We start from the raw sequence: 230,686 nt of genomic DNA on the forward strand, positions 1-230,686 counted from the left end.
ATGCCAACGCCGGGCACCAGCACAATGGCCGGATCCGCGCCGCGCATGGCAGGCCACTGCGACGGGGAATCCTCAACGGCGTTGCGGTCATAGTAGGCCGCGTAATCGGTGCGGTACTCGGCGTGGAGTTCCTTCAAGCGTGCAATGGAATCTTCCACCGAAGTATCTGCCGGCAGATCCAGGATGAGCGGGGTGACCTTGGTGCGCAGGAAGTGGTCCGGGCAGCTGGTGCCCAAAGCACCCAAACGCGGGTGTTCGGCCGAAGCCAGGAAGTCTAGGACGGCGGTGTCGTCACTGAAGTGACCCACCGCGGCTTTGTCCGTGGATGCCAATCCGCGAATCGTCGGTGCCAGTGCAGCGGCCTTGGCCAGACGCTCGGCCTCGGGCAGTGCGCCGTAACCGGGACGTTCCGCACCAAAGGGATCCTTGCGACCATGAGCGGCAATGTAGCTCTCTGCCGTTTCAATCATCCACAACGAGTTGACCTCGGCCTCTTCACTGGTGGCACCCCACGCAGTGATACCGTGACCACCCAGGATCACACCCACAGCATCCGGGTTTCCGGCCTTGATCGCAGCAATATCCAGGCCCAGCTGGAAACCGGGGCGGCGCCACGGCACCCACGCCACCTTCGTACCGAAAATAGTAGCGGTGAGCGCTTCACCATCAACCGCTGTAGCAATCGCGATACCGGAATCCGGGTGCAAATGATCCACATGGGCCGCATCAACCAGACCGTGCATGGCCGTATCAATGGACGGCGCAGCCCCACCCTTGCCGTGCAAGCAGTAATCAAAAGCTGCCACCATCTCATCTTCACGCTCAACACCCGGGTACGTGTTAACCATGGCGCGCAAACGATCCAGACGCAGCACCGCCAATCCGGTTTCCTTTAAAGTCCCCAGGTCTCCACCGGATCCCTTGACCCAGAGAAGCTCCACGTTCTCACCCGTAACAGGATCAACCGCAGTGCCCTTCGCAGAGGTGTTGCCACCCGCGTAGTTGGTATTGCGTTTATCCGCACCCAAACGGTTGGAGCGGGAGATCAGTTCAGCCACCGTGTCGGCGCCCTTGGACGCCTTGGTGGGTGCCGCCGTCGTGCTTGTTGCTTCAGTCATTTCTTATGCTCCCCAACCGGCCTGGGTTCCGCCCACGCGCTCTTCGTTGATCTTCTTCTGGTAACCGCTGGCAGCAAATTCGGCCAGCGGATTTGCCGGCAGGCCGCGGGATTCACGCCAGCCGGCAAGAACCGGGCGAACGTCGGTGTAGAAAGCGTCGGAGAAGATCTCATTCGCCCCCAGAACATCTCCGGCATTCTGCGCTTCTGTCAGGGCAACACGGTCCACGAGCAGTGCGCGCGCCGTCATTTCCTGCACGTTGAGCACGGAACGGATCTGGCCGGGGATCTTTTCTTCCAAGTTGTGGCACTGGTCCAGCATCAGGGCCACGCTACTGTCCGGGCCCAAGCCGTCGCCGCGGATCACTTCATACATGATGCGGAAGAGCTGGTACGGGTCGGCTGAGCCAACAATCAGGTCATCGTCGGCGTAGAAACGCGAGTTGAAATCGAAGGAACCCAGCTTGCCCAAGCGCAGCAGCTGAGCCACGATGAACTCAATGTTGGTTCCGGGGGCGTGGTGACCGGTGTCCAAGCACACCAGTGCCTTCTCGCCAAGAGCCAGTGTCTGGGCGTAGGAAGTACCCCAATCCGGGACGTCCATGTGGTAAAAAGCTGGCTCAAAGAACTTGTATTCCAAGACCATGCGCTGGTTCTCGCCGAGGCGTGCGTAGATCTCCTGTAAGGACTCGGCCAGTCGGTCCTGGCGACCGCGGATGTCGCCCTGGCCCGGGTAATTGGTGCCGTCTGCCAGCCAGATCTTCAGGTCGCGGGAGCCGGTGGCATCCATGACGTCAATGCACTCAAAATGGTGATCAATGGCTTGACGGCGTACTGCCGCGTCCACGTGAGTCAAGGAGCCGAACTTGTAAATGTCGTCCTGGAAGGTGTTTGAGTTGACGGTTCCAAGACCAACGCCCTGGTCCGCAGCGTAAGCGTTGAGGGCGTCGTAGTCTTCGACCTTGTCCCACGGGATATGGAGGGCAACAAGCGGGGCTAAGCCGGTGAGCTTGTTAACTTGAGCGGCATCAGCAATCTTCTCTTCAATGGTCCGTGGCGTACCCGGGGTACCAAACACCTTGAAGCGGGTACCGGAGTTGCCATATGCCCATGAGGGCACCTCAATGGCCAGATCATCTAGGCGGTTCAGCGCCGTTGCCATATCCGTCATTTGTTGATTCCTTCTACGTCGTTGCCAGCCGTTGCCAGCTGGTGTTCAAGATTGAAAACTTCTTCCAGCACAATGAACCCTTCATCGGGATTGGTGTCCGACGCCGGGAAGAGACTTGCCATTTCTCCCTGCCACCGGGCGTTGACCTCGGCTAGGGCCATCCGGGCTCGTGCTGCGTCAAGGTCATCGCAGTCCACAAACCCGATCAGGAGCCCGTCCTCCCCTAGGTGCAGCGTGTAGTCATTCCAGCCAGCAGCCTTGAGTTCCCGCAGCATCTCCGGCCACACCGCTGCGTGCCGTTTCTTGTACTCGATCAGGTTCTTGGGATCGACTTTGGACCGAAAGCAGACTTTCACGGCACTCCCACTCTTGAAACGATTCATTGTTACGTTTCAAAGTACACTTGGATGCAAAGTGATGTCAACCATGGTTCTGCAGGACACTGCGGCCTGAACCTCGAAACTGGAGTATTACATGCGGTCAGCAAGCATCAAGGATGTTGCCAGCCATGCCGGCGTTGCCGTGGGCACCGTCTCCAATGTCTTGAACTACCCTGGCCGCGTAGCCCAGAAGACGCGCGACCGCGTACTGGATTCCATTGCCGAACTTGGTTTTGTCCGTAATGACGTGGCCCGCCAGCTGCGGGCTGGCCACAGCCGCACCATTGGACTGATCGTCTTGGATATTGGCAATCCCTTCTTCTCATCGGTGTCCCGGGCCGCGGAAGACTCGGCCGCGCAGGGCGGCAACGCCGTAGTCCTGGGCAATAGTGGCCACGACAGTCAGCGCGAAGGCCACTACATTGAGCTCTTTGAGGAGCAGCGCGTCCAGGGGCTACTTATTTCCCCTGTCGGGGAGAACTCCAAGCGCCTGACCTCACTCTCGGAGCGTGGAACAAAGGTGGTGCTGGTGGACAGCACCTCAAGCACAGGCGAATTCAGCTCCGTGTCCACCGACGATGTTTCCGGCGGTTACATGGCTACCCAGCACTTGCTGGACATCGGCAAGCGCAAACTCGCCTTCGTAGCCGGCCCGCAGCAGCTCCACCAGGTCACCGACCGCCTCGCAGGCGCCAGGCGCGCCGTCGCCGAGGTGACCGGCGCCACCCTTGAAGTTCTGCAGGCCAGTGACTTGACTGTCCTTGCCGGACGCGAGGTAGGAGACTCCCTGGCGGAACGCGAACCCAGTGAACTGCCTGATGGATTGTTTTGCACCAACGATCTGCTCGCCCTTGGTGTCATGCAGTCACTGACCATGCTGCGCACCTTGCGGATTCCTCAAGATGTTGCGCTGGTTGGTTATGACGATACTGTTTTTGCCGCCTCAGCGGTGGTTCCACTGACCTCCATTCAGCAGCCCACCGCCTTGATCGGGCGCACAGCCATTGAGCTCCTCACCGAGCAAGTAGAAAACCCCAACGCGCAGCCGCGCTCCGTGGTCTTCAAGCCTGAACTGATACTGCGGGCCAGCACTCTCGGCTAGCAGCTCAAGTCCACTTTGTTATCGAGCCCACTGCGTTCGCTGAACGCATTAGCCCCGCTGGTCTCATGGCGCTCACTGGGCTTCTTTCCCTCGCTCCTGTCACGGGACTCACTGAGCTCACCTCACAATGTGGCATTGACCACCTTCATCCATTTTTGATACGTTTCATATCAGCATGAAGACCATGCCTGCTGCTAACGCTAAGGGCCTGCAGCGGCAGCTTTGGCGCCGCTTCTGAGTTACTCAAACTCGCCCGGAACATACCTCAAAAGGATTCACATCATGGCCAGCTCGGAACACTCCGCTTCACCACAAGCTCCAGCAACCCGCGTTGCACTGGTGGGGGTACACGGTTTTGGTACCCATCACCTAGTCAATCTGGACCGGCTTGTGGCGGCAGGCCTGGTGGAAATGGTGGCTGTTGCCGATCCCAACCCACCGGCTCCGGGCCGCTTGGCGGAGCACGTGGCCGTGTTCAACAACCTGGACGAGTTGCTAGCTGCCGGCACGGCACCGGAGATCATCATCATCGCCACCCCCATCCAGACCCATGCCACGCTGGGCTTGGCGGCGCTGGCCTCGGGTGCCGATGTCTATTTGGAAAAGCCGACGGCAGCTTCCATGGCCCAATTCCAGGAACTACGTGAGGCTGCCGCGCAAGCAGGCAAAGCTGTCCAGATCGGCTTCCAATCGCTGGGCTCACTGGCCCTGCCAGCCCTTGCTCAGTTAATTTCCGACGGCGCTCTGGGCACTATCCGCGGTTACTCCGCGTCAGGGATGTGGGTGCGCGACAAGGCCTATTACCAACGTTCCCGCTGGGCAGGTAAACGCACCATCAACGGCGTGGACGTGGTGGATGGTGTCACCACCAATCCGTTAGCCCACGCGGTGGCTACGGCTCTTCATATTGCCGGCATCAATTCGGCGGAGGCCATTGCACGGGTCGATACCGATTTGTACCGTGCCCATGACATCGAGGGCGATGACACCTCCACGGTTCGGGTTGTTCCCCGTCAAGGCCCCTCGGTGATGAGCGCACTGACGGTGTGTGCCGCCGCAGATTCTGATCCATTCGTCACGGTTCACGGCACGGCAGCCCAGGCCGTTTTCTACTACACCGAAGACATTTTGGAAATCACCACCCCTGCCGGCACTGTGCGTCAGGAGTTTGGCCGCACCGACCTTTTGGAAAACCTCATAGCGCACCGGAACAATGGCACCGCCTTGTTGAGCTCTTTGGAGAACAGCGGCGCCTTTATGAGTGTGCTCGAAGCCGTCCGCACCGCCGAAGACCCCGCGCCCATAGCTCCCGCCCATCTGGACTGGATCGGAGAAGGAATGGCCGCCCACCCTGTCGTCAAAGACATTGACCAATGGATCGCGCGGGCCGTAGCAGCGCAAGCCACCTTCAGCGAAATTGGTGCACCCTGGGCCCGAGCCGTCCCGTCAGAGACGTCATTGAGCATTTCCGGTGTGCCTCTCGCTGAAGAAATCAGTGGACAGAACATCGCCCAAACACTGTCCCCCCGCCCCTATCTGCACCCGGTCACCACCCGCGGCGGCATCCTGGTCACAGCGGCCATGCCTTTGGATCACCCCTGGCACCTCGGCGCAAGCATCGCCATCCCGGCAGTGAACAACGTCAACTTCTGGGGCGGGCCAAGCTTTGTTCGTGACACCAACGCCTATGAGTGGCTTGCGGACCACGGCGTGGTCGTGGTGACCAGTTCCACACAAGACAACTCTTCCTGCCGCCAAGAATTGTCGTGGCAGGACCCGGAGGGCAAAACGCTGCTCCACGAAACCCGAACTTGGTCTTGGCGTGAGGCAGGTTTTGGGGCGTGGACGCTGCAGCTGAACTTTACGCTTTCCCCAGCATCAGACACAGCGGTGGTGCTGGGCAGCCCTGGCTCCAACGGCCGCGAAGCCGCCGGATACGGCGGCTTCTTCTGGCGCTTCCCCCAGGCGGAGAGAGTGCATGTGCGGACAAACGCCCACACCGGGGAGGATGCCGTCAATGGCACTTCCGCCCCTTGGCTCGCATTCTCGGGCGAATTTGGTGGCAAGGAAGCAACCCTGGTCTTCACAGCGCCGCCTGAAGCCCAGGACCCGTGGTTTGTCCGTTCACATGACTACCCGGGCGTCGGTTCATGCCTGGCCTGGGACAAACCCCTCACACTACAACCCGGAGAACCCTTGTCCCGGTCCATCACTGTCACCGTGGCCGACGGCCTGGTGACAGAGGAACAGCTCCAGCACTGGAGTAACACCCACTGACTGGTTACAACACCGCCGGCTGACAAAAACCCACTGACCTTCTTCACGGTGAGCGCATCCACCCACACGCTCGCCCAGGAATCATTCAAAGCCGTTAAGGCACCCGACCCAAGGAGCTACATGCCCTCCCTGACCCCCACGACGTCCAGTCATCCCACCCCCAACACCAGCACCGGCGAACTCCCCACAGAGGAGGCAACTGCCAGCGCCTTGCGGATGGCGCGGTTCTGGGACAAAATCCCGGGCATCGCCTACGGCGCCGACTACAACCCGGAACAGTGGCCCGTTGAGGTCCATCGTGAGGATCTGGAGTTGATGCGCCAAGCCGGTGTCAATGCACTCAGCGTGGGCATCTTCTCCTGGGCTTGGCTGGAACCTGCCGAAGGCAACTACAACTTCAGTTGGCTCGATGACATCATGGACAATCTCGCCACAGCAGGCATCAACGTGGCCCTCGCCACGGCAACAGCGGCGCCGCCCGCGTGGCTGGTACGTAAGCACCCGGAAATCCTGCCCGTCACCATTGACGGCACCACGCTGGGGCCGGGCTCACGGCGGCACTACTCTCCGTCGTCGTCCGTCTACCGCGCGTACGCCGCGAAAATGACACGCGTTCTCGCCGAACGGTACAAGGACCATCCGGCGTTGGCCTTGTGGCACGTTGATAACGAGCTGGGCTGCCATGTCTCGGAATTCTACGGACCCGAGGACACCGTGGCCTTCCGAAGCTGGCTGGAACGGCGCTACGGCAGCATCGAGGCTCTCAACGAGGCATGGGGCACCGCTTTCTGGTCCCAGCGCTACGGCAGCTTTGCCGAAATCTTGCCCCCTGGGAATGCCCCCACCACCTTGAACCCAACCCAGCAACTGGACTTCGCGCGCTTCAGTTCATGGGCATTCATCGATTTTTACAACATGTTGGCAGCCGTGATCCGCGAGGTCACTCCGCTGATTCCCACCACCACCAACTTCATGGCCAGCAGCGCCACGAAAGCTTTGGACTACTTCGACTGGGCTAAAAACGTCGATGTGATCGCCAACGATCATTACTTGGTCGCGGCCGATACCGAACGCCATATCGAGTTGGCTTTCAGCGCCGATCTGACGCGCGGAGTCTCGGCTGGCAAACCGTGGATGCTCATGGAACACTCCACCTCGGCCGTGAATTGGCAGCCACGCAACATGCCCAAGATGCCGGGGGAAATGCTCAGAAACTCGCTGACCCATGTGGCCCGCGGCGCGGATGCCGTGATGTTCTTCCAGTGGCGCCAAAGCAAGGCGGGCTCGGAGAAATTCCACTCCTCCATGGTTCCTCATGGCGGAACGAACACCCGTGTCTGGCGCGAGGTGGTGGAGCTTGGCTCCGCTTTGACGTCCTTGGCGTCCATCCAAGGCTCCCGCGTGGAGTCCCGCGCAGCCATTGTCTTTGACTACGAGGCGTGGTGGGCCAGCGAATTGGATTCGCATCCCAGCACCGATGTGCAGTATCTGGATATGCTTCGCGCGTTCCACCGCTCGCTGTTCCTGCGCGGCATCACGGTGGACTTTGTGCACCCGGACGCCGCCTTGGAGAACTACGATCTGGTCTTCGTTTGCACCCTGTACACCGTCACCGACAGTGCCGCAGCGAACATTGCCGCCGCTGCTCAGCGGGGGGCCACGGTGCTTATCAGCTACTTCAGTGGGATCGTCAATGAGAACGACGCCGTCCGTCTGGGCGGCTACCCCGGCGCCTTCCGCGAACTCCTCGGCATCAATATAGAAGAGTTCCATCCCCTGCCCGAGGCCGGCACCGTAGCGCTGGACAACGGCAACGCGGGGAGCATCTGGAGCGAACACGTGCATCTGGCTGGCGCCGAGGCAAAGGTCTCCTTCACGGCTTACCCGCTTCAGGGAGTACCCGCCATTACCCGCAACACCGCAGGCGCTGGATCCGCCTGGTACCTAGCCACCTTCCCCGACACCGCCACCTTGGAAGGCTTGGTGGATGCCCTGCTGGAAGAATCCGGCATCGCTGCTCCGACGACGGCGGCTGCCGGAGTTGAGCTGTCCCGCCGCCTGCACGCCGATGGCCGCAGCTTCCTCTTCGCCATCAACCACAGTGAGCTCGATGCAGCGGTGAGCGCCCAAGGAACTGAACTCCTCAGCGGAGCCACCTTCACCGGCATCGTAGCTGCCGGAGCAGTTGCCGTGATCGCTGAATCCTAAGACACACAACAAAGGCCGGTGGCTTTGCAGGAAATCCTGCAAAGCCACCGGCCTTTTGCTGTACTAGCTTGTTTGCTTGTTTTTCTAGTTCGCTATCGTTCGGTACCGAACACCAACGACGGCCAGTACCAGCGCACCGGGGACTATAAAGACCAGCGGCGGCAGCATCCAGACAAACGTCACAGCCATCGCCATGGCTGCCAGCAACAAGACCGAACCTGACACATCACCGGCCGCATCAACCTTGGCTTGAGCCCATGCACCGGACCAGACATCCTTAGCGGGCACGTCTGTAGCGGGTACGTCCTTGGTGCGCACGTCTTTGGAGCGCACCTGAGCAGCCTCCTGTTCAAACTGCCACAGGGCAGCTGTACGCAAGAGCACCACAGCCAACCCAGCAACGAGAGCCACCGTAGCAACGAGGACCGGAGTCCCGCCGGGAAGTTGCTCCGAACCAGCCAGCAAAGCATTGATGCCTGCCACCACGCCGGCCGCCAACGCAACCAGACCAAAGCGCCAGCTTCCGGGCAGGGCCGCCCGGAAGTCGGCCCAAAGTGAGGCCACACTGTCGCTACGGCCCGAGATATGGCGTTCCATATGAGCGGAACCCGCCGCGAAGGCTGCCGGGGCAGTCACCACGGGCAGCGCCAGTACAAACAAGCACACTCCTAGCAAAAGGGTCTCACTGAGGAGCGCGAACTTGTTCACTTTGGGCGCCGCCGTCGCGGCAAGCCTGGCGTTGCGTGCCTGCCGGGTTTCTTTGCCGGAACGGAGTGAGGAAGCCATCTCTAGCCCTTGAGTCCTTGCGTAGAAACACCTTCGACGATGTGGCGCTGGAAGATCAGGAAGAACAGCAGCACCGGAAGCAACGCCAAAACCGACATGGCGATCATGGCACCGTAATCGGAACTCTGCGTCTGGTCAACGAACAGGCGCAGGGCCAGTGGCAGCGGGTACTTGTCCGGGGTGTTCAAGTACAGCAACGGCCCCAGGAAATCGTTCCAACTCCAAATGAAGGCAAAGATAGAGGAGGTGATAATTGAAGGCTTCATCAGCGGAAGCATGATGCTGAAGAAGATCCGCACATGGCCGGCTCCGTCAATACGTGCAGCCTCATCCAGTTCCTTGGGCAAATTACGCATGAACTGGACCATCAAGAACACAAAGAATGCTTCCGCACCAAGGAACTTGCCCAGGAGCAGCGGCACAAAGGTATCCACCAATCCCAACTGCTGGAAGATGATGTACTGCGGGATGATGACCACGTGAAAGGGCAGCAACAAGGTCACGATCATCAGGGTGAAAAAGAGCTTCCGCCCCGGGAAATTGATACGCGTAAACGCATACGCCGTCACGGTTGAGGAAAACACCACCCCGACAACTGAGCCAACGGCCAAGAAGAGCGAGTTACCAAAGAACTGCAGCGTGCTAACCCCGCCAATGCCGTCCATGGCTTTAGCGAAGTTTTTGAAGCTGAAGTTGCTCGACCAGATTGCAGCGTTGCCGACAATCTCACTGCTGGGCTTGAAGGCTGAGGCCACCATCCACGCTGCGGGGTAAAGCACCACCGCGATGAGGATCAGTGACACTGCATGGAAAATCAGTGTCTTGATGCTGCGGCCAAAAAGGGTCCGGGACTTCGGTGAACGGAGCACCGGGTCACCAGTGCCACCACCAATAGTCTCATCGGGTTTGATGGAAGTGATTGTCATTTTTCATCCCCGCTGTAGTGGACCCAGTTGTCGGAGGTCTTGAAGAAGATCAAAGTGATAATACCGATCACGATCAGCAGCAACCAGGCCATCGCCGAGGCGTAGCCCATTCGATAGTCCCCAAAACCACGCAGGTACAGGTAGAGCGTGTAGAACATGGTGGACCCTGCGGGGCCGCCTGCACCATTGGAAATGATGAAAGCAGACGCGAAGATCTGGAACGCGTGGATGGTCTCCATCAACAGGTTGAAGAAGATCACCGGGGAGAGCATGGGCAAGGTGATACTGGTGAATTTCTTCAACCAGCCCGCGCCGTCCATCTCGGCGGCCTCGTAAAGCTCTGCCGGGACCTGCTTCAGGCCTGCCAGGAAAATGATCATCGGGGCACCAAACTGCCATACCGTCAGCAGGATCATCATGGGCATGGTCATGTTGGGGTTACCCACCCAGCCACCGATCCCAATTCCGAAGAACTGCAGGAACTGATCCACCGGACCGGCGTCACCAAACATGGCTTTCCACACGATAGCGATGGAGACGCTCGCTCCGATGAGTGAGGGAACGTAGAACGCTGAGCGGTAGAACCCTTGGCCGCGACGCTTGCTGTTGAGCAGCATGGCAATAGCCAAAGCGGCGAGCAGCTTTGTTGGCGTGCCGAAGACAACGTAGGTCAGCGTGACCTTCACAGACTGGATGAATCGATCGTCCTGGAAAAGGTCTGTGTAATTCTCAAGACCAATCCACTTCGGTGCTTCAAACAAGTTGTAATTGGTGAATGAGAGGTACAGGGAATAAATCATCGGACCCGCAGTCAGAACAATGAAGCCCAACAGCCAAGGAAGGAGGAAGGTGTAACCGGTGAGGGCCTCAGCCCTCCGCTGCTTGGACTTTTTAGTCGGCAGCGGAGGACCGGACTTGGCGCGCCGGGAGAGAGCTGGTGTTCGCGTCACAATGCCTTGCTTTCGTTAACTACGCGTTTTGCTTAATAACGTCTTCAGCCGAGACGAACCACTGCTCCACGGCCTTATCCACGTCAACCTTGCCGAAGTTCAGCTCTTCCTGAATACGCAGGAACTCGGACTCCAGAGTACCGAAACCAACGATGGGCGGCTCGGGTGCATCGCTGAGGTACTTGGAGATCGACTCCTCGTAGGCCACCACCTGAGCATCGACACCTTCAAAGGTGGTACCTTCACGCTGGGTCTTGGACGCCGGTACGCCACGGGTGGTTTTGAAAATGTCGCCCACCTCGGGTGCGTTAACCATGAAGTCAATGAACTTCGTCGCTGCTGCGGCATTCTTGGTCTTGGCACTTGCCACCATCAACATGGCCGGCTTAAGGAAAAGACCCAGGTTGTCAGGATCATCGGAGGGTACAGCAACCATTTTCAGTTCCGCAGCGCCGGAGTCTCCCAGGTAACCGCCCATGAAGTTATCCCACGTAGGCTCCGAGACCGTCTTGTTGGCGCCAAAGGGCGACTTGGGCAGCAGCTGGGTCACCTGATCAGGCGAAATAAGTGCAGGGGTGCCGCGCAGTTCCGAGACGGATCCCCACCACTTCTTCAAGTCAGCTTTGGTGAAGCCCAACTTTCCGTCAGTGGTGAAGGCCTCGATCTTGTTCTGGCGAAGCCAGATGTTGAACTGCCACCAGACACCGGTGTAATCGGAAGAACCGTAGTACTTGCCAGCGCTGGCCTGACCGGCATCCTGCAAGAACTTCTTGTATTCCGCGTAGCTCCAGTCACCTGTCGGTTCGGCCACGCCAATTTCTTTAAGCTTGGCCGGATCGTAGTAAATGGCGAAAGCATTGGTTCCGGTGGGGACCGCGAACTGCTTGTCGCTGACCTTGCCGGAGGGGAGCAAGGTCTTCTCAAAACCGGAGAGGTCTACACCGGCCGCACCCAAGTCCAACAGCTGGTTGCGCTGTGCGTAGTCACGCAAGTAGGAAAGGTCCCACTGCATGACGTCCGGCAAGCCGCCGCCAGCCGCTTCGGTGGAGCGCTTCTGCCAGTAGCCGGCCCAGTCAGTGAAGGTGCCAACAACCTTGATGGTGGGGTTCTGCTCGTTGAACAAGGCAATGGCCTTATTCGTACGCTCAGCTCGGTCCTCGTTGCCCCACCAGGTGTAGTTGATGACGGTGGGCTCCTCGACTGTACCAGCGCCGGAATCACCTGAGTTGCCACAGGCGCTCAGCAATGCCGTTGCAGCCACGCCGGTGGTAATGGCGGTAATAAAATTCCTTCTGCTGATCATGAGAGCTCCTTCGCCCGTAGATTTGCGCGGAGCCGCCGTGGCCGCCGCAACTTTCATTTCCGCCGTGGTGTTCACAACCGGATACGTGATTCAAATAACACTTCTGAAACGATACAATATCGTCCAGAAGCTTTCTTGGCAAGCGCATTCCCACGACCTGGAAAGTTATTCTAATTCTTGGCTTTGCTCGCCCCGCGCAGATTTGCCGCGCGGTCAGCCGTCTGCTCCGTGAGTGAGCTCGTCAGCGCCCAGCGGCAGACACAGCGGCTCTGCGGAGGGTACCACTTGTTCCAGCAGCCCATCAGGGCCGTGATACAAGCGATCAAAGCACAACTCGCGGTGATATCCATTGCCCCCTGGAATGGCGAAGCGGTGGTAAGCCACCACCCAGTGGTCCGTGCCGGGCACCACGGCGATGGAGTGATGGCCGGTGCCCACGATGCCGCGCTCAGCGACCTTGCTCAGGAGCACGCCCCTGTTCTCCCATGGGCCCAACGGAGCCGAGCTCGTGGCATAGTGCACCCGGTAGTTCTCGCTCCTCGTATCATCCACCGACCATGAAGCGTAGTAGATATCCCCGCGCCGGTGCACCCACACGGCTTCACGGAATTCTTCCGGCACCCAGGACACCACCTCCGTTGGGGCAAAGGACACCATGTCCGGAGCCAGCCGCACTCCGTGGGCCACACCATTGCCCCAGAACAGATAACTGCTGCCGTCATTGTCGGCGAAGATGGCAGGGTCTATCGTCACGCCGTCGAACTCGCCATCAACCACAAGAGCGTGGCCACAGTCCACATAGGGGCCGGTGGCAGCATCCGCCACAGCCACCCCGATGGCGCCCCTGTCCGCCGTGAAGTACAGGTAGTGCTTGCCGTTGGCCTGCGCATAGGCCGGCGCCCAGGCATGCCCGGAGGCCCACTGCGCCTCACGCACGTCGAAGGCAACCCCATGGTCCTCCCACGAGAGCAGGTCGGTGGACGTGAACGCCCTGAAACCAGTGGAGCTCCACTGCGGAGATCCGTCCGTGGTAGCAAAGAGCAGATAGCGCCCATCAACCACGGCGATCGTGGGGTCAGCAAAATAGCCCGGAATGGGTGAGGGCAACTCCACCTTCACGGCCGTTAGTGCATCGCTCACTTCTTCGCCACGGAAAGTTCGACGACGGCCCACGACAGAGCTGGAAGCGTCAGCGTGAGTTGGTCCCCGACTGCCGCCACGCCGTCGAGGGGGCGCATGCCCACCTGGTTGGGCAGCTTTAGCGTATTTTTGGCGAAGCGGTCCAGCCCTGAGGGGACGTGAAGCACCTGCGCTTTGGTGACTTCTCCGGCGTCGAACCCGCCTAGGCGCACCTGCACCTGAGCCGCCTCCTCCAGCCCACGGTTAGCCAAGAACAGCGCCATTTTCCCAGATTCTTCGTCCCAAGTGATGCTGGCATCGACCAGATCGGCGGCACCAAAGCGGGACGTTTCTACGGTGTCGGAAAGAATTTCGGTGCGCATGACCTGACCCTTGGCGAGCGAGGCCATGAGGGCAAACGGGTGGAAGATGGTTTGCCGCCAGGCCGGGCCATTCGGCTCCGCCAGGATGGGCGCAATGACATTGACCAGCTGGGCTTGGTTGGCGATTTTCACCCGATCGCTATGGCGCAGCAAGGAGTTCAGAAGCGTGCCGACAACCACCGCATCGGTCACGTTGTATTTGTCCTCAATGACCCGTGGATGTTGCTGCCAGGGCTGCGTGGCGAGGTACTCAGGGCTGTCGGGATCACCCGGGCGGCTGTACCAAACGTTCCACTCATCAAAGGATAAGTTGATGTGTTTTTTGTGCCGCCCCTTGGCCCGTACGGCATCGGCAGTGGCAACCACCGCTTCGATAAAGTGATCCATATCGACGGCGCTGGCGAGAAAACTCTCGGCATCCCCTTCCTGCTCCTGATAGTAAGCATGAAGGGAAAGGTAGTCCACTTCCTCATATGTATGGGTCAGGACCGTCCGTTCCCACTCCCCAAAGGTCGGCATGCCGGAGTTGGAGCTGCCACAGGCGACCAATTCAAGGGTGGGGTCCACCAGGCGCATGGCCTTGGCGGCTTCTTGTGCGAGGCGGCCGTATTCGTGGGCGGTCTTGTGCCCAATCTGCCAGGGCCCGTCCATCTCGTTACCCAAGCACCACAGCTTGATGTCGAAGGGCTCCTTGTGACCGTTCTTCGCCCGGAGATCTGACCAGTAGGTGCCACCCGGATGATTGGCGTATTCCACGATCTCGCGGGCAGCCTCGACACCGCGGGTACCCAAATTGATGGCTTCCATAATCTCGGTGCCGGCTTTTTTGGACCAGTCGACGAACTCGTGCAGACCAAATGCGTTGTTTTCCACCGTGTGCCACGCCCCGTCGAGACGACGGGGCCGGTCCGCAACCGGACCAATGCCGTCCTCCCAGTTATATCCGGAGACAAAGTTCCCGCCCGGGTACCGGATGACCGTTGCACCAAGTTCCTGGGTCAGCGCAAGCACGTCCTTGCGGAAACCCTGTTCGTCGGCTTCCGGATGACCGGGTTCATAAATACCCGTATAAACGCACCGGCCCATGTGTTCCACAAAAGAACCAAAGAGACGGCGCGGAACTTCGGAGATGGTGAAATCGCGATCAATACTGATCCGTGCACGGGACATGGCAGTTCGCTCCTTGGCATTCAGCTTGAAGGCGCAGGTGCATACCGCACGTGCTGCGCATCACCTATAGTGAGCGCTAACAAACATCATGTCAAGGAAAAAGACATATTATTGAATCCTTTCACCTTTATTGCCCCTTGAGTCCCGAAAAGGCAAATGACCCGCAAGAGAACTGCCAGGAAAGATAATTCCTTGGCAGTTCTCTACGGGTCATCGCTGAAGCAAATGGGTCCTAGATCAGGCCCTGCGCGAGCATGGCGTCGGCCACCTTCACGAAGCCGGCAATATTGGCGCCAACCACGTAGTTGCCCGGGGACCCATAAGTATCTGCGGTCTCAGCACAACGGTCATGAATGCCAATCATGATCTTGTGCAGGCGCTCTTCGGTGTGCTCGAAGGTCCAAGCGTCACGGCTAGCATTCTGCTGCATTTCCAGGGCAGAAGTAGCCACGCCACCGGCGTTGGCTGCCTTGCCCGGAGCGAACAGGATGCCCGCTTCCTGGAAGACAGCAATGGCACCGCTCGTGGATGGCATGTTGGCGCCTTCGGCGAGGGCGAGGAGTCCGTTCTTCACCATGCGGGTTGCCGCTTCGGTGTTGATTTCATTCTGCGTTGCGCACGGCAGGGCCACAGCGGCGTTGACGTCCCAGACGGAGCCGCCCTCAACGTAGCTGACGGAAGAGCCGCGGCGAACAGCGTATTCCTTCAGGCGGCCGCGCTCCTTTTCCTTGATCTGACGCAGCAGCGAAACGTCAATGCCGTTCTCGTCCACGATGTAGCCGGAGGAATCAGAACAAGCAACGACCTTGGCGCCATACTGCTGGGCCTTGGCGATGGCGAACGTGGCAACGTTTCCGGAACCGGAAACGATCACGCGCTGGCCGTCGAGGCTGGTGCCGCGGGTCTTGAGCATTTCCTGGGTGAACATGACGGTGCCGAAGCCAGTAGCCTCGGGACGCACCAGCGATCCACCCCAACCGATGCCCTTACCGGTCAGAACGCCTGACTCGTAGCGGTTGGTGATGCGCTTGTACTGGCCGAAGAGGTAGCCGATTTCGCGGCCGCCAACACCAATGTCACCCGCAGGGACGTCGGTGTATTCGCCGATGTGGCGGTACAGCTCGGTCATGAAGCTCTGGCAGAAACGCATTACTTCGGCGTCGGACTTGCCGCGGGGATCAAAGTCGGATCCACCCTTGCCGCCACCGATGGGCATGCCGGTCAGTGCATTCTTGAAGATCTGCTCGAAGCCAAGGAACTTCACGATGCCCAAGTACACGGACGGGTGGAAACGCAGGCCACCCTTGTACGGGCCTAGCGCCGAGTTGAATTCAACACGGAAACCACGGTTGATCTGTACGCGGCCGGCATCGTCCATCCACGGCACACGGAAGATGATCTGACGCTCGGGTTCGCACAAGCGCTGCAGCACGGCGGCATCAACAAATTCTGGATGCTTATCCAAAACGGGGCCAAGGCTTTCAAAAACTTCCAAAACAGCCTGGTGAAATTCTTTTTCCCCGGGGTTACGGGCTAAAACTTGCTCCCGGATGGCTTCGAGCCTGGTATCCATGAGTCTCCTGAAAAGGGTGAGGCACCGTCACGCGGCGCATAAATATGCTCAGTGGCAATTTTCCAGTCACGACGCCAGATAGGCTAATTCTTCTCACGATTCAAACACTTATGCATGATCTTGCGGATTTAATGGAAGCAAAATGGAGACGTCGTGCTCTGCTGGCCCGTCGCTGGCTCATCCGGTTCCGCCGGCAGTGCTAGCTCCCGTACTTCTGTCTCCCGTGACGCTTAGTTCTTGCGACGCTTGAAGGTGGGCAGTGCCGGCAGGTTGGAAAGCAAGTCAGCGGCCCTATTGGCCAAACGGCCGGCGTTGCCCACGCTGCGGCTGAACTGTCCGGGAGTGCCGCCGTCGTTCTCATTCGCTTGCACAACGCCGGACTGCACACTGCCAAACGGCACAACGGCTGCCGTTCCGTTTGAAGCTGCCCGAGGAGTCGCTGCCGCCGCGGAGACGGCTGGGGCCCGGTCAGTTTTAGACTGTGCCACCGCGGACGGCGCCTCCGGAGACTGCTCGGGCTGATGAGAAGCAGCCACCGTGGCAGCAACCTTTTCGGGAACTGGCTGGGCGGGTGCTGGCTGGGCGGGCGTAGCTTGCGACGGAGTTTCCTGCTCCGGTGCCGGGGGCGCAACCACAGGGGGTGCAACCACAGGGGGTGCAACCGCAGGACGCGGCTTCGCCGACACTGCTGTCACTGCTGTCACCACTGTCACTACTTCGGAGCTGTCGGCAGTCGCAGCACCGTCGGCGCCATTTGCCTCGGCCGCGGCGGTGGCGACCACACCGGCACCCAAGGTTTCCAACCACGTGGACACCAAAGCAAGCGGCTCAGTGTTGATCCCGTAGTAGCGCTTCTGACCCTGAGCACGCATGGTCACCACACCAGCTTCACGCAGGACCCGCAAATGCTTGGAAACAGTGGGCTGAGAGACACCCAGTTCATCGACCAGTTGCCCCACCGACTTGCTTTCTTGCGCCAGCGCTTCCAAAAGATCTCGGCGGGTGCTTTCGGCGATCACCGCAAAGACTTTTTCAACAACCATTCCACTACCCTAACGACATATGCCCAATCCGGCATCCTGAGCACCCCAACATGGCACGGTAGAACCCAAAACTAGCCCTCAGTCGAACCAGGGATCCAAGCCATACAGCGGGAACACTGACTTCCGGGTGGCCATGACGGTCCGATCCAGCGCATCCGAGGGGTTGTAACCCACTTCCCACGAACGCCACCACGTGTCAGCATCCTCGCTCATGAGCAGCGGCGCCACCATCCCGTACTTTTCCGCGACATAGCTACGCCACGATTCCGGAACTGCGGTACGCAGCGGCACCGGCCGTCCTGCAACGATCGCCATGAGGTGGCTCCACACCCGCGGCACCACGCTGACAATGTTGTATCCGCCGCCGCCGGTGGCAATCCACCGCCCCCCACACACCTTGTCCGCGAGTGCCGCAATGCTCAGCGCCGCCTCCCGCTGCCCATCCACACTGGTATTCAGGTGCGTCAGCTCATCGGCCCGGTGTGAGTCACAGCCGTGCTGGCTGACGATCACCTCGGGGGCAAAGGCTTCTACGAGTTGAGGCACGACGGCGTGGAAGGCTCGCAGCCAACCGGCATCTGAGGTGCCAGCTGGCAAGGCGACGTTGACAACGGAGCCTATCGCTTCGGGCCCGCCTAGATCGTTGGCGAAGCCCGTGCCCGGAAACAGCGTCATCCCCGATTCGTGCAGGGAAATGGTCAGGACGCGTGGATCGTCCCAAAATATTTTCTCGGTGCCATCGCCATGGTGGGCATCAATGTCAATGTAGGCCACCTTGGAAACACCTGAATCCAGCAGTTTCTGGATGGACACAGCAGCATCGTTGTAGATGCAGAAGCCGCTCGCCTTCCCGGCAAAGGCGTGGTGCATGCCGCCACCAAAGTTCACTGCCCGCGGAACGGCTCCGCTGATGATGGCGTTCGCGGCTACCAAGGACCCACCGGCCAGCCGCGCGCTGGCCTCGTGAATGCCAGCAAAGACAGGATCGTCTTCGGTGCCAAGTCCGCGTTCGGGGTCGGTGAGTGTGGGGTCATCGCCTACCCGGCGCACCGCTGCAATGTAGTCACGCGTGTGTACCGTGGCCAAATCGTCGTCCGACGCTATGTAGGACTCCACCACATCCACCTGCGGGAGATCGAAGATTCCCAACTCCCGTGCGAGCGTTGCGGTGAGGTCCAGGCGCTTGGGCGACATGGGATGATTGGAGCCAAAATTGTACGCGGACATGGCCGCATCGCAGACTATGCTTGTCGGGACGGCCGTTGGCCCTGAGCTGGCGAATGATGACATCCATCACAGGCTACCGAAGTCCGGGCACAAATGCCGTATCCGCGACTTTTGCGCATTACAGGTTTCTTGGCAGGATTTCACGGCAGGAGGGGAAGCACCGCGTTGACTGCTAGAACTGCGCTCCCCCAGAAACAGCCCCGCTGGCCGCTAAAAGTAGTGGTCAGCGTTCGCGACTTCGTGGACGGGGTGGCCAATAGCTCCCCGGCCAGGTTGGCGTTGATTGTCTTTGCCCTCGTTATCTTCGCCTTCACTTTGACGCTCTGCCTGCCGGTGGCTGCCCGCGATGGCCAAGCCACGGCGTTCCACGATGCCCTCTTCACCGCGGTTTCGGCGGTCTGCGTGACGGGTTTGACCACGGTCTCCACAGCCTTGCACTGGTCCTTCTTTGGCCAGCTGGTCATCTTGATCGGCATCTTTGTTGGCGGTTTGGGTATTTTGACGCTGGCGTCCTTGATGTCGCTCATGGTCAGCAAGCGACTGGGCGTCCGTGGAAAGTTGATCGCTCAGGAAGCCATGAACGCCGGCCGTTTGGGTGAGGTGGGTACGCTGCTGCGCATTGTCATCAGCACCTCGGTGGCCATTGAAGTCATCTTGTTCCTGGCACTTGCGCCACGGTTTCTGATTCTGGGCGAATCCCTCCCCCAATCCATCTGGCATGCAGCGTTCTACTCCATCTCCTCCTTCAACAACGCCGGCTTCACACCCCACTCCGACGGCGTAGTCCCCTACGAAGCAGATCTGTGGATACTGACACCGCTCATGATCGGCGGCTTTATCGGCAGCCTGGGCTTCCCCGTCCTGATGGTCCTGTTGGCCACCGGCTTCCGCTTCAAGAAATGGACGCTGCACGCCAAGCTCACCATTCAGGTCTCCCTGATGCTGCTCGTGGCAGGGACCATCTTGTGGGGCGCCATGGAATGGGCCAACCCGAACACCATCGGTGAGATGAGTGTTGGCGACAAAATCACGCACGCCCTATTTGCCTCCGTCATGACCCGCTCCTTGGGTTTCAACCTGGTGGACATGAACTCCATGAATTCCTCCACCATGCTGCTCACGGACGCTTTGATGTTCGTGGGTGGCGGCTCCGCATCCACCGCCGGCGGCATCAAAGTCACCACCTTGGCCGTGATGTTCCTAGCCATTGTGGCCGAGGCCCGCGGCGACAACGACGTAAAAATCTACGGCCGCACCATCCCGCAAGGGACCATGCGCGTAGCCATTTCCGTGATCATGATGGGCGCCACGCTGGTGATGATCGCTTGTGGGCTGCTGCTGGCCATCTCGGGCCAAAGCCTGGACCGGGTGCTCTTTGAAACCATCTCGGCCTTTGCCACGGTGGGTCTGAGCACGGGGCTCAGCGCCGAGCTCCCGCCGTCGGGCGTGTATATTTTGTGCGCCATGATGTTCTTTGGCCGCGTCGGGTCCATCACCCTTGCGGCAGCCTTGGCCCTGCGCCAGCGCCGCCAGCTGTTCCACTATCCGGAAGAGAGGCCCATCATTGGCTGACAAAATAGACTCCAGCAACCGCCCGCCGCACAACGCGCCCGTGCTGGTCATCGGCCTGGGCCGCTTCGGCGCCGCCACCGCACACCAGTTGGTCAAGCAGGGCCGCGAGGTGCTCGCGATCGAGCGCGACCCCGCCCTGGTCCAGAAGTGGGCCGGCGTGCTCACCCACGTCGTCGAGGCGGACGCCACCAACATCGACGCGCTGCGACAGCTCGGGGCACAGGACTTCAGCTCCGCCGTCGTGGGAGTGGGAACGTCCATCGAATCCAGCGTGCTCATTACGGTGAACCTGGTGGACCTGGGCATCGCGCACCTGTGGGTCAAGGCGATCACGCAGTCGCACGGCAAGATCCTCACCCGCATTGGCGCCAACCACGTCATCTACCCCGAGGCCGACGCTGGTGTCCGCGCCGCGCACCTGGTGGGTGGACGCATGCTGGACTTCATCGAGTTCGACGACGATTTTGCGATCGTGAAAATGTACCCCCCGAAGGAGACCCAGGGGTTCACGCTGGAGGAATCCAAGGTCCGCTCCAAGTACGGGGTGACGGTGGTGGGCGTGAAGTCCCCGGGCGAGGATTTCACGTATGCGCAGCCGCACACGCGCGTTTCCAGCCGCGACATGCTCATTGTTTCCGGCGATGTTGAGTTGCTGGAGCGCTTCGCCTCGCGGCCCTGAGACTCACATTTTTGGCCTACGGAACGTCTACTGGGCAGGAGGTGCTTTTAGATGATCAGGCACATGGTTTTTGATTCCCCGCTGGGGCTCTTGACGGCAGTAGAGCACGACGCCGGACTCGCGGCTGTGTACATGGCGGAGCATAAGCGCCGCCCGGCGTTGGAGACGTTTGGGGAAGCAGTTGCTCCGGCAGCCTCCCGGGTTCTTGATGCCACGGCGGAACAACTCGGTGAATATTTTTCTGGCGTGCGCCACAGTTTTTCCCTGCCGCTGGCACCGGTTGGCAGCGACTTCCAGCACCGGGTCTGGGCTGCTCTGCGGGAGATTCCTTATGGCGAGCTGCGTAGCTACGGAGAGTTGGCGGCGATGCTGGGTCATCCGTCGATGGCGCAGGCCGTGGGTTCTGCCAACGGCCGTAATCCGATCAGTATCGTGGTGCCGTGTCACCGGGTGGTGGGATCGGACGGTTCACTGACCGGTTATGCCGGTGGCCTGGAACGCAAGCAGTTCCTGCTGGAGCTGGAGAATCCATCCCGGACGCACACGGAGGCGCTGTTCTGATGTGCCGCCTCGAGGTGGACTTGCTGTGACGGCCGGGACCGGGACAGGCCCTAAGGCTGGCGGCTCGGGAGCTGGCAGCTCGGGGACCGGCGGCTCAGGATCTAGCGGCGCGGGATCTCTCGCCACAGGATCTATCGGCGCGGGATCCTTGCCGCCTTTTGAGGAGCTCGTGGGGCTGCACGGGGCGGTGGTCCTGCGTGTTTGCCGTGCCCTGGTGGGCCCAGTGGACGCTGATGATGTGTGGCAAGAGACGTTCTTGGCCGCCCTGCGTGTTTACCCATCCACGGGAGATGTCAGTAACAGGCAAGCGTGGCTGGTGACGATCGCCCGGAACAAGGCCATCGACCATCACCGTAAAGCACAGCGGCTGCCAGTGCCGGACGGAGGCGCGGCCGCATCGGCACTCTCCGGAGTCCCTGACGGCGGCGCACGCGCTGACGCGCGAGACGCTAGGGGGATGGGGCTGGGCGGAGGGGACGACGTCGTACGAGCCGTTGAGGCTGGCGAAACAGCTGCTCTTGTGTGGGCGGCGCTGGCTGCATTGCCGCCCAGACAGCGTGAAGCCGTGGCATACCACCATTTGGGCGGGCTGCGCCATGCCGAGGTGGCTGCTATTTTAGGCAATTCCGAGGCGGCTGCGGGCCGGGCCGCCTCCGACGGGATGAAGGCTTTACGGGCGCTTTTGAGTCAGGGAAGGGCTGATTTTTGATGAATGAAAGCAAAGTTGATGCAGTGTTTGCCTCTGTGGCAGGGGTCGAGGGCGCGCAATTGTTGAATCTGGCCACCCGGTTCAGGATGGCTGCCGCCGTTGAAGGACTGGTAGATGTGGCGTACCGGGTGGTTGATTCACCTGTGGGGCCGTTGCTCCTGGCCGGGACCAAGGCCGGACTGGTACGCGTGGCCTTCGCCGTTGAGGGGCACGATGCCGTACTAGCACAGCTTGCCACGGCCATTAGTCCGCGGGTGCTACTGTCCCCAGCGCTGTTGGAGTCCGCCGCCAGGGAACTGGGCGAGTATTTTGAGGGACGCCGGAGACAGTTCGAGCTGCCTCTGGATTTCCGTCTGTCGCACGGATTCAGGCGTGAGGTGTTGGGCCATCTGCCAGAGATCGGCTATGGTCACACGGCTAGCTATGCGGCGGTGGCAGCCCTGACCTCCAGCCCACGGGCGGTGCGGGCTGTGGGCACGGCGTGCGCCCGCAACCCGCTGCCGCTGGTGGTCCCATGCCACCGCGTGGTCCGCTCCGACGGCAGTCAGGGCGCGTATCTGGGTGGCCCGGAGGCAAAGTCGCTGCTCCTAGCGCTAGAAGCAGCGGCCGCCTGAGGCCCCTCCCCACCGCTACGCCGCACGCGACGAACGCCATCGCAGCAATGACCGTTTCTATGCGAACGCTGGCGCACCCTACGTGAGTTAGTTGCTGCCTAGCTCTTGGGTGATTTGGGCGGCCCGGGCGGCGGCGGCCCGGGCGCCGGCCTCAATGATCCCGGGCAAACCTAGACGGTCGAACGTGGCAATGGCCTGCTCCGTAGTGCCGTTAGGACTGGTGACTGCTCGGCGCATCTGAGTGGCGTTGGCACCGGGTTCTGCCAACATGATGCCAGCCCCGGCCACCGTTTCACGGGCCAAGATCTGGGCGATCTCTGAATCCATGCCAAAGCTTTCAGCGGCTGCTGCCATCGCTTCAGCCAAGTAAAAAGCGTAGGCCGGGCCGGAACCGCTAATGGCCGACACAGCGTTTTGCTGCTCCTCGGGAATATCAAGGACCACCCCGGAGCCAGCAAAGACCTCATGGGCTGCCGAGAGATGGTGTTCGTCAACGCTACTGCCACCAGAAAGTGCCACTACGCCACGACCCACCTGCAACGGCGTGTTGGGCATGGAGCGAACCACGGGCTGTCCCGGCTTCAAGGCGCCCTCCAGCTGAGAAAGGGACACGGCTGCTGCCACACTGATGACCACGGTTTCAGATTCCAACGCCCCGGCAATCTCCCGGCAGAGATCGAGCGTGCCAACGGGTTTGACTCCCAGAATGACCACGGAGGCACCCACGACGGCCTGAGAATTGGCGTCAGCTTCTTCTTGGGAGGCCAGAGCGGTGACGCCGTGGCGGGTAGCCAACTCATTAGCCCGCTCGGGGCGACGGACCGTAACCACCAGGGAAAGTGGTGGGACACCGGTGGCCAACAATCCTGCAAGAATCGCTTCACCCATGGAACCGCAACCCAGAAATACAATCTTTTTCATCATGTCCCCATCTTTCTTTGCCGTGGCAGCGCATGCAACTGCAACCGGTTTACAGCACTTAATGGCAAACGCACAGCTGGCGCCCCGGCTATTCTCAACCGCGGCCCGTAGTCTCTTAATTACCTCATAAGGGTGCGAGTGATGATCGGACTGGTCCTGTCCTGAAGGCCAGTCAAATCGCCGGAGATCTCGCCAGTGATTCCCCCATCCACTGGTGCAGAACCTCCGGCGATTTCGCATTTAACGCCCGAATCTTGGGACTAAATTAGGCGACAGTACGCGACAGCTCCCGGCACCCTAGCAACCCCAGCGGCACCGGCACTGACAGCTAGCTATGGCGCTGTCTGTCCCAGATGCACCCTGGCAAATTCGAGAGTTTCGGCCAACCATTCCTCACGCTGCCCAGCCCCCTTGGCCTTGCGGGTGGAGATCTCGGCGACCACTGCGCCGTCGAACCCGTTGTTGGCAATGTGCTGGAGCACCTCAACGCATTCCTGTGTGCCGTGGCCGGGGATCAGGTGCTGGTCCTTGGTGGAGGGCGAAATACCGTCGGTCAGGTGGATGTGGCGCAAGCGCGATCCGAGTGCCTTGGCGGCGTCCAAGCTGGAAGCCCCGGCGGACGCTGCGTGCGAGAAGTCCCACGTGACATCTTTGTAGTCCTGAGTTACTGGATCCCAGTGCGGCAAATAGGCCAACGCCTCACGCCCGCGGACTCTCCACGGGTACATATTTTCAACCGCAATACGAATCCCAAAGGCGTCGGCAACGTCTCGCACACCATGAGCAAAAGTTTCGGCATAGTCGTTCTGCCAGCGGAACGGCGGGTGCACCACCACCACGTCAGCACCTACATCCACCGCCATCTGCGCCGAGCGCTGGATCTTGTTCCACGCGCTGCCCCACACTTGTTGCGTCAGCAGCAATGTGGGCGCGTGAATGGCCACGATGGGCTGGTCATAGCGCTCGGCAAGGCGGTTCAGGGCCGTGGAATCCTGACTGTCGCCGTTGTGCGTAACCAGAACCTCGACGCCGTCGTAGCCCAGGTCCGCCGCCACCGCAAAACCGTCATGGACAGAGAGCGGAAAGACCGATGCCGTGGAAAGTGCCACGGGAATATGGCGCGCGGGACCAGGCGTAGATTCGGAATCCTGGCCGTGGTTGTGCCTGCTGTGATCGCTCATGTCCACCTACTTTGTGTCCGAATTTCTCAGCTTAGCAACATGAGCGGGCGGATCCAGCGGTCCGTCAAAAATCAGCTGGTCAAGACGCCGCAGAATCAGCCCTTCACGCAGCGCCCAAGGACTGATCTGCATACTCGTCACCTTGAACATTTCCAGCGCGGACTGCGCCACGAGAGCCCCGGCCAGCACCTGCTGAGCCCTCGCTGCCGAAACACCGGGCAGGGGCAGTCTGTCCGCGGAGGACATGGCCGATAACCGCTGGGACCAGAGCCCGAGATCACTCAGGTGCAACTCGCGGCGCACATAGGGCCCCAAGGACGACGGCGCAGCTCCAGTAATACGTGCCAGCGCCCGGAATGTTTTGGAAGAGCCTGTGACGAGGTGTGGCGCCCCGAGTTCCTTAGTCGCCGCGATAGGGTCCTTTAGGGTCGACTTGATGTGTTTGCGGAGTTCCTTGATGCTCTTGGCTGTGGGCGGGTCCTCCGCCAGCCATTCACGGGTGAGCCGGCCGGCACCCAGCGGCACGGAATGTGCCAAGTCCGGAAGCTCGTTGGAGCCCTGTGAGATTTCAAAGGACCCCCCGCCGATGTCCAGGTTCAGGATGGACCCGGCACCCCAGCCGTGCCAACGACGCACAGCAAAGAACGTCATCGCAGACTCTTCCTCACCGGTAAGTTCGGTCAGCCTGATAGTAGTTTCATGCTGCACCCGGTCTAGTACTTGCGCACCGTTGGTGGATTCTCTGATGGCGGAAGTACAAAACGCTAGGAGGTCCTTGGCCTTATGTTTAGCGGCAAATTCCCAAGCCTCAAGGATGAACTCAATGAGCTCATGTTGACCCTCATCGGTGATGTTTCCCTCTGCATCCAAATATTTCACCAGGCTCAGAGCCCGTTTATGGGAGGCAAAAGGAACAGGATTGGCGCCCGGGCGCGCATCAACAAGCAGCAAGTGGACAGTATTGGACCCGATGTCGAGCACGCCTAATCTCATAGCCCCATTATTGTCCTCCCACCTCCAAAACATGCGAAAGGCCACCCGGTAGCGGAGCAACATTTGCGTTGTTTCGCTATCGGGTGACCTTCGCGGCTGTCACTTTGCTACTTCTTCGGCGGGCTACTTTTTGGCAGCTGCCTTCTTGGCGGCCGGCTTTTTGGCTGCCGGCTTCTTCGCGGCAGTCTTGGTGGTCCGTTTGACCGGACCGCGGGCACGCTTGTCAGCCAAGAGCTCGATGGCGCTCTCGCGGGTGAGATCCTCAATATCGGTCCCTCGCGGCACCGTAATGTTGGTGATTCCATCCGTGATGTACGGACCGAAGCGGCCTTCCTTGACCACAATCTTCTTCTCAGAAACGGGGTCGTCACCGAACTCCGCCAAAGGCGCCACTGCGGCACGGGCACCGCGCTGCTTCGGCTGAGAGTAGATCTCCAGCGCCTGCTCCAACGTGATCGTGAAGATTTCTTCTTCCGTTCCAATGGAACGTGAATCAGAGCCCTTCTTCAGGTACGGACCAAAGCGGCCATTCTGCACCGTGATCTCGTTGCCTTCGGCGTCAGCGCCCAGCACGCGGGGCAAGCTCATGATCCCCAGAGCTTCTTCCAGCGTGACAGAATCCACGCTCATGGACTTGAAGATTGAACCTGTCCGAGGCTTGACCTTGACGGGCTTCTTCGGCGGCTTCGGCTTGCCGTTTTTGTAATACTCAATGGGCTGGTTGGCGATTTCTTCAGCCGTCATCTCCGGAATAACTTCGGTGACATACGGGCCGTATCGGCCATTCTTGGCCACCACCGTGCGTCCCGATTCAGGGTCGACGCCGAGCACGCGTTCCTCCGGTGCTGCCGTCTCCATGAGCTCTTGAGCCTTGGCAGGGGTCAGCTCATCCGGAGCCAGATCCTCGGGAACATTGGCGCGGGCCGCTTCAATGATCTCCCCGGTCTTGGCATCCAGAGTTGGAACGGTGCTTTCCAAGTACGGACCAAACTTGCCCACGCGCAGCACCAAGGTGTCGGTGATGGGCATCGAGTTGATGTCCCTAGCGTCAATGTCGCCAAGGTTGTTCACGATGTCCTGCAGGCCGCGGTTACCGTCGCCACCGAAGTAGAAGTGCTTGAGCCAGTCGGAGCCTTCCTCCTGGCCGTTGGCGATCCTATCCAGGCCCTTCTCCATGCCGGCTGTGAACTCGTAGTCCACGTAGTCGGTGAAGTGCAGTTCCAGCAGGCGCACTACGGAGAACGCAATCCAGCTCGGCACCAGAGCTGAGCCCTGTTTGCTGACGTAACCGCGGTCCATAATGGTGGACAAGGTGGAGGCGTAGGTGGACGGGCGGCCAATGCCGCGCTCTTCCATTTCCTTCGTCAACGAGGCTTCCGTAAAGCGCGGCGGCGGCGAAGTGTCGTGGCCGTTGGCCTGAACTTCGGCAGCGGTCAAAGCATCATTTTCCTTGACGTTGGGCAGGCGGCGATCCGAATCATCGGAATCGTTGCGTGACTCGTCGCGGCCTTCTTCGTAGGCGGCCAAGAAACCCCGGAAGGTGATGACAGTACCGGAGGCTGAGAACTCAGCGTCCTGTCCGTCAGCGACGCCGCCAATAGCCTTGGCACCCAACTTGATGGTCGCCGTCGAGCCCTTGGCATCTGCCATCTGGGAGGCGACTGTACGCTTCCAGATCAGCTCGTACAGTTTGAATTCGTCCTTACCCAAGGCACTGGCGACCTGGGCAGGGGTGCGGAAGGAGTCACCGGCGGGGCGGATGGCCTCGTGGGCTTCCTGCGCGTTGGCGCTCTTGCTTGCGTAAACGCGCTTTGCCGCAGGCACGAACTCGGCGCCGTACAGCTCCGAGGCCTGGCGGCGGGCGGCGTTGACGGCTTCATCACTCAAGGAGGATGAATCGGTACGCATATAGGTGATGTAACCGTTTTCGTACAGGCGCTGGGCGGTCTGCATGGTGGATTTGGAGGAGAAGCGCAGCTTGCGGCCGGCCTCCTGCTGCAGGGTCGACGTCGTAAACGGCGCGGCCGGGCGGCGGGTGTAGGGCTTGTGCTCCACTGAGCGGACGGCAAAGCTGACGTCTTGCAGGGCGGTAGCGAGGGCCTTGGCGGCAACCTTATCCAGGTGGGCCACGTTCTTACCTGTCAGCTGGCCCTGATCGTTGAAGTCGCGACCAGAGGCCACGCGCTTGCCATCAACGGCGGCAAGTTTGGCGCTGAAGGATTCACCTGTGTCGGTGGTGCTGAACGTGCCAGCCAGATCCCAGTAGTTGGCCGAACGGAACGCCATCCGCTCACGCTCACGCTCCACCACCATGCGGGTCACCACGGACTGAACACGGCCGGCAGACAGCTTGGGCGCGACCTTGCGCCACAGCACCGGAGAGAGCTCGTAGCCGAACAGTCGGTCCACCACGCGGCGGGTTTCCTGCGCATCGACCAGATCAGTATCCAGTTCGCGCAAGTTACCCAAAGCGCGCTGCAGGGACTCCTTGGTAATTTCTGCAAAAGTCATACGGTGCACGGGCACCTTGGGCTTGAGCACCTCGAGCAGGTGCCACGCGATGGCTTCGCCTTCGCGATCCCCATCAGTTGCGAGGTAAAGTTCGTCGGCGTCCTTGAGCTGCGCCTTGAGCTCCGCCACCTTCTTCTTCTTGTCGGAAGAGACCACGTAGTACGGCTTGAAGTTGTTCTCAAGATCGACGGCGAACTTGCCAATCGAGGACTTCTTCAGCTCCGCAGGCAGCTCGGAAGGCTGCGGCAGGTCACGGATGTGCCCAATGGAGGCTTCGACCACGAAACCTTCGCCGAGGTACTTGGCAATGGTCTTGCTTTTGGCAGGGGACTCGACAATGACGAGCTTTTTGCCGGTCTTGGGCTTGCTAGCTGCTGCCTTGGTGGGCACGGTACTCCTACAGGGAATGAAAGGTGGACGAACGGCGTCCCCAAGAGCCTAGTTCACCATATTTTTACCGCGAAAGCGTATTGCTTGGGAAACCGAGTGCGGAAAACCGCCCCTTTTTTGGGCTGTTCGTGGCCAAGCTCATTCGTTTTCGCACGGTATGTGAAGTTCGACGGCGGTCAGCTGGCACTACCGCTGGGGCCCCGTCACTGAGCGGGAATCAGGAAGCCGTCACGCACCAAATTACGGACTTCGCCGGCGAGAGATTCGGCGAAGTCTGAATCGTCTCTTTCTAACAACACAGCCAAGGCGCCGATGATCTGCCCGGCGGTCAGCTCGCCGTCGCACGCGGAAACAAAGCCAGCCAACTCGGTGCTCAAAAGGTTGGTGCGGCGCAGCCCAGCACCCTGGCGCAACAAGATCACTCCGGGATGTTCAGCCCCAGGCGTCTGGTGGCGTTCCTCGGTGACGTCGGAGGCCACCAGCAAGTACTCAAAAGTAAGATCAGGGTGTTTTTTGAGCCAGAGCACCCGGTCAACGGTGCTGGCCAGATGCGGGCCCACGGGCTGTTCAATGGGGTAGAGGATCTCCTCGAAGCGCGGCGCTTCAACCGTTTCGCCGTCTGCGGGGCGGCGCAGGAAGATGTAGCCAAAGCCAATTCCGGCCACGTTCCGTGAAGCAAAGTCCAGCAAATACTCCTCATAAGCACTGGCATAGGCGGCGGAATCCCGGCCCTGCGAGGCGTCCTGCAGCCAGGTTTCGGCATAACCGCCAGGAGATACCTGCTCGCGCTGGATGAACCACGCCTCGATGTCCGGGGCCAGCCACTGAGCCGGACGAGCATGCCACGGCTCTGCTGTGTCGGCCTGATTTGAGTCGGTGTGGTCTGCGCCTGCACCTGTTACTACGCGGGTGACCTCCCAGTTCCCGAGCATCTGCGCCGTGCCACCCGAGTTCAACACGTCCGGCAAGCCGCGGACCAGCGATTCCACAATGGCGTCGCCAGCCATGCCGCCGTCACGGTAAGTGAACTGCTCGCTGCTCTCCTCGCCTCGATGCCGGGGCGTGATGACGAAGGGCGGGTTGGAGACCACAAGATCGAAGCGCTCCCCCGCAACAGGCTCGAGCAAGCTGCCAAGACGGAGCGAAACTCGGGCATCCGGGTTAGCCGGGTCAAAATCAGCGGCTCCAAGGTTCAGCGCCGGAGCGTTCAGCACCAAGTTGAATCGAGTGAAGGCCAGCGCGCGTTCGGAAATGTCCGTGGCCACCACACGTTCGGCGTGGTGCAAGAGATGGAAAAGCTGGATGCCGCAGCCGGTGCCAAGGTCCAGCGCTTTGCGGACCGGCCGGCGGATGGTGCCCTGGGCCAGCGTCAGCGAAGCTTGGCCGATGCCCAACACGTGATCCTTGCGCAGCACGCCGGGGCGCTGGTGAGCGCCGAGATCACTGGCCACCCACAAATTGGTGTCCTGACCACCCTCTTGGGCTGCGGGCCAGCCGTAGGGTCGGAGGTCGACGGCGGCGCGCACCACGCCGGGCTGTTCCGCCGCTTCGATGATGCCCAGCTCTACGAGTGCCTCGATGTTAACGGTGGGCAGCGCCGCGGCCAGCATCTCCTCGGGGATCGGCTGCGAGAGTAACCATAGCTTCACCACGGTGGCCAGCGGATCAGTGTTGGCCCGCAGCAGCAGTGCGGCAGGAACCATCTGGTCCCGGTCCAGCGCACGGTTGGCGTCATCGCCCAGGAGCTCCGCAACGCCGTCGACCGTGTAGTTCATGGCGCTAAGATCGGCGGCCAAAGTGGCTAGAAGCCCGGGGTTGTCGCTACGTGGGGCGTCCGGGACGGTGGCGAAATCAGTCATGCCTCAAGCCTAACGAGTCCTGACACGCCAAGCGTGCGTTCGTCCCACGCTGGTCAGGCCACCGATGGGGCCCACACGCCCGAGGGCCCCAAGTCAGGTGCGAGCTTTGGGAGGCCGTGCGGATTAGTCCGTGCAGCCCTGCGGGCACTGTAGGGTAGCCGGGTCGCTGGCGCAGTCGGCGCAGTACAGGTTCAGATTCCGGCAGCTGGGGTTGGAGCAGTTTTCAAATTTGTTGCTGGGATTATCGCAGCGGATGCAGTGGCCAATTTCCTTGGCTTCGTCGCTAAATTCCATGTGCATGCGCTTGTCGAAAACGTACAGGGAGCCTTCCCACAGGCCCTTGTCCTTGAAGGTTTCGCCGTAGCGGACAATCCCACCGTCCATTTGGTAGACCTCCTTGAATCCCCTGTTGACCATGAGGGAGCTCAGGACCTCGCAGCGAATGCCGCCGGTGCAGTAAGTGACGACGGGTTTGTCTTTGAGGTCGTCGTATTTGCCGGAGTCCAGTTCCTTGATGAAATCGTGAGTGGTGTCGACGTCGGGGACAATGGCGTTCTTGAATTTACCGATCTGCGCTTCGAACGCGTTGCGGCCGTCAAAGAAGACGACTTCTTCGCCGTTGGATTCCTTCTGGGCAACAAGTTCGTGGAGTTCTTCGGGCTTGAGGTGTGTGCCGCCACCCACTACACCGTTTTCATCGACTTGGAGTTCACCGGGGGCGCCAAAGCTGACGATTTCATCCCGGGCTTTGACGCTCAAGCGGGGGAAATCATTTCCTGTCCCATCGGACCATTTGATGTCCATGTTTTTGAATCCGGGGTATTCACGGGTGGTCTTTAGGTACTGCTTCAGATCCTTGATATCACCGCCAACAGTGGCATTGATGCCATCTTTGGAGATGAGGATGCGACCCTTCAGGCTGAGCTTTTCGCACAGGGCACGCTGCCAGAGCTTGATCGCTTCGGGGTCACTGAGGGGGGTAAATCCGTAAAAGAGCACAATTTTGTTCATCGACACGGATTAAAGCCTACTTTGTGCCACCAAACGGCGGCATATGAGCTTCCTTACTAGTCCTCGGGCATAGGCTGGGGGCATGATGGTTGCTTCCACAGGGCTAGCTGGCCAGACAGCTGCATGGTTCGCCGGTTGGACTGCGCTACGAAGCTATCCAAGTCGCTCCGGACAGGGGTATCTGGCAGCGTTGCGCCTCGATCGCAGCGGTGGGTGGGAGTACTTCACGACCAACCCAAGCCCCGCCGCTTTTGCTGATCTGGCACAGGAGGTGAACTCCTCACCACGGCGTGCCTTGTGCGTTCTAGGAGCAGATGTTCACCGGTATGTGAAGATTGCCCACCAATCAGGGATGGGAATGCTTTCCACCTCAGAAAAACTCATGCTCTGTCACATGGAAACTCAGGACAATCAGGACCCTTTCCTTGGTGACCCCGAGCTGTCTTTGCTCGTCCAACCGATGGGCGGCCGGCACAGCGCATCGGTCTGCGACGCCCGATTCTCTGTCTCGATTGTCCGAGACCAAACTGTGCTGGCCACAGGAAAAGTGGGCATTTACGGCGAATATGCCATCTTTGACCAAATCGAAACTCACGCCGAACACCGTCGTCGCGGCTATGGACTGCTACTGATGAAAGCTCTCACGGCTAGAGCCCAGGCTTTTCCGGTCACCACCGGATTGTTGCTGGCCAGCACCGATGGGCAGCGGTTGTACTTCAAACTAGGTTGGCGCAGTATCAGTCCCGTCACCGTCTTGGTGCCCAGGGCACGTATTGAAGAGTTGGCCCGGGGACTCTGATTACCGCATCCCGAAGATTGCTCCCCGAGAGATCGCGCCGAGGAGAGGCTGCGCCAGGATATTTCAGTGCAAGCAGGAATAGGCCAGCAACAGGAAAAGGCTGGCCTGCTGCAGTGGCACAATGATGAGGTGCCCACCAATAATTCCCTGATCCAGCTGCTCGGCGGGGGAAACGCCCCTGCCCAGCTGCAGCATGTCCGGAGGATTCCGGCGCGCCAGGCCATTCACCGGCCGTGGCCGGAGTGGGTACACCCAGATATTGTCACGGCCTATTCTTTTTTGGGTGTTGACCAACCCTGGCGACACCAAGTGGAGGGTGCCACGGCCGCGCACGACGGCCAGCACACCATCATTGCCACAGGGACCGCCTCGGGAAAATCACTTGCGTACCAGTTGCCCGCCCTCGACGCGATTCATCGGGCAGGCCTACGTCTGGCGGAGAATCCAGGTCTGTTGGAGGTCGACGGTGCCGTAACCCTCTACCTCTCCCCTACCAAGGCACTGGCTGCTGACCAGCTGGCCGCCTTGAACTCGCTGAATCTGCCCACTTTGCGGGCCGCAACGTACGACGGCGACACGGCCCCCGCGGATCGGCGTTGGATCCGTGATCACAGTAATTTCATCTTGTGCAATCCGGACATGCTGCATTTTGGGGTGCTACCTAACCACACCTGGTGGGCCCGCTTTTTCAAACGGCTCAAGTACGTCATCATTGACGAAGCGCACAGCTACCGCGGCGTCTTCGGTTCTCACGTGGCCGTTTTGCTGCGTCGATTGAGGCGGATCTGCGCCCACTATGGGTCCAATCCGGTTTTTGTCGGAGCATCAGCCACCTCAGCAGATCCGGGTAGCTCTTTCTCCCGGCTGATCGGGGCACCTGTCACCACGGTCACTGAAGACAGTTCACCTCACGGCGCCACCACTGTGGCTTTGTGGGAACCGGAACTGACGGAGTTCGCCGGTGAAAATGGTGCCAAGACACGTCGCACGGCCATTGCCGAAACGTCAGACTTGCTGGCCAATCTTGTATCCGCACGTGTGCGCACCATCGCCTTCATCAAGTCCCGCCGCGGCGCCGAGACCATTTCCGCTGTGACAAAGCGCCTCCTACAAGACGTCGATGCCAGCCTTCCGCCGCGTGTGGCAGCCTACCGCTCCGGTTACCTTCCGGAAGAACGCCGGGAATTGGAAAAGGCTCTCCGCGCAGGTGATCTGCTGGGTGTCTCTAGCACTTCAGCCTTGGAACTCGGGATCGATATTTCCGGTCTCGATGCAGTCCTGGTCGCTGGCTGGCCCGGAACTAAAGCCTCTTTCTTCCAACAAATTGGCCGTGCCGGACGTGCCGGGCAGGACGCCCTGGCCGCTTTTGTGGCAAGCGATGATCCGCTGGATACTTTTCTGGTCCACCATCCAGAAGCCATTTTTGATAGCGCCCTTGAAGCCACGGTGTTCGACCCGTCCAACCCCTACGTCTTGGGGCCACACCTATGCGCGGCGGCTGCCGAGCTGCCCATCACCCTTGCCGATCTAAGCATTTTTGATGCCAGCACCCCAGTGTTACTTGATCAGCTGGTGGCCCAAGGCTATCTACGACGGCGTCCTGCCGGCTGGTTTTGGACGCACCCGCAAAGTGCAGCCGCGATGGTCAACCTCCGAGATGACGGCGGTGGACCCATCAACATCATCGAAGCTGACACGGGGGCCTTGCTGGGAACGATGGGCTCACCCCAATCCCATTATCAAGCCCATACCGGAGCAGTTTACGTCCATCAGGGCACCAGCTACGTGGTGTTGGAACTCAATGAAGCCGATCACTGCGCCTTGGTTCGTCGCGGTACTCCGGACTTTTACACAACGGCCCGCGACGTCACCCAAATTGAGGTCGTCGAATCACTCAAGCACGAAGTGTGGGGCCCGGTGGAAATGCACTTCGGTGCAGTTCAGGTTCGCACTCAGGTTGTTTCATTCCAGCGCAAGGCGCTCATGTCCAATGAGGTCTTGGGTGAGGAACCCTTGGAGCTGGAAGCACGTGACCTATTTACTAAGGCCGTGTGGTTCACACTAGACAATGAGACGCTGTTGGCAGGAGGTCTGGTGGAACCGCAATTTCCAGGAGCCCTCCATGCCGCCGAACACGCAGCCATCGGTTTACTGCCCCTGGTCGCCTCCAGTGACCGGTGGGATGTTGGCGGTGTTTCCACAGCCATCCACGCCGACACAGGCCAGCCCACCATCTTTGTTTATGACGGCCATCCCGGCGGAGCAGGTTTTGCTGAGCGAGGTTTCGACATGGCCCGGGTCTGGTTGCGTGCCACCAAGGAAGCTATCGAGGCGTGCGAATGCCCCTCAGGCTGTCCATCCTGTATTCAATCGCCCAAGTGCGGCAATAAGAATAATCCTTTGGACAAGCGCGGTGCCGTGCTGCTGCTACAGACCCTGCTGACGCACGCCCCCAGCTGATCCCCCTGTTCAAGTTTCAAGGAGCATGTGCACGGCAGCGCAGCTTGCTTCTCTTTCACGGCACTGGCTGACTCCCCGCGGGGAGCACCGTATCTGGCGGCGGTCCGGCCCTAGCTTGACCGTAGGCCGGCCACGGCAGCGTAGTTCTGACAGCCACTTTTAGCTGCACCGAATTGCTGCCCGCCAGCTCAATACAGGCCACGAGCGTGGCAGAGTTGGCAGCGGCCACCTCTGCCGCAACGTGGCAGGCGGAGCCCTCGCTTAGCCCTCTCAATGCATCTGCCGCAGCCACCGCAGCTAGATCGGCTGCGGTCGCTGCCTTGCCTGCCGCCACTGCAGCCGTTGCCAAACCCAGCACCAACGTCAGCAGCATCAGCATGGCCAAGGCGAGCCCTGCAGCCAACACGGTCCCGGCCCCGCGCTCATCGCCACCCATGTTCCTGCTCTTCCCAGCCCGTTGCCACGGCTTCGCACCGCCCTTTTGCCACAGGGCATTGGGTTGTCCGAGCCCACCGCCACAGGGAGGCCTTGCGGATGGGTTGGCTGTCCTCGGCTGTGGCTGTGTGGCCCACAGCGGGGTTCTTCATCACCTTCGGATTTGATGGGGGCAGCGTTGACGATTCGAGTTTTGCCGTTGCCTGCGCCTTTTGGGTCCACGGCACCAGCCCAGACAAGGCTCCTCCGGTGCGGCCTCGAACGGTGACCGTGCCGTACCCTCCCGAGCTGCCGACAGTGGTTGAAACATTGTCCCCTGCCACTCGGGAAACAACTGCCGTAACTTGCCCGGGGGAATCTCCGCGAGCCAAAGCTCGGGCGCCTGCTCTGGCGCCCTCTTCGAGCCGCAGCTGCAACATACCGGTAGAAACTCCGAGAAGCAGCAGCGCCAACAGCACCGTGACAGCAGGCAGGACCACCGCGAGTTCAGCGGTAACGGACCCTCGGATTCGCGGTGGCGAGTGTCCGCCAGTCCACGGCGGCACCTTGCCTTCCTCTTTCAGGCCCATAGCGTGGCCCCTCTCGTACTGTTTCTGGTGTGCCTGTCAGGGCTTTTCCATTGCGCACTGCCGGTGGTCGGCTGCTTCGGCCGGTACGGCTCTTGCGCTACATGCTCAAGGCAGCCCGGATGATGTTCATGAGGAATCCACGGACTTCATCGCTCTTGAGGATCACCACCAACAGGCCAGCAAATCCGACGGCCGCAAGTGTAGCTATGGCGTATTCTGCAGTAGCCATGCCAGCTTCCATTCCTGCCCGCGGACGCCACCGCCAGGTCCGTCCGGGGCGGAATTGCCGGTTCACCACAGGAGCGGTCTTGGTTGCGCCGGGAAAGATCTCAGTAACGTTGCCCAATGCGAGGTTGCCCTCCGCACCGGTTGTCATAGTAGGTACAGCACCATTGCTGCTCATCGTGACTCCTCATTGGTAGGGATTATCGTGGCAGTAGCCGGTTGGCTCTGCCCCAGCCCGTTACTTCCGCTGCCGAAACTGCCGGGGCCAAAGGGACAAGCTGTTGCATCAACTTTTCACCCGCATCGATTCCTGCGAAACCCCGAAAAGGCGTTTCGTGGGCGGATGAAGCACTAGCCATAGCTGTGGATTAATGAAAGAGGTTCAGGCCAGCAGATTCGTCGGCACGCCCGGACGCGGAGGCGGGAGCTGACACGGTTTCAGGATCAGGTGCAGGCAGACTCGCGCCTCACTAGAAAGCGGGGACCATGGCGATCACGACAGGAACAATCCCTAAGGCGACAAACGCTGGCAATGAGCAAAGTCCCAGTGGCAGGACCAGCTTGACGCCAAGCGCCGCAGCCCGCTTTTCGGCCTGCCGGCCACCAGCTTTACGAAGATGAGCTGCCTCGGCGTAGAGCAGCGGTGCCGCACAGGCTCCCGTCAAGGCGCCAAAGCTCAAGGCCGCATGAAGCTGGGCCAACTCACTGCTGCCCGTATTTCCCTCCCACGCGTCGTGCCAGGAAGCCCCGATTTCTAACCCAGCCGCCACCCTCAGCAGAGCCTCGCGGATGCCACTGCCGGAGACTTCGGCCACCACCTGCAACCCGTTTTGGATGGTCAGCCCCGATTCCAGTGCAGTTCCGAGCAGGTCCAGCAGCAGTGGCACCTTCCCCACTCCGGAGTTGCTGTTTCCAGTGGGGTCCCCCGGCACTGGCCGGGAGTCGGCCCCGCCAACGTTGTTTCCACCGCCACTCCGTGCCGCCACAGCAGATTTGAGAGGCTTCGCGGCTAGGCCCACACCCCATGTCAGCGAAAGAACCAGCATGGCTGCCCCTGCAAGGATGAAGACCGTGGCTGCGCCCATAGTTATCTCCTAGATTTCTGCCCGGTCACGTTTACCCGACCCCTGATACTGTTCCCTCGCTGAGCAAGACCGCCCGCGGGCCGGGCAGCCTGAGCAATCAAGGCCGCCGACCACATCCTGCCGGCCACGGTAAAGGCAATCCCGGCTGCCAGCACGGTCCAACCCACAGGCGATCCAAACAGAACAGCCAGCGGATCCACTCCCATGGCCATACCCAGACCCAGCCCAATAAACGGCAGCCAGCCCAGCAGACGCACTGTGGCCCGAGGACCCGCCAAGGCCGTTTCGCGCAAGGCCGCCGCATCAAAGTCCGCTTCCATAGTGGCGGCCAACCTGTTCAGCACTGCCCCCACGGGTGCACCGCTGGCTTCGCAGACTTCAAGGCACGCGGCAATTTCCAACCACATCTGGCGTTGCCCGGCACTCAGCCCGGGGAATCGCCGTCGTTCTTTGGAAATGTCAGGAGCGCAGGCGTTACGGATAGCCGCCGCGCTCGATAGTCCCAGAACGCTGGCGCGCTGCACCCCCAGCAACAAGGTCACCGTCGCGGTATTCCCCGCGTCCTCGGCCTCCGCTTTCCCGGCCACGAACCATCGGCGGGCCGTCCTGGTGGTGTGCAGTTCACCCGCTATTACATGGGCCAACACACCCCACAGCTCCGGTCCTGTCCGGCCGGCAGCCAGCAGCGCCGCCAATTGACGGACCACACGCGGAAGGGACTCTGCTTCCGTTTCCCTGCGACTGTGCGAGGTTGCACCACGAGGCGGCAAGGGCCCGCGCCTAGGCGCGTGCTGCACAGCCGTCATGCCAGTTAAAAGCAGCCAGGCAGCCACCGCGGAGACCGCGAAGAGGAGCACCGCGCCGCTCATCTTTCCCCCACTTCGGGAGCTAGACGTAGCCTTGGATTAGCAAGAGAGTCAGCCAATGCTTCAGACGAGATCCGTCCTCCAGATCCCTCTGGCTGGCCACCGGTTTCCAGTCCCAAGCTGTCAGCAAGAGCAGGCCAGGCTGGTCCGTGGAGCAGCCTAACCGCGGCTGATTCACGAACAACTCCAGGGATGGCCGCCACCAGCGAAACAGCAGGGACCACCTCCAGCCTGCCATGGCGCAATTCCACCATGGCAATCTCAGACACCACGCGGCGGGCGTGTTGGCGTTCAATATGGATCACAGCATCGAGAGCGCTGGCCCCCTGCAGGAACACAGCTTCCTGGCTCATGCCTGCGAGCGCACCCAAAGCTGCGAGCCGTGCCGGGACATCCTGGGCACCATTGGCGTGGATGGTTCCGCCACCGCCGCTGTGGCCCGTGTTCAATGCCATGAGTAGTTCCCGAACTTCCCGCCCACGGCACTCCCCCACAATGAGCCGCCCAGGGTTCATTCGCAGTGCTTGACGCACCAGTTCTGCCAAGTCCACAGCACCGGCACCTTCAGAGTTTTCATGGCGGGCTTCCAGCGTGACCACATGCGGGTGCGGCGGCTCCAACTCTGCTGCATCTTCGATGAGAACGAGTCGCTCAGATGGATCGCACATCCCCAAAAGAGCCGACAACAACGTGGTTTTACCAGCCCCCGTGGCGCCGCTGATGAGAAAATTTAGGCGCCGCTCCATCACCTTCACCAACAGCTCAGCCATCGCTTGAGACAGCGCACCCGAAGCCACCATATGAGTCAGGGTCAACGGGTCCTTCTGCTGAGTTCGAATAGACAACAACGTTCCCGCAGACGAGATGGGTGGCAGCACAGCATGCACGCGGTAACCTCCGGAAATTTTGACATCGACGCAGGGGCTACTGTCATCAAGCCGGCGACCACCGCTTGCTATGAGCCGCACGGCCAGTGCGCGCAGCTGCCCTTCGTTACTGAACGTCACAGCCACCCGTTCCGGACCAGCACCACGATCCACCCACACGGAATCGGGGGCATTGACAAAGATGTCTGTCACGGCGAGATCAGCGGCGAGACCTTGCAGCGGACCCAGACCATTGAGCTCCGCCGTGATCCGGTCCATGGCTACCAACGACCCAGCCGCACCCAGCAACCGCCCGCTGTCACGCACCGCGCTAGCCACCTGAAGATCGGTGACCGGCCCAGCCTGCGCCAGCACCGCCCGGCGGACTGTGTCCAACAGCTCGGTGTCCAAATGCTCGGCGTCCACCAAGCTTTCATTGTGCAGTGCATTCTCTACCGGCTCCGATCCGGTGTACCTCGGTCCACCGGCGTCCGCCCCCTTGATCCCGTCAGCGGAACCAAGCCCAGCCCACGTGGGTGGGGCATGTTTTCCCCGGGCGCCCCGCGGCGTCATGGTCTGACTCCGGATCGGATTCGCTGCGGCACCACGGTGTCCCCTGCCATCCATTCAAGGACCCCGGCCAGTAGCGAACGCACGCGTCTTCTCCGCAGTAGCTCCGGAAGGCGCTGAGCCGCAAAAGCCTGTTCCAAACCGCGCAGCTTGGGCAATTCCCCCACCAGGGGCAGCCCCGCAGCCGTTGCCACCATTTCCGCATCGCTACCCTCCGCCACAGGGCCACGAACGACGGCGGCTACCGGCAAGGTTGGCAGCGCCGCTCCCAGCTGCAGGGCTGCCGCCACGGCACGAAACCGGCTCGGGACAACCATCACCACACCATGGCAATGAGAGCCGAAAGTTTCTAGGGCTTCCGGCGTCCTGCCCAGATCCACCACCACCAGACCGTAAGCGCCTTGGGCCGCACGCATGACTTCCTTGACGGCGTCGTGCGTGTGGGATTGCTCGTACACCGGCTGCTCAAACTGCCCCGCCTGTTTGGGACGAAACCCGCCAGGAGACTCTCCTGGACTAGCAGCCGTCACACCCCGTCCGCCGACGCCGTCTTCTCCCTCCGCTGCCCGTCCCGGTTCCCACGACAGCAGTGCTAAAGGGCCCACTTGGGGCAAGGCCGCCGCCAGTTGACCTGGGTTGATGGATCCTGACACCTGAAGCAATTCCGGCCAGTGCAAGCCGGGCACACCCTGCGCTGTCAGCATGGTCCCTAGTCCGCCGCCCCACCGGTCCCCATCCACCAGCAAGGTCCGCGTCCCCCTCGCAGCAGCCTCCGCCGCCACCAACAAGGACAACGTTGAGGCGCCGGATCCACCACACCCGCCCACAACACCCAAAACCCCCGCACGTGAGGCCGGGTTTTGCAGGCAGGCCAGATAGTCGGCTAGCCAATGGGCCGAGTCCGGTAAAACAGCCACCCGGTCGGCCTCCAAACGTGCCGCCTGCAACCACATTCGGGCAGCATCGGCAGCAAATCCCACCACAATCACGGGCCCGCTCCACCCCGCCGTTGCGGCACCTGGCGCCGCATCAACCAGCACCGCCGCAATGTCCCCCTGTGCGCCGGCGTCATGTTCTAGGTCCTCTCCAATGACCAGTTCGACGGCGGCCGCGGCAGCAACGCGTCCCACCTCGCCTTGCAAGTGCGAGGAACTAGATAGCAGCAACACGGTGGTGTCCCGGCGCGGTAGCCACGGCTTCTGCACCGGGTCAAAAACATGGCTGGCTGCCGGCCCTTGACGTCGTCTCATAGGCACACTCTCCGCTCACTGGGTTATCGGATAAAGACCCGCCCCGGTAAAAGTGGACGACGCTCCGAGCAAGGCAGCCTGTGGAGGAATTAACACCCCAGCCAGTGGAGAATAGAAGCTATGTACGCATTGCTGGCTGTGAGTCCCCACGATTCTGCCGTTGTGCTCCAGCTCAGGCACGACGACGGCACAGCCGCCGGACCCGTCCAAACGCTCACACGCACCGACTTGGCCGCCGCTGTGCACGCAATGGAGCAGGCCCACCATCCGCGCTGGGTGTGGGACCGGGCTACCCATTGGTACCCAGAGCTCCTTGCTGCCAATGTGCGTCTGGAACGGTGCCACGATCTGGCCCTGTGCCAAAACATCCTGCTGCACTCGGAATTTACTGCGACCACCAGCTATTCCCAGCAGGCCACTGCCGTCCCTCCTGAAAATGAAGCTCCGAGGCAAAGCGCTTTCGTGGCAGGTAATGCCGCTGGCCAGGACAGCTTGTTTGATGCCCCTGCAGCCGGGACGGGGAGCAGGAACTGGGACTTGGCAGCCGTTGCGAAGGAACTTGGCGCCCAAAAATCTGCCATTCATTCCTCCACACACCCCGCCAGACTCACACTCTTGCTCAGTGCAGAATCAGCAGGTGCGCTGGTGGCGGCGGAGATGCATCATGAAGGTATCCCTTGGCGAGAAGATCTACACAGGAGGCTGCTTCATGAGGTACTCGGCCCGGAACCCGTTGGCTACGCTCGCCCCGACAAGCTGGAAGCTTTGGCCGGAGTCCTGCGGACCACCCTGAACGCCCCGTCTTTGAATCCCGACTCACCGCAAGATCTGATGCGTGCCCTGCATCGGGCCGGGATCGAAGCCAAATCGACCCGAAGCTGGGAACTGCAAGAATTTAAGCACCCCGCTATTGAACCCCTGCTCGCCTACCGGAAGCTCAGCCGGCTTTTCACCACCAACGGCTGGAACTGGCTGCAACAGTGGGTTCACGACGGCCGCTTCCATTCCGAATATGTGGTGGGCGGTGTGGTCTCCGGACGTTGGGCCTCACGAGGGGGTGGCGCCATGCAGATCCCAGGACAGATCAGGGGCGCCGCCGTGGCCGATCCTGGCTACACCTTCCTCGTTGCGGACGCGGCCCAATTAGAACCCCGCGTGTTGGCGGCCCTGTCCCAAGACAGTGCCATGGCTGCTGCCGGGCAGGACTCGGCAGGACACAATAAGGACCTCTACGCGGGCATCGCTGCCCAAGGTTTTGGCGGCGATCGCAGCATGGCCAAGATTGCTTTGCTGGGCGCCATCTACGGTGCCACTACGGGCGAATCCGGGCGACTGGTCCCCCAGCTGGCGCGGATGTATCCGCGTGCACTTGATTATGTGGAGCAGGCTGCCCGGGCCGGTGAGCGCGGCGAGACGGTCACCACTCATCTGGGTCGCAGCACCCCGCCCACCTCCGTCGATTGGCAGGCAGGCCAACAAAGCACCTCGGCCCAGGAACAGCGCCGTGCCGAGTCCGCAGCCCGTTCTCGCGGTCGGTTCACGCGCAACTTTGTGGTGCAAGGGACCGCCGCAGAGTGGGCTTGTTGCTGGTTGGCTGATTTACGACGCCGGCTCCACACTCTCGCAGCTAGCTCAGCTGCCGCTGGGGGCACCCTAGTTTCAGGCGGCCCGCAGTTGGTGGCGTTCCTGCACGACGAAGTGGTTGTGCACTGCCCCGTGGATTTGGTGGAGGACGTCAGAACAATTCTCCATGACTCCTCACAGGCCGCGACAGACCTGCTCTTTGGCCCGATACCACTGTCATTTCCGGTGAATGTCAGTGTGGTCCAGTGCTACGCTGACGCGAAATAGCGAGCTTTTTTGGGTCAACTGTGGCGGTCAGATCGGCGCCGGTAGCTCTCGTTTTTCGTCCCATGGAACGGACCAGCCAAGCTCGTGGAATACATAGTTCAGGATGCCGGCTGTGAAGCCCCACACCACCACACCGTTGACCATGAAGGCCGGTCCACGGTACGTGAATCCCTGACGTTCCAGTACTGCGGTGAAGCGATTGACCGGATCCAGCAGGTCGCGAACCGGTACCCGGAATACCTGAGCTGATTCGCCGTAGTCAACAACATCAACTGGCGTTTGCCGCGCCCACCAGCCCACCACGGGCGTCACCATGAAGTTACTGACAGATAAGTGGACCTCGGGAAGCACTCCCAAAACTTCAACACCCGAGGGATCAAGACCGGTTTCTTCCTCGGCCTCGCGCAAGGCGGCCGCCGTGACAGATGCATCCTCCGGGTCCACTCCCCCGCCGGGGAACGCCACCTGGCCCGGGTGATCATTCAAGGTAGCTGCGCGTTCCACCAGCAGTACGTCAAGATCTGCCGAGACCAAGGGATTTTCTGAGGCGGCCAGAACATCGTCCAAGGCACCAAAGAGCAGCAGCACTGCGGCAGGACGGGTTCCGGCGGCGTCTATGGGCGTGTTCCACAGGGAGGCTCTACCCAGCTTCTCGACTTCCGGCAGGGCTGCCGTGGCAGCAGCTTTTCCTGCCAGCGTAGCCAAGTCTGCGTGGGCACTCACTGCTGGTTCTGCTCGTTCTGGGCCGCGCCCACGGCGACACTTTTGCTCCGCGCCGCCAGTTGCGACTCTTGCCGGTACTGAGCGGCCTTTTCCACATTAGCCATCATGCGGGCCAGCAATTCTTCTTGTCCCGGAGCCAGTTCGTATTTGAGCAGTTTTGCAGCCTTCACAGGGTCCACTTCCCCGTCCCCGTAGGCCGGGCACAGGTGGGCGATGGGGCAGGCCCCACATGCGGGTTTACGCGCGTGACAGATGCGCCGTCCGTGAAAAACCACCCGATGGGACAGCATCGTCCAGTCCTTGCGCTCAAACAATGCAGCCACATCGGATTCAATCCGGACGGGGTCAGTGGACTCGGTCCAGCCGAATCTGCGCGCCAAACGAATGAAGTGCGTGTCCACCGTGATTCCGGGAACACCAAACGCATTGCCCAGCACAACATTCGCAGTTTTTCGCCCGACTCCCGGGAGCGTAACGAGTGCTTCAAGGGAGCCGGGGATCACGCCGTCGTACTCATCGACGATGCGCGTGGCCAAGGCCAAAAGATTTGCTGCCTTGGCCCGGAAGAAACCGGTGGGCCTGATCAGCTCCTCTAGCTCCACGCTGAGCGCCTGAGCCATCACCAAAGGGGTCGGGAAGCGGGCGAAGAGCTCAGGGGTTACGGCATTGACACGAATGTCAGTGGTCTGCGCCGAAAGCACAGTGGCCACCAGTAACTCAAACGGATTGCGAAAATCAAGCTCCGCATGAGCGTACGGGTACAGCTCCGCCAGCTCCCGGTTGATTTTGCGGGCCCGCCGTTTGAGTCCGAGCGCCGTTTCCTGAGCCGCCATGGTTGCGAGCTACTGGCTGTCGGAAGCCCGCTCGATACCGACAAGGTCGAGCAACAAGCCGGTCTTGCCGTGGCTGTCCTGCACCAAAAAGCTGTTACCACGGTCTTCCAAGGCCAGAATCCATGCGCCGGGAGCCAGCTTGAACGCGAATTGGCGCGTCTTTTCATCAATCACGTTCTGCGGGCGGTCGACGGCAAACCAGAAAGGTTCGGCAACAACCGGCTTCGTAACCGGGTTGACGGTAGCTGTGATGCTTTCGCGCGCAGCTGCCGGTGCAACGGGGCTCTCAACAGCAGTTTCGGGCTTAGCCGCTTCAGGCTTGGCAGCTTCGGGCACCTGCGGGTTCAAGGTGGTTGCGGCGGCGTCCTTAGACGGCCCGTTCTCACCGTGGGCAAGTGCTGGCGCGTCCACCGAGGTCTGCGCGGCGGTGTTGGCTGCCGGAGCGCTACGATCTGTTGCGGGGTTCTGTGTGGAGCTGTGTCCGGAGGTTGCTGCAGCCGAGGTCGCGGCACCCGATGTTGCGGCAGCGGAAGCGGCCGGGTTTGCTGCGGCTACGGCGCCTGCAACGGCAGCACCAGCACCAGCACCAGCTGAGTTTTCCTTGGCGGGTGTGAAGATCTGGCCGGCTGAGGTGTGAGTAGCCGCCGGAGCCGCGTTCCAGCCACCCTGCTGAGCACTCTGCTGAGCACCAGCGCCCTGCTGACCGGGAACGTACTGGGTGGGCCCACCCTGAGAGGGGGCACCCTGGCCAAACTGCTGCTGACCAAACTGCTGGCCCGGGCCTTGCTGGCCGGCACCTGACTGGGTGACCACAGGCTTAGGTGCAGCCGGACGCTTGACGGCAGGAACTGCGTCGCGCGCGGCAACATGGGCGGGAACGTCAGTGCGGCCGCTGAAGTCTGCAGCAAAAACGGGGATCCACTGAGCACAGACTGTGGACACCAGCAGGAACAGGGAGCCGATCAGGCCAATCAGGTAGGCGATGCTGAAGTTGGTCACCGTTGCCGAGAAGAAGAAAAAGGTTGCGAAGGAGGCCACTACTGAGGAGAACTGGTCAACGGAGAGTGAGCCGATCCGGACCTTAGCGGCCGGGTTCATACGGCGGGCCAAGAACAGGCCACCCACAATCAGGGGCAAGATCACCCCGATGCCAATGAAAAACAGCCCGGCGGTCGTCCACAGGTTCGCGTTCCCCACAATGGTTTTGACGATCGGCACCACGGATGCCACAAAGATGATCGCTACCGAACCCAGAACTATCAGGTCCCGAAGGGTCAAAGGTCCCACAGCAGCTTTAGCTGCCGTTGCACCCTTGCTAGCAGTTTTGGTGGATCCTGTCGCCGCGGTTCCTGCCGCCGGAGCTGCTCCAGTTCCCGCTGCCGTTCCCGCTGAAGGACTACTTTGTTCATTCATGGTCTTGCTCCTCAAATGTCACGTTTGCTCCCAGCCTAGTTAACGGGCCGGGGCAACACTAGCGAGCCACAGCTCAAATACGGTGCAAATACGCCAAATTCGGGTGAAATAGGGCAGAAATGGGGAGAACTACCCATCGTCTGAGACCGACAATATGCTGTTGAGCGCAGAAACCACCCCGTTGACCCCATTCGACTGTGACGGCGAACACCCCGAGCTGTGAGACGCGATACAGTTAAAGAAGGAAAGAAACGTTGTCCTTAGCAACCAGCCACCGGAAATTTGCTTCCTCAACGGGGAGGCGGCCTCATGCCGCCTGAACATCGCCGCTGAATGGATTTTTGCAGGTTATTAGCTAAGCAGGAATGAAGGGATATTAGATGTCTGAGGTCACAACCGCAGCAAGCGACCAGTCCGGAGACGCACTGGAAAACCTGCTCACGGAAAGCCGCCACTTCGCGCCGAGTGTGGAATTTGCCGCTAACGCGATTGTTCACGGCGACGAGTATGCCAAAGCCGAAAGTGACCGCCCGGCCTTCTGGGGCGAGCAGGCCCGCGAGCTCCTGACCTGGTCCAAGCCCTTCACCAAGACCCTGGACTGGACCAACCCTCCCTTCGCTACCTGGTTCGAAGACGGCGAAATCAATGCCGCCTACAACGCGCTGGATCGCCACGTCGAGGCTGGCAACGGCGACCGGGTTGCCATTTACTTTGAGGGCGAGCCCGGCGACACCCGCACCTACACATACGCGCAACTGACCGAAGAGGTCAAGAAGGCCGCCAACGCCTTTGAAAACCTGGGTCTGGTCAAGGGCGATCGCGTCGCGGTCTACCTGCCCATGATTCCCGAAGCCGTCATCACGCTGCTGGCCTGCGCCCGCATCGGCGCCATCCACTCAGTAGTTTTCGGCGGGTTCTCCGCAGACGCCCTGCGCAGCCGCATTGACGACGCCGAAGCCAAGCTGGTCATCACCGCTGACGGCACCTACCGCCGCGGCAAGCCCAGCTCCCTCAAGCCGGCCGTTGACGAAGCTCTCACCGCGCCCGGGCACACGGTCCAGCACGTGGTGGTCGTGAAGCGTAATAGCCAGGATGTCAACTGGGTCGAGGGCCGCGACGTCTGGTGGGACGACACCGTGGGCACCGCCTCCACCGAGCACACCGCCGTGGGCCACGCCGCCGAGCACCCGCTGTTTATCCTCTACACCTCCGGCACCACGGGCAAGCCCAAGGGCATTTTGCACACCACCGGCGGCTACCTCACCCAGACCGCGTACACGCACCGCGCCGTGTTTGACCTGCACCCGGAAACGGATGTTTTCTGGTGCACGGCCGACGTCGGATGGGTCACCGGCCATTCCTACGTCACCTATGCGCCGCTCATCAATGGTGCCACTCAGGTCATGTACGAGGGCACCCCGGATTCCCCCCACCAGGGCCGCTTCTGGGAGATCGTTGAGAAGTACAAGGTCTCGATCCTGTACACGGCCCCCACAGCGATCCGTACGTTTATGAAGTGGGGCGAGGAAATCCCCAACAAGTACGACCTCTCCTCGATTCGTTTGCTCGGCTCGGTGGGCGAACCTATCAACCCCGAGGCATGGATGTGGTATCGCCGCGTCATTGGCGGGAACAATGCACCCATCGTCGACACATGGTGGCAGACCGAAACCGGTGCGATCATGGTGGCACCGCTGCCCGGTGTCACCAACACCAAACCCGGCTCGGCTCAGGTTCCTATGCCCGGTATCGCCGTAGATGTGGTGGACGAACTCGGCGCCTCGGTGCCGCACGGCCATGGCGGCTACCTGGTCATCCGGGAGCCGTGGCCTGCCATGCTGCGTGGCATCTGGGGCGATAACGAACGCTACAAGGACACCTACTGGTCCCGCTTTGATGACATGTACTTCGCCGGCGACGGCGCCAAGTGGGATGACGACGGCGATATCTGGTTGCTGGGACGCGTTGATGACGTCATGAACGTTTCCGGCCACCGCCTCTCCACCACGGAAATTGAATCCGCGTTGGTCAGCCACCCCTCGGTTGCCGAGGCCGCCGTGGTTGGCGCTGCAGATGAAACCACGGGCCAGGCCGTAGTGGCGTTCGTGATCCTACGCGGTTCCGCCGTGGAAGATGCCGATATCGTCACCACGCTGCGCAACCACGTTGGCAAGGAAATTGGTCCCATCGCCAAGCCCAAGACCATCTTGGTGGTGCCGGAGCTGCCCAAGACCCGTTCCGGCAAGATCATGCGCCGCCTGCTCAAGGATGTGGCCGAGGGCCGCGCCGTGGGCGATGCCTCGACACTGGCTGACAACACTGTCATGAACCAGATTGCCGAGTCCCTCAAGGCGTAACCCTCAGAAGCTACGCCCGGGTCTCGATGGGCTCGACCAACGGTGGTCGAGCCCATCGAGACCCGGACAGCATCATTTAAGGGCATTATTAACCTATGACTTCCTCCCACGCTGCGGACCGCGGCACCTTGCTGATCCTCAACGGCCCCAATCTGAACCTGTTGGGGACCCGCGAGCCAGAGATTTACGGCGCAAGTACCCTGGCCGACGTCGAACAGCTCACCACGGCGGCGGCCAAGGCCGCGGGGTTCAGCACTACCTGCCTGCAGTCCAACCACGAGGGCGCTTTGTTGGATGCGATCCATGCGGCGCGCGGCACGGCGGTGGGCATCATCATCAACGCAGGCGCGTACACGCACACCTCGGTGGCGCTGCGGGACGCGATTGCCGGCGTCGAACTTCCCACGGTGGAGGTGCACATTTCCAATGTTCACAAGCGTGAGGAATTCCGGCACCATTCCTACTTGTCGGCCGTGTGCAACGCAGTCATTGTGGGCGCCGGCGTGCACGGCTACGAGTTGGCCGTGAGCTACTTCGCGAAGACACTCGCCTAGAAACCAGCAACCCTGGAACTCAATGACAGGTCGTTAGCCAACCTTGCAGGAACCTGCCCCCACGGCGTTGCTGAGAGTGGGCGCGGCGGCGATCACGGGCCCGGCCTCTTCCATGGTCAGCGCGAAGCCAATGTTGTCGGTGGAGGTGGCCTTGGCGAAAACCACTCCCACCACCTGGCCATCCTGGTCCAGGAGCGGCCCACCGGAGTTGCCCGACTGAACATTTCCAGCCAGCTGGTACACATCAAGAGCGGATTTCTCACCACCGGTAATGTCCGGAACCAGCATGGGTCCCGAGGACAGGACCGTTGCCGGACGGATCTGCAAGGGCCCACCCAGCGGATAACCGGCAAATGCCGCATCCGTATTGCCAGGCAGTGTGCCAGCCGAGGGCAGGGGCGCTGCGTCGAGGGAGTCGACGGCGAGCACGGCCAGGTCTGCGATGGGGTCGAAGTACACCACTCGGGCGGGCAAGGCGCCCTGGGTCTGGGTCTGCACCATGGGCATCGTCACGCCGGCCACGACGTGGGCATTGGTGACCACGCGTCCGGGCGAGACCACAAAGCCTGTGCCGGTCTGGTTTTGGCCGCATTGGAAGGCGGTGCCGGAAATCTTCATGACGGATTGAGCCGCAGCGTTCCACGCTGAGGTGTTCGTGTCGGCGTTCGGTGCGGCCACCTCCACGTTGGGCCCTGTGGGGTTGAGCAGTGCGGGGATGCCTTCTTCCAGCACTAAGGAGCGTACCTGGGCCACGGCTGACTTGACCGGATTCGGTGTCCACAACTCAATGCGGGAAATGACCTGCGACTTACCCAACTGCGCAGAAACCAGCGGGATGCCCAAGTTCCCCACGCCAAAGGCGAGGATGGAAATGACCAGCGCACCGACCACCACGTTCAACGCTCCGCCCAGAAGACGGTTCACGGCACGGATGGATTCAGATCTCACGCCGCGACCAATGGCCTTGCCGATCTTCATGCCCAGGGCGTGCCCCAACGCAATCAACACAATGGTGGCCCCAATAACCATGGCCGTGCGCCAGCCGGGACTCGGTGCATATTGGCTAATAAAAGGGGCCGCAAAGAATGCGCCAAACGCTCCGGCAATAAAACCGGCAAGGCCGCCCAGACTCGCGACTAGTCCAGCTTTGAGCCCATAGATCAGCTGCCACAGCAGCCATAAGATCAATAACGCATCAAGCCAGGAAAAACCAAACACTGTGTTGTGCGCTCCTCATCATTGCCGGTCCGTCCAGCACCAGCACTGCAAGAGGGCGGCGCGGATGCGGAAGGTCGGTTCCGGACATCTGACATGCCCAAAGGCACATATTACCGTCGAAAACAGTGATTCTGCTGGGCTTTTTGCCTCTAGAGCCTGCCAATATGCTGACAATGAACGCCACCAATGCCAAATTGGTCACAAAATGGGAAAACATCTGAAAGAATCAATAACAGGTCATAACTTTTTTGCGCTACTTAACATTAGGAGATTTCATGGACATCGAGGTATTGCGCCGGGCACCACTTTTTGCCACGCTCGACGACGAGGCGTTCCGCCTTTTAACCGACGAACTGGCAGAGGTTGATCTTTCTCGCGGAGCTTCGGTATTCCGCGAAGGCGATCAGGGCGACCAGCTCTACTTCATCGTTTCCGGCAAGGTGAAGTTGGGACGCACCTCTGCCGACGGCCGCGAGTCACTCGTTGCCATCCTCGGTCCGGGCGAACTCTTCGGAGAAATGGCCCTCTTTGATCCGGCTCCCCGTAGCACCACGGCCACCGCAGTCTCTGAGACTCGCCTGGCCGGCCTGAAGAACGAATCGCTCAACGCCTTGCTGCGCAACCGTCCCGAGGTGTCCATGCAGCTGCTGCAGGCCTTGGCTCGTCGCCTGCGCCGCACCAACGACAACCTCTCCGATCTGGTCTTCTCGGATGTCCCCGGCCGCGTGGCCAAGGCCATCCTTGACCTGGCGGACCGCTTTGGCCGCCCCGCCACCGACGGTATTCTCGTAGCTCACGAGCTCACGCAGGAAGAACTGGCCCAGCTGGTGGGCGCTTCACGCGAAACCGTCAACAAGGCTTTGGCCGAGTTCGTCCAGCGTGGCTGGCTCCGCCTAGAAGCCCGTGCAGTGGTCATCTTGGACGTCAACCGCCTGCGCCAGCGTTCACGCTAACCTTCACCCTCGCGGGGTAAGAGAGCTGCCGAGGGACCCGCTGCGAGCTTGCGAGCAGTGGGAGGCAGCGAACGGGGAGGTCACCTTTTTGATAAAGGTGACCTCCCGCCGTCGTACTTTAAGCGAAACCCGCTGGAATTAGGCGAAGCTGCCAGAGGCTCTAGAGCCGCAGGACCAAGGCGTTGGCTGTCAGCCCGGCAGCTGTGCCGAACAGCAGCACCGTATCGCCTTGACGCAGCCGCTCCTGTTCCAACATCTTGACCAGCACATAACCCACTGACGCTGAAACCATATTCCCAACGTCCGCAACCCAGTCGATGTACTGTTCCCGCGGAATGCCAATGCGGCGCAGAGCTACCGTGATGGCGGGGCTGGCTTGGTGCGGGATGACCAGCGACATATCTTCCAAGCTCAGTTGCGTGTCTGTGAGGAAGTCACCAAGGAATTCCGGCAGGACGGTCATCATATTGCGCAGCGCAGATCTGCCGTTCATATCAAACAAGTAGTCGGCAGGGTCTGCCGCGGCGTACTTTTGTGCGGGGGAACGGCTCAGCCCGCCACGAATCTCGGTGTCGTGAGCGTAGGCTGCCCAGGTACGCTGCTTGCTGGCCACCACGCCCTGCACTGGATCGGAGGTGGTTGTCAGGACAAATGCCACGGCAGCATCGGAAAAGAGGGAGAAACTTTCCTGCTGCTCCGGGTTGAGGAAACGTGACCCAACATCCCCGGCAGTGATGAGCACGGATTCGTAGGTGCCGTCGGCAATGTAGCGAGAAGCAATGTCCAGTGCCGTGATCATGGAGGTGCAGGTGGAATTCACATCGAACGCCGCAGCCACACCAAACGGGGCAATCTGTTCCAGCACCAATGCCGCAGTACACGGGATCGGCTGGACGCCGGCGGCACTGGCACCGATGATGCACTGCAACTCTTCAGCTTTGATCCCGGCCCGGTCCAGCGCCTGTTTGGCGGCGGTCGTGAGCATGTCCAGTTGACTCTCGTCGTCTGAGACTCGGTATCTGGTTTGCGTGCCAAACTTCACCACATTGTCGGGCAGGTAGCTGCCGTAACCGGCTATTCGACAATTGCGGATTGGAGGCATCAGGCATCCCTTTCGATAAGTTTTTCAAGTATCCACTGAGCCTCTCGCTTTGACCAAGGCACCCCGCCGAGGGTCTCGGAATGGGGAGCGGGTGTGGCCTAGCTCAGCAATTCTTTGCGGTCTTGGTGGTCGTGGCTGAAATAGAGCTTGACGCCTTGTCTCTGCCATTGCTGCAGTTGCGTAATGGTTTGTGAGTAGTCGCTCCAGAGGTGATTGATGGAGCGGGGCAATGCTTTGATTTTCTCAACCTCACCCATCAGGTCCTCGCCCCACGAGGCGTCGCCGGCCAGCAACGCCTGCTCTTCCACCAACGCACCCATGTGTCCTTTGGCGTGACCTGGCAGGTCCACCAGCCGGTAGCTACCGTCACCAAGCAGGTCCACTTCTCCTTGGCCCGGATCCACCACCAGTTTCTTGGCCGTCGGAAACCAGCCAGGCAGCAACCGCGGCAGGAAACCTTCCTTCAAGTGCGCTTTGGCCAGCGTTTCCAGCATGGCAATGCTGAGCACAAAGGTGGATTCGGGAAAGTAGCGCACACCGCCAAGATGGTCGGGGTGCAGATGGGATAGCACCACAAAGTCGATGGATTCCGCAGGGATCCCATCGGCTAGGAGCTGCGCGGCAATGCCCTGTTCCGGTCGGATCTTAGGCGGTAGTAACAAGCTATACAGGAACCCGGCACCGCCGGCACGCCATGTGGCTGGTCCGTAGCCGGTGTCAAAAAGAACCTTTTGCCCGTCTGGGTGGCAGTACAGAAAAACTCCGGCGGGAAAGACCCGACGTTGACGCGACTGACCATGCATCAGCGCTTTCATTTGATGCGTGGTGTATCCGCAGGCGTAGTAACGCAGTTCCCCTTTAGGCATGGTCAATTTAGGCATGGTCAACAGAATACGTGGCCGCAAAGGCTGCGAGCGCTTGTTCAATGTCTACTGTGGGTTCATAACCCAGCTCGGTCCGAGCTCGTGAAATGTCCAGGGTCTGTGAATAGGCGATGGTGGTAATCATGTACCTGCTCAGTGGCGGCTCTGGATTTCCCGGCAGCACATGGCAGAGACGTTCCAGCAATGCTCCCAGCCCGTAAAGGACCGTGGCGTTGGCCTTGAGGTACCGCGGCGGCAGGCCGAGGTCCTTGAAGAGGATTTCCAATAGCTCCGCAAAGGGGCGCGGCTGCCCGTTGGTGATGTTGTAGACCTGACCGTTGGCGTGGGGTGCTGCGGCTGCCAGCCTCAGGGCCAGCGCCACGTTTTCCACGGCCGTCAGGTCCACCAAATTTTCGCCACCACGAAAGAGCGGAACCCCGATCTTGCGATAGGCCTGCAGCAGCCGCGGTGCCACGCTGGTGTCACCGGCACCGATGAGCCCCCGCGGTCTGATGGTCAGCAGTTCCGGAACTCGCCCTGCCTTGTGGGCCTCGAGCAAGAGAGCTTCGGCAACGATCTTAGAGCGGATGTAGGAGCTCAAAGGTTTGTGCCGTGGCGGGTGGCTCTCTTTGATGTTCAGTCTGTCCCCTTTGTCGGCATAGATGCTCGGTGAGGAAACAAACACGATCCGGGGCACACCATTTCGTTCGACGAAGTCGATCACGTGGCCGGTTCCGGCAACATTGCTTTCTTCGAAGTCTTCCCATTTTCCCCACGGGTTGGACAAAGCGGCTGCGTGCACTACCAAGTCCACGGGGTGCTCTAAGCGCCCAAGTTGAGCCAAGTCTCCAGAGACGGGGGTGGCACCCAATTCCTGCAGCCGCTGCAAGGCCTCTGGGTTACGCCCATGCGCCACCACGGTGTATCCGTGAGCCAAAAATTCACTGACCACGTACCCGCCGAGGAACCCGGTAGCCCCTGTAATCAGAACCGATGGTGGGGGCGCTGGGAAGTCAGTCGTCATGAACCCATGGTAGGACTTCGGCCACCAAGCGGCCCCGACGCACCGCCGCCACCGCGCAATTCCCTATAGTGGAAATATGCACATCGCCATGGTCACCGACTACTACCTCCCCACGCTTGGCGGAGTGCAAACTGCCATCAAGGCGGCCAAGGAATCGCTGGAAAAGTTGGGGCATCAAGTCACCATCTTTTGCCCACTCCTCAAGGACAACAACAACGTCGGAATAGTTCCGCTTCCGATTTCAAAGGTTTTCCGGCCCGACGGATTCCCGTTCACTTGGCCACCCAAGGATGCGATTGCGCTGCTCAAGGCGGAGTTTGCTGCACGAAACGTGGATGTGGTGCATGTGCACTCAGAGATTTTCGCGGCCCTCGCCGGGATCAGGGCTGCGCAGGATCTTGGCTTGCCTCTGGTCCAAAGTATGCACGGCCGGATTGATGTGTACACGGCCAAAGTGCTTCCACTGCCTCAGCTGACCACAGCTCTGCTCGCCGGACTGCACAGACGTCACCTGCCGCACACCAGCACCCCCGCCGATCCGAGGTCCCCTTACATGAGCACGGCCATGGCCCGGCGAATGTGGCGCCTGATGGTCAATCAAGCCAATGCTGCCGACGCCGTGACTGTGCCCTCACAGCATTTCGCCAACAAGCTCATCCACCAAGGGGTCCTGCCGCCGGTGACTGTTGTCTCCAACGGGCTAGAAGACTCTGTTCTGGACCTTGTAGGCGCCCCACAGTTCCGCGGCAAGACTGAGCAGGAGCCGCTCCGGGTCATGTGGTGCGGACGGGTGTCGCCAGAGAAGCGCCCCGACGTTTTTATCCGCGCAGTCGCTGCGGCCGGTGAGTCTGTGGTTGCCAACATTTACGGCGACGGCGTTGCCGGCAAGCGGGCACGTCGCTTGATCCACAGACTCGGAGTGGGCCACCGGATCACCATGCACGGCGGCGTCCCACAACAGGACGTCCTTGAGGCCATGAAACAGCACCACGTTTTTGTTTCCACGTCCCATGACTTTGACAACCAACCCATGGTGATCCTTGAAGCGGTCTCTTCGGGGCTGCCGGTGGTGGTTTGTGATCCTGATCTGGCTGAAGGTTTGCCAGCCGGAGGGTTCCTCGTGACCGATTCCCCACAGCCGCATCAGCTCACTGCTACGTTGGTTTCTCTCGCCGCGGATTCCAGGCAAATAGCAGCCATGAGTAAGGCAGTTGGGTCCAGCAGCAGCCGGGTGGCCTTCGGCACGCACAGCGCCGGGCTACTCGATGTCTATCAACAGGCAACAGCGGCAAAATCCGCTCTTTGAGCGCTACGAGCGCTACGCCCAAAAACCCCAGAAAGGTGCAGTTCCTACCGCTCCCGGCAGGCTGCACCTTCAGATGCAGGCGCCGTGGCCACCTCTAAGTTGAATTCACCGTCAGCTCCCACCACAAGGGCTGGCTGGTATTCGTTGATGGGCCTCTTGTGGTTCAGGTAGGCGATACAACCGCGGGCGGCAGCAATCTTTTCCAGAATGATCTCCACGCCAGGAACCATCAGCTCATCAAGGCTCTGCCCCGTGGTGACCGAAAGCCCAATTTCATCACCCAACGCGGTGCTGTGCCGGTCCGCCAAGATTTCACTGGCACTGGCCCAACGGCCCCAAACACCCTTGCTTGTGAGCAGTGCCGGGTCCTGGCCGATCGGCAGCGCCGCGGCAAAGTACCGCGTGTCAAAGCGCCTATGGGCGAAGTCAGGACTCATCCAATGACTCAACGGCTTGAGTAGATCCGTCCGCAGGGCTAAACCATAGCGACCCAACATCTCCGAAAAGGTGGTCTCCTGCGCGGCGATGGCTTCGCGTGTCCGCATCCAGTCCGGCCCATTGAGGCCCTCCGCAAGGGAGGATGCGTCAGCTCCGGCCAGCAGGACCCCGGTTTCTTCAAAGGTTTCCCGGATGGCAGCCACCACGTGGCGCTTGGCCAGCCCAATATCTTCGGTGCCGAGGCTCTTGGCCCACGCAGCAGGTGAGGGACCCACCCAGTCGGTGACGTCGTCGTCCGCGGGTTCAATGGCACCCCCGGGGAACGCAACGGTTCCCAGCGGCGAACCGCCCGGACGGTACGTCAAAAAAGTCTTGAGGCCGGCGGGGCTGTCTTTCAACAGCACCACCGACGACGCCGGACGGGGTTTGCTAGGCGTGCGCCCACCAAAATCCAGCCAAGCCTGTGCGGCCTCCCGTTGACCGGTGTTCAGCGGGAAGAGCCGCTTGCCGGCGGGCCGAAAGCCCGCCGAATTATTACTGGAATTCGGCAATCAGCTCAACCTCAACGGGTGAATCCAAAGGCAAAACTGCAACTCCGACGGCGGAGCGCGCGTGGGCGCCTGCCTCACCAAATACTTCGCTCAGGAGCTCGGAGGCGCCGTTGATGACGCCGGGCTGGCCGGTGAAGGAAGGATCCGAGGACACGAAGCCTACGACCTTCACAATGCGGGTGACGCGATCAAGGTCACCAATAACGCTTTTCAGGGCGGCAATGGCGTTGATTGCGCACGTTGCGGCCATGGATTTTGCGTCCTCAGCGGAAACTTCGGCACCAACTTTTCCGGTGGCTGGGAGTTTGCCGTCAATAAAAGGCAGCTGCCCGGAGGTGTAAACATGGTTGCCGGAGATGAGGGCCGGCACGTAGGCAGCCACGGGTGCAGTCACCGGCGGCAGGCTGATTCCCAGCTCGGCCAGGCGTGCCTCAATGCGTCCGAATCCTTGATTTGTCGCGGTATTCACCGTTATGCCTTCTCTCTCTTGAGGTAAGCAACCAAGCCGCGTCCGTCGGGCCCTGGAACAACCTGAACCAGCTCCCAGCCTTCGTCGCCCCAGCTATCCAGGATGGCTTTGGTGTTGTGGATAATCAGCGGAATCGTAGAGTACTCCCATTTGGTCATACGTCAAAGCGTAGCCCCTGCCGGTAAACTGGAAAAATGGCAGCAAAAAAACACCCCATTTTCGATACCGCCACAACGCTGGGCAAATTAGTTCTCTTCCTAGGAGTCAGCGCTATTTGTGGCGTCTTGGTGGCCGGGCTCATGGTCCCGGCCGCGGCTCTGGCGAGCACCACCACCACCTCCTCCATCACGCTCTTTGACGAGCTCCCGGACGAGATGAATGTTGGCACGCCGGCTCAGTCATCCAAGATTCTGGCATCGGATGGTTCCCTGTTGGCAACCTTCTACGATCAGAACCGCACCGAGGTGCCGCTGGATCAGATCTCGCCATTCATGAAGGACGCCATCATTGCGGTGGAAGATGCACGCTACTACGAACATGGCGGCATTGACACCCGCGGTCTGATGCGTGCTGTCACGGCGATGGCCCAGGGCGGTGGCCGCCAGGGTGCTTCCACTATCACGCAGCAGTTCGTGAACAACGTCATCATCCAGACGTACGCTGCCGACGGGGAGTACGACAAGATTAAGCTCGGCGCCGACAAGGGCGTTGGCGAGAAGGTTCGCGAAATCAAGCTGGCCATCGCCATCGAAAAGAAGTACACCAAGGATGAGATCCTGCAGGGTTACTTGAACTGGGTGCTCTACGCCAACGGCAACTTCGGCATTGAATCAGCTGCCTACAACTACTTCGGTATCCACGCCAAGGATCTGAACCTGCAGCAGTCTGCCCTGCTGGCTGGTGTGGTCAACAGCCCGCAGATCTACGATCCCATTGCCAATCCCGAGAATTCCCTCAAGCGTCGCAATCTGGTCCTAGACCACATGCTGGATCAGGGCATGATCGATGCGAAGCAGCACGCGGACGCTGTAGCCAGCCCGATTGATTTGAAGCTGCAGCCCAGCCGCAACGGTTGCACCACTGCTGTACGTGCCGAATACTTCTGCGAGTACGTAGCCAACTTGTTTGTCAATGATCCGGCCTACGGAAAAACTGCCGAAGACCGCCTCAAGGTCTTGCTGCAGGGCGGCCTGACCATCACCACCACACTGGATCCGGTGTTGCAGGATGCCGCACAGGCCCAGTTCGCGAACTTCGCCCCCATTGATAACAACCCGGACAAGGTCGGCCAGGCCATTGTGTCCGTCCAGCCCGGCACGGGCAAGATCCTCGCCATGGCGCAGAACACCAAGCTGGCTCCCCCGGAAGGCCAGTGGAAGACAGACTACAACTTCGCCGTTGACCGCCTGGACGCCAAGGGTGCCACACTGGGCGGCTCTGGCGGCTTCGATGTGGGTTCAACCATCAAGCCGTTCACCTTTGCCGAATGGCTGAACTCCGGCCACAGGATCAACGACACGGTGGATGCTTCGGTGCGCCGCTACCCCCAGTCGCGTCCGTGGAACAACAGCTGTGGAACCACTACAGGCTTCTACGACAGCTCCGACCCGCAAGTTGCCCCGGACCTGCAAAATGCCGACGGTCCCAACGGTATTTACTACCGCACGTTCACGGCCCGGCAGGGGCTCTCCCTGTCCCTGAACACTGCGACCATGGCAACTGCAGCCCAGTTGGATATCTGCAACATTCAGAAGATGATGACGGCCACCGGCATCCACATGGGCAGTGACGTCACCAAACCCTACAACGTCTCCAGCATCAGCGCCCTGCTCGGCAGTGGCGAGGTTGCACCGCTGACCATGGCCAACGCCTTCGCCACCTTTGCGTCCGGCGGAAAACGCTGCGATCCCATTGCGCTGGTGTCCATCACCAACGCCAAGGGCGACAAGTTCCCGGTTCCGGGCGCGAATTGCCAACAGACCGTGAAGCCTGAAGTGGCTGCCGGCGTGAACATGGTTCTCCAGCAGGTGCTGCAGCCCGGCGGCTCCGGCTACGCCATCCCCTTGCAGTACCCGGCTGGCGCCAAGACCGGTACCACGAACACTTCCGAGCAGACCTGGACCGTTGGTTACACCAAGGGTTTGGCTACGGCGTCCTGGGTGGGCAACCCGGAAGAAAAGGGCCAGTCCACGAACGACAAGCTCATTGCCGGCCAGCGTATCCCCTATGTTGACGGGTCAACCTACGCAGGCAAGGCCTGGCAGGGCTACATGAACCAGGTTGCAGGCAACTTCGATGTGGGCGGCTTCGACCTCCCCCCAGCCAGCATGATCAACCCGCCAGTTGTGGTACAGCCCAAGCCAGCCGAAACCAAGGCCGCAGAGAGTGACAAGAAGGCGGAGCCTGAGCCGAAGCCGGCTGACTCTAAACCCGATAACGGCAACTCAGACAAGAAAGACTAGAGTAGCGCTCATATGTCCAGTATGCGAACAGCCCCGTCCCGCTTCTCTCCTGTGAAAGCGGCGGCGGGGCTTGCCGTTGCCGCCGGTGTAGGTGCGGTGGCGTACGGCTCTTTGATTGAACGGAATTGGTTTGAGCTTCGTGAGGAGCAGCTTGCCATTTTGCCGCCCGGATCTGCGCCGTTCACGATACTGCACATCTCGGACATCCACATGTCCCCCGGGCAGCACAAGAAGACCCGTTGGCTGCGTGAGCTGGCCTCGCTGCAGCCGGACCTGGTGGTCAACACCGGCGACAACCTCAGCCACCCCAAGGCGATTGCGCCGCTATTGGATGCCCTGAGCCCGCTCATGGAGTTCCCTGGGGTGTTTGTCCCCGGCTCCAATGACTACTTCGCGCCCAGCTTCAAAAACCCATTCTCGTACTTTGCCGGACCGTCCAAGCTGTCCACGGGCCGAAAGCACCATCCTATTCCCCTGGACACGGACGCATTGCACACCGGATTCGGTCTGGGTGGCTGGGTCAACCTGAGCAACCGGGCGCAGTCCATCCCGCTTAAGGGGATCCGCTTCGACTTCAGCGGTGTGGATGATCCGCACCTAAACCGGGAACGCTATGCGGGCTGGCCCCGTGGCGCAGCGGGCCAGGATAGCGCCCCGCATGTGAAGGTCGCCGTGGTGCACGCCCCCTACCAACGGGTACTGGACCACTTCACCGCCGACGCCGCCGATCTGATCCTGGCCGGCCACACACACGGCGGCCAGGTCTGCATACCCGGCTACGGAGCACTGGTCAGCAATTGCGATCTGCCCACCTGGCGTGCCAGAGGACTCAACGATTGGGAGTCCGCAGGACGCACGACGCCGGTCAATGTCTCCGCGGGCATCGGCACCTCCCGCACGGCCCCCTTCCGTTTCGCCTGCCGCCCCGAGGCAGTTGTGTTGACCCTGACTTCGAAGGAGTAGCTGGCCCTGCAGCAGGCAGTGCGTTCTGCAGTTTCCACTAGCTTGTCTTTAAGGTTTTGCCTAGCTTTTCCCTAGCCAAGACGCCGCCCTGCCGCTCGATTTCGTATTCGTGGTCTCTGTCCGCTATTCTTGAGAGGTTGCTTTTCCAGACCTTCACTGGTTAGGGAAGAGCGCGGATCGGGGTGTGGCGCAGCTTGGTAGCGCGCGTCGTTCGGGACGACGAGGCCGCAGGTTCAAATCCTGTCACCCCGACCAGAGTCGCTTTATTCGAACCATGGTTTGAGTAGACCGATTTCAGTGAATATAACGGAGATGGCGTCGAGAAATCGGCGCCATTTTTGTTGTCCTGGAATTGGCGCGAAAGTACCCTAGAAACGTCCATAGCCGGCCCAAATCGGGACGACGAGGTCGATCCTGGGGAGATCAGGGTCGACGTGGTTTTGGTTACGGAGAACGCCGCGTGGGCGTCCATTATGTCCGCGAATGGATCATTGAGTTCGGCGCGGACCTCGCCGTCATCACCTACTCGGAAAAATCTATAGAAAGTCTCGTTGAGCAACCGCCGGACATTGTCGGGAGCCATGGAGTATGAAACCTTAGGATCAGAAACCTGATCGAGAGCCTTGCTGAGCAGCTCTCCCCCAGCGGCAATCTTGCTCTCGATGTTGGCAAGATCATCTTCGATACGCCCTTTTTGTACCCGAATTTCATACAGTTTCTCGCGAATCTTGGCCTGTGGGAGCAGCCCGTCGGCAGCGAGGTCGACAATCCTGTCTTCTTTGGCAGCGACGTCTCTGAGTCGATTATTGAGCGTTGCGTACATCGACTTGATGTCTTTCTGCTCCCCTTCTAGTGCTCTAGTCAGCTGGCCACGGATGTCAGATTCAAATGATGGATCGAGTACAAGCATGTCGTAGGCAGAAACGACATTGTCTTCAACTACGTAGGTAGGAAAGTATGGCAAGTCGCACAGGCCTTCCTGGCGTGAGCGGCAGAAGAAGTACTCATGAACAGTGCCGCTCCTGCCCTTTGCCTGAACGTAGATCAAGCGACTGACGCGTCCTTGGCCATGGCACTTTTGACAGAACAGCATGCCTTTGAGGTAGTGGTTATGGACACGGTCGCGGGTACCGGAGCCGCTGCGGGCGCTCATAACTTCTTGCACCTGGTCGAATAGATCCTGGCCGACAATTGGCTCGTGCCGTCCGGGGTAGATGTCACCTTTATAGACGAGGTAGCCAACGTAGTAGGGATCTTTGAGCATGGCATGGAGCTTGCTGGAAGAAACTGGCTGCTCGGGGTGCCGTACTGTTCGCCGAGTGGTGAGGCCGATGTCGGCCATGGTGGCTTCCAATCGCTCGATGGTGTACTTGCCAGTCGAGTAGAGTTCGAATGCTTGAAGCACGAGTGGCGCGCGCTTCTCATCGAGGCCGACGCTGTTGATCATCCTTCCGTCGATATCTTTGCGGATATTCAGATACCCGAGTTTGGCCTTCGTAACTGTTCCACCGTTGATGGCCTTGTTGCGCATCTTAATGCGGATGTCTTCGCCACTGAGCTGGTTCTGCACCTGGTTCATGATGTCGGTGACCGCTTCCATGGCTTCGGCGTAAGTGCCTTCGCCGAAGTCTTCACGGGCGGACAGTAGTCGGACGTCGAGCTTGTCGAGGTGGCGGCGGGTAATCGCCGCGTCCACGAAGTTGCGGAATGCGCGTGAGCGGGCATAGACGATGACGTAGTCGACATCGCGGTTATCGGCCAGGAACGTCATCATGGCCTGGAACTTCGGACGCTTTTCAATGGTCTGAGCCGAGACGCCGGGCTCGACGAACTCATGGACGATCTCAGCACCAAGGGAGCCAGCTTTCTGCTCACAGATGTCGCGCTGGGTGGCTATTGAGTTGCCGTCCTTGTCGATATCAATGGCGGTCTCGGTTTGTTTCTTACTGGAGACACGCAGGTAAAGAACGGCCTTGCGTGGGCGCACAGCTTCGATGTCATTGGTCGTCATGGTCAGACTCCTTGTAGTCGGGTGTTGCTGTTAGTCGCGTACTGCCATGGACGGGAAAATGGTGTGCTGTTTGGCAGGCAGCGTGGGACCGGTTCGGTGATGCCGGTTTGGCGCAGTCGAACGACGATGGCGATCTCAGATACCTGGAAGTACTTGGCCAGATCGGATGGTCGCTGCATGCCGCCGAAATAGGCGCGCTTGAGAAGCATCTTGGGCACAAGGAGGCATCCGGCAAAGTAGTCGGCGGCCTGCTCAGCTTGTTGCGCGGCACTGACGTCCTTCGTCCCCAGGTAGATCTGGTCGGTCCGGTTATGGTCGATGATGTGCTTGTATTCGTGCGCCAGCGTGAAGCGTTGGCGGCAATAGTTTTCGTGCTTGTTCAGCTGGATAATCCAGGTGTTGCCATTCCAGAAGCTGGCCCCTGATACGGGCGCTTCAACAAGTTCGATCTCGATCTTGGGAAGTTCGGCGATGAACTCGACGGGTACCGGGCCTTCGGTCAGCTGGTGGAGCTGCAGCAACCGGATGGCTTGGTGTTCGGCGACTTGCTTGGCTTCAGCTAGTGAGTGCAAGGGGCGGTTGGGGATGAGCGATCGGAGAGTGGACAGGACGCTGCGCTCAAATGGTGTTGGTGTGCTGATGTATGTCATGTTTTCTCCTTTCACTGAGAATGATTGGGGTTACTCGTCCTCGCCGGGTGCGGGGCCGCTTGTGGTGTCGATGCCGTGCCGGGTGGCCACCGCCTTGAAATGTTCTTCGATTTCGCGGACGGCGCTTTCGGGCATGTCCTTGAACTTGGTGCGCAAATAGGGTTGCAACGTGGGGAGGTCAGATCCGCGTAGGACGCGGGATTCGGCGAGGAGGTTGGTGAGTGGGATCTGTAGGACGTCGGCGATCGAGCGGAGGTTGTCCATGCGGGGGCTCCCGATCTGGCCAAGCTCCAGGCGGGTAATCGTCCCCTTAGCTATGGTGGCCCGCCGGGCGACTTCGCTGGCGGACAAGCCAAGTTCTTCGCGGCGTTCGCGGATGGCGTCCGCCAGTTTTTGTATGTCGTGGTCTTGCATGTCGGTGGTCTCCAATTTCTGTCCGTAGTATGAACTGGTCGTTCATTTTGTTCAACGGTTTAAGCGAATTCCACAACATCTATTCCGTCAAGGCAGTGAGTGCTTCCTTATTCTTCGACGTTCGTCAGATATGGCCGTTGAATACGTAAATTCCCGTGTCTGATTCGACGAAATAGATTTCGCCGCCTTGGCGCATGTCTTCGGCCATCTGCTCAGTGTCAATGCGGACATACGACTTCAATCCCTCAGGTAGGTGCTCATCTATGCGGCTGCGCCAGCCCAGATCTTCGACGATCTGCTCGGCGTAAGCCGTCAGGCTGGCATATTCTCCGAGGTAGGCGTCTTCGAAGTAGTGCCATTCCTCGACGTCCAGGCCGGAGTAATCGACCCATGCGGCGAAGGCTTCGCCGTGCTTTCCGATACCCTCGGCCAGTGTGGCCACGTATTCGATGGACTCATATTCGCCCAAGCGCTTGGTGCCGAATCCTTCGTAGTCGTGGATCGCCCATTCTTCGGGTGCGAACTCGGTGGACTTGGCCAAAATGGCGGCGATCTTTTCACGGATGGCGTCGGCTCCGATCGTGGCATCGATCCAGTCGCCGAGTAGCCGGCCGTTGTTGTAGTCAGCCAGTGAGGCAACGTAAATCGAGGGCGTGGTGTGGCTACTTTCGTACTCCGGTTGTGCGTCTGGTGTGTGTTCGTGGTTCATATGGTTCCTCCTGTCAAAATTGGTGGTGTGCCCGGCAGAGCCAGCGGAGGGAACCCATAATGGATTCGTCTCACGCTGGCACCTGCCGGGAGGGTGGCTCGATTACCGTCCACGCGCCGTGCGGGGCTTGGCTTCGGCTTGTTCGTTGCCGAACAGGCTGGCGATGGCTTCGCGGCGGGCGGCTGCCTCACGTTCGATCTCTGCCATGGCCGATTCGGCCTGCGAGACCAGATCGGTATTGGCCTTGACCTGCGCGATGTGCGCGGCCAAAGCTTGGCGGATCTCTTCAGTGAGGGTGCTGCCACGCAGCTGGGCGATGAGCACCAGCTGCGTGTGGATGTCGGGTTCGAGCCTGACGGCCAACGTTTTCACGTTGCCCGGGTTGTGACGGTCGATGCCGTCAATCGGTGGTGTCGTCATGACAACTCCTCGGTGCTTGCGGTCGGCGAGGTTCCGGGATGGAACCTGACTCACCAATCCGCATGGCACCGACGAGTGTCATAGATCAGGCCCCGGGGGAGGCCCGGGCGGTGGTGATCCGTTCCAGGGCCTCATGGGCGAAGTCTGGATTCAGTTCGATACCAACCCACTGCCGATGTAGACGCTCGGCGGTCACAGCGGTAGTGCCCGAACCCATGAACGGGTCAAGTACTATCCCGGGCTCGGTGCCATCCTGGTGCGTACAGGTTGCAGCAAGTGCCAGCCGGGTGGCTGTTTCACCCAAGCGGCGCAGGGCCCTCGTATGGGGCTTTCTGCAGGTAATGCAACGCGCCTCTGGCGCCCCTGCCAAGATGCAACGGGTGGCCAGTGGTTCGGGAAAGGTGGCGTGGTGACTGCCCTTGCCCGCCGCCGTGGCAATGCTCCAGACGTCACCCGGGTTTTTGCCCAGCGGGTGCCCAACGATGCCCCGAGCCTTCAACGCGGCCAGCCCCGTGGTGGAGTCCGCGTTGGGGCCGCGCCAGTGCTCCTTGGCTGGTCGCCGGGTTCGGCCCGGCGGTGGCGTGCCCGGTTTGGAACGGTGCGGAATGCGGATGTTGTCCAGGTCGAAGAAGTAGCGGGGCTGCTTGGCGAAGACATAGATCACCTCGTGGGTGGCCGTTAGCCGGTCACGGACGCTGGTCGGCATCGGGTTCGGCTTGGCCCAGATGATCTTGTTGCGCAGGATCCAGCCATCTTCTTGCAGGAGCCGGGCAACGCGCTCCGGGGCCAGCGCCAGGCTTTTAGGTGGTGCACCCTGGCGTGGATGAGTGACGTAGGTGTCGCCGAGGTTCAGCCAGAGCGTGCCGGTCGGAACCAAGACGCGGTGGATCTCCTGGGTTATCTGCCGGATATTGTGCGCCCAGGCGTCCACCGATTCCTCCAGCCCGAGTTGACCGGTCGCGTCGTAGTCACGTAGCCGGAAGTATGGCGGACTAGTTAAGCACATGTCGATGCTGCCAGGTGGCAAGGTGCGCAGGGTATCTAGTGCGTCGCCGATCAGTAGATGGTTGGTTGGGCTAGTCATGATGCAACCCCTGTACCAGTGCCTCAGCGGTGTCCGGAAGTGCCAGGATCTGGTACAGACTTGTGGCGGTGCGGTGGTTCCGCTCGATGGCATCTCCCAGCGATTTGCGGCGCCGGAGTGCGGTGGTCATGCGGTAGGCGTCCATGGCCCAGATGACCTGTGGGAAGCCACCGAACTGGCGTTGCTCGCTGCCGGTTGCGCGGTAGTCCTCATAGGCCAGAGACTTCCCCAGCAGGGTTGGCAGGCTCTCGTGACCCAGGTCGACTTCGATAAAGAAGGCACTCACCTCGTCGTCCCCGACCGATGCGGCCAGCTCGATATAGAGATCTGGTCGAAGGACTTGGGGGATACCGTACCCGTCTTGGTAAGTACGTGTGGCGTGGTGTTCGGGATCGATCTTGACGACTTCGGCACCGTGGGACTGAGTGGATTCCATGACGGCAATGGCCATGTCCGCGATCGCCAGGGTGTGGTCGAGGAAGCGGGCGGATGGTTCATCGAAGCGCCGACGAGTCCGCGCCTGGGTGCTTTCGCGCTGGATGCGATCTCCGGCGGTATCGACGTAGTAGACGAGCCCTTCAGAGCCTGCCCGGATGCCACCGATGCGACGATCCAGCACACCCAGGATGCGCAGGCCGCGCAGCCGGGCCAACACCCGGCGACAAGTGCGAGACGCTGAATCCGGTGAGGCGTGGTCGGTGAAATGCAGTGCTTGCAGGTGCCTTGCGCAGAGGAAGCGGTAGCGTTCGACTGATCCCAGGATGGCCCGGTCACGGTCGCTAAGGTGTGTGCGAATATCCTCAAGCCGACGGTTGCTGATGCGTGGCCCCGTATGTGAGCCGGTGCTCGGAAGAGCAACGGTATTAGTCGCCCCTGTCGCCGCCCGTTCGGCGCTGACCTGCGTGTTTGTCTGCTCCCGGTTCGACTCGGTCGGGTAGCCGGTCGGTAGTGGTGTTGCGTCGCTCATGAGGTGCTCCTTCGGCGGCGTCCGTCCGAGTCGTGGCTGTCCTGCGAGCCGTCCAGGACTTCGAGCAGTCCCTGTTCAATGGCGTCGATGGGTTGTCCGTACTGGCGACGGCTACGGGCCTTGAGATCTGCGACGTTGGAGGTTTTTCGCGGGGTGGTGAGTGTTCGGCCCGAGGCCCAGTCGGTGACCGTACCCTGGTGGACGAGCTGAGCATAGAGGTGGCGAGCCGGCAATGCCGTGAAGTCCTCGGCGTCCAGTCCCGGGGCCATGGCAGCGGCAGCGCGGGCGTCCTTGGCTGCCAGCTGGAAGAATACGCGGGAGCGGCAGTTGGCTTCGAACGCCGAGCGCATGGCGACCGACAGCTGATCCAGATATTGGTGTGCGACATGGAAAGCGGCACCCAGACTGCGGGAGGTTGCGAGTGCATCCCCAAGATCTGTTGGCAACCGCAAGTAGTCCTGCACCTCGTCAAGGTAGATCATGACGGTGTCGCGGTCCTTGGGATTGATCGCGGTCCGTTCCTGGATGGCTTGCCAGAGTTCTGCCACCACCAGCGCGCCGAGTAGCTCGGATGCTTCCGGGCCGATTCTTCCCTTTTGGAGTGGCACTAGCAGAATCTTGCGTTCGGTGAGAACCTGGCGGATGTTGAAACGTGGATGACGTTGGGCCACCACCTGACGCAGGTGCGGATCCAATAGCGGGCGCAACTTGTTCAGTAGTGGAGCTGTCACCTGCGCACTAGCTTCGGAGGAGAGACTGTTGAACCAGTGCCAGAATGGTCCGGCCGAGAACGGGTCGCTGCGAGCCATTTGCTGAGTGACCGAGCGCCGGAATCCGGGATTGGTGAGCAGCACCGGCAACATGGCCAGACTGGCATCGCCGCGTGTAGCCAAGGCCAGTAGGCTTTGGCGCAGGATGTCCGATGACCGCGGCCCCAGTCCGTCGGCCCCATAGAGGGCCTTGAACGTACCGAATATCTGGTCAGCCACCAGCGCGGGAGGTCGCCCGTGCAGGTCGAGCGGGTTGATTCCCACCGGTTCACTGTCGAGTGGATCGAGCAGCACAATGTCGTCCCGCCGTGAATCCGGGACAAGCTCCAGGACGTCGCGGATCAGGTCCTTGGGTTCGATCACCACCAATCCGCACCCGGCGAGCATGTCGTCTCGGATCAGACTCAACAGCAAGGAGCTCTTGCCGACACCCGTTGGCCCCATGAGCCACAGATGGCGGCGACTGTCATCTGCTGTGATGCCGAGCCGGGTTTCAGTCGAGCCTGGGGCGGTTGCCTGGGCAATGATGCGATGGCTTTCACCGGCGGCAAAGGACGGCCGGACCTGGCGAGGATGGATCGGCGGCAGGCCCGGGTATGGGGTGTCTGCGTTCCCTACCGGCCAACCGCTCAGGAGACCGGTTTCGATCACCGAGAGACGCTGAGCGGGTGTAAGGAAAGCCCATTCCGACGCTGGATCATTGATCCTTGTCGCCTTTTCACGACGCTCCTGCATGCGCAGACCAGGAGCCAGAAGGGTGCGGAAGGCACCGACAACGCGCTGGAGGAGTACGATGCGGCGGGATTCGTCGGCGGCATGGACGCCGATGCGCAATACAGCGGCAAATCCGTACTCGGACTGCTTGAGTTCGACCTGCCGCGTGACGTTGGTGCGGCGTTCGGGTTGACTGCCGGACAGGACAAGTGAGCTCACACCCTGGTCAACGCGCTGAATCCGACCAGACACCAGGTGCGGTGCCAGCCGTGGCCCCAAAACAATTTGGGTCACCAAAATCTCCGAACCCCGCAGGTCGGACAGGCTGGCCAAAATCGACCGAGTGCTGCCTTCGGTATCGCGAGATTCCAGGCTTCGGATCGGTTGGTTGACGATTAGGCGTCGGGCCGCCCCTGCCTTCCCTCGTTCGGGGGCATCATCGGCCACAATGGTGCCGGGCACCAGCTGCTCGATGTCCCGTCGGATGGCAGGAACGTGGCGGCGCTGGGTAGCCACCAGGTAACGGGTGCCACTCTTGGTGGCGCGGGTTTCCAGGATGATCTGTGGGGCGTGGGTTTGGGCGGCCCAATGACGAAGCAGATTCACAGTGTGAGTGTTGTCCAGTGGCTGCGGCCAATAGATTTCCTGCCAGATGAGCTGGCGCAGGGTAGGTTCCCGGTCAGTCATGACGGTCTCCTCGTGGGCGCAGATTTGTTTCGTGCTGTGCCTGGGCTTCGCGCTCGGCTTCGGCCTGCGCCATAGCAATGACCGCGCGGCTGAGCTTGCGCAAATCTGGCTTCTCGCGCTGGATGCCGTAAACCACGACGTGGCGGTCCTGTCGTGGATTGGCTGCGCGGCTACGGCGTGGTTTCTTCTGTGTAGGCATGATAATTTCCCTCCTTTCAGTCGGTGTTGTGGTTGTCGAGACAGACGATCGTTCAACGTATTGAACGGGTCTGTGGAGTAGTATGCGTTCAATTAGTTGAACGAGCAACCACTTTGGCGAAAACCACAACACCGACTGGAACAAGCCGGACTACGTGCGTAGCGGCGATGGATTAGTAGCGGCGAGAGAGCCAGATCCGGATCACGATGACCGCAATCCAGACCATGGCAACGACGCCGGTGATGACGACCAGGACCGGCCAGATGGACTGGATGATCTGGGCCGCGCAGTAGACGGCGATCGATGCCAGCAACACCGACATACAGCCACCGATGAGCCGGTCGAACAGGTTTTTTGGATCGGTCGGGTTAGTTCCCACGTTGGCGCTCGACTTCTAGGAAAATGCCGCATTCCAGGCCGTGCATGATGCAATCCAGGGCGAACTGGAGCTGGTCGCCCACGTAGCGCTTGGTCAGGGCGTAGTGAATCACCTGCCCAATCGCATCGGCCTGGTACAGCTTCCACTCCAGGGTGTCTGGCCCGTAGCCTGCCCGCTCCAGACGACACATCAGGCGGCGGGCCAGCTCGAACTCGTCCGCGGAGGAGAACGACAGCCCCATCTCCACATGTGCCATGTCGTGCATGAACCGGTAGGCGTAGTTGCCTTCCGGGTTGGCAAAGATGACCCGGCTGGAGTTTTCGTTGCTGACAGGCAGAGGCAACTTGGAGCGCATGGCGATTTCGTAAGCCGATTTGAGCGAGGCGTAGGTATTAGGGGCGTCGGCGGTCGGGCGCCAGTCGAAGCCGACGCGGGAGGCGATGTGGGATGCCTCCAACATGACGTGCGTGTTGAGGTTTTCTTGGGCAATGGCCAGCTGGACGCTGGTGATATTTTCAGGCATGACAATTAATCCCTTTCAGGAGAATTATTCTTGAGGGGGAGTAGGCCGTGGCCTACGAGAAAGGTGCGATCAGAGGCGCGTGGTTAGCAAAAGCCAGCAGGCGGCGATGAACTTCAGGTACAGGCGCAGCGTCGCGGCGACTGCTGCGACCATGACAGTCGCGGCAGCTGGAGCGTCGAACCAGTAAATGGCTGCTATGACAACCGCCATGATGGCCAGCCAGATGATGAACGTGGTCACGGCTGACCGCTGCCATCCAGCAGCCATGCCGACAGCTCGTCGGTGGCTGCACCGACGCCTGCTAGCGCCACGCGCAGCAGATGCTCAGCGGCAACCGGATCGAGGATGCCGAGCGTTTGCGCATACTCCTGGATACTGTCGTGCAGCTCAGTGAACAGCCGTGCGGCGTAGGCCATGGATTCCAGGACGATGACATCCCCGGCGTTGTCGCCGGAATCGGTGATCATGATTTAACCGCGAAACTGGCGGACTTCCCACGCGGCGTGATCCGCGAAGGAATCGACAATGAAGTTCAGCCGGGCGGCCGTCTGCGGGTCGCCGTCAGCCAGAAACGCGGCTTCGCGGCTGAGCATGGCAGTCATCTGCATACCGGTCGCTGCCACGTGGCCGGCTGCCTGAACACGAGTTGCGACCACCAAGCCGCGGGCGACCTGCGCGTTCTGCTGCCGGGTCAATGCGCGCCCCTCCGGACGCGAGAAGCTCTCGGGGGTAGTCGCGAGGGAATTCTTTGGTGCTGGCACGATATTCGACATTGTATTGACCTGCTCTTTCGCTCATCGGGGCCAACCTCACCGAGACTGAGTGTTCAGTCGCGATCGGTTGTATATACGATTCAAGCGCCCTATCTACCCTCAAGTCGTGACAAAAAAGTGCACAGCCAAAGCAGACGTGGACAATGGACATATGAACGGCACAATCCTTGACGACATCGAAGACACCGGAGCGCTCGCCGACAGCGTCGAAGCTGAGTTACTGGCACTTCGCGGATCTCACGGCATCTTGACTGTGCAAAAATTCCAAACCACCAATGCGCTTCGGCGGGTATGTGGAGGTGGCGACCTACTAGATGCCTTTTTGATGTTTGAGCGTGAGATTCATCGGTACACCAGATACGGAAGCCGCGAAGAGGCCGCGGCGGCTATCTCAATTGCGGCGAAAGCTGAGACGGTTCTTGACCGGATGGAACATGTTGTCGGTGCGCTACCCCAAGACGGGCGAATTCGCGACCAGCGCACGGGTCGGCGATGGAGTGATGAAGGAATCCGCATCATCGCCCGTGACTTGACTCACCTCGCGGAGGTACAAGGAAGACTCGGGACTGAACTACTAACGCTCGAACTGGGTGGCACACTCGAAGGCGGCCTCCGTCTCGACATATACCAGCTCACGACCAAAACCTTGGCCGATACCGCCCCGCTCGTACGTATTTGGCGCTACCGCGACGACGAACTCGAAGAAGCCACTAGCCAGATCGAATTCGACTTTGAGCAAATTTCACTCACTCCCGTTGCTAGCGACAAACACAAGTTGAACCACTACACACTGAAGCTTCACCTCCCTGACGACATACTGACGGTAGACATCGACCCCGATGATCCGGTTTATAGCATCTCGATCGAGGGACGCGATGCACCAATGCGCACAGTAACCTTCTCGGACCAAAGCATGCTTGGGCCGATGCTCAGAACGCGATTCACAATCTACAGAACAATTGGCTCAATCGAAGTAGTCAGAACCAGTCACGACCAAGCACAGGCAATCGGATCACTGGCGCAGTAAGGACTTCCTTCATATCGGACGAAGCTGAAGGCACCCCTACGAAATAAAGTCCGTTTATGTTATAACTAGGACAAGCTGACGGGCTCGGTCGAGTTCGCTCTCACCCGTCACAACCCGCTCCAAATGACGTATGGCCGTAAATGTCATACGCACCGGGTAAATTGAAACCAACAGTAACCTGGGCGTATCCATGCCCTGGAGACACAAAAATGAGCACACCCAACGATTCAGCAACAACTCAAGGGAGCCGCGCAGTGGCACTAAAGAAATCTGACCTCTATAGCTCACTTTGGAAGAGCTGCGATGAGCTGCGCGGCGGCATGGACGCCAGTCAGTACAAGGACTACATTCTGACGATGTTGTTCGTGAAGTACGTTTCCGACAAGTCCAAGACCGACCCGGATGCCCTTATCACCGTTCCATCCGGTGGATCATTTGACGACATGGTCGCACTTAAAGGCGACAAAGAAATCGGCGACAAGGTCAATAAGATCATCGCCAAGCTTGCCGAAGCCTCGGACCTTCAGAAAGTCATCGACCTGGCTGACTTCAACGATGAAGAAAAGCTTGGCAAGGGCAAGGAGATGCAGGACCGGCTCTCCAAGCTGATCACTATCTTCCAGGATCTCGATTTTCGTGGCTCAAGAGCCGAAGGTGATGACTTACTGGGCGATGCCTACGAATATCTAATGCGACACTTTGCCACCGAATCCGGCAAGTCCAAGGGGCAGTTTTACACCCCGGCTGAAGTTTCGCGCGTCATTGCCAAGCTGATCAACGTGACCCCAGACACACCTCGGTCCGCAACCGTCTATGACCCCACCTGTGGTTCTGGTTCCCTGCTACTGAAGGTCGCTTCCGAATCGCGCAATGGCCTGACAATCTACGGCCAGGAAAAAGACAACGCCACCTGGGCGCTATCCAAAATGAACATGATTCTGCACGGCAACGAGATCGCGGACATCCGCAAGGGCGACACCATCACGAGCCCGCAGTTCACCAATGGCGATTCCCTGGACACCTTCGACTTCATCGTCGCCAACCCGCCCTTCTCTATCAAGTCGTGGGGCAACGGCCTGGAAACCGAATTCGGGCGCTTTGAGTACGGTATGCCACCGGAAAAGAATGGCGACTACGCGTTCCTACTGCACATCCTCAAATCCATGAAGAGCACTGGCAAAGCTGCCGTTATCCTGCCCCACGGCGTGCTTTTCCGTGGTGGCAAAGAGGCGACTATCCGTACGCAATTACTGAAGCGCGGCTTTATAAAGGGCATCATCGGGTTGCCCGCAAACCTGTTCTACGGGACAGGAATTCCCGCCTGCATCATCGTGCTCGACAAGAAAAACGCCCAAGTTCGGACCGGGGTTTTCATGATCGACGCCTCCAAGGGCTTCCTTAAAGACGGCAACAAGAACCGCTTACGCTCCCAGGACATGCACAAGATCGTCGACGTCTTTACTAAGCAACAAGAATTCGAGCGCTACGCGCGGATGGTGCCACTGACGGAGATCGGCAATGACGCCAACGACTACAACCTCAACATTCCGCGCTACATTGACTCGTCTGAACCCGAGGACATCCAGGACCTTTATGCGCACCTGCACGGTGGTATCCCAAACCGGGATATAGATGCTTTGCGCGCAAGCTGGGATGCCTTCCCTAACCTGCGTCAGGAACTCTTCCGAGGTAATGGCCAAAACGGCTACAGCGAGCTCACCGTCGACATTTCCGCAGTGCAACAGGCCATCCTGGACTCAGCTGAGTTCACCGCCTTTTCGGCCAAAGTCCAAGCCCAAGTCTCCGACTGGTATGCCGCACACCGTTCGGCCATCGAATCGATCAGCGCGACGACGAAGCCCAACGAGCTGATCGAGTCACTCGGTGACGATCTTTTGGCACGCTTCAAGTCCACCCCGTTGCTCGACGAATACGATGTCTACGAACAGCTGATGGCGTATTGGCACACTGTTATGCACGACGATGTCTTCCTTGTCATGAACGAAGGCTGGCTCAACGCTGCCAAACCACGCAAAACGATCGAAGACAAAGACCGAAAGATCACCGAGACTCCAGATCTTGTCATCGGCTCGGGTCGCGGTGCAATGAAATACAAGATGGACCTGATCCCACCGAATCTGCTCGTTGCCCGCTACTTTGGCGACGAACAGTCGAAACTCGATGAACTTAACTCCCAGGTCGATGAATCCACTCGTCAAATCGAGGAATACACGGAAGAGCATGCCGTCGAAGAAGGGTTGCTCGCTGACGCGATGGACGACGGCAAGATCACCAAGGTGCTTGCAGCCACACAGCTCAAGGACGCCAAACGCGAAGGGGCCAACAAGGATGAAATCCAGGCGCTCAACCACCTCCTCGCTCTATACGGCAATGAGACGTCCGCAAAGAAGGTCGCAAAGGACGCGCAAACCAAGATGGACAGTGACGTCCTTGGCAAATATGAAATGCTCACCGGACAGGATGTGCAGGAGCTCGTTCTTGACGACAAATGGCAGGCCGCAATTAATATCGGAATTTCCGGTGAAATCACCAACCTGGCCCAAAACTTGGTATCTAGAATCAAGGAACTGGGCGAACGCTATGACGAGACAGTCGGCGATCTTGAAATAGAACTCGCAGAATTAAACTCCAAGGTTGCATTTCATCTTAACGACATGGGTGTCAACTAGATGCATAATTCTGTACGCGAACTCCGCATTCGAGACCTTATTGATAGCCTGACGGCTGGTGTCAGCGTTAGATCAGTGGATAGCCAGCATACTCGACCAGCCGTATTGAAGACGTCAGCCATATCGAAGGGTCGGTTTGACCCGACTGAGGCAAAAACGATCTTGAGTGCGGATATTTATCGAGCTCGGTGCAATCCTAAGCGTGATTCGATACTAGTCAGCCGGATGAATACACCTGCCCTGGTCGGTGAGGTTGGCTATGTAGATCGCGATTTTGACGAGCTGTTCTTGCCGGATCGACTCTGGCAAGCGCGCTCACGTCCGGGCGTCAAAGTCGACATGAGGTGGCTTACGTACTATCTCAGCTCCGACATCGGCTCGATGGCAATTCGAGATCTAGCTTCCGGGACTAGCGGGAGTATGAAAAATATTCCCAAGGCGGCCTTTCTTGACCTCTCGGTTTCTACACCGACACTCAAGGAGCAGCAGAAGATATCAATTATGCTAGGTGATGTCGACTCGCTGATCGCTTCGCTGGAGCGGCTGATCGCCAAGAAACAGGCAATCAAGCAAGGCATGATGCAGCAGCTCCTCACTGGGAGGACCAGATTGTCAGGGTTCAGTGAGCCGTGGCGGGAGGTCCGACTTGGTGACTTGGGCGCGACGTACGGTGGACTGACTGGCAAGTCTGGCGCCGACTTCGGCTCTGGGAAGTCACGGTTTATAACATTCATGGATGTTATGTCCAACATTCGAGTCGACGGTTCTCGCGCAGCAGTGGTTAATATTGGTGCGTCGGAAAAGCAGAATGCGGTTCGAACAGGGGATCTCCTATTCAACGGATCATCTGAAACGCCTGAAGAACTGGCACTGTGCAGCGTGGTATTTTCTGTGCCTCTAAAAACATATCTGAACAGCTTTTGTTTTGGATTTCGTCCGCGTTCATCCGAAACCGTCGATGCTGAATTTATTGCCTATGTCTTCCGCGGATCACCAGGTCGAAAAGCTATGATGGCGCTCGCTCAAGGGGCCACGCGCTACAATTTAGCAAAATCTCAGTTTCGTGAGCTGTCATTTGAGTTGCCCGAGGCTGGCGAACAACGAGCCATCGCGCGTTGCCTACGTGACGTCGACATTGAGATTGATGCGATGAAGAAGAAGCTCAACCAAACGCGTTCGATCAAAAAAGGGATGATGCAGGAACTTCTGACCGGCCGAACCCGTTTGCATGTCAAGGAGTCGGCGGTATGAGTGCTGGTAAATCGGTCCGCTTGTTCCTGGCGGATGGCACGCCTGGTGGCCTTCTGACAGCCGAAATCATGAACTGGACTGGTCACATCGTTGCCGCTCCACGTTCAGATCTAGGCGCCCTCCTGAAACGCCCTGAAGCTGGCCGTACCGGCATCTACATCCTGCTCGGTGACGACCCAGACAGTATGGGTGGATCCCTCGCCTACATCGGTGAGGGTGACGATGTCAGCAAGCGGCTGTATCAGCACTCGCGACCAGAGGACCAAGGCGGCAAGGACTTCTGGGATCGCGCAATCGTGCTCACGAGCAAGGATGCCAATCTAACCAAAGCACACGCCCGATATCTTGAATCTCGTCTGATCACGTTGGCGCAACAGGCCAAGCGAGCACATCTGACGAATGGCACAGCGCCGACACCACTTCCCTTGCCCGAATCTGACGTCTCAGACATGGAGTATTTCATAGCCCAGGCTAAGATCGCGCTACCAGTGCTGGGGGTCAATCTGTTCCGAAGCACGACAGTTTCAACTACGCCTGCAGAACCAGTCGCATCGGACCAGTCAAGCAAAGCGTCAGTCTCCCCGCTCTTTGAAATGCGGCTCAAGAAGGATGGGATACTGGCTACCGCCCAGGAAAATGACGGTGAATTCACAGTACTTGAAGGCTCGCTCGCCAGGCCTTCGTGGATCGGTGTCGAGGATGGATACCGACGACTGCGCGAGAAACTTGAACAGGACGGCACAATGGTGCCCACCGATGATGGAAAACTGACGATATTCTCACGCAACCAAGTGTTCGCATCACCATCGGCAGCCTCAGCAATTGTGTCGGGGAGAAATTCAAACGGCCGCACGGAATGGAAGGTCCAGTCAACCGGCGCGACCTACGGCAGCTGGCAGAATCAGGAAATTGAATTAGATATTGGGGGAAATGAATCATGAGCACGGTTGGACAGATTGAACGTCAAACGCAAAACCGCGTAGTTGAGCTATTTCAAAAGCAGCTCGGCTACGAGTATGGCGGCAATTGGGAGTACCGAGAGGACAATTCCCACATCGAGGTCAGCTTCTTGGAGCAAAACCTCCGAGCACGTGGCTATGACGAAAATCTGATCAACAAGGCCGTTGAACAGCTCAAGAAGACCGCATCGCTTGGCGGTGGCCGCAACCTCTATGAAGCCAACCACGAAGTTTACGATTTGCTGCGTTATGGCGTGAAGGTCAAACCGGGTATTGGCGAAAATACTGAGACCGTATGGCTCATCGACTGGAAAAACCCAGAAGCCAACCACTTCGTCGTGGCCGAGGAAGTCTCGATCAAGGGCGAACATACCAAGCGACCTGATGTTGTCTTGTACGTCAATGGCCTTGCCCTGGGTGTAATCGAGCTTAAGCGCTCCAAGGTGGCTGTCTCCGAGGGCATCCGTCAGAACATCGGCAACCAGAAGAAGGACTTCATCCGGCCGTTCTTCACCACTGTTCAGCTTGTCATGGCGGGCAACGATGTCGAGGGTCTGCGCTACAGCGTGATCGACACTCCCGAAAAATACTGGCTGGAATGGAAAGAGCTTTCGGAGATTGAAGAGCCACTGGACCGTGCCCTGGTTCAGATGTGTTCGAAGGACCAGTTCCTTGAGATCATCCATGACTTCATGGTCTTTGACTCCGGTACGAAAAAGACCTGCCGCCACAACCAGTTCTTTGGTGTCAAAGCCGCCCAGGAACGGATCGCCAAGCGCGAGGGCGGCATCATCTGGCACACCCAAGGATCGGGTAAATCCCTGACCATGGTCTGGCTGGCCAAGTGGATTCGCGAACATCAGACAACTGGTGAAAATCAGGCACGCGTCCTCATCATCACGGATCGTACCGAGCTTGATGATCAGATCAAGCAGGTCTTCAACGGTGTCAATGAAGACATTTACCGGACCACGTCCGGCGCTGATCTGATGAGTGCTCTTAACAAGCACGAACCGTGGTTGATCGGTTCTCTGGTTCATAAGTTTCGCGCGGGAGACGACGCTGCCGCCCAGAATGAGGCAGACGGCGACTTCATCGCGGAGCTCAACTCCAAGATCCCTGCCGGCTTCTCCGCCAAGGGAAACTTCTTTGTCTTCGTCGATGAAGCCCACCGCACCCAGTCTGGCAAGATGCACCGCGCCATGAAACAGCTCCTTCCCGGCGCCATGTTCATCGGCTTCACGGGCACACCCTTACTCAAAGCCGACAAAGCAACCAGCATCGAGACGTTCGGCAGCTTCATCCACACCTATAAGTTCAACGAGGCTGTACAAGACGGCGTCGTGCTTGACCTGCGCTACGAAGCCCGCAATATCGACCAGGATCTGACTTCACCCGCCAAGGTTGACCAGTGGTTCGATGCCAAGACCAAGGGCATGACCGATCTATCGAAGGCCGAGCTGAAGAAGCGCTGGGGCACCATGCAAAAAGTGGTCAGCTCCGAGCAGCGTTCGAAGCAGATCGTCAACGACATTCTGCTGGATATGGAAACCAAACCGCGACTGATGGATATGCGTGGCAATGCGATGCTCGTCAGCGCCAGTATCTACCAGGCATGTAAGTTCTATGAGATGTTCTGCCAGGCTGGATTTAAGGGCAAGTGCGCGATCGTCACCAGCTACACACCACAAGCTGGCGATATCTCCAAAGAAGACTCAGGCCACGGTGCCACCGAAAAACTGCGTCAATATGAGATCTATCGCCAGATGCTCTCAGACCATTTCGATGAGCCTGCCGACCAAGCAGTCACGAAGATTGAGCAATTCGAGAAAGACGTCAAAGAACGCTTCATCAACGAACCGGGTCAGATGCGGCTGCTGATCGTCGTCGACAAGCTCCTGACGGGCTTTGACGCACCTGCAGCGACCTACTTGTACATCGACAAGTCCATGCGAGACCACGGCCTCTTCCAAGCAATCTGCCGCGTCAATCGCCTAGATGGTGACGACAAAGACTACGGCTACATTGTTGATTACCAGGATCTCTTCAATTCCCTCGAAGACGCCATCACGGATTACACATCTGGAGCGTTAGACGGGTACGAGAAGAAGGACATCGACGGACTTCTCAAGGACCGCGTCAAGCTCGCACGTGAAGACCTTGAAGAAGCACTTGAACGAATCCGTGCACTGTGCGAAGCCGTCGAACCACCCAAGGGAACACTTCAGTACCAACGCTATTTCTGCGCCATCGACCAAGGAAATGGTGACCAGCTCAAGCGTAACGAGCCCAAGCGTGTCGAGCTCTACAAGTCAGTCGCTGGACTGACGCGAGCCTTTGCATCCATCACTAACGACATGGCCGAGGCCGGATTCTCCGAGTCTCAAGCCGCTGCGATCTCCAGGGAAGTCACCCACTACGTTTCGGTTCGCGACGAGGTGAAACTTGGTGCAGGCGAAAACGTCGACTTCAAACAGTACGAAGCTGGCATGCGATTCCTGCTCGATACCTACATTCACGCCGACGGATCAGAGACTGTTGCCGACTTCCAAAACGTCGGTCTTGTCGATTTGATCGTTCGTGAAGGTGCGGGAGTAATCGACAAGTTGCCATCGGGGATTAAGAAAGATCCAGAGGCTGTTGCTGAAACTATTGCGAACAACATTCGTAAAGTCATCATCGATGAAAATGCAATGAATCCGAAGTACTACGACAGCATGTCGAGTCTGCTAGATGCCATCATTGAGCAACGCCGCCAGGGCGCCATTGACTACAAAACATACCTGGAACAGCTGATCGAGCATGCCCGGAAGGTCGGCGCAAAGGAATCGGACACCATCTACCCTGTTTGGGCGGCCAATGGCGCGCAGCGCGCCATTGTCGACTTTGGTTGGACAGATCCGGCGACACCGATCGAGGTAGACCTAGCGATCATGACAAGCAAACCGCACGATTGGGTCGGCAACAACTTCAAAGAGAAGGAAGTTGCACGTGCGATTCGCCGCGTGCTGCCAGCTGACTTCGACCGTTTTAACGAACTCTTCGAGTTGGTGAAGGCGCGACATGAATACCGCTAGTGCCTACCTGACCGTTTCCGGTATCGATGTAGATGTCGTGTACAAACACATCAAGAATCTTCACATTGCCGTCTACCCTCCCCTAGGTCGCGTACGAGTCGCCGCTCCGGAACGTTTTGACGACGACACGGTACGTCTAGCCATAGTCCAGCGGCTGCCATGGATCAAGAAGCAACGTGAGCAACTGCGCAGCGCTACGCGCCAATCCGAACGTGAGATGGTCACGGGCGAATCCCACTACGTCTGGGGCCAGCGTTACCGGCTCAAAGTCGTGAACGAGCCAGGCAAGATCCGACTGGAAGTCAGCGGCAACAAACTGACAATGCACGCACCAGCGGACAGCACAGCCGAAAAACGACGTGCCGCAATGGAGCAATGGCACCGTGACGCACTCAAGCAGGCCATTCCAGGACTCGTAACCAAGTGGGAGCCGATGGTAGGCCGTCAGGTTTCGAAATGGACCGTCCGCCGGATGAAGACTAAATGGGGGTCATGCAACCGTGAAAGCGCGCATGTCTGGTTCAACCTGGAACTTGCCAAAAAGAACCCAAACAGCTTGGAATACATTGTGGTGCACGAAATGACACATCTACTAGAACGACACCACAACGACCGCTTCACCGATCTCATGGACGGGTTCTTGCCTGACTGGCGAGCCCGTCGGGATGAACTAAATAACTCCCCACTAGCATCAGAGGAATGGGCCAATGGCATCGCCGGTTGAACAGACAATCCAAGAAGAGTTCGAAAGTAAATTGGACGACAGCAATGACGTCAACCAAGATCTGAGGAACGAAATCGTTGCCCTTTTCAAGAATGAAAAACTTCCTTCAGTTGATTCACTCGTCACGCTGATCAAAGAAAACTCAGGAGATGCAACAATATGATCCAGTTCGAACATCTCCGGATCGAAGAGTTCCGAGGAATTCGCTCTATTGATCTCGCTCTCGGATCAGATTCATTTGTAGTTTATGGACCCAACGGTTCCGGCAAGAGCGGAATAGTTGATGCCATTGATTTTGCAATCACGGGTGTTATCGCACGCCTAAAAGGCGCTGGAACGTCAGATGTCAGCGTTGCAAAACATGGGCCCCACGTTCATAAACGTGATGATCCTGGTGCCGCCAAGGTATATCTGACGGTCAAGGATCCTGATACCAACGAATCCGCCATCCTGGCTCGAAGCGTAAAGAGCCCCAAAAAATATACGCTCACACCCGACACTCCTGCGATGCGAGCTGCTATAGATGCGGCTACGAGTCACCCTGAGCTGACACTATCTAGACGAGAACTCATCAAGTACGTTGTCTCAAAACCCGGTGATCGAGCTGCGGAAGTGCAAACTCTTTTGAAACTCGATCGCGTTGATGCGGTACGCAAGCTTCTTCGAACCACCTCGACACGAGTATCGACAGAATCAAAGACGGCAAACAGCGAAAAGGGACTCTCAGAAACAACATTCCTGAGTCACCTGAGTTTAACTAAACTACTCTCTACCGAAGTTCTTCGTGAAATAAATAACCGAAGGGCGACACTCGGTCTGGATGATCTGACGGCCATTGATGATCTGACAGATTTCCTATCCGGGTACTCGGGAGAGAAGAAATCGGGTCAGATTGACCTGTCTACAGCCAAGGCTGAGGCCACGTCTCTCGTCTCGACCGCATCGACGCCTTCTACTCTTAAGGCATGTCACGGCGCATTCATGGCGGGTCTAATATCATTGTCGGCACAGCCACAGGCACTCGACTCAATAAAGCATCGGTCACTTCTCGACGTTGGCCTGAAAGCCGTCGAAGGCCCACAGTGCCCCCTCTGTGAAAGCGATTGGCCAACGCAAGAGGCACTCGAAGACCATCTGAAAACGCGCATCCAGGAAACGACCGAAGCTGAATCTCTCAAGCAAGTCATCGTCGCAGCAGCTTCTACATACCAGACCGCTTTGCGCAAGCTCCGTGAAGACATTGTGCGCGTGATGCCAAGCGCAAAAATCTATGGGGATGCGGAACTTCCGCATCTGCTTCAATCATGGAGCGACTCCTTACACATTCAAGCGAATGAACTTTCGAAGTTTGATGACGTGACCAAGATATCTCCCGATGAAGATGCCACGCCCTATGCGCCATCTTCACAGGTATTACTGAAATTGGAAGCGCTCCAATCCGCACTTCAGGCAGCGCCCGATTATTCTCAAGAAACTTCAGCACAGACGTTCCTTTCGGTCGCGAAAGACAGATGGGCGCGCGTTCGATTGGCTCGCTCCAGTGCCACCAAGGCAGATGCTGCACAGAAGGCTGCTTCGACAATTTACAATAGTTATTGCGAATCCTTGGACGGGGTTCTTGCCGATCTATATGCCACTGTCGAGACGGAGTTCAGCGCCTACTACCAATTTGTAAATTCTGACGATGAGGGATCGTTTCGCGCTGAACTGCTACCAAGTGCCGGAAGCCTCGACCTAAGCGTGGATTTCCATGAGCTGGGAATGTTTCCCCCTTCCGCTTACCACAGCGAAGGTCATCAGGATGGCATGGGGGTGTGCTTGTACCTAGCCCTCGTCAATCAGCTTCTTGGCGACGATTTCCGCTACGCCGTACTTGACGATGTCGTCATGTCGGTCGACTCAAATCATCGTCGAAAATTCGGCGAACTGCTCAAAACGAAATTCCCAAATGTGCAATTCATCATCACTACTCACGACGAAGTCTGGGCGCGCCAGATGCGCTCAGCTGGAGTCGTTAAGGCAAAGTCAATGGCACGTTTCTATGGCTGGACCGTAGATGGAGGGCCTGCATTTAGCCAAGGCGACGTGTGGGCAAGGATTGAAGAAGACTTGACCGCGAACGATGTTCCTGGTGCCGCTCACAAGCTTCGCAGAATGATGGAAGCCGACACCGCTGATATTGTTGAGCGCCTTGCTGGTCAAGTGAAGTACCGAAGTGATGCAGCCTACGATCTGTCTACCTTCGTGGATTCCGTCAAAGGTCGTCACGGCCAACTACTGAAGATTGCTTCTGATTCGGCTCAATCGTGGAACGACCAAGCACAGATTGACCGTGTCAACACCTTGAAGGCGGCGCGCTCGGCAGCAATCCCAGAACAGGACAAGGAAGCCTGGCTGGTCAATAAGCTCGTCCACAATTCGGACTGGACCAACGCTACTGTCGCCGACTTCAGACCAGTCATGGACGCCACCAAAAACTTCTTGGCACTCTTCAAATGCGCCAATGTCGGTTGTGAATCGTGGATCGGCCTGAGCGGTAAACCAGGCGACGAGGACAGCCTCAGGTGCGCATGCCAGACTTACAACCTGAACCTCCGTAAGAAGAAGTGACATTCAGCGTCTGCGCATGAAAAATGTCCTAGCTCTGTAGGAATCTGTTCGTTACGAGCACGATGAAGGGCTATAGATGCTAGATGTAGGTTCATTGGTCTTGTGTGATTGCCCTCTTGACACTTCAAAGGATGAGTCCATAATGATCTACATACGTGGAGCTGTCAGACCACACATTTTCGGACAACGAGGAGAGCCCGGACAACGCGGCTCTATCTCACGATGCCCGATCGACACAGCCTCTGAGGCAACGAATTTGTCGCCACATTGGCGCCGTATGCGGCATATTTACTGTGCGGGATGGTGATGTGTTCATGGCAGGGTACATGCAGCCTGGATGCTCTTACCCGAAATAACTCGTCCCCACCCCTGTTAGATGTACCGATTGTGTTGTAGTCAGAACATCGCCGCGGCCATGAATCTGCCTGCACCGAGTGCTACCTGACGATGACGTCTTGGTGGTCTACTGCCACGCAGATGCCGTCTTTGACGACGTACACTTCGACATAATGACGGCCACGATATTTCGTTGGCTCGCTTCGTGTTAGCGTTCCACCGCCGGATTCAATCTGCCCTCGGATACAGTCAGCCGCGATCGCTTCTTCGCCTGTGTTGCGCACCTTCCAATAGACCTCTACCGGCCCAGGGACATTGTGTTTTGCTCGAAACTTGATTGTGCTGCCACGAGGAACGACATTTCCGTACTTGCTGATTTCGTATTCGCGAAAGCCGTTTCGCTTCGGAATTCGCCCAGTCAGCTTGACCCGATATGCCCTGTTGGGATGAGTAGCGATCCCCAGCTTGCTCGAGAGTGTTTCGTCGGTATTTCTGACTCCTTGGCGACCAATGTGGGCCTCGTTTGCCTTCTTCACAGCCGTGTCGTAAGTGCCGAACTTGTCTCCAAATAGACGACGCCATTTGACTTTCGACTCCTCGACGTCAGTTTCCTCAAAGGCATCGTCAATCCATCCGCGGTAGACATGAATCTTCGTGCGGAAGTTGGCGTACTCGTCCTGGTTCCAACGATGATTGAAGTTCTCGGTAGGCTCACTGGGATCATCGACGCTTGGCATTGTTGCGTTCGCCTGAAGATAGTCATCCAGGTCTCCGATGATGTTCTTGAGCGCAGTCGGGACATCGGGATAGAGGCTGTCGTCACCCCATACTGACGCGTCGCTGACACTGTTGCCTAGGAGGATTGAAAGAATCACTGATTTACAGCTGAAGGTGTCCTTGAAATCGCGAAGATACTTCATAAGGCGGATCACTTTGATCAAACGGCCGTTCGCGAGTCGGTTTCGCTCGTCGAGCCACTCGTTGTAACCCTCGGGGTTCGTTAGCTCGAAGCGGTTCTCGGCCCGGTTCGTGATGTAGTGCTGGCCGTGTCTCTCCATGTACGGGACGACGTCGATATGGAACTCGTTTGCGTAGTCGATCTTGACGCAGCGATCGTGTCGACTGACCATGTCGCGGTAGGTGGAGCTTCCACGGAAGACGGTGTAAAGCTTCTGTACGTAATCTTCAGCATCCCAGCCCTCGATCTCATCGATATAGAGGAGAAGATCTGCGTCGAACTCATCGTTTGCGCGCACTGGATTGATGATTGTCCGGTGTGCATAGCTACCTTGGGGCAAGACATCGACAAAGTTGCTCGCGAAATCGTCTTCCCCAGTTTGGAGGAAGTTGGTGATCGCTGTGGTGCGGTCGTTCAGCTGAGACATTCGGGCATCGCTCAGGTCAACTTTGTTCTTCAGGAAGGCGTCGAAATGTTTGACTAGTTTCATCGGTAAACCTCAGGATTCTCGAGTGAGCGAACCGGGACAAAGGGTTCTTTAATGTCTGTAAAGAAGCGCTTGCGCAGGAGCGGTAGTTGAGTTCGTGCTTGATCTGCTCCGAGCGCTCGGAGCTCTGGGATTCCTTCAACACCATCGAGCCGGTACTGATTTTCGTCGACACTTGGCGAGACTCGCACGACGCGATCATGACCAAGGAGGAGCATGGCAGTCCCGATTGAAGCCGATGACTGCCCTGACATGAATACTTTGACGATTCGCTTTGCCCAGTAATTGGCGAGACCGTGTCGGCGTTCTTGACTTGCCTTGAAATTCGCTGGTGCATCGGTGCACCCGACGGAGAGCAGCTCGATGCTACCCTTCGGCCACTCGAGGAGACCGATTGCCTCAACTGCTGCCGTTCCCATCGGGTTATTGGCCCACATACCTCCGTCGACAAGCGGTACACCGTTCGTTAGCCGGTGCGTGGGGAAGTATGTTGGTGCGGCAGCGGTGGCCATCGCTGCATCGACTGCGAGCATCTTGTAATCACGTTCGAATCGTTCATGGTGAGCAGTTTTGAAGACGTTGACCTCACCAGTTGAGAGATTGAGCGACGGGATCACTAGGCGCGTCGAACTTTCACCCAGCTTTCGATCACCAAATACCTCGCTGAGAGCAGCATTGAGCGGCGCAGGATCGTATTTGGCGGTGACGAGTTGGCGCAGTGGGCCGAATCTCTTACTCCCCTTGAAAATATGCGGACCTTTATCCTCGTAGAACTTGAGGATGTCCGCGGCTGGAACGCCCAGGCCTAGCGCAATCGCAATGATTCCACCTGTCGAGGTTCCGACGACGAGATCGAAGTAGGAAGCTAACGGCTGGTCAAGTTCACTCTCGAGGTCAGCAAGAAAGGCCGCAGGAAATACGCCCTTGATTCCGCCGCCATCGATAGTAAGTACGCGTCGTGGGGTAGTTGTGTTGGATTGCTCTGTATTCATTCGTGTCCTTATTTATGCGCCATCATACTGATTATTGCAAGCACCTCGGACATTCTTGTGCTTGCGTCCTCGGGGGAGTGGTTCATAGTGAGTAGCACCTATGCTGCGCATGACCTTCAAGGACTGCCTCGCCCAGCGCCAGCTCCTCATTGAGGAGTGGCATGATCGTGATGCAGTTGCCTTCGGTGACGTTTTGCTCCAAGGCCAGCATGACCTCCACGACTTCTATGCTCCAATCGAACCGTTCAGCGACGCCTACGCACAACTAATTCATAATTGTGCGTAGAACATGCCGCGGCTCACAAACACCGATTTCCTGAAGCCGTCACCAATTCTTGGAGCGGCTTTGGGAAGATGAGCATCTGAAAAGTCTCTACGGGATGTTGTTACCGCAGGAGCAATGGGATATCCATCAGTACTGCCAGATAATCAACACAGGCAACGATGCCAACATTGTTGAGACTCGAACAACGGTCAATCTTGGCGAAGAATCCTTACCGCAGTGTGCCGGGCGAGCGTACGCGAAGTTGTTTGATACTTTCCAGCAGATCGCGGTAGCCCTCTACGAGGACATTTCAACGCCCGAAGATGCCGTGCCGCGCATCGAGTCGATCGGTATTGAGTACCGCAAGCCCATGGCGCGTGGCCTCGCAACGGCCGGTCGCAAGCAGCGGAGAGTGACGCACCGTGTCCAAGCCATCATGAACCCGAAGTTTGATGTTCAAAGATATGCCGATGTGTTACTGATGCTGGCCGAGCATCACATGAACGAGGAGCGGAAAGCCGAAGGAAAGAAGCCCTTCAACTTCCCGATCCATCGGAAACCTTAACTCAACAGGTACTTCCGGATCGTCTTGTGATTCCGCCCTACCCGCCTCGCGATGGTCTTGAATCCGAGCCCCTCCGCATGTAGCTCTTTCCAGGTGAAGATCTCGTCCACAGTTGGGACTGCGACGCGTGAGCGAATTCCTGCCTCTGCAAGGTGCTTCATGATGGTGCCGCGATTGTGGCCGTACTTCTTCGCAAGCTCATACGCTGACATTCCGGCGTCGTAATCGGTGATCATGAGCCGAAGCTTCTCATCCGTGATTCGCGCAAAAGACCGTAGCGATCGTTGAGAATCCGCCACTTCTGGCACGACCAGAGCCTCTTTTAGTAGCCTCGACCCCTGCTGTAATTGTTCTGCATAGCAGGAGAACACCCCGACCAAGAAGATACCTTAGGACGCTTACTCGAACGAGTAGGCGTCCTTTTTCGTTCAAGTATCGATCGCAATGCCAAGCCATGCGACAAAGTTCGCAACACAGAACTTCGGTTCTTTTGCGAACATGCATTGACGTAGGGCTCTTGCCATACACACAACCTTGACCATAGGCTCACTCATGCGCGCTGTTGAACATTCTTTGTCCTATCCATAGAACGGAAAATCATGGGCTTCAAGGATTGGCTGAAACGAGACCTTGGTAAAGCCGACGAGATGATGTACTTCTACGATGTAGGTTGCGAGGTTGTCGGGGCACCCGCTGGTGGATGGTGGCGCAGCAGCCTAGCCGAACGAACGAGTCGTATTGCCATAGGTCGCAAAGAGGTGCAGAGGCGACAGTTGCTCGGTCAAAATGCCACAGAAAAAGCGCTCGGCTCAGCTTACCGTGAAGCGAAGGCTCAAAGAGGTCGAGACGTTCAATTCAAGCAAGATGGCATCACCGTCAAGGTAAAGAACGGCTACAGCAAAAAATTCGACCGATATACAACCGACATTATCTTGATCGACCCTGGACGCGTTGGAGAGCACCTCCACATAGTCCTCGATGAAGACGGTGGTGAAATTCATCAAGCCTGGACAGAGAATCATTAATCTGCATAATAAGATCAATGAGATCTACAGAAACATCAGCACAGGAATTGCGTGTAATAATAGTCGCACTTCTCGAGGAACTTCGCCTTCGTGAGATCTCTCTTGATGTCTTTTCTTCCGCTGTTACTCAGCTGAACTTCGACCCACGATTCAACGATGAGATATCTTATGTGGATCCAAATTTAGCCGAGATCATTGAGGATATTGCGCCGGACATCGAAGTTGAACCAGAGTTTGCAAACGAAAAACTCGAGCGCATTAGACACCTACTGATTGACCGACGAGCCGCGAAGAAAGAGTCATGAATTTCCTTGATTGGTCTGTGCAATGTGAAACAAGCACGAAGGACGAATCTAGCGACTCGAAGTAGTGAGCAGAAACTTACGGGCCGTGTCGTAGCTGCAGCCAACGCGCTTGGCGATGTCGCGGATGATGAGACCCTGCTGACGGAGACGCAGAATCTCATGCTCCTTCTCGGGCGTGAGAATGCGGCTCCTAACTTCAACACCCTGCTCAGCCAACAAGCGCAGCAGAGTGGATTTAGCGATGTCGTGCTCTTTGGCCAAATCGGTGGAGTACTCGCCGGCTTGGTAGCGGGTGACAATGGCGGTGAGTTCATCCGGCGTGAAGCGATCGGCGATGCGGTAGCGCTGGGAGCGGCGATTAGACGTGGCTGGTCTGGCCTGAATCTTCCCTGTTCTGAGGTGATCTAGGGCAATGCGAACGGTGGACAGTTGGTTCAATTTGTGGCCGTACTGCCTGGAGTACTGTGCCAGGACCCCGACCAATTGACACCTAAGAACGCTTATTCGAAAGAGTAGGCGTCTTTTTTGATCTGATTTAAAGACTTGTCAGGTAAAGCTGATGCCGAATAGCATTGCCAGATCTCGCCTTGACCAGCAGCAGCTTCCTGTCACAATGAGACATAACTTAAGGGGAAAACATAGTATGGCAGAGGCTAGTGAAAGACTTCTATTCGAGCACTTGGGAGAAAATGCCCTATCTTATGTGCTGGCTGTAGATAAAGAGAACCTTCGCCTACGGTTCGAAGACGCAGCGAGTCATAGGCTCAATGAAGTTCAAGAATCGTTGTTGGCTCAGATGGTCATGCTCGACGAGCAGATGAGCGGCTGGCAAGAAGGTCGGAGCACTACTGGCGAGTGGACGTCGAGGCTCACTAATCGCCCAGACGATGGTAGAGAAATCTCGCTTGGCAATCTAATCCGGCTGACCGCTGGCGGATCTATAGCAGCCATTCCAGAAGGACTCCAGCCAGTCGAATCAATTCTTTTGCACATCGCTCTTGAGTGCTATCCAGGAATGCTCGTAAAAGAATCGGATGACCCTTTCGATCGTCGAATAGGCTTACCGATCTCACTTTTCAGAAATCCACTTAATAGTGCTTTCCAGGAGCTAGTACTGGCGGATTCAGATCTGAAGCGTCTAATGACAACTGAGTCTGAATCAAGTGGCAAAGGCGGCAGCACACTTCGAAGCACCGGCCAGGGAGGAAGTCACCAACTCTGGACACTAGCCGAGACGATCGTGAAGTCAGGCTGGACGCTGGCGCTCTTGGACTCCACCCAACCAACACCTGAATCGTTTATAGATGGCGTCCTTAGATCCATAGCGACCATTCGCCTTGCGATTCGCGGCAAGGAAGCAAACATTCCAGCCAGGATTGGCCTGACAGGTGTCTTGCTGCCCGAAAATACGAACGAGATTGAATTGGGCTGGGCTAAGGTCCGCAGGGCCGACGAGCGTGACACCCACTTTATTAAGCAGACATCACTAGAAGGTCAACTCACGACTACCACCCAACAGGGTGAGACTGTTGTAATCAACTACAGCGGTGACCTTGTCGTTGAGCTGAATATTCCTTACGCGATTCAGATTGGCGAGCTAGATATTCAAACGCCGTGGCCTGAGGAGATGAAGACCGGCTACCAAGCTATCGAAAATGCCGTAGAGAATCTTCGACTAGGGCTACTTCTGGCGTTCCCCGACCAACGTGTAGTGCTTCACACCAGTTGGCAAGTGATGATAGATCCCATGTCTCAGCATCATGGTGCTGGATGGGCGGATCTACAGCGAGCAGTCGGCCTCATGCCGACGCAGCTTTCCGCCACACGGGTTGATACATGGAAGAACTGGTCGAGCAAAATCGCCAAGCACCGTACGCCACCAATTGGTGTTGCCATCCGGCGAATGCTCGCAGCCGTGGCCGAGCGCCGGACTTCAGAAGATGTACTCGTTGATGCTGTGATCGTTTGGGAAAACTTGTTCGGAGCGCGAACCGAAACGACGCTTCGAGTAACGAGCTCGCTCGCATGGCTACTAGGCGACTCCGCGGATGACCGCAAGCAGCGACAAAAAGACTACAAGAAGTTGTATTCCCTGCGGAGCGATGTGGTTCATGGGGCTGCAGTCGTGAACCAGCAAAAGCTACAGACTGGCTCAATGGAGGCTGTTGACATCTCTATCAATGCGCTTAGGGCAGTCTTTGGTGAGCGACCGAGCCTCCTCGAGATCAAATCGAGCGAGGATCGAAGCCTGGAGATGCTTCACTCGGGGCCTCAGCCGAAGGTTCCGGCTTCCACAACTGATGGCGTGGAGTTGGACGCAGTGACTACTGCCGACAAATCCGACGACTAGCTTCATGGGGCTGTTAGTAGGAACTTCCTCGCGGTGTCATAGCTGCAGCCGACCCGCTTGGCAATGTCGCGGATGATGATGCCTTGCTGGCGGAGCCGTAGGATCTCACGCTCCTTCTCAGGCGTGAGGCCCCGACTCCGAATTTCAGCACCTTGCTCGGCCAGCAAGCGCAGCAGCGTAGATTTGGCGATGCCATGCTCTTTGGCGAGATCGGTAGAGTACTCGCCAGCTTGGTAACGACTCGCAATGGCAGCCAGTTCCTCACGCGAAAAGCGATCGGCGATGCGGTAGCGCTGGGAGTGGCGGTCGGTTGAGGAGGGCCGAGCTTGGATCTTCCCGACTTTGAGGCGTTCCAGGGCCATGCGAACGGCAGCTAGCTGATCCAGTTTGTGGTTTGCCTGCCTGGAATACTGTGCCAGGACCCCGACCAAAACAGAAAAACAGTGGCATCCATTGGATGTCACTGTTTTTGTTTAACTAGTGTTAGCAGCGCCGGGCAGTTTCGGGGTTAGCGGGTTAGCGGCCAAAATGTGTGTACAGCCCGGGCGCGTCAGTGGCTTCTTCCGATCGCCATCTTCGAGTCGCCATATCTGGCCCCTAAAATGCGATTAAACGGGCCATATATGGCGACTCGAGTGCGGGGGTTAGTGGGTTAGCGCAGCCACCATTGCCTATTGCCTATCAATCAATGCTCAACAACCTGAGTTCAACTACCAGAACTGCTCCACCGGCGGCACACCCATACTGCTCCGCATTACGATCCGGGCAGCGAACTCTTCAACCACGGACTCTTCACCACGGACTGGCACGCGACAGCAGCATTCGCAGAAGAATGTGGCGAGCAAGAATGTGGTGAGGGCGGGTCAAGGCTATGAGCTAGCAGGGCGCTGGACTCGAAGTGGACAATTCCCGCAACGGCTAAGATGGACATCATGAGCGACACACTTTCCCCGTGCCCCGTATGCAACTGCGAGTACACCTATGAAATGGGTGAACTTTTGGTGTGCCCTGAATGCGCGCACGAATGGTCCCCCGCTGAAGAAAGCGAATCCGCAGCCGAAGAAGAGACCGTGGTCAAGGACGCTGTGGGCAACGTACTCTCCGACGGCGACACCGTCAGCATCGTCAAGACCATGAAGGTCAAGGGCAGCCCCCAGGATCTAAAGATTGGCACTAAGGTCCGTAACATCCGCCTCATCACCCCGGTCAACGGCCACGACATCGATGCCAAGGTTGACGGCTTTGGGCCCATGAAGCTCAAATCCAGCATCGTCAAAAAGGTTTGAGCCTCTCCCAACAGGCTGTCATGGCGTTTGGAGCACACACGGCTCTTATGGCAAACACGGTGCCTGATGCAAGGAACGCTGGGTGACGTCTTGGATTGAGGCGGTGCCCGCATTCGTCGTGGCCTTGCTGATTCTTGCCTTGCCCGGGGCAGCCGTTTTGGCTGCTCTGCGGATTCGTGGACTCATGGCCCTGTGCTTGGCCCCTACCGTATCCGTCTCGGTCCTAGCCGTAAGCGCCATAGTGGCGCCGCTGATCAACCTGCGCTGGGGAATTCCTGTTGTTCTGGTAGGAACGGCCGTTGCCACCGCTGCGGCATGGGTTGCCCGCCGGTTCATTCCGGCGCTGAACTCTATCGAGGCGGTGTCCGGGGCACGCTCCCGTGTTGGGCTCAGCGCCGGCGCGATCGGCGCTTTGACGGCTCTGTCCATCACCACCCTGTTGTTATTGCTGGTAGCCCGCACGCCGGAGCAGTTCACCCAGGGCTACGACACTGTGTTCCACCTGAATGCGTCAGCGAATGCCGTCGACACCGGGAATGCGTCCTCCTTTGCTATTTCCAGTTTCATCCTGCCCACCGTCAAATCCTCGTTCTACCCTGGCGCGTGGCACGGCTTGGTGAGTTTGCTGGCTATCGTGACCGGCATCAGTGTCCCGGCGGCAACTAACTTGATGTGGCTGGCAGTGGCCGCGCTGGTGTGGCCACTGAGCGCCATGTTCCTCACCCGTGTGCTCTTTGGCGCACGGCCGTTGTTGCTGGTCAGTGCAGCAGCGTTGGCTGCGGCTTTCCCGGCTTTTCCGTGGTTGTTGCTGCAATATGGTTCCGCTTACCCCAACTCGCTGTCCAACGCACTGGTGCCAGTGGGAATCGGGCTGGTGTTATTGGTCCTGCGCCCGGCCAAGCACCACGGTTTGGAACCGGTTCAGGCGCTGACCGTGGTTGCGCTGTTTCTGCCTGGCGCGGTCACCGCACAGCCCAATGGAGTGTTCAGTATCTTGCTGGTACTCACTCCCCTGCTGGGCTATCTGATCTATGCCTGGTTGCGCACCGGTTTTAGTCGCAGCCACCTCCATGGCTGGGTTCGTGTGGCACTGTTGGTCTGTGCTCTCGGCGTTGCCGCGGCAGCTTTGTATACGCTGCCGCAAATCCGCAGCCTCTTCTCCTACACCAGCCCCGCATTCCTGTTCTTCCCGCTGGCACTGATCCGCAACTTCACCCACGCACCTGCCCCCATCTGGTTCCCGGCGCTGGCTTTGACCGCCCTAGTTCTAATCGGAGTTCGTGCCGGGTTCCGACGTCCCGGCCTGCGTTGGCTTCCGGCCGCGTTGGTCCTGTTGGTATTCACCTACCCCTTAACAGCGGGCACCAACTTTGTCCCGGCTAACATTGCCATGGCGCCTTGGTGGGACAACCCGGAACGTGTTGCTGCGCTGATGCCCCTACTGGCCGTGCCACTGGCCGCCTTGGGGCTTGTCCAAGCGATGGATTGGTTAGGCAGTAAAGCCAAGTCACGCAATCTTTCGCCTGCCCTGCTCCAGCGCAAGGGAAACGTAGCCGCGGCGGCGGGCCTCGTCGTCGTACTTGCCCTCAGTAATCCCGGGCTCTGGCAGATGAAGGGGCAGGTGGGCATCATGTTTGAGGTCCCGGCAGAGCCCAACGGTCTAGCCCAGATCGACGCGCAGGAACTGGCGTTGATCCACCGGCTGCCCAACTACACCTCCGTCGATGACGTCATTGCCAACAACCCGTACAACGGTTCGGCGCTGGCCATGGCGCTGGCGGGTCGGCAGATGTTGTTCCCCTACAGCTCGCAGGGGGATCTGAATGAGGATTTGTACACCCTGCGCTTCTGGCTCAACCGAGTGGGCAGCGATCCAGACGTGTGCGCTGCGGCCAAACGGCAGGGTGTGACTTACCTGCTGGACTTTGGCACCGACTATATTCCGGCCTTCAATGACCCCCGTTCGTTGTACCCGGGCATCACCTTGGCAGCAGATTCGGACGCCTTCACCCTCGTAGCCAATGAGGGGCATGCCAAGCTCTACAAGCTCACAACGTGTGGGGGCATACGCCTTTAGGACAACATCTTGGGAATTTGACAACTTTTGTCACATTACCAGCGACTATTCCGGACCAAACCAATAGAGTTGAGCCAGCGCAAGATGACCGGCAACTGGGCAAGCAAGTGAGGGAACCTCTATGGGAAGCAGTTTTGGTGATCGGCTCAAACAAGAGCGGCTAGCAAGACACTTAACACAGGCAGAGCTGGGCGGGGATCTGTACTCCGCCAGCTACGTTTCGTTACTGGAAAACGCCCACCGTGAGCCGACTGTTGACATCATTAAACAGTTGGCTAAGCAGCTCCAGCTGGCTCCGTCGTCCATTGCGGACTGGGTCGAAGGCGCCACAGCTGAGGGAAGCGGGTGCCTGCGGCTGTCGCTGTACGCACAACAGTGCTGGGACACCCGCGACTATCTGGGCGCAGCCACCAATGCAAAGGCCGCCGCGGAGCTGGCACAGCCTGCCAAGGACCAAGTTACGTGGTGGAATATGACCTTCTTGGCTGCGAACTCTCTGCTGCGCCACGGCGACAATGCCGAAGCCACCAAGGTGTTGGAGTTATTACTGAAGCATCCTCTCACCCTTGAAAGCGACGCCCTCTCTCTCCGCGCCCAACAGGTTATGGCAGCAGCCATGTTGGCCCAGGGTAGCCTGCAGCAATCGATCGAACATGGAATCCAGGCCGTCAGCATCGGCTCCGGTGACAGCGCGGAAGAGTTTAGTGCCTACCTCATGGCGCTGCAGACGCTCATCGGCAGCCTCACCGAAGCGGGCCGGCTCGACGAGGCCTGGACCCACACCACGGCCCTGGCCGAGGCCGTCACCGATTCGACGCCGGCCCAAATGGCGGGTGAAATCCACTGGGTTATTGGCAATGTAGCCTTCATCCGAAAGGATGTCCGCACAGGTCTAGAACACCATGCCAAGGCTGGCCAGCTACTCTCGCCGGCCACAGATCTCTCCCGTTGGGCCCAGTTCAACAAGGCGACGGCTTGGGTGCGGCTCATGGCTGGTGTGGTGGAACCCGCTACCCTGCAGGCCATTGAGCGCAGCGAACTAGCTCACTCAGTAGTGGGCGCAACACCAGCTGAAACCCTGGAAGTGTCACTGTTGCGCGCCCGCTGGCACTATCTCAATCATGAACTACCACTAGCCCTAGAGCTGCTGGAAAAGATCGAGGGGCAAAAGGACCAGCTGGCTCCACACATCGCCGGCGATTCTGCCCTGCTGTTGGGCAATGCCCTGGAAGCTGCCGATCGTAACCAAGAAGCGTTCACAGCCTATTCCAACGCCCAAGAACGCTACACCGTATCCGGAGCATTGGACCGGGCTGCCGTGGCGCAGGATTGCTTGGCAGCATTGGGTTCCTCTGGCCACTAGCAGCGGGCTTGTCTAGTCTCGACCGGCTTGTCCCAGCATGCATGTCGGGGCAGGCAGGCGAAGCTTAAACGAATCTGAGCTGTTGAAAGTGGCGCCCACGCCATCTTCAACAGCTCAGATTCGTTATTGGAGTCTTTTGCTCGGTTGCTTTTACTTTTTGCCGTGCGACTACACGAAAGTAGTGCCCGTCAGGCGTTCAAAGGCCTCCACATAGCGTGCGCGGGTACGCTCCACGACATCGGCGGGCAGAGCCGGCGGCGGGGTGTCCGAGGCGCGGTCCCAGCCGGATGCCGGGCTAGCCAACCAGTCCCGCACGTACTGTTTGTCAAAGCTAGGTTGCGCCTGCCCCGGCGCCCAGAGCTCTGCGTCCCAGAAACGGGAGGAATCCGGGGTCAGGACCTCATCGCCGAGCGTGATGACGCCAGTGGCGGGATCGGTGCCGAACTCCACCTTGGTGTCGGCCAAGATGATGCCCCGTTCGCGGGCAATTTCTTCGGCTCGTGAGTAGATTTCCAAGGTCAGCGTGCGCAGTGCCTCTGCGGAGTGCTCGCCGACCGTGCCGACCATCTGCGCAAAGCTGATGTTTTCATCGTGCTCGCCAACTTCAGCCTTTGCCGAGGGCGTGAAGATTGCCGATTCCAGACGTGATCCGTCTTCCAGACCGGTCGGCAGCGGCAGGCTGCACACCGTCTGCGAGGCCCGGTATTCAATGAGTCCAGAACCCGTCAGGTAGCCACGGGCGATGCACTCGATGGGGAACATTTCTAGCTTCTTGCAGACCATGGCCCGGCCAGCCACGGCCGCGGGGACACCGTCTTCCACCGTGGTGGCAACCAAGTGGTTGGGCACGTTGAGCTGCTCGAACCACCAGAGACTGAGGCCGGTCAGGATACGGCCCTTGTCCGGAATCTCGGTTCTCAGAATGTGGTCGTAAGCGCTGATCCGGTCACTGGCAACAACCAGAACCACATCATTGCGGCCTGCGAACGGGCCACCCGTGGAGGCTGGCTGGTAGAGGTCCCGAACCTTGCCGGAGTAGAGGTGCGTCCAGCCGGGCAGGGCGGGGGCTGCGGGAATTGCTGAAGTCATTAATACAGTCCTATGCCTGTGCAGGGTTCGTGGTCACGGTAATTTCTCCGCGGGCAGCCTTGGCCGCAATATCCTTGCGGTACTGGCCGCCTTCCAATGAAATTTCTTCAATGCCGGCGTAAGCCTTTTCACGGGCGTCTTCTAGATCCACGCCCAAGCCCACCACGGCGAGGACTCGACCGCCCGCGCTGACGGTATTGCCGGCGTCGTCCGTTCCCGTGCCCGCATGCAGCACGTGTACGCCGTCGAGCCTATTTGCCTTCTTCAAGCCACGGATCTTATCGCCGGTACGGGGAGACTCGGGGTAGTTTTCGCTGGCAAGTACGACGGCGACCGCGGTCTCGGGTGCCCACCGCAGCTCATCGATCTCATCCAGTTGGCCCTTGGCTGCCGCCATGAGTACCCCGCCCAGTGGGGTCTTTAGACGGGCCAGCACGGCTTGCGTCTCCGGGTCACCGAAGCGGGCGTTGAATTCAATGACGCGGGTGCCGCGACTGGTCAGGGCCAGTCCGCAGTACAGGACGCCGGTGAAGGGTGTGCCGCGGTGGGCCATCGCGTCAATCGTGGGCTGAGCCACCCGGTCAATGACTTCCTGGACCAGCCCGGCGGGGGCCCATTCCAGCGGGGAGTACGCGCCCATGCCGCCGGTGTTGGGGCCTTCGTCGCCGTCGAAAATGCGCTTGAAATCTTGGGCGGGCGCCAGAGGCACCACGGTGCGGCCGTCGGCCAGAACAAAGAGGGACACTTCGGGGCCATCAAGGAATTCCTCGATGACAACTGTGCCGCCCACGTCAAAGCAGGACTGGGCGTGGGCCAAGGCTTCGTCGCGATCATTGGTGACCACCACGCCCTTGCCGGCTGCGAGGCCGTCGTCCTTGACAACGTAAGGTGCCCCGAAGGTGTCGAGCGCGTCGGCGGCTTCCTTGGCATTGACGGCGACCTTGGCCATGGCCGTGGGAACTTCGGCTTCTGCCATGACGATCTTCGCGAATGCCTTGGAAGCTTCAAGCTGTGCGGCTTCCTTGCTGGGTCCAAAGACCGGGATGCCTGCGGCGCGCACAGCGTCGGATACACCTGCGGCCAAGGGAGCCTCGGGTCCTATAACCACCAGATCGCTTTCTAACTTCAGCGCCAAGGCTGCCACGGCAGCAGGATCACTGGCGTTGATCTCATGGGTAGGTACGATGGCCGCGATCCCGGCGTTGCCAGGTGCTGCGTGCACTTCACTGACGTTGGGGTCGCTGAGCAACGAGCGGACAATGGCATGTTCGCGGCCTCCGGGGCCAATCACTAAAACCTTCACACCTCTAGGGTACTTGGCTTGAGCACCGGGGCCGCATGTTGCGGGAGTTCTGTCCACACACAGCCGGGCCACGCAGGCACAGGACAGCAGCAGCCGCAATCAGAAACCAGCCACAGGCGCCTCGGGAGGGCAACCGCTCACCGTAACAATTCAACTCGCTTTTGTGCACAAAGTGCACAGAATCCGCAGCGAAATAACATACACAGTCGCTCATCCGTGTCAATGGGCAGCTCTCCCATCCCCGCCAATTCAGAGATGCAGGGCAGTTTGTGAAGGTCGGCCGTCATTTACCTTGCCAGCTATTACTCCAATTGATAGCTTTACGGTTGGGTTGGGCTGTTCACTCGCAGCAGACACTGGCGCCTTCAGGTACCTTCAACCCATCAGGACTTTTCATCTTCTTCAGGGGGAACCACTTACATGCAAGCATCCACGCGCGCCTTCATCAAGCGCGGAGGTGCGGCCTGCGCCGCAGCTGCCGTCCTGTTGGGCGGCAGCTTCACTGTCGCCACAGCAGCACCTTCGAACGAGCTGGCGCCCGCACCGGCCGTCAGTGTCGAAGCCACTCTGCCCGCGACGTCCGAAACTCCAGCCGCTTCTTCCAGCGCAATACCGCTGCCTGAGGGCCTCGCTGAAGCTGTAGAACGTGATCTCAACTTGAGCGTTGAGGAGTTCAACGCCCAAGGTGAATTGGCAGCCAAGGCAGCCGATGTACAGACCGAAGTTGCCAAGGCTGACCCGTCAGCCGTTGTCTCCATCGCTGGCGACACCATCAAGGTCCAGGCTTCCCCCGCCTCAGCAGCAGTTGAAGCAGCCAAAACGGCTGCTGGCAGCTCCAAGGTAGTTGTTACAGCAGCCCCCGCAGCTCCGCTGTCCGCCCCGGCAAGCGTTGACGCCCTGTTCGCTGACTACGTCTCCACATTCGGCTCGACAAAGCTGGAGTCGATTATGCTCAATGGAAACGGCGAATTCGTCATCCGCACCGGTGATCCGGCCACGGCCAGTTCTGCAAACGTCGGCTCGGCCATGAAGACCCATGTATTTTCGGCAGCTGCTGCCCCTTCGGTCAGCGACTTCGCTGCCAAGTACGGCAATGTGAAGGTCGAGGCCGCCTCCGGCCCGGCCACCGCATACGCGACTGATGTGACAAACGGCCAAGGCTACGCCGCCGCCAACGCCGACTTCTCGAAGGGCGGGATCTGCAGCACCGGATGGAACGGCTTCAACGAAAAGGGCGACCCAGCCATAGTCTCCGCGGGTCATTGCACCCTTGACGGCGCAGTGACGGATACATACTTGATGGATCCAGAAACGGCACCAGCCGTCACCAAGGACAAGGATTCCGGTGTCTTACTGAACCCCGTGGTCACCGTAGGAACCTTCGGTTTCTCACAATTCGGTGGACTCGGCAATAGTCCCGCCACCGGCACGCAAACAAATCCGGGAAACATTGGCACCGATGTTTCTGTCATTGATGGCATCAACCCGGACCTGAACCAGATCGCCGTGGCGACTGATTGGGCTACCCCCACTGATCTCGGCGCCAGCGGAGCTAAGGTGGACCGCGTGTCCACAGCCATTGTGGGGGCCCCCATCTGCAAGTCCGGCCGCACCACTGGCTGGACCTGCGGCAATGTTGACGCAGTTGGGGTCTTCCTCGTTGGCGGTATCCCGGACTCTTCAAACAATGCCACGGACCGCGCAGTCCGTGGCTTCGGCTCGACGACAATGAAAAGCGACCAAGGAGACTCCGGCGGACCCGTCATTTCAGGCAATGACGCGGTTGGTATCACCAGCGCCGGCACCAAAGATGGACTTTGGTCCTACACCGCCGATCTGAAGACGGCTCTGGACGCCACTTCTGGCTACAGCGTGAAAATCTTCTTGGAGACGCCCGTAGTCACCACCACCGATCCTGTTTACCGCGAAGGCGCCGTCACGGGCACCGTTTCTGGCGCTCCTGCTGGCACCACAGTGACCGTCATCATCGACGGCGTAAGCACTGCGGCTCCCGTCGGCGCCGACGGCAAGTGGACCGCGAAGGCCCCGAACAAGTTCGGCACCTTCTCCGTCACCGCACAGACCAAGAACGGCTTCAGCACCTCGGAGACCACAGAGGCTTCCATTGAGGTCATCAAGGAAACCCTGGCTGTTCCGGCCATCACAGCACCCGCGAACGATGGCATTGTTGCAGCCCCCGTCACGGTCATCACCGGCACCGGCAAGGCTGGCGCCACGGTTGAGTTGACCGGCGACGTCACCGGAACCGCAGTAGTCGGCACCGATGGCAAGTGGTCCTTCACAGTCACACCGGGCCTGGAAGTTGGCCCGTACACGGTCACTGCCAAGCAGACGTTGACCGACTGGAACGACTCCACCAACACCACCAGCAAGTTCACAGTTGTTCCAGCCGCCCCGGCAGTCACCTCGCCGAGCAACGGTCAGGAATTCGCCTTCGATCAGGGCCCTACTGCAATCTCAGGCACCAACATTGCAGGCGCAACACTCACGGTCACCCTCAACGGCAAGGCCCAGACGGTCACTGTTGTTGACGGCACTTGGAGTGTGGCTCTGGACGCCAAGCTGGCTACCGGTAAATACACGCTCACCGCAGTGCAGGCCGTTGACGGCGTAGATTCGCTGACCACCACCTCAGCGTTCACCGTTCTGGCCGAACCGAAGCCGGAACCGACCACTCCCCCGGTCACGGAGGAGCCCACCACACCGGCTCCTTCCAGCCCAGCTCCGAGCAAGGCCCCGAGCCAGGCACCGACCGACAACGACCTGGCTAACACCGGTGCATCCAGCTCAATGCTGGTGCTTGGTGGAGCCGGTGGCTTGTTGCTCCTGGCCGGATCGGTCTTCTTGCTGATCCGCCGCCGCAACACCGCAGCCTAGGCACCACTCGGACAGTAGGCTGTCATGTATTGACGGACCCACTCGGGTACGAACATAAGTAGTGGGTCCCGTTCACTTTGAACGGGACCCACTGCCGTTATACGGAGACACTATGAACAACAGGAAAATCACGTCAATCGTCCTCGCAGCCACCATGGCAGGAGCCCTCGGCATGAGTGCATGCAAGCCCGCCCAAGATCCTGAAACACCGGCATCCAGCCAGGCAGCCAGCCAGCCCGCCACTGTCGAAGAAACCAACAACCTGTTACAGCTCAACGATTCCCTGCGGACCGAGCTCGGTGACGCATACTCTGACTCCTGGATCGAGGGAGCCCAACTGCACGTTGCCGTGACCACCGAATCTGCCGCCGCCACCGTAAAGGCAGCCGGCGCAACTGCCCACCTCGTCACCTTGGACGCGGCCCAACTGGAGACAGCCCTGCAAGCTGTCATGACCTGGCGCAGTTCGCTTCCCGCGGACCAGGGCGCCGCTATCCACAAGGTCATCCCCGATGGCCGTACCGGAACGGTGACCGTTTTTGTTGCCCCCGACCAGCTCGACGCCGTCGCCCAGGCTGCCGCCGCCAGCAAGCCTGCCGGGGACGTACCGTTGCTCTTCAAGGAATCTGCCGGACTTGCCTCGCCACTGTAGCCCCGGCCGCGGTTTCGCTCGATAAGATGACACCATGATCCATACTTTCCGGGCGGACGACGCCGTAGAACTTGCCGTCCTCGAACGCAGCGGCTTCGTAGAGTCCCGGCATATAGGTTCGGCAGTTGTTCTGGCCGGCGATGGCTCAGTCGTCACGGCCTTGGGCGATATTAGCGCCCCCATTTACCCGCGCTCGGCTTCCAAGCCCTTCCAAGCCTTGGCTGCCATGCAGTCGGGCGTGCCCTTACGTGGCGCGCAGGTGGCCGTGGCAGCAGGCAGCCACACTGGTTCTTTGGAACATATGGATGTGGTCGAGGGGATGCTCAAGGCCGCCGGTCTCACTGAAGCTAATCTGGGCTGCCCGGCCGATTGGCCCAGCGATCCCGAAGCCCGAGCCTGGCTGGTTCGCTCTGAGCGCGGCAAGTCCAAGCTGGCCATGAATTGCTCCGGCAAGCATGCAGCGTTTCTGTGGGCCTGCAAGGAAAACAGCTGGGATCTTGACGGCTATCTTGAGCCCAACCACCCCATGCAACGGGCCGTGCGGACAACTCTGGAGGAGTACACCGGCGAATCGGTGCACCACACCGGAACCGATGGCTGCGGCGCCCCCGTCATGGCTGTGACCCTGACCGGACTCGCAAGGGCTTTCACCACCTTGGCCAAGGCTCCGTCAGATAAGAACGCCAACGCCCGGGCCGCCACCATCGCCACCTCCATGCTGGACTATCCGTGGGCCGTGGAAGGCCACGGCCGCCCCAACACCGTAGTGATGGACGAACTCGGCGTCCTAGCCAAGCTGGGTGCCGAAGGAGTCCTCGCCATGGCAGCCCCCACGGGAGCCAGCGTTGCCGTCAAGATCCTCGATGGCAACGGCCGCGCCGCAACCCTTGTCGGCCTGACATTGCTGGCAGCCAGCGGCGCCTTGGATATTCCGGCCGTGGCCGAAGTCCTTGGCAAAGTGGTGCCACCCGTTCTGGGTGGTAGCCACCGCGCCGGCAGCCTGCGCCTCGGCCAGGCCGTCAGCGCCCTGCTGAACTGACCCACGCGGTGGACCACCAGCTTCGTCCCTGACCCACCCAACCCGGCCATCCGGCGTCGAACATCCCCAACAAAAACTTCAGGAGCATCCATGGCCGCCCGCCGACGCATCGACCTCGCTGAGGGAAGCGCCGCACTAGCCGCCTGGCGCGGCGGGGAGCGGGCCCGGCCCGTGACCGCCATGGCCGTGCGTTATTCCTTGGAAGAATTGGCCGCGCGCGCACCCGGCAACTCCGTGGAAGTGCGCGTGCCACCCTTCGGCGTGACCCAGTGCATCGCCGGCCCGCGCCACACCCGCGGCACCCCACCCAATGTGGTGGAGTGCGACGCCGGAACCTGGCTCGCGCTGGTGACCGGCACCTTGGACTGGGCGGACGCCGTCGAACGCGGTGTTGTGGCTGCCTCAGGATTGCGGGCGGATCTCTCCGCCGAACTGCCCCTCTAGCGAACTTTTTTGAGGTTCGCAGGGGCACCAAGCTGGGCCGGGTACCCTTGAAGGATGACTTCCCAGCCTGAAACCACTGCCGGAGAGCCCCGCAAACTCAAAGTGCGCCGCGCCCCGAAGTACGTCCCCTTCATGATCGCCGGAGCCTTGGCGGGCGTTGTGACGGCGGCAATTTTCACCTTCCTGGCCCCGCCCAGTGAGGAATTTACGACCTCCACGATCTTCGGCTTCTTCACGGTGTTGCTGCTGATCCCCGGAGTCAGTCTCGGCTCCATAGCAGCCCTGATTTTGGACCGGCAGAGCCTGCGCCGCAGCAAGACCCTCGTGGTCCAGCCCCTCCCGGATGACAACAGCAACGCCGAGGCTGAGACCGCATAACGCTCCCCCGCGCATAACTTAGATCACAGTAGGTTCGGTGTGCCAGTCATTACATGAGATAATTTTCTCGTGGCACGCGGAGACGGAAAACTATCCCATGATCTTTTACCCGGCGAAAAGGGACCTCAGGACGCATGTGGCGTTCTGGGCATCTGGGCACCCGGTGAAGAGGTTGCAAAACTAACCTATTACGGGCTGTATTCACTACAGCACCGTGGGCAGGAATCTGCTGGCATCGCAACGAGCGACGGCAAGCGGATCAGTGTGTATAAGGACATGGGACTCGTATCCCAGGTCTTTGACGAACCCACACTGAACACCCTGACCGGACACATGGCTGTGGGCCATTGTCGATACTCCACCACAGGTGCGGCCAATTGGGCTAACGCTCAGCCGACCCTGGGGGCAACTGGCAGCGGCACTGTCGCTCTGGCGCACAATGGCAACTTGACCAACTCCGCTGAACTGCACGAGATGGTGATTGCCCAGTATGGCGTTCCCACTGCAGGTGAAATGGCTCAAGGAAACACCACCGACACTGCGCTGGTCACCACCTTGCTGCGCGGCAAAGAAGGCAGCTCTCTTGAAGAGACCGCCATGGAATTGCTGCCCAAGATCCACGGCGCGTTTAGCTTTGTCTTCATGGACGAGCACACCCTGTACGCGGCTCGCGATCCGCACGGCGTCCGCCCGCTAGTGCTGGGACGCCTCGAAAGTGGTTGGGTAGTGGCCTCCGAGGATGCCGCCCTCAACACCATTGGCGCCTCGCTGATCCGTGAAATCGAACCCGGTGAATTCATCGCCATCGATGAAGACGGCGTCCGCACCCAGCGCTTCGCCCCGGCAACTCCTGCCGGCTGCGTTTTCGAGTACGTGTACCTGGCTCGCCCGGATGCCACCATTGCCGGCCGCTCCGTGTACGAATCTCGCGTGGAAATGGGCCGCCAGCTGGCGCGCGAAAGCCACTACGACGCTGACCTGGTCATCCCGGTTCCGGAATCCGGCACCCCGGCAGCCATTGGTTACGCCGAAGAATCCGGCATCCCCTTCGCTCACGGCTTTGTGAAGAACGCCTACGTTGGCCGTACCTTTATCCAGCCCAGCGATACTTTGCGCAAGCTCGGCATCAAGCTCAAGCTCAGCGCCCTTGAATCCGTCATTCGCGGCAAGCGCATTGTGGTGGTGGATGATTCAATCGTCCGCGGCAACACCCAGCGCGCAGTAGTGCGCATGCTCAAGGAAGCCGGCGCCGCCGAGGTCCACGTGAAGATCTCCTCACCGCCCGTACGCTGGCCATGCTTCTACGGCATCGACTTCGCCTCACGTGCGGAATTGATCGCCAACGGTGCTGCCGTTGACGAGATCGCCAAGTCCATTGGCGCCGATTCCCTGGAGTACATCTCCGAAGACGGCATGATTGATGCCACCTTGCAGCCGCGCGAGCGCCTCTGCACCGCCTGCTTCACGGGCACTTACCCGATTGAACTTCCCAGCAGTGACCGTTTGGGCAAGAACTTGCTCGAGCGCACCGCCCCGGGGAACGCCACCCCTTCCACCGGCTGCGATCCGGGACCTGATTCGGAACTCGAAACTGTCCTAACCGATCAAGACCGTACCGCCGCCACCGGTTCCTAAAGCATTCGCAGAAAAGAGACGCCATGACCAACGCCTCCAACGAGTCAGCCCCCCAGGGAATCACATACGCCAGCGCAGGTGTCGACACCGAAGCGGGCGACCTCGCCGTTGAGCTGATGAAGGAAGCCGTCAAGGCCACCCACGGCCCGTCCGTGGTTGGCGGTTTCGGCGGATTCGCCGGGCTGTACGACGTGTCCAGGCTGCTGACCTACAAGAAGCCGTACCTGGCCACCTCCACCGATGGCGTGGGTACCAAGGTCGCCATCGCGCAGGCCATGGACATCCACGACACCATTGGTTACGACCTCGTGGGCATGGTTGTCGATGACATCGTGGTGGTTGGCGCCGAGCCGCTGTTCATGACGGATTACATCGCCACCGGCAAGGTTGTCCCCCAGCGCGTAGCCGACATTGTTCGCGGCATTGCCGGCGCCTGCAAGGTTGCCGGAACCGCCTTGGTGGGTGGCGAGACTGCCGAGCACCCCGGCCTGCTAGCTCCTGACGAGTACGACGTCGCAGGTGCTTGCACGGGTGTCGTCGAGGCTGATTTGCTGCTCGGTCCAGAACGAGTGCGCGAGGGTGATGTCATCATCGGCATGGCTTCTTCGGGTCTGCACTCCAACGGGTACTCACTGGTTCGCCGCGTTATCAACCACGCAGGCTGGGCACTGGAGCGTCAGGTCTCTGAACTCGGCCGCACCTTGGGCGAGGAACTATTGGAGCCCACCCGTGTGTACGCCGCAGATTGCCTAGATCTGACCCGCTACCTGCCTGTCACGCAGGAAAAGGCCGTTCATGGTTTCAGCCACATCACCGGAGGCGGTTTGGCTGCCAACCTGGCACGCGTGCTGCCGCAGGGCCTCATTGGCACGGTTGACCGCTCCACATGGAGCCTGCCTGCCATCTTCAACCTGGTTTCACAGCTGGGCAACGTGCCGTTGGCCGATCTGGAGCGCACACTGAACCTCGGCGTGGGCATGGTGGCAGTGGTTTCCGCTGACGCTGCCGACGACGCCATTGCTCGCTTGAACTCTCGCGGCCTGCCGTCCTGGGCCATGGGTACTGTCACTCGTGAAGCCTCCGACTCGGACAAGACCGGTTCTGATTACACCCAGGGCGCCAAGGGCGTCGACGGTGGCGCAGTTCGCCTGGTGGGCGACTACGCTTCCTAAGCTTCACATCACGTTTCGAAAAGGGACGGCGTTGGCGTAAAAAGACGGTGTTAGACGGCCGTCTTTTCCCGCAAGCGCCGTCCCTTTTGCATCCCCGGGCCGGTTAGGTGCGGTGGACCCCACGGCGAGGAACGAGCCTGTGACTCACCGGGTGGGCCCACAGCGGCGAGGGTCCCCGACCGAGGAACGAGGTTGGGGAGCCGCTGGGGAACAACAGAATCCCCACACGTCACTTCAGCTAATTTGCTCAAGAATCGTGCAGGGTTTGTTGCGTTTCGTTCTGTCAGACGGTCCTAGCCAATACGGCGGGAGTCCACGTCGTCGTCCTCAAACTGATCCGCGTACTTGTCTTCGTACGCCGAATAGTCCGGCTCTGCCGGAATTTCGCTGTGATGGCTCGGGGCTCGCCGAGTAGTTCCACCGAGCTCTTTCTGCAGAGCTGAATAGTCAGTGTTCGGGGAGTAGTACTTAATGTCCCGAGCCTGCTTGGTTGCCTTCGCCTTTTGACGGCCGCGCCCCATGGCGTGACCCCCTTTTACACTTGGACCGGAGGTGGTCGCTCGGGCTAAGAGCGAGGCTCCGGAATATTCGGTCAATTTGTCGTAGTCCTAGATTACATTAGTTCTGGACCACCTGCGTGCCATCATGGGTTGTTCTGCCCATAGCCAAACACCGCATTAGCCTCGTGGACGAGGCTTTATTCGGTAGAGTCACGTGTAGGCGGAGCAATTTTCCGCGAGACTGGGGTGTCTGGGTACTCGTCTAAACGACTATTAACACCGGGCGATTCCAGCTCACACTCTAGATTTTGTGCCATTCAGGACGCAGCACGGAAGGTTTGCCCCCATGAACGAGAGCAGTAACGCCAAAGACCAAGGCGCTCAACAAGGCCCTCCAACTGGTGGGCATCCTCAGCCCCCGGCGCAAGACCCCGCAGAAGGTTTCTCCGGCTCAGACTACGAATTTGCCGAACCCCAGCTAGGTGCCGCGGAAATCAGCGAAGACGTAGCGGAGAGCGTCGACCTCCAAGCCGCTGCAGCTGAAGCCGCACGCGTGGAGCATGAAGCCGAACTGGCGGCCCAGGGCGTTTCCGCCAGCTTCAGCGAGCCCGCCCCAGCTTCTCCGAACTCGTCTGCCGCATCCGAGCCTATTGCACCGGAGTTCGATGTTTCTGACTCCGTCGATTCGGGGCCTGCTGCATCCGATGCGCCCCAGACTGTTGACGCCGAGCCTGTTGACTGGGATAGCGCTACTACGGTCTTGCGCACAGATTTCAGCCAGCCTCCGGTGGCCAACAACCCTTGGTCGCAGCCGGCAGAATCCGCCAACGAGTCTGCCGCCAACGAGCCTGCCGTTGCCCCAGAGCTGCCAGACACGCCGCCTTCAGCACCCTTCAGCTTTGAACCCCCGGCACAGCCCCCGGCAGCCCCCGCGGAACAGCCGTCCTACCAGCCGTCCTACGGTGGAATGACTTCACAAGTACCAGGCAACGCTAGTGAAAGCAGCCCTACGGAAAACAGTGCTACTGACAGCGGTTCCTCCGAAGGATCCATGCTTGGCGGCACCTTGTCGGATGCCGCCGCCGCGCCAGCCCTGGGCGCCCCTCATACAGTGGGCCCAGGTATCGATGACGGTCACGGCTGGCGCCGCCCGGAAACCCAGTGGCAGCAATCAGCAACTCCGTGGCAGCCCAAGGCCGGGGCTTGGCAGTCTCCTGCTCAAATTGCGCGTGGGAAGGCCGATGCAGCAACCGCTGCGGCTGCTTCAGCTCAATCCACACCTGAGACTCCACTGAACGCTGCTGCCTCCGAGGGTCAGCAGACCCCCTACGGTCAGGCTCCTGCGGCTCCCGCGTCGGATGCACCCTACGGTCAGGCTCCTGGCGCCGGTACGCAAAACCCGAATGCTCAACCCGCAGCAGCCCAGGCTCCCTATGGTGCCCCCATGCAGCACGGCGCTCCAGCGTTTGGCGGGCCTTCTTCCTCAGGTTCCTCGGGCTCGAACTCCGCACCCGGAGTGCCGCCCATCCCCGGCCAATACGGCGGCCCGCAAGGCCCCGGTGGTTACGGCCAATTCGGCGGCCCCCAAGGACCCGGTGGTTACGGCGGTGGTCCCGGTGGCCCGCAAGGCCCCGGTGGTTACGGCGGCGGCCCCCAAGGTCCCGGTCAGTTCGGTGGACCTCAGGGTCCCGGCGGCTCGCAGGGAGGTGGAAACAAGAAATTGTTCATCGTTCTCGGCGCTGCTCTCGTAGGAGTTCTCCTGCTGGGCTTGTTTGTGTGGCTGTTGATTGGTCTTGTCTTCAACAGCGGCTCCAACAACTCGGAATCTACGCAAACTGCCTCCCAGTCGCAGGAGCAGACCACAGATCCGGGAGAAACCGCTGATCCTAGTACTGACACCACAACAGGTGCCCTCTCCGACGCGGATGTGATCTTGGCCAACGTTTCTCCGCTGAAGTGGCTGGAAGGCGACTGCCTGCGAGATTTCAAAACCGCTTCCGCACCGGCTGACGTAGTCTTTTGCAATAGCCCCCATGACGCTCAGTTGGTAGGTGCCTTCTACTTCGATGATTCCGATGAGTTCCCTGGCATCGAAGCACTCAAGGCTAAAGCCTCTGAGGTCTGTGACAACGTCACACTGACCACGGAAGCCGCCAGCATTAAGACGCTGACCCAGTCGACGGCATACCCGACCGAAAACACGTGGAATAACTCAAATGACCGCCGTGTCGATTGCCTGGTCCGCGACACCCGTGGCGGCAACCCCTTGGACATCTCCCTCACCGAGTAGCCAAGGGCAGCAATTCCAGCCTTCACCGGGTTTTAGACAAGAGTTATAAACAGCAGGGGCTGTGATGCTTGGGAGCAACCCAACCATCACAGCCCTTGCTGCATTAAACCCGCTAGCCTCCAGCCCTATTTCCGGCGGACCGTCAGCCCAGAAACAGAATCCATGTCCAGCTCATCGAAGTCGGCAGCCGTGTCCACCAGGACAGTGTCCCCGTCCACAATGGTGCCGGCCAGAATCTCCTTGGCCAGCCGGTCGCCGATCTGACGCTGCACCAGCCGTCGCAGCGGCCGGGCGCCGTAGGCAGGGTCGTAGCCGGTCATCGCCAGCCACGCCTTGGCAGCATCACTGACCTCAAGGGTCAGGCGCCGCTCATACAAACGAGCAGCCAGCGACTGCACCTGCAGATCCACAATCCGTGACAGCTCTTCGATATTGAGCGCATCAAACATGACAATCTCATCGAGCCGATTCAGGAACTCGGGTTTGAACGAGGCCTCCACAATGGACATGACAGCCTTGTGCTTCTCTTCTTCAGCCAGCGACTGATCTACCAGGAACTGCGAGCCCAGGTTGGAGGTCAGCACGATGATGACGTTGCGGAAATCAACCGTGCGGCCCTGCCCATCGGTGAGCCGGCCGTCGTCGAACACCTGGAGCAGAATGTCGAAGACTTCCGGGTGCGCCTTCTCCACCTCATCGAGCAGCACCACTGAATACGGACGACGGCGCACGGCCTCAGTCAGCTGCCCACCCTCGTCGTAGCCCACATAGCCCGGAGGCGCACCGACCAGCCGGGAGACCGAGTGCTTCTCGGAGTACTCGCTCATGTCGATGCGGATCATGGCGCGCTCATCGTCGAACAGGAAGTCCGCTAGGGCTTTGGCCAGCTCGGTCTTACCAACGCCGGTGGGCCCTAGGAACAGGAAGGAACCCGTGGGCCGGTCCGGATCACTGATGCCAGCCCGGGCGCGGCGGACGGCGTCGGACACGGCAGTGACCGCGGCCGACTGACCAATCAGGCGGGACCCCAGGACCTGCTCCATTTGCAGCAGTTTCTGGCTTTCGCCTTGCAGCATGCGTCCGGCGGGGATGCCGGTCCAGGCAGAAATGACCTCGGCAATGTCATCGGCGGTGACTTCTTCGGCCACCATCAATTCAGGCTTGTCCGTGGACTGCTCCTCAGCAGCGGCCGCCTCCAGTTCACGCTGCAGAGCCGGAATCTCACCGTACAGGATCCGTGAAGCCTGCTCGAGGTCGCCGTCTCGCTGGGCCTTGTCAGCCACGGAACGTAGCTCATCGAGCTTCGCTTTCAAGTCACCAACCCGGTTCAGCCCAGCCTTTTCAGCCTCCCAGCGTGCGTTCAGACCGGAGAGTTCTTCCTTCTTATCGGCCATGTCGGCGCGCAGGGCCTCCAACCGCTCAATCGAGGCGGGGTCGCTTTCCCCGGTCAGCGCCAGTTCTTCCATGGTCAAACGGTCCACGGCGCGGCGCAGCTGGTCGATCTCTTCCGGCGCCGAATCAATTTCCATGCGCAGGCGTGATGCGGCTTCATCCATCAGGTCGATCGCCTTGTCCGGCAGCTGACGGCCACTGATATAGCGGTTGGACAGCGTGGCAGCGGCGACCAAGGCAGAGTCTGCGATGGCCACCTTGTGGTGTGCCTCGTAGCGTTCCTTGAGCCCGCGCAGAATACCGATGGTGTCATCCACGCTGGGTTCACCGACGAATACTTGCTGGAAACGGCGCTCTAGGGCGGGGTCCTTTTCAATGTTTTCGCGGTACTCATCCAGCGTGGTGGCACCGATCAGGCGCAGCTCGCCGCGGGCCAGCATGGGCTTGAGCATGTTGCCGGCGTCCATGGAACCTTCGGATGCACCGGCTCCGACAACGGTGTGAATTTCGTCAATGAACGTGACGATCTGCCCGTCCGAGGCCTTGATTTCCTCCAGCACGGCCTTGAGCCGCTCCTCGAATTCGCCACGGTATTTGGCTCCGGCCACCATCGATGCCAAGTCAAGACTGATGAGCGTCTTCCCGCGCAGTGACTCGGGAACGTCTCCTGCCACCATGCGCTGGGCCAGGCCTTCCACCACGGCGGTTTTACCGACGCCGGGCTCGCCAATCAGCACGGGGTTGTTCTTGGTGCGTCGGCTCAGCACCTGAATGACGCGGCGAATCTCGGCATCGCGGCCAATCACTGGGTCAAGTTTGCCGGTGCGGGCAATGGCTGTCATGTCCACGCCAAACTTCGCCAGGGCCTCAAAAGTGTTCTCCGGATCCGGCGTAGTGACCTTGCCGTCCCCGCGCACGGTGGGCAGCGCGGCATCGAGCGCAGCCCGAGTGGCACCTACTTGGCGCAGGGCACTTCCTGTTGCACCGGCGTCGTCCGCCAGGCCCAGCAGGAGATGTTCGGTGGAGACGTAGCTGTCACCCATGCGCTCGGCGGCCTGCTGGGCAGCCTGAACCGCCATCAGCGTGTTGCGGCTGAGTTGGGCCTGGGCCACGGAGGTGCCGGACGACGCCGGGAGGTTGCGAATGGCCGTGCTGGCACCGACACTGACCTCATCTGGGTCCACCCCGGCGGCCTTCAGGAGCGCGACGGCCACGCCCTGGCGCTGGTCCATGAGGGCCTTGAGCAAGTGGGCGGGCTCAACTGTGGGGTTGCCGGCGGTTGAGGCGTTCATGGCGGCGGCAGAAAGAGCCTCCTGGCTCTTTGTGGTGAATTTGGCGTCCAAGAGAGGTCCTTTCGTTGGGTGGTGACTCGCTGGTCGTAAAGTTGAGTCTACTACGCTCAACTTACATCTTGCGGAACTTATTCCGAGAATTTTTTCCGTGCGCGAAAAGCTGGTCACCCGGTGCCTGAGATGCGAAGAGGTGCCCGGAAACTGATACTCAGCTTCCGGGCACCTCTTACCCTTCAAAGGTGGAGCACTGCTCAGCCGCGCGGGTTCACGATGATTTTCACGTGCTCTTCATTGTTGTTGATCAACTGCTCAAAACCTTCGGTGACCAGCCCGTCCAGGCCAATCCGTCCAGTGATGAAGCGAGAAAGGTCCAACTTGCCGCTTTGGACCAGCGCGATGGTGTCCGGGTGGTCATTGGCGTACCCGATGGTGCCGCGCAGATCCACTTCCTTCAGCACCAGCTTTGGCATGTCCACAGCAGGTTTGTGCCCCCAGATGGAGACGTTGACGATGACCGCGCCGGGCCGGACGGCGTCCAGGAGCATGTCCAGAACAGCGGGTACAGATGAGCACTCAAACCCGACGTCCGCACCTTGGCCATTCGTCAACTCGCGGACCTGGCTGGCAACGTCGCCCTCACGGGGATCGAAGACGGCGTCAGCAACACCGGTTTCCAATGCCTTCGCCTTGCGCGCCTCGGAAAGTTCGGAGATGTAGACCGTCAGGCCCTTGGCTTTGAGTACAGCTGCGGTCAGTAGGCCGATGGGTCCCGCCCCGCCCACGATGGCAACCTGACCGGCCTTCGCGCCGGAACGCACGTAGGCATGATGCCCCACCGAAAGGGGTTCGATCAGCGCGGCCTGGTCCAAGGGAATGTCACCAATCGGGTGGACCCAGCGCCGTTCCACGACAATCTTCTCAGCCAGCCCGCCACCGCGGCCACCCAATCCGATGAAGTTCATGTCCTTGGACAGCTGATACGGCGCACCTTCGCTTGTATCCACATCCGCACCGATGATGTACGGCTCCACCACCACGTTTTCACCGACCGCCAGATCGGTGACACCCTCACCCAGAGCCGTGATGGTTCCGGAGAACTCATGGCCCAATGTCACGGGAGCGGACTCACCGGAGATCGGATGCGGGTGACCTGCGGGCGGAACGAAGATGGGCCCTTCCAGGTACTCGTGCAGGTCGGTGCCGCAGATCCCGCACCAGGCAACATCAATAGCCACGGTTCCCGGCTTCAGTTCCGGCTCGGCAATGTCCTCGATGCGGATGTCGTTGCGGTCGTAGTAACGTGCTGCCCTCATGATTGCTCCTCAAGATTTTCGTTATTGAAGACTCGGTCAAACTGCACGGCTTCGTGCTGCGCAGAATTACCGGGTCCCCCGAAGTAGCTGACAATCCCATCCTCTCGCAGAAAGCAAGGAACGGCACAAATCGTACGTATGGCGTACGCCACATTGAATACACCTGCTGCGCAGCCGGGTCCACAACTTTTCTTGACCGAAACACGCCTTGACCTTGACGTTGCGTCAACCTTTAGAGTTGCTTGCATGAGCACCGATAAAGCCCCCGCCGACTGGTCAATCCAGCACATTGCAGCCCTGGCGGGAACCACCAGCCGGACACTGCGGCACTACGACACCATCGGATTGTTGGCGCCAAGCCGAATTGCAGGCAACGGCTACCGGCATTACGACCGGACGGCACTGGTGCGGCTGCAGCGAATTCTGCTGCTGCGTGACTTGGGGCTCGGACTACCGGCGATTGCGGCCGTCTTGGCACAAGAAGAACCGGCGGCTGCGGCACTGCGGACCCATGTTGCGTGGCTGCGGGGCGAACAGGCGAGGCTCTCGCGGCTCATCGCGTCGGTTGAAAAGACCATTGCAGCCGAGGCTGCGGGAGAGGAAATCATGGCAAAGGACATGCTTGACGGGTTTGACCACACTCAACACAAGGAAGAGGTGGAACAGCGCTGGGGCAAGGAGGCGTATGCGAAGAGTGACGCGTGGTGGCAGGGAATGGGGGCGAACGGACAGGCGGGCTGGAAGGCCCGCGTTGCCGCCCTGAACAACGACTGGATTGCCCTGTCGTCCAGCGGGGACGCACCGTCCTCGCCCGCCGCGCAGGAGTTGGCGCGGAGACACGTTGGATGGCTTGCTTCGACGCCGGGAACTCCGGCCGCCACACCCGGCGGGGACGTACGCGGTTACGTCTTGGGACTTGCCGAAATGTACGTTGCCGATGAACGCTTTGCAGCGAACTACGGCGGCGTGGACGGAGCCGCGTTTGTGCGGGACGCCCTGGGTATTTTTGCGGTGCGCGAGCTGTAGGCCCGACGGCGGACGGCCGGCGGAGGCGCTCAGCCCGGCTTGCGGGCAGTCCAGATCATGTTCGTGCCCATGAACCTTGATTTCACCCGGACGTCCTCGAAGCCGGCCCGCTCGAACCTGCCGCGCAGCGCGCCGGGGGTGAGGAATCCGAGCGTCGAATCAAGCAAATACTGGTAAGCCGGGCGGTCGCGGCCAATGATTGTTCCCAGCGTCGGGATGACCACACGCATCCCCATCCGAATGAACGGGGCGAGCACGCCGCTGGGCGGGGATGATTCAACGGCGGCAACCACACCGCCCGGCTTCAGGACCCGGAATTGTTCGTTCAATACCTGGTCCAGATCGCTGACGTTCCGAAGCAGGTAGCCGTGAGTGACGGCGTCGAACGCGTTATCTTCGAAGGGCAACTCATGGGCGTCGGCAAACTGCCAGTCGATGCCTGCGTTGCCCTCGAGCTGGCGGGCCACGTCCAGCATCGACTCGGAGAAGTCTGCGCCAATGACAGCGCCGGTGGGGCGCTGTTCGCGGATGGCCCTGGCGATGACGCCGGTTCCGGTGGCCAGGTCCAGGTAGCGGTGCCCGGGGCGGGCGGTGGCCAGCGTAGCGACTTCACGGCACCAGCGCTGGTGCGAACCCAGCGTCATCAGCCGGTTCATGACGTCATAGCGACGGGCGATGCCATTGAAAGTTGCTTGGACGGATGAGTCTTTGTTTCGCATTACCGGTTGCCTTTGCTTGATGTTCCGAACCCTCAAGAGTCTATGCGGGCCGGGCCGCCACAGTCCCCGGATCCTCGAACCCTTGCCACCGCGGGCCTAAACTGGGGCCATGATCTTCATCGATCCGCCCTTTTGGCCGGCGCACGGGACGGTATTCTCTCACCTGATCTCCGATGCCTCCGTTGCGGAACTGCACGCCTTCGCCGCGGCCAACGGAGTCGCAGAACGCGCCTTTGACCTTGACCACTATGACGTTCCCGAGCGGATCTACCTGGATCTTGTGGCAGCGGGGGCCGTGCCGCTGTCCGGCAAGGAGTTGGCGCGCACCCTGGTGGCGTCGGGCCTGCGCATCAAGGCCAAGTACCGAGTCAAGTCGGTGTCCACTGTTTTGGAGCTGCGCTGGAATGCACTCATGCCGGGGCAGCCCGAACTGGGTGCGGAGCTGCTGGGGCGATGGAGTGAACCCCACCGCCACTACCATTCCGCCACCCACCTGCTGGCAGTTCTGGAGGCGCTTGACGCCCTGACCGGGCGCAACACGCCCCGCGAAGTGGCGCTGGCAGCCTGGTTTCACGACGCCGTTTACAACGGCACCACTGCCGACGAAGAAGACTCCGCCGTTTTGGCACAAGAGTGCTTAAACGGGATTGTGCCGACGATTGAAACAGCCGAGATTTGCCGCCTGGTCCGCCTGACGACCACCCACTCCCCCGCTGCCGGCGATGTCGCCGGGCATCTTCTGTGCGATGCCGACCTGGCCATCCTCGGCGGCGAGCCGGATGCATACTCTCGTTACACAGAAGGGGTCCGGCGGGACTATGCCCACGTGTCGGAGGATGATTTTGCCAAGGGGAGGTCCGCTGTCGTACGTCAGCTGCTGGCACTGCAGCCAATGTTCCACACGGCCAGGGGCCAGGAATTGTGGGCGGCCCGGGCACAGGAAAACCTCAACCGGGAACTGGCGGGAATCCTCACCTCGTAGATCGGATAGCCGCCAATATGCACGCGCGTTCCTCCCGATGGCGAGTGCGCCCGAAGTTATTGCGTTGTGGAAAACCGTTCCCTGAACGCAGTCGGTGTGGTGCCCAATTGACGCGCAAATGCCCGCCGTAGCGTCTCGTCCGTGCCCATGCCACTGAGCTGGGCCACGAGGGTGATCGGGTAGCCAGCAGTTGCCGGTGGCGGCGATTTGGGCCGGTTCGACGGCGCCGCCCCTTGCGGCAGCCATGTTCACCGAGCAGACTGCACTCGGAGCCGAGCACGCCGCCCCCGGACCGCACCACCTCCAGCACATGACACGAATGTGCTAAATAGCTCACCTTGCGCCGCGCAGTAGGCTTTGCGCATGACGAACAATGACCTCAGAACTGCGCCGGAATTCGCCAACCTTCCAATCGGCGAATTCGCCTTCCCCGGGCCGTTGCGCGACCAGTTGGTGGCGGCAATGCTCGACGGTTCAAAAACGTCCACAACGACCGCCCTCATTGAATTCGAGGTGGAACAGGAGGAGCTGCCCCGCGTCGGTGAGCGGGAAGTGGTGGTGGATTCTGCGGGCCGCGGCGTTGCCGTCATCGAACTGACGGAAGTTCGCACGGTGCGGCTGGCCGATGTAGACCTGCAGCACGCCGTCGACGAGGGCGAAGGCTTCACCACCGTGGCGCAATGGCGGGCTGGCCATGAGGTCTTTTGGCATTCCCCTGACATGAGAGCGTACATGAATGATCCTGAATTCACGGTGGATGACACCACGATGTTGGTGCTCCAACGCTTCAAGGTGATCGCCCAGTTACCATAGCCGGTCCGCCACATTTCCCTTAGGCTGGCACCATGGAGACCTCAGGAACAGTCCGTTTTTGGCATGATGAAGAAGGCTGGGGAGTTCTTGATTCGGAATCGACACCGGGCGGCTGTTGGGCCCATTATTCCCATATTGCCGGGCCGGGTTATCGCTCATTACAGCCAGGTCAGGATGTCTCTTTTGAGTGGGAGGCTGCCGCACAGGACGGTTACAGTTACCGGGCAACCCGGGCGTGGCCGGCCGGCGATGAACCAAGCCCCGATCCCGGCCCTGCTGCGCCCGTGGAAGAAACGCATGGCGCTTATAACTCCGCCTTGAGGATCCGCTTCGACAACCCCTGACTATCATAAAATCTACTCCCGCCGCGGGCAGATAACCTAGATGCATGGCTTCGAAGAATGCACCCCGCGCACCCCGGCTCACCCCGCTGACACTGCATGATCTGGTAGACAACGACGATGCTTTCTTCGGCCCCGGTGACACTTATGACGGCCAGCGCTTTGACCGTCCCAGCTTTGACGGCGTCAACCTGACATCCTCGGATTTCTTGGAGTGCGAACTCAACGGCCCCCTGCTCAATGACGCCGAGCTCCGCGGTGTGCGTTTCCGCGGCTCCGTCATTAAGGACAGCTTCGCCCCGATCATGAAGGGTGCCCGGACTAGCTGGCGTGACACCGAAGTCACCTCACCGCGCTGGGGATCGGCCGAACTCTACGACAGCAGCTGGCAGTCGGTACGGATCGACGGCGGCAAGATCGATTTCCTGAACCTGCGGGCTTCAAAGATTATTGACCTGCAAATCAGCGACTGCATCATTGACGAACTCGATCTGGGTGGCGCCCATGTCACGCGCCTGGCGTTGCAGAACTGCCGGATCGGAACCCTGGATCTGCAACAGGCCACCTTGAAGGATGTAGATCTGAGGACCACAGACTTCCGCACGCTCAACGGCGTCGGCTCCATGTCCGGCGTCGTGATTGACGACTACCAAATGGGCCTGCTCGCACCAATCTTCGCCGCTCATCTGGGCATCACCGTCGCCTGACATCAGCCTGACACCAGGCAGCGCTGCCCCTGCAGAGCAGACCCGCTAGGGCCAACCGCCTAGCCCATCAGCGAGACACCGAACGTTGCGGCCACACCAAAGGCGGTGCCCCACAGGATGATGGAGATGACCTGCCACAGGATCACGGCATTCTTCGGTGCACCAAAGGACACCATGGCGGCGGACGTGATCTGGCTCGGCAGGATAGTCTGGCCCACCAGACTCACGCCGGCAACGCCATACTTATCGAATGCTTTGCGCAGCTTGGCCCGGCGTGGGGTCACTTCCTTCGGTGCACGGCCGGCAGCAACCTTGGCCCGGACCCGGTGCGCGCTGAGTACAAAGATCAGCATCGAGACCACGTTGCCCACCACTGCCGCAGCAATGGCCACCGCCGGGTTCAGCCCACCCAGCACACCAACCACCGAAGCAAAGTAGGACTCCACAAAAGGAATGGCCGCTATCAGGAGCACGCCCACCCACTGCAGCATGGGAGGAAGGGAGGCGGTGAAGGACTGCATTGACTCGATCATGATGACTTCTTTCGTCGGTGGACTTCGTTGATGAATCAATCCTTTCGCAGTAGCCCGGGACGCAATAGTGCATTGTTGTCACGTCTTGACTTGCACTTTTACACGGCGAATCCATGACAAATGTCATTGCCATAGACTGAAACCCATGCCCGCAGTCTCCGCCCCGGAAATTCCACGCCCACCCTCCAGTCTGGGCCGCAGCGTGCGCTCCACCTGGACGTACACTTTGGGTTCCATCGTGTTCATTCTGGTGGTCCTGCACTTCATGCTGCTGAGCTTCGCCGCCAGTGATTTCACTGCCAAGCACGACGCCGTTTCTGGGCTATTGCTGTTTGTCCTCCTTCTCGCTGTGGCTCTCCAAGTGCGCTACTGCTGGTTCCTGCAGGCCGGTTTAGGTGGTGGACTTCCCCGAACTGTGTGGACCGTGGCCATGCTGGTCACCTCTGGCGCTGTCTGGGTTTTGGGACTGCTCACCTCTGACGCCGGGTGGATTGCGGCGATTCCGCTGTGGTTGGCGGTGTCTCTCGTGGCCAGCCTGCTGCCCAAAAGGCAGCGATGGCTAACCGTGGTGGGCGGCGTTCTTTCGCTTCTGGCATTTGCCGCCATTCGTCATTATTGGCTGGGGCAGTCCGATCCGCTTCCGCACGATGCTGCCTCCCGCATGCTGCTGATATATTCGGCCGGCATGCCCCTGCTGCTCATCAGCAGCCTGTGGTGGTGGCAGGTAGTGGTGGAACTGGACCGGCACCGGCTCATGGCCGGCGAGTTGGCTGTTGCCCAGGAAAGGCTCCGCTTCGCCGCGGACCTGCACGATATTCAAGGCCACCACCTGCAGGTCATCGCCCTGAAATCCGAACTGGCCGAACGGCTTCTAGATCGCAATCCCGAGGCAGCTCGCGAGAACATTCATGAGACTCGGCTCATTGCCAAGCAAGCTCTGGAGGAAACCCGTTCACTGGTGTCCGGCTACCGAGAAACGTCCTTGGAAGACGAACTGGAGAATGCCCGCGAAGTCCTCACGGCAGCCGGGGCCCACTGTGAACTGACGCTGGAAAGGCTGCCAGCAGAACCGGCAGCGCAACAGGCATTGGCCATGACAGTTCGTGAGGCCACCACCAATATTCTGCGCCACAGCGAAGCCACCCACGCCACCATTACCGTGGCGTCAACAAAGGGCGGGGTCACGCTGACCATCCGAAACAACGGACTCAACGGCACGCCGTCGTCCATGTCCTTGACGGCGGGCACCGGCTTGCTGGGCTTGCGGGAACGGCTCGAGACAGCCGGCGGAACACTTGAAACCACCATGGACACCGGCCACTTCGAGGCGCAGGCGTGGGTCCCCAGCAAAGGAACGCTCGCATGATTGAAACTCTGGAATCCGCTACGACCGGCAGGATTCGGCTGCTGATTGCCGACGACGAGCACCTGATCCGCGGCGCCTTGGAGGCCCTGCTGGGGCTCGAAGGCGACATTGACGTGGTGGCAAGTGCCGATAATGGCGTCACCGCCGCCGAGTTGGCGTTAACCACGAGCCCCGATATTTGCCTGCTGGATCTGGAAATGCCGCAGGCCGATGGCCTCGAAGCGGCCGCCAAGATTCTGGCCACAGTGAACACGCGCGTGATCATCGTTACCCGCCATGCCCGCCCGGGTGTGCTGCGCCGGGCGCTGACGTCTAAGGTATCTGGCTTTGTGCCGAAGTCCACGCCGGCGCAGGAACTGGCCCATGTAATTCGGGATGTAGCGGCCGGAAAACGCTACATCGATCCGGAGATTGCCGCTGCCGCGCTGACCGCCGAGCGTTGCCCGCTCACGGACCGCGAGCTGGATGCGCTGCGCGTGAGCCGTTCCGCCACCAGCGTCGCGCAGATTGCCAAGCAGCTCCATTTGGCCTCGGGCACCGTGCGCAACTATCTCTCCTCCGCCATGATGAAGCTCAATGCTGTTTCCCGGCACGACGCCGCCGAAAAAGCGTGGCAACAGGGCTGGATCTAGAATCTTTCCGCCCCGGAACCCCGCGGACGTTGAGAATCCAGCTAAGCTCACTATGTGATAATACGTCCTACATCTTTGGAAACGGTTCTTGCCCGCCGCGGAGTCGCGGGGCACCGGCAGTACCGCATCCCTGCCCTGGCAGTGTCGCCACGGGGAACTCTTCTGGCCGCTTACGACGGCCGCCCCAACCTGGATGACCTGCCCAATCCGATCGATCTGCTCCTCCGCCGCAGCACCGACAACGGACTCACGTGGGGACCGCAGCAAACCGTACGCACCGGCACCAGCTTGGACGGTTACGGCGATCCAAGCCTGCTCATCGACACCTCAACCGGGCGCATCTTCCTCTTCCACGCGGCGGGCACGCACGCGGGATTCTTCGAGGCCGCGGCGGGGCTCGATGACCAGGACGCCATCCAGCACACTGACCTCAGCTTTTCCGACGACGACGGCGTCACCTGGCAACACCGCCGCCTCACCGCCATGCTCAAGGGCGACGGGGTTACCGGCCTCTTTGCTGCGGCCGGAGCCGGCATTCAGATCCACACCGGCCCTTTCCTTGGACGTCTGGTGCAGCAGTTTGTGCTGCTTCACGAGGGCGAAATCAAGGCCGCCAGCGCGTACAGCGACGATCATGGTGAGACGTGGGCGCTGGGAGAATTCATTGCCGGCGCCAACGAAAACAAGGTGGTGTGTCTGGCTGACGGAACCCTGCTGATGCATTCGCGCGCCACCCCGCACCGCCTGACTGCCATCTCCATCGACGGCGGCCACAGCTACACCTCGGCCCGGCCGCACCTAGAGCTGCCGGACCCCAGCGACAACGGCTCCGTGGCCCGGTTCGACGGCCGCCCTTTCGTCACCAGACTGTCCACACCGGATACCGCTGACACCACTGACTGGCTCATCGCCACCCACAACCACGATCCTGCCCTGCGCCGCAATACCGTCCTGAAGCTCTCGCAAGACAACGGCACAACCTGGCCCTTCGGCCTCGAACTATGCGGTGGAAGCTCGCAATATTCCACGGCTGCGCGCCTGCCCGACGGCCGCATCGGCGTCCTCTATGAGCGTCAGGGCTACCAAGAAATTGTGTTTGTGTCGATCGATCCGGCAGAATTACTGGCCTCCCCCACGACCTCTTTGACGAACAATTCCGGCACCGCCACTTCTCGCCGCGTGGCTCTGGACGTGGTGCTGCGTTCCATCACCCCCGGCCGTCCCGCAGTATGGGAGAGCGTTGGCGAGAGTTTTGTGCTCGCCCAGACCGACGGCGATTGGGATCCGTCCGCGTGGAAAGAGGTGGGACAGGGCTACTCTGAGGAGGCCCCGCAGGTGCTCTCCAACCGGGAGTCGCAGGATCTGAACTACGGCGCTGTGATCCCGGGATATAAGGCTGGTGACGTTCTAGCTTTCTCGGGCCGGGTCCGCAATTCCGGCTTGGCGGCACCAAAAGTGGCAGTTTTCATGGAGAGCCGAACGGAGGGGATCGTTGCACTTCTTGGTTGGGATCCGTTGCTGCCGGGCGCGGCGCGTAGTTTCACCTCTACCTGCACGGTGACCGAGGCCGACATTACGGCCGGAACCCTGACTCTGGAGTTCAATATGGGGGTCGACGCCGGCATGGTCACCTCCGGCGCACGGCGCGGCTTCACCTTTGACATGGTGTCCGGGGACATCACCGAGCACTGACGCTCTGACGCTCTGACGCTCTGACGCTCTGAGCACGGTATCGATCCGAGCGGTTGCCATCTCGCAGCCCGCCCAGCGCATCCATCCGTGAGGTATGGCTGTTTAGAGCACCCTAAACAGCCATACCTCACGGATGGATGACCGCAAGGCGGAGTTTCTAGTGCTCGCCATCGAATTCTTCCAGCGACTGGGCGATAGCTTGGTTGGCGCTGGCTGCTTTCTGGGTTGCCGTGAGCGTTTCCACGGTCACGTTGAAGCCTGAGACCCGAGCCTGCAACTGCGTCAGCGCGGAAATCAGCATGGCTTCTTGTTCGGCGAGGGCGTCCCGCTGAGAGACGAGATCGGCCAGTTGCCCGCCCATGATCAGATGCCGGTTCATGGCCGATTGGGCGGCGCTCTCATCCCCTTCGCTGCGGGACTTTTCGGACTGCTGGGCCAACTTCTCCATGGCCTTTTGCAGGTCTTCGCCCTGCAGATCTAGGCGCTGGCGGCTCACCGAAACATCGGCCACTCCCCTGCGCATCTTTTGCACGGCGGCTTGCTGCTTGCCCCGGGCATCGTTCAAGGTGAGTTGGCCGCTGGAGGAGGCGCCGCCGTCGTGCTTCCTGCGGGAAGATTTGGGCCGGAAAAGCGCTGCAATTTTGGTGAAAATGCGCATGAAGGCGAGCTAGTCGTTGCCAAGTTCAGTGTAGGTTTGAGCCCACTTTTTCAGCATGGTCGCCTCAATTTCCAGGGTTCGGGTGAGGTTCTTCAGGTCCACATCTCCGGCGGGCGCGGCCGTGCTGGCCAGGGCTTGTCGCACACCTGTGGCGGTCTGGGTGATCTGCTCAACCTGCGTGCCCAACGTCTTGACATAGAGGCCCTGGACGGCAGTTTCGGGCTCCTGCTGCGCCACCAAAAGATGGTGTTCCATAACCTTGCCAGCCTGCTGCAGCGAGACGAAAATGGGCTCCAGATTGCCCGTGTACTGCCCGGCTCCCTGCGCTACGGCAAGGGATCGGCCAGTGGCTTCCAAGGCTTCGGCCAAGGCCACGCGCTGTTTGAGGATCTCAGCCATGGGACCGGTGCTGGATTCGGCCCGAACCTTCAGGGCGCTGCGCTTGGCAGACTCATACTTGGGCTTGCCAATCTTGACCAAGCCCAGCACTCCGCGGGAAATCAGGACCGCCAAGGTGATACCCACGCCCAAGACGATGGCAATGATCACCAGCATGAGGATCAAAAAAACTGTGCCGAAGTCCATGAAAGCTAGGTTTCCTTAGGAGTTGGGGTTACGGGTGGGGGAGGTGACGTTGCTGATCAGCGTAGCACCGGAGGCCTCTTGGAAGCTGGGCGGTTGGTGTGAAATCAGGGGCAGTCAGGGTGAACCCTGATGTGTTTGTCAGGGCCAGCAGGCACAATGGGGTAATGAAGACAATCTTGAATCTCATCTGGCTCATCTTTGGCGGTTTCTGGCTGGCCATGAGCTATTTCCTCGCCGGCATTGTTTGCTGCGTTCTGGTCATCACCATCCCATGGGGCATTGCCTCGTTCCGCATTGCCGGGTACGCACTGTGGCCCTTTGGCCGGATGGTGGTCGATAAGCCGGGAGGAACAGGCATTGCCAGCACTTTGGGAAATGTCATTTGGATTCTGGTGGCTGGCATTTGGATTGTCATCGGCCACGTCACCACAGCCGTTGCCATGGCCGTGACCATCATTGGGATTCCTCTGGCCATCGCCAACTTGAAGTTGATCCCGGTATCGCTCATGCCGTTGGGGAAGGAGATTGTTCCCACCAACCGTCCTTTCGCCAGCAACTACCGGTAGCCGGAGCGGAACCGCACAGAGTACGGGTGTTTGCGGTGCCTTCCGTGACCTCTGTGCTCCCTTCGACTCGCAGCCGCGTAAGCTTGAGTAATGCGCAATAAGACCGATTGGCTAGACATCATTGTCAACTTCGCCAGTTTCGCGGCCATGATCCTGGTGCTGACTTTCGCCCGCGTGAACCTGCCGTTGAAGATCGTGCTGGCCTTTGCTGTGTCCCTAGCGATCACGGGAGGCTGGTCGTACTACAAACGCAAGCTCCGCCGCCGGCCTTCGGACCTCAAACGCCTGCACGTGTACAGCGAAAAGAATGTGGACGAAAAATAATGCAGATCATTCGATACGCTTCCCTCAAAGCTGCCCAGTGGACCAACGGCGGCGGCATGACACGCCAGATCGCGGCAGGTCCCAGCGATGCCACCGGAACAAACTGGGACTGGCGCATCAGCATCGCCGAGGTAGCCAAGGCTGGCCCCTTTTCACCCATGCCCGGGATCGATAGGATCATCACCGTCATCGAGGGCGACCTCATTGCCCTGAACGTCGACGGCGCCGAGCAGGCCCTCGAAAAGTACCGTCCGTTCCGCTTTTCCGGCGACTCGGAAACCTCCGCAAGCCTACCCACCGGCGCGCTCAAAGATCTGAACCTCATGACCCGCCGCGGTGCCTTCAAGGGCTACGCGGCCATCATCGAACTCTCCAAGAAACGCCCGCACCCCGTGTTTGCGGACCAATTCGCCGTGCTGTTGCAGGGCTCGGCTACCGTCTCTCCCGCAGCAGCGGACGACGCCGATGCCTCCTCCCCGGCGCCCGTCGCCACCACCGCACCCGAAACGCTGGGCAAGTTTGACACGGTGGTGGGCTCTGACGCTGCCCCGGAAATTTCCGGCCGCGGCTTCCTCGCCGTACTGAGCATCGACCCCGTTCTCTAACGCCGTGGTGACGTCGCGCCGGTACAGTGAGGTCGATGTCTTTTCGGCGACAGCCTACCGCGGCAATGCGCTGGCCGTGGTTCACGACGCCGAGGGTTTGAGCACGGCGGACATGCAACAATTCGCCAACTGGACCAACCTGGCCGAGACCACATTTTTGTTGGCCCCAACTGATCCGCTTGCAGCTTACCGGGTCAGGATTTTTACGGCCAGCGAAGAACTGCCCTTCGCCGGGCATCCCACCCTGGGATCCGCCAGGGCATGGCTGGAATCCGGTGGAACCGTGGGCCGTAGCGGTGTGATCATGCAGGAGTGCGAGGCGGGTCTTGTACCGGTTCGTGTGACGGACGACCGCTTAGCTTTTGAGGCGCCACCGCTCACGCGGTACGAAGCCATTGACGAATCACGTCTACAGCGGGTTGCCAGCGTTCTGGGTGTTCGGCGTGAGCACATCCTGGACTCCTCGTGGATCGTCAACGGGCCACGCTGGATGGGCATCCGTTTAGCCTCTGCACAGGCGGTCCTGGCGCTCCGACCGGACCCCAACCTGTTAGATGATCTTGAGATCGGGGTTGTGGGTCCGCATGCTCCCGGCGCTGAAACGCAGTTCGAGGTGCGGGCGTTCTTCGGCGGCGACGCCGTGTGGGAGGACCCCGTCACGGGCAGCCTCAACGCGGGATTGGCGCGCTGGATGAGCGATACCGGTGTGGCGTCGTCGAACTATATAGCCTCCCAAGGTACCGTTCTGGGCAGGGAAGGCCGGGTCCACATCGACATCGAGGACGGCTCGATTTGGGTGGGCGGACAGGCGACTCTCTGCATCGAGGGCACCGTCCGGCTGTAACGCCACAGGTTCATCCCTGGGTCTGAGGCGCCCTCCACGCTTCCTGCATAGGCTGATGGTTCCTAGGGGAAGGAGCCGCAGTGAGTCGGTTAGTGTTCAAACGTACGTTTCACGCGGTTTTTATGTCAGCCGTGGTGGTTTCACTTATCGGGCTAAGCGCGTGTGGAGCTGCGCCTACCAGTACGTACACCAACGCTGTGGGCGAAGAAGTGACCGTGAGTTGGAAGGACTATCCGGCCCATGGATATTCAGTACCTGAGGAGATCCTTGCGGCGCCGGTCAAAGAGGACGTTGAAGGAATCTCGACGGCAATCCTGGACGAGCTCAAGGCCGTACTGGCCGAAGAGTTCCAGTTGCAGTGGACCGCCAGCGGCGAGACTGGCTGGTATCCCAACCAGGGCAATGGATACGGCGGCAAGTCCATGACCACAACCTTTAACTCGGTGCAGTGGGACAGCGACAACGCCCCTGTTGAATCCTCAGAGTGGGCAAGAATTCTGGCCATCATCAACCGCATCACCACCGCTCGGGGTCTTGGCACAATGAAGTTATCCCCCGACGCCGACACCGTCAAGAATGATCCTGCGTGGCATGAGGAATTGGTGGAGAAATACGGCACGGCGGATCCGCATAAGCTCTACTGGATCACTGGCACAGCGTATGCAGATTCGCAGTGGTTCTCGGTCTACCTCGTGAATGTTGATCGAGATACGACTGGTAAGGCAGCCGCGGAGTACGAGAAATCTGGATTCCCACCCCGAACTATTTCTCTGAGCTATGGCGCCACCACTGTATCCCGCGATGATCTACCCGCATTCAAGGACGCACTCGCACCATTCCAGGGGCTCACGCCGCCCGAACCGACCACCTCAGATTAGCTTCCTTCGTGGGAGGCTCGGGCCAGCGGGCGGCGCAGTAGGCTGGCGGCATGACGTTTCCGATCATGGCGCTGATCTGCTTCTTGGCGCTTCTGGGGCCGCTGCTGGCGTTACCTGCGCAATGGCGCATACCAGTGGTGATCGGCGAGCTGCTTGCCGGGCTTTTGATCGGCCGAACGGGGCTGAATCTGGTGGACCCGGCCGAGCCCACCTTCACATTTCTGGCCGATATGGGGTTTGCCCTCATCATGTTCGTGGCCGGCACTCATGTCCCCGTCCGGGACAAACAAATCAGGTCTGCGCTGGGCAGCGGGGCGGTTCGACTAGTGGTGGTGGCCTGCGCTTCCGCAGCAGTCGGCATCGGGCTGGCGGTTTTGTTTGGCAATGGCCATGCCCCGCTCTATGCGGTTCTTCTGGCGTCCTCATCAGCCGCCCTGGTGGTGCCTATTGTCAGCTCTCTAAAACTGTCCGGGCCACCGGTATTGGCAATGATGGCGCAGGTGGCGATGGCCGATGCCCTGGCCATCATCGCCCTGCCGCTGGCACTGGCCCCGGCCACCGCGGGGAGGGCGGCACTTGGTTCCCTGGCAGTGTTGGCGAGTTCCGCCGTCGTACTTTTCTTTTTACGCAAAGCCGACAAGAACGGGCTCCGGCGCCGGATTCACAACGTCTCAGAGGAACGAAAATTCGCCCTCGAGCTCAGATTCCAGTTGGTACTGCTGTTCGCACTGGCGGGACTGGCCGTGTGGAGCCACGTGTCGATCATGCTCGCGGGCTTCACCTTTGGGCTGGTGGTCTCGGCGGTGGGCGAACCGCGGCGACTGGCGCGACAACTTTTTGCCCTGACCGAGGGGTTCTTGGGGCCGCTGTTTTTCTTGTGGCTCGGCTCGTCCTTGGATCTGCGCGAACTTGCCAGCCACCCCACGATGATCCTGTTGGGCTTGGCCCTGGGGCTTGGCGCGATCGGTGTACATTCACTCACCAGGCTCTTCGGACTGCCGCTACCGCTGGGGGTGCTGTCCGCGTCACAGCTGGGTGTTCCCATCGCGGCCGCGACCATCGGCATTCAACAAGATCTGCTGATCCCGGGCGAACCGGCGGCACTGGTCCTTGGCGCTCTCATCACCATGGCTGCTGCGACGGTGGCCGCGGGACGTTATGCAAACGCTGGCAAGGAACGCGATAACGAGAAACGGTCATAGTCCCTGTCCCGTGAGTGGATCGGGTACGACGAAGCCCCGCCGCGCCTGACGTTGTGCAACATCTGACTCAGCGGGGCTCGGTCGTACTCGGCGAATTTAGTCTGTGGGCTAGCGTCCGCGGCGCTGGTTGGAGGCCGGAGCCGTTGCGCGGCGGGGGCCGCCGGAGCGGGCGCCGCCACCGTTGGAGTTGTAGCTTCCGCCGGAGTTGCCACCGGTGTTGGAGGACCACACGGCACCACCCTGGCTGCCACCGCGGGAGTTGCTGCGCGGGGCATCGTTGGTGTGCGAAGAGCTGCGCGGGGCCGAACCCTGGCCTGCGCGGTTTCCGCGAGCAACGTCGCCGTCGCGTGCCGGGCGACCTGCGCCTACCGGGCGGCCCTCGCCGGAACGTGCCGGGCGGCCTTCGCCGGAACGTGCCGGGCGGCCTTCGCCTGCACCGCGTGCCGGGCGACGGTTTTCGCCGACGCCGAAGCGGGCACCCTGAGCAGCGCCTTCGCGACGCTCGCCACGGTTGCCCGCAGCTGCCGGACGCTCGGAAGAATCGGAGGAAACGCGTCCGCGTCCTCCGCGACCGCCACGGCCACCGGCTGTGGGGGCTGCGCCGGAGCGAACCGAACGCTTGCGCTGAGCGTTTGCACCGGTTGAGGAGCCACCGCCCTGAGCCGGCGCCTTGGATGCGAGCAACGCTGCGCGGGTGCGCGGGTCGATCTTGTCAGCGACGTCGCCCACCAAGGTGGCGATGACCGGTGAGCTGGTGGTGACGCGCTCGAAGTTCACGTCAACGCCTGCTGCGCGCATGAGCTTCTTGACGTCGCCCTGCTGCTCAGGGAGCGTCAGGGTGACGACAACGCCGTCGGATCCGGCGCGAGCCGTACGGCCGGAGCGGTGCAGATAAGCCTTGTGCTCTGTGGGCGGGTCAACGTGGATGACCAATTCAATGTCATCAACGTGCACGCCGCGGGCGGCAACGTCGGTGGCAACCAGGACGCGAACGTCACCGGTGGCAAATTCGGCCAGGTTACGGTCACGGGCATTCTGTGACAGGTTTCCATGAAGGTCGACGGCGGGGATACCGGCGTCGGTCAGTGTCTTGGCCAGCTTGCGAGCGTGGTGCTTGGTGCGCATGAACAGGATGCGGCGGCCGGCGCCGGACGCCAACTCTACGATGACCTGCTTCTTCACGGTCTGGTCGTTCACAACCAGAACGTGGTGTTCCATGGTGGAAACCGCAGCCTTGGGCTCGTCCACCGAGTGGGTGAGCTGGTTGGAGAGGTAGCGCTGAACAATCTTGTCAACGCCGTTATCCAGTGTTGCGGAGAACAGCATGCGCTGACCCTGTGTGGGGGTCGTGTCCAGCAGGCGCTTGACGACCGGCAGGAAGCCGAGGTCAGCCATGTGGTCGGCCTCGTCCAGAACCGTGATCTCAACGCTTTCAAGTGAAACGATGCGCTGCTTCATGAGGTCTTCGAGGCGGCCCGGGCAAGCGATGACGATGTCGACGCCGGCGCGCAGGGCCTTTTCCTGACGAGCCTGTGAGACGCCACCGTAGATGACAGTGGTGTTCAAGCCCATGGCCTTGGCGAGGGGCTCGATGGTGTTGTTCAGCTGGGTTGCCAGCTCGCGGGTCGGGGCAAGGACCAGGCCCATGGGGCGGCCGGGCTTGCGGAAGTAAGGGGCTTCGCGCTCGGCCAGGCGGGCCACGAGCGGGATAGCGAAGGCAATGGTCTTGCCGGAGCCGGTGCGGCCGCGACCCAACACGTCGCGCCCTGCCAAAGTGTCCGGCAGAGTCTTGACCTGAATGGGGAATGCTTCCTCAATGCCCTGAGCGGCGAGTGAAGCAACGATTTCCTTGGGCGCACCAAGGGCAGCAAAAGTTGTCATGTAAAGAGAGAATCTTTCGTAAGGCGGTTCAACGTCCCACGGGCAGTTTTGACCGCGGGTTCGCCGATTCAATGCCAGAGCGTGTCAACCGCGGTCTGCACAGTGCAAATTCACTGGGCAAGATCTATGCGGGACAAGTTGCATGCGTTCATCGACGCAGAATGCGCGAAACGCACATTAAGTACCCTCAGTCTACCAGCGGCACGACGCCGGGCACCCCCTTAGTGCCGTAACTCACCTTCAACAGCTCGGTGAGTGTCCAGATAACGTCACTTTGATCCGCTAGGGAGGCCCCTGAACGACGTCATCTGGGTACCCGCGCCACCACGAGCCATTTTCCGCCCCGGCCAAGGCTCCTCACGCCATCGAGCCGTGAGAAATGGCGGTTATGGGAGCTGAAAGCAACCTTTACTCCCGGGTCGAAATTGTGGGTCGAAATCGTTCAGCTTGAACCTGGCCGAGAGGTTTCCGGACGGCGTGAGGCCAAAATTTCCCAACTAGCCCGCCTGAAAATCACCGGTACCCTTAACAGTGATGAGTGAAACCCCAGCTACCGACGCCCCCGCCACCGCCTCCGCCGCCTCCGCGCTCACCTCCGAGCAGGATGAAAAGCGGTTGGATGAGCAGCCCTCACAGCAGCGTGCACCCCGCACACAGGACGGCTCCGCACGCCCCATCACCCCGGGCAGTCAGGCCGCCGAGGGCACCTACCGCATGCAGCCGGTCTCGTTTGTACGCCGCGGAACCCGCCTACAGGGTCGCCGGCAGCAGGCTTGGGATGACCACTCCGATACCTTGGCCGTGGACGTTCCGCGCCACATCTCGGACACCTCCGTACACCCCGAGTATGTCTTTGACGCCGCGGCAGAGTTTGGCCGCACAGCTCCGCTGATAGTCGAAATCGGTTCCGGCCTGGGCGATGCCGTCATCCACGCAGCCAAAGAAAACCCGGACAAGGATTTCCTAGCTGTAGAGGTTTACACCCCTGGTCTCGCCCAGACCATTCAGAAGATCGTCGCCAACGAGCTGGAAAACGTCCGCGTCGTCCAGGCGAACGCGCCCGAAGTCCTGAGCACCATGCTCCCGGCCGGCTCCGTCAGCGAAGTCTGGGTCTTCTTCCCCGACCCGTGGCACAAGAGCAAGCACAATAAGCGCCGCATGGTGAAGGACACCTTCGCTCCGCTCGTGGCCCGCGTCCTCTCGCCCGGCGGCACCTGGCGCCTAGCCACCGACTGGTCCACCTACGCCGAGCAGATGCTCCACGTGGGCATCGCCTCCGAAGATTTCACTAACCTGCACGACGGCGAGCGCACAGGTTCCGAAAGCCCCCTCACCGAGGCGCGGCTCAGCGGAGTGGATTGCGAACAAAGTGATGAGCCAGATGAGATCGGCGGCTGGGCTCCGCGTTTTGACGGGCGCATCCTGACCAGCTTCGAGAACAAGGCCCACAAGGCTGGCCGCGTCATCTTCGATCTGGCTTTCCGCCGCAACTAAGCGTCCACGCACTGGGCACCCACAAGAGTAGGTACCCACGCGCTGGCGTCCACATGCAGCGCAGAACGTACGCACCAACTGGTCCTCCCCGCCGGCACCCTGAGCGAGCATCATCGTTCAGGGCCCCGGCGAGGAGGGCCTTTTGTTTTTGCCCAGCCCCGCGGGACCAGCGCCAATCATCCGCCGACCCCCACATGAAATAGCGTCGCCAAAAAAGCAACCATTGCTGAGATAGCGTCCACCAAAAAGCAACCATTGCTGCGCTAGCGTCGAGGGGGAGGGAGGCGAGGGACGAGCCTCCCTCCCGACGTAACATTCACCCACAAGGCCTTAATATTGCGGCCAACTATTGACGTCCTGCAAGTCCTCGGAAGTTAAAAGTCGCACAAACTATGCAACTTTTACAAGATAATTAGAACACCCTTATCTTGGCTATTTGACAGGCCGTAGAAATCCCCACGGACAGCCCCTAGTCTGGGGCCATGACTGCTGAAACTTTTGTCGCCGGTGTCGATGGTCCGGCGTCTGATGCAATGTTGAAATTAGGGCGTTTCTTCACCAAGTGGGATGAAACGGATGATTCTCGGGCAGTTTTCCGGGAAGGTGGACGGGCCGGCGATATTTTTTATCGCGACAGGTGGAGTCACGACAAAGTGGTGCGTTCAACCCATGGTGTGAACTGCACCGGCTCCTGTTCCTGGAAGGTGTACGTCAAGGACGGCATCATCACGTGGGAATCCCAGCAGACCGATTATCCGAGCGTTGGCCCGGACAGTCCCGAATACGAACCGCGCGGTTGCCCTCGTGGCGCCGCGTTCTCTTGGTACACCTACTCCCCCACCCGTGTCCGTTTCCCGTACGCCCGCGGCGTGCTCGTGGAAATGTACCGCGAAGCGAAGGCCCGCCTGAATGATCCCGTCCTGGCGTTCGCCGAAATCTCCACGGACCCGGAAAAGCGCAGGAGGTACCAAAACGCACGCGGCAAGGGCGGCTTGGTCCGCACATCCTGGAAAGAGGCACTGGAAATTGCCGCCGCCGCGCACGTGAACACCATCAAGACGTACGGCCCCGACCGCGTGTCCGGCTTCTCCCCGATCCCGGCCATGTCCATGGTCAGCCACGCGATCGGCACCCGTTTTGTGCAGCTCATCGGCGGGGTCATGACCTCCTTTTACGACTGGTACGCGGACCTTCCCGTGGCCAGCCCGCAGGTGTTCGGCGACCAGACCGACGTCCCGGAATCCGGCGACTGGTGGGATGCCACGTACCTGATGATGTGGGGCTCCAACGTCCCCGTCACCCGCACACCGGACGCGCACTGGATGGCCGAGGTCCGCTACCGCGGCACGAAGGTCATCGCCATCAGCCCCGACTATGCGGACAACACCAAGTTCGCCGACGAATGGCTCCCCGCCCAGGCCGGCACCGACGCCGCCCTCGCCATGGGCATGGGCCACGTGACGTTGAAGGAATTCTTCGTTGACCGCCAGGTCCCGTTCTTCCAGGACTATGTCCGCCAGTTCACCGACCTCCCGTTCCTGATCCGCCTGGAGAAGCACGACGACGGGACGTACGTTCCCGGGAAATTCCTCACCGCTGCGTTCGTCCCCGGCCAGGAGAGTCTCGAGGACGCGGCGTTCAAGACAATGCTCTTCGACAAGGTCACCGGGGATGCAATTGTCCCCAACGGCACCATGGGCCACCGCTACTCCAAGACCGGCGAGGGCAAGTGGAACCTTGATTTGACCGGCATCGAGCCGGCCCTGAGCATGGATGAAGTCACCGGAGAATCCGTGGAGATCCTGCTCCCCTGCTTCGAGGACCCCGAAGGTGCAGGCACCATCATGCACCGCGGCGTACCGGCAAAAATGGTGGGCGGCCACCTGGTAACCACCGTCTACGACCTCATGCTCGCCCAGTACGGCGTGGGCCGACCCGGCCTGCCCGGCGTCTGGGCCAAGGACTACAACGACGTTTCCGTCCCCTACACCCCGGCCTGGCAGGAAGAAGTCACTTCCGTCCCGGCACAGGCCTGCATCCGGGTAGCTCGAGAATTTGCGCGCAATGCCGAACAGTCCAAGGGCCGTTCCATGATCATCATGGGCGCCGGCATCTGCCAGTGGTTCCACGGCGACACCACCTACCGGGCCATTCTGGCCCTGGTCATGTTGACGGGCTGCATGGGTCGCAACGGCGGCGGCTGGGCGCACTACGTGGGCCAGGAAAAGTGCCGCCCCATCACGGGCTGGGTCTCCCTTGCCAACGGCCTGGACTGGTCACGCCCACCCCGGACCATGATCGGCACCGGCTATTGGTACATGCACACCGACCAGTGGCGCCAGGACGGCTACTCGGCCGACGCCCTGAAGTCGCCGCTGTCCACCGGCAACCTCGACGGCATGCACACGGCGGACGCGCTGGCACAGTCAGTGCGCCTGGGCTGGATGCCGTTCTACCCGCAGTTCGATTCCAACCCGCTGGACCTGGCCGACAAGGCCATCGCAGCTGTCGCAGCGGGCGAGGCCCCGGACGAGAAGACTTGGGTGGCGCAGTCACTCATGAACAGGACAGTGAACCCGGCCATCGAGGACATCGACGCCCCGGAAAACTGGCCCCGCACCCTGGTGCTGTGGCGCTCCAACTTGTTCGGCTCCTCCGCCAAGGGCAACGAATACTTCCTGCGGAACCTGCTCGGCACCCACAACAACGTCATGGGTCAGGACAGCCACGAATCGCTGAAACCGCAGGACGTGAAATGGCATGAGGAAGGGCCGGAAGGAAAGCTCGACTTCCTGATGTCCGCCGACTTCCGCATGACCAGCACCACCCTGCTCTCCGACGTCGTGTTCCCGGCCGCCACCTGGTACGAGAAGCACGATCTCTCCTCCACCGACATGCACCCCTTTGTGCACGCCTTCACCCCGGCCATCGACCCGCCGTGGGAAACCAAGACGGACTTTGAGCTGTTCAACTTGCTGGCCGAGGAACTCTCACGCCAGTCCGTGAAGCACCTGGGCACCCGCAAGGACCTGGTCAGCGTCCCGCTCATTCACGACACCGTGGGCCAGATCGCCCAGCCCGGCGGCGTTGTCCGGGACTGGCGCAAGGACGGGATCGACGGCGTCCCCGGGCAAAACATGCCCAACTTCATCGTGGTGGAGCGGGACTACACGGCCATCGCTCACAAGCTCACCGCCGTCGGACCTCTGGCAGACAAGCTGGGTTTCACCGTCAAGGACATCACCTACAAACTCGACAAGGCCCTGGCCCACCTGGGCAAGGTCAACGGCGTCATGATGGGCGGCGCCGCGCACGGGCGTCCCGCCATCGACACCGACGCGAAAATGGCCGAGGCCATCCTGACGTTCTCCGGCACCACCAACGGCCAACTCGCCGTGGCCGGTTTCAAGGAGATGGAACGCAAGACGGGCATGAAGCTGGTTGATCTGGCCGAGGGCAGCGAGGAGAAGCACATCTCCTTCGCCATGACCCAGGCCGGGCCGCAGCCTGTCATCACCTCCCCGGAATGGTCGGGCTCGGAGACGGGCGGGCGCCGCTATGCACCGTTCACGCAGAACATTGAGCGGCTCAAGCCCTTCCACACGCTGACCGGGCGCATGCACTTCTTCCTAGATCACGATTGGATGATCGACATTGGCGAGGCCCTGCCGATCTACCGGCCCCCGCTGGATATGCACAGGCTGTTTGGCGAGCCGAAGCTGGGCCCCAACGGGGACAAGGAGATTGTGGTGCGTTACCTGACGCCGCACTCCAAGTGGTCCATCCACTCCGAATACCAGGACAACCTGCTGATGCTCTCCCTTTCGCGTGGCGGTCCCACCGTGTGGATGAGCCCGCAGGACGCCGGCTCTATCCAGGTCAAGGACAACGAATGGGTTGAGTGTGTGAACGCCAACGGCGTGTTCGTGGGCAGGGCGGTGGTCAGCCACCGCATGCCCGAAGGCGTCGCCTACATTTACCACGCGCAGGAACGCACCATCGATGTGCCGAAGTCGGAGGCCACCGGCCGCCGCGGCGGCATCCACAACTCGGTGACCCGTTTGTTGGTGAAACCCAGCCACCTGATTGGCGGGTACGCGCAGCTGACGTACGCGTTCAACTACCTTGGCCCCACCGGAAACCAGCGAGACAACGTTTCCACCATCCGTCGCCGTTCACAGGAGGTGCAGTACTAATGCGTGTAATGGCTCAAATGGGCATGGTCATGAACTTGGACAAATGCATTGGCTGCCACACGTGCTCCGTCACGTGCAAGCAGGCATGGACCAACCGTGCAGGGGTTGAATACGTCTGGTTCAACAACGTCGAAACCCGCCCCGGGCAGGGCTATCCGCGCCGCTACGAGGATCAGGAAAAGTGGAAGGGCGGCTGGGAGCTGAACAAGCGCGGCCGCCTCAAGCTCAAGGCCGGCGGGCGTGTGAAGAAGCTGTTCGGGCTCTTTGCCAACCCCATCCAGCCCGAGCTCAAGGACTACTACGAGCCCTGGACCTACGACTACAAGACCCTCGTGGACGCCCCGCTCGGCGATGACTTCCCGGTGGCCCGGCCCAAGTCCCTGATCACGGGCAAGGACACGAAGATCACCTGGAGCGCCAACTGGGACGACGATCTGGGCGGCACCTCCGAAATGGGTCATTTGGACCCCATTGTGGAGAAGGTGCGCCGCGAGTCCGAGGACAAGATCAAGTTCGAGTTTGAGCAGACGTTCATGTTCTACCTGCCGCGCATCTGCGAGCACTGCCTGAACCCCTCCTGCATGGCTTCCTGCCCCTCCGGCGCCATTTACAAGCGCGTCGAGGACGGCATTGTCCTGGTTGACCAGGACCAGTGCCGCGGCTGGCGCCAGTGCATGACAGGCTGCCCGTACAAGAAGATCTACTTCAACCACAAGACCGGCAAGGCCGAGAAGTGCACGTTCTGCTACCCGCGCATCGAGGTGGGCCTGCCCACCGTGTGCTCGGAAACCTGCGTGGGCCGGCTGCGGTACCTGGGGCTTTTCCTGTACGACGCCGATGCCGTCACCGCAGCTGCCTCGGTCACGGATCCGCAGGATCTGTACCAGTCCCAGATGGATGTGCTGCTGGACCCCAATGACCCTGCCGTCATTGCGGCCGCTCGCGAACAAGGCATCCAGGAAGACTGGATCCAGGCCGCACAGAAGTCGCCCGTGTACGCGCTGACCAAGGTCTACAAGGTGGCCCTGCCGTTGCACCCGGAATACCGCACCATGCCCATGGTCTGGTACATCCCGCCGCTCTCCCCCGTAGTTGATCTGCTGCGCGATCAGGGGCACGACGCCGAGGACAAAGACGTGTTGTTCGGCGCCATTGACGCTCTGCGCATCCCGGTCGAGTACCTGGCCGAACTGTTCACGGCAGGTGACACGGATTTGGTCACCGGCGTGCTGCAGAAGCTGGCTGCCATGCGTGCCTATATGCGCGGCATCTCCCTCGGCGGCGATCCGGATGAGTCCATCCCCGCTTCCGTGGGCATGGACGGCGCCACCATGTATGAGATGTACCGGCTCATGGCCATCGCCAAGTACGACGAGCGCTATGTCATCCCCAAGGCACATGCCGAGCAGGCCCACGATCTGGAAGAGATGGGTTGCTCCCTCGATTTCGACGGCGGACCCGGCATGGATTCGATGGGCATGTCGCCCTTCGGTGAGGCCAGCGGGCGTCCCACCCCGGTGGCGTTGGAAACGTTCAATGCTCTCAAGGACCGGCAAACCTCCGATTCGGTGGCCGGGGCGGACACCCTGCGTGGCCGCGTGAACCTGCTGAACTGGGACGGCAACGGCGCACCTGCCGGGATGTTCCCGCAAAAGCATCCCACCGAGCCGCCCGCCGATGACCTCGAAGCTGCCACCGAAGGCGGTGGCGGCTCATGAACGGGACCGGCAACAAAAGGGACCGGATAACGTTCCTGGCAGCGTCGTGGTGTTTGTCCTACCCGGATGAACAACTCGTAGCCCGGGTACCCATGATGAGGGCCGCCCTCGGTGAGTTTGCCGGCGCAAGCCAACCGTTCGGCGTCGTCCTAGAACGGTTGGAAAGCACCGATCTAATGGCGTTGCAAGGCCAATATGTGCAGGAATTTGACCTCGGCAAACGGCATGCGTTGCACCTCTCTTACTGGACCGACGGCGATACTCGGCGGCGCGGGGAGGTGCTGGGCGCGTTCAAGAAGGTCTACCGAGGTCAGGACACCCTGGTGGACACATGGGGAGAACTGCCCGACTTTCTGCCCATGGTGCTTGAATTTGCGGCCACCGTGGACATGCTCACCGGCAAGGAACTGCTGGCGCAATACCGGCCCAGCCTGGAACTGATCAAGTTTGGGCTGATGCGCGATGAGCTGCCGCACGCCGAGATTCTGCAAGCCATCTGCGACACTCTGCCGGGCGCATCCCCGGCAGATGAACAAGCCGTCATGCGGATGGCAGGCTACGGCCCGCCCACGGAATCCGTGGGTCTGGACCCCTACGATCCGCGTTTGCTGCCCATGAAAGGGGCATGAGCAATGGACATCTTCCTCTGGGGCGTTTTGCCCTACGTCATGATTGTCATTCTGGTAGGCGGCTCCGTGTGGCGGTATAAGTTCGACCAGTTCGGCTGGACCACTAGGTCCTCACAACTGTACGAATCCAAGCTGCTGCGCATCGGCTCGCCCGTGTTCCACTTTGGTCTGCTCGCCGTGATCGCGGGGCACTTCTTTGGCCTGGTGATTCCGAAGTCCTGGACCGAGGCTGTGGGCATGACGGAGAGCATCTATCACTTCAACGCCCTGTTTGTGGGAACTATTGCAGGTGTTGGCACGCTCGGCGGGATCGTGCTGCTGATCTACCGCCGCCGCAAAACCGGGCCGGTGTTCATGGCGACCACCAAGAACGACAAGCTCATGTATGTGGTGCTGGTGGCGGCCATCGTGTTTGGTTTGTGGACCACGTTGGCCAGCGTGTTCTGGCCCGATCCTGATGTGACTTACCGGGACACGGTCTCTCCGTGGTTCCGCTCCCTGTTCATCTTCCAGCCGGATGTTGCCGCCATGGCCGCGGCTCCGACTTCCTTCCACATCCATACTTTGGTGGGCATGCTGCTGTTCATGGTGTGGCCGTTTACCCGTCTGGTCCACGCGTTCACAGCCCCGCTGCACTACCTGTTCCGCCCGTACATTGTGTACCGCTCCAGAGACAAGGGTGCCAGCGTTGCTCCCCGCAGTGGCTGGTCCGAAGTAGGCACCCGCGACCGCGACACCACCAAGCGCTAACCGTCTAATCAGCTTCTACCACCCAGGTTCTAAGCCTCAATCAGGAGAGACCATGGCCTCAACAACCGCCCCGCACCCGCCTCCCGTCAAGGGACAGGCACTGAATCTGGCTCTGGCAACCGCCGCCTCCGTGGTGGGTTTCTGGGCGTGGAACATCATCGCCACCCTGAGTACGCACTACGCCAACTCCATGGAACTATCAGCTGGAACCATGGGGATCTTGGTGGCCATGCCCATCTTTGTGGGCTCCTTGGGCCGCATAGTAGTGGGCACCATGACGGACAGGTACGGCGGACGGGCCTTGTTCACCTTTGTTCTGGTGGCCACGATTCCTACAGTCTTGCTGGTCGCATTGGGAGGGGCACTAAACTCCTTTGTCATAGTGCTTGCGGCCGGCTTCCTTTTGGGTGTTGCCGGAACAGTGTTTGCCGTCGGCATCCCGTTCGTCAGCGCCTGGTACCCGCCGGCACGCCGCGGCTTTGCCACGGGCGTGTTCGGGGCAGGCATGGGCGGCACTGCACTGGCCGCCTTCCTGAACCCGCGCTTGGTGAAATCGATCGGATATGTGCCCACGCACCTGCTGATCGCGGGCATTCTGGCCGTCATGGCCGTGCTCGTGTGGGTGTTCATGAAGAACGCCCCCGGCTGGCAGCCCAACAAATCCCCTGTGATGCCCAAGCTGATCGACGCCTCGAAGCTGGCCGTGACCTGGAAGATGTGTTTCCTGTATGCCGTGGTCTTCGGCGGTTTTGTCTCCTTCGCCACCTATCTGCCCACGTATCTACGCGACATCTACGCGTTCGATCCGAGCTCGGCGGGTGCCCGCACCGCCGGATTCGCCTTGGCCGCGGTGATCGCCCGTCCCATTGGTGGTGTCTTGGCCGACAAGATCGGTTCCAAGCCCGTGGTGCTCGTGTCCCTCGCCGGTGTGGCTGTGCTGGGCTTCTTCGTGGCGCTAGAACCTGCCGCTGACGTCCAGGCCGGACCCGTTTTCTTGGCCTTGGCCGCGGCGCTGGGGCTGGGTACCGGAGGCGTCTTCGCCTGGGTGGGAACCCTCTCACCAGACGGCAAGGTGGGCACCATCAGCGGTATTGTCAGTGCTGCCGGCGGTCTGGGCGGCTATTTCCCGCCGCTAATCATGGGCATGACCTACAACCCCGAGGCCGCGAACTATAAGTACGCCATTGGCCTTTCGCTCTTGGTGGCCACCGCCATCGTGGCCCTCTTGTTTGCACTGTTCTTCGTCAAGGACAACGACAAGGACAAAGGCAAAGGCACAGCAAAGAATGCGCTGGAGCCAGTGCAGGAGTAATTCCCGCTGCGCCCTTCGCGCATAAGGCACCTCACCGCGGCGGTGGGCTGGGCACGTGCCCGGCCCACCGCCGTCGTACTTTTTTGAGCAGAGAATTTCACCGGACAAGCACATTTTCGGCACAGGGACGAGCAGGGTAAACATGCCCGCCAATACTGCGTAGGATTGATAGATGTGGTTCTTGCCCTTGGGCCACCCCCAACCGACAGGTGGAACAGTTCCGTGACGCACTCCTCCGCTGGTTCACGTTTGATGACGCGGATCGCCGAGTTCACCGAGAAGTCCATTGCCGCCGGCCGTGTCTACGCCGACGAGGACCGGGTCAGCAGCATTGTCCTAGAACCTGCCACTGGCCTGCTCTCCGGCAAGGTACTAGGAACCCAGGACTACCGGGCCACAGCCAAGTTAGTCCGCGAGCACGACGGCGTCATTGCCTGCCGCGTGGGCATCTGCAACTGCCCCGTGCGGCAAAACTGCAAGCACGTGGTGGCGTTGATTGCCGCAGCCGAGCAGGACCCCTCTTTCACCGATTTCTTTGTTCCTGAGGAAACTCCGCGGGAACCCACCTTCTTGGAAACCCTGCTGGCCAAAGCTAAGGACAGCAAGGCCACCCCCGCGCCGACCCCCGATGCTCCTGCCATGGATTCGTGGGAAGCAGCCCTGTCGGCACTGCTGCCGCCAGCCGCTACCGGCCCCAGCCCGGATACCCCGGCGTTGGGCCTGCAATTTGAACTTCATGTGCCGCCGCCGCGTTTTTCCTACCGGGGCCGTGGCAGCACCGTGCCCTCGCAGCCGGTGCTCAACGTCCGTCCCGTGGTCATGGGAACGCGTGGTAAATGGGTCAAGTCAGGCGTCAGCTGGGCCACCTTGGGCTACCTTTCTTATGGTGGGGCCCACGATCCCACCCAGCTGGAATGGCTCACCGAATTCTTGTCATCGCACAGCCCACGCCAGTTCAATCACGGCAACGCCGGGGCATGGCTGTCACTGAACGACTTTGCCGGCCGGAACCTGTGGCAGCTCCTCGCCACAGCGCACAAGAGCGGCGTTGCCCTGATCCAGTCGGGCTCCGGGGACCCCATTCATGTCAGCAGCCAGGAAGCCACTCTCCAGCTCGATGTCACGCAGGGTGAATCCGGCTCCTTGGACGTTGGTCCGCTGATAGAGCTCGACGGCGCACCTGTCACCGCGGAGGTGGTGGGCCAGATCGGCTCTCCCGTCTACGGTCTGTTCTTCTCCGACCCGCTCGAGCCCGGCACCACGGCTACTTCCAGCACGCCCAACCGCACCGCAGCAGTACGCGGCAACCTCACGTTGGCGCCGCTGCCCGCTGGCACCTCACCGCAGCTCCTGGATTTTGCTTTGCGCAAGGAAACCGTCCATATTCCGGAGCAGGCCAGGGATAAGTTCCTGACCCAGTTTTACCCGCAGCTCAAACAGGCCGCACCGGTGGTCTCAGCCAACAACTCGGTGGAGTTACCGGCTTATGTGGAACCCACACTGTCGCTGTTGGCAGCATACGGCAGCGATCACACCGTGCGGTTGCACTGGGAGTGGCACTATCCCGTAGGAACCCGGGTCACCTCATTGCCGTTGTGGCCCGAACTGGGCGAAACCGCTGTGCGGGACACCGGAGCCGAGGCACGGATCTTGGAGCTCGTCGGCACGCCCTGGGAGGACATTACGGCCATGGGTGTGGCCGCCAACCACGCGTGGGGCGAGCCCACCCTGGCTGGATCTGCCGCTCTGAGCGGCTTAGACACACTCACGTTCACCGAAACTGTCCTGCCCCGGCTGCAAGCCCTGCCCGGCATTAAAGTCGAGACCAGTGGTGACATTGCCAGCTACCGTGAGGTCACAGAAGCTCCCATTGTCACGATTTCCACCAAGGCCACCGATGAGCGGGACTGGTTTGATCTGGGCATTGTGATCACCCTGGAGGGCCAGTACGTCTCCTTCGCGGCCGTGTTCTCCGCCTTGGCCGCCGGGAACACGCGCATGCTGTTGCCCAGTGGCGCCTACTTCTCCTTGGACCGCCCGGAACTGCACCAGCTGCGCGCCCTGATCGATGAAGCCCGCAGTCTCAATGACAACAAGGACGGCCAGCTACGGATCAGCCGCTTTCAGGCTGGTTTGTGGGACGAACTGGCTCAGCTGGGCATCGTGGACGAACAGGCGCAGGCCTGGCGTAAGGCTGTCTCCGGACTGCTCGACGGCGGCCCACCCGAGCCGCTGCCAGCCCCTGTCGGGCTCAATGCCACACTGCGCCCGTACCAGTTGGACGGCTTCAACTGGCTGCACTTCCTCTACAGCTTTGGGCTGGGCGGGGTACTGGCCGATGACATGGGCTTGGGTAAGACCGTTCAGACACTGGCCCTCGTCAGCCAGGTCAAGGCTGAAGACCCGGAGCTGAAATCACCGTTCCTGGTGGTGGCACCTACGTCCGTGGTGGGTAACTGGGCCAGTGAAAGCGTGAAGTTCGCGCCGGAACTGAGGGTAGTTACGGTGTCTGAAACTTTTGCCAAGAGCGGATTGATCTCCGCGGATTTCTTTGCCGGGGCAGACATTGTCATCACCTCCTATGCTCTCTTCCGCATTGATTTTGCCGAGTACGCGATGCAGCCCTTTGCCGGACTGATCCTGGATGAGGCCCAGTTTGTGAAGAATCATCAGTCCAAGGCGTACCAGTGCGTACGCAAACTGAAGGTTCCGTTCAAGCTGGCCGTCACGGGTACACCCATGGAAAACAACCTCATGGAACTGTGGGCGTTGCTGTCCATTGTGGCGCCGGGCTTGTTCCCCAGCCCCAAACGCTTCGCCGAGTTCTATCAGCGCCCCATTGAAAAGAATGCCGACTCCGAACTCCTTGCGAAGCTACGTGCACGGGTCAAACCGCTCATGCTGCGCCGCACCAAGGAACAGGTCATTGCAGATCTGCCCGCCAAACAGGAACAAATCCTAGAAGTGGAGCTCAATCCACGGCACCAAAAGATCTACCAGACCCACTTGCAACGTGAGCGGGCCAAGATTCTTGGCCTCCTGGAGGATGTGAATAAGAACCGCTTCACCATCTTCCAGTCATTGACGCTGCTGCGTCAGCTCAGCCTGGACGTGTCACTGGTGGATGAAGACCAGGCGGGTGTGCGCTCCTCGAAGCTGGACGTGCTCTTTGAACAGTTGGAGGACGTGGTTAAGGAAGGCCACCGCGCGTTGATCTTCAGCCAGTTCACCGGTTTCCTGGGCAAGGTTCGGGAACGGCTCATTGCCGAGGGCATTGACTTCACATATCTCGACGGAGGCACCCGGAATAGGGCCGCCGTCGTGGATGAATTCAAAAATGGTGACGCCCCGCTATTCCTCATCAGCTTGAAGGCCGGTGGCTTCGGGTTGAACTTGACCGAGGCTGACTACGTGTTCATTCTGGATCCGTGGTGGAACCCGGCGTCCGAGGCGCAGGCAGTGGACCGTACCCACCGCATTGGCCAGAAGAAGAACGTGATGGTCTACAGGCTGGTCGCCAAGGACACCATTGAGGAAAAGGTCATGGCGCTCAAGGCCAAGAAATCCCAGCTGTTCTCTGATGTGATGAGCGGGGATTCGCTCTCCGGCGGGGCTTTGACAGCCACGGATCTGGCCGGTTTGTTCCGCGACTGATGGCAGGCAGCTACCTGTTGGGGGCACAGAAAAGCGCTGATCAGGCAGGCCTAGAACGGCCTAGCTGATCAGCGCTTTTTTGCTGTGATCGACTTTTTAGTGGGCACTCCTTGCGGGCGCCACACCACCATGGCTTGGCTGCGGGGGCGGGGACGTTGGCCTCTTGCTAGGGCCACGATGTCCCCACCCAGCAGCCCCGCGGCAAACACCCGACTGTTGGGACGCGGTGGCCGCGATTCCATCTCAGCCGTGACAGCTTCGAGCGATTCGCTCAGCTCCACGACCTTGGCTCGCAAGGCGGCAACCTGATTCTGCAACTCCATAATCCGCCGAATACCCTCCAGCGAAATACCTTCTTGGGACAGCCGCTGGACCTCACGGAGCATATTGACATCATGCTGAGAGTATCGCCGGGCCCGGCCAGGTGCCCGGTTGGGCTTGACGATCCCCAAACGGTCGTACTGGCGCAGGGTCTGCGGATGCATATCGGCCAGTTCAGCCGCCACGGAAATCACAAAGATCGGGGCGTACGGGTCAATAATCATTGCAATTTCCTTCCTTCGGTGGAGTGGAGCCGATCATCTGGTGATCGGGTGCGAGTGGGCCCCCGCCCGCAGGGTTCCCTGGCCTGGGCCCACAAGCGCGCGGGACCCTTTGCGAGCTTGCGAGCAATGGGAGCGCTTGGGGCGGTACGAGGTTAGGGTGCGGGTGGGGATTACAGCTTGGCTTTTTCTGCCAGTCCTGAGCGGGGATCGCCATCGGCAGTGGCTGCCGCGAAGGCACGCACCGCCTCTTCGGCTTCCTTACTGAGCTTTTGCGGAACGGCAACGTCGATCGTGACGAGCAGATCGCCGTCGCCCTTCTTTGACTGCACGCCAGCACCCTTGACTCGCAAAGTGCGGCCCGACGGCGTTCCGGCAGGAACGCGGACGCGGACCGTGTCGCCGGTCAAGGTGGGGACGCTAATATCGGCGCCCAGGGCAGCTTCGGGGAAGCTGACCGGGACGTGGATGCGAATGTTGTTGCCGTCGCGAATGAAGAATTCGTGCGGCTTGACGTTGACAGTGACCATCAAGTCGCCGGGACCGGCTGCCCCTGACTGGCCCTTGCCCTTGACCCGAACCTTCTGACCGTCCTTGATGCCCGCGGGGATACGCACATCGATGACTTCCCCATTGGGCTCGCGCAGACCGATCTTGGTTCCATTGATGGAACCGCCAAAGGAAATACTTGTCGCAGCGGTGCGGTCCGCACCCTTGGTGGGTGTGGGCTGGAAGCCGCCAAAACCGCCTCCACCACCGAACAGGTCCGCGAATTCCGGAGGCAGACCAGAACCGCCAAAGCCGGGATTGCCCCGAGATCCGCCGCGGGGTGCGCCACGGCCGCCGCCGAAGAGGTCACCGAAGACGTCCTCAAAACCGCCACCGCCCTGGCCAGCGCCGCCGGCACTGAAGCGGGCACCGCCACCCATGGCGCGGATGGCGTCGTACTGCTCGCGGTCGTCCTTGCTGGAGAGCACGGAGTACGCTTCGGAGACGTCCTTGAAGGTCTTTTCCGCCTGCGGGTCCCCGGAGTTTGTATCCGGGTGGTACTTGCGGGCCAGCTTTCGGTAGGCCTTTTTGATATCGGCTTCGGAAGCATCCTTGGATACCCCAAGAATCTTGTAGAAGTCTTTCTCTGCCCAGTCCTGACTTGCCAAGACGTCTCCTTTCTAAAGTTTGTGGGTTAATCCCAAGTGTCGAGCCTGCCGAGACCACTGGCCTCGACAGGCTCGACCACTAGGGGTTTGCTACTCCGGAACTGCCACGATTACCTGTGCGGCACGCAGAATGCGATCGCCGGACTTGTAACCGTTGCGCAGGACCTGGCTGACCGTGTCAATTTCAACATCGGCCGAAGGCTGCTGAATCAGCGCCTCGTGAACGGTCGGGTCAAAGGCGACACCAACGGCGTCGACCTTCTCTAGACCATAGGTGGCCAAAGCCGTTTCCAGCTTGGTGGCGATGGCTGCAAACGGACCTTCGACGATATCGCCGTGAGCACGCCCGGCATCGATGTCATCCAAGACTGGAAGCAGCGAGTTCAGGACACCGATAACAGCCATCTGGCCGGCAACGGCGCGGTCACGCTCAACCCGCTTACGGTAGTTGACGTACTCGGCCTGCAAGCGAAGAAGGTCATTCTTCAACTCGGCAGCCTCGGCGGCATCGCTACCCTGAGCCACGGACTCCTCGGCCGGAACCTCAACACCATTGAGGATCTCTTCGGCCTGAGAGAGCGCGTCGCCTTCGGTCTCACCGCGGGTCTCGTTGGGCTTGCCCACCGGGTTGGCGGGATCGACAGACTCGTTCTCTGGGACCTCTTCGGGGTTTACGGACTCAGACATGCTTACTTCTTCTCGTCTGCGTCTTCGTCGATGATCTCAGCATCAACGATGTCTTCTTCAGGAGCGCTCTCGGAAGATGCGGCACCTTCGGAAGCACCGGCGTCGGCCGTTGCACCCTCAGCCTGGGCTGCGGCGTAGATGGCCTCGCCCAGTGAAGACTGTGAAGCCTGCAGCTTCTCGAACGCGGTCTTTACGGCTGCGTCGTCGTCGCCTGCAAGAGCGGTCTTCAGAGCGGTGACATCTTCCTTGACGGGATTCTTGACCTCGTCGGAGAGCTTGTCATCGTTGTCGGCCAGAACCTTGTCAACCGAGTAGTGCAGCTGCTCTGCGGAGTTGCGCAGATCTGCTGCCTCGCGGCGTTCCTTGTCCTCGGCTGCGTGCTCTTCAGCTTCGCGAACCATGCGCTCAATGTCATCCTTGGACAGCGAGGAGCCGCCCGTGATGGTCATGGACTGCTCGACGCCGGTGCCCTTGTCCTTGGCGGACACGTGCACAATACCGTTGGCATCGATGTCGAAGGTGACCTCAACCTGCGGGACGCCGCGCGGAGCCGGAGCAATACCGGTCAGCTCGAACGTGCCCAGCGGCTTGTTGTCGCGAGTGAACTGACGCTCACCCTGGAAGACCTGGATGGCAACCGAGGGCTGGTTGTCATCAGCGGTGGTGAAGGTCTCGGAACGCTTGGTGGGGATAGCCGTGTTGCGCTCGATCAGGTTGGTCATCACACCACCCTTGGTTTCGATACCCAAGGACAGCGGGGTGACATCGATGAGCAGAACGTCCTTGCGCTCACCCTTCAACACGCCAGCCTGCAGTGCAGCACCTACGGCAACAACTTCATCCGGGTTGACGCCCTTGTTGGGCTCCTTGCCGCCAGCCAATTCCTTGACCAGTTCCACGACGGCCGGCATACGGGTGGAGCCACCGACGAGCACGATGTGGTCGATGTCAGAAACCTTGATACCGGCTTCCTTGATGACGTCGTTGAACGGCTTCTTGGTGCGCTCGAGCAGGTCCTTGGTCAGGTCCTGGAGCTTGGCGCGGGTCAGCTGCTCGTCCAAGTGAACCGGGCCGTCAGCGGTAACAGAGAGGTACTGCAGCGAGATGTTGGTGCTGGTAGCCGAGGAGAGTTCCTTCTTGGCCTGCTCAGCAGATTCCTTCAGACGCTGCAGGGCGATCTTGTCCTTGGACAGGTCGATGCCCTTGACCTTGAGCTGGTTCAACAGGAAGTCAACGATGCGCTGATCCCAGTCGTCGCCGCCGAGGCGGTTGTCGCCGTAGGTTGCGCGCACCTGGATGGTGGAGAACTCGTCCTCGTCCTTGCCGACTTCGAGCAGGGAAACGTCGAACGTTCCGCCACCGAGGTCGAATACCAGGATGAGTTCGTCTTCCTTACCCTTTTCCAGACCGTAAGCCAGAGCGGCAGCGGTGGGCTCGTTGACAATACGCAGCACGTTCAATCCTGCGATTTCGCCGGCTTCCTTGGTGGCCTGACGCTCAGCGTCGTTGAAGTAGGCCGGGACGGTGATAACAGCGTCGGTGACCTTTTCACCCAGGTAAGCTTCGGCGTCGTTCTTGAGCTTCATCAAGGTACGGGCGGAGATTTCCTGCGCCGTGTACTTCTTGTCGTCGATCGCTACGGTCCAGTCGGTGCCCATGTGGCGCTTGACGGAAGCGATGGTGCGGTCGATGTTGTTGACGGCCTGGCGCTTGGCGATTTCGCCAACCAGAACTTCGCCGGTCTTGGAGAAGGCAACAACTGAGGGGGTGGTGCGACCGCCTTCAGCGTTGGCGATAACGGTGGGCTCGCCACCTTCCAAGACGGATACAACAGAGTTGGTGGTTCCGAGGTCAATACCTACGGCACGTGACATAAGTGGTTCCTTTCATGAGCCGCTGCGAACAGTTCCACCAAGTTGGCGGGGTCGCTCAACCAGCGGTATTGAGCGTTCTGCACTCAACTTTACTCAGACTCGTTTCCATGTCAAATAGAGTTGAGCGCACTTGGCTCAACTTTCACGCTGGGCGAACAGGCACGACGCCGGATGGTCGGGTTTTACGGCGCCCGTCACCCTTCGCTTCCCTCTATTTGGGTTACTTGGGGCGGCTTATTTGGGGCGGCCCGTAGCCCGTTCCCTGAAGCTGCGCGCGGTTACGTTGCAACCATGCGCAGCTCCAGAAGTGGCGCATGGTTACTGACAAACGGTACGCAGCTCCAGAGTGGACAGCTCTGGTGGACGGCGCGGCCCGAGGCGTACGCTCCCCTTTATGAGTAAAAAGCCAGCATCCGGGGATGTCTACACGCACGGCCATCACGAAAGCGTGCTGCGGTCCCACACGTCGCGGACTGCGGAAAATTCGGCCTCCTATCTGATCCCGCATCTCACTGTTGGGCTGCGAGTGCTAGATGTGGGCTCGGGTCCCGGCACGATTACGGCAGATTTCGCCCGGCTGGTAGCACCCGGTGCGGTGTTGGGCCTTGACCGTTCTCCGGAAGTCGTGGCAGCAGCAACGGTGTTAGCCCTGGATCAGCAGTTGGCCAACTTGAGCTTTGAGGCGGGCGATGTCTACGCTCTCAACTTTCCCGATGACAGCTTCGACGTTGTGCACGCCCACCAAGTTTTGCAACATCTGACGGATCCGTTGGCCGACCTCAAGGAGATGCGACGCGTGGCAAAACCGGGCGGCATCGTGGCCGTACGGGACGCCGATTTTCACGGCATGTTTTGGTATCCGGAACTACCCGAAATGGACGAGTGGATGGACTTGTACCAGCAGGTGGCGAGGCACAATCGGGCGGAACCCGACGCCGGGCGACGGTTATTGCACTGGGCGCAAGCTGCGGGATTTACGGATGTCACGCCGTCGTCCGCCAACTGGCTCTACGCGACACCGGAGCAGCGGGCCTGGTTGGCGGGCGTCTGGGCGGACCGCACAGTAGGTTCGGCATTTGCCGAACAAGCCGTGAGCTACGGGCTAGCCAACACGGAATCTCTAGAGCGAATCTCGGCAGGCTGGCGGGACTGGGGTGCCAGCGAGGACGGCTGGTTCATCATGCCCAACGGGGAAATCATCGCCCGCGCCTGAACCCGACTGAGCCCCGCGCATAGCCACACATTGGGCGCGGCAAGCTAGGCGTCCACCACCAGGAACTGGCCCATCATGCCCATGTCTTCGTGCCAGAGCAGGTGGCAGTGGAACATGTAGGGGATCACGGGGTCGGTGAGTTCGCCGAACTGCATGAGCAGCCGGACGGTCACGCCCGGTGGCACGTAGACGGTGTCCTTCCAGCCTGCGAGTTCCGGCGGGGGCGGCTGGTTGTCCACGGTGAGAATCTGGAACTGCACGTCGTGGATGTGGAAGTTGTGCGGCTGGTTGTGGGCGTTGAACACGGTCCAGGCCTGCGTTGACCCGGCCTTGACCTCCAAGTCGATCCGGTCCATGTCCATGTGCTTGCTGTTGATGACGTTGTCACCGAGCTGGAACATCTCCATGTCCCCGGCCAGGGCGGGATCCGGGTACACCACCTCGGCCAGCTTGGCAGGAATCGGGGCGGAAGGCTTCAGCACGGAAGCCGCCTTGAGCTCGAGGATGTCCAAGGTGTCCAGGGAGCCGGACTCTGCGGCGCGCGTCTCCGAAACGCCAAGGTCCTGCGGGAACGAACGCAGCGACACGGTTTCCCCGGGAACCGACGCGACAATGATTTCGGCTCGTTCGCCCGGGGTGAGCATGAGGCGGGTCAGCGGCACGGGCGCCGCCAGGAGGCCGCCGTCGCTGCCGATCATGGTGAATGTGCGGTCATCGGAGAAGCCGAAGTTGTAACTGCGAGCGCTCGAGGCATTGAGCAGGCGCAGGCGCGTGTGCTCCGCCACCACATCCAACATGGGAGCCGCGGTGCCGTTGACCAACACCGTGCTGCCCAACATGCCGACGCCGATCCGGCCTGTCTCAACGAGCTGCCCGACGTCGTTGAACGTCTTGTCCTGGACAATGACCGGGATGTCGTCCACGCCGTAGTCGCGCGGCAGCGCCAGGGCAGCCTCTTCGTCGTCGTCGATAATGAACATGCCGCCGATCCCCTTGTAGACGTGCCGTTCCGTCTGACCGTGCGGATGCGGGTGGTACCAGAGGGTCGCCGCGGGCTGGTCGATGGTCCATGAAGGGGACCATGACTTGCCTGGTTCAACCATTTGGTGCGGACCGCCGTCGGCCGCAGCGGGTAGGCGCATGCCGTGCCAGTGCAAGGTGGTGGGCTCGTCGAGTTCGTTGCTGACATTGAGGCGAATCTCCTCGCCGCGGCGCACTCGCAGCGTCGGCCCCAAAAATGCCCCGTTGACTCCCCAGGTATCGGCTTTCCCGCCGGGCACGATCTCCGTTTGACCGGCTTGGGTCACGAGGTCAAAAACGCGCTGGCCACCCTTGAGTTCCGACTTCGCGAGCGGCGGGACGTGCAGCGGGTTGCGGAAATCAATCTGACCCGCGGTGTCCAGAGGCTTCCGGCCGGTCGGGCCGCCACACCCGGCGAGTGCGGCCATCGCGCCCACACCAAGTCCCAAGGTGGACAGTTGGAGAAAATGGCGGCGGCTGAGACCGAATCGTTGGCTGGGAGCGCTCATTTGCTTCATCATAGTTGCCACTTCTGGGAGGAACCTCGACGGCGGGGGCTCGCGCCGGATGTGTCATATCCCGTTCGATAGCCGCAAGCGGGCGGGCTCGCTGCCCATGGCACGTAAGATGAGCGGGTGCAATTCTCTCTTTGGCTGGCCCTTGCCGGCGCCGGCGCCATGATTTCCCTGACCCCGGGCGCAGGCGCCATCAACACTATGTCCAATGCGCTCACCAGCGGTTTCCGCCGCTCCTTTTGGGGCATTTTGGGCCAGCAGCTGGCTCTCGTGATCCACGTGGTCATCGTGGCAGCAGGCGTGGGCATCATCGTCTCCAACTCCCCATTCCTGTTCATGCTGATTCGCTATGGTGGCGCCGCATATCTGGTGTATTTGGGCATCCGGAAGCTACTGGCAAAGCCAGAAAAGGCCGATGCAGGGGGCGAAACTGCCACGGTGGAGTCTGGTTTCTCGATGTTCCGCCGCGGCCTGTGGGTCAATCTGCTGAATCCGAAGGCGATTGTCTTCTTTTTGGCGTTCATGCCCCAGTTCATCCGTCCCGCCGAGCCACTGCTGCCCCAGTACGTGATCTTGACAGCCACGGTGGTGGCCATTGACATCGTCGTCATGTGGTTCATCTTTGCCGCGGGGGCCAAGCAGCTCAAACACCTCACTACCAGCCCGCGCGGACAGTTGATCCTGAACCGGATCTTCGGCATCTTGTTTATCGTTGTGGGTATCTTGTTGGCACTGGTCTAGCACCACTGACGCTGGACAGCGGAACCGGCAGCCCGGCAGCACCGCGCCCGGCAGCCCGGCAGCCCGACGGCCCGACAGCACCGCGCGCCTGCTCCAAAGCACTACGCCGATAGACTGATTCAATGACCACCCCGTACCGGATCCTCACCGTCTGCACAGGCAATATTTGCCGCTCCCCCATGGCTGAATTCATGGTGTCGCATGCTGCTGCGCAGGCCGGCCTGAACGTTGAAGTGGACTCTGCGGGAACCTCGGCGTGGGAGGTGGGGAACCCCATGGATCCGCGAGCTTTAGCTGTCTTGGCCCGCCACGGGATCGAGGCCACAGGCCACACAGCACGCACATTCAACCCGGCTTGGTATGCCGAACGCGACCTGATTCTGGCGCTGGATATTGACCACTACGAGGACTTACGTGCCTTGGCCCCGAACGCGGCGGCCGCTGACAAAGTGCGCATGTTGCGTTCCTTTGACCCCGAAGTTGCCCATGCCGAACCCAAGCAGCAAGGAATTTACGATCCTTGGTACGGCGACGCCAAGGACTTTGACGTCAGCTGGGACCTGATCTCCGCAGCACTCTCCGGCATTGTGGCGCACGCCCGTGGCTAGGCCGGTCATCATCGCAGTGGACGGCCGTTCCGGTGCAGGAAAAACCACTGTTGCTGTTGAATTGGCAGCCCTATTGCGCCGTCACCGCGCTGTGTCGTTGTTCCACCTCGAGGACATCTACCCTGGTTGGGACGGCCTCGCAGGTGGCGTGGAACGCTATATTGATTCCGTTTTGCAGCCCCTTCATCAAGGCCTCCCCGCTACGTGGACCGCGTGGGATTGGGAGGCAAAGCACGACGGCGCCTCCCGGACCACCGCCGTTGCACCGGTGGTCATTGTCGAAGGTGTGGGTTCCTCGCATGGGCGGGCTGCCGACTTCTTGGATGCGATTGTTTGGGTGGATGCCCCCAGCGACGCCCGAAAAATGCGGGCGCTGGAACGTGACGGTGAAACGTACGCTCCTTTCTGGGACAGCTGGGCCGCGCAGGAGGATCGGCTACTTGGCAATACCGGTGGCACGGACGCCGCTGCCGTGGCTAGCGCAACGGCCGACATCGTGGTCGATGGCAGTAACGGTGTTGCCAATGCCCCGGCCCCCGTCCTCGACGCTCTCACCCAGCTCCCTGCCATGGAACATGTGCTGGGACCCGAACTGGCTCGGCGCCGCGGACTGGAATTTTCCGCCGTCCGCATTGAGGGCCTGCCTCCCGTTGAGGAGCTGTTTCACACACTGTACGGGCAGTCCCGGAACGCAGTGTGGCTCGATAGTTCCATTGCCCGGATCGACGCAAACGAGGAGCCTGCAAGCGTAGAAACCATAGGGGCCGCCTTGGACGGACCCGGCCCCGTCGGTAAGGATCCAGCAGCGGCCAGATCTAGGTTCTCCATCATGGCCGATGACTTAGGCCGTTTTGGGCAGCTGGCCCGCCACGAAAATGACGTCACCACTGTGACTGCCGGGCAACTCACTACCCGCATCCGCGGACCCTTCTTCAACTGGCTCGATTCGGTGTGGGGCCGGAAAGCTGTCCGGGCACCACAGCATTACCCCGGCGATTTCACGCTCGGCTGGCTAGGCTATCTGGGCTATGAGCTCAAAGCCGAAACCGGTGGGACGGCTGCGCACACCACGGATTCCCTGCCTGACGCCATGCTGCTCTTTGCTGGCCGCGCCGTAGTTCTGGACCACCACGACGATTGCCTGTACGTCTTGACCTTGACCGGCCCGCATCAGCCCGGCGCCGTCGCCGAAGCGGCCAGCTTTCTCGCCTCTGTCCGGGAAGCGGTTCGCACTACGCACGCCGCTTCCCACCCCGCTACACCCACCGCACCAGCCAACCTCCCGGCGTCGAGCATCCACAGTGGCGCGCCCGTTTTCACGGCTCGGGACGGCGAGCACCGGTATAAGGACATGATCGCGGCAGCGCAGGCCCAGATCTACGAGGGCAACTCCTACGAGGTCTGCCTGACAACCACGCTGGAGTCGGCGCTGCCGCAACGGCTCGATTCCTGGACAACGTATCAGGCGTTGAGAAAGCGCAATCCGGCGCCGTTTGCGGCATTTTTGCGCCTAGGCAGATTGAGTATTTGCAGCACGTCCCCTGAACGTTTCCTCCGTATTGATGCCGACGGTTTGATGCGGGCCGAACCGATCAAGGGGACCCGGCGCCGCGACAGTGACCCGGCCGCCGACGCCGCGCTCAAACAGGATCTACTCACCTCGCTCAAGGACCGGGCGGAGAATGTGATGATCGTGGACCTGCTCCGCAACGACCTCTCGCGCTTCGCTCTGCCGAATTCGTTGACCGTGCCGCGGCTGTGTGCGATCGAAAGTTACGCCACTGTACATCAGATGGTCAGTACCATCGAGGCGCAGCTGGCACCCGGTAATTCGCGCGCGCAGGCCGTGGCCGCTGCCTTCCCCGCCGGGTCCATGACGGGGGCCCCGAAAATCAGCACCATGGCCATCCTGGACGATCTCGAAGCTGGTCCGCGCGGCATCTATTCTGGCGCCATAGGCTATTTTTCGCTCAATGCGGCCACCGATCTATCAGTGGTGATCCGCACCTTGGTTCTCCAAGACACGGACGACGGCGGCACGCACCTTTCGTTGGGGATCGGCGGTGCCATCACGGCCGACTCCGAGGACGATGCCGAATGGGATGAGATTCAGGCCAAAGCGCACGGCGTTTTATCCACGCTGGGCTCTAACTTCCCACACTGAATCGCACGATTTTACGATTAGAGGGGTGCCTAATCGTAAAAGGTTCAGAAAATCAGGCGATCCTTTTACGATTAGCACCTAGCTAATCGTAAAATCCGCCGAAGAAGCTACTGAATGGTGGCCGTCAGCCGGGCCACGTTGTCCACATAACGGGCCAGCATGGGCCGGTTAACCCATTCGTCCAGGCTCAGTTCTCGAGAGATGGAGCGGTAGTGATCCTCAACCTCATGCATCCGCTTGACCACGTCGCTGTCGATCATCATGACAGTGACTTCAAGGTTGAGGGAGAAACTACGCATGTCCATATTGGAGGAACCGATCACGGCCACGTCAGAGTCCACAGTGAAGTGCTTGGCATGCAGCACAAACGGCTTGGGATACAAATAGATCCGCACCCCGGCTTTCAACAACGCCTCGTAGTAGGAACGCTGGGCATGGTGGACCAGGAACTGATCCCCTACTTCGGAAACAAACAGCTCAACAACAACGCCCCGTTGAGCGGCGGTGGTGATGGCGTATAGCAGTGAATCGTCCGGCACAAAATAGGGGCTGGAGATGGTGATGCACTCTTCAGCCGAGTAGAGCAGGGTGTTAAACAAGCGCAGGTTGTTCTCGGTGACAAACCCCGGACCACTGGGAACCACCTGGCAGAGCGAACCGTCGGCGTAGGAATCCCAATGGTGGGTGGCCAGCTGATCCAGCAGGCTTTCTTCGGTCTCGGAGGACCAGTCCGTGGAGAACATGACATTGAGGGTTCCCACAATAGGGCCCTCCAGACGGGACATGAGCTCTACCCATTCGCGCCCAATCTTGCGGTTCTTCTTTTTGCGATAGGAGGGCTCAACGACGTTCTGTGAACCGGTGTACCCCACACGCCCATCGACCACCAGGATCTTGCGGTGGTTGCGCAAGTCGGGTCTGCGCCATTGACCCTTGACGGGTAACAGCGGCAACATGCGGCGCCATTCAATCTGGCTGGCCTTGAGCCGTCGAACCATCCCTCGATAGCCGGGGACTCGTGCCGAGCCAATATGGTCAAACAGCACTCGCACTCGAACACCCCGCGCTGCAGCAGCTTCAAGCTCCGAGAAGAGCCGGTCGGTGCAGTGATCCGAGCTCATAATGTAAAACTCGGCATTAACGTAGTGAACGGCCTTGCTGACATCATCAGCCATCGCGTCAAGCGACTCCTGATAGCCCTCAATGAGCCGGACAGAATTAGCCCCCAGAGCCGGGAAGGAACCGAGATTACGGTTCAACTCAATAGCCGATTTCACCCAGGCCGGGCCCTCATATTCCGGGACCAGTTCTGCAATTTCTTTGGTCCCTTCCACCACTTGACGGTTAACGTCATCCTGCTTCTCCCGACGCCGTCGTGAGAGTCGGAAGTTGCCAAACATGAGGAAGAGGACCAAGCCAATGTAGGGCAGGAAGAAAATGCACAGCAGCCAGGCCATGGCGGTGGTAGGGCGGCGATTACCGGGGATGATGCCGAGCATGACAACACGAATCACCAAGTCAGCGAGCATCAGCAGCGACGTAAGCCAGATGCTGCCGGTTGGAAAACTAAATGCTGTCCAGATCATCCAGTCATCCCCTTTTTTCGCCAGCGCGTCAGCCGCGACCTCACGGCAACTACAAATGACAACAGCCTATAGGCAAATGCTCCTGTCGCAGCGCTCTGTAAAACGTCCCGACACATCGAGTACGGGACACTGCTATCCGGATAAGCTGGCTTGTAATTTCACTAAGAAACCAAGGACTAATGCCGTGAGTATTCCTAGCAGCCCCCAAGTCACTTTTGACTCCTTCGCACTTGACCCCCACAAGCTCACGGCCGCGGCCATCAAGGGCCTTCGAATCGCGTTTGGCGTCAGCGGCGCCGCGGCCTTGATTCTGGGCGTCATCCTCCTTGTCTGGCCCACAAAAACCTTGGCCGTCGTGGCGGTGATCTTGGGCATCAACTTCCTCATCACCGGTGCAATCAAGATCGCCATCGGCATCTTCAGCCACAGCCTTTCGGCAGGAACACGCATTCTGGATGTGCTGCTGGGTCTGTTCATCCTGGTCGCCGGCATCATCGCCATACGCAATTCGGCGGCCACGGGCGAGGCGCTAATGATCTTTACGGTCATCATGATCGGCATCGGCTGGATTATCGAAGGCATCATCGCCATGGCCGAGGCCGGCAAAAGCTCCAGCCGCCTGTGGGCCATCGTCTTCGGCGCACTGAGCGTCATCGCTGGCGTCGTGGTGCTGGCAGTTCCCGGTTGGACCGCTGCATGGTTGCTGCTCATCACCGCGATCATGCTGATTGTGCTGGGCGTGGTGGGCTTGATCCGCGCCTTCACCTTCGGCAAGTCTGTGCTGGCTAGGCTCAGTTAGTTTTCCAAGTACGACGGCGGCACTCGGCACACGCCGGGTGCCGCCGTTTCGCTGTGGCGCGGTACCGCTATCCGAGAAGGATCGAGAATCGACCAGTTCACTGATGGAGCACCCCAGATCCCTTCTTCACAACAGCTCCGTGGTTGAGTGGAATCATGCCGACAAACATCGAAATCAAAGCCCGTGTGGACAGTCTCGAAAGGTTGGTCCCCGTTGTCGCTGCCATGGCTGGCGGGGAACCCGAACAGCTTGTACAGGACGATACTTTTTTCAGTTGTCCGAACGGGAGGCTAAAACTTCGGGTTCTGTCTGATGGGCGTGGCGTGCTGATCTACTACCGCAGGGAAGACGAACTCGGGCCGAAGCCGTCCTTCTACGTTCATTCTGAAACGTCAGATCCAGACGGGCTGAGATCGGTTCTGGCTGTTGCCTATGGTGAGGTTGGACGTGTGCGGAAGCACCGCATGGTGTTCGGCGTTGGCCAAACAAGGGTGCATCTGGACCGTGTTGATGGCCTCGGTGAATTCCTAGAACTTGAAGTCACGCTCCAAGACGCATTGACATCTGACGCCGCCGTTGCCGAAGCTCACCGACTTATTGCTGCATTCGGAATCGATGAAAGTGCGCTCGTCAAGGGCGCCTATCTGGATCTTCTCAACGCCGAAAATGTCATATACCCCCACTAGAGGTGCTTTCCTGGGGCGAGATCCAACTCGGTGGATCGGGTGAGTGAATGTCCATAAACTTTGTTCCAATGACGCCCGCAGACGCTGAAGACGTCGTCAGTTTTCTGGCGCGCAACCGTTTCCCCTTCCGTGTTCAGGCAGCGCCGCATGCACCGGACGTACGGGCGGGGATTGCGAAGGGCCGCTTCTGGAATGAGGACACCCAGGGCTATTGGGTCACTCAGGACGAAAACCAGATCGGCATGGCGGCGCTTGAGGATTTGCAAGAAGACGACACCCCGCTTTTCGATCTGCGCCTAGAGGAATCCCATCGCGGCCAAGGCTTGGGGGTTCCCGTGCTCCGGGCACTCTGTGATTTGGTTTTTCACGCCATGCCGAACACTCGACGCTTCGAGGGCCAAACCAGAGAAGACAACATCGCCATGCGCAAGACTTTCCTCCGCGCAGGATTCGTCAAGGAAGCCCACTACCGTTTGGCCTGGCCCACCAGCGACGGCGGACATCTTGCCTCGATCGCTTACTCAATCCTGCGTCAGGACTGGGAGAACGGCACCGTGAGCCGCTTCGAATGGGAGGACCTCAAGTTCTAGAGTTCCGGCCGCACTAAGGCGAGGGGCCCCGGCCGAGGAACGATGGTTGGGGAGCGGGTGGGGATATGCTCGACACCATGACTGTTTTGGTGTTCCTAGACCCCGCCCATCCGCACGGCAGGCTGGCAGATCCCGCCCAGCCGAGCATTCTGGCCACGGACCAGGGCGTCACCCGCGGCGATGGCATCTTCGAATCGATGCTGGCCGTGGACGGCGCAACTCGCAAAATTCAAGCTCATCTTGACCGGCTCGCCACATCCGCCCGCACCATGGACTTGGAGATTCCGGCTGCGGAGCTGTGGCAAGCCGCCATCACGACGGCGCTCACGGCTTACTCCGTCAGCGATGCCGCCGCTACCGGCGAGCCAGGTCAATGTGTGGTGAAGCTGGTCGTCACCCGCGGGCCCGAGGGCGCCAACTCCCCCACAGCCTGGGTTACGGTCAGCCCAGTCTCGCTCGCACTGGCCGCACAACGCGCCAAGGGCTTGGACGTCCTACTACTGGAGCGCGGCTACGACAGCGACATTTCTGCCCGCGCACCGTGGCTACTGATGGGCGCCAAAACCCTTTCCTACGCCGTCAATATGGCGGCCTTGCGCCACGCCCATAGCCAAGGCGCCGATGACGTGATCTTTACCAGCGGCGACCAGCTCGTACTGGAAGGGCCGACGTCGTCGGTACTTTTGGCACACATCTCCGACGACTCCGGCGTGCCAGTCAAGCGACTCATCACGCCCCATCTGGACACCGGAATCCTGCCCGGCACCACGCAAGGCGCCCTCTTTGCAGCCGCAAAAGCCGCAGGCTGGGAGCTGGGTTACGGGCCTGTTACTCCGGCTGATCTGCTGGATGCCGATGCCGTGTGGTTGATTTCCAGCCTGCGTCTGTTGGCTCCCGTTAACACCATTGACGGCCAAGAGATTGGCACGCCGGAGATCCGTTCGGAGTTGACAGCGGAACTTTCAAGGCTTCTCGCACAGACCCTCTAACTGCCGAGTTAAACCGCAGAAGCTGCCACTGCCCGCCGGGCCGAGCGCCCGCTCAGCCAATTACCCAACCACATGATCAGAAATGTCATGGCCACGAAGGCCACGGCGATGATGAGGCAAGTCAGCAGGACGGGACCATATCCGCCGTCGGACGGGTTGAGGAAGGGGTAGGCGTACCAGGTGATGGCCGCGCCGCGAATGATCGAATACGCCAAATACGCCAGCGGGAACGCGATGGCGACGAGCACGCGTTTGTAGGCGATGGGGTGGCGCGGCGGGGTGATGAGCCAGTCGGCCACGATCGCCACAGGCATCACATAGTGCAGCCACGTGTTGATCCAGGGCAGGAGCGAACCCAAATCCACATCGCGCAGCAGGGCGCTGAAGACGATTCCCACCAACGCCATGCACACCACGGAAATGCAGCGCAACAGCGCCCACGCGGGTCCCAGATCCTTGCCGCGCCAGCTCAGCACCGACTCCACCACCAGCACCACGGCGGCAAAAATATTGGAGAGGTTGGTGAAATAGCTGAAGAAGTTCAGCACGCTGAAGCCGTGGCCAATGTGAATGCCCAGCTGGATTCCCACGGCGACCAAGGTCACCGCGCCAAAGAGGAAACGGACGGCGATGAAGGCGCGGCTGAGGCTCATGGATTCATACTGTCAGCTCATGGGCTGCGCGTCTGTAGTGCTGCCGTCATTTTGCGCCATACATGCACTTCTTAGGGTCCCAAGGGGCGGTGGATGTGTTAGTTTCAAAGGGAGTAATGAGTGCCAGTGTCAAGCCCTGACTTGCTGGCCGGCAACCCTCTTTCCGGCGGGGTGCCTCAGGTGACTACTCGGCAAACCCAGCTTCCACGGCTGAAGTTTGCAAGCGCGAACCCCGGTGCGGTAACTCAATGTCCAAATTTTTTGAGCACCGTCCTCAGCTCTCGCTTGCAGCCTTGCGGCCACTTGCAATGAGGAGAGAACATGTCCGCGGACGAATCACCCCTGGCCTACCGGCTCATCACCGGTCCCGACGATCGCTCCTTCTGCGAGCGCATCTCAGCAGCCCTCGACGAAGGCTATGTGCTTCACGGAGGGCCGGCCGTCACCTTTAATGGCACGAACGTGATCTGCGCCCAGGCCGTGATCCTCCCCCAGGCAGTTGCCAGTAGCGACGCCGCCGTGGCTAACGCAGTGGACGATCTGGACGCCGAGCTGGAGTTCGACGGCGAGGGCATCGCGTGAGCTACGCAGGGGATCTGGCCCCGGCAACAGCTTGGGAACACCTAGCTGCCGGAGCCACCCTGGTGGATGTGCGCACCGAAGGTGAATGGACGCATATTGGCGTCCCCGACGTTTCCGCGCTGAACTCCGAACCGGTCTTCATCCAGTGGAATCTGTCTGACGGCACCAACAACCCCCAGTTCCTGGAACAGCTACAGGCCGCAGTGCCCGCCGAGAAGCCGCTGGTTTTGCTGTGCCGTTCGGGCGTCCGATCCATCGCGGCGGCCGAGGCAGCAACTGCGGCCGGCTACACGGCGTACAACGTACTCGAGGGATTCGAGGGTCAACCCGACCGCTTCGGCGACCGTGTCCTGAACGGTTGGAAAAACCGCAATCTACCCTGGTACTAACGCCTTTCCTCGGAACGCGGCATGCGGAACGCCGCGTCCCGCGCGTCTGCACTGTGCCATCGCATGCCAGCATCCAGCCTCCTCACTCACCAGCGAATGCCAAGGACAAGTAATTGAGCAACTTTAACGAGCACGCAGCCACCTGGTCCCCGGACACGGCTGCCGTGCGCGGCGGGCTTGACCGCACCAACTTCCAAGAGACCTCCGAGGCCCTGTTTCTGAACTCCGGCTTTGTGTACGAATCCGCCGAGGCCGCCGAGGCGTCCTTCACCGGAGAAGTGGACCGTTTTGTGTACTCGCGGTACGGCAACCCGTCCGTGGCCACGTTTCAGGAACGGTTGCGGCTACTCGAAGGCAAAGAAGCGTGCTTTGCGACGGCGTCCGGCATGTCCGCCGTATTCACCGCTTTGGGTGCCTTGTTGGGTGCCGGGGACCGGGTGGTGGCGTCGCGCTCACTGTTCGGCTCCTGCTTTGTGATACTGAATGAGCTGCTCCCGCGCTGGGGTGTGGAGACGGTGTTCGTTGACGGACCGGATCTGGATCAGTGGCGCGAGGCGTTGAGTGTGCCCACCACGGCCGTCTTCTTTGAATCCCCATCCAACCCCATGCAGGAAATTGTGGATGTTCAGGCCGTGTGCGATCTAGCCCATGCGGCGGGCGCGCAAGTGGTGGCGGACAACGTCTTCGCCACTCCCCTGTTGCAAAAGTGCGGCGACTTTGGTGCGGACATCATTGTGTACTCGGGCACCAAGCACATTGACGGTCAGGGCCGGGTGCTGGGCGGCGCCATCTTGGGCACCAAGGAATTCATCGATGGACCGGTCAAAAACCTGATGCGCCACACGGGGCCGGCATTGTCTGCCTTCAATGCTTGGGTGCTGACCAAAGGCCTGGAAACCATGAATCTGCGCGTGACACATTCCTGCAACAACGCACTGGCACTGGGCAAATTCCTAGAATCAGCACCGCAGGTAGCACGCGTGCTGTACCCGCATCTCCCCTCACACCCACAGTACGAGCTGGCCAAGAAGCAGATGAAGGCTGGCGGTACCGTGTTGACGTTCGAGCTGGCCGAACCCGCCAACGGCACCCGAAAGGATGCTGCCTTTGCGCTGCTCAATTCCCTATCCATCATCGATATTTCCAATAACCTTGGCGATACCAAATCACTCATCACGCACCCGGCCACTACCACGCACCGCGCTATGGGTCCGGAAGGCCGCGCAGCCATCGGACTCTCTGACGGTTTCTTGCGCCTCTCCGTTGGCCTCGAGGACGTAGAGGATCTGAAGCAGGATCTGGCCGCGGCACTGGCGGCTATCTAGTCGGCTGCACTTCCCCCTTCCCCACAAGCAGCGCGCCTTGCGCACCACGCTCGGGTAACCCGCGTCACATAGCTAATTCGCAAAGAAATTTTGTATCGATTCATTGACCTTCGACACAGTCTCGTGCAAGATGGGCGGTAAGCGTTTTCCTGACTGCTTTTCATCACTCACTTCTACCCCGATTTCAACCCTGCACGACTCTTCACCTCGTGGCCCTCTTCGTGCCACGAGGCGATCGGGCATGCCACCACCCGGTTTCGGCGTGCAACTATCGCCACCAAGAAGCCAGCCGTACGCCAGCTCCTTCACAGTCTTGACGCTCACCGACCGCCTCGCTTCACCCACGGTAGCTGAGGTGGACGCAGCACAGTTTCACAACACTTCCTCCACCGTTTCAACAACAGCAAGGGAATCAATGACGAATCTCAAAAAGAGGCCGCGCAGCATTTATGGCAGTGCTTTTGCCAGCGCCGCGGTCGTAACCTGCCTTATTGCCGGAACAGCTTCAGCCGCTGTGGCCGCACCTGGCGACGCTGTAGCAACCACCCCCGTGAGCGCCGTACAGCTCGAAGCCCTTGACCGGGGTCTCGTTGCGGTTTCCACGGACCACGGCGTATTCCTCAGCTGGCGTCTCTTGGCTTCAGAAACCTCGGGCGCATCGGACACGGGTGTCTTGGGTCCTGACTTTGTTGTGTACCGGGATGGCACCAAGATCGCCACCGTCACCGACAGCACAAACTTCTCGGATCCCAGCGGTGCGTCGAAAGCCAGCTACACCGTAGCGCCCGTGGTCAACGGGATTGAGATGGCTGCCAGCACCTCTGTAAACGCGTGGGCCGAGGGCTATTACGACTTGCCGCTGCAGCGCCCGGCCGACGGCGTCACTCCTGTCGGCGAGGCGTACAGCTACTCAGCTAATGACGTTTCCGTAGGCGATGTTGACGGTGACGGCGTGTACGAATACATCGTCAAATGGGACCCGTCCAACTCAAAGGACGTCTCCCAGATTGGCTACACAGGTCCGGTGTTTTTGGATACCTACAGAATTGACGGAACACTTCTGAACCGTATTGATCTTGGGGTCAATATCCGGGCCGGCGCGCACTATACACAGTTCATGGTCTACGACTTCGACGGCGATGGCCGTTCCGAGACCATCCTCAAGACCGCTCCCGGCACAAAGTCCACGAGCTACGACGCCACGGGAAAAGCCACAAGCGAAGCCTTCGTCACCTTGCCGCAAGCCGATATTGACGCCGGCTACTCCACCAGCGACGACTACCGTTTGAGCACCGAAGATTACTACACCCACGTGGTGAAAATGTTCCAGGACTGGACCAAGCACCCGGAAGTTGTTGCCGGTAACTGGCCTGCAACGCTGGAAGAAGCCTTTGGCATCCCCGTAACGCACAGCTACCCCCTGTCGCAGAGCAGCGCCGAAGAGCTCGCCGACTACTTCATTGATGGGTACGCACCCTCCCGCAGCGGCCGTAATGTCCTACGCAACTTTGAGGGCTTTATTGTTGACGGTCCAGAATACTTGACCGTCTTTGACAGTGCCTCGGGCAAGGAATTGCAGACCATCAACTACGAGCCGGGCCGCGGCGATGACGGCCTGCTCTGGGGCGATTACGCCATGTCCCGCATTGAGCCGGGGAACCGCGTTGACCGCTTTCTGGCAGGTGTTGCGTACCTTGACGGAACCCACCCCTCGGCCGTTTTTGCGCGCGGTTACTACACCCGCACCACCATGGCCACCTATGACTGGGACGGCACAAATCTGAAACAGCGCTGGTTGATCGACAGCGGGCACGCCCCCATGAGCAACCCTTTCAACGATTCACCTCACGGCGTTGATGGATCTGATCCGGTGTACGGGACACTCACAACACAGGGCTTCCACTCACTCAGCGCCGCAGATGTTGACGGTGACGGCAAGCAGGAAATTGTTTATGGCTCCGCCACCATCGATGACGACGGCAGCATCCTGTACTCCTCCAAGGATGTACTTCCGGAAGGCAGCGCTGCCCCGGGCGAATCGGCTCGCTTGGGTCATGGCGATGCCATGCATGTGGCTGACATTGATCCCAGCCGCCCGGGTCTGGAGATTTTCACGGTTCATGAGGGCGGTGCCGGCGCACCCTACGGATCCGCTTTGCGTGACGCCAAAACCGGTGAGGTCCTGTTGGGCGCCTACTCCGGCAAGGACACCGGCCGCGGCATGATTGGTGATGTTCGCAGCGACGTTCCCGGGCTTGAAGTATGGTCCAGTATGCCCGGTGGCACTGACGCCAGCGGCCTGCTGAGTTCCGCTGGCGCGATCCTCTCGGCCGAAACTCCCGGCACCAACCAGTCAATTCACTGGGCGGCCGACATGACCACGCAGCTGCTCAACGGCAGCGGAACGGGCACTCCCACCATTGACGATTGGACGGATGGTACGGTCCTGACCGCTACCGGAACGCTGAGCAACAACGGCACCAAGGGCAACGCCTCGCTCATTGCTGATGTGTTTGGTGACTGGCGCGAGGAATTGCTGCTGCGTACCGAGGACTCTTCGGCGCTGCGCATTTACACGAGCACCGAAGTCACCACGCATAAGCTACCCACGCCCATGCAGGATGTGCAGTACCGGGCCGAAGTTGCTCGCCAGAACACCACCTACAATCAGCCCAGTTACACCTCTTACTACTTGGCCAGCGACATGGATTTCAAAAATGTCCCGCTCCTGACAACGGAAATCACCCCGGCTGCCCCTCAGTTCCAGGACCTGCCGGGAACGGCTCAAGACAGTGTGCGAGTTACGCCAACGGCGGGTATTGATTGGTATGTGAACGGGAAATTGCTGACCGCTACCCACGGCACGGCCGCTGTTCGAGGCGATGCCACCGTGGTCGCCGTGCCGCAGCCCTGGTACCGCTTCACCACGGACGCCCAGGTTCAGTGGACGGCAACGTTGACCGACGTTGCCGCACCGTCTCCCTCGGCAACAGTTACCGCTGAGCCGAGCAATCCGGCATCGAATGTTCCGGCCCCGAGCACGTCCGCTACCGAGACGGGCACCGGCACCGACTCAGCCACCGACACAAACGCCGACCTGGCCAACACAGGCTTTGGCAGTATGGTGCCCCTGGCAATTGCTTTGGGCTTGGGCGCCGTGGGCGTCTTGCTGGTACTGCTCAATGGGCGCAAGAGGCGCGCCAAGGTGCGCCACTGAGCGTCCTTAGCTAAGTCTCATAACCGGCAGTTCCTGTTCTAAGGCCGACGGCGGGAGGTTCCCCTTGACACAAAGGGAACCTCCCGCCGTCGCACTTTTGCAGGCTTTAGTCCTGGAAGTATTCGATCTCGGCGCCGATGGTGTTCAGGCGCTCGGCCAGATCCTCGTAGCCGCGCTCGATCACGTAAATATTGCGCAACTCGCTGGTTCCCTTGGCGGCAAGCATGGCCAACAGAATGCAGGCTGCCGGGCGCAGTGCGGGCGGGCAGCCAATTTCGGCGGCGCGCCAGGCGACCGGGCCCTTGATGTCGATGCGGTGCGGATCCAGCAGGCGGACGCCGGCGCCGAGGCGGTTCAGTTCCGTCAGGTAGATGGCGCGGCCTTCGTAGACCCAGTCGTGAATCATGGTGGTGCCTTCGGCGCAGGAGGCGATCACGGCGAAGAACGGCAGGTTATCAATGTTCAGGCCGGGGAACGGCATGGCATGGATCTTGTCCTGCGCGGCCTTCAGCTCAGAGGGCAAGGTGGTGATGTCCACGAGGCGGGTCTTGCCGTTGCGGGCCATGTACTCGGGGGACTTCAGGTAGCGGAAGCCCATCTGCTCGAGCACCTTGAGTTCAATTTCCATGAACTCGATGGGCACGCGCGTCACGGTGACCTCGGACTTGGTCACGATGCCGGCGGTGATCAGGCTCATGGCCTCGATGGGGTCCTCGGACGGCGCGTACTCAATATCGACGTCGATGCGGGACTTGCCCTTGATGGTCAGCGTGGTGGAACCAACGCCGTCAACGCTGACACCCAAACCCTGCAAGTAGAAGCAAAGATCCTGCACCATGTAGTTGGGGCTGGCGTTGCGGATCACGGTGGTGCCTTCGCGGTGCGCGGCGGCCATGATGGCGTTTTCGGTGACGGTGTCGCCACGTTCGGTCAACACAAAGGTGCGGTCTTCGGTGTCGGAGAGCGGAGCCTGCACCTGGTAGAAACCGTCGTGCGCATTGACGTCCAATCCGAACTCGCGCAGCGCCTGCATGTGCGGCTCCACGGTGCGGGTGCCGAGATCGCAACCACCGGCGTAGGGGATGCGGTAGGTGTTTTCTTCGTCCAGCAGCGGGCCCAGCAGCATGATGACGCTACGGGTGCGCTTGGCTGCGGCAATGTCCATGGCAGCAAGGTCCAGCACGGCGGGGCGGCGGATCAGCAGATCGTTGTCGTGGAGCCAGGTGCACTCGACACCGATGGAGGTCAGCAGCTCCACAATGCGGTTGACTTCTTCGATGCGGGCCAGGCGTCGCAAGGTGGTGGTGCCGCGGTTGAGCAAGCTGGCACAGAGCAGGGCAACGCCAGCATTCTTGCTGGTGTTGACCTCGACGCTGCCGGAAAGCTGGTGGCCACCATGGACGCGCAGATGCGTCACGGCACTCTTGGCGGGTGCACCAAAGTTGAAGAGGTTCGCTTCGAGCAGGGTCTCCATGCGCTGGATCATCTTCAGGCTCAGATTCTGCTTGCCCTGTTCCATGCGGGCCACCGCGCTTTGGCTGGTGCCCAAATGGGATGCCAATTCACCCTGGGTCCAGCCCTTTTCAGTGCGCGCATCTCGCACGAGTACGCCAACGGTTTCTGCAGCCACTTGAGTCATGACATTATTTATATCACGGGATGCATATTTCACATGTTTTTTGTGAGCGATCTGGCAAAACCTATCCTTTTGGACCAAATTTAACCGTTACATGCGATAAGTGCGGCTTCGGCGCTGGATCGCACTGGATCGCGCCTTAGGTTGCCGCAGCTTTGCCCTGGCAATCGATCACTTACGCCAGCGTGCCTCACTGCCTCTACGGTACCCCGCCCCGGCGTCGCGCCCTGAACCGTGGCACGAACCACGCCGCAAGATTCCCGCGATAGGCTTGACCTCACACGATTTAGGAGGCCACCACATGGCTCGCAAGGCAACCTCGCAGGACGTCGCCAACCGTGCTGGCGTCTCCCGCAGCGCGGTGAGCTTTGTGCTCAACGGCCGCGCCGACGGCAATATTGCCAAGGACAAGCAGCTCCGCATTTTGGCTGCCGCTAAAGAACTGAACTACACACCCAACGCGGTGGCCCGATCGTTGCAAAGTCAGAGCACACACACCATTGGTGTGGTCACCGACGCCATTGCCGGTGGTCCATTTGCGGGAAAGCTGCTGCAGGGCGCCAGCAACGCCGCGTTCAATGCCGGCTACTTGCTCCTGGTGATCGAAACCCAAAGTGATGAACTTCGCGAAGACATCGCCTTCACCACTCTGCTGAACCGTCAGGTGGACGCGCTCATTTTCGCCGCCGAAAGTCTGCGTGAACACCAGCCTCATCCCTCCATGAACAACGTCCCGGCACTACTCGCTAACAGCTTTGACCCGTCAGGAACCCGGCGTTCCATCATTCCCGACGAGGTTTTCGGCGGCCGCACCGCTGCACAACTCCTCCTCGACGCCGGCCACAGCAACATCGCTTACCTGTCCGGCGGGCACGAACTCGTGGCCACCGGGCTGCGCACCGAGGGCGTCAACGCCGCCGTCAAGGCCGCCGGCCTAGCCCCGATCCCCACTCTGGAAGCCGGCTGGGAGATCAGTGACGGTTACACCGCCGCCATGCGTCTTTTCACGGACGACGGCGTGTCCCCAGCCAGGCGCGCGGGTTCCCCTGGCTCGGGTTCTACGGGTTCTACGGGTTCTGGCCACACTGATAGGGGCCCCACCGGCGTGGTGTGCGCCAACGACCGGGTGGCCATGGGCGTCATTCTGGCCTGTGGAAAGTTGGGGCTACGCGTGCCTGAAGACGTGAGCATTGTGGGCTATGACGACGACGAACCTCTCGCCAGGACAGCAGTACCGGGGCTCACCACCGTATCCTTGCCCCACCGCGAAATGGGCGAAATGGCCGTGAAACTACTGCTGGAGGACCTCTCTTCCCCGGGCACGTCTTCCCCGGGCACGGCAAAAGCCGCCACAGCAGCCGGCGCCACCACCAGAACCCCTGAAGCTCGCTCCAAAGAGAGCTCCGCAGGATCCTTTACACCGATCTTGGTGCAGGGTTCTGTGGTGATGCGCGGTTCCGTGGCGGCTCCGCCGAGCCGGGGTTAGAGCGCCAGCTTATGAACTGTGGCTGCGCCCCGCACCAGGAAGTATGAGGTCGCTGTGGGGTAGGCCCTTACCGTTGTGGCCTGACCGTCCGCAGTAAAGATTTCCAGCAGTGAGCCATCAACCAGGATGCGTCCACCATCTACGGCCGCAACAACCCGTTGAACTGCACCGTGGGCTTCTCCATCCACCAGAACCAATTCCACAGCTCCGTCGGCGAGGATTTCAAAGGCGCGGCTGGTGGCCGGCACAGCGAACTGTTCAGAATCTCCCGCCGTACTCTCATGCAGAATCCCGGCACGCAGCGTGGCAACTTCAGCCACCGGTTCCGAGCGCAAGGCTCCGTCGCGGAACGAAAGTACGCGCGCATAGCTGAGCACACCAGCCCATCCCGAGGCGAGGATATCGGCGTCGTTCCTTGATTTTTCCCAGCTCCAGCCCCACATGAGTGTGCGCGGTTCCTCGGCTGTTCCGGCCACCACTTGGGGTGCATAGAAATCGGGGCCAGCATCGATCAGGCCGCCGCCGGTAGGCAGGAATTTTAGACCCGAACCGCCTTCGCTCAGCTCGCCCGTCAGGTAGGTGACGCGGTCCAAACTATGGTCCTCGCGGTTCCAGAGCGAGAGCATGAGCACCCACTGGCCGTCGACAACAAATAGCTGCGGACATTCCCAGATCTGCGCCGGAGCCCACTCTTGGGCTACTCCCGAGCCGCCAGTCACCAGCGGGCCCAGATACTCCCAGTTGGTCATGGTGTGGCAGCGGTAGAGCAGGATGACGGGGGTGCCATCCTTGTAACCGGCACCCTGGATGGCGTATTGGGTGCCCTCAAAGGTAAACAGGAAGGGGTCGCGGACATCGCCAATATTTGGCTCGTCCGGCATGCCCAAAATGCCCTGCTGCTCCTGCTTCCACTCGGTCAGGGCCCTGTCCGAGGTGGCCGTCATGACCTGTGAATCATGCTCGGTCTCAGCGATGCCGGTGTAGTACGCGGTGGGCACATCGCCGTCCAAAGCAATCACGCCGGACCAGGCACCGACGGCGTCCGCAGCACCCTTACGCGGATACAGCGCGATGGGCTGCTGCGTCCAGCGGACCAAATCTGTGGAGGTGGCGTGCCCCCAGTGGACGTTGCCGTGGGTGGGCGCGTCCGGGTTGAACTGGAAGAACAGGTGATGAACGCCGTCGACCTTGATGCAGCCGTTGGGGTCATTGATCCAGCCCTGATCCGGGCGGCCGTGCAGTGCGGGAAACGCGGGGTCCAGGAAGGCGGGGTCGGTGGTGCTCACAGCTAGTGCTCCTTGATGGTGTTGATGAGGTTTTTGGGGTTCTGGGGGTTTTGGGGGCTCTGTTGCTTGGTCATTTGTTGATGCCAGCGGTCAGGCCTTCACGCAAATAGCGCTGGCCAAAGAGGAAGACCACCAGTGCCGGGATCATGGAAAGCACCACGCCGGCGAGCACGGTGGAGACCGATCCGGTGCCCATATTTCCTTGCAGCGACACCAGACCCAGTGGCATGGTGAAGTTTTCCTCGCTGATGGTCATGATCAGTGGCCGGAAGAATTCATTCCAGTGGAAGTTGAAGGCGAGGATGCCCACGATGGCGAGTCCGGGCCAGGCCAGCGGCAGGTAAACGGAACGGAAGGTGCGCAAGGGGGATGCGCCGTCGATCGCTGCAGCTTCAGCAAGCTCACCGGGCAAACCGATGAAGAACTGGCGCATCAAGAAGGTGCCAAACGCCGTCGGAATGGCCGGCAGAATCAGGGCCATCAGGGTGTCCGAAAGGCCCATGCCGCGGATCAGCATAAAGACCGGAACAATCGTGACCTGCATGGGGACCATCATGGTGGCCAGGACAACGCTGAACAGTATGCCGCGGCCCTTGAAGTCGATGCGGGCAAACACGTAGCCGGCCAATGCTGCGGTGAACATTTGGCCCACGGCGATGATGCCGGTGACGAGGGCCGAGTTCCAAATCAACAGCCACATATTCACTTGCGTGAACACATCGGCGTAAGAGCTAAAGTCGAGGCCGCCAGAGAAGATGGAACCGCCGGCACCGAGCGATTCGGTGGGTGGGCGCATGGAGGTCAGCACGGTCCAGAGAACCGGGCCCAGCGTCAGGAAGGTTGCAGCAATGAGAATGGCGGCCCGGCCGGCGGTGCGCCCGGAAACTTGGAATTTTTTGCGGGGCGCTGGGGTGCGGCCCGGTGCGGAACTGCTTTCTTTCACGGAAAGGGTGGTCATGGCACGGCTCCTAGTTGTAGTGCACGAAGCGTCGTGAGAGGCGGAATTGGATGGCCGTCACCAGCATGATCAGCAGCGTCAGCACAATGCCGATGGCAAAGGCGCGGCCGAAATCGAGCTGCTTGAAGGCTGTCTCGTAGATGACCATGACTGCGGTGCGAGTGGAATCGCCGGGCCCGCCACGGGTGATGACGTACGGCTGGTCAAAGATCTGCAGAGCGGAAATGATCGCCATGACGCTGGCCACCAGGAGGGTGGGGCTCAGCAGCGGCAGCGTGATGTTTTTGAATTGCTTCCAACCCGTAGCCCCGTCAATGGAGGAGGCTTCATACATTTCAGTGGGGATGGAACTCAAGCCACCAATGATGAGCAGGAACGTGAAGCCGAAGTTCTGCCACACATATACCAGGATGATGACGATCATGGCCCCGGCCTGCGAGGTCAGCCATGGCACGGCCGGGATCCCAATCAGGCCGATGACCTTGTTGACCAGACCAAAGTTCTGATTGAACAAATAGCTCATGATGATGGAGACGCTGGAGGCTGACAGCACCAGCGGGAAGAAGAATGCCGAGCGGAAGAAGGTCCGCAACCAGTTAGGCATCCTCGACTGGATCAGCACGGCCAGTCCAATGGACACCGTCAACTGCAGGCTGACCGCCACCACCACAAAGCCCATGGTGTTCAGAAACGCCGTTCTGACGGTGGGGTCTGCTCCGATAGCAACGAAGTTATCGACGCCCACAAATTCCGGGGCGCTGATGATGTCCCAACGGAAGAATGCCAGCGTCAAGGACGCCACAATGGGCACCAAAGTGAAGATGGCAATGCCGATAATGGTGGGTGCCAGGAAGAGTGCTGCCAAGCCTTTGGCGCCTTTGTCCTTGCCGGAGCCACGCTGCGCCGAGGAACGGCGGCCGGGGCCGCGGGGGCCGGCGGGCGCTGTTTCTGACGGGGAAATTTTCACTGTGGTGGACATCAGACCCTCCTCAGAGCCAGCTCGAGGTCACGCTGCAGCGTGGACAGGGCGGGCCGAACATCGGCTGCGGAGCCAGTGACGGCGCCAAGGACATTTTTGATCAGGGCACTTTCCACCGCGGCCTGCTGCGGCGGGGCGGGGATGGGTCCGGAACTGGGGAACTTATCGAGCGTGTCGTAGAAGACCTGCCAGTGGGCCGGGCCCTTGCCTGAATACAGCGCCTCATTGACCATGGAGCGGCGCGTAGGGGTGGTGTTGGGGTTCGGCATGGCCAACTCCATGGCTTCCTTGGAAGCACAGAACTTGATCCATTCCCACGCCTCATCCTTACGGGTGGAGGTCTTCATGATGGCGTAACCAGCAGCGCCAAATTGGTGCCGTTGCGTGCGCCATTTCGGGAAGAACTGCACGTCAAAGGCATCTTCGGCCATGCCAGCTTCGTGGAGACCCTGCACCCAGTAGCCGCCAGCCGGAGTGGTGCCAATGAGGCCCGAGGCGAACTGGGCTACGAGCTCATTGCCGCCACCCTGCGCCGGACTGGTGCCCAGGCCTTCGGCCACGAGCGTGCGCAGAAACTCAAAGCTCTCAGCCACTCGGGGATCCTCGGCGTTGGGTTCTAGCCATTGGTAACCGCCGGAGCGCATGCCGCGCGTGGGATCGTTGGCATAGAACTTGTCCCAGAACCAGTTGCCGCCCGTGCTCCGAGTTTCCTTCAGGAAGCTCGTGTCATTGACGTACAGCCACGGCACCACTCCACCGAAGAGCCGGTTGGTCCAGTAGTACGGGACAAACTGTTTGCCGCCGGTCTTCTTCATGGCAGTGAGGGAATTGTAGAAATCGTGGTGCGTCCAGTTGTCACCAGGCCGGGCTAGTCCGGCCTTTTCAAAGGCGCCGGTGTTCAAATACATGTTGGCACTGTTGAAATCGAGCGGGAGCTGGAACAAGCTGCCCTGGTACATGAACGCCTCAACCAGCGAAGGGTGAACATCGTCGAAGTAGTCCTGCACCTCCGACTGGTCCCGCTTTACGAACGCATCCAGCGGTTCAGCCAATCGTTCGGCAAAGAGCTGTGCCCCCTCCGTAGCCACCAGCACCACATCGGGTGAGGTTCCGGCGGCGACCATGGTGAGGATCTTGGCGAAAAAATCGCCCCAGTCTGCGCCCTGAATGGCCTGAATCCGCACCTTGATGTTGGGATGGGCTGCGGAGAATGCCTTCACCAAGTTGGCACGGCTCGCCGCATCTTGAGCATTGCCAAGGATGGCAACGTTGAGCGAATCAGATCCCCGTCCGGGGATGTCCGCTCCGGTCAGCCGGGGCCAGCTTGCCCCGACAGCACCCACGGATCCAATGCCCAGCAAACTCAGCATCGCCCGTCTTGATACATCACTCATGTTGCCTCCTCGCAACTACCTAACGCGTGTTAGGAATCATGACAGAGGAACCTAACGCGTGTCAAGTATGAGGCGTGTCACATTTCTGAAGTTCTGCGTACGAGGACATATCTATGGTTCGGGGATCCTATTACGGTTCCCCGGGCTCCCCGCCCGCGCCAAGAAATCCATGAAATCCAGCCAACCCATGAAATCGAGCCAACCCCGCCCGTGACTGTGCAGCTTGTGCGGCTAGGGTCGTTCCCACGCCGCAACGCAGCCATAGCTGCATAGTCCCGGTCCGGAAGCTCGGGACCGGGGGCCGTCCGGAAGCTCGGGACCGGGGGCGATCCGGAAGCTCGGGACCGGAGCGGGGCCAGGCCGGGCCGGGGGCGGAGGAGGTCCGCCCCCGGCCCTGAGCTTCTAGCCGAACACCGGATTCCAGGTGCCTAGTACCACGGCGGCGCTCACGGAGACTGTCGCGATGAGAACTCCGCCGACAACAACCCACAAGTCTCGCTGCGAATAAGTAGATTCCCGGGCCCAAGTGCGCGCTCCCGCACCGAAGCCTTTAGCTTCCATGGTGGTGGCGAGCCGCGTGGCACGCCGCACCGCCTGCACCAACAACGCCATAGCTTGGCCCAGCTGAGCCTTGAGCCCACGGAAAAGACCCTTCCCGCCGCCCACGCCCCGGGCACGGCGAGCCATGCCCAGGGTTTGCCACTCTGTCACCAGCAAACCCACGAGCCGCATGGCTGCAAGCGCGCCGAGGACAAAACGGTGTGGCAAACGTAGCTTTTGTGCCAGTGCGTCGGCCAGATCGGTGGGGTCGGTGGAGGCCAGGACAATGACTCCGGGCAGGGCAATAGCCAGACCACGGAGTGCGATGGCCACTCCCGCTTCCAACGATCCGGAAGTGAACGTTACGGGCCCCAAAGAGAACAGTAGTTCTCCCGTCTTAGGGGCCAAGAGGGCTGTCCCATAACCACCCACCACGGCTGCCATCAGGATGGGCCAGCCGCGTATCAACAGCATCCGCAGACTCAAACCGGCCAGGGGAAGCAACGCGCACTCCAGGATCAAGGCGGAGGTGGCCGAGACCCAATCCACGCTAATCAGCAGCACGATGGTCAGGGCCATGCCGGCGCCCAACTTAGCGAGCGGGTTCGCCTGTGCCAGCCATGCCGTGGACCGGGGCACAGCCACAATGTCAACGCTCATGGGTGCAACCTCGCAGCCTTTTGCCGCACCCGCGGATTCGGCACATCAGCAAATCCATCCGCGCCTCCCAGGACCAGCCGTTCTCCGCCCAGAACCGCGGTGAAGGCGGCGTCATGCGTCACCGAAACAACGGCAGTTCCGGCGTCCAACAGCTCAGTCAGCATGGACGCTAGTTCCGCCCACGTATTGGCATCCTGACCAAATGTTGGCTCATCCAAAACCAAGATCTGCGGGCTAGCTGCCAGCACTGTGGCCACGGACAAGCGGCGCTTTTCTCCGCCCGACAGCGTGAACGGGTTCGCATCCGCCAGATGTTCTAGCCGCAACCGCGCCAATAGCTCCTCGACCAGCTCGCCACCGTGGCCCAAAATCTTCGGCGCAAACAACAACTCATCTCGGACACTGTGCGCCACGAATTGATGCTCAGGCTCCTGAAAAACCGTGCCGATTCTGCTAATCAGCTCACGCCCACGCCACGACAACGGCCGGGCCCCTGCCCCCCGAGCCAACTCCGGCAGCGCACACAAACGGCCGCCGGCAGGCGCCAATAATCCGGCCAGCGTCAGCGCCAGCGTCGACTTGCCCGCACCGTTGGGTCCGGTCACACTCAGCGCGTGACCAGCGCGCACCTCAACAGAAGGGACGACGGCGGCCGGTACCACCGGGCGACGCTTGCGTCCCTTGGTGCGGGAGACCGCGAGATCTTCCGCTTCGAGCAGCAGGTGCGCTCCGGCGTCGAACGTTTTCAGGCCTAAGGCGCTCCGCGGCCGGACCGCCGGGAGGTACCCTGGAACCCAGATACCCGCCGCCGCCAGTAGCTCCCTACTTTGGGCAAGGACGGTCGCGGGCGGGCCATCGAAGAGGACACCGCCAGGTTGGCCCAGACCGGCCGGGGCCAGAACCACGATCCGATCCACCACTTCTAGCCAGACCGAGACCCGGTGCTCCACGACCACCAGCGTGGCCCCGGATTCATCCAGGCTGCGGCGCACGGCATCGCGGACCTCCACCACTCCGGCCGGATCAAGGTTGGCGGTGGGTTCATCCAGGAGCAGCAGGCCAGGACGCATGGCTAGCATTCCGGCTAAGCCAAGGCGTTGCTTCTGTCCGCCGGAGAGGGAAGAACTGGGATGATCCAGGGGCAGCTCAAGGCCCACGGACTCCAGTGCGGCGCCCACGCGGCGCCAGATTTCCTCACGTGGAACACAGAGGTTTTCGGCCCCAAACGCGACGTCATCACCTATACGCGAGAGCACCACCTGTGCATCCGGATCCTGTTGCATGAGCCCAGAACGGCCACGGGATTCTGCCACGGGACGGCCATCGATGAGCAGCTGGCCCGATTCGTTGGCGTCCTCATCATCACCCAGCACACCGGCCAAGGCATGCAGGAACGTGGACTTACCTGCCCCGGAAGGACCCAGCAACAAGACGCGCTCCCCCGGTTCGATCTCCAGATCCAAGTCTGCAACGGCCCGGCCACTACGGCCCGAATGCTGCCAGCCCCAACCCTTGGCACTGACTCTCGCCGGGGCGCTGCCCCGGTTGCGCTGAATAGTCACTGCCTACACCGCGCGTTCGGTAGCGGCTCCACGGGAGGGCAGATTTGCCAGGGCGCCGGTTCTGGCCAGACCACGCACGGCCAACCAGGACACCAGCCCGGCGATGACTGCACCGGAGACCATGGCCAGGGCTACGTAGACCAGCTTCCACTCCATGGCCCACTCGATGTTCCAGACAATGCTGTCGTTGATTCCCAAGGCCAGACCTGCCAAAACGCCGGAAATCAGGGCCACAGGGAGGTTGAATTTGCGGTAGCGGAAAAGCGCGAAGCCCAGTTCGGCACCAAGGCCCTGAACCAGACCGGACAGCAGCACCGTAAAGCCAAAGTGCGTACCCAGCAGGCCTTCGACCATGGCGGCGATGAGTTCGCAATACAGTGCGGCACCGGGTTTGCGGATAACGAGCCCACCCAAGACGCCGGCGATCAACCAGCCGCCACCGTACAGCGCGCCAAGAGGCGGGAACGCAACGGTGATGGCGCTGGTCAGACCGTATCCAGCCGACCACAGCCAGAAGATGACTCCCAAGGCAACGCCGAGAACGGAGACCACAACGATGTCCACCACCCGCCAGGTACTCTTGCGCGCCGGTGAATCTTGCTTGTTTTGCTTACTTGGTTGCGTGGCGTTTCCGCCCGCGAATGACTTGCTCATGATTCCTCCTTTTCAGGAGGGGCGGCTACAGCGGTATTTCCGCGCAGCCGAAGAGAACTCGACTCCCTTCGCCGGTACTAGCCGGAGCAGGTTCGAGGGTCTGCGGTAAACCGCACTCTCAGCGCCGGATCCCAGGATGGGATGACGCTCCCCTGTCGTGTTTGAATTGCGGATTCAGTGTACCCCCGCGCCCTGCCGGGGGCCAATGCGTGCGATAACACCGGCGATAACAACAAGACTTCACCTCGACATTGCGGAGTGGGCGGCTGCTGTTGTCTCGGTAAAAGGGCTAGGCTGACACTAGAGTTTTTCCCGCGCAAGCCCAGTCAACCTCACTCAACTACGCAGGAGTCATTCATGAACATCGTCTTCAAATTGCTCGGAACCGGCATCAGCTTGGGAGCCGGATTTGTGGCCAGCAAGCTCGTGGACACGGTTTGGGAGAAGAGCACCGGTAACAAGCCACCCAAGGACGGTGCGGACTTGGAGAATAGCCTTCGCTCAGCACTGACCTTTGCATTGGTTTCTTCAGTGGTTGCCGCCATCATTCAGACCCTCGCCGGGCGCACCACACAGAAGGCCATTGCGCGTTTCAACAAGCATCCCGAAGAGGTTTAGGGGGCGCACTCCATCGTCACCAAGGCGTCATTCGCCGTCGCGTTTGATCACACGTTTGACGATCACGTACGACGGCGGCTGGCGCCTTGTGCGTTCCCCGGCAGCCACGCGGCTTCCCGCGAAGAGACCCCCTCAAGGGACGCCCCAGACGCCCTTAGCGGTTGCTGTCATCCTCCACGACGGAGGCCACAACCTGGTCCAGTTCATCGACACTAAGCAATTCCGGTCGTCGATGTTTGGTGCGGTATCCAGCCCTACCCACCATGTGCGCGGACACCGGCACCGTGAGCAGTTGGAACAGCCAAGCGATCATCAGAATCGGCAGCAAAGCCCAGGCGCGCATTTGCAGCCCGACAGCTGCCAGCATCAGCAGTAACCCCAACACCTGAGGCTTGGTGGCTGCGTGCATGCGACTCATGAGGTCAGGAAAACGTAGCAGGCCGATAGCTGCTGCAAGGCTCATCAAGGCGCCCACCAGCAGGCAGATTGCCGTCAGGACATCTATGAACATGTTCATCCGTCATCTCTCTTATGCGCCACAAATCGGGCCACAGTGACGGATCCAATAAACCCGATCACCGTCAACACCACCAGCAGGGCCAAATTATCGAGGTGTTGATTGATGGCCATTTCCGTGGCCAGTGCGGCGCCAAAAATGGCGAGCAGCACGTCCGCTGCGATCACACGGTCCAGCAACGACGGCCCGGCAGCAATCCTGTAAATGGTGCCGGCAGCCGCCAGTGCGAGCAGGACAGCAACAATGATGACAACAACACCCATGGCGCTCACTGGTCCTCCCCCGCGTTCGTTTCTTCGGCAGTACCGTAGGACGCTCCGCTGCGCCCGTGCAGGGTCTGTGCGTAAGTCACCATGGGCGAACCCACCTGTTCGCTTTTGAGTGCAGCCAACTCTGCCTTGCTCCCCATGACCTTTATCAGCCTTGCTTCGATGTCTTGGATGCCTTCACGCACCTGCACAACACTTTCTGGCGTAGGCGCGTTCATGGCATGGACATAGAGCGTCGCCGATCCTCGGTCCACCTCGACCACCAAGGAGCCAGGGATCAGCGACAACACATGGCCTACGGCCGTCATGAGCAGATCCGAGGGGCTGCGCAGTGGCACTGCAATGACGGCGTTGCGGATCCTCGGGCCCTTCACAACGGACCAGTGCAACACATGGAAACTGGCGACGGTCACCTGCTTCATGAACCACAACATAAATACCACCGCACGCAGCACGTTGAACCGGCCGCTAAGTTCAATGGGCGGCAAATAGAACGCGTGGGTAACACCCAGCGCAATCAACGCTCCAAAGAGTAGGTTGCCTGCACTAAAGTCCTGCCACAGTGCACCCCAGACCACCACCAGCCAAATCAGCAGTGGCAGTTTTTGCAGGACATTTAGCTTGCGCCGGTGGCTTGTTGACTGGCTCATGGCTTACCCGCCCCGCTGCCGAACACGGCTTCAATGTAGTCACTGCGTTCGAGCATGCTGGTGGCCGCTTCCTGGCTCAGTTCAAAGAGCGGTCCGGCAAAGACCGTCATGGCAACCCCGAGCAGCACCAATCCCATAGTTGAGTACACCATCATCTTTGGCAGGATGGGGATCTCGTTGTCTCCGGAGAAGCGGCCCGAGGTAGCGTCCACGTGCTTGCTGGAGCGTAGCGCGCGCATGCTTTGTTCCCCTGAAGCATCCGGAGCCGTGGCCAATAGGACCGGATCAGGATCTTCGGCGTCGACGGTGCTGCGCCAAAAAGCTCGGTTCCAGACACGGGCCATGACCAGCAGTGTCAGGAGGCTGGCCACTACGCCGCCCACAACCAGGGCGTAGGCCAACGGTGAACCGTCGGCCACACCTGCCTGCAGCAGCCCCAGTTTGCCGAGGAACCCGGAGAAGGGCGGGATGCCGGCCAGGTTCATAGCGGGGATGAAGTACAGCACCGCCAGGATCGGTGACAGTTTTGCCAACCCGCCTAGACGCATGATCGAGGACGTGCCACCGCGCCGTTCAATAAGACCGGTCACCATGAACAACGAGGTTTGAATGGTGATGTGGTGAATGACGTAGAAAATAGTGGCGGCCAGTCCCAATACCGATGAAAGACCGACGCCGAAGATCATGTATCCGATGTGACTCACCAACGTGAAGGACAACATACGTTTAATGTCCGTCTGGGCCACGGCGCCAAGTATCCCCACGATCATGGTCAACAGGGCAACCACTAAGAGCACGTTATTGAATTGATCCGAGGGAAACAGCAACGTCTCCGTACGGATAATGGCGTAGACGCCAACTTTTGTTAGCAACCCGGCAAACACCGCCGTCACCGGGGCGGGTGCGGTTGGGTAAGAGTCAGGAAGCCAGAATGACAGCGGGAACACTGCGGCCTTGATACCGAAAGCTACGAGCAGGAGCACGTGCAAGAGATCTTGAGTTCCCGAATCTAGTTCGCCGAGCTTGACCGCCAGATCCGCCAGCGTGACCGTCCCCGTGGCGCCGTAAATCATGGCAATGGCAATCAGGAACAGCAGAGAGGACACCACGCTGACCACCACGTAGGTGATACCGGCCCGGATTCGGGATCCCGTGCCGCCGAGCGTCATCAGCACATAACTGGCTGTGAGTAGGATTTCAAAGCCCACGTAGAGGTTGAAGAGGTCCCCGGCCAAGAAGGCATTGGAGACCCCAGCCATCAGGATCAGGTAGGTGGGGTGGAAGACAGACACGGGGCCGCCTTCCTCACCGTCGGCGGCGCCCTGCCCGGTTGCATAGGCGAGAACGGCTAGGCTCACTGCCGAAGAAATCACCAGCAGCAGTGAGGAGAATTGATCGGCCACCATGACGATGCCAAAGGGTGGAGACCAGCCGCCCAAATGGACGGCGATGGGACCCGTGGTCCAAACGCTGGACAGCAGCCAGACTTCTAGTCCCAGCGTGATCGTAATGGTGCCCAAGCTGACCCGGCGCTGGGCGCGCGGCCGTCGGATCAGTGCAAACGCTAAGGCCGCTCCCAAGAAAGGCAGGACGACAGCGAGCGGGGCAAAACTTGCAACGTTCATTCCTTATCCTTTCCAGGGCGTTCATGCTGTTCTGATGTTCGGGGATTTTCCGGAGTGTCAGCTCCGGGCGCATCAGGATCTGGCGCTGGAGCCACCTTCTTGGTACCGATGCCGGGAACGGTTTCCCGTTTTGCCTCCGGTTGGTTGTTCTCGTGGAAGTCAGAGACTTCAATGGCGATCTCGGAGTCCTCTTCCTCGTCGAACAGTTCCTGCTTGGCGACGCGAATATCTTCGCGGTCAACTTGGATATGGTCAGCGTGGCTGAGCAACCAAGACCTGTAGATCAGGCTGAGCATGAAGGCCGTCACGGCGAAGGAAATCACAATGGAGGTCAGAATAAAGGCCTGGGGCAGCGGGTCATTATATGCATCTGCAGGAATGTCTTTATTGAAGATCGGCGCCAGTCCGGCGTAACCACCTGTAGTGAGGAGCAAGATATTCGTGCCGTTGGTCAGCAACATCAAGCCGAGCAGAACCCTCGTCAGGCTGCGTTCCAGCAACAAGTAGATGCCCACGGCATAGAGCACACCCATGACCAGCAGCAGAGTCAGATTCACGCTCATCGGCCAGCCTCCAACGGCTCGTCGTCCTCGATCATCTCAATACCTTCCATGCCACCCTCTTCATGTTGGTCAATCTCAGACCCCAGACTGCGCAGCACATCGACAACCAGGCCCACCACCACCAGATACACGCCAATGTCGAAGAGAGTGGATGTTACAAATTTCACGTGTCCAAAGACGGGAAGGTCAAAGGCGATAATGGCGCTTTGGAAAATCTCCCCACCAAAGAACAGCGGAACCGCTCCGGTCAATGCGGCCACGGCGAGCCCAAGACCCAGCAGTGTTCCAGCAGAAATTCTTGTGGCTTCAGCCAACTCAAAACGTCCACCAGCAAGATAGCGGATGGTCAGGGCCAGGCCGGCCACCAGACCTCCGGCGAAGCCACCGCCGGTGCCATTGTGCCCTGCCAACAACAGGTAAATGGACACCACGATGATGCTGTGGAAAACCAGCCGTGTGACCACTTCAATAATGATGGAGCGCCGTTCCGGTGCCAGCGTGCGCCCGGCCACGAGCCAGGGGTTGCTGGGTGAGGCGGTGAATTTTTTGGCAATCTCAATGGTCGGCCCAAAACCTGGCACCTTCTTGAGACCACCGATGCTGCCTGTTTCTACCGTGACGGCCCGCGGGAGGTTTTGACCGCGGCCCCTGACGAAGATCAGGCTGGCTATACCGGTCGCGGCGATGGCCAAAACGGAAATTTCACCGAAGGTGTCCCACGCGCGGATATCCACGAGCGTCACATTGACCACGTTGAGTCCGCCGCCCACCTCGTAGGCGAGCTTGGGTAGGGCTAGGCTCACCGGTTCGTGGATGCGTGAACCCATGGCGAGAATAGCCACGCCCACCATGGTTGCGCCGAAGCCAATGCCGAGGATCACCCGCGCCGTGCGGTGACTGCCTACCTGTTTGCGTTCCATCAGCCTAGGTGGCAGGGAGCGCATAGCCAGCACGAAGGCCACGAGAACGATCGTTTCCACGAGCATCTGGGTCAAGGCGAGGTCAGGCGCCCCCTGCAGGGCAAAGATCAGCGCAATCCCGTAGCCTGTCACCGAAACCATGAGTACGGCCATGAACCGCTTGTTGGCCCTGGCCGCGGCAATGGCGCCGATGACCACAACCGCGCCAGCAACAATTTGGAAGGGCGAGGTGGGGTCTACAAAGTAGAGATCGTTACTCCAGTTCTGTTCGGTCAAGAGCAGAACGGCTAGGACAGAAGCCATCGCAGTGGACAAGATGACGGCAAGGTAGAAGAACAGCGAACCACGCTGGGTGCGGCCCGTGACCCAAATGGCGACGGCATCCAAAAGCACAATGCCCTGCCGGTAACCTCGCTCAAAGTCCATCGGCGAAGGCGTCATCGCTTGGAATGCTTCCACCTTGGTCCGCGCCCAGAACAGGGCGATTCCGAGGAGAATCACAATGGCACTGAGCCCCAGAGCAGGGGTGAAACCATGCCACAAAAGTAGATGTATGCCATTTGGGTCATATGCGGGGAACTGGTCACTGTAGGGCTTGATCCAGCGTTCAACAGTTTGCGGGAACATGCCGTAGCCCAGCGTCAACAGGCTCAGAAGAGCTGGTGCAGCGAGGAACGGCCACCCGATCGGCTTGAACACCGTCGCCATACCCTTGGACTTACTCGCGAAGCCTCCCCACATGAACCGGGCACTGTAGGCGAAGGTCAGAACAGAGCCAAGGACCATTCCCACGAGGACGATCCAACCCACACTCGCCCCCGCGGGCCCGTGCATGGCGGAGGCAATAAAGGCCTGGAAGATGCCTTCCTTTGCAACAAAACCGGCCATGGGCGGAAGCCCTGCCATGGACGCGGCACCGACCAAGGCCACCACACCCAGTTTCGGTGCGGATTTGAAGACTCCGGAGAGTTCACGGATATCGCGGGTTCCACTCTGGTGGTCAATGATGCCTACAACAAGGAACAAGGAGGCCTTGAACAGACCATGCGCAAGCACCATGGCCATGCCCGCCATGGCCGCTTCCTGCCCGCCCAAGCCAACCACCAAGGCAATAAAACCCAGCTGACTGACGGTTCCATAGGCCAGAATCAATTTCAGGTCATACTGGCGCAGAGCACGCCAGCCGCCCAAAAGCATGGTGCTCAGCCCAAGCACCACAATCATGGTCTGCCAGTATTCGCTCTGCGAGAATCCCGGCGCCAAACGCGCAATGAGGTAAATTCCAGCCTTCACCATGGCTGCCGCATGCAGATAAGCACTTACCGGCGTGGGCGCTGCCATGGCGCCCGGCAACCAGAAGTGGAATGGCAGCAGGGCCGATTTAGTGACCGCCCCGACCAAGAGCAGGGCGATCCCAATATTCAGTACCGTCTTGGAACTTCCGACGGCGGCCATCAGCTCGGGCGCCTGCGCCAAGACTGCCGAAATACTGTAGGTGCCGGCGGTTTCGCCCACCATGATCAGGCCCACCAGCATGGCCAAGCCGCCGAAGGTTGTCACGATCAGAGCCTGCAGGGCTGCTCTTCTAGCCGCGATACGGGTTCGCGCGTAACCAATCAGCAGGTAGGAAAGGACTGTTGTCAGTTCCCAGAAAATAAACAAAAGAATGAGGTTGTCGGCTGTTACCAGACCAAACATGGCCCCGGCGAAAGCGAGCAGCTGGGCACCAAAGCCGCCGAGGCCGGCGTCGTCCGACTTGAAGTATCTGGCGCAGTAAGCGAGCACCAACGCGCCAACGCCCAGCACCAGCAGGGACATCAGCCAGGACAATTGGTCCATTTTGAAGGACAGGCCCAGATCCATGACAGGGACCCAGAGGATCTCTAATGACGGGCTGGGAAGTGTGTCGGAAAACACATTATTGTATTGCGCCAGAAGCCAGCCGAAGCTGATTGCGGGAACCGCGGCGAGAATATAGAACGCCGATCGGCCCCATCGTGTAAACAAAATGGGCGCGAAAATGGCAACGATGAAGTGCGCACAGAGGACAAACAGCACTAGGAGCTCCACATGTTTCGGGCTGGAAATGAGCGAATCACGGGGTTTAAAGTCGGTTCCCGACCCTCCCATCCTAGCAACCCGGCCCCCTTGAAAATGCCGGGCCGGTGCCTAGCGGAACGCATTTGCCATTACTTTGCGACTGCGTTGCGGACGAGTTGCACGCGCTTTAGCTGTGCGGATGTCGCTTAATGTTCATCTGGCTTACCCCGTCGGGCCGGTAGTGACAGATAGCATGTGCCCTATGACTGAGTACCCTCCCCCCGCCGCTTCCCTGTCCGTAGCGACGACCAAGACTCCAGGGACCATCTGGCAAATCACGGCGTGGTCTTTATGGGACTGGGGTGGGGCAGCGTTCAACGCCGTCATGACGACCTTCATTTTCACCGCCCTGTACCTGACCGGCGACGATTTTGGCGGCGCGGATAAGGCCACGGCAACCCTTGCCTTTGCCATGTCCATTTCGGGCTTTGCCATTGCACTATTCGCCCCTGTTGCCGGCCAACGCACCGACCACAGCGGACGCCGCAAGCTCTGGCTGGGTATCAACACGCTCATTGTGGTGGCGCTGACCGGTGCGTGCTTCTTCGTGCAGCCGCAGGAATCGTACCTGCTCTTTGGCTGCATGTTGATTGCCGCCGGCCACGTGTTCTTTGAAATCGCCGGCGTGAACTACAACGCCATGTTGTTGCAGATCTCCACCAAGAAGACCATCGGGCGCATCAGCGGTTTCGGTTGGGCGGCGGGCTACCTCGGCGGCATCGTGGCCCTGCTGATCGTGTACTTTGCCTTGATCAAGCCTGACGTCGGAATTTTTGGCATCACCAGCGCCGATGGCATGACCTACCGGGCCGTAGCCGTGTTCTCGGCACTGTGGATTCTGGTTTTCTCCATCCCGGTGTTGCTGGCAATCCCCGAATCAAAGCCCGATCCGAATATGCCCAAAGTGGGATTCTTCCAGTCCTACAAGGAACTTTTCCGAACCATCATGCGGCTGTGGCGTACCGACCGTCACACCGTGTACTTCCTCATTTCCAGTGCCATATTCCGTGATGGACTCGCCGCTATCTTCACTTTCGGCGCAGTACTGGCCGTGGGCTCTTTTGGCTTCAAGCCCGGTGATGTACTGATCTTCGCCATCGCTGGAAATGTCGTGGCCGCCGTTGGGGCGTTGTCGGCCGGCTTCTTCGACGACAAATTTGGTCCCAAAGCCGTCATCGTTACCTCGCTGGTGGGCCTGCTCGTCTCAGGCGGGGCACTGCTCTTCCTCGACGGCAAGAACGCATTTTGGGTGTTCGGGCTGATCCTGTGCCTGTTCGTGGGCCCGGCACAATCCTCGGCCAGAACGTTCATGGGGCGGCTGGCTCCGGACGGACAGGAGGGCGAAATGTTTGGCCTCTACGCCACCACGGGACGCGCGGTTTCTTTCCTAGCCCCGCAGCTGTTCGGGTACTCCATCCTGATCTTCGGTGCTCAGCGTTGGGGCATCATCGGCATCCTGGTGGTGCTGCTGCTCGGACTGCTGCTGTTACTGCCTGTCAAGGCCCCGGCGCACGGCCGCTAACCCGCATGCGCCAAACTCAGCTCGAGTTCAGCGCATAACCCTCGCGCCGTTTCTTTATGCGCCGAGCCCGGCATGGGTCTGGCGCGTGGGCGTCTATGCCCCAAACTCAGCTCGAGTTCAGCGCATGAAGGTAACTGACTTACGACGGCGGCCGTTAACCGACCTGAAGTTAGTTACTCGCCCATCTCGATCTTGGTGCGGTGGAAATTCTGGAACGATTTGGACGCTGTCGGGCCGCGCTGACCCTGGTAACGGTTCTGGTGAGGGCCGGTGCCGTACGGGTTCTCGGCCGGTGAGGACAGTTGGAAGAAGCAGAGTTGGCCGATCTTCATGCCGGGCCAGAGCTTGATGGGCAAGGTCGCCACATTGGAGAGTTCCAAGGTGATGTGGCCGGAGAAACCTGGGTCAATGAAGCCGGCCGTGGAGTGCGTGAGCAGGCCAAGGCGCCCCAGGGAGGACTTGCCCTCGAGACGTGCAGCCACGTCATCGGGCAGCGTGACGGTTTCATAAGTGGATGCCAGCGCGAACTCGCCGGGATGCAAAATAAAGGCTTCCTCGGGATCGACTTCGATCATCCGGGTCAGCTCCGGCTGCTCCTCCGCAGGATCGATGTGCGCGTAGCGGTGGTTGTCAAAAAGTCGGAAGAACCTGTCAATGCGCACATCAACACTTGATGGCTGCACCATGGCAGGGTCGTAGGGGTCCAAGACAATCCGCTTGGCGTCAATTTCGGCACGTATGTCGCGGTCAGAGATCAGCACCCTCTAAAAATAGCGCATTCGGACCCAAGACCGCCCGCCAGAATTGATTCGGGACTATTTTTCCCTTTTTCAGCGTTGTAAAAGGGCGCGTAGTTCCATCTGCGCAGCTAAGGTGAGAACCATGAATATTGAAGAGACTCCTCTTCCAGGTATTGGTGTCCGTAGGGAACTGCGCCTTGCCACTGGACGACGCGTTGGCGTGGTGACTCATCGTGATGGCCACACCGAATTGATCCTTTCCCGCGTGGATGACCCTGACGCGTGCGCAGCGTCGATTCCGCTCAGCGCGGAGGAGGCCGCTGCCTTGGGACAGTTACTGGGAAGCGCCCAGCTTATTGCCCAACTCAGCGCCGAACAAGAAGATGTTGCGGGTGTCAGCACCCACCAGATTCTGATTCGCAAGGGTTCCAACTTTGCTGGACGTACCTTGGGAGACACCCAAATGCGGACACAGACCGGGGCCTCCATTGTGGCGTTGCTACGCGACGGCGATGTGGTTGCTTCGCCGCGCCCTGATGAAGTCCTGCATGTCGGCGACATGGTGGTTATTGTCGGAACTGACGATGGGCTGGCGGCGGCTGCCCTGATTCTGCAGTCTCGCCCCTAGCCCCAGCCATGGAAGCGACGACCCTCTCCCTCATCCAGCTCGGAATAGTCTTTTTCGGGCTCGGTTTCTTAGGTCGTCTAGCAGGCCGTATTGGTTTCTCCCCCGTGCCGCTGTATCTCCTGGGCGGGCTGGCCTTTGGCGACGGCGGCTTGGTTAATCTTGGCGGCATTGACGGGTTTGCACATATTGCCAGCGAGATTGGCGTCATCCTCCTGCTACTTATGCTTGGTTTGGAATATACGGCCAAGGAGCTGGTGACTGGCCTAAAACAGTCCTGGATGGCAGGGCTGATGGACCTGATCCTGAACATGCTGCCCGGAGCTGCCGTGGCCCTCATTTTGGGGTGGGGACCGGTCGGCGCACTCGTCATGGCCGGCGTCACCTACAGCTCATCCTCAGGCATCATCGCCAAAGTCCTAGGCGACCTGGGCCGGCTGGGAAACCGTGAAACGCCGGTGGTGCTGGCCATTTTGGTCATCGAGGATCTGGCCATGGCCGCATATTTGCCGATCCTCACCGCCGTTTTATCGGGAGTTTCCTTCCTGGGCGGGCTCACCGCCGTCGGAATTTCATTGGCCGTCATCACCCTGGTGCTGCTGGGTGCCCTGCGCTACGGGCACATGGTCTCCAATGTTTTGGACAGCCCCGACAGGGAATCGTTCCTGCTTAAGCTGCTCGGCGCCGCCCTGCTGGTAGCGGGGGTGGCCTCGGCGCTGCAGGTCTCGGCAGCCGTGGGTGCCTTCCTCTTGGGCATCGCGATTTCCGGTGGTACGGCCGAAAACGCCACCCGTGTTCTGGAGCCCCTGCGCGATCTCTTCGCCGCCATGTTCTTTGTACTTTTTGGCCTGAACACCGATCCACGCACCATCCCGCCCGTGCTCGGCGTGGCACTGTTACTGGCTTTAGTCACCACCATCACGAAGGTGGTGACCGGCTGGTGGGCGGCCAGGCAACAAGGCATTGGCGTGCCAGGCCGCGCCCGGGCCGGCGCCGCCCTGATTGCCCGTGGCGAGTTTTCCATCGTCATCGCCGGGCTGGCCGTCGCCTCCGGAGCAGTGCCGGTAGAGCTGGCAGCCCTCGCCACCACCTACGTGTTGATCATGGCCGTGGGCGGACCCATCGCGGCACGCTACGTCGAGCCACTCATGCGAGCACTGCAAGGCAAAAAGCCGGAACCAGTGTTCTAGCCAGCCACCCTTTGCTGCCGACGCCGCCTCGCTGGGCACCACCCAAACTGCTCCACCATCAGAAAGTACGACGACGTCACAACAGTTGCGTTTTCAGCTCGCCTCCCACTGTCCGACGTAAGATATTAGAGACCGGCAGGGCACCTGTTCGGCGCGGTAATTATCCACAGGAGATCACCATGGCTTTTGGACGACGTAATAGACGCCCCAGCCTGCTAGGAACCGCAGCTCGGACGGCTGTTATTGCAGGCACCGCAACTGCCGCCAGCAACGCTGTCAACGCCAAGGCCGCAGGCCAGCAGGCGGCTGCGCAGCAAGCTTCCGAGCAGCAGGCACTTACGCAGCAGGCACAGATGCTCCCCGTTCCGGCAGCAGTTCCGGCAGTAGCCCCCGAATCAGCAGCACCGGCTGATGACTTGCTGAGCAAGCTGGAACGTCTCGCCGCATTGCATGCATCTGGGGCCCTTACCGACGCCGAATTCGCCGCAGTCAAGGCGTCCATCATCAGCTAAAGCTCGGCGGCGCACAGCTCGGCCCCCACCCGGCACGCACTTTTAGGGTGCGCCGGGATTGCCGGGCCCGGGCAGCGTCCATGAGCTCAGGATCGTCAGCGCTCCGAAACGCCACCGGCCAGAAATGGTCAGAAACACTCCCACGATCGGGCTAGAATCAATACCGGAACAAACGCTGCGGTTCACTGCAGTGGTTCTGCAATGGTTCTAAAGAAGAAGTTCAATGCGGGCGTAGCTCAATGGTAGAGCGCTAGCTTCCCAAGCTCGATACGCGGGTTCGATTCCCGTCGCCCGCTCTCTGTATCACCGACTGTTGCCCTGGGATTCGTTTCCCGGGGCAACAGTCGTTTAATGTCCCCAAGCGTGTAGGGTCGGGCTACGGGGCTATTTTGCCCTCCTTTAGGGAGCTGACATGGGCGACAAATCACCACGACAAACTGCGTCGAAGAAGTCCAGCAAGTCAATCAAGGAAAAGCGCGCCGACAAACGAGCCGGCGAAACCACCTCAGCCGCTGCTGATAAACCCACCGCGGTGAAGAAGAAATGAGCACCCCGGCAGCTGGGCTGCGCTTGGGAGTTATCGGCAAGTCCCGCAAGCCCGATGAACGGCGCGCACCCATCCACCCGGAGCACTTTTCCCGGATGGATGAAGAACTCCGCGCACGCATGACGGTTGAGGAAGGCTATGGTCTGCGTTTTGGGGTCACTGACGAGGTACTCGCCACGATGGTGGGCGCCGTCGCACCCCGCGAACAGGTCATAGCGCAGTCCGACGTGGTGCTGCTGCCCAAGCCACAGGCCTCGGACCTGGCTGATCTGAAAGATGGGCAGATCCTGTGGGGATGGCCGCACTGCGTCCAAGACCGGGCCATAACCCAGCTGGCCATCGATAAGAAGCTGACGCTGATCGCCTTTGAAGCCATGAACCACTGGGCCCCCGACGGCGGATTTGGTCTTCACGTTTTCCACAAAAACAACGAGCTCGCAGGCTACTCCTCCGTCATGCATTCACTGGGCTTGACGGGTTCAACCGGTGATTATGGCCGCCGACTCAAGGCGGTTGTGATTGGCTTTGGCGCCACCGCTCGGGGCGCCGTGACAGCCCTGAATGCGCTGGGCATCCATGAGGTGCAGGTCTTGACCAGCCGCAATGTTGCAGCCGTGGCTTCTCCCATTCACTCGGCCGAAATGGTGCAGTTCGATTTTGCGCCCGATGCCCCCCACACCGGTTTTGTCATGGTGGAGGACGGCGATGTGCCTCTCAGTACTTTCTTGGCTGAGGCCGACATCGTGGTGAACTGCACCCTGCAGGACCCCAACGCGCCCATGACCTACCTGACGGAAGCCGATCTGGACGCGTTCCGCCCCGGCAGCTTGATCGTCGATGTCTCCTGCGACGAGGGCATGGGCTTTAGCTGGGCCCGCAACACCACCTTCACAGATCCCATGTTTACCGTGGGTGAGTACATTAACTACTACGCCGTTGACCACAGCCCCAGTTATCTGTGGAACTCCGCCACCTGGGAAATCAGCGAGGGCTTGATGCCGTTCATCGAACCCGTATTGGCCGGACGCGAAGCCTGGGCGGGCGTTGACACCATCACCCGTGCCATTGAAATTTCCGACGGCGAGATCATCAACCCTGCGATCCTTGAGTTCCAGGAGCGCCAGGAAGCCTACCCGCACCTGCCGCTCACAGACGGTTAGGCGCGGCGGCTCAGCCGAGCTGTCAACCGCGGCGACTCAGCCAAGCTTGGGGACAATGAACACCGGGTTCCTGACGCTGCGCAGATTCACGCGCAGCGTCAGCTGTCCGCGCTTGGCCAGAATCAAGCCGATCACCACGGCGGCCAGGGCGGGCATTCCACCAGCAATCATGATGGCCCATTGCACGCCCCAGTGTTCGGCGAGCCAACCCATGAGCGGACCACCTAGGGCTTGGCCACCAATCAAGACCATGATGTACAGGCTCATGACCCGCCCACGAATCGATACATTCGTAGACATCTGAACTAGCTGATTAGCGCTGGTCAGAAACAGCAGCGATGCGAATCCGGCCACCACCATGACGGCTCCAAAGGTGATCATGTTCGGCGCTGCCGAAGCGATCATCAGCACAATCCCATAGCTACCCGCTGCCGCCATGACACCGCGAAGGCGCAGGGTGGCGAAGCGGGTGGAGGCAATGGCTCCGCCTAGGGCGCCGAGCGCAACGAGAGTATTCAGCAGGCCGTAGCCTCCGGCACCGGCGTCGAACACGTTGTTGGCGTAGGCCGCCATCAGCACTGCCAGGCTCAGTCCAAACACGGCAAAGACTGCCGCCATGACGGCTGGCCAGAAGATGGTGGGTTTTTTCAAGAGGTAGCGGACGCCCTCCATGAGCTGCCCCTTGGCTCGCTTCACCGGCGGCATCTGCACCAGGTCCTGCTTGCGGATCAGCGTCAGGGAAACCACTGTGATGGTGCACGCGAGCGCATTGGCGGCAAAGGCCCAGCCGCCACCCACGGCCATGATGAGCACACCGCTGATGGCCGGACCGATCATGCCGCCCATCTGGAAAATCGAGGAGTTCAGGCTGATAGCGTTGCGCAGCTGTCGCGGACCCACCAACTCGTTGACGAACACTTGGCGGGCGGGCTGATCGGCCACCACCACCAGACCCAGGACAAAGGCGATGACGTAAATGTGCCACACCGCCAGGTTTCCTGTCAGCGCGAGCACAGCCATCGTGGCGGCCAGTATTCCTGCGGCGCCTTGGCTGATCATCAGGATTAGACGCTTGGAATACCTGTCGGCCAGAATTCCGCCGAGTGGCATCAGCAGAAGTGAGGGGATGAACTGCATGAAGACGGTGATTCCGACGGCGGTCACCGAACCCGAGAGTTCTAGGACCATCCAGTCCTGCGCCACCCGCTGCATCCACACGGCAATGACGGCCAGCAAATTCGCGGAAGCAAAGATGCGGTAGTTGCGGATTTTCAGCGAGGAAAAGGTCTGGCTCCACGGCGGGCGTGTGGTGACGAGGTTGATGGGGGCGGTCAGGGCAGCATTCGGTTCTGCTGATGGGGGCGTCAACGCGTTAGTCCTGAGACTCGAGGATGGGTGTGGTTACCTTCCCAACCCTAGGCAGCTCCAATTCATAATAAAAGGGTATGGTGCCTATAAATACTATTGAGATTCGTAATAGTTACAGGAGTCCGACCATGGCCGACGCCCCGATGTTTGATCCCATCCAACTCAAGAGCTTCCTAGCGTTGGCAGAAACCCGCAACTTCACCCGCGCCGCAGAACGGCTCGGGATTAGCCAGCCCACTGTCAGCCAACATGTGCGCAAGCTAGAGCAAGCGGCAGGGCGCGCCTTGGTTACCCGCGATACCCGCCAGGTCCGCCTGACCGATAACGGCGATGCCATGGCCGGTTTTGCCCGCACCATCTTGGCCGCCAACGATCTGGCCACCCGCTACTTTTCCGGTGCTGCCATGCGTGGCCGGCTGCGGTTTGGCACCGCCGACGATTTGGCGATCACCGGCCTACCGCGGATCCTGCGCGAATTCCGCCAGCTGTATCCGCAAATCAACTTAGAACTCACCGTCAGCCAAAGCGATCAACTACATCGCCGACTGAAGGCCGGCGCGCTGGATCTGGTGTTTGTGAAGTGGGTGTCTGGCACGCAGGAAGGCGAAGTGGTTAAACAGGACACCTTTGCGTGGGTGGGCCTGGAAGAAACGGTCCTCGAGCCCGGCGCGCCGGTTCCGGTCATCGTGTATCCCGCCCCGAGCCTGAGCCGCAAACTTGCCCTCGATGCGCTCGAGGACGCCGGGCGCACGTGGCAAGTCACGTGCACCACCAAGCAGATCAGCGGGGTCCTGGCAGCATTACGGGCAGGGATCGGCATTGCGGTGATGCCGACGTCGCTGGTTCCGGAAGACCTAAAAATCATCACCAAGCGCTTTGATTTGCCGCCGGTGGGCGATGTGGACTTCACCCTGATCCGCAATCCGTTGGCCAACACCGAAGTTGTGGACGCCCTGACGCGGGCCATCATGGGCCGCAAACTCACCCCGGTCAGCAGGCGGTAATTTAGCTCACAGCCAAGCCACACCCCGGCACGGTAGACTAGTGGGGTTATGAATCGAACCATGTTTAAATCCAAGATTCACCGCGCAACCGTCACCCACGCCGATCTGCACTACGTCGGCTCCGTGACCGTGGACGCAGATCTACTGGACGCTGCCGACATTTTGCCCGGCGAGCTGGTCTCCATTGTGGACATCACCAACGGTTCCCGCCTGGAAACCTACACCATCCCCGGCGAGCGCGGTTCCGGCGTCATTGGCATCAATGGCGCAGCCGCCCACCTCGTTAATGTTGGCGATCTGGTCATCTTGATGACCTACGCCCAGATGAGCGAAGCCGAGGCGCGCGACTATGTGCCCTCCGTAGTTCACGTCGATGCCCAGAACAAGATTGTGCACCTGGGCACAGACCCGGCCGAAGCCATCACCGAGGGCCTCCTCCGCCCCGCGCTGGCCCTCTAAGCCAAGCAACTGCGCAGCTAATCGACAGCACAGCCCTGCCATTTTTGCCTGTTTTTGTCCCGGCCTGCGGACTGATGTGCGGACAGCGAGCATCACTGTTTAGTCTGGGGGAGTGCCAACTGTAAAAGCCGCAGCACCAGGAACCCCGTGTTAGCCGTCATCGAGGGCTTTTCGGTTGTTTGGCTGGTCATCTTGGTGGGCTGGTTTGTCGGCCGCAAAAAAGTTCTCGGCGACAACGCGCAAATGGTGCTGAGCCGCCTGTCGTTCTTTGTCGCCAGCCCGGCACTCCTAGTGGAAACTCTGGCCCGCGCAGATCTACACACCGTTTTTGCCGAACCCCTACTCGTGGCTGCCAGCAGTGCCGTCACCACCGCCCTCATATTCTTGGTGATCGTAAAGTTCTGGCTCAAACGGCCCGTCGCCGAGTCACTGCTCGCGGCCATGTCTTCCTCCACGGCCAACGCCGCCAACCTCGGTATCCCCATCGCGGCCTACGTTCTGGGCGACGCCGCCTTGATCGCCCCCGTCCTTGTTTTTCAGTTGGCGTTCTACACCCCCGTCTACCTCATGCTGCTGGACAGCCTCACCAGCGGACGGCGAGCCACCCCCGGACGGATCCTGCTCCAGATCATCAGCAACCCCATGATCCTAGGAACCGCCGTGGGCCTCGTCCTAGCCGCGACCAGCTGGCAGCTGCCCAGCCTCGTCGCTGAACCACTTCATCTCATTGCCGGAGCAGCCATCCCAGCGATCTTGATCGCCTTTGGCATGTCACTGGGCACCACCAAGCCCCTCTCGGCTGAGGACGGGCGGCGCCCCGACATTCTGCTGGCCACGTCCTTCAAACTTCTGCTGCACCCACTCGTCGCCTATCTGTTGGGGCACTTTGTCCTCGGCATGGACGGGGCCGGACTGTTCGCCATCGTGGTTGCCGCAGCGCTGCCCACGGCACAGAACGTGTACGTGACCGCGCAGCGCTACCAAGTTGGCGTCGCGGTGGCCAAGGACACCGTTCTGCTCACCACGGTCTTAGCCATTCCCGCCATGTTTGCCGTGGCCTTCCTGCTCGGCTGACACTGGCCCCACTCCGAAGACGGCACGGTACCGCCTAGCACCAGTTACCGCGCTCGGAATATGAGCCACGGTACGCTGTGATTATGGCTACCAAGACCCCGGCAGAACTCATTTCCGCGCTTCAGGCCGGCTACACCTTCAGCGGTTCATCTATCGCGCTGGGCGCGGCCATGATCGACGGCGAAATTCACCCCGAAGCTCAAGTCTCCCTACCGCTAGCCATGATGAACCGGCACGGGCTCGTTGCCGGCGCTACAGGCACCGGCAAAACCGTCACGCTGCACATGATCGCCGAACAGCTCTCCACCGCTGGCGTCCCGGTCTTTATGGCCGACATCAAAGGCGATCTCACCGGCCTAACCACTGCCGCAGAGGGAAGCGAGAAGCTCACGGCCCGCACCCAGGCCTTGGGTCAGCAATGGGAATCGAAGGCGTTCCCCGTGGAGTTCCTCGCCCTGGGCGGCAATGGCAATGGCGTCCCTGTGCGTGCCACCATCACTTCCTTTGGCCCCATCCTGTTGGCCCGCGTCCTAGACCTGAACGAAACGCAGGAATCCAGCCTGCAGCTCGTGTTCCATTACGCGGACACGAAGGGCCTGGAACTTTACGATCTGAAAGATCTGCGCGCCGTCATCCAATTCCTCACTTCCGACGAGGGCAAGGCGGACCTGAAGGACCTGGGCGGCCTGTCCAAAGCCACGGCCGGCGTCATCCTGCGTAACCTGATCACCCTCGACGCCCAAGGCATGGGCGAGTTCTTTGGCATGCCCGAGTTCGACACCGCCGAGCTGCTGCGCACGGCCCCCGACGGCCGCGGCGTCATCACTTGCCTGGAACTGCCCAGCATCCAAGACAAGCCGCTGCTGTTCTCCACCTTCCTCATGTGGCTGCTGGCCGATTTGTTCCGCGATCTGCCCGAGATTGGCGACGCCGACAAACCCAAGCTGGTGTTCTTCTTCGACGAAGCGCACCTGCTGTTCAACGGCGCCAGCAAGGCATTCCTGAACGCCATCACCCAGACGGTCCGGCTCATTCGTTCCAAGGGCGTGGGCATCTTCTTTGTCACCCAGACCCCCAAGGACGTCCCGGCCGATGTCCTGGCCCAGCTGGCCAACCGCGTCCAGCACGCCCTTCGTGCCTTCACTCCCGAGGACGCCAAGGCGCTCAAGGCCACGGTCTCCACGTTCCCCATCAACGATTACGATCTTGAGGAAGTGCTGACCAGCGCCGGCATTGGTGAGGCCGTGGTCACGGTCATGAATGAAAATGGCGCCCCGACCCCGGTGGCCCTGACCCGTCTGCGCGCCCCCGGTTCCGTCATGGGGCCCAGCTCCGATGCGACCATCAAGGCCGTTATCGCCGCCTCAGCGCTGCTGCCCACCTATGGGACCGCCGTCGACCCGGTCTCCGCCTATGAGACGTTGCAGGCCCCCACCGCTACTGCCGCCCCTACACCGAGCACCGGACCGGCCGTGGGCACCCCGCTGCCACCACCGCCGCCTCCCGTTGCGCTTCCTGCTCCCGCGAACGACGGCGGCATCGCCTCAGACGTCATCGGCGCCTTGGGTGGGGCTTTGGGCGGCGGACTGAAAAGCATGGTCCGTTCCATGGGCTCCTCCCTTGGCCGTAATCTGATGCGCGACATCTTCGGGACAGCGCCTCGAAAACGCCGTCGCTAACCGGCGGGCAGAGGAGACAGCATGAGCGTTAGTCAAGAACCCCGGGTTCATGCTCCAGCTCCCAGAGCCGGTACAGTTGACGGCGTGAAGAACGGGACCAAACTCATCAAGATCGCTGCCATCTGGCTGTTGATCTTCCTGCTCGGTATCGCCGCGTCCATCGTGACCATCTCCATGGTCAACGCCAAGGATTTTGGCCCCGAAAAGACCGTGGCCAACTACTTGGCTGCCCTAAAAGCAGGCGACGGCGCTACAGCACTTGGCCTCTCGCAAGCCAAGGTGCCCGGCGCCAATGCGGCAGCCTTGGACGGCGAAGCCTTAGCAAAATCTCAAGAGGCTTTGAAAGATGTCAGCATCGCCGAAGCCGTGCCCGCCCCCGATGACCAGAAGAAAGTCACTGTTAATTACAAGGTTGGCGATACCGCGCTGAGCACAGATTTCCTGCTCGCTCCGGGCGAGAAGCACTGGCTGTTCTTTGACAGCTGGACCATGGTTCCAACCACCTTGCCTGTCATCAACGCCTCGGTGGTCAACGCCAATCAGGCCAGCATCAACGGCGCTGACGCCAACATGCCCGATGGCAGTAACACCTTTGCCGTGTTCTACCCCGGTAGCTACGAGATGGAGTACCGTTCGCCTCTCTTTGCCGCTCCCCCAGTGACTCGCACCGTCACGGCGGCCGGTGAATCAAATGCCACGGTGAGCCTCGCAACAGGACCCACCAGCGATCTCCTGTCCCAAGTTGACGGCACCATCCGCAAATACTTGGACGCCTGCGCCAAGCAAGCGGTGTTGATGCCTACCGGGTGCCCCATGACCGCTGAAACCAACAACCGGGTAGTCTCCCCGGTGAAATGGTCCATTGTGGAATACCCACCCATCGCCATCTCACCGTTTGGTGGTCAGTGGGTTGTGGCACCGCTGAATGTAAAGGCTCAGGTGGAATACGAGGAGCAGGACCTTTTCACGGGTCTGATCTCCCCCGTCAAACAGCCCAAGAATTTTGGCTTCACGGCCAAGCTGACCATCACGGGTAACAACGTGGTGGTCACCCCGGTGGTGGAGTACTAGAACTCCCGATTCAGCTGATACGCGGGTGAGCCTGGCTGGCGGCCAACACCACGTCCAATTTGGTCTTCATGGTGCACTTGAGTAGGTCGTTGGCCACGGCGCTGGAGTCGAAGAGCTCGGGCATCCGCAAGCTGATTAGCGTGTTCATCAGCATGCCCTGGGCCAGGAAGTCCGATGCGTGCTGGGCGCCTAGGCCGGCCTCATCGCGCACCAGCTCATAGAGAGCCAGGAAGCCATCCCGGGCACGCGGACCAATGACCGGCTCATGGCCGGAGACAAACGACTGCATCAGTAGCAACAGGATCCCGCGGTCTTGAATCAAGTCAGCGTAAGCACGGCCCATCAGGCCTGCAAGATGCCCGCCACGGGTGTCATCCATGGATGGTTCGAGGGCGGCCACCTCGGTGGTGAGCTGACCGGCGTCGTACTCGGAAATTACGGCACGGAACGTCACGAACAGTTTGCCCATCGCCCTGTCCATCGCCTCAAGGAAGAGATTTTCCTTGGTGCCGAACATGCGCACCGCATAGGGCTGGCTGATGCCGGTGGCCGATCCCGCCGAGGCTGCGGCCCAAACTGCCCGGGCGACTATCCTGAGCGTATAGCCGCCCCGGTAGAGACGCTCGCGCAGGGACACGCAGGGATGTGCGCAGGTAAATTTCGTCTCACACTGCAGCGCTTAAATGAGTAGCTCCGGGAGATCAATGATCTTCCCGGAGCTACTCATTTGTGGCCCTGCGTCAGCGCTAGAGTCCGCGCAGGTCCAGCGCCAGTTCCGAGACTCCTTCTGCGTTCAGCAGTACCGGAATGCCCCAGTCCTGCTGGTACAGGTGGCACGCGGCATGGTCCGGGATTTCACCATTGGCGTCTTCTGGGCCGTCGCAGGCTGCGGCACGGGCGGTCAAGTGCAGAACTCCCTCAGGAACGTCGGCTGCAAGTACCAGCGTCCGCTGCAGGCCCACGGAGGTTCCGCCACCGCTGATCAACAGTTCCGGCGGCGTGGAGGAAACCTTCAACTGGGTGGGGTCACCCCAGCGGTCATCAAGCTTTTGTCCTGTCGGCGCGGAGAAGTTGATGGTCAGCTGCAATTCGCCCGGAGCCACATCGGTCTTGGGGCGCTGCGTCTGAACAGCACCCTCATCAACCTGCAACGCGTTCTTGGGCAGAGGAAGGCGAATCAGCTGGTGCTGGTTGGACTCAACCACAATGAGCAACGGCACCTCGCCAGTTTCATCCAGCAAGACATCGCTAGGTTCAGCCAGACCGCGAGCCAAGGTACTGACAGTCTTGGTGGCCGGATCGTAGCGACGCACAGCACCGTTGTAAGTGTCCGCAATAGCTACCGAACCATCAGGCAGCACGGCAACTCCCAAGGGGTGCTGCAGACGCGCCTGATCGGCCTCGCCATCACGGAAACCGAAGTCAAAGAGCCCCTCGCCGATGGCCGTCTCAACACTCGCCGTTATGACTCCTGCTTCCCCGTCGCTCGCGAACTTCAGAACACGCAAGGCGGAGGTTTCCGAATCAGCTACCCAGATATTGCCTTGGGCATCTTCGGTGAGTCCGGAAGGCTGGGCAAACCAAGCCTGATCGGCCGGCCCGTCCAACAATCCCTCGAGACCATTGCCAGCCACCACGGTGACCGCACCGCTAGACGGATCAAAGTCAAAGATCTGGTGGGTCCCAGCCATGGCGATAACCACCGTCTTCAGCACTGTTGAATAGGCAACATCCCACGGCGAAGAAAGCGCGACCTCTAGCGGCGCGGTGCCGAGGAACGTCTCAGAGGCTGCTGCGCCGTCGTCGTTCACTCGGGCAGGGCCCGCCTCCAAGAGGCGCTGGACGCCGTTGCCGGCAAGGGTGCGCACGGCGCCGGTGGCCAAGGTGACTCCGCGGAGGCGGTGGTTTACCGAGTCAGCCACGACGACGTCGTAGCCCACCGCGGCGGCCAGCTCAGCCGGGAGCAGGGCCAGTCCGTGAGGTTCGTTGAACTGTGCATCCTCGGCCGCGCCGTCAAGGTAGCCCTTGGTGCCGGAGCCAATGGTGCGAACAACGGTAGCCAGATCAGGGCCCGTTTCCACGAGGCGGTGATGGCCGGTGTCCGAGACCAGGAAGTTGCCCGTGGCTAATGGCAGGACCTTACCGGGGAAACGCAGGTCACGGGACACCGGTTCCGGGGCAACGTACGGGCCGTCACCGCGGTGCAAGGTGCCCTTGGCCTCGTGTTCGGCGATCAGCTCAGGAATGAACGAGGCCAAGCCAGCAGCATGGCCCTCACCTGACATGTGCGCCACGATGTAGCCTTCGGGGTCCACAACCACCAGCGTGGGCCAGGCCCGGGCCGAGTATGCCTGCCAGGTGACCAGCTCGGGGTCATCCAGAACTGGGTGGTGAATCTCGTAACGCTCAACGGCCGCGGCCAGGGCAACGGGGTCAGCTTCGTGCTCGAACTTGGGCGAATGCACACCGACCGTCACCAAGACGTCCTTGTATTCCTCTTCCAAGGGGCGCAGCTCATCAAGAACGTGCAGGCAGTTGATGCAGCAGAAGGTCCAGAAATCCAGCAGCACGATCTTGCCGCGCAGCTTCTCCAGGTTCAGCTCCACACCACCGGTGTTCAACCAGCCGCGGCCTTCAAGCTCAGAGGCCCTGACCCTGACAGACTTGGCTGCGGCAGGGGTGGTTTTCGTTGCGGAATCCACTAGTTCGCTTCTCCTTGCGATCTGGCCGGGTTCTCCGGCTCACGAGTTTTACTGTCTTCGGTGTTACTAGTCTTACTGCTACTGTTCTTGCTGCTCTTGCTGTTCTTACCGTCTTCGGCGACACCTGCGGTGTTGCCGGCTGCGCCTTGTTCGGAGCGTTCCTGCGTGTGATGCAGATGCGGCAATGCCGGTCCACGGCCCGATTGCGCCATGGCATTATCACGGGCCGCCAGTTGGGCGAACATGTCATTGTAAGCGCCCAATTCGGCGTCCTTATTCCTGTCGGCCGCCCGGTCCTTGCGTTTAGTCTCGCGCGCATCGGACTTTGCCCACATATAGGCCACTCCCAGGGCGATCATGAGGGTGGGGAACTCTCCCACACCCCAAGCGATGCCGCCGGCGGTTTGCTGATCAACCAGAGCCCCATCACCCCAGGGCCGGCCCATGTTGCCGAAGTACTCCCCGGAGAGCAGCCCCGTGGCCATCATGAGCGAGACACCGAAGAAGGCGTGGAACGCCATAGTGGCCAGCAGTAGCAGCAGACGCAGCGGGTAGGGAGCTCGGGTGGGGAGCGGGTCGGCGCCAATCATGCTCTGCACGAAGATGTAGCCAGTGAGCGAGAAGTGGATGATCATCAGCTCGTGACCGACATGGTATTTCATGGCCAAGTTGAACGCTGGGGAGTAGTAGAACAGGATCAGGCTGCCGGAGAAGTTTGCGGCAGCGAAGAGCGGGTGCGTGATGACCTTGGAATACCGGGAGTGTACGAGCACCAGGATCCATTCACGGATCCCACGAGAACCGTCCCTGCGGGGTGTTAGTGCCTGCAAGGCAAGTGAAATGGGCGATCCCAGAGCGAGGAACAGCGGCGCAATGGCCATCAACGCCATGTGCTCTACCATGTGGGCGCTGAACGTGACGGCACCGTACACGGCCGGGCCACCGGAGGTGATGTAGACCAGCGCCAGCAGACCAACGAACCACGAAGCGCTGCGTAGCACCGACCATTTGTCACCGCGTTTGCGCAGCTTCATGATCCCCATGAGGTAGGCGGCGCCAGCCAAGACGGCAAAGAACACCCACAGCCAGTCCATCCGCCATTCCGTGAACCAACGGGAAAACTCAAGCTCCGGGGGCAGCGGGTAGCCAGTGAGGATCTGCGCAGGCGTCAGGGCTGTCGCGGACAACTCGCGTGACTGTGGTGGGGCGGATCGACCCAGGCCAACGGCAATGCCGCTGACAATGCCCATGACTAGCAGTTCAACAAAAATGAGTTGCCACAGCAGGCGGCGGGTCTTCCCGTTCTCCTTCTTGCCGCCCTCAAGGCGCGGAATGATCCATTCCCGGTGCATGTAGCCAATGACGCCTAGGACAACAGTGGCAGCAAACTTCGCCAGAATCAGTTGTCCGTAGGAGGAGTAGAAGAGATCGTGCCAGTTGGTGATGCGGATGGCACCGTTGATGATGCCGGAACCTGCAACTGCCACGAAAGCGAAGAGTGCCAAGGCGGAGAAACGTTTGAGAGTTTGGGCCGTGATCTTGCCCAAAACACCCGAAACAACCACCAGAACGATGATGCCACCCACCCAGAATGAGGCTCCGGTGATGTGCAGGAACAGAGAGTTCACAGCACCCTTATGATCGGCGCTAGAGGCCGAATGCCCGATCAGGGCTTGTGGGACAAAAGAGAGCATTGCCAGCACCAGCGGCACGGCCAAGGCGCTGATGTTGCGCAGCCCAAATGCCAGTGTGGTGACCACTGCGGCAACAATGGTGATGGTCAGCCAGGCTTGCCCCACGGGCAGCTCCGTCATAAAGAACACCAGCATGTTGGTGTATTCACTGTTACCGGTCAATGGGAGTCCGGAAATACTGGAATATGTCAGTACCAGCACGGCGATCGCGGAGATGGTCCAGACCCCGCCAGCCACCATGGCGAGCGTCATGGCCCGGGTAAAGGCAGGATGCTCGGGGACAGCTTTGCGCTTGGCAGCGTCTTCTTGTTGCCGACCGGAGTGCGGTCGGTGTTGCTTGAGATCCTTGGGCAGGATGACCACGGCGAACACGAGGGCACCAATGACCGAGGACAATGCCAAGTTGTGGATGGTGGTGGCCAACGGCAGGCCCCATCGTGTGAATGCCCCCGGATCGGCCAGTAGCTGGACGGCTGTGGCGCCTGTCCACAGGAGCGCCAGCACCACTGCGGCCATAGCTGTCGCGAGTCCGAGCCACCACCAATAGCTGGGAATTCCGTTGTCAAAAGTACCTCCGCGGGATGGCGCAGAGGTACGGACGGTGGTGGCGGGGGCAGAGTCTACGGGTGGCACCCCTCTATTCTCCTGCACCCAGTGAACATCGGGCGAATCAGGGATCTCACAGGAAAGCGCAAGAAGACCCCAGCAGAGCCTTGAAGAGTCAGGAGTGGACCTCCAGCACCGAGGCTGCCGTGCCTGCTACTGCACAGTGCTGAGATAAAAGCAGGGACAATGCGGAGAAAAATTCCAGACTCAGTGATGGCCCAAAAGGTGCTGGCCTAAAAGCTGACTTAAAAGCTTGAAGGCGGCCAGCTGATGCCGACCGCCTTCAAAGGAACTGTGAAGAAATTACTTCTTGACAGCAGCCTTCAGCTTGGAGCCAGCGGAGAGCTTCACGCTGTGGCCTGCTGCGATCTGGATGGTCTCGCCGGTCTGCGGGTTACGGCCGGTGCGTGCTGCACGGTCGGTGCGCTCGATGGAGAGCCAGCCCGGGATGGTGATCTTTTCGCCGGCTGCAACGGAGCTCTCGAAAACGGAGAAGAGCGCATCCAAAACAGCGTTTACTGCGGTCTGGCTGGTCTCAGCCTTTGCAGCAACTTCAGCAACCAATTCGCTACGGTTCTTAGCCATGTTTGTCCTCCTGGACGTAAAGTGAATCCAATTCCACGCGGTTGCGTGTCAACCACTGCTAGCGAACTTACCAGCAATTCCGCGGGAATCCGGCAAATTTGCCCTATTTTTGACGCAAATTTCCCGGATTCTAGGGTTATTTCGCTCTCAGCCGACACACTCGGGGCCAATTTGGGATCATTTCGGGCTGTTCACCCCGTCCCGTCGACACGGGCTGCGGCTCTTGAGACCGCCGTCGGGCACAGCGAAGGGTGAGGATTCCGGCGTCGCAGCTTAGGGAATGCCGCATCTTAGACAATGCTGCAGGAAATGGGCGCCGACGCGACAGTAACTCTCGCAATAACGGCTCATCCAGCGCGAGACACCACAGAAATTCCTGGACCTGGACAAGCTCGAGCAGCGGGCCCGGCAAAAGGGCAGCAAAAAGGGCGGTAACCCGAAGGTCACCGCCCTATTTACAACCGGAAATCAGTGATTACCAGCTGGACTTCTTGATACCGGGCAGTTCGCCAGCGTGTGCCATCTTGCGGAAGCGTACACGGGAGATGCCGAACTTCTGGAGCGTTCCACGGGGACGGCCGTCAATGGCGTCGCGGTTACGAACACGTACCGGCGATGCGTTGCGGGGGAGCTTCTGCAGGCCCAGGCGGGCCGCTTCGCGCTCTTCGTCGGTGGAGGTAGGGCTAACGAGGGCCTTCTTCAGGGCGAGACGCTTTTCGGCGTAACGCTCGACGATAACCTTGCGCTGCTCGTTCTTCGCGATCATGGACTTCTTAGCCATAGTCTTAGCGCTCCTCTCGGAATTCGACGTGCTGACGGATCTTGGGATCGTACTTCTTCAGAACCAAACGGTCCGGAGTGTTACGACGGTTCTTACGAGTTACGTACGTGAAACCAGTGCCCGCGGTGCTCTTGAGCTTGATGATCGGACGTACGTCCTTGTCTTTTGCCACTAGAGCTTCACCCCACGAGCGAGAATTTCTGCGACGACAGCGTCAATGCCGCGAACGTCGATGGTCTTGATGCCCTTGACGGAAAGCTGCAACGTAACGTTGCGGCGCAAGGACGGAACCCAGTAGCGCTTCTTCTGGATATTCGGATCGAACCGACGCTTGTTGCGGCGGTGCGAGTGCGAAATGCTATGTCCGAAGCCCGGCTCGGCTCCAGTCACCTGGCAATGAGCTGCCATGATCACTCCTAATAAATGTATGAATACGGTTCACTGGTGTAAACCGTGCGAGAAGGCAGCGTCCGCCCTTGGACAGCATGATTCCCCGCCGTCATTTACATGATGATGAGGAGGTGACCGTCCGGCGAATACCCGAATGCACGCAACTTGAGCCCCTAACTACCGGCCCGCGGGAGGATAATCACCGCAAACCGGAGCAATTGCACACGCTCCGCGCTACCTAGCGCCTAACCAGTCTAGATGCAAGGGAGCGATTAACCCTAATTGGCCCATATCATGCCCTGCATTAAACACACACGCAGGGCGTGAAAGATGTTTTCGCGCCCCGCCTGTGCGTCCCCCAATGGCTCCGCACTGATTCTTTTCTGTATTCTCACTGCGCCGTCACTGCGTGGAACCCCACGAATGCACAACTGAATGCGCGACGCCGTCCCGCCAGTCCCAGCCCCTTGGCAGCTTCCAGCCGCTCAGATCTGGCCGTTAGTTTGGGAAGCTAAGTTGCGGAGCTTAGGAAGAAAAACTGAGCTCGATGGGCCAGATTCCACGAATATCGTGGTGAGCCGCCCCCGGTAGCTGCGCCTCCGAGCCGTTTCCCACAGCAACCAAACCGTGCTGCTGCGTTTGCTTTTGCTGCGGCGCCGAGTATCCAGACTCGAGATTTATCCCTTGTCCAGACTCCATCGCAGCTCCACCAAATAAGGCTCCACCAAATAAGACCATTTCCTGTTCCTCCCCCAACGCTCCCCCACTGTTTCCCCATGGGGTTTTTCGCAATGCCATTGCTTCGAGGTTACGGATGGGTCGGTAGCAATACATCGGTAGTTACTACGTATCTTTAGGGACCGAGCTCTTGGGGGTCGAGGTCCGCCGAGCTCTTGGGGGTCGAGGTCCGCCGAGCTCTTGGGGGTCGAGGTTCGCCGAGCTTTTGGGGATCCGGGCGGCTTCTAGACCAGCGGATTCTGGGCCAGCGGCTTCTAGACCAGCGGGGATCGCAGGCTTGGCCAGCGTGCGCTCAAGTTATCGCCCGAAGAGACCCCACGCAGTCGTCGACTGACCCACGGGCCCACATATTCTTTGGTCCAGGCGGCGTTGTCTTTGAGGGTCTCGCTGGTGGTGCGTACGGGGATGGGCGGGAGATCCGGCATGGGGAGGCGCGCGGTTTCACCGAGTTGTTCCAGCACACGGTTGGCCATGTTGATGTGGCCCGGTGTGGACATGTGCATGCGGTCGATCCCCCACAGGCGCCAGTCGTTGTACTCGCGGAACCGCCAGTAGTCCACGAGCTCGGCGCCGTGGGTCTCGGCAACTTCACGGACCAGTTCGTTGTAGACGGCGGTGCGGCCGCGAATGCTGGCGAAGACCTTTGACGAGCTGGCGTCATAGCCGGTGAAGATCAGGACGCGGGCGCCGGTGGCTGCCAGCTTGGCGATGCCCTCGGAATACGAAGCAACCATGGCGTCGATATCCACCTTGGGCCGCAGAATATCGTTGACGCCGGAGTAGATGGTGACGAGCGTGGGATTCAGGGTCACGGCGGCATCGATTTGCTCGCTCAGGATCTGCTTCATTTTCTTGCCGCGGATGGCCAAATTTGCGTAGCCCCAGGATTGCTCCGGGTGCGCCAGTGCGAGTTGTTCGGCCACCCTGTCCGCCCAACCGCGAACTTGGTTGGGTCGTGTATGGTCGGTGTCGCCCAGACCTTCGGTAAACGAATCGCCTAATGCCACGTACCGTGCTGAAAATTCCACGCCTACTCCTTGCCGCCAGCAGTCCCGACCGCCTCCAGGTGGCGCACGCCGTTGATGCGTGCCGCTGCCCAAAAGTGGCCGGATTTATGTACGCCAAGTCTATGTCCGGATCAAGACCGGACTGATCCGGAGCCATGTGAAGCATCGGGGACCGCTTTAGGAAGCCAGTTCCAGCTCTTCGCCGGCTGCGATGAGGGCCGCATAGGCGCCTCCCGCAGCTGCCAAGTTCTGTGGTGTTCCCACCTCAGCGAGTATCCCGCCTTCCAGTACGGCCAGCTGATCGGCGTCCTCCACGGTGGAGAGCCGGTGGGCGATGGTCAGGGTGGTGCGCCCTGTTGACAGGTGGTCCAGTGCAAGCTGAACGGCGGCTTCGGTGGTGTTATCCAGGGCCGAGGTGGCCTCATCGAGTACCAGTACTCTCGGGTTTCGCAGAATGGTCCGGGCAATGGCCAGCCGCTGCTGCTCTCCTCCGGAGAAGCGGTGACCGCGGGCACCCACCAGAGTGTCCAACCCATCTGGCAATCCGGCCACAAGGTCTGCGATTTGTGCAGAAGCCAGGGCCTTCCAGAGAGTTGCATCGTCGGCATCCGGTGCCGCCAGCAGTAGGTTTTCGCGGATGGAGGCGTGGACCAAATAACTTTCCTGGGACACCACGCCCACAATGCGGGCCAGTACCTCGGGGGCAATTTCGCGTACATCCACGCCGTCAATCGTGACGCGGCCGGCGGTGACATCGTGAAGTCGCGGCAGCAACGCACCCAGCGTCGACTTGCCGGAACCGGTGGGGCCCACCACGGCGGTTGTGGTGCCGGCGGGAAGCGCAAGGTCGATTCCGCGCAGAACGTCCCTCCCGTCGTCGTACGCGAAATGGATGTTTTCAAAGCGGACCTCGCCACGCACCGTGGACGGGTCCAAGGGGACGGGGTTTTCCGGGGCAGTGATGTCCGGGACCAGGTCGAGGTATTCAAAGATGCGGCTGAACAGGGCCATGGCCGTGACCCATTGGACGCCGAGGTTCAGCAGGCCCATGATGGGGCGGAAAATGGTGGCTTGCAGGGCGGTGAATGCCACGATGGTACCGATGCTCATGGTGTTTCCGGGCAGTCCGCCGGCAAAATAAATCAGCGCCGGGATGGCAGAGAAGATGATGCCCATGGTGGCCATCCGCCAGCGGCCGGCCAGCTGCGAGCGCAGTTCCAGCCCAATGAGGCGTTCGGAACTTTCGGTGTAGCGGGTGGCGTCGCGGTCGGTGGTGCCGAGGGTTTTGGCGAGCCGGACCCCGGAGATACTCAGCCCCTCCTCCACATAGGTGTTCATGGTGGCGAGTTCGGCCTGCATGGTTGAGGTGATGTCGCGGCGCAGCAGGGCCACGCGGCGGGAAAACCAGACGGCCGGCGGGATGACGATCAGCGAAAGCAGCGCAAGTTTCGGGGACAGGACCACCATGGCCACGGCTGTGCCAACGGCGGTGGTGACGTTGGATGCCACGCCCGTTGCGGTTGAGGTGATGACCGATTGCATGCCGGAAATATCGTTGTTCAGGCGCGATTGCACCTCACCGCTGCGAGTGCGGGTGAAGAAGGCGAGCGATTGTTTTTGCAGGTGCGTGAAGAGCCTGGTGCGCAGGGTGTGCATGATCCGTTGGCCCATTTTGGTGGTCATCCACGTCTGCACCACGCCGATCAGGGCGGTGGCGGCGGCAACGGCGATCATGGCGATCGCCAGCCACGCCAGCAGCGGGACGTCCTTGGTGGGCAGCGCGGTATCGATGATGCTGCGGACCAGGAATGGTTGCGCCAGGCTGATGACGCTGGATGCGGTAATAAGAAGTACGACGACGGCTATTCTCACCTTGTGCGGTGCGAACAGTGCAACGATGCGTTTGAAGCTGACCGGGTGGCGCTTGATCTGCTGCTTGTCGGCCGGGTTTACGCGGGTGGGGCCGCGACCCTTGTGCTCTTGGGAGCCGCGAGAGTCTGATGAGCCGGAACTGTCACGGCCGGGTTTTTGTTTTTGTATGCGGATGCTCTCCGTCATGGGCGCCACCTCCAATGGTGTGCGGGGTGCGGGACTCGCACCAACTAATACAGAGGTTACCTCACTATGTGGTTACGTGTCAATAGTGAGTATGCTTAGTGCATGGCTTCCCTTGATGGCACGGCTTCCCCGGACAGTACGACTTCCCACGACGATGCGCCCGAGCTCGGCGAACTTTTTCACGCGGCTTTTCGCGGATTGCGGCGCACCTGGGCCGAACAACTCGCCCCGTGGGAGCTGACCCCGCATCAGTGGCGTGCGCTGATGACACTCAATCGGCACAGTCACGGCCACAACCCCAGCGCCACTCACAGCCACACTCCCAGCGACTGCGGCCCCGATTGCAACACCGGCGATGTTCGGCTCAAGGATCTAGCCGAGCGCCTGCGCATTGCACCGCGCTCGGCCACCGAAGTGGTCGACCAGCTGGAGGCCAAAGGATTGGTCCGCCGCGACGCTGATCCCTCGGACCGACGGGCAACGCTCATTGTCCCCACGGATGCCGGGCGCCAACTGTTTACCGAGGTGCAGGCCGAACGCCGGGATAAATCCAAGGAATATTTTGGCCGACTCAACGCAGAAGACCAAAGCGAACTGGCGCGGATCCTCTCCCAGCTCCGCGACTAGCCAGAGCGCACCCGGCGAGCCGGGCCGGGCCGGACCGATCAGCTCAGCTCGGCTCAGCCGGGCAGCTCAGCTCAGATCAGGTCAGCCATGGCCGCTGTACGGACCACCATTTTGCCCGTGTTGGCGCCGCGCATCATGCCTAGGAACGCGTCCACTGCATGATCGATCCCGTCGACCACTGTTTCATCGAAGGCGATCTCCCCAGCTGCAAACCATTTGCTCATGTTCGCATTGAACTCAGGAGCGAGGTCAAGGTAGCTGCCCAGGGTGAAGCCCTTGAGCGAGAGGCCGCGGGTGATCATATTGGCCATATTGTCCGGACCCACCTTGCGGTCAGTGACGTTGTAGCCGGCAATGGCACCACACAGGGCAGCCCTGCCGCCGGGGTTGAAGACATCGAGCGCAGCCTCAAGGTGATCGCCGCCAACATTGTCGAAGAAGACGTCAATGCCCTCCGGCGCAGCGGCTGCGAGCAGCTCACGCACAGGCCCGGACTTGTAGTTGAATGCTTCGTCGTAGCCGTACTTTTCCTTCAGCAGGGCCACCTTCTCGTCACTACCAGCGGATCCAATGACGCGGCTGGCGCCCATGAGTCGGGCGATCTGGCCAGCGGCACTACCAACGGCTCCGGCTGCACCGGAAATAAAGACCGTGTCACCGGCTTTCAGGCCCGCGATCGCACTCAGACCAACGTAGGCGGTCAAGCCCGTCATACCAAGAATGCCCAGGTACACCGACAGTGGCACGCCGGGAATTTCCGGAACAATCCTGAACCCGACAGCATCTTCTTGGACAACATCGCGCCAGCCGAACTGGTGCAGCACCACCGAACCTACCGGAATACTTTCGCTCGTCGACTCGATAACTCGCCCGATGGCACCGCCAGTCATCGTTTCCCCCAGAGCGTAGGGTGCTGCGTAGCTCTTCGCGTCGCTCATGCGGCCGCGCATGTACGGGTCTACGGAGATGTACTCATTGACCACGCGAAGCTGATCTGGCCCCAGCTCGCCTAGCTCTACCCGCGCGGTGGTGAAATCGGCGGCAGTGGGCCAGCCAATGGGGCGGGCGGCGAGTTGGATTTGGGTGCTGACAGTGGTGGACATGGCGTGAACTCCCTTGGTGGTGCGAAAGTGTCTGCGCGGCATTTTCACACCGCGTGTGAACTATTATGGAATGAGTAATCCACTATATAGTGGACTGATCGATTCACAAAGTGAGGGGCTCACTTGGGACGCATGCAAACGTTTGATACGGACGATGCAGTTCGCTCTGCGCGGGCAGTTTTTTGGGAGCGCGGTTACGAGGAGGCTTCTCTCCCTGAGCTTGAGCGTGCCACGGGACTGAGCCGGTCCAGCATTTATCATGCCTTTGGCAACAAGCGCGGGCTTTTTGATGCTGCTGTGGCCAGTTATCTCCGCGAGATCATCCGCCCACGACTTCAGCCTTTGGCGGACGCCAATGTGGCCCCGGACGCGCTCACTAACTATTTCACCGGCCTGCGCCAAGCACTGAGTCAAGCCGATTCGCTGCAGTCCCACAGCGGCTGCCTGCTCCTGAATGCGGCCGGCGCGCCGATTTCGAACGAGACCGCCGTCAGCCAAGCCATCGCTGGATATCGGGAAGAGTTAAAGAGTGCGCTAGGCCGCGGTGCCGCTGCCCTTCACCCAGAAATGGACGACGGCGCCCGCCTCCAGTTGGCCACGGTGCTCAGCTCTCTAGTGATCGCAGCCATGACCTTGTCCCGCATCGATAACGCTCAGGCGCTGGCCACCTTGGACACAGCATTAGCGCTACTGCAGGGCTAAAAAGGCTATCCCAGCTATGGCACGTTTTTAGCGAACGCTAACACAGCAAATGCTGCGGCTCCTGTAGTCAGGGCTGCACTCAGGCATATTGCGGGCTGCTACGAAGCCTTGGACGATCCGTCGATATTAACCATCCACGGCACGCCAAACTTGTCCGTCAGCAGGCCAAAGGTGTCACCCCACGGCGCTTTCGTCAGAGGCTCGGCCACTGTTGCGCCGTCGAGCAGTCCGGCCCACCAGCCGCGCAGCACAGCCTCGTCGTCACCAGAGAGGCAAACACTGGAATTAGCTCCAAGTTCCATTGAATTGGGCACATCCGCTCCCATGATGACCACATCGTGGTCTCCGGACACCATGCCATGCATGATTTTTCCGGACTCGGCGGGGTCTTCAAACATACTAAATTCTGCGTACGTACTCATCGCTAGCGTGCCACCAAAGACGGACTGATAGAACTCCAACGCAGCCTTAGCAGTGTCACGAAAGTTCAGATACGGGGTAAGACGGACCGTCATGGCATTTCTCCTGGCGTCAGGCACTGATCACGGATGGGATAAGTGAAAGTATCCACCGATCCACCCCACATGTCAGCAGTTTCCCGAGGGTGATTGTGCGAAAAGCATGTGCAAAAAAGCTTCCGCCGCCGCGCAGCAATTTCTGCTACGACAGCGCTTGCCCCTTGCGCCAGTAGCCCATGAACGCCACAGCATTCCTGTCCATGCCCACATCGCGCACCAGGTAGCGGCGTAGGTCGCGAATGGCGGCAGCCTCTCCGGCGATCCAGGCATACAGGCCGTGGCCGGCAGTGCCAACCGGGGTCTCCCACAGGATAGAGGCGTCAATATCTACCTCTTCAGGCTCCTCGCCCACATCGCATGCCGCCGGGGCAATGAGCGATCGCACCGCTTCGGACAAGGCCTCACCGTGAACCATGCCGCCCCGAGCAAGCCACAGGATTTCAACGTTGGCTGGCGTGGAGATGTCCAGAAAATCCGCGGCCGCGGGAACTTCCAGCACGGCCTGACCGCTGATATGCGGTGGCAGGGTTTCCAAAATGGCGGCAATGGCAGGAACTGCCGTCTCATCTCCCACGAGCAGTACGCGTTCTGCTTCGCCGGGCGCAAACTCGATGCCCAAGCAGTCGCCCCAGCGCGCGCAAGGACCAACTAGCAGCAGAGCATCCCCCACTACAGCGGAGGCGGCCCACTCGGCGGCAGGCCCCGATCCGCCGTCCAGGTGCAACACAAAGTCAATGTCCATCTCCGCCGGGACAGCAGGGGAATGCTCCGAGGCAGGAACGGCGCGGCGCAGGCTACGGACGGTGTAGGTGCGCATTACCCCACGCACCGATTCATCCAGTCCACGCCACGTTTGGTACCAGTCATCCTGCAGCGAGCCGCGAATATTGCTGAACTCCGGCAGCGCATAGCCCGGCGAGGGAATCATGATCTTAACGCGCAGATCCAGGGTTTCACCCTCAGCGTTAGAACCAAACAAATCAAGGTCCGGGCCAGTGAGGGTGATGCGCCGGAAATGCTCACTCAACCGCTGCACGGCACTGACCTGCAGATCAAAGACCCGCATGGGCTTGATCGGATCCGCCTCAAGAGCCGCGACCATAGCGGCCTCATTTTCCAAGATTGCCGAGCTCATGCCTGTACTCCTTCTACTACGGAAAATTCGGTTGCGAACAATTCTGATGCGGGCGGCTCTGAGATAGCTAAGCGTTGCGCCGCGGCGTCAGCCAACAGCGCCGCCCGGCGCCCCACCGGCACCACCATGGGCGTGCCCACCACAGGATCGGGCACCACCACCGATTCGAGCCCGAATACTTCTTGCACCAGTTCGGCGGTCAGCACCTCGGCCGGGGCACCTTGCGCCACAATGTCGCCGTGCTTCATGGCAATCAAATGGTCGGCGTAGCGCGCGGCCAAATTCAGGTCATGCAGCACGATGGCCACCGTGATGCCGCGCCGGGCGTTGAGCTCGGAGACCACATCAAGCACCTCCACCTGATGTGCCAGATCCAGGTAGGTGGTGGGCTCATCCAGCAGCAACACATCAGTTTCCTGCGCCAGAGCCATGGCAATCCAGACCCGTTGCCGTTGCCCGCCGGAGAGCTCGTCAATACTTCGATTGGCCAGCTCGGCCGTGCCGGTGACGTTCAGCGCGGCGGCCACGGCGTCGTCGTCGGCCGGGGTCCACTGGCGGAACCAGCCCTGGTGGGGACTGCGGCCGCGCCCCACAAGATCGGCCACGCTAATGCCGTCCGGCGCCGTGGGCGTCTGCGGCAGGATGCCGAGTTTGCGGGCCAGATCTCGGGTGGGCACCTTGTGGATGTCGGTCCCATTGAGATGGACGACGCCGGCACTTGGCTTAAGCAGCCGGGCCAAGCCGCGCAGCAAGGTGGATTTGCCGCAGGCATTGGCGCCCACAATGATGGTCACCTTGCCCGCAGGCAGTTCGACGTCGAGGTTCTCCACGATGTGCCGTTCCCCATAAGCCAGGGACAGCCCGCGGGCTGACAGTGTTGCATCACGCGTGCTGTCAGTGGGTTTCGATGCACTTTTGGTCATCTCAGCCTCCTTGGTTGGCGCGGTTGGATGAAATCAGCAGCCAGAGCAGGAAGGGTGCGCCCAGCGCTCCCGTGACGACTCCGACAGGAAGTGAGGTTCCCGGGATGGCGTTGACTGCCATGAAATTTGCGGCCAGCACAATGGCGGCACCCACCAGTGCCGACAGCGGCAGGCTGGCAGCTCCCCCGTTGAGGCGTTTGGCAATGGGTCCCGAGAGGAATGCCACGAAGGCGATGGGCCCGGCGGCTGCCGTGGGCAGGGCTGCCAGGAGCACGCCCATGATTGTCAGCAGCCCGCGGGCGCGCGAAACACTGAAACCAAGTCCGGCCGCGGTGTCGTCACCCAGGGACAGCCCGCGCAAATCCCGAGACCCGGCGGCGGTGAACGGCACCAGCACCAGCAGCGCCACGGCCAGGATGGCGACCCGTTCCCAGTTGGCCGAGTTCAGCGAGCCCGTCAGCCACACCATGATCTCCTGGGCGCTGGTCGTGTCAGCCCGGGACAGCAGGAACGTGACGGCGGCCTGCATGAAGGCGGCTGCACCAATGCCAATGAGGATCAGCCCGGTGCCGCCGCGACCGCGTGCCAGCATGGTGATGAGCAGCGCCACGGCCAGCGCCCCAATGATCGCGGCCACGGAGATTCCTGCGCCGCGGACACCGAACAGCACGATGGCGGCAACGGCCGTGGCACTGGCACCGTAGCTGATGCCGATGATGTCCGGGCTGGCGAGCGGATTGCGCAGCATTGTCTGGAAGATGGCCCCGGCCACGCCGAAGGAGGCCCCGGCCAGCAGACCCAGGATCGCCTGCGGCAGCTTATTTTCCATGACGATGAAGCTCGCACCGGGAATGTTTTCCCCGCCGAGCATGGCGAGGAAGTCGGGGATGGTGACGGTGTAGCTTCCCAGCAGGACGTTCACGGCAAGCAAGGCGAAGACCAGCAGTCCCATGCCACCCATGATGAAGGTTCGACGGCGGCGCGGGGCCTTGCGCTGTTCGCGCACCCAGGCGCCGGTTGCCTGAGGCAGCGCTGCCTTGGGCAGCGCTGGTTTGGGCATGGTGTTTTTCTCCAGCAGGCTCACAGTTCCGCCTGCTTTCCGCGCCGCACCACGGCAATGAAGATCGGGGCGCCCATCATGGCCGCCAAAATCCCGGCCGGTACTTCGCCGGGGAGCAGGATCACGCGCCCGAGAATGTCGGCCAGCAGCAAAATCACCGGGGCCGCCAGCAGTGACAAGGGCAGCAGCCAGCGGTAGTCGGGGCCCACAAGGCCGCGCAGCAGGTGCGGGACAACCAGTCCGATAAAGGCGATGGGCCCGGCCAGTGCGGTGGCCGAGCCACACAGCAGCACAATGCCCACCGCAGAGATTGCCCGTCCCAGTCCGGGGCGCTGCCCCAAACCGCGGGCCATGTCGTCACCCAGGGCCAAGGTGTTCAGGAGCCGCCCGGAGCACAGCAGAATGATGGCGCCAAGAAGCACGAACGGCAGCACGGAAAGGACGGAGTCCCACGATTTCCCGGCGAGCGCGCCCACCTGCCAGCTGCGGAACAGTTCCAGGGAGTCCTGGCTGGTGACCAGCATGGCACTCATGAGCGAGCCCATCCCCGCGGCCATCGCAGCCCCGGCCAGGGCAAGCTTCACGGGGGTTGCCCCGGAGCGTCCTAGGCTGGCCACCGCATAAACCACGACGGCGGCGACTGCACTGCCGCCGAAGGCAAACCACAGGTAGCTGGAGACGCCTGCCGCGCCAAAGAAGAAGATGCCTGCCACCACTGCCAGTGCGGCTCCGGCGTTGATCCCCAAGATGCCGGGATCCGCAAGGGGGTTGCGCGCAACGCCCTGCATGGAGGTGCCGGCCAGGCCCAGCGACAGGCCAACCACCAGACCGGCAACGGTGCGCACCATGCGCGAGGACACCACTGCGTGATCTCCATTGGCCGGGTCAAAGTTGAACACGGCCTCCACCACCGTGAACAGTGAAATGTTGCGGGCGCCCACAGCCAGCGACAACAGTGCGACTAGGACCAGGACGGCAGCCAGCACCACCAGCCACGCGAGGCGGCGGCGGTTGCTGAACGTCCGCACCCCGGACGTCATGCCCTTGCCTTCGGGTGCAGCATTCCTGACCCCGGGCTCAACCAAGGAACCCGACTTGCGGGTGTCCCGGGTGGCCCCGGCGGCAGCGGAGGATGGCAGCGAAGCCGTTTCCGGCGTCGAGCCTCCCCTCGCAACAGCTGGTGCGCTTGTCACTGGCGGCTTCCTTAGGCCTTGTCCGCTGCGGCGCCGAGCAGGGGCAGGAACTTGTCCAGCGTCCACGGCAGGCTCAGCGGGGAGGAGGCGGAGATGGACAGCGTGAGGGTGTTGTCGGAGTCGGTGACAAAGGCGCCCTTTTTGACGGCAGGGATCTGGCCCAGCAGAGGGTCTTTCACGATCGCGTCCTTGGCCTTCTCATCGGCCACCCAACTGACAAACACCTGGGAATCGAGTTCATTGGCCTTCTCGGCGGACCAGGGCAGGTAGAAGGCATCGACGCCCTTTTCCGCCGCAACGATGACCGGCGCCAGCTCCATTCCGATGCTGGTGAGGAACTTGGGCCGGTTGTCGCCGGAGGTAAAGACGGAGACGGCTTCTGCGGCGCCGGGGTCCAGATTGCCGTAGATGAAGGTCTTGCTCTTGATGGACGGGTACTTTGCGGCCTGGTCCTCGATGGTCTTTTCGGTGGCTGTGATGAGGTCCTTGGCGGCAGCGGACTTGCCCAGTGCCGCGCCGATCATGGTGGTTGAATCCTGCCATGAGGTGCCGTAGGCGGTCTCCGGGAAGGCGATGACGGGGGCGATCTTGCTGAGCTTGTCATAGTCTTCCTGCTTCAGACCCGAGTAGGCGGCCAGGATGATGTCCGGGGTGGTCTTGGCGATCTCGGTGAAGTTGATGCCGTCGACTTCCGAGTACTGGGCCGGGGCCTTCGCACTGCCAATGGCTGCGCCAGCCTTTTCCAAGGCTGCGTCCTTCCACGGGGTTGAACCCTGAGCGTTTCCGCCCCAGTCGTTCTTGGGCATGCCCACGGGGATGACACCCAAGGCAATGGCAACGTCGTCGTTGACCCAGGACACCGTGGCGACGCGCTGCGGGGCTTTTTCGATGACTGTTTCGCCGTAAATGTGCTTGATGGTGACAGGGAAAGTGTCAGTCGAGGCCTGCGTCGTCTGGGCATCCGAACCGCCAGTGGTGCCCGTGGAGCAGCCCGCAAGGCCAACTCCCAATGCTGCTACCGAAGCAAACAGACCCAACTTCAAACCCTGACGACGTGAAAATTCCAATGTGTTTCCTAACGGTGACCCCAGCGAACACTTACCTCAGTTAGGCAAGCCTTAGCTACGTTACGGCATTAAAGCCTCATTAGGGAACGTTTTGCTGCCCTATTTGACGTTTGCCGCCATAGTCTTAGGCGACGGGGCCGGAAAAATCAGGAAATTCACAGCCGAAATGTGGTCAGCATCACCTTTTCGAGGTGCTACCCGTGGCCACCTAGGGCTGCGCTGGTGGGCGGAGTGTCCAGTGTTGCTCATCCAAGCCCCGGACTAGCTTTCGACCCACGCGAGCAAGGTCCGCCACATCGTCACCGTTCAGCTGATCGAAGATGAGCTCCCGCACAGATTCCACATGCGCAGGAGCCAAGCCTTGAATTAGCTTCACGCCGAGCTCGGTAATGGCGGTCTGCGTCACGCGTGCATCGTCGGCATGAACTGAGCGCTGCACCAATCCGCGTGAGTGGAGCTTCTTTGCCACATGGGAAAGTCTCGAAAGTGACGCGCTAGTCCTGGCGGCGAGCTCGCTCATCGGCAGGATGCCGCCCTCCGCCTCGGACAGCATCGCAAGCACGTTGTACTCAAAAAGTGACAACTTGGCAGCCTGTTGGAGTGGGGCTTCCAAGGCTCCGGGCAGCAAAGTGGTGATGGCAAGCACCGCCAACCATGCGGAGCGTTCTTCGTCATTTAGCCAGCGCGGTTCCAACTCAGTCATGGCGCCATCTTTTCATGAATCCGAGTAGAGCCGAGGGACTTGGACATTTTTACTTGACACTTCAATCAAATATGCTTACGCTTTAGTTGTAGCTTCAAGTAAACGACTTCCAGCCATTCATTAGAAAGCAGGACCATCATGAACACCATCACCATCATCGGTACCGGAAACATGGCACGCGGCATTGCAACCCGAGCCCTTGCTGCTGGACGTAGCGTTGAACTTTTGAACCGCGACGCCGACAAGGCAGCCGCCGTGGCCGCAGAGCTCGGTACGAACGTCACCTCGGGCACCGTTGGCCAGGCCCCCGCCGGCGACATCGTGGTGTTGGCACTGCCGTTCGATGCCGCCAAGGAAGTTGTTACCTCCTACGGCGCCGCACTGGCCGGCAAGACCGTTGTTGACATCACCAACCCGGTGAACTTCGAGACCTTCGATTCCCTAGTTGTTGCCCCCGGCACCTCTGCCGCTGAAGAAATCGCCGCACTGACCCCCGGCAATGTGGTCAAAGCCTTCAACACCACGTTCGCTGGTGCCTTGATTGCCGGCGAAACGGAAGGCCAGATCCTCGATGGCTTCATTGCTGGCGACAACGCCGATGCAACAGCAGCCGTAGCCTCACTCATGACCGACGGCGGCATGCGCCCCATCGTGGTTGGTGCACTCAAGCGCTCACGCGAACTGGAAGGCTTCCAGTTCTTGGTCATGACCCTCCAGGCCAACCCCGCCTTCGAAACCTTCAACTGGAACACCGGCCTGAAGATCGTCGGCTAATCCCCACTCGCCGGCCCGATAAATCGCTGGCGCGATTTCCCGGGAACCTGGCGAGCGTGGGCCCATCCGGTTCCAGCACATGAACTGAAAAAAGCGTGATCTGTCAAAGTTAGATTGACGGATCACGCTTTTTTGTTAGAGTCGATTCATGACTGAAGCTGAGCTCGACCCGCTGGCTAGGCTCTTGAAGCTCGTCAATCAAGCGAGCCGTCAGGCTATCCCCAGAGACTCCGATCAGAGCGCTGCACATGACTCTGGGCAGTCCTCTGGGCAAAACACAGCCGGCATTGAACTCGCGCTTGAAATTGAGCACGCCGCCGAACGTCACCTGCGTAACTCTGTCGAGGCAGCCCGGGTACGCGGGGCTTCATGGCAACAGATCGGGAATGCTTTTGGCGTATCGAGGCAGGCAGTCTACAAGCGGTTTGGTGCACCGGAAACTCACGATGCAAGGGGAGAAATCATGAATAAACCGATCGTAGATCTGCAGGCACGCACAGAGGCTGTGTTCCAGATGCTCAGTGAGGACAATTATGCAGGGGTCAAGGCACTGATGACGTTCAGCTGCTCAAGATTACTCACCAAGAAGAAGGTCATGTCGGTGTGGAACCAAGTGGTTTCTGCCACGGGCCCCTTGATTTCATGCACCGACACCGTGACACAAACTTCCGATGGCCGGAACGTCATCTTGCAACAGATCAACCAACTCCTGTCCGGCGGTCTGGTGGGTCAGACGATGCTCAATCATGAGGCCGGAGAGTGGCTGGGTCGGGTCGCTTACAACGGCTCAGGCAAGATCACGGGCTTACTGATTGTCTCTCCGTTAGAAAAGCACAATCTCCCATTTTAGTTTGGCGTCATCGTTGTCATCGGTTTAATCGGGTGGGGCACTTTCTCCAAGAAGAGCTAGACCAACGATCCTGCCGCGGCTACGCGTGCCCCACCGTCATCGCGAGGAAGACGGGCACCAGCGACGCGGGGTGCGGCGGGTACGCAAAGAGATCAGGGCCCGACCACTTCGAGGCCTCGTTCCAGTCGGCCGGGGTCACGAGGCTGTAGTCGAATGAATACCGTGACAACTCAGATACTTGAGCCATGAAGACCTTTGAGGTGCGGCCATTACCCTCGCGAAATGGGTGAGCTTGGTTGAGATATGCGAACACTGCTGCGCAGTGTTCCGCGAACTCCCCGCGATCAAGTCCCGCCCATGGAGTCGATTTAACCAGCTCCGCCATGTCACCCAGATAGCGCTCAATCTCGCCACCCAGCACTTTTGCGAATCCGCCTGGCGTGCCTTTGAAGATGTTTACTGTCCGATACTCCCCGGCCCAGTTGTAAATGTCTTGAAACAAATGCCGGTGGATGGCCCGCACGTGGTTGGCGTCGTAGGTGCGTGGCACCGCGGCGTCTCCGCTCAGCAGCTGACGTTCCCGCCGGACTGTCACGCCGTATTCGAGGCTGCTCAGCACTCCGGCGTCGCGTTCCTCAAACCAGTTGCGGAGTGTGCCCCTCATCGTTGCAGCGTTGTACGTCTCCGGGTAGAAGTATGACGCCCACAACTCGCTCTCAGAGGCCATCAGCGCTGAGCTGCCGCCACCTGGCGATGATGCTCGGCCGCCTCACGCACACGCCGCAGGTATTCGGCACCGTCTATGGCGCCACGTGCTTCGTCGGTCAAGTTCTCGACATCCTCGCGGTTGGGCTCCCAACCCTCATGCCAGGCAGCGGCCAAGGACTGCACAACGGCACGTCGCTGCACGGCATCCAGTTGCTCAAACAGCTCCGGCCAGCGGCCCTCGATATCAAACTCAGCGGCCATGACGGCCCCCTCTCCATATCTACTGGCTATTCTACCAAGTGGCCCTACGCGTCCACCGGACGGGTGGGGGCGGTTCCGTTTCCGAAAGGTGAGCCACCGAGTGACTGCCGGCCGTGCGCCGTCGTCCATCCCGAAGTATCCGGGCCAAGCGGAACAATCTGGGTGGGGTTCAGATCGGTGTGAACGATGTAGTAATGCGCCTTGATCTGCTCAAAGTTCACGGTGTCGCCGAAGCCGGGCGTCTGGAACAGATCGCGAGCGTAGGCCCACAGTACGGGCATCTCGCTGAGCTTGTTCCGGTTGCATTTGAAGTGCCCGTGGTAGACGGCATCGAAGCGGACCAGGGTGGTGAAAAGGCGGACATCGGCCTCGGTGATGGAATCCCCCATGAGGTACCGCTGCGTGGCCAGGCGTTCCTCGAGCCAGTCAAGGGCAACGAACAGGCGCTCATATGCGGCGTCATAGGATTCCTGGCTGCCGGCAAAGCCACAGCGATACACGCCGTTGTTGACCTCGGTGAAAATGCGCTTGTTGACCACGGCCATTTCTTCGCGAAGGGCTTCCGGGTAGAGGTCCGGGGCGCCGTCGCGATGGAATTCGGTCCACTCGGTAGAGAAATCGAGCGTGATCTGCGGGAAGTTATTGGTCACGACGGCGCCGCTGGGCACATCAACGATGGCCGGAACCGTGATGCCGCGCGGGTAGTTGGGGGTGCGCTTGAAGTACGCGTCCTGCAAACGCTCAATCCCCAGAACGGGGTCAACACCGCCGTCATCGAGGTCAAAGGTCCAGGAGCGGACATCGTGCGTGGGTCCACAAACGCCAATCGAGATTGCGTCTTCAAGGCCCAGCAGACGCCGAACAATGGTGGAGCGGTGCGCCCACGGGCACGCCCGGGAAACTACCAAACGGTATCGCCCTGCCTCCACGGGGTAGCCATCCTCGCCGCCGCGCGTAATACGGGTTTCAATGTAGTTGGTGTCCCGCGTGTACTCGGCCCCGGTAACGTAGGCGCCCTTGGTGCTGAATTCCGAATTCGAAGTGTCCATAGGGTTAGCCTAAGACACTGCCCGCCGGCTATCCGCTTTACGTGACAAATAGACCCTGACTATGATCAACAGGCACCAGGTGAACGATTCACAAGAACGCCACCAACAGTGAGGATCCACACATGACGGACCAAAGACTTACCGTCACACGCCAGGACAGTAGCCGTTCTGACCAGGAATTGGCTGGCCAGATTGGCAACGCCATGGTCCAGTTCCAAGGTGTCAGCAAGGTTTTTCAAACGGGCCAAGCAGCTGTTGAAAACCTCAATCTCAGCATTGAACGTGGCAAGATCACCGTCTTTGTTGGCCCCTCGGGCTGCGGCAAAACCACATCTCTGCGCATGATCAACCGCATGGTGGAGCCCACCGCCGGCACCATCACCGTGGACGGACGTGACGTCAGCACCATCCCCGCTCACGAACTCCGCCGTTCCATGGGCTACGTCATGCAACAGGCTGGACTGCTCCCGCACCGCACCGTGATCGAGAACATTGCCACCGTGCTGCGCCTGAACAAGGTGCCGCGCGCGCAGGCCAAGAAGCGTTCCCTCGAGCTACTCGCCACCGTGGGCCTGCCTGCCGCCATGGCAGATCGCTACCCCAATCAGCTTTCCGGCGGTCAGCAACAGCGCGTGGGAGTTGCTCGCGCACTGGCCGCCGATCCGCCCGTTTTGCTCATGGATGAGCCCTTCTCCGCCGTGGATCCGGTGGTCCGTGCCGAGCTCCAGCAGGAGTTGTTGCGGTTGCAGCGCGAGCTGGCCAAGACCATCATTTTTGTCACCCACGACATCGACGAGGCCACCATCCTCGGAGACCGGGTCGCCGTTTTCGCCACGGGCGGGCGCGTGGCCCAGTACGCTCCCCCGGAGGAAATCCTCCGTGCCCCCGTCGATGATTTCGTGGCCAACTTTGTGGGCCGCGACCGCGGTTTCCGGCGCCTATCCTTCAGCGGCGGCGAGTCCGTGCCCATCCATCCGGCCCCTCTGGCCCGCACGGAGAAGGCCTGCACGGAGAAGTCGGGCGCTGGGAAGCACGACGCCGACACCCACCTTGGCAGCGCATCGACGGCTTGGGCGCTGGTTGTGGACGATGACGGCCGGCCGCTGGGCTGGCTCGCCCCCGGCGCCCAAGTTCCGGACCAGCCGCAGTTGGTCCCCGGCGGATCCCTCTTCCACGCCGGCGATCCTCTCCGCAACGCCTTGGACGCGGCGTTATCCTCGCCGTCCGGGCTGGGAGTCTCCGTGGACAGCGAGGGGCGAGTGACCGGCGTCGTGCATGCCCAAGAGGTCCTAGCGGCCATCGAGTCCACGCGCGAAAGCCGAAGCTGATGGAATGGTTTCTGGACAATCGGCCGCAGGTATTCAACCTTGCCGGCTACCACTTGATTCAGGCGATCGTGCCGCTGGTGCTCGGCGTCCTCATCGCTGTCCCGTTGGCGCAGCTGGCGCGGGTCAACAAGGTGGCTAGCGGCATCATTTTGTCCGTGGGGTCGCTGCTGTACACGGTGCCGTCGCTGGCCCTGTTCGTCATCCTCCCGAGCATCCTGGGCACCAGAATCCTGGACTTCACGAACATCATTGTGGCGCTGACCATCTACGCCGTGGCGCTGCTGGTTCGCTCCACCCTCGACGCCCTGAACTCGGTGGATGACAACCTCCGGCAGGCTGCCACGGCCATGGGATACCGCCCTGTGCAGCGCTTCCTCAGCGTGGATCTACCCCTGTCCATCCCCGTTCTTTTTGCCGGATTACGCGTCATCTCGGTCAGCAATATCTCGCTGGTCAGCGTAGGTTCGCTGCTCGGCATCCCCAGCTTGGGCTTCCTCTTCACCGACGGCCTGCAGCGAAACTTCCCCACCGAGATTGTGGTGGGGATCGTGGGCACCCTGGTCCTGGCGCTGCTCATGGACGTGGTCTTGGTGCTGCTGCAAAGACTGTTGACGCCCTGGCTCCGCAGCAATAAATCCGCCAGCCGTTCTAGGGGTTCCTCACATACTGCAAGTGATTCAAACACTTCAAGCACGACGTCGGAGGTGTCAGCATGAGCCTCTCCACAGCTTCCCTTCCCATCACCAGCCTTCCCTTCACGGCGCAGCCACTGACCACCTACACCACCAAGGACCCGTTCAGCCAAGGTTGGCAGTGGCTCACCGACCCTACAAATTGGCAGGGACCGATGGGCGTTCCCGTCCGGGTAATGGAACACCTCGGCTACTCAGGGCTGACCCTGCTGATTTCCCTGGCCATTGCCGTGCCCATTGGGCTGTACGTTGGGCACACGGGCCGGGGGCGCGGTGTGGTGGTTTCCCTAGCAGGCATGCTGCGTGCGCTGCCAACCCTGGGCATCATGACGCTGTTTGCGCTGCTGGCCAGCTCAGCACTGTCCCTCATGCCAGCTATTTGGTCCCTAGTACTGTTGGCGGTGCCGCCAATTTTGACAGGCACCTATGCCGGGATCGCCGCCGTCGACCGTCAAATAGTTGATGCCGCACGCAGCATGGGCATGACCGAGCGGCAGATCCTTTTTAGCGTGGAGGTCCCCAATGGGCTCGCGGTCATGTTGGGCGGGCTCCGATCGGCCGTGCTGCAGGTCATCTCTACGGTGGCCGTGGTGGCCTTTATCAGCCTGGGCGGACTGGGGCGTTACATCATTGACGGCCTTGCAGTGCAGGATTACGGTCAAGTATTAGGTGGCGCCGTAGTGATTGCGGTCCTCGCCATTGCGATTGACGGCGTGCTGGCCCTGCTGCAGCGCACCGTGGTCTCACCAGGTTTACAGACGGTCAAGGCGGCCCCAGAGCACAACACCGCTGCTCTGCCCTGAATTTCACATAGTTTTAAGATTCCCCGAGGTACAGGAGAAACATCATGAAGAAGAATTCCATGCCGACCCGCCGCTCACTGCTTGGGGCAGCCGCAGGACTCACCGTAGCCCTCGCTGTCACGGCGTGTGGCGGCGGCGATCCGCTGGGCACAAACAGCTCCGCAGCCGGCTCTGGTGACGGGTCCGGATCCGTGGTGGTGGGCTCGGCGAACTTCCCCGAGAACGCCATCCTGGCCGAAATTTATGCTGGCGCGTTGAACGCGGCCGGCGTCACGGCCAGCACCAAGTTGAACATTGGCGCCCGCGACGTCTACATGAAGGCACTCGAAGACGGTTCCATCGATGTGGTCCCCGAATACACCGGAAACCTGCTGGGATACCTGGACACGAGCAACACTATTATTGACGGTCCCGGCATTCTGGCAGCGCTTCCGGGCAAAATGCCCGCTGGCCTGAGCATTTTGGATGCGGCCGCCGCAGAGGATAAGGACGCCATTGTGGTGACGCCTGAAATCGCTGCCAAGTACAACCTGACCTCCATCGCGGATCTGGCGCCGGTGTGCGGTGAGCTGACGCTCGCGGCGCCGTCGGAATTCCAGACCCGACCTTACGGTTTGCCGGGCCTGAAATCGGTCTACGACTGTGTCCCCAAGGATTTCAAGGCGTTCAGTGCCAGCACGGAGGCTCTGAACGTCAAGGCCCTGCTCAACAATGAAGTCCAGATTGCCGATATTTTCACCACCTCCCCTGAAATCACCGCCAACAAGTTGGTGGTTTTGGAGGATCCCAAGGGTCTGATCGGCGCACAGCAGGTACTGCCCATCATCAAGACCGACAAACTCAACGAGGCCGGCACTACTGCCTTGAACAACGTCTCCAAGCAGCTCACCACGGACGATCTGATTGCCTTGCGCACACAGGTTGAAGGCGATCAAAAGATGGACCCCAAGGCCGCTGCAGCCGCGTGGCTCAAGGACAAGGGCATCACCAAGTAAGGAGCTTTTTATGGCCGCCGCGAACAAGCCGGAGACTGTTGATGTTGTGGTGCTCGGCATGGGACCGGGTGGGGAATCGGTAGCTGGCGAGCTGGCCGCCGCCGGCCTGTCCGTGGTGGGTGTGGAGGCCAGACTGGTGGGCGGGGAGTGCCCGTACTACGGCTGCATTCCCTCCAAAATGATGATCCGAGGCGGCAATGTGGTGGCCGAGGCGCTGCGCATTCCGGGCCTCGCCGGCACCGTGGAGGTCACCCCGGACTTCACCACCGTGGCAGGGCGCATCCGTTCCGAAGCGACCGACAACTGGGATGACACCGTCGCCGCCAAACGCTTCACCGACAAGGGCGGGAGGCTGGTGCGCGGCACCGGCCGGCTCACCGGTCCCCGCGAGGTCACCGTTTCCATGCCCGACGGCGGCCCCCTCACCTTCCGTGCACGCCTCGCCGTGGTGCTCAATCCAGGCTCCAACCCTGTTGTGCCGGATGTTCCGGGACTGGCTGGGACACCGTTCTGGACCAACCGGGAAGCCGTGCAAGCGCAGACCGCACCAAAGTCATTGATTGTGTGGGGCGGCGGGCCCATTGCGGTGGAACTGGCGCAGGCGTTCACGCGTTTTGGGACCAAGGTGACCATGGTGCTGCGCGGCTCGCAACTCATTTCCAAGGAGGAGCCGGAGTCTGCCGAACTGCTCGCTGCGGTGTTCCGTAGTGAGGGCATCAAGATTCTGTGGAACAAGGAGGTCACGTCCGTTTCGCATTCACGCGGCCGTTTCCGAGTCCACTTGGAAAATTCCGAGAGTGAGCCAGGTGCCGGGACAGATTCTGGCCCGGACTCTGCCAGCGCAGCCGCTTCCGCCACCACATCCGCATCCACATCCACATCCACCGCAGCGGCAGCGGCCGGGCCCAGGCTGTCCGCCGAACAATTCTTGGTGGCAACAGGACGCGCCCCGGCGCTGGCCGAACTGGGGCTGCCTAAAGCAGGCATCAAGGTCAAGAAAAAGGGCGCCCCCACCGTTGACGAGCACCTGCAGCTGGCCGATGGCCTCTACTTGATCGGCGACGCGGTGGGGGCCGGCGCCTTCACCCACATGTCCATGCATCAGGGAAATATTGTGACCGGGCACATTCTTGCCCGGCACTCCGGAGCCCCAGAGCGGGGTGTTGCCGACAATCACGCGGTGCCTCGGGTGACGTTTACCGACCCGGAAATCGGTGTGGTCGGCATGACGGAAAAGCAGGCTCGAGACGCTGGGCTCTCGGTGCGGACCGGGTTCACTGCATTGGGCGATTCCACCCGCGGTTGGATCCATAAATCAGGCAATCAGGGCTTCATCAAGGTCGTGGAGGACGCCGATTCCGGTGTTCTGGTGGGCGCCACATCCATGGGGCCCATGGGTGGAGAGGTGCTGTCCATGCTGGCTCTAGCCGTGCATGCACGCATCCCTGTCGCCACGCTGCAGAGCATGATTTACGCGTACCCAACGTTCCACCGGGCCATCCCGGAAGCCCTGCGAGCGCTCAAATAGTCGCCAGCAACTATCCCCCAGCCAGAATCACATTCCGCACGGCGGCGCTGAGCGCCATGGCGCGGCCCGTGGTGGTTCCTTCTTCTTGGCGGGCCGGTACGTAGCCGAATCCGATCCCGTACAGCGGGTCAGCGTAACCCAGCGATGCGTTCGCACCCTCATGGCCAAAGGCCGCGGCGCTGCCAAAATCCATGCGCGGATGGGATTTCATGAACGTCACGGCGAAAGCACTCGTGTTGCAAAATACTCGATCGAGCCCCCACACCTGTTCTTCGCTCATCAACGCAATGGTCTCGGGTGTCAGGTAGGCCGGCATCTCACCGATCCCGGTGATGGCACCGGCGTAAACGCGGGCCAATCCGTCGGCGGATCCCACTCCGGCACCACTGGTACTGCCCCCGGCTCGCACACTGCGGAGGTTGGGCATGCTCAGTAGATTTCCGGCCTGGACATTCCCGGAGATGCCAGCAATAGAGAACGGATCAAAAAACGCCGGCGCCGGCTGCTCGTCAAACAGCACGGGGCGGAAGCGCGACTCCTCAGACTCGGGCAACCCTAGATACATATCAGCCGCAAACGGCTCACGGATGCGGCGGTTGTACACATCCTGCAGGCGTTCACCAGTGATCCGGCGGCACAGCTCTTCCAGAAACACGCCCATAGTCAACGCGTGATAGCCGAAAACACCGCTGCCAGGGCGCCACATCGGCGCCATCGCGGCCAGTCGGTCCGCCACCGTCGGCAGATCGTTGTATTCCTCCATGGCGAAACCGGCCGGCACCCCAACCAATCCGGCTTGGTGCGAAAGCAACTGACGAACACTCACGGCTTCCTTGCCCCGCTGCGCAAACTCAGGCCAATAGCTGGCCACGGTGGCGTCCAAATCCACCAGCCCATCCTGAACCAACAAGCTAAACGCCAAGGCAGCAACACCCTTGGAGCAAGAAAACACGCCGGTCAGCGAGTCGGGTGCGGAGTCGGGCCCGCCCGATAAGTTCAGCACCCGCTCACCGCCCACGTAGACGGCGAGCTGCGCGCTATAGCGAGGATCGGCGTCGAGCATGGTGTTGAAGAGCTCCCGGACGGGGGCGAACTGGGGCGTGGCGAAGCCTTGGGCGGGTGAATTCATGGTTCCACTCTAAGGAGTGCCCGGTGCGGTCTCGTGTATTTGCTCGCCCACGGCTCAAAAATTGCTACCTGATCCCCTGTTATCCAGCCGTCAACTGGGACACTGCTCCTTATGCCCCATGGATCTAGGCAGCCCTACTAGACTGACAATTCAGCTCCCCCGCCGTCCGCCATTGGAAGGTCCACGCACATGCATGACAAACACGGCCTGATTCAGAACCGTCTCAAACGAGTTTTGGTGGAACGGATCATCCCCGCCGTTCACACCCCCGTTGCGCCTCTGGAGCTGACGGCGTGGCATGTGGAAGGCGGGCAGGGCGAGCCCGTTGACCCCGCCGTGGCGCTTGGTCTGCCGCGTGGAGCAGGCTCTCCCGTAGCACCGGCTCCTGCGACTACCTCTCCTGTCTCGGCCTCTCCTGTCACAACCGCGGACGACGCCGGCACACCGGCAGGTTCCCCCCTCACCGACACTGGGCTGAGCCCAGGTCTCGCCAGCGATGGGGACCCGCTCTCGGCTAGCACCGCGCCGGATTACCAGCCCTTCTTCGTGGGTCAGCAGTGGGGACCTGCCTGGGGAACCAGCTGGATTCACATCACCGGCACTGTTCCGCCGAAGGCTCGTGGGCACAAAGTTGAGCTGGTAGTAGATCTGGGCTTCAGCCAATCCTGGCCTGGCTTCCAGGCCGAGGGCTTGGTGTACCGGCCCGACGGGCAGACCGTGAAGGCCTTGAATCCGCTCAATACCTGGATTCCCGTATCAGCAGATGTCCTGGGTGACGCGGCGCAGGGCAGCACCACCGCGCGGCATCACACCACGCAGGGCAGCACGGCGCAGGGCGGGGAGACCATTGACTTGTATGTGGAGGCCGCCGCTAACCCGTTCGTCTTCACCGACAACCCCTTCATCCCCACGCAGCTGGGCGAAAAGTTCACGGCCGGGGCTGCCCCGCGCTACACCATGGCCCGGGCCGACATCAATATTTTCAACACCGAGGTGTGGGAACTCGTCCAGGACTTTGAGGTGCTGGACCAGCTACAAGCCGAGCTGGACCTAGGGAATCCACGCCGCTGGGACATCTTGTACGCGCTGGAACGCGCGCTGGACGCCGTCGTACTTTCAGACATTGTGGGCACAGCCGGGGCAGCCCGCGCCCTCCTAGCTGAGGTTTTGGCCCAGCCTGCCAACGCCAGCGCCCACCAAATCACGGCGATTGGGCACGCGCATATTGATTCCGCATGGCTCTGGCCCGTGCGTGAAACGGTGCGCAAGGTGGCCCGAACTACCTCCAATGTGGTGAATTTGCTGGACGAATTCCCCGAGTTCCAGTTCGCCATGTCGTCCGCTCAGCAATACGAGTGGCTCAAGGAGCACCGTCCCGAGGTGTTCACCAAGGTCGAGGCAGCCGTGGCGGAGGGGCGCTTCATTCCTGTGGGCGGCATGTGGGTGGAGTCCGACACCAATATGGTGGGCTCGGAAGCCATGGCCCGCCAGTTCACGTACGGGCAGCGCTTCTTCCGCGAAAACTTCGGAATCGAATGCAAAGAAGTCTGGCTACCCGACTCCTTTGGCTACTCCGCCGCCCTGCCGCAGATCGTCAAGCAGGCCGGTGCCAAATGGTTCCTGACGCAGAAAATCTCCTGGAATACCGTCAACAAGTTCCCGCACCACACCTTTAACTGGGAGGGGATCGACGGCACCCGCGTCTTCACACACTTCCCGCCCGCCGACACCTACAACTCCCAGCTCTCCGGTGCCGAGCTGGCCCACACGGTCAGCAATTTCCGCGACAAGGGTGCGGCCAAGAATTCACTGATCCCCTTTGGATGGGGCGACGGCGGCGGCGGACCCACGCGCGAGATGCTGGCCCGGGCCAAGCGCACCCGCGATTTGGAAGGCTCCCCGCAGGTCACGATTCAGAGCCCGGCGCAGTTTTTCACAGCCGCCGAGGCCGAGTATCCCAACGCGCCTGTTTGGAAAGGCGAGCTCTACCTTGAGTTGCACCGCGGCACCTACACCTCGCAGGCACTGACCAAGCAGGGCAACCGCAGCAGCGAACACCTGCTGCGCGAGGCGGAGCTGTGGAGTGCCACGGCCGCCACGCGCGGGCTCATCGAGTACCCGTACGAGGAGCTCGACCGGATCTGGAAGCTGGTCCTCCTGAACCAGTTCCACGACATCCTGCCCGGTTCCTCCATCGCCTGGGTGCACCGCGAGGCTGCGGAAAGCTACGCCCGGATTGCCGCCGACCTCGAAGAGATCATCAGCCCGGCATTGCTCGCGTTGACGCCATGGGTCGACCCGTTTGATCCTGGGTCGGAGCAAGACTTCGCCAACACCACACACTTCAACGCCTCCCCGTACCCGCGCCGCGGCATCGCCCCGCTCAGCGCGGGCGTCCCGGCGCCGGACACAGCGGAAGTGACGGTGGAGCGGGACGGAAGTGACGTCGACAGCGGCGAAATAGTCGTGCATAACGGGCTCATCACCGTGCGTTTCGGATCCGACGGCGTCATTTCCTCCATCATGGACGTAGCCGCGGACCGCGAGCTGGTGCCGGCCGGACAGGGTGCCAACCTGCTGCAGCTGCACGCCGACTTCCCCAATATGTGGGACGCCTGGGACATTGACGAGTTCTACAAGAACACCGTCACCGACCTCCGCGAGCTGGATTCGATGGACGTGGAAACACAGAACGGCCTGGTCGAGGTGACCATCAAGCGCAGTTTCCGGAAGTCGCACATCACCCAGCGCGTCCGGATTTCCCCAGATTCCAAGATCATCACTGTGCACAATGAGGTGGACTGGCGCGAGCAGGAGACGCTGTTGAAGGCTGCGTTCCCGCTCGATGTGCATGCGGATCACGCCCGCTTCGAGACGCAGTACGGACACATCCAGCGCGCCACGCATGAGAACACCTCGTGGGACAACGCGCGTTTTGAAGTGTGCGCACATCGTTGGGTCCATGTGGGCGAGCCCGGTTTTGGTGCCGCCGTCATCAACGATTCCACGTACGGACACGACGTTTCCCGCCACCCCGGGGCCAACGGTTCCAGCTTCACTACCGTGCGGCTGTCACTGCTGCGCGGGCCGCGTTTCCCCGATCCCACCACGGATCAGGGCCACCATTCCTTCACATATGGCCTGGTGGTGGGCGCGGAGGTGGCGGATGCCGTCGCCGCCGGGTATGCGCTGAACCTGCCGTGGCGCGGTGTGCCGGCCGATGTTCCTGGTGCCGCCGTCGAGCCCCTACTCAGCACCGATTCGCAGGGCGCCATCATTGAGGCCGTGAAGCTGGCCGATGACCGCAGCGGCGACGTGATCGTCCGCCTGTACGAACCGTTGGGGGCGCGGGCAAAGGTGACCCTCACGGCCTCGTTCCCTGTGGCTGCGGTTGTGGAGAACAACCTTCTCGAGCAGCCGTACGACGCCGAATCCCTCACCGTGGGTGCCGTGGACGCCACCGGCAATCCGACCATGGCGCTGAAACTGCGCCCCTTCCAAATCCTGACTTTGCGCCTGGCGAAAGGCAGCAAGTGATGTTCCCTGACCCAGTTCCTTCCGCGTCGGGTAACACCACCCCGCCACGAAGGAATCCGTTGCGCTGGGGCGTGAACTACACACCGAGTGAGGGATGGTTCCACTCGTGGCAGGACCTTGATGTTGACGCCGTGCGGGCTGATTTTGAGTCAATCGCGGCGCTAGGTTTGGACCATGTGCGGATTTTTCCACTGTGGCCCTTACTGCAGCCCAACCGCTCACTCATCCGCCCGGCGGGCATTGCCGATGTGGGCAAGGTGGTGGATGCTGCTGCCGAGTTTGCTTTGGATGTTTCCGTGGACGGGTTGCAGGGGCACCTTTCCAGCTATGACTTCTTACCCTCGTGGGTGACCAGCTGGCACCGGCGGAATATTTATACGGACCCGCAGGTGGTGGAGGCGGAGGTTCAACTCATCAGGGCGTTGGCCACTGAGGTCACGTCCCGTCCCAACGTGCTGGGCATGACGCTGGGCAACGAGACGAACCAGTTTGCGGTGGAGCGGCATCCAGATCAGCAGCTGACCACCCCGGCGGAAATGGGCGAATGGTTCAACACCCTTTTGGCCGCCGCCCGGAAGGCCTGGCCCACAGGGATGCACCAGCACAGCTTTGATGACAACGCCTGGTTTGTGGACAGTTGCCCCGTCACGCCAGGACACGCCACGAGTCTGGGCGATGCCACAACGGTGCACTCGTGGGTATTTGTTGCCGTGGCGCACTTGTTCCCCGAAGGCCACCCGGCCCGCACCCTCTTTGCCGACTATTTGGTCCAGCTGGCCGACGCCTACTCGGATGATCCCGCCCGGCCCATTTGGTTGCAGGAGATTGGCGCTCCGCACCCGGCCGTTCCGTTCGACGGCGCGGCTGACTTCCTGGAGCAAAGCCTGCGCCCCGTATTGGACACCCCAAATTTGTGGGGCGTCACGTGGTGGTGCTCGCACGATGTCAGCCGCAAATTGGCGGACTTCCCCGAGCTGGAATACACCCTAGGACTGCTGGATTCCGAGCGCCGCCCCAAGCCCGCTGGCCTGCGTTTGGCGGAGATGATTGCCGCCGAGAAGGCCAGCCCCACGGCCCCGCTCCAACGCAGCACGGCACTGTCCTTTGACCCGGGAGATGAGGCCACGGGCATGGGCCGCTCGGTGGCAGACCCCTCCGGTGAGCTGTTCACATCGTGGTTGGCGCGGGCCGCCTCGGGCACCAAGCCTGCCCTGGTGCGTGCGTCCAAGACGTCCGACGCCGATTACCTCGCCGCCCGCGGCATCACCGATGTGGTCAATTAGGGTCGATTAGTGGTCGGTTAGAAGACACAGCCAATGAGAATGGGATAGCCATGTGGAATGAGGTTGTATTCAAGGCAGCCGACGGTGATTGGGAGCTGCTCGGTGACAATGGTTGGTTTGCCATGATGGCCTGGGCTGCCGGGCCGGACAATGTCCGCAAAACCGAGCAGTCGGACGTTGGCAGGACCGTCCGGGTGACGCACATCAGTGACGGCGTGGAGACTACTTCCTTGGTCCCGTTCACACCGGCTGATCGCCGCTACGTTGAGGATGACATCAATGAATACCTCCAAGCGGCTGGGATTCCCTCCCGTCCAAGCGGCTTTGACTGGTACCTGCGCGTCCCGTCTGGCTGGCGACAACGTAAAAGCCAGACTCAAGACCAACGGGGCTCTTCGGTAGTTCACGCGATAGGAACGCTCGTGCTCGGGGCCCAACAAGACCAGCAATCACCGGCCCAGCTCCGCCCTCACGTAGAGCGGATCGTCACCGGTTTCTATGCCGCTGCATAGCACTGAGACCGACAGCGCTAGCAAAGTAGCTTGTCACCGGAGTTCTCGCTGGAGTTTCCTCTTGGATCCTATGGACACCATTTGGTGCTCTCTGACTACCAAATGGTACTAATTTGGTACCATATGGATATGGCTATGAATCTGCGCGTTCCTGAAGACCTTGACCGCCGCTTGGAACAGTTGGCAGCCGATCAGCACACCTCAAAGTCCGCCCTGCTCCTCCAAGGTGCCGAGTTGATACTGCAGCGCCATGGCCGCCAGCGGGACATCGAGGCGGGCCTGGACTTCGTTATGAACCACGATGCAGAGCTGCTCAAGCGTCTTGAGGATGCTTGACTTCCTACCTGGAGATCGAGGATGCACTACGAGTAGTTGACCGTTTGGGATTCCATGTCCGAGACATCGGATTGTTGGCGTCAGCCTTGGCCCGACCGGCCACCACGGTCTTGGGCGCAGACGTTTATCCGTTGTTGCCCATGAAGGCAGCAGCTGTGCTGGAATCAGTGGCACGGTTCCATCCCTTGATTGATGGCAACAAACGGACCGCTTGGACGCTGATGGTGTTGATGCTGTGGATCAACGGATATAAGCACGACTTCACCGCGGATCAGGGCTTTGATTTGGTCCTGGGCGTCGCCTCAGGCGAAATTATTCTGAAACAGAGCGCGGCGCTGGTTTCCGTTCACATGGTTGCCAGGTAACCCGGCCCCACTCCGTCCTGCCTCGCCACCCACAACACCCAGCTTTAACCACAAAACCCCGCAGCATCAAGCGCTGCGGGGGTTTTGTGAACAGAAAATAATTAGCTGTCGGTCTTGACGATGTACACATCGCAAGGAGCGTTGTGT

212 protein-coding genes, 2 tRNA genes, 1 pseudogene and 2 riboswitches (1 of these 217 cut by a window edge) are annotated in these 230,686 nt (G+C 60.4%); of the genes and pseudogenes, 104 read left to right on the top strand and 111 right to left on the bottom strand.

Annotated elements, in window-relative coordinates; all coding sequences use genetic code 11:
- The 3 genes from AB0O97_RS01440 to AB0O97_RS01450 all read right to left on the bottom strand — a co-directional run.
- A partial coding sequence (locus AB0O97_RS01440; protein WP_363879115.1) for a class II aldolase/adducin family protein occupies positions 1-1,118 on the bottom strand: 1,118 nt, incomplete at its 3' end.
- Between the two features lie 3 nt (positions 1,119-1,121).
- A complete protein-coding gene (gene rhaI, locus AB0O97_RS01445; protein WP_363879118.1) occupies positions 1,122-2,288 on the bottom strand; it encodes an L-rhamnose isomerase in 1,167 nt (388 codons plus the stop codon).
- A complete protein-coding gene (locus tag AB0O97_RS01450) occupies positions 2,285-2,644 on the bottom strand; it encodes an L-rhamnose mutarotase (RefSeq protein ID WP_363842033.1) in 360 nt (119 codons plus the stop codon). Before AB0O97_RS01450 ends, rhaI begins: the two co-directional genes overlap by 4 nt.
- Positions 2,645-2,762: 118 nt before the next feature.
- On the opposite strand from AB0O97_RS01450, the gene AB0O97_RS01455 reads away from it, so the two are divergent.
- The 3 genes from AB0O97_RS01455 (at position 2,763) to AB0O97_RS01465 (ending at position 8,255) form a co-directional block, all read left to right on the top strand.
- Positions 2,763-3,770 carry a LacI family DNA-binding transcriptional regulator gene (locus AB0O97_RS01455; protein WP_363879121.1) on the top strand — a complete coding sequence of 336 codons (1,008 nt, stop codon included), beginning with the start codon at positions 2,763-2,765 and terminating at the stop codon, positions 3,768-3,770.
- 282 nt (positions 3,771-4,052) lie between these two features.
- Positions 4,053-6,047, top strand: coding sequence for a DUF6807 family protein (locus AB0O97_RS01460; protein ID WP_363879124.1), 1,995 nt, complete (start codon positions 4,053-4,055; stop codon positions 6,045-6,047).
- Positions 6,048-6,263: 216 nt separating this feature from the next.
- Entirely contained in the window at positions 6,264-8,255 is a 1,992-nt protein-coding gene (locus AB0O97_RS01465; protein ID WP_363879640.1) for a beta-galactosidase, read from the top strand.
- 84 nt (positions 8,256-8,339) lie between these two features.
- Here AB0O97_RS01465 and AB0O97_RS01470 read toward each other — a convergent pair whose 3' ends face one another.
- The 9 genes from AB0O97_RS01470 to AB0O97_RS01510 all read right to left on the bottom strand — a co-directional run bounded on the left by AB0O97_RS01470 (position 8,340) and on the right by AB0O97_RS01510 (position 18,798).
- The gene (locus AB0O97_RS01470; protein WP_363879127.1) at positions 8,340-9,041 is read right to left on the bottom strand and encodes a Poxvirus protein I5; all 702 of its coding nucleotides are present in this window, start codon (positions 9,039-9,041) and stop codon (positions 8,340-8,342) included.
- Positions 9,042-9,043: 2 nt separating this feature from the next.
- Entirely contained in the window at positions 9,044-9,967 is a 924-nt protein-coding gene (locus AB0O97_RS01475) for a carbohydrate ABC transporter permease (RefSeq protein ID WP_363842045.1), read from the bottom strand.
- Positions 9,964-10,917, bottom strand: coding sequence for a sugar ABC transporter permease (locus tag AB0O97_RS01480; RefSeq protein ID WP_363842048.1), 954 nt, complete (start codon positions 10,915-10,917; stop codon positions 9,964-9,966). The genes AB0O97_RS01475 and AB0O97_RS01480 overlap by 4 nt, the downstream gene beginning before the upstream one ends.
- A 19-nt stretch (positions 10,918-10,936) precedes the next feature.
- Entirely contained in the window at positions 10,937-12,220 is a 1,284-nt protein-coding gene (locus tag AB0O97_RS01485; RefSeq protein WP_363879130.1) for an ABC transporter substrate-binding protein, read from the bottom strand.
- A 213-nt stretch (positions 12,221-12,433) separates the two neighbouring features.
- Entirely contained in the window at positions 12,434-13,360 is a 927-nt protein-coding gene (locus AB0O97_RS01490) for a family 43 glycosylhydrolase (protein WP_363879133.1), read from the bottom strand.
- A complete protein-coding gene (locus AB0O97_RS01495; protein WP_363879136.1) occupies positions 13,357-14,892 on the bottom strand; it encodes an alpha-N-arabinofuranosidase in 1,536 nt (511 codons plus the stop codon). The genes AB0O97_RS01490 and AB0O97_RS01495 overlap by 4 nt, the downstream gene beginning before the upstream one ends.
- Positions 14,893-15,124: 232 nt before the next feature.
- Positions 15,125-16,465 carry an NADP-specific glutamate dehydrogenase gene (gene gdhA / locus AB0O97_RS01500; protein WP_363842059.1) on the bottom strand — a complete coding sequence of 447 codons (1,341 nt, stop codon included), beginning with the start codon at positions 16,463-16,465 and terminating at the stop codon, positions 15,125-15,127.
- Between the two features lie 230 nt (positions 16,466-16,695).
- The gene (locus tag AB0O97_RS01505; protein ID WP_363879138.1) at positions 16,696-17,508 is read right to left on the bottom strand and encodes a metalloregulator ArsR/SmtB family transcription factor; all 813 of its coding nucleotides are present in this window, start codon (positions 17,506-17,508) and stop codon (positions 16,696-16,698) included.
- Positions 17,509-17,586: 78 nt separating this feature from the next.
- Positions 17,587-18,798, bottom strand: a complete 1,212-nt coding sequence (locus AB0O97_RS01510; protein WP_363879141.1) for an acetoin utilization protein AcuC — start codon at positions 18,796-18,798, stop codon at positions 17,587-17,589.
- A 156-nt stretch (positions 18,799-18,954) separates the two neighbouring features.
- Here AB0O97_RS01510 and AB0O97_RS01515 point away from each other — a divergent pair, with 156 nt between their 5' ends.
- The 5 genes from AB0O97_RS01515 (at position 18,955) to AB0O97_RS01535 (ending at position 22,870) form a co-directional block, all read left to right on the top strand.
- On the top strand, positions 18,955-20,307 hold the full coding sequence (locus tag AB0O97_RS01515; protein ID WP_363879643.1) for a potassium transporter TrkG: 1,353 nt from the start codon (positions 18,955-18,957) through the stop codon (positions 20,305-20,307).
- 40 nt (positions 20,308-20,347) lie between these two features.
- Positions 20,348-20,986 (top strand): TrkA family potassium uptake protein, encoded by a 639-nt coding sequence (locus tag AB0O97_RS01520; RefSeq protein WP_363842189.1) that lies wholly within the window; start codon positions 20,348-20,350, stop codon positions 20,984-20,986.
- A gap of 63 nt (positions 20,987-21,049) precedes the next feature.
- Positions 21,050-21,547, top strand: coding sequence for a methylated-DNA--[protein]-cysteine S-methyltransferase (locus AB0O97_RS01525; RefSeq protein ID WP_363879144.1), 498 nt, complete (start codon positions 21,050-21,052; stop codon positions 21,545-21,547).
- 25 nt (positions 21,548-21,572) lie between these two features.
- On the top strand, positions 21,573-22,256 hold the full coding sequence (locus AB0O97_RS01530; protein ID WP_363879147.1) for an RNA polymerase sigma factor: 684 nt from the start codon (positions 21,573-21,575) through the stop codon (positions 22,254-22,256).
- Between the two features lie 86 nt (positions 22,257-22,342).
- Positions 22,343-22,870 carry a methylated-DNA--[protein]-cysteine S-methyltransferase gene (locus AB0O97_RS01535; RefSeq protein WP_363842192.1) on the top strand — a complete coding sequence of 176 codons (528 nt, stop codon included), beginning with the start codon at positions 22,343-22,345 and terminating at the stop codon, positions 22,868-22,870.
- Positions 22,871-22,957: 87 nt separating this feature from the next.
- Here AB0O97_RS01535 and proC read toward each other — a convergent pair whose 3' ends face one another.
- From proC to AB0O97_RS01565, 6 genes are all read right to left on the bottom strand, one after another.
- Positions 22,958-23,794: a pyrroline-5-carboxylate reductase gene (gene proC, locus AB0O97_RS01540; RefSeq protein ID WP_363879150.1), complete on the bottom strand. Its 837-nt coding sequence runs from the start codon at positions 23,792-23,794 to the stop codon at positions 22,958-22,960.
- 329 nt (positions 23,795-24,123) lie between these two features.
- The gene (locus AB0O97_RS01545; protein ID WP_363842077.1) at positions 24,124-24,972 is read right to left on the bottom strand and encodes a TIM barrel protein; all 849 of its coding nucleotides are present in this window, start codon (positions 24,970-24,972) and stop codon (positions 24,124-24,126) included.
- A gap of 6 nt (positions 24,973-24,978) precedes the next feature.
- Positions 24,979-25,965: a Ppx/GppA family phosphatase gene (locus AB0O97_RS01550; protein WP_363879153.1), complete on the bottom strand. Its 987-nt coding sequence runs from the start codon at positions 25,963-25,965 to the stop codon at positions 24,979-24,981.
- A 123-nt stretch (positions 25,966-26,088) separates the two neighbouring features.
- Entirely contained in the window at positions 26,089-28,866 is a 2,778-nt protein-coding gene (gene topA, locus AB0O97_RS01555) for a type I DNA topoisomerase (protein WP_363842082.1), read from the bottom strand.
- A gap of 203 nt (positions 28,867-29,069) precedes the next feature.
- The gene (locus AB0O97_RS01560) at positions 29,070-30,725 is read right to left on the bottom strand and encodes a methyltransferase (protein WP_363842085.1); all 1,656 of its coding nucleotides are present in this window, start codon (positions 30,723-30,725) and stop codon (positions 29,070-29,072) included.
- A 123-nt stretch (positions 30,726-30,848) separates the two neighbouring features.
- A complete protein-coding gene (locus AB0O97_RS01565) occupies positions 30,849-31,742 on the bottom strand; it encodes a rhodanese-related sulfurtransferase (RefSeq protein ID WP_363842088.1) in 894 nt (297 codons plus the stop codon).
- A gap of 76 nt (positions 31,743-31,818) precedes the next feature.
- Here AB0O97_RS01565 and AB0O97_RS01570 point away from each other — a divergent pair, with 76 nt between their 5' ends.
- Both AB0O97_RS01570 and AB0O97_RS01575 read left to right on the top strand, forming a co-directional pair.
- Complete coding sequence (locus AB0O97_RS01570) at positions 31,819-32,535, top strand: GNAT family N-acetyltransferase (RefSeq protein ID WP_363879155.1); 717 nt, start codon at positions 31,819-31,821, stop codon at positions 32,533-32,535.
- Positions 32,536-32,664: 129 nt separating this feature from the next.
- A complete protein-coding gene (locus AB0O97_RS01575) occupies positions 32,665-34,995 on the top strand; it encodes a DEAD/DEAH box helicase (protein WP_363879646.1) in 2,331 nt (776 codons plus the stop codon).
- 55 nt (positions 34,996-35,050) lie between these two features.
- Here the strand turns inward: AB0O97_RS01575 and AB0O97_RS01580 are convergent, their stop codons facing one another.
- From AB0O97_RS01580 to AB0O97_RS01610, 7 genes are all read right to left on the bottom strand, one after another.
- Positions 35,051-35,431 carry an Rv3654c family TadE-like protein gene (locus AB0O97_RS01580; RefSeq protein ID WP_363842094.1) on the bottom strand — a complete coding sequence of 127 codons (381 nt, stop codon included), beginning with the start codon at positions 35,429-35,431 and terminating at the stop codon, positions 35,051-35,053.
- Positions 35,418-35,999, bottom strand: a complete 582-nt coding sequence (locus AB0O97_RS01585) for a TadE family type IV pilus minor pilin (protein WP_363879158.1) — start codon at positions 35,997-35,999, stop codon at positions 35,418-35,420. Before AB0O97_RS01585 ends, AB0O97_RS01580 begins: the two co-directional genes overlap by 14 nt.
- A gap of 97 nt (positions 36,000-36,096) precedes the next feature.
- Positions 36,097-36,402, bottom strand: coding sequence for a DUF4244 domain-containing protein (locus AB0O97_RS01590; RefSeq protein ID WP_363879161.1), 306 nt, complete (start codon positions 36,400-36,402; stop codon positions 36,097-36,099).
- A 292-nt stretch (positions 36,403-36,694) separates the two neighbouring features.
- A complete protein-coding gene (locus tag AB0O97_RS01595; RefSeq protein ID WP_363879164.1) occupies positions 36,695-37,309 on the bottom strand; it encodes a type II secretion system F family protein in 615 nt (204 codons plus the stop codon).
- A 2-nt stretch (positions 37,310-37,311) separates the two neighbouring features.
- A complete protein-coding gene (locus tag AB0O97_RS01600) occupies positions 37,312-38,016 on the bottom strand; it encodes a hypothetical protein (protein ID WP_363842105.1) in 705 nt (234 codons plus the stop codon).
- A gap of 158 nt (positions 38,017-38,174) precedes the next feature.
- Positions 38,175-39,614 (bottom strand): TadA family conjugal transfer-associated ATPase, encoded by a 1,440-nt coding sequence (locus AB0O97_RS01605; RefSeq protein ID WP_363879167.1) that lies wholly within the window; start codon positions 39,612-39,614, stop codon positions 38,175-38,177.
- Positions 39,611-40,861 (bottom strand): hypothetical protein, encoded by a 1,251-nt coding sequence (locus tag AB0O97_RS01610; RefSeq protein WP_363842111.1) that lies wholly within the window; start codon positions 40,859-40,861, stop codon positions 39,611-39,613. The genes AB0O97_RS01605 and AB0O97_RS01610 overlap by 4 nt, the downstream gene beginning before the upstream one ends.
- Positions 40,862-40,981: 120 nt before the next feature.
- Between AB0O97_RS01610 and AB0O97_RS01615 the strand changes: the two genes are divergently transcribed.
- On the top strand, positions 40,982-42,712 hold the full coding sequence (locus tag AB0O97_RS01615) for a bifunctional 3'-5' exonuclease/DNA polymerase (protein WP_363879170.1): 1,731 nt from the start codon (positions 40,982-40,984) through the stop codon (positions 42,710-42,712).
- Between the two features lie 27 nt (positions 42,713-42,739).
- Here AB0O97_RS01615 and AB0O97_RS01620 read toward each other — a convergent pair whose 3' ends face one another.
- Genes AB0O97_RS01620 through AB0O97_RS01630 form a run of 3 tightly spaced genes read right to left on the bottom strand, consistent with a single transcriptional unit; the run spans position 42,740 to position 45,681 of the window.
- Complete coding sequence (locus tag AB0O97_RS01620; protein WP_363842117.1) at positions 42,740-43,435, bottom strand: CoA pyrophosphatase; 696 nt, start codon at positions 43,433-43,435, stop codon at positions 42,740-42,742.
- Positions 43,432-44,268, bottom strand: coding sequence for an endonuclease III (gene nth, locus AB0O97_RS01625; protein WP_363879173.1), 837 nt, complete (start codon positions 44,266-44,268; stop codon positions 43,432-43,434). Before nth ends, AB0O97_RS01620 begins: the two co-directional genes overlap by 4 nt.
- Positions 44,269-44,277: 9 nt before the next feature.
- Positions 44,278-45,681: a hypothetical protein gene (locus AB0O97_RS01630; RefSeq protein ID WP_363879176.1), complete on the bottom strand. Its 1,404-nt coding sequence runs from the start codon at positions 45,679-45,681 to the stop codon at positions 44,278-44,280.
- 380 nt (positions 45,682-46,061) lie between these two features.
- On the opposite strand from AB0O97_RS01630, the gene acs reads away from it, so the two are divergent.
- Together acs and aroQ are read left to right on the top strand one after the other, a co-directional pair.
- Positions 46,062-48,038, top strand: a complete 1,977-nt coding sequence (gene acs / locus AB0O97_RS01635) for an acetate--CoA ligase (RefSeq protein ID WP_363879179.1) — start codon at positions 46,062-46,064, stop codon at positions 48,036-48,038.
- A 95-nt stretch (positions 48,039-48,133) separates the two neighbouring features.
- A complete protein-coding gene (gene aroQ / locus AB0O97_RS01640) occupies positions 48,134-48,592 on the top strand; it encodes a type II 3-dehydroquinate dehydratase (protein WP_363879182.1) in 459 nt (152 codons plus the stop codon).
- Positions 48,593-48,625: 33 nt separating this feature from the next.
- Here aroQ and AB0O97_RS01645 read toward each other — a convergent pair whose 3' ends face one another.
- On the bottom strand, positions 48,626-49,810 hold the full coding sequence (locus tag AB0O97_RS01645) for a MarP family serine protease (protein WP_363879185.1): 1,185 nt from the start codon (positions 49,808-49,810) through the stop codon (positions 48,626-48,628).
- Positions 49,811-50,085: 275 nt separating this feature from the next.
- Between AB0O97_RS01645 and AB0O97_RS01650 the strand changes: the two genes are divergently transcribed.
- A complete protein-coding gene (locus AB0O97_RS01650) occupies positions 50,086-50,763 on the top strand; it encodes a Crp/Fnr family transcriptional regulator (protein ID WP_363842135.1) in 678 nt (225 codons plus the stop codon).
- A 160-nt stretch (positions 50,764-50,923) separates the two neighbouring features.
- Here the strand turns inward: AB0O97_RS01650 and AB0O97_RS01655 are convergent, their stop codons facing one another.
- The 3 genes from AB0O97_RS01655 to AB0O97_RS01665 all read right to left on the bottom strand — a co-directional run bounded on the left by AB0O97_RS01655 (position 50,924) and on the right by AB0O97_RS01665 (position 53,752).
- Positions 50,924-51,865 (bottom strand): 3-oxoacyl-[acyl-carrier-protein] synthase III C-terminal domain-containing protein, encoded by a 942-nt coding sequence (locus AB0O97_RS01655; protein ID WP_363842137.1) that lies wholly within the window; start codon positions 51,863-51,865, stop codon positions 50,924-50,926.
- 98 nt (positions 51,866-51,963) lie between these two features.
- On the bottom strand, positions 51,964-52,746 hold the full coding sequence (locus tag AB0O97_RS01660) for an MBL fold metallo-hydrolase (protein ID WP_363842140.1): 783 nt from the start codon (positions 52,744-52,746) through the stop codon (positions 51,964-51,966).
- Positions 52,739-53,752 (bottom strand): NAD-dependent epimerase/dehydratase family protein, encoded by a 1,014-nt coding sequence (locus AB0O97_RS01665; protein WP_363879188.1) that lies wholly within the window; start codon positions 53,750-53,752, stop codon positions 52,739-52,741. Before AB0O97_RS01665 ends, AB0O97_RS01660 begins: the two co-directional genes overlap by 8 nt.
- Before the next feature lie 76 nt (positions 53,753-53,828).
- Between AB0O97_RS01665 and AB0O97_RS01670 the strand changes: the two genes are divergently transcribed.
- On the top strand, positions 53,829-55,058 hold the full coding sequence (locus AB0O97_RS01670; RefSeq protein WP_363879191.1) for a glycosyltransferase: 1,230 nt from the start codon (positions 53,829-53,831) through the stop codon (positions 55,056-55,058).
- A 44-nt stretch (positions 55,059-55,102) separates the two neighbouring features.
- Here the strand turns inward: AB0O97_RS01670 and AB0O97_RS01675 are convergent, their stop codons facing one another.
- From AB0O97_RS01675 to AB0O97_RS01685, 3 genes are read right to left on the bottom strand one after another with little or no spacing between them, the layout of a single operon-like run.
- Positions 55,103-55,987 (bottom strand): NUDIX hydrolase, encoded by an 885-nt coding sequence (locus AB0O97_RS01675; RefSeq protein WP_363842198.1) that lies wholly within the window; start codon positions 55,985-55,987, stop codon positions 55,103-55,105.
- A gap of 43 nt (positions 55,988-56,030) precedes the next feature.
- The gene (locus tag AB0O97_RS01680; protein WP_363879194.1) at positions 56,031-56,516 is read right to left on the bottom strand and encodes a RidA family protein; all 486 of its coding nucleotides are present in this window, start codon (positions 56,514-56,516) and stop codon (positions 56,031-56,033) included.
- Between the two features lie 2 nt (positions 56,517-56,518).
- On the bottom strand, positions 56,519-56,674 hold the full coding sequence (locus AB0O97_RS01685) for a hypothetical protein (protein WP_170120892.1): 156 nt from the start codon (positions 56,672-56,674) through the stop codon (positions 56,519-56,521).
- Between the two features lie 36 nt (positions 56,675-56,710).
- Between AB0O97_RS01685 and AB0O97_RS01690 the strand changes: the two genes are divergently transcribed.
- The 5 genes from AB0O97_RS01690 (at position 56,711) to AB0O97_RS01710 (ending at position 61,118) form a co-directional block, all read left to right on the top strand.
- Entirely contained in the window at positions 56,711-58,978 is a 2,268-nt protein-coding gene (locus AB0O97_RS01690) for a transglycosylase domain-containing protein (RefSeq protein WP_363879196.1), read from the top strand.
- Positions 58,979-58,999: 21 nt separating this feature from the next.
- Entirely contained in the window at positions 59,000-59,941 is a 942-nt protein-coding gene (locus AB0O97_RS01695; protein ID WP_363879649.1) for a metallophosphoesterase, read from the top strand.
- Between the two features lie 178 nt (positions 59,942-60,119).
- Positions 60,120-60,196 (top strand) — tRNA-Pro (locus AB0O97_RS01700).
- A gap of 205 nt (positions 60,197-60,401) precedes the next feature.
- Positions 60,402-60,533: a hypothetical protein gene (locus AB0O97_RS01705; RefSeq protein WP_363879199.1), complete on the top strand. Its 132-nt coding sequence runs from the start codon at positions 60,402-60,404 to the stop codon at positions 60,531-60,533.
- Positions 60,534-60,947: 414 nt separating this feature from the next.
- Positions 60,948-61,118, top strand: coding sequence for a hypothetical protein (locus AB0O97_RS01710; protein ID WP_363879202.1), 171 nt, complete (start codon positions 60,948-60,950; stop codon positions 61,116-61,118).
- Positions 61,119-61,142: 24 nt separating this feature from the next.
- On the opposite strand, the pseudogene AB0O97_RS01715 reads toward AB0O97_RS01710, so the two are convergent.
- The 14 genes and pseudogenes from AB0O97_RS01715 to AB0O97_RS01780 all read right to left on the bottom strand — a co-directional run.
- Positions 61,143-61,952, bottom strand: a pseudogene (locus tag AB0O97_RS01715) (recombinase family protein); the annotation flags it as partial.
- A gap of 2 nt (positions 61,953-61,954) precedes the next feature.
- Positions 61,955-62,602: an ImmA/IrrE family metallo-endopeptidase gene (locus AB0O97_RS01720; RefSeq protein ID WP_363879205.1), complete on the bottom strand. Its 648-nt coding sequence runs from the start codon at positions 62,600-62,602 to the stop codon at positions 61,955-61,957.
- A gap of 30 nt (positions 62,603-62,632) precedes the next feature.
- A complete protein-coding gene (locus tag AB0O97_RS01725; protein ID WP_363879208.1) occupies positions 62,633-63,016 on the bottom strand; it encodes a helix-turn-helix transcriptional regulator in 384 nt (127 codons plus the stop codon).
- A 124-nt stretch (positions 63,017-63,140) separates the two neighbouring features.
- Positions 63,141-63,725, bottom strand: a complete 585-nt coding sequence (locus tag AB0O97_RS01730) for an antirestriction protein ArdA (protein ID WP_363879211.1) — start codon at positions 63,723-63,725, stop codon at positions 63,141-63,143.
- A gap of 102 nt (positions 63,726-63,827) precedes the next feature.
- Entirely contained in the window at positions 63,828-64,145 is a 318-nt protein-coding gene (locus AB0O97_RS01735; protein WP_363879214.1) for a hypothetical protein, read from the bottom strand.
- A gap of 85 nt (positions 64,146-64,230) precedes the next feature.
- A complete protein-coding gene (locus tag AB0O97_RS01740; RefSeq protein WP_363879217.1) occupies positions 64,231-65,229 on the bottom strand; it encodes a site-specific DNA-methyltransferase in 999 nt (332 codons plus the stop codon).
- On the bottom strand, positions 65,222-66,196 hold the full coding sequence (locus AB0O97_RS01745; protein ID WP_363879219.1) for a replication-relaxation family protein: 975 nt from the start codon (positions 66,194-66,196) through the stop codon (positions 65,222-65,224). Before AB0O97_RS01745 ends, AB0O97_RS01740 begins: the two co-directional genes overlap by 8 nt.
- A complete protein-coding gene (locus AB0O97_RS01750) occupies positions 66,193-68,367 on the bottom strand; it encodes a type IV secretion system DNA-binding domain-containing protein (RefSeq protein WP_363879222.1) in 2,175 nt (724 codons plus the stop codon). The genes AB0O97_RS01745 and AB0O97_RS01750 overlap by 4 nt, the downstream gene beginning before the upstream one ends.
- Positions 68,360-68,566 (bottom strand): hypothetical protein, encoded by a 207-nt coding sequence (locus tag AB0O97_RS01755; RefSeq protein WP_363879225.1) that lies wholly within the window; start codon positions 68,564-68,566, stop codon positions 68,360-68,362. Before AB0O97_RS01755 ends, AB0O97_RS01750 begins: the two co-directional genes overlap by 8 nt.
- Positions 68,567-68,738: 172 nt before the next feature.
- Positions 68,739-68,945, bottom strand: a complete 207-nt coding sequence (locus AB0O97_RS01760) for a hypothetical protein (RefSeq protein ID WP_363879228.1) — start codon at positions 68,943-68,945, stop codon at positions 68,739-68,741.
- Complete coding sequence (locus tag AB0O97_RS01765; protein WP_363879231.1) at positions 68,935-69,468, bottom strand: hypothetical protein; 534 nt, start codon at positions 69,466-69,468, stop codon at positions 68,935-68,937. The genes AB0O97_RS01760 and AB0O97_RS01765 overlap by 11 nt, the downstream gene beginning before the upstream one ends.
- Positions 69,469-69,537: 69 nt before the next feature.
- Complete coding sequence (locus AB0O97_RS01770; RefSeq protein ID WP_363879234.1) at positions 69,538-69,708, bottom strand: hypothetical protein; 171 nt, start codon at positions 69,706-69,708, stop codon at positions 69,538-69,540.
- Positions 69,705-69,935: a hypothetical protein gene (locus AB0O97_RS01775; protein ID WP_363879237.1), complete on the bottom strand. Its 231-nt coding sequence runs from the start codon at positions 69,933-69,935 to the stop codon at positions 69,705-69,707. Before AB0O97_RS01775 ends, AB0O97_RS01770 begins: the two co-directional genes overlap by 4 nt.
- A 3-nt stretch (positions 69,936-69,938) precedes the next feature.
- Entirely contained in the window at positions 69,939-70,229 is a 291-nt protein-coding gene (locus tag AB0O97_RS01780) for a hypothetical protein (RefSeq protein ID WP_363879240.1), read from the bottom strand.
- Positions 70,230-70,392: 163 nt separating this feature from the next.
- Between AB0O97_RS01780 and AB0O97_RS01785 the strand changes: the two genes are divergently transcribed.
- The 8 genes from AB0O97_RS01785 to AB0O97_RS01820 all read left to right on the top strand — a co-directional run bounded on the left by AB0O97_RS01785 (position 70,393) and on the right by AB0O97_RS01820 (position 82,579).
- Positions 70,393-71,268: a hypothetical protein gene (locus AB0O97_RS01785; protein WP_363879243.1), complete on the top strand. Its 876-nt coding sequence runs from the start codon at positions 70,393-70,395 to the stop codon at positions 71,266-71,268.
- A 209-nt stretch (positions 71,269-71,477) separates the two neighbouring features.
- Positions 71,478-73,958, top strand: coding sequence for a type I restriction-modification system subunit M (locus AB0O97_RS01790; protein ID WP_363879246.1), 2,481 nt, complete (start codon positions 71,478-71,480; stop codon positions 73,956-73,958).
- Positions 73,959-75,209, top strand: coding sequence for a restriction endonuclease subunit S (locus tag AB0O97_RS01795; RefSeq protein WP_363879249.1), 1,251 nt, complete (start codon positions 73,959-73,961; stop codon positions 75,207-75,209).
- On the top strand, positions 75,206-76,150 hold the full coding sequence (locus AB0O97_RS01800; protein ID WP_363879252.1) for a GIY-YIG nuclease family protein: 945 nt from the start codon (positions 75,206-75,208) through the stop codon (positions 76,148-76,150). The genes AB0O97_RS01795 and AB0O97_RS01800 overlap by 4 nt, the downstream gene beginning before the upstream one ends.
- Entirely contained in the window at positions 76,147-79,245 is a 3,099-nt protein-coding gene (locus tag AB0O97_RS01805) for a type I restriction endonuclease subunit R (RefSeq protein WP_363879255.1), read from the top strand. Before AB0O97_RS01800 ends, AB0O97_RS01805 begins: the two co-directional genes overlap by 4 nt.
- Positions 79,232-79,969 (top strand): SprT family zinc-dependent metalloprotease, encoded by a 738-nt coding sequence (locus AB0O97_RS01810; protein WP_363879258.1) that lies wholly within the window; start codon positions 79,232-79,234, stop codon positions 79,967-79,969. Before AB0O97_RS01805 ends, AB0O97_RS01810 begins: the two co-directional genes overlap by 14 nt.
- Positions 79,953-80,132, top strand: coding sequence for a hypothetical protein (locus AB0O97_RS01815; protein ID WP_363879261.1), 180 nt, complete (start codon positions 79,953-79,955; stop codon positions 80,130-80,132). Before AB0O97_RS01810 ends, AB0O97_RS01815 begins: the two co-directional genes overlap by 17 nt.
- Positions 80,129-82,579 carry an AAA family ATPase gene (locus AB0O97_RS01820; protein WP_363879263.1) on the top strand — a complete coding sequence of 817 codons (2,451 nt, stop codon included), beginning with the start codon at positions 80,129-80,131 and terminating at the stop codon, positions 82,577-82,579. Before AB0O97_RS01815 ends, AB0O97_RS01820 begins: the two co-directional genes overlap by 4 nt.
- 437 nt (positions 82,580-83,016) lie before the next feature.
- On the opposite strand, the gene AB0O97_RS01825 is transcribed toward AB0O97_RS01820, so the two are convergent.
- From AB0O97_RS01825 to AB0O97_RS01835, 3 genes are all read right to left on the bottom strand, one after another.
- Positions 83,017-84,363, bottom strand: a complete 1,347-nt coding sequence (locus AB0O97_RS01825) for a cyclic GMP-AMP synthase DncV-like nucleotidyltransferase (RefSeq protein WP_363879265.1) — start codon at positions 84,361-84,363, stop codon at positions 83,017-83,019.
- Positions 84,360-85,352: a CBASS cGAMP-activated phospholipase gene (locus tag AB0O97_RS01830; RefSeq protein ID WP_363879267.1), complete on the bottom strand. Its 993-nt coding sequence runs from the start codon at positions 85,350-85,352 to the stop codon at positions 84,360-84,362. The genes AB0O97_RS01825 and AB0O97_RS01830 overlap by 4 nt, the downstream gene beginning before the upstream one ends.
- Positions 85,353-85,434: 82 nt before the next feature.
- Entirely contained in the window at positions 85,435-85,572 is a 138-nt protein-coding gene (locus tag AB0O97_RS01835; RefSeq protein ID WP_363879269.1) for a hypothetical protein, read from the bottom strand.
- 160 nt (positions 85,573-85,732) lie between these two features.
- Between AB0O97_RS01835 and AB0O97_RS01840 the strand changes: the two genes are divergently transcribed.
- Positions 85,733-86,182, top strand: coding sequence for a hypothetical protein (locus AB0O97_RS01840; protein WP_363879271.1), 450 nt, complete (start codon positions 85,733-85,735; stop codon positions 86,180-86,182).
- On the opposite strand, the gene AB0O97_RS01845 is transcribed toward AB0O97_RS01840, so the two are convergent.
- Positions 86,179-86,418: a hypothetical protein gene (locus AB0O97_RS01845; protein WP_363879274.1), complete on the bottom strand. Its 240-nt coding sequence runs from the start codon at positions 86,416-86,418 to the stop codon at positions 86,179-86,181. The two genes, AB0O97_RS01840 and AB0O97_RS01845, sit on opposite strands and share 4 nt — an antisense overlap.
- Before the next feature lie 363 nt (positions 86,419-86,781).
- On the opposite strand from AB0O97_RS01845, the gene AB0O97_RS01850 reads away from it, so the two are divergent.
- Positions 86,782-87,207 (top strand): hypothetical protein, encoded by a 426-nt coding sequence (locus AB0O97_RS01850; RefSeq protein WP_363879276.1) that lies wholly within the window; start codon positions 86,782-86,784, stop codon positions 87,205-87,207.
- 17 nt (positions 87,208-87,224) lie between these two features.
- Positions 87,225-87,512: a hypothetical protein gene (locus AB0O97_RS01855; protein WP_363879278.1), complete on the top strand. Its 288-nt coding sequence runs from the start codon at positions 87,225-87,227 to the stop codon at positions 87,510-87,512.
- 48 nt (positions 87,513-87,560) lie between these two features.
- On the opposite strand, the gene AB0O97_RS01860 is transcribed toward AB0O97_RS01855, so the two are convergent.
- Positions 87,561-87,950: a helix-turn-helix domain-containing protein gene (locus tag AB0O97_RS01860; protein ID WP_363879281.1), complete on the bottom strand. Its 390-nt coding sequence runs from the start codon at positions 87,948-87,950 to the stop codon at positions 87,561-87,563.
- A gap of 205 nt (positions 87,951-88,155) precedes the next feature.
- Between AB0O97_RS01860 and AB0O97_RS01865 the strand changes: the two genes are divergently transcribed.
- A complete protein-coding gene (locus AB0O97_RS01865; protein WP_363879285.1) occupies positions 88,156-89,862 on the top strand; it encodes a hypothetical protein in 1,707 nt (568 codons plus the stop codon).
- Between the two features lie 2 nt (positions 89,863-89,864).
- Here the strand turns inward: AB0O97_RS01865 and AB0O97_RS01870 are convergent, their stop codons facing one another.
- Positions 89,865-90,326 carry a hypothetical protein gene (locus AB0O97_RS01870; RefSeq protein ID WP_363879288.1) on the bottom strand — a complete coding sequence of 154 codons (462 nt, stop codon included), beginning with the start codon at positions 90,324-90,326 and terminating at the stop codon, positions 89,865-89,867.
- A gap of 468 nt (positions 90,327-90,794) precedes the next feature.
- Here AB0O97_RS01870 and AB0O97_RS01875 point away from each other — a divergent pair, with 468 nt between their 5' ends.
- The 3 genes from AB0O97_RS01875 to AB0O97_RS01885 all read left to right on the top strand — a co-directional run bounded on the left by AB0O97_RS01875 (position 90,795) and on the right by AB0O97_RS01885 (position 94,588).
- Complete coding sequence (locus tag AB0O97_RS01875) at positions 90,795-91,148, top strand: zinc ribbon domain-containing protein YjdM (protein ID WP_363844948.1); 354 nt, start codon at positions 90,795-90,797, stop codon at positions 91,146-91,148.
- Positions 91,149-91,230: 82 nt separating this feature from the next.
- Positions 91,231-93,225: a DUF6541 family protein gene (locus AB0O97_RS01880; RefSeq protein WP_363879291.1), complete on the top strand. Its 1,995-nt coding sequence runs from the start codon at positions 91,231-91,233 to the stop codon at positions 93,223-93,225.
- A 121-nt stretch (positions 93,226-93,346) separates the two neighbouring features.
- The gene (locus AB0O97_RS01885) at positions 93,347-94,588 is read left to right on the top strand and encodes a helix-turn-helix transcriptional regulator (protein WP_363879294.1); all 1,242 of its coding nucleotides are present in this window, start codon (positions 93,347-93,349) and stop codon (positions 94,586-94,588) included.
- A 168-nt stretch (positions 94,589-94,756) separates the two neighbouring features.
- On the opposite strand, the gene AB0O97_RS01890 is transcribed toward AB0O97_RS01885, so the two are convergent.
- The gene (locus AB0O97_RS01890; protein WP_363879297.1) at positions 94,757-95,677 is read right to left on the bottom strand and encodes a phosphoribosylaminoimidazolesuccinocarboxamide synthase; all 921 of its coding nucleotides are present in this window, start codon (positions 95,675-95,677) and stop codon (positions 94,757-94,759) included.
- A 10-nt stretch (positions 95,678-95,687) separates the two neighbouring features.
- Complete coding sequence (gene purD / locus AB0O97_RS01895) at positions 95,688-96,980, bottom strand: phosphoribosylamine--glycine ligase (RefSeq protein WP_363879299.1); 1,293 nt, start codon at positions 96,978-96,980, stop codon at positions 95,688-95,690.
- A 420-nt stretch (positions 96,981-97,400) separates the two neighbouring features.
- Between purD and AB0O97_RS01900 the strand changes: the two genes are divergently transcribed.
- From AB0O97_RS01900 to purM, 7 genes are all read left to right on the top strand, one after another.
- Entirely contained in the window at positions 97,401-99,878 is a 2,478-nt protein-coding gene (locus AB0O97_RS01900; RefSeq protein ID WP_363879302.1) for a trypsin-like serine protease, read from the top strand.
- A gap of 112 nt (positions 99,879-99,990) precedes the next feature.
- Complete coding sequence (locus AB0O97_RS01905) at positions 99,991-100,530, top strand: hypothetical protein (RefSeq protein ID WP_363879305.1); 540 nt, start codon at positions 99,991-99,993, stop codon at positions 100,528-100,530.
- Between the two features lie 34 nt (positions 100,531-100,564).
- A complete protein-coding gene (locus AB0O97_RS01910) occupies positions 100,565-101,569 on the top strand; it encodes an asparaginase (RefSeq protein WP_363844972.1) in 1,005 nt (334 codons plus the stop codon).
- Between the two features lie 90 nt (positions 101,570-101,659).
- The gene (locus tag AB0O97_RS01915) at positions 101,660-102,013 is read left to right on the top strand and encodes a sterol carrier family protein (protein WP_363844975.1); all 354 of its coding nucleotides are present in this window, start codon (positions 101,660-101,662) and stop codon (positions 102,011-102,013) included.
- 54 nt (positions 102,014-102,067) lie between these two features.
- Positions 102,068-102,391 carry a hypothetical protein gene (locus AB0O97_RS01920; protein WP_363879308.1) on the top strand — a complete coding sequence of 108 codons (324 nt, stop codon included), beginning with the start codon at positions 102,068-102,070 and terminating at the stop codon, positions 102,389-102,391.
- A gap of 69 nt (positions 102,392-102,460) precedes the next feature.
- Positions 102,461-104,026, top strand: coding sequence for an amidophosphoribosyltransferase (purF, locus tag AB0O97_RS01925; protein ID WP_363879311.1), 1,566 nt, complete (start codon positions 102,461-102,463; stop codon positions 104,024-104,026).
- A 23-nt stretch (positions 104,027-104,049) separates the two neighbouring features.
- Positions 104,050-105,198, top strand: a complete 1,149-nt coding sequence (gene purM / locus AB0O97_RS01930; RefSeq protein WP_363879314.1) for a phosphoribosylformylglycinamidine cyclo-ligase — start codon at positions 104,050-104,052, stop codon at positions 105,196-105,198.
- A 293-nt stretch (positions 105,199-105,491) separates the two neighbouring features.
- On the opposite strand, the gene AB0O97_RS01935 is transcribed toward purM, so the two are convergent.
- Positions 105,492-105,719 carry a DUF3073 domain-containing protein gene (locus tag AB0O97_RS01935; protein ID WP_363844987.1) on the bottom strand — a complete coding sequence of 76 codons (228 nt, stop codon included), beginning with the start codon at positions 105,717-105,719 and terminating at the stop codon, positions 105,492-105,494.
- Positions 105,720-106,044: 325 nt separating this feature from the next.
- Here AB0O97_RS01935 and AB0O97_RS01940 point away from each other — a divergent pair, with 325 nt between their 5' ends.
- Positions 106,045-107,988, top strand: a complete 1,944-nt coding sequence (locus AB0O97_RS01940) for a hypothetical protein (protein ID WP_363879317.1) — start codon at positions 106,045-106,047, stop codon at positions 107,986-107,988.
- A gap of 125 nt (positions 107,989-108,113) precedes the next feature.
- Here the strand turns inward: AB0O97_RS01940 and clpB are convergent, their stop codons facing one another.
- Both clpB and AB0O97_RS01950 read right to left on the bottom strand, forming a co-directional pair.
- Complete coding sequence (gene clpB / locus AB0O97_RS01945; RefSeq protein ID WP_363879320.1) at positions 108,114-110,723, bottom strand: ATP-dependent chaperone ClpB; 2,610 nt, start codon at positions 110,721-110,723, stop codon at positions 108,114-108,116.
- Positions 110,724-110,923: 200 nt separating this feature from the next.
- Positions 110,924-111,985 carry a 2,3-butanediol dehydrogenase gene (locus AB0O97_RS01950; RefSeq protein ID WP_363844996.1) on the bottom strand — a complete coding sequence of 354 codons (1,062 nt, stop codon included), beginning with the start codon at positions 111,983-111,985 and terminating at the stop codon, positions 110,924-110,926.
- Positions 111,986-112,231: 246 nt separating this feature from the next.
- Between AB0O97_RS01950 and AB0O97_RS01955 the strand changes: the two genes are divergently transcribed.
- Complete coding sequence (locus AB0O97_RS01955; RefSeq protein WP_363879323.1) at positions 112,232-113,011, top strand: MerR family transcriptional regulator; 780 nt, start codon at positions 112,232-112,234, stop codon at positions 113,009-113,011.
- A gap of 29 nt (positions 113,012-113,040) precedes the next feature.
- Here AB0O97_RS01955 and AB0O97_RS01960 read toward each other — a convergent pair whose 3' ends face one another.
- Complete coding sequence (locus AB0O97_RS01960; RefSeq protein ID WP_363879326.1) at positions 113,041-113,730, bottom strand: ubiquinone/menaquinone biosynthesis methyltransferase; 690 nt, start codon at positions 113,728-113,730, stop codon at positions 113,041-113,043.
- A 109-nt stretch (positions 113,731-113,839) separates the two neighbouring features.
- On the opposite strand from AB0O97_RS01960, the gene AB0O97_RS01965 reads away from it, so the two are divergent.
- The 4 genes from AB0O97_RS01965 (at position 113,840) to AB0O97_RS01980 (ending at position 116,573) form a co-directional block, all read left to right on the top strand.
- On the top strand, positions 113,840-114,712 hold the full coding sequence (locus tag AB0O97_RS01965) for a DUF4031 domain-containing protein (RefSeq protein ID WP_363879329.1): 873 nt from the start codon (positions 113,840-113,842) through the stop codon (positions 114,710-114,712).
- 363 nt (positions 114,713-115,075) lie between these two features.
- Positions 115,076-115,525: an ASCH domain-containing protein gene (locus AB0O97_RS01970; RefSeq protein WP_363879332.1), complete on the top strand. Its 450-nt coding sequence runs from the start codon at positions 115,076-115,078 to the stop codon at positions 115,523-115,525.
- 32 nt (positions 115,526-115,557) lie between these two features.
- Complete coding sequence (locus AB0O97_RS01975) at positions 115,558-115,869, top strand: cold shock domain-containing protein (protein WP_363845010.1); 312 nt, start codon at positions 115,558-115,560, stop codon at positions 115,867-115,869.
- 44 nt (positions 115,870-115,913) lie between these two features.
- Complete coding sequence (locus AB0O97_RS01980; RefSeq protein WP_363879335.1) at positions 115,914-116,573, top strand: pentapeptide repeat-containing protein; 660 nt, start codon at positions 115,914-115,916, stop codon at positions 116,571-116,573.
- A 59-nt stretch (positions 116,574-116,632) separates the two neighbouring features.
- Here the strand turns inward: AB0O97_RS01980 and AB0O97_RS01985 are convergent, their stop codons facing one another.
- Positions 116,633-117,106 (bottom strand): hypothetical protein, encoded by a 474-nt coding sequence (locus AB0O97_RS01985; RefSeq protein ID WP_363879338.1) that lies wholly within the window; start codon positions 117,104-117,106, stop codon positions 116,633-116,635.
- A gap of 145 nt (positions 117,107-117,251) precedes the next feature.
- Here AB0O97_RS01985 and AB0O97_RS01990 point away from each other — a divergent pair, with 145 nt between their 5' ends.
- Genes AB0O97_RS01990 through AB0O97_RS02000 form a run of 3 tightly spaced genes read left to right on the top strand, consistent with a single transcriptional unit; the run spans position 117,252 to position 120,796 of the window.
- Positions 117,252-118,472, top strand: coding sequence for a histidine kinase (locus AB0O97_RS01990; protein WP_363879341.1), 1,221 nt, complete (start codon positions 117,252-117,254; stop codon positions 118,470-118,472).
- A complete protein-coding gene (locus tag AB0O97_RS01995) occupies positions 118,469-119,104 on the top strand; it encodes a response regulator transcription factor (RefSeq protein ID WP_363879344.1) in 636 nt (211 codons plus the stop codon). The genes AB0O97_RS01990 and AB0O97_RS01995 overlap by 4 nt, the downstream gene beginning before the upstream one ends.
- A gap of 54 nt (positions 119,105-119,158) precedes the next feature.
- Positions 119,159-120,796 carry a sialidase family protein gene (locus AB0O97_RS02000; RefSeq protein WP_363879347.1) on the top strand — a complete coding sequence of 546 codons (1,638 nt, stop codon included), beginning with the start codon at positions 119,159-119,161 and terminating at the stop codon, positions 120,794-120,796.
- 157 nt (positions 120,797-120,953) lie between these two features.
- On the opposite strand, the gene AB0O97_RS02005 is transcribed toward AB0O97_RS02000, so the two are convergent.
- Both AB0O97_RS02005 and AB0O97_RS02010 read right to left on the bottom strand, forming a co-directional pair.
- Positions 120,954-121,454 carry a hypothetical protein gene (locus tag AB0O97_RS02005; protein ID WP_363879350.1) on the bottom strand — a complete coding sequence of 167 codons (501 nt, stop codon included), beginning with the start codon at positions 121,452-121,454 and terminating at the stop codon, positions 120,954-120,956.
- Positions 121,455-121,463: 9 nt separating this feature from the next.
- Positions 121,464-122,039, bottom strand: a complete 576-nt coding sequence (locus AB0O97_RS02010) for a hypothetical protein (protein WP_363879353.1) — start codon at positions 122,037-122,039, stop codon at positions 121,464-121,466.
- 164 nt (positions 122,040-122,203) lie between these two features.
- Here AB0O97_RS02010 and AB0O97_RS02015 point away from each other — a divergent pair, with 164 nt between their 5' ends.
- The 6 genes from AB0O97_RS02015 (at position 122,204) to AB0O97_RS02040 (ending at position 126,458) form a co-directional block, all read left to right on the top strand.
- Positions 122,204-122,605: a YccF domain-containing protein gene (locus AB0O97_RS02015; protein ID WP_363845034.1), complete on the top strand. Its 402-nt coding sequence runs from the start codon at positions 122,204-122,206 to the stop codon at positions 122,603-122,605.
- Between the two features lie 90 nt (positions 122,606-122,695).
- Positions 122,696-122,929, top strand: coding sequence for a hypothetical protein (locus AB0O97_RS02020; protein WP_363845037.1), 234 nt, complete (start codon positions 122,696-122,698; stop codon positions 122,927-122,929).
- Complete coding sequence (locus tag AB0O97_RS02025) at positions 122,929-123,534, top strand: HutD family protein (protein WP_363879356.1); 606 nt, start codon at positions 122,929-122,931, stop codon at positions 123,532-123,534. Before AB0O97_RS02020 ends, AB0O97_RS02025 begins: the two co-directional genes overlap by 1 nt.
- Positions 123,535-123,541: 7 nt before the next feature.
- Complete coding sequence (locus AB0O97_RS02030; RefSeq protein ID WP_363879652.1) at positions 123,542-124,378, top strand: PhzF family phenazine biosynthesis protein; 837 nt, start codon at positions 123,542-123,544, stop codon at positions 124,376-124,378.
- A 215-nt stretch (positions 124,379-124,593) separates the two neighbouring features.
- A complete protein-coding gene (locus AB0O97_RS02035; RefSeq protein WP_363879359.1) occupies positions 124,594-125,256 on the top strand; it encodes a hypothetical protein in 663 nt (220 codons plus the stop codon).
- Between the two features lie 50 nt (positions 125,257-125,306).
- A complete protein-coding gene (locus tag AB0O97_RS02040) occupies positions 125,307-126,458 on the top strand; it encodes a cation:proton antiporter (protein WP_363879362.1) in 1,152 nt (383 codons plus the stop codon).
- 108 nt (positions 126,459-126,566) lie between these two features.
- Here AB0O97_RS02040 and AB0O97_RS02045 read toward each other — a convergent pair whose 3' ends face one another.
- Positions 126,567-128,339 carry a DEAD/DEAH box helicase gene (locus AB0O97_RS02045; RefSeq protein ID WP_363879365.1) on the bottom strand — a complete coding sequence of 591 codons (1,773 nt, stop codon included), beginning with the start codon at positions 128,337-128,339 and terminating at the stop codon, positions 126,567-126,569.
- A 714-nt stretch (positions 128,340-129,053) separates the two neighbouring features.
- On the opposite strand from AB0O97_RS02045, the gene trmB reads away from it, so the two are divergent.
- From trmB to AB0O97_RS02080, 7 genes are all read left to right on the top strand, one after another.
- Positions 129,054-129,833: a tRNA (guanosine(46)-N7)-methyltransferase TrmB gene (gene trmB / locus AB0O97_RS02050; RefSeq protein ID WP_363845072.1), complete on the top strand. Its 780-nt coding sequence runs from the start codon at positions 129,054-129,056 to the stop codon at positions 129,831-129,833.
- A 482-nt stretch (positions 129,834-130,315) separates the two neighbouring features.
- Positions 130,316-134,029 (top strand): nitrate reductase subunit alpha, encoded by a 3,714-nt coding sequence (locus AB0O97_RS02055; protein WP_363879367.1) that lies wholly within the window; start codon positions 130,316-130,318, stop codon positions 134,027-134,029.
- Positions 134,029-135,747, top strand: coding sequence for a nitrate reductase subunit beta (gene narH, locus AB0O97_RS02060; protein WP_363879370.1), 1,719 nt, complete (start codon positions 134,029-134,031; stop codon positions 135,745-135,747). The genes AB0O97_RS02055 and narH overlap by 1 nt, the downstream gene beginning before the upstream one ends.
- On the top strand, positions 135,744-136,376 hold the full coding sequence (narJ, locus tag AB0O97_RS02065) for a nitrate reductase molybdenum cofactor assembly chaperone (RefSeq protein WP_363879373.1): 633 nt from the start codon (positions 135,744-135,746) through the stop codon (positions 136,374-136,376). Before narH ends, narJ begins: the two co-directional genes overlap by 4 nt.
- A gap of 3 nt (positions 136,377-136,379) precedes the next feature.
- The gene (narI, locus tag AB0O97_RS02070; protein ID WP_363879376.1) at positions 136,380-137,126 is read left to right on the top strand and encodes a respiratory nitrate reductase subunit gamma; all 747 of its coding nucleotides are present in this window, start codon (positions 136,380-136,382) and stop codon (positions 137,124-137,126) included.
- A 52-nt stretch (positions 137,127-137,178) separates the two neighbouring features.
- Positions 137,179-138,438 carry an MFS transporter gene (locus AB0O97_RS02075; RefSeq protein WP_363879379.1) on the top strand — a complete coding sequence of 420 codons (1,260 nt, stop codon included), beginning with the start codon at positions 137,179-137,181 and terminating at the stop codon, positions 138,436-138,438.
- A 252-nt stretch (positions 138,439-138,690) separates the two neighbouring features.
- Positions 138,691-142,092: a DEAD/DEAH box helicase gene (locus AB0O97_RS02080; protein WP_363879655.1), complete on the top strand. Its 3,402-nt coding sequence runs from the start codon at positions 138,691-138,693 to the stop codon at positions 142,090-142,092.
- Positions 142,093-142,160: 68 nt separating this feature from the next.
- On the opposite strand, the gene AB0O97_RS02085 is transcribed toward AB0O97_RS02080, so the two are convergent.
- The 4 genes from AB0O97_RS02085 to dnaK form a co-directional block, all read right to left on the bottom strand.
- Positions 142,161-142,637 (bottom strand): helix-turn-helix transcriptional regulator, encoded by a 477-nt coding sequence (locus AB0O97_RS02085; RefSeq protein WP_363879382.1) that lies wholly within the window; start codon positions 142,635-142,637, stop codon positions 142,161-142,163.
- Positions 142,638-142,807: 170 nt separating this feature from the next.
- Entirely contained in the window at positions 142,808-143,791 is a 984-nt protein-coding gene (locus tag AB0O97_RS02090) for a DnaJ C-terminal domain-containing protein (protein WP_363843542.1), read from the bottom strand.
- 90 nt (positions 143,792-143,881) lie between these two features.
- Positions 143,882-144,478: a nucleotide exchange factor GrpE gene (locus tag AB0O97_RS02095; RefSeq protein WP_363843545.1), complete on the bottom strand. Its 597-nt coding sequence runs from the start codon at positions 144,476-144,478 to the stop codon at positions 143,882-143,884.
- Positions 144,479-144,480: 2 nt separating this feature from the next.
- A complete protein-coding gene (gene dnaK / locus AB0O97_RS02100) occupies positions 144,481-146,352 on the bottom strand; it encodes a molecular chaperone DnaK (RefSeq protein ID WP_363843548.1) in 1,872 nt (623 codons plus the stop codon).
- A 394-nt stretch (positions 146,353-146,746) separates the two neighbouring features.
- Between dnaK and AB0O97_RS02105 the strand changes: the two genes are divergently transcribed.
- On the top strand, positions 146,747-147,565 hold the full coding sequence (locus tag AB0O97_RS02105) for a methyltransferase domain-containing protein (RefSeq protein WP_363879385.1): 819 nt from the start codon (positions 146,747-146,749) through the stop codon (positions 147,563-147,565).
- A gap of 44 nt (positions 147,566-147,609) precedes the next feature.
- Here the strand turns inward: AB0O97_RS02105 and AB0O97_RS02110 are convergent, their stop codons facing one another.
- Positions 147,610-149,094 carry a multicopper oxidase domain-containing protein gene (locus tag AB0O97_RS02110; RefSeq protein ID WP_363843554.1) on the bottom strand — a complete coding sequence of 495 codons (1,485 nt, stop codon included), beginning with the start codon at positions 149,092-149,094 and terminating at the stop codon, positions 147,610-147,612.
- Between the two features lie 126 nt (positions 149,095-149,220).
- On the opposite strand from AB0O97_RS02110, the gene AB0O97_RS02115 reads away from it, so the two are divergent.
- The 3 genes from AB0O97_RS02115 to AB0O97_RS02125 all read left to right on the top strand — a co-directional run bounded on the left by AB0O97_RS02115 (position 149,221) and on the right by AB0O97_RS02125 (position 152,613).
- The gene (locus tag AB0O97_RS02115; protein ID WP_363843557.1) at positions 149,221-149,841 is read left to right on the top strand and encodes a LysE family transporter; all 621 of its coding nucleotides are present in this window, start codon (positions 149,221-149,223) and stop codon (positions 149,839-149,841) included.
- A gap of 122 nt (positions 149,842-149,963) precedes the next feature.
- On the top strand, positions 149,964-150,449 hold the full coding sequence (locus AB0O97_RS02120) for a low molecular weight protein-tyrosine-phosphatase (protein WP_363843560.1): 486 nt from the start codon (positions 149,964-149,966) through the stop codon (positions 150,447-150,449).
- Positions 150,442-152,613, top strand: coding sequence for a chorismate-binding protein (locus AB0O97_RS02125; protein ID WP_363879388.1), 2,172 nt, complete (start codon positions 150,442-150,444; stop codon positions 152,611-152,613). Before AB0O97_RS02120 ends, AB0O97_RS02125 begins: the two co-directional genes overlap by 8 nt.
- A gap of 107 nt (positions 152,614-152,720) precedes the next feature.
- Here AB0O97_RS02125 and cls read toward each other — a convergent pair whose 3' ends face one another.
- Positions 152,721-154,199 carry a cardiolipin synthase gene (gene cls / locus AB0O97_RS02130; protein ID WP_363879392.1) on the bottom strand — a complete coding sequence of 493 codons (1,479 nt, stop codon included), beginning with the start codon at positions 154,197-154,199 and terminating at the stop codon, positions 152,721-152,723.
- 184 nt (positions 154,200-154,383) lie between these two features.
- Between cls and AB0O97_RS02135 the strand changes: the two genes are divergently transcribed.
- The 4 genes from AB0O97_RS02135 (at position 154,384) to AB0O97_RS02150 (ending at position 157,263) form a co-directional block, all read left to right on the top strand.
- Positions 154,384-154,998, top strand: a complete 615-nt coding sequence (locus AB0O97_RS02135) for a DUF308 domain-containing protein (protein ID WP_363843569.1) — start codon at positions 154,384-154,386, stop codon at positions 154,996-154,998.
- Positions 154,999-155,153: 155 nt separating this feature from the next.
- A complete protein-coding gene (locus AB0O97_RS02140; RefSeq protein ID WP_363843572.1) occupies positions 155,154-155,684 on the top strand; it encodes a class IV adenylate cyclase in 531 nt (176 codons plus the stop codon).
- A 68-nt stretch (positions 155,685-155,752) separates the two neighbouring features.
- Positions 155,753-156,274: a GNAT family protein gene (locus AB0O97_RS02145; RefSeq protein ID WP_363879395.1), complete on the top strand. Its 522-nt coding sequence runs from the start codon at positions 155,753-155,755 to the stop codon at positions 156,272-156,274.
- Positions 156,275-156,351: 77 nt separating this feature from the next.
- Complete coding sequence (locus AB0O97_RS02150; protein ID WP_363879398.1) at positions 156,352-157,263, top strand: aminodeoxychorismate lyase; 912 nt, start codon at positions 156,352-156,354, stop codon at positions 157,261-157,263.
- A gap of 8 nt (positions 157,264-157,271) precedes the next feature.
- Here AB0O97_RS02150 and AB0O97_RS02155 read toward each other — a convergent pair whose 3' ends face one another.
- Entirely contained in the window at positions 157,272-157,916 is a 645-nt protein-coding gene (locus AB0O97_RS02155; RefSeq protein ID WP_363843580.1) for a Pr6Pr family membrane protein, read from the bottom strand.
- 112 nt (positions 157,917-158,028) lie between these two features.
- A riboswitch (SAM riboswitch) is annotated at positions 158,029-158,148 on the top strand.
- Between the two features lie 89 nt (positions 158,149-158,237).
- On the opposite strand from AB0O97_RS02155, the gene AB0O97_RS02160 reads away from it, so the two are divergent.
- From AB0O97_RS02160 to AB0O97_RS02175, 4 genes are all read left to right on the top strand, one after another.
- Positions 158,238-158,498, top strand: a complete 261-nt coding sequence (locus AB0O97_RS02160) for a DUF1737 domain-containing protein (RefSeq protein WP_363879401.1) — start codon at positions 158,238-158,240, stop codon at positions 158,496-158,498.
- Entirely contained in the window at positions 158,495-158,887 is a 393-nt protein-coding gene (locus tag AB0O97_RS02165; protein WP_363879404.1) for a rhodanese-like domain-containing protein, read from the top strand. The genes AB0O97_RS02160 and AB0O97_RS02165 overlap by 4 nt, the downstream gene beginning before the upstream one ends.
- Before the next feature lie 113 nt (positions 158,888-159,000).
- On the top strand, positions 159,001-160,212 hold the full coding sequence (locus AB0O97_RS02170) for an O-succinylhomoserine sulfhydrylase (protein WP_363843589.1): 1,212 nt from the start codon (positions 159,001-159,003) through the stop codon (positions 160,210-160,212).
- 415 nt (positions 160,213-160,627) lie between these two features.
- Positions 160,628-163,429, top strand: a complete 2,802-nt coding sequence (locus AB0O97_RS02175) for a rhamnogalacturonan lyase (protein WP_363879407.1) — start codon at positions 160,628-160,630, stop codon at positions 163,427-163,429.
- A 106-nt stretch (positions 163,430-163,535) separates the two neighbouring features.
- On the opposite strand, the gene AB0O97_RS02180 is transcribed toward AB0O97_RS02175, so the two are convergent.
- A complete protein-coding gene (locus AB0O97_RS02180; RefSeq protein WP_363879410.1) occupies positions 163,536-165,068 on the bottom strand; it encodes a UDP-N-acetylglucosamine 1-carboxyvinyltransferase in 1,533 nt (510 codons plus the stop codon).
- Positions 165,069-165,366: 298 nt separating this feature from the next.
- Between AB0O97_RS02180 and AB0O97_RS02185 the strand changes: the two genes are divergently transcribed.
- Entirely contained in the window at positions 165,367-166,551 is a 1,185-nt protein-coding gene (locus AB0O97_RS02185) for a LacI family DNA-binding transcriptional regulator (protein WP_363879413.1), read from the top strand.
- Here AB0O97_RS02185 and AB0O97_RS02190 read toward each other — a convergent pair.
- The 7 genes from AB0O97_RS02190 to AB0O97_RS02220 form a co-directional block, all read right to left on the bottom strand.
- On the bottom strand, positions 166,548-167,837 hold the full coding sequence (locus AB0O97_RS02190) for a glycoside hydrolase family 32 protein (protein WP_363879416.1): 1,290 nt from the start codon (positions 167,835-167,837) through the stop codon (positions 166,548-166,550). The genes AB0O97_RS02185 and AB0O97_RS02190 overlap by 4 nt on opposite strands.
- A 70-nt stretch (positions 167,838-167,907) precedes the next feature.
- Positions 167,908-168,795 (bottom strand): carbohydrate ABC transporter permease, encoded by an 888-nt coding sequence (locus AB0O97_RS02195; RefSeq protein WP_363843603.1) that lies wholly within the window; start codon positions 168,793-168,795, stop codon positions 167,908-167,910.
- Positions 168,796-168,805: 10 nt separating this feature from the next.
- A complete protein-coding gene (locus tag AB0O97_RS02200) occupies positions 168,806-169,774 on the bottom strand; it encodes a sugar ABC transporter permease (protein WP_363879418.1) in 969 nt (322 codons plus the stop codon).
- Positions 169,774-171,168 carry an extracellular solute-binding protein gene (locus AB0O97_RS02205; protein ID WP_363879421.1) on the bottom strand — a complete coding sequence of 465 codons (1,395 nt, stop codon included), beginning with the start codon at positions 171,166-171,168 and terminating at the stop codon, positions 169,774-169,776. The genes AB0O97_RS02200 and AB0O97_RS02205 overlap by 1 nt, the downstream gene beginning before the upstream one ends.
- Before the next feature lie 402 nt (positions 171,169-171,570).
- Positions 171,571-172,368 carry an energy-coupling factor transporter transmembrane component T gene (locus tag AB0O97_RS02210; protein ID WP_363879424.1) on the bottom strand — a complete coding sequence of 266 codons (798 nt, stop codon included), beginning with the start codon at positions 172,366-172,368 and terminating at the stop codon, positions 171,571-171,573.
- Positions 172,365-173,924 (bottom strand): ATP-binding cassette domain-containing protein, encoded by a 1,560-nt coding sequence (locus tag AB0O97_RS02215; RefSeq protein WP_363879658.1) that lies wholly within the window; start codon positions 173,922-173,924, stop codon positions 172,365-172,367. Before AB0O97_RS02215 ends, AB0O97_RS02210 begins: the two co-directional genes overlap by 4 nt.
- Before the next feature lie 9 nt (positions 173,925-173,933).
- A complete protein-coding gene (locus AB0O97_RS02220) occupies positions 173,934-174,584 on the bottom strand; it encodes an ECF transporter S component (protein WP_363843618.1) in 651 nt (216 codons plus the stop codon).
- Between the two features lie 46 nt (positions 174,585-174,630).
- Positions 174,631-174,748, bottom strand: a riboswitch (TPP riboswitch).
- Positions 174,749-174,941: 193 nt separating this feature from the next.
- Between AB0O97_RS02220 and AB0O97_RS02225 the strand changes: the two genes are divergently transcribed.
- Positions 174,942-175,202, top strand: a complete 261-nt coding sequence (locus AB0O97_RS02225) for a DUF4235 domain-containing protein (protein ID WP_363879427.1) — start codon at positions 174,942-174,944, stop codon at positions 175,200-175,202.
- 154 nt (positions 175,203-175,356) lie between these two features.
- Here AB0O97_RS02225 and mnhG read toward each other — a convergent pair whose 3' ends face one another.
- From mnhG to AB0O97_RS02255, 6 genes are read right to left on the bottom strand one after another with little or no spacing between them, the layout of a single operon-like run.
- Positions 175,357-175,719 (bottom strand): monovalent cation/H(+) antiporter subunit G, encoded by a 363-nt coding sequence (mnhG, locus tag AB0O97_RS02230; RefSeq protein ID WP_363879430.1) that lies wholly within the window; start codon positions 175,717-175,719, stop codon positions 175,357-175,359.
- A complete protein-coding gene (locus AB0O97_RS02235; protein WP_363879661.1) occupies positions 175,716-175,982 on the bottom strand; it encodes a monovalent cation/H+ antiporter complex subunit F in 267 nt (88 codons plus the stop codon). Before AB0O97_RS02235 ends, mnhG begins: the two co-directional genes overlap by 4 nt.
- Positions 175,983-175,987: 5 nt before the next feature.
- On the bottom strand, positions 175,988-176,638 hold the full coding sequence (locus AB0O97_RS02240) for a Na+/H+ antiporter subunit E (protein WP_363879433.1): 651 nt from the start codon (positions 176,636-176,638) through the stop codon (positions 175,988-175,990).
- A complete protein-coding gene (locus AB0O97_RS02245; protein WP_363879436.1) occupies positions 176,635-178,263 on the bottom strand; it encodes a Na+/H+ antiporter subunit D in 1,629 nt (542 codons plus the stop codon). The genes AB0O97_RS02240 and AB0O97_RS02245 overlap by 4 nt, the downstream gene beginning before the upstream one ends.
- On the bottom strand, positions 178,260-178,826 hold the full coding sequence (locus AB0O97_RS02250; protein ID WP_363879439.1) for a Na(+)/H(+) antiporter subunit C: 567 nt from the start codon (positions 178,824-178,826) through the stop codon (positions 178,260-178,262). Before AB0O97_RS02250 ends, AB0O97_RS02245 begins: the two co-directional genes overlap by 4 nt.
- A complete protein-coding gene (locus tag AB0O97_RS02255) occupies positions 178,823-181,804 on the bottom strand; it encodes a Na+/H+ antiporter subunit A (RefSeq protein WP_363879442.1) in 2,982 nt (993 codons plus the stop codon). Before AB0O97_RS02255 ends, AB0O97_RS02250 begins: the two co-directional genes overlap by 4 nt.
- Positions 181,805-182,048: 244 nt before the next feature.
- Here AB0O97_RS02255 and AB0O97_RS02260 point away from each other — a divergent pair, with 244 nt between their 5' ends.
- Entirely contained in the window at positions 182,049-183,368 is a 1,320-nt protein-coding gene (locus AB0O97_RS02260) for an MFS transporter (RefSeq protein ID WP_363879445.1), read from the top strand.
- Between the two features lie 173 nt (positions 183,369-183,541).
- Here the strand turns inward: AB0O97_RS02260 and dcd are convergent, their stop codons facing one another.
- Complete coding sequence (gene dcd, locus AB0O97_RS02265) at positions 183,542-184,129, bottom strand: dCTP deaminase (RefSeq protein WP_363843642.1); 588 nt, start codon at positions 184,127-184,129, stop codon at positions 183,542-183,544.
- Between the two features lie 121 nt (positions 184,130-184,250).
- Between dcd and AB0O97_RS02270 the strand changes: the two genes are divergently transcribed.
- The 6 genes from AB0O97_RS02270 (at position 184,251) to AB0O97_RS02295 (ending at position 188,142) form a co-directional block, all read left to right on the top strand.
- Positions 184,251-184,736, top strand: coding sequence for a cation:proton antiporter regulatory subunit (locus AB0O97_RS02270; RefSeq protein WP_363879448.1), 486 nt, complete (start codon positions 184,251-184,253; stop codon positions 184,734-184,736).
- 8 nt (positions 184,737-184,744) lie between these two features.
- Positions 184,745-185,923 carry a cation:proton antiporter gene (locus tag AB0O97_RS02275; RefSeq protein WP_363879451.1) on the top strand — a complete coding sequence of 393 codons (1,179 nt, stop codon included), beginning with the start codon at positions 184,745-184,747 and terminating at the stop codon, positions 185,921-185,923.
- A gap of 179 nt (positions 185,924-186,102) precedes the next feature.
- Entirely contained in the window at positions 186,103-186,435 is a 333-nt protein-coding gene (locus AB0O97_RS02280) for an SHOCT domain-containing protein (RefSeq protein ID WP_363843651.1), read from the top strand.
- Positions 186,436-186,660: 225 nt separating this feature from the next.
- Positions 186,661-186,731, top strand: a tRNA-Gly gene (locus AB0O97_RS02285).
- A 116-nt stretch (positions 186,732-186,847) separates the two neighbouring features.
- The gene (locus AB0O97_RS02290; protein ID WP_363879454.1) at positions 186,848-186,982 is read left to right on the top strand and encodes a hypothetical protein; all 135 of its coding nucleotides are present in this window, start codon (positions 186,848-186,850) and stop codon (positions 186,980-186,982) included.
- The gene (locus AB0O97_RS02295) at positions 186,979-188,142 is read left to right on the top strand and encodes a N(5)-(carboxyethyl)ornithine synthase (protein ID WP_363879457.1); all 1,164 of its coding nucleotides are present in this window, start codon (positions 186,979-186,981) and stop codon (positions 188,140-188,142) included. Before AB0O97_RS02290 ends, AB0O97_RS02295 begins: the two co-directional genes overlap by 4 nt.
- A 36-nt stretch (positions 188,143-188,178) precedes the next feature.
- Here the strand turns inward: AB0O97_RS02295 and AB0O97_RS02300 are convergent, their stop codons facing one another.
- Entirely contained in the window at positions 188,179-189,510 is a 1,332-nt protein-coding gene (locus AB0O97_RS02300; RefSeq protein ID WP_363879460.1) for an MFS transporter, read from the bottom strand.
- A 143-nt stretch (positions 189,511-189,653) separates the two neighbouring features.
- Between AB0O97_RS02300 and AB0O97_RS02305 the strand changes: the two genes are divergently transcribed.
- The 5 genes from AB0O97_RS02305 (at position 189,654) to AB0O97_RS02325 (ending at position 194,797) form a co-directional block, all read left to right on the top strand.
- Positions 189,654-190,514 carry a LysR substrate-binding domain-containing protein gene (locus AB0O97_RS02305; RefSeq protein WP_363843962.1) on the top strand — a complete coding sequence of 287 codons (861 nt, stop codon included), beginning with the start codon at positions 189,654-189,656 and terminating at the stop codon, positions 190,512-190,514.
- Between the two features lie 48 nt (positions 190,515-190,562).
- A complete protein-coding gene (gene panD, locus AB0O97_RS02310; RefSeq protein WP_363843663.1) occupies positions 190,563-190,973 on the top strand; it encodes an aspartate 1-decarboxylase in 411 nt (136 codons plus the stop codon).
- A 147-nt stretch (positions 190,974-191,120) separates the two neighbouring features.
- Positions 191,121-192,047 (top strand): AEC family transporter, encoded by a 927-nt coding sequence (locus AB0O97_RS02315; protein WP_363879463.1) that lies wholly within the window; start codon positions 191,121-191,123, stop codon positions 192,045-192,047.
- 83 nt (positions 192,048-192,130) lie between these two features.
- Positions 192,131-193,726 (top strand): helicase HerA-like domain-containing protein, encoded by a 1,596-nt coding sequence (locus tag AB0O97_RS02320; protein ID WP_363879466.1) that lies wholly within the window; start codon positions 192,131-192,133, stop codon positions 193,724-193,726.
- A 21-nt stretch (positions 193,727-193,747) separates the two neighbouring features.
- Positions 193,748-194,797 carry a hypothetical protein gene (locus tag AB0O97_RS02325; RefSeq protein ID WP_363879469.1) on the top strand — a complete coding sequence of 350 codons (1,050 nt, stop codon included), beginning with the start codon at positions 193,748-193,750 and terminating at the stop codon, positions 194,795-194,797.
- A gap of 10 nt (positions 194,798-194,807) precedes the next feature.
- Here AB0O97_RS02325 and AB0O97_RS02330 read toward each other — a convergent pair whose 3' ends face one another.
- The 10 genes from AB0O97_RS02330 to AB0O97_RS02375 form a co-directional block, all read right to left on the bottom strand.
- Complete coding sequence (locus tag AB0O97_RS02330; protein ID WP_363879472.1) at positions 194,808-195,434, bottom strand: TetR/AcrR family transcriptional regulator; 627 nt, start codon at positions 195,432-195,434, stop codon at positions 194,808-194,810.
- A gap of 109 nt (positions 195,435-195,543) precedes the next feature.
- Positions 195,544-197,499, bottom strand: a complete 1,956-nt coding sequence (locus AB0O97_RS02335; RefSeq protein WP_363843678.1) for an NHL domain-containing thioredoxin family protein — start codon at positions 197,497-197,499, stop codon at positions 195,544-195,546.
- Positions 197,499-199,709, bottom strand: coding sequence for a cytochrome c oxidase assembly protein (locus AB0O97_RS02340; RefSeq protein WP_363843965.1), 2,211 nt, complete (start codon positions 199,707-199,709; stop codon positions 197,499-197,501). The genes AB0O97_RS02335 and AB0O97_RS02340 overlap by 1 nt, the downstream gene beginning before the upstream one ends.
- A 393-nt stretch (positions 199,710-200,102) precedes the next feature.
- A complete protein-coding gene (locus tag AB0O97_RS02345; RefSeq protein WP_363843681.1) occupies positions 200,103-200,384 on the bottom strand; it encodes an HU family DNA-binding protein in 282 nt (93 codons plus the stop codon).
- 475 nt (positions 200,385-200,859) lie between these two features.
- On the bottom strand, positions 200,860-201,165 hold the full coding sequence (rpsN, locus tag AB0O97_RS02350; protein WP_062285947.1) for a 30S ribosomal protein S14: 306 nt from the start codon (positions 201,163-201,165) through the stop codon (positions 200,860-200,862).
- A gap of 4 nt (positions 201,166-201,169) precedes the next feature.
- Entirely contained in the window at positions 201,170-201,337 is a 168-nt protein-coding gene (gene rpmG, locus AB0O97_RS02355) for a 50S ribosomal protein L33 (RefSeq protein WP_044574616.1), read from the bottom strand.
- A complete protein-coding gene (rpmB, locus tag AB0O97_RS02360; protein ID WP_038465685.1) occupies positions 201,337-201,573 on the bottom strand; it encodes a 50S ribosomal protein L28 in 237 nt (78 codons plus the stop codon). The genes rpmG and rpmB overlap by 1 nt, the downstream gene beginning before the upstream one ends.
- Before the next feature lie 507 nt (positions 201,574-202,080).
- Entirely contained in the window at positions 202,081-202,353 is a 273-nt protein-coding gene (locus tag AB0O97_RS02365) for a hypothetical protein (RefSeq protein ID WP_363879475.1), read from the bottom strand.
- A 194-nt stretch (positions 202,354-202,547) separates the two neighbouring features.
- Positions 202,548-203,321, bottom strand: a complete 774-nt coding sequence (locus AB0O97_RS02370) for an SGNH/GDSL hydrolase family protein (protein ID WP_363843686.1) — start codon at positions 203,319-203,321, stop codon at positions 202,548-202,550.
- Between the two features lie 156 nt (positions 203,322-203,477).
- Complete coding sequence (locus AB0O97_RS02375; RefSeq protein ID WP_363879478.1) at positions 203,478-205,358, bottom strand: ABC transporter ATP-binding protein; 1,881 nt, start codon at positions 205,356-205,358, stop codon at positions 203,478-203,480.
- A gap of 102 nt (positions 205,359-205,460) precedes the next feature.
- Between AB0O97_RS02375 and AB0O97_RS02380 the strand changes: the two genes are divergently transcribed.
- The gene (locus tag AB0O97_RS02380; RefSeq protein WP_363879481.1) at positions 205,461-205,985 is read left to right on the top strand and encodes a MarR family transcriptional regulator; all 525 of its coding nucleotides are present in this window, start codon (positions 205,461-205,463) and stop codon (positions 205,983-205,985) included.
- A gap of 71 nt (positions 205,986-206,056) precedes the next feature.
- On the opposite strand, the gene AB0O97_RS02385 is transcribed toward AB0O97_RS02380, so the two are convergent.
- Positions 206,057-207,088 carry an NADP-dependent oxidoreductase gene (locus AB0O97_RS02385; RefSeq protein WP_363879484.1) on the bottom strand — a complete coding sequence of 344 codons (1,032 nt, stop codon included), beginning with the start codon at positions 207,086-207,088 and terminating at the stop codon, positions 206,057-206,059.
- Between the two features lie 132 nt (positions 207,089-207,220).
- Here AB0O97_RS02385 and AB0O97_RS02390 point away from each other — a divergent pair, with 132 nt between their 5' ends.
- The gene (locus AB0O97_RS02390) at positions 207,221-207,790 is read left to right on the top strand and encodes a helix-turn-helix domain-containing protein (RefSeq protein WP_363879487.1); all 570 of its coding nucleotides are present in this window, start codon (positions 207,221-207,223) and stop codon (positions 207,788-207,790) included.
- Positions 207,791-207,888: 98 nt separating this feature from the next.
- On the opposite strand, the gene AB0O97_RS02395 is transcribed toward AB0O97_RS02390, so the two are convergent.
- The 7 genes from AB0O97_RS02395 to AB0O97_RS02425 form a co-directional block, all read right to left on the bottom strand.
- Positions 207,889-208,305 (bottom strand): VOC family protein, encoded by a 417-nt coding sequence (locus AB0O97_RS02395; RefSeq protein ID WP_363879490.1) that lies wholly within the window; start codon positions 208,303-208,305, stop codon positions 207,889-207,891.
- A 145-nt stretch (positions 208,306-208,450) separates the two neighbouring features.
- Positions 208,451-209,443: a siderophore-interacting protein gene (locus AB0O97_RS02400; protein ID WP_363879493.1), complete on the bottom strand. Its 993-nt coding sequence runs from the start codon at positions 209,441-209,443 to the stop codon at positions 208,451-208,453.
- The gene (locus tag AB0O97_RS02405) at positions 209,440-210,366 is read right to left on the bottom strand and encodes an ABC transporter ATP-binding protein (RefSeq protein WP_363879496.1); all 927 of its coding nucleotides are present in this window, start codon (positions 210,364-210,366) and stop codon (positions 209,440-209,442) included. Before AB0O97_RS02405 ends, AB0O97_RS02400 begins: the two co-directional genes overlap by 4 nt.
- Before the next feature lies 1 nt (position 210,367).
- On the bottom strand, positions 210,368-211,327 hold the full coding sequence (locus AB0O97_RS02410; protein ID WP_363879664.1) for an iron chelate uptake ABC transporter family permease subunit: 960 nt from the start codon (positions 211,325-211,327) through the stop codon (positions 210,368-210,370).
- Between the two features lie 119 nt (positions 211,328-211,446).
- The gene (locus AB0O97_RS02415) at positions 211,447-212,466 is read right to left on the bottom strand and encodes an iron ABC transporter permease (RefSeq protein WP_363879668.1); all 1,020 of its coding nucleotides are present in this window, start codon (positions 212,464-212,466) and stop codon (positions 211,447-211,449) included.
- Between the two features lie 164 nt (positions 212,467-212,630).
- Positions 212,631-213,686, bottom strand: a complete 1,056-nt coding sequence (locus AB0O97_RS02420; RefSeq protein WP_363879500.1) for an ABC transporter substrate-binding protein — start codon at positions 213,684-213,686, stop codon at positions 212,631-212,633.
- 208 nt (positions 213,687-213,894) lie between these two features.
- Positions 213,895-214,389: a MarR family transcriptional regulator gene (locus AB0O97_RS02425; protein WP_363879502.1), complete on the bottom strand. Its 495-nt coding sequence runs from the start codon at positions 214,387-214,389 to the stop codon at positions 213,895-213,897.
- A gap of 138 nt (positions 214,390-214,527) precedes the next feature.
- Between AB0O97_RS02425 and AB0O97_RS02430 the strand changes: the two genes are divergently transcribed.
- Together AB0O97_RS02430 and AB0O97_RS02435 are read left to right on the top strand one after the other, a co-directional pair.
- Positions 214,528-215,163, top strand: a complete 636-nt coding sequence (locus tag AB0O97_RS02430; RefSeq protein WP_363879505.1) for an NAD(P)-binding domain-containing protein — start codon at positions 214,528-214,530, stop codon at positions 215,161-215,163.
- Positions 215,164-215,311: 148 nt separating this feature from the next.
- Positions 215,312-216,013 (top strand): hypothetical protein, encoded by a 702-nt coding sequence (locus tag AB0O97_RS02435; RefSeq protein ID WP_363879508.1) that lies wholly within the window; start codon positions 215,312-215,314, stop codon positions 216,011-216,013.
- Positions 216,014-216,092: 79 nt separating this feature from the next.
- Here the strand turns inward: AB0O97_RS02435 and AB0O97_RS02440 are convergent, their stop codons facing one another.
- The 3 genes from AB0O97_RS02440 to AB0O97_RS02450 all read right to left on the bottom strand — a co-directional run bounded on the left by AB0O97_RS02440 (position 216,093) and on the right by AB0O97_RS02450 (position 218,031).
- Entirely contained in the window at positions 216,093-216,677 is a 585-nt protein-coding gene (locus AB0O97_RS02440) for a Fic family protein (protein WP_363879511.1), read from the bottom strand.
- A 62-nt stretch (positions 216,678-216,739) separates the two neighbouring features.
- On the bottom strand, positions 216,740-216,982 hold the full coding sequence (locus tag AB0O97_RS02445; RefSeq protein ID WP_363879514.1) for a hypothetical protein: 243 nt from the start codon (positions 216,980-216,982) through the stop codon (positions 216,740-216,742).
- A 44-nt stretch (positions 216,983-217,026) separates the two neighbouring features.
- The gene (locus AB0O97_RS02450) at positions 217,027-218,031 is read right to left on the bottom strand and encodes a glutathione S-transferase family protein (protein WP_363879517.1); all 1,005 of its coding nucleotides are present in this window, start codon (positions 218,029-218,031) and stop codon (positions 217,027-217,029) included.
- A gap of 191 nt (positions 218,032-218,222) precedes the next feature.
- Between AB0O97_RS02450 and AB0O97_RS02455 the strand changes: the two genes are divergently transcribed.
- From AB0O97_RS02455 to AB0O97_RS02475, 5 genes are all read left to right on the top strand, one after another.
- Positions 218,223-219,359 (top strand): ABC transporter ATP-binding protein, encoded by a 1,137-nt coding sequence (locus tag AB0O97_RS02455; protein ID WP_363879671.1) that lies wholly within the window; start codon positions 218,223-218,225, stop codon positions 219,357-219,359.
- Positions 219,359-220,075, top strand: a complete 717-nt coding sequence (locus tag AB0O97_RS02460; protein ID WP_363879520.1) for an ABC transporter permease — start codon at positions 219,359-219,361, stop codon at positions 220,073-220,075. The genes AB0O97_RS02455 and AB0O97_RS02460 overlap by 1 nt, the downstream gene beginning before the upstream one ends.
- Before the next feature lie 131 nt (positions 220,076-220,206).
- The gene (locus AB0O97_RS02465) at positions 220,207-220,854 is read left to right on the top strand and encodes an ABC transporter permease (protein WP_363843977.1); all 648 of its coding nucleotides are present in this window, start codon (positions 220,207-220,209) and stop codon (positions 220,852-220,854) included.
- Between the two features lie 44 nt (positions 220,855-220,898).
- A complete protein-coding gene (locus AB0O97_RS02470) occupies positions 220,899-221,849 on the top strand; it encodes an ABC transporter substrate-binding protein (protein ID WP_363843724.1) in 951 nt (316 codons plus the stop codon).
- Between the two features lie 10 nt (positions 221,850-221,859).
- Positions 221,860-223,377, top strand: a complete 1,518-nt coding sequence (locus tag AB0O97_RS02475; protein ID WP_363879523.1) for an NAD(P)/FAD-dependent oxidoreductase — start codon at positions 221,860-221,862, stop codon at positions 223,375-223,377.
- 10 nt (positions 223,378-223,387) lie between these two features.
- Here the strand turns inward: AB0O97_RS02475 and AB0O97_RS02480 are convergent, their stop codons facing one another.
- Positions 223,388-224,506 (bottom strand): serine hydrolase domain-containing protein, encoded by a 1,119-nt coding sequence (locus tag AB0O97_RS02480; RefSeq protein ID WP_363879526.1) that lies wholly within the window; start codon positions 224,504-224,506, stop codon positions 223,388-223,390.
- Between the two features lie 189 nt (positions 224,507-224,695).
- Between AB0O97_RS02480 and AB0O97_RS02485 the strand changes: the two genes are divergently transcribed.
- From AB0O97_RS02485 to AB0O97_RS02505, 5 genes are all read left to right on the top strand, one after another.
- Entirely contained in the window at positions 224,696-228,043 is a 3,348-nt protein-coding gene (locus AB0O97_RS02485) for a glycoside hydrolase family 38 C-terminal domain-containing protein (RefSeq protein WP_363879529.1), read from the top strand.
- Positions 228,043-229,326 (top strand): glycosyl hydrolase, encoded by a 1,284-nt coding sequence (locus AB0O97_RS02490; protein ID WP_363879532.1) that lies wholly within the window; start codon positions 228,043-228,045, stop codon positions 229,324-229,326. The genes AB0O97_RS02485 and AB0O97_RS02490 overlap by 1 nt, the downstream gene beginning before the upstream one ends.
- 50 nt (positions 229,327-229,376) lie before the next feature.
- The gene (locus AB0O97_RS02495; protein ID WP_363843739.1) at positions 229,377-229,838 is read left to right on the top strand and encodes a DUF5956 family protein; all 462 of its coding nucleotides are present in this window, start codon (positions 229,377-229,379) and stop codon (positions 229,836-229,838) included.
- Positions 229,839-229,967: 129 nt separating this feature from the next.
- Positions 229,968-230,174 carry a ribbon-helix-helix protein, CopG family gene (locus AB0O97_RS02500; RefSeq protein WP_363843742.1) on the top strand — a complete coding sequence of 69 codons (207 nt, stop codon included), beginning with the start codon at positions 229,968-229,970 and terminating at the stop codon, positions 230,172-230,174.
- Entirely contained in the window at positions 230,171-230,539 is a 369-nt protein-coding gene (locus tag AB0O97_RS02505) for a Fic family protein (RefSeq protein ID WP_363843745.1), read from the top strand. The genes AB0O97_RS02500 and AB0O97_RS02505 overlap by 4 nt, the downstream gene beginning before the upstream one ends.
- A gap of 101 nt (positions 230,540-230,640) precedes the next feature.
- Here AB0O97_RS02505 and AB0O97_RS02510 read toward each other — a convergent pair whose 3' ends face one another.
- A protein-coding gene (locus tag AB0O97_RS02510; protein WP_363843748.1) for a universal stress protein crosses the window boundary here: on the bottom strand, positions 230,641-230,686 show its final stretch. The gene runs 380 nt beyond the window's last position; only the last 46 of its 426 coding nucleotides appear in the window; its start codon lies beyond the right edge, outside the window — the gene reads right to left on this strand; it ends in the stop codon at positions 230,641-230,643.

Origin of the sequence: Specibacter sp. NPDC078692 (genome assembly GCF_040686835.1) — a bacterium.
GTDB lineage: Bacteria > Actinomycetota > Actinomycetes > Actinomycetales > Micrococcaceae > Specibacter.

Coding starts and splice junctions, on each gene's coding strand:
- rpmB (WP_038465685.1), bottom strand. CDS start 201,573: ATGGCAGCTCATTGCCAGGTGACTGGAGCCGAGCCGGGCTTCGGACAT.
- AB0O97_RS02055 (WP_363879367.1), top strand. CDS start 130,316: ATGACTGCTGAAACTTTTGTCGCCGGTGTCGATGGTCCGGCGTCTGAT.
- AB0O97_RS01525 (WP_363879144.1), top strand. CDS start 21,050: ATGGTTTTTGATTCCCCGCTGGGGCTCTTGACGGCAGTAGAGCACGAC.
- AB0O97_RS02380 (WP_363879481.1), top strand. CDS start 205,461: ATGGCTTCCCTTGATGGCACGGCTTCCCCGGACAGTACGACTTCCCAC.
- AB0O97_RS02425 (WP_363879502.1), bottom strand. CDS start 214,389: ATGACTGAGTTGGAACCGCGCTGGCTAAATGACGAAGAACGCTCCGCA.
- AB0O97_RS02465 (WP_363843977.1), top strand. CDS start 220,207: ATGGGCGTTCCCGTCCGGGTAATGGAACACCTCGGCTACTCAGGGCTG.
- AB0O97_RS01505 (WP_363879138.1), bottom strand. CDS start 17,508: ATGGTTGTTGAAAAAGTCTTTGCGGTGATCGCCGAAAGCACCCGCCGA.
- narI (WP_363879376.1), top strand. CDS start 136,380: ATGGACATCTTCCTCTGGGGCGTTTTGCCCTACGTCATGATTGTCATT.
- AB0O97_RS01980 (WP_363879335.1), top strand. CDS start 115,914: ATGGCTTCGAAGAATGCACCCCGCGCACCCCGGCTCACCCCGCTGACA.
- AB0O97_RS01745 (WP_363879219.1), bottom strand. CDS start 66,196: ATGAGCGACGCAACACCACTACCGACCGGCTACCCGACCGAGTCGAAC.
- AB0O97_RS01695 (WP_363879649.1), top strand. CDS start 59,000: ATGCGAACAGCCCCGTCCCGCTTCTCTCCTGTGAAAGCGGCGGCGGGG.
- dnaK (WP_363843548.1), bottom strand. CDS start 146,352: ATGTCACGTGCCGTAGGTATTGACCTCGGAACCACCAACTCTGTTGTA.
- AB0O97_RS02095 (WP_363843545.1), bottom strand. CDS start 144,478: ATGTCTGAGTCCGTAAACCCCGAAGAGGTCCCAGAGAACGAGTCTGTC.
- AB0O97_RS02430 (WP_363879505.1), top strand. CDS start 214,528: ATGAACACCATCACCATCATCGGTACCGGAAACATGGCACGCGGCATT.
- AB0O97_RS02305 (WP_363843962.1), top strand. CDS start 189,654: ATGTTTGATCCCATCCAACTCAAGAGCTTCCTAGCGTTGGCAGAAACC.
- AB0O97_RS01905 (WP_363879305.1), top strand. CDS start 99,991: ATGAACAACAGGAAAATCACGTCAATCGTCCTCGCAGCCACCATGGCA.
- AB0O97_RS01750 (WP_363879222.1), bottom strand. CDS start 68,367: ATGACTGACCGGGAACCTACCCTGCGCCAGCTCATCTGGCAGGAAATC.
- AB0O97_RS01845 (WP_363879274.1), bottom strand. CDS start 86,418: ATGATCACCGATTACGACGCCGGAATGTCAGCGTATGAGCTTGCGAAG.
- AB0O97_RS01790 (WP_363879246.1), top strand. CDS start 71,478: ATGAGCACACCCAACGATTCAGCAACAACTCAAGGGAGCCGCGCAGTG.
- AB0O97_RS01935 (WP_363844987.1), bottom strand. CDS start 105,719: ATGGGGCGCGGCCGTCAAAAGGCGAAGGCAACCAAGCAGGCTCGGGAC.
- aroQ (WP_363879182.1), top strand. CDS start 48,134: ATGACTTCCTCCCACGCTGCGGACCGCGGCACCTTGCTGATCCTCAAC.
- AB0O97_RS02270 (WP_363879448.1), top strand. CDS start 184,251: ATGAATATTGAAGAGACTCCTCTTCCAGGTATTGGTGTCCGTAGGGAA.
- AB0O97_RS02015 (WP_363845034.1), top strand. CDS start 122,204: ATGAAGACAATCTTGAATCTCATCTGGCTCATCTTTGGCGGTTTCTGG.
- AB0O97_RS01740 (WP_363879217.1), bottom strand. CDS start 65,229: ATGACTAGCCCAACCAACCATCTACTGATCGGCGACGCACTAGATACC.
- AB0O97_RS02085 (WP_363879382.1), bottom strand. CDS start 142,637: ATGATTATTGACCCGTACGCCCCGATCTTTGTGATTTCCGTGGCGGCT.
- AB0O97_RS02290 (WP_363879454.1), top strand. CDS start 186,848: ATGGGCGACAAATCACCACGACAAACTGCGTCGAAGAAGTCCAGCAAG.
- AB0O97_RS02400 (WP_363879493.1), bottom strand. CDS start 209,443: ATGAGCTCGGCAATCTTGGAAAATGAGGCCGCTATGGTCGCGGCTCTT.
- AB0O97_RS01855 (WP_363879278.1), top strand. CDS start 87,225: ATGAGATCTACAGAAACATCAGCACAGGAATTGCGTGTAATAATAGTC.
- trmB (WP_363845072.1), top strand. CDS start 129,054: ATGCAGCCGGTCTCGTTTGTACGCCGCGGAACCCGCCTACAGGGTCGC.
- AB0O97_RS01825 (WP_363879265.1), bottom strand. CDS start 84,363: ATGAAACTAGTCAAACATTTCGACGCCTTCCTGAAGAACAAAGTTGAC.
- AB0O97_RS01805 (WP_363879255.1), top strand. CDS start 76,147: ATGAGCACGGTTGGACAGATTGAACGTCAAACGCAAAACCGCGTAGTT.
- AB0O97_RS01755 (WP_363879225.1), bottom strand. CDS start 68,566: ATGCCTACACAGAAGAAACCACGCCGTAGCCGCGCAGCCAATCCACGA.
- AB0O97_RS02105 (WP_363879385.1), top strand. CDS start 146,747: ATGAGTAAAAAGCCAGCATCCGGGGATGTCTACACGCACGGCCATCAC.
- gdhA (WP_363842059.1), bottom strand. CDS start 16,465: ATGGATACCAGGCTCGAAGCCATCCGGGAGCAAGTTTTAGCCCGTAAC.
- AB0O97_RS02195 (WP_363843603.1), bottom strand. CDS start 168,795: ATGACCACCCTTTCCGTGAAAGAAAGCAGTTCCGCACCGGGCCGCACC.
- AB0O97_RS01650 (WP_363842135.1), top strand. CDS start 50,086: ATGGACATCGAGGTATTGCGCCGGGCACCACTTTTTGCCACGCTCGAC.
- AB0O97_RS01920 (WP_363879308.1), top strand. CDS start 102,068: ATGACTTCCCAGCCTGAAACCACTGCCGGAGAGCCCCGCAAACTCAAA.
- AB0O97_RS01570 (WP_363879155.1), top strand. CDS start 31,819: ATGATGGTTGCTTCCACAGGGCTAGCTGGCCAGACAGCTGCATGGTTC.
- AB0O97_RS01775 (WP_363879237.1), bottom strand. CDS start 69,935: ATGATCACCGATTCCGGCGACAACGCCGGGGATGTCATCGTCCTGGAA.
- nth (WP_363879173.1), bottom strand. CDS start 44,268: ATGGCGGCTCAGGAAACGGCGCTCGGACTCAAACGGCGGGCCCGCAAA.
- AB0O97_RS02110 (WP_363843554.1), bottom strand. CDS start 149,094: ATGAGCGCTCCCAGCCAACGATTCGGTCTCAGCCGCCGCCATTTTCTC.
- AB0O97_RS02295 (WP_363879457.1), top strand. CDS start 186,979: ATGAGCACCCCGGCAGCTGGGCTGCGCTTGGGAGTTATCGGCAAGTCC.
- AB0O97_RS01660 (WP_363842140.1), bottom strand. CDS start 52,746: ATGCCTAAATTGACCATGCCTAAAGGGGAACTGCGTTACTACGCCTGC.
- AB0O97_RS02010 (WP_363879353.1), bottom strand. CDS start 122,039: ATGGACTTCGGCACAGTTTTTTTGATCCTCATGCTGGTGATCATTGCC.
- AB0O97_RS01910 (WP_363844972.1), top strand. CDS start 100,565: ATGATCCATACTTTCCGGGCGGACGACGCCGTAGAACTTGCCGTCCTC.
- AB0O97_RS01615 (WP_363879170.1), top strand. CDS start 40,982: ATGTACGCATTGCTGGCTGTGAGTCCCCACGATTCTGCCGTTGTGCTC.
- AB0O97_RS02185 (WP_363879413.1), top strand. CDS start 165,367: ATGGCTCGCAAGGCAACCTCGCAGGACGTCGCCAACCGTGCTGGCGTC.
- AB0O97_RS01585 (WP_363879158.1), bottom strand. CDS start 35,999: ATGGGCCTGAAAGAGGAAGGCAAGGTGCCGCCGTGGACTGGCGGACAC.
- AB0O97_RS01630 (WP_363879176.1), bottom strand. CDS start 45,681: ATGAATGAACAAAGTAGTCCTTCAGCGGGAACGGCAGCGGGAACTGGA.
- AB0O97_RS02375 (WP_363879478.1), bottom strand. CDS start 205,358: ATGACGGAGAGCATCCGCATACAAAAACAAAAACCCGGCCGTGACAGT.
- AB0O97_RS01720 (WP_363879205.1), bottom strand. CDS start 62,602: ATGACATACATCAGCACACCAACACCATTTGAGCGCAGCGTCCTGTCC.
- AB0O97_RS01995 (WP_363879344.1), top strand. CDS start 118,469: ATGATTGAAACTCTGGAATCCGCTACGACCGGCAGGATTCGGCTGCTG.
- AB0O97_RS02450 (WP_363879517.1), bottom strand. CDS start 218,031: ATGGACACTTCGAATTCGGAATTCAGCACCAAGGGCGCCTACGTTACC.
- AB0O97_RS01795 (WP_363879249.1), top strand. CDS start 73,959: ATGCATAATTCTGTACGCGAACTCCGCATTCGAGACCTTATTGATAGC.
- AB0O97_RS01965 (WP_363879329.1), top strand. CDS start 113,840: ATGATCTTCATCGATCCGCCCTTTTGGCCGGCGCACGGGACGGTATTC.
- AB0O97_RS02495 (WP_363843739.1), top strand. CDS start 229,377: ATGTGGAATGAGGTTGTATTCAAGGCAGCCGACGGTGATTGGGAGCTG.
- AB0O97_RS01950 (WP_363844996.1), bottom strand. CDS start 111,985: ATGAGGGCAGCACGTTACTACGACCGCAACGACATCCGCATCGAGGAC.
- AB0O97_RS02080 (WP_363879655.1), top strand. CDS start 138,691: ATGACGCGGATCGCCGAGTTCACCGAGAAGTCCATTGCCGCCGGCCGT.
- AB0O97_RS02500 (WP_363843742.1), top strand. CDS start 229,968: ATGGCTATGAATCTGCGCGTTCCTGAAGACCTTGACCGCCGCTTGGAA.
- AB0O97_RS01685 (WP_170120892.1), bottom strand. CDS start 56,674: ATGACCAAATGGGAGTACTCTACGATTCCGCTGATTATCCACAACACC.
- AB0O97_RS01890 (WP_363879297.1), bottom strand. CDS start 95,677: ATGACTTCAGCAATTCCCGCAGCCCCCGCCCTGCCCGGCTGGACGCAC.
- AB0O97_RS01690 (WP_363879196.1), top strand. CDS start 56,711: ATGGCAGCAAAAAAACACCCCATTTTCGATACCGCCACAACGCTGGGC.
- AB0O97_RS01885 (WP_363879294.1), top strand. CDS start 93,347: ATGGGAAGCAGTTTTGGTGATCGGCTCAAACAAGAGCGGCTAGCAAGA.
- AB0O97_RS01610 (WP_363842111.1), bottom strand. CDS start 40,861: ATGAGACGACGTCAAGGGCCGGCAGCCAGCCATGTTTTTGACCCGGTG.
- AB0O97_RS01940 (WP_363879317.1), top strand. CDS start 106,045: ATGAACGAGAGCAGTAACGCCAAAGACCAAGGCGCTCAACAAGGCCCT.
- AB0O97_RS01545 (WP_363842077.1), bottom strand. CDS start 24,972: ATGAGCGATCACAGCAGGCACAACCACGGCCAGGATTCCGAATCTACG.
- AB0O97_RS01560 (WP_363842085.1), bottom strand. CDS start 30,725: ATGACTGATTTCGCCACCGTCCCGGACGCCCCACGTAGCGACAACCCC.
- AB0O97_RS01840 (WP_363879271.1), top strand. CDS start 85,733: ATGTTGTTACCGCAGGAGCAATGGGATATCCATCAGTACTGCCAGATA.
- AB0O97_RS01765 (WP_363879231.1), bottom strand. CDS start 69,468: ATGCCTGAAAATATCACCAGCGTCCAGCTGGCCATTGCCCAAGAAAAC.
- AB0O97_RS02340 (WP_363843965.1), bottom strand. CDS start 199,709: ATGGCCGCAGTGGTGCTGGCGCTCCTGTGGACAGGCGCCACAGCCGTC.
- AB0O97_RS02440 (WP_363879511.1), bottom strand. CDS start 216,677: ATGAGGGGCACACTCCGCAACTGGTTTGAGGAACGCGACGCCGGAGTG.
- AB0O97_RS02460 (WP_363879520.1), top strand. CDS start 219,359: ATGGAATGGTTTCTGGACAATCGGCCGCAGGTATTCAACCTTGCCGGC.
- AB0O97_RS02245 (WP_363879436.1), bottom strand. CDS start 178,263: ATGAACGTTGCAAGTTTTGCCCCGCTCGCTGTCGTCCTGCCTTTCTTG.
- AB0O97_RS01810 (WP_363879258.1), top strand. CDS start 79,232: ATGAATACCGCTAGTGCCTACCTGACCGTTTCCGGTATCGATGTAGAT.
- AB0O97_RS02410 (WP_363879664.1), bottom strand. CDS start 211,327: ATGGGTGGCATGGGACTGCTGGTCTTCGCCTTGCTTGCCGTGAACGTC.
- AB0O97_RS02150 (WP_363879398.1), top strand. CDS start 156,352: ATGACTGTTTTGGTGTTCCTAGACCCCGCCCATCCGCACGGCAGGCTG.
- AB0O97_RS01580 (WP_363842094.1), bottom strand. CDS start 35,431: ATGGGTGGCGATGAGCGCGGGGCCGGGACCGTGTTGGCTGCAGGGCTC.
- AB0O97_RS02445 (WP_363879514.1), bottom strand. CDS start 216,982: ATGGCCGCTGAGTTTGATATCGAGGGCCGCTGGCCGGAGCTGTTTGAG.
- AB0O97_RS01990 (WP_363879341.1), top strand. CDS start 117,252: ATGCCCGCAGTCTCCGCCCCGGAAATTCCACGCCCACCCTCCAGTCTG.
- purM (WP_363879314.1), top strand. CDS start 104,050: ATGACCAACGCCTCCAACGAGTCAGCCCCCCAGGGAATCACATACGCC.
- AB0O97_RS02490 (WP_363879532.1), top strand. CDS start 228,043: ATGTTCCCTGACCCAGTTCCTTCCGCGTCGGGTAACACCACCCCGCCA.
- AB0O97_RS02235 (WP_363879661.1), bottom strand. CDS start 175,982: ATGGGTGTTGTTGTCATCATTGTTGCTGTCCTGCTCGCACTGGCGGCT.
- AB0O97_RS02325 (WP_363879469.1), top strand. CDS start 193,748: ATGAGCGTTAGTCAAGAACCCCGGGTTCATGCTCCAGCTCCCAGAGCC.
- AB0O97_RS01460 (WP_363879124.1), top strand. CDS start 4,053: ATGGCCAGCTCGGAACACTCCGCTTCACCACAAGCTCCAGCAACCCGC.
- AB0O97_RS02260 (WP_363879445.1), top strand. CDS start 182,049: ATGACTGAGTACCCTCCCCCCGCCGCTTCCCTGTCCGTAGCGACGACC.
- AB0O97_RS02200 (WP_363879418.1), bottom strand. CDS start 169,774: ATGTCCACCACAGTGAAAATTTCCCCGTCAGAAACAGCGCCCGCCGGC.
- AB0O97_RS02210 (WP_363879424.1), bottom strand. CDS start 172,368: ATGAGCGTTGACATTGTGGCTGTGCCCCGGTCCACGGCATGGCTGGCA.
- AB0O97_RS02160 (WP_363879401.1), top strand. CDS start 158,238: ATGTCCGCGGACGAATCACCCCTGGCCTACCGGCTCATCACCGGTCCC.
- AB0O97_RS02250 (WP_363879439.1), bottom strand. CDS start 178,826: ATGAGCGTGAATCTGACTCTGCTGCTGGTCATGGGTGTGCTCTATGCC.
- AB0O97_RS01820 (WP_363879263.1), top strand. CDS start 80,129: ATGATCCAGTTCGAACATCTCCGGATCGAAGAGTTCCGAGGAATTCGC.
- AB0O97_RS02275 (WP_363879451.1), top strand. CDS start 184,745: ATGGAAGCGACGACCCTCTCCCTCATCCAGCTCGGAATAGTCTTTTTC.
- AB0O97_RS02040 (WP_363879362.1), top strand. CDS start 125,307: ATGACGTTTCCGATCATGGCGCTGATCTGCTTCTTGGCGCTTCTGGGG.
- AB0O97_RS02025 (WP_363879356.1), top strand. CDS start 122,929: ATGCAGATCATTCGATACGCTTCCCTCAAAGCTGCCCAGTGGACCAAC.
- AB0O97_RS02145 (WP_363879395.1), top strand. CDS start 155,753: ATGACGCCCGCAGACGCTGAAGACGTCGTCAGTTTTCTGGCGCGCAAC.
- AB0O97_RS02020 (WP_363845037.1), top strand. CDS start 122,696: ATGCGCAATAAGACCGATTGGCTAGACATCATTGTCAACTTCGCCAGT.
- AB0O97_RS01605 (WP_363879167.1), bottom strand. CDS start 39,614: ATGACGCCGCGGGGCGCCCGGGGAAAACATGCCCCACCCACGTGGGCT.
- AB0O97_RS01590 (WP_363879161.1), bottom strand. CDS start 36,402: ATGAGCAGCAATGGTGCTGTACCTACTATGACAACCGGTGCGGAGGGC.
- AB0O97_RS02205 (WP_363879421.1), bottom strand. CDS start 171,168: ATGAGTGATGTATCAAGACGGGCGATGCTGAGTTTGCTGGGCATTGGA.
- AB0O97_RS02220 (WP_363843618.1), bottom strand. CDS start 174,584: ATGAGCAAGTCATTCGCGGGCGGAAACGCCACGCAACCAAGTAAGCAA.
- AB0O97_RS01495 (WP_363879136.1), bottom strand. CDS start 14,892: ATGTCCCGTGCACGGATCAGTATTGATCGCGATTTCACCATCTCCGAA.
- AB0O97_RS02320 (WP_363879466.1), top strand. CDS start 192,131: ATGGCTACCAAGACCCCGGCAGAACTCATTTCCGCGCTTCAGGCCGGC.
- acs (WP_363879179.1), top strand. CDS start 46,062: ATGTCTGAGGTCACAACCGCAGCAAGCGACCAGTCCGGAGACGCACTG.
- AB0O97_RS01465 (WP_363879640.1), top strand. CDS start 6,264: ATGGCGCGGTTCTGGGACAAAATCCCGGGCATCGCCTACGGCGCCGAC.
- AB0O97_RS02045 (WP_363879365.1), bottom strand. CDS start 128,339: ATGACAACTTTTGCTGCCCTTGGTGCGCCCAAGGAAATCGTTGCTTCA.
- AB0O97_RS02175 (WP_363879407.1), top strand. CDS start 160,628: ATGACGAATCTCAAAAAGAGGCCGCGCAGCATTTATGGCAGTGCTTTT.
- rpsN (WP_062285947.1), bottom strand. CDS start 201,165: ATGGCTAAGAAGTCCATGATCGCGAAGAACGAGCAGCGCAAGGTTATC.
- AB0O97_RS01475 (WP_363842045.1), bottom strand. CDS start 9,967: ATGACAATCACTTCCATCAAACCCGATGAGACTATTGGTGGTGGCACT.
- narH (WP_363879370.1), top strand. CDS start 134,029: ATGCGTGTAATGGCTCAAATGGGCATGGTCATGAACTTGGACAAATGC.
- AB0O97_RS02435 (WP_363879508.1), top strand. CDS start 215,312: ATGACTGAAGCTGAGCTCGACCCGCTGGCTAGGCTCTTGAAGCTCGTC.
- AB0O97_RS01975 (WP_363845010.1), top strand. CDS start 115,558: ATGGAGACCTCAGGAACAGTCCGTTTTTGGCATGATGAAGAAGGCTGG.
- AB0O97_RS01710 (WP_363879202.1), top strand. CDS start 60,948: ATGAACAGTGCCGCTCCTGCCCTTTGCCTGAACGTAGATCAAGCGACT.
- panD (WP_363843663.1), top strand. CDS start 190,563: ATGAATCGAACCATGTTTAAATCCAAGATTCACCGCGCAACCGTCACC.
- AB0O97_RS01670 (WP_363879191.1), top strand. CDS start 53,829: ATGCACATCGCCATGGTCACCGACTACTACCTCCCCACGCTTGGCGGA.
- AB0O97_RS02280 (WP_363843651.1), top strand. CDS start 186,103: ATGGCTTTTGGACGACGTAATAGACGCCCCAGCCTGCTAGGAACCGCA.
- mnhG (WP_363879430.1), bottom strand. CDS start 175,719: ATGAACATGTTCATAGATGTCCTGACGGCAATCTGCCTGCTGGTGGGC.
- AB0O97_RS01865 (WP_363879285.1), top strand. CDS start 88,156: ATGGCAGAGGCTAGTGAAAGACTTCTATTCGAGCACTTGGGAGAAAAT.
- AB0O97_RS01815 (WP_363879261.1), top strand. CDS start 79,953: ATGGCATCGCCGGTTGAACAGACAATCCAAGAAGAGTTCGAAAGTAAA.
- AB0O97_RS02470 (WP_363843724.1), top strand. CDS start 220,899: ATGAAGAAGAATTCCATGCCGACCCGCCGCTCACTGCTTGGGGCAGCC.
- AB0O97_RS02390 (WP_363879487.1), top strand. CDS start 207,221: ATGCAAACGTTTGATACGGACGATGCAGTTCGCTCTGCGCGGGCAGTT.
- AB0O97_RS02005 (WP_363879350.1), bottom strand. CDS start 121,454: ATGCGCATTTTCACCAAAATTGCAGCGCTTTTCCGGCCCAAATCTTCC.
- AB0O97_RS02345 (WP_363843681.1), bottom strand. CDS start 200,384: ATGGCTAAGAACCGTAGCGAATTGGTTGCTGAAGTTGCTGCAAAGGCT.
- AB0O97_RS02395 (WP_363879490.1), bottom strand. CDS start 208,305: ATGACGGTCCGTCTTACCCCGTATCTGAACTTTCGTGACACTGCTAAG.
- AB0O97_RS02075 (WP_363879379.1), top strand. CDS start 137,179: ATGGCCTCAACAACCGCCCCGCACCCGCCTCCCGTCAAGGGACAGGCA.
- AB0O97_RS02240 (WP_363879433.1), bottom strand. CDS start 176,638: ATGAGCCAGTCAACAAGCCACCGGCGCAAGCTAAATGTCCTGCAAAAA.
- AB0O97_RS02155 (WP_363843580.1), bottom strand. CDS start 157,916: ATGAGCCTCAGCCGCGCCTTCATCGCCGTCCGTTTCCTCTTTGGCGCG.
- AB0O97_RS01800 (WP_363879252.1), top strand. CDS start 75,206: ATGAGTGCTGGTAAATCGGTCCGCTTGTTCCTGGCGGATGGCACGCCT.
- AB0O97_RS02405 (WP_363879496.1), bottom strand. CDS start 210,366: ATGACCAAAAGTGCATCGAAACCCACTGACAGCACGCGTGATGCAACA.
- AB0O97_RS02480 (WP_363879526.1), bottom strand. CDS start 224,506: ATGAATTCACCCGCCCAAGGCTTCGCCACGCCCCAGTTCGCCCCCGTC.
- AB0O97_RS02475 (WP_363879523.1), top strand. CDS start 221,860: ATGGCCGCCGCGAACAAGCCGGAGACTGTTGATGTTGTGGTGCTCGGC.
- AB0O97_RS02140 (WP_363843572.1), top strand. CDS start 155,154: ATGCCGACAAACATCGAAATCAAAGCCCGTGTGGACAGTCTCGAAAGG.
- AB0O97_RS01455 (WP_363879121.1), top strand. CDS start 2,763: ATGCGGTCAGCAAGCATCAAGGATGTTGCCAGCCATGCCGGCGTTGCC.
- AB0O97_RS01535 (WP_363842192.1), top strand. CDS start 22,343: ATGGCTGCCGCCGTTGAAGGACTGGTAGATGTGGCGTACCGGGTGGTT.
- cls (WP_363879392.1), bottom strand. CDS start 154,199: ATGATCTGGACAGCATTTAGTTTTCCAACCGGCAGCATCTGGCTTACG.
- AB0O97_RS01510 (WP_363879141.1), bottom strand. CDS start 18,798: ATGTCATCATTCGCCAGCTCAGGGCCAACGGCCGTCCCGACAAGCATA.
- AB0O97_RS01985 (WP_363879338.1), bottom strand. CDS start 117,106: ATGATCGAGTCAATGCAGTCCTTCACCGCCTCCCTTCCTCCCATGCTG.
- AB0O97_RS01725 (WP_363879208.1), bottom strand. CDS start 63,016: ATGCAAGACCACGACATACAAAAACTGGCGGACGCCATCCGCGAACGC.
- AB0O97_RS02180 (WP_363879410.1), bottom strand. CDS start 165,068: ATGACTCAAGTGGCTGCAGAAACCGTTGGCGTACTCGTGCGAGATGCG.
- AB0O97_RS01960 (WP_363879326.1), bottom strand. CDS start 113,730: ATGCGAAACAAAGACTCATCCGTCCAAGCAACTTTCAATGGCATCGCC.
- AB0O97_RS01730 (WP_363879211.1), bottom strand. CDS start 63,725: ATGAACCACGAACACACACCAGACGCACAACCGGAGTACGAAAGTAGC.
- AB0O97_RS02485 (WP_363879529.1), top strand. CDS start 224,696: ATGCATGACAAACACGGCCTGATTCAGAACCGTCTCAAACGAGTTTTG.
- AB0O97_RS02225 (WP_363879427.1), top strand. CDS start 174,942: ATGAACATCGTCTTCAAATTGCTCGGAACCGGCATCAGCTTGGGAGCC.
- proC (WP_363879150.1), bottom strand. CDS start 23,794: ATGATGAAAAAGATTGTATTTCTGGGTTGCGGTTCCATGGGTGAAGCG.
- AB0O97_RS01955 (WP_363879323.1), top strand. CDS start 112,232: ATGAGCACCGATAAAGCCCCCGCCGACTGGTCAATCCAGCACATTGCA.
- AB0O97_RS01915 (WP_363844975.1), top strand. CDS start 101,660: ATGGCCGCCCGCCGACGCATCGACCTCGCTGAGGGAAGCGCCGCACTA.
- narJ (WP_363879373.1), top strand. CDS start 135,744: ATGAACGGGACCGGCAACAAAAGGGACCGGATAACGTTCCTGGCAGCG.
- AB0O97_RS01970 (WP_363879332.1), top strand. CDS start 115,076: ATGACGAACAATGACCTCAGAACTGCGCCGGAATTCGCCAACCTTCCA.
- AB0O97_RS01735 (WP_363879214.1), bottom strand. CDS start 64,145: ATGACGACACCACCGATTGACGGCATCGACCGTCACAACCCGGGCAAC.
- AB0O97_RS02120 (WP_363843560.1), top strand. CDS start 149,964: ATGACCACCCCGTACCGGATCCTCACCGTCTGCACAGGCAATATTTGC.
- AB0O97_RS01595 (WP_363879164.1), bottom strand. CDS start 37,309: ATGGGCGCAGCCACGGTCTTCATCCTTGCAGGGGCAGCCATGCTGGTT.
- AB0O97_RS01550 (WP_363879153.1), bottom strand. CDS start 25,965: ATGAGATTAGGCGTGCTCGACATCGGGTCCAATACTGTCCACTTGCTG.
- AB0O97_RS02365 (WP_363879475.1), bottom strand. CDS start 202,353: ATGGCATTGCGAAAAACCCCATGGGGAAACAGTGGGGGAGCGTTGGGG.
- AB0O97_RS02385 (WP_363879484.1), bottom strand. CDS start 207,088: ATGTCCACCACTGTCAGCACCCAAATCCAACTCGCCGCCCGCCCCATT.
- AB0O97_RS01665 (WP_363879188.1), bottom strand. CDS start 53,752: ATGACGACTGACTTCCCAGCGCCCCCACCATCGGTTCTGATTACAGGG.
- AB0O97_RS01470 (WP_363879127.1), bottom strand. CDS start 9,041: ATGGCTTCCTCACTCCGTTCCGGCAAAGAAACCCGGCAGGCACGCAAC.
- AB0O97_RS01900 (WP_363879302.1), top strand. CDS start 97,401: ATGCAAGCATCCACGCGCGCCTTCATCAAGCGCGGAGGTGCGGCCTGC.
- AB0O97_RS01850 (WP_363879276.1), top strand. CDS start 86,782: ATGGGCTTCAAGGATTGGCTGAAACGAGACCTTGGTAAAGCCGACGAG.
- AB0O97_RS01485 (WP_363879130.1), bottom strand. CDS start 12,220: ATGATCAGCAGAAGGAATTTTATTACCGCCATTACCACCGGCGTGGCT.
- AB0O97_RS01830 (WP_363879267.1), bottom strand. CDS start 85,352: ATGAATACAGAGCAATCCAACACAACTACCCCACGACGCGTACTTACT.
- AB0O97_RS01785 (WP_363879243.1), top strand. CDS start 70,393: ATGAACGGCACAATCCTTGACGACATCGAAGACACCGGAGCGCTCGCC.
- AB0O97_RS01655 (WP_363842137.1), bottom strand. CDS start 51,865: ATGCCTCCAATCCGCAATTGTCGAATAGCCGGTTACGGCAGCTACCTG.
- AB0O97_RS01875 (WP_363844948.1), top strand. CDS start 90,795: ATGAGCGACACACTTTCCCCGTGCCCCGTATGCAACTGCGAGTACACC.
- rhaI (WP_363879118.1), bottom strand. CDS start 2,288: ATGACGGATATGGCAACGGCGCTGAACCGCCTAGATGATCTGGCCATT.
- AB0O97_RS02415 (WP_363879668.1), bottom strand. CDS start 212,466: ATGACGTCCGGGGTGCGGACGTTCAGCAACCGCCGCCGCCTCGCGTGG.